Here is a 230,686-nt window from a genome sequence, read left to right as displayed (position 1 = left end):
TCTGCTGATAAAGTTCGGGTTGAAACCAATGGTTTCTGTTTTCAGGAAGATTTGTTTAAAATCGTCTAGAATCACCCAATCTGATTTTGTAGAACCACTATCAACAATAGCAACCATATTTTCCATTTTAGTTTAAGGATGCTAAATTATGAATTTATCTTGTAAGATGTGGGATAATTGACATGACATATGTGTTGTTTTTGGTCTGCAGAGTTCTTATGTATTTTGAATAATGAAGGAAATTGTTGAGAGTATGCGTGTTTTAGTTTGGCGGAAGGCTTATCTATTTTGGACGGTGTTATAAAGATTCCGGACGATGCTTTATCTATTTGAGACAAAGCCTTATATACCCTGGACAAGGCAATATATATTCCGGACAAGGTCTTATATATCCTGGACAATGCCTTATCTATTTTGGACGGAGCCTTATCTACTTTTGACTAAGCTTCATGTATTCTGGACAAAGCTTTATTTATTTTTTCAAAGGATAAAATTTGCTTTTAATTATCGCAAAGGTAGACAAAGCTTTTTTTTAATAAACTATTTTATTAAGGTAAACAAAGGCACTTCGTTTATGGAAGTAATACAAGGAGCTAGTGCTTGAGCATATTTTAAACCATTAAGATTATTTAAGGAGCTAAGATATATTAAGAATATCAAGATATTTTATAAGTGCAGATGTTTTTACTTAAATTTTATTGTTAAAACTTTCGAGGATTTTTCTAGCGGCAATGAGTTTTCTAATACTATGCATAGATTTCTACGGAGATGACAAACAGATTGATAATGACGGAAGATTTAAAATATAAAAAAACTAAAGTAGGTTTTTATATAAAAAGGGTAGTGTCTCACTAACTGTGTAAGTTAAAAAGTTATTCTGGAAAATTTTGAGCCCTCATAGCTCAAAAAATTTTACGGAAATAACTTTTTATTATTTTTAATCATTACATAGTTATGATAGACAAAGAAGACTTATTAAACAACAAGGATTTCTATAAGTCCTTTAAAAATGGAGAAGACCTAACCTCTTTCTTCAAAGAAATGCATAAACGAGCTGTAGAACATATGCTTGATGCAGAATTGGACACCCATCTGGATAATGAAAAGCATCAGAAATCCATCACTGGAAATTTCAGAAACGGACACGGGACCAAGAAGATAAAATCCTCATTTGGCGAATCTGAAATTAAAGTTCCCCGAGATAGAGAAGGTAGTTTTGAACCTGCATTAGTCCCAAAGAGACACAACATCATCGAAGGTTTGGAAAATATTATCATCTCATTTTATGCTAAGGGAATGAGTGTAAGTGATATTGAAGAGCAAATTAAAGAGATGTATGATTTTGAGGTTTCTACTTCTACCATCTCACGAATCACCAATGCTGTTGCCAGTGAAGTGGTAAGCTGGCAAAACCGTCCGCTTGAAGATTTATATCTCATTGTTTGGATGGATGGCATTGTTTTCAAGGTAAGAGAAAACTCCAAAGTCATTAATAAAACAGTTTATCTGGCTGTGGGATTAAACCGTGACGGGAGAAAGGAGGTGTTAGGAATGTGGCTTGGAAAAAATGAAAGTTCAGCTTTCTGGATGGGCGTTCTCACAGATTTAAAAGCTCGTGGTGTAGAGGATATTCTCATCACCGCCACCGATAATTTAAACGGATTTACCCAGACTATCCGTTCTGTTTTTCCTGAATCTCAAACCCAAATTTGTGTTGTACACCAAATCAGAAATACCTGCAAATATGTAGTTTGGAAGGACAGAAAAGACTTTTCTGCCGATATGAAACATATTTACACTGCTCCAACAAAACAAGCAGCTGAAGCAGCTCTGGGTGATTTTGCAGAAAAATGGGAAAGCAAATATTCTTATGCTATCGCATCCTGGCGGAATAATTGGGATGAGCTGACTGTATTTTTTGAATTTCCTTTAGAGATCCGAAAAATCATTTACACCACCAATTTAATTGAAAATCTCAACGGGAAAATCAGAAAATACACCAAAAACAAAATGTCTTTTCCTACCGATGATGCCGTAATGAAATCAGTGTATCTCGCTTTAAAAGAAGCTACTAAAAAATGGACCATGCCAATTCAAAATTGGGGTATTGTTCTTAACCAGTTTATGCTTATTTTTGAACAAAGGCTCAGATTATAAAAATCCAAGCCCCTAACTTTTTAACTTACACACTTCGTGGGAGAGTGTCAAAAATTGATTGTTAGATATAATTTTAATGACATCCTAGTGCAGTTATTGGTTTTTTATTCTTAAGGTAATCTTTTACAAAAATATAATTGGGAGTATAATCAGTTCCCGGAATGATCGAAGCGCTACCACTTTTACTATTTACATAATTTGATAGTTTTTCCTGCATATTTTCCCACATTTTTTGGGCCTCTATATACCCAAATTTTTCTGCTGCATATTGAAATCCACCATGCGTTTTAGTAGTAAATCTATCAACTCCTCTTGTATAAATTATCATATCACCAGATGGATCAATGCAATATCCAAATAAACGATTCCCGCTTACAGGGTGCTCTTTATCCCAAGGTGATTTAACAGTTGTAAATTTCTTTTGTCTCCCAACGTTTCCATATATTCTTGTTTATATTTTTATAGTGATAGACTCTAATGGATTTGTCTAATTCATTTTGAGACATAGAATTCACTAAGCTATCCACTAAGTATCTGTTTGTTTCGCTTATTTTTTCAGAACTTCTACCTGTTAAAGATTGTGTAAAATCCACCATTTTATTCTCCAACTGGGTAATTATTTCTCTCTGTCCTTTTTTATATTCTTCTAAATTGGTGATTGAATCTTTTTGGGTGAAAGAGATGCTTTTAAAGCCATCTTGCTTTTGTGAAAACAAATAGAAAGGAAAGAGAATAAAAAGTATAAAACATTTGTTAAAAATCACTTTAGCTATATCTTTCATAAGTTATCTCATTTTTTGGTAATACAATGTATATCCATAATCACTGTTATCATCAGGGGATTTTAATCGAATATAGAAATATACTTTTTTTCCTTTTTTAAAGCCACTTGTTCCACCAATGTATTGTGTTCCATCAGGATACCCTTTAAAAATCAATATATTCTTTTCTGTTGGATAAACTGTAAATTTATCTATGAAATTTTTCGTTTTTATAGCCTTATCATGATAAAAATAATTAAATATAAATGTTGAATCATTCTTTATCTCTAATTTTAATGTATCTCCTTTTTTAAGATTAAGATATTTGAAATCATCTCTTTTATATTCAATATTTTTTTTGGAATATATATATAATCTCCAACCGCTTCATTAAGAGAAATGTGATAATCAGGAAGATCGTCCGGATATTCTTCTGCACTGCCACAGCAAATAAAATTTGAAACTACAATTATTAATATTAAAGCACTATAACTTCTTCCCATCTGATTTTTATTCTATAGGCATTCCTAAATTTTTATAATAATCACCATTGATTAAAAAATATCCACCTCCAAAATTAAAACCTTCATTATTTTTAAAAAAATCATTAACCGTTTTAATAGGGACTATTTTCTTTTTTATTCTTGTCTTTTTAACTAAAAATCCATAAGATTCCTTTTTACATTCATCACATTTTACTATTGTGCCTATATGTGGAATTGTATCATACTTGAATCCATTTATTTTATTATATTTTTATATTTTCTTTATTAAAAGAGTTATATAATATTCGTTTTTAATGTTCCCACTTTTTAATATAATAGAATCCTGTTTTTTTATTTTAATGACTTGAGAATTTACGAAGCAGCTTAGTAAAAAAAATAATAAAACAGATTTAATTTTTTCCATAAATAAATTATTTTTTATCAGGATACTTATAGAATTTTCATTTCATATCTCTTAATGATTATTTGCAAATTAGAAACTTACATAAATCTTCATTTTTTTCAAGATAGTTTATTTGTTTTCTAATTTCATTTTCAGAATATCTAGGCAAATTATTATCCATTCGATATTTAATTATTTTTTGAATAAAATCATCAATGATTTTATTATCCGCTATTGATATATTATTTATATCAAACCCCTTTATACCTAATAAATTTATATCAGTATATTCTTGTTTAAACTTAAATAAATTTGGAATTTTTAAGTGAATTTTTTTAAAATTCTCTTCATCAGTAATTACGATAAGTAATGGTCTTGATGAACTGTAACTAGCATTCACATATTGATATGTCGAATATTCTTTGTTTTCTATTTTTTTGCATAATCTATAGTTTCACAATTTATATTTGTGAAAAACAGTTTGCATATACAAAGCAAGAAATTAAAATAATAAGTGGTAAAAATAATGTTTTCTTCATTTGTACTTTCTTTAGAAAAGCCGCAGAGATTTTCTGCTATTTATCAAATTCAAATTCTTTAGCTTTAATACTACATTCATTTATAATTACATCATAATTCTTATATTTATTTATATCTAACATAATTAATTCATAGGAAAAATCATTATTAGTAGTAATGAACTTATAAATTCCGTTACTTTTATCAATTGGTGAAATTTTTAAAGAAAAGTTTTCTTTAGAACTTGATTCCGTATAATTAATGAATACATTCTTTTGTTCTTTTTTAATTGAATTTATAATATAATTTTCCACTTCAGATGATTGTATTTGAATATTATTATCATCAATTAAATATTTTCTATCATTTATTTCATCACAAGGAATATATAAATAATACTTACCGTTATATTTATATAGCGGAAGCCATTTTGAATTTATGCCTAAACTTTCAAGTTTACTTGTTTTCACATTTGTATTAAAATTTGAAAAGTCAATTAATAAATTGTACTCTTTAGAATTTTTATCTTGTAAAATATAAACTTTTTGATATTTGTTTTTTTTGATAAATATAGTTTCTTTAGATTGTGAACAACTTATCGTATAGAACAATAAAAAGACACTTGAGAACAAATATTTAATTTTATTTTTCATAATAATTATTTACTTTTTCTAATCATGGTTAATATGTAGTCATGTTGAGTACCATTTCTATAGTCTATACAATATGTTTTACCTGTAAATATTTTTTCTGGATATTTATAATATAACTTATTTTCTGGATTTGCCCCTTGATTTAGAGGATCAATACCTGAAGCATTATCATAAAATCTAAAAAATTTTCCATTTGAATCTATTCCCATACCAACAATGACTACAAAATGATCTGTAGAATTATCTAAATTTCCAGGACTTCCCGATGCATCATCTATTCCAACAATGACTGGTATTCCGTGAGATAAAGCATATTTTATATAACTTACACCTTTATATAAATCATTCAAATTTACACCATTTTGTTCAGTATAAATTTGAAAAGTCTGTTTATTTCCCTGTGAATCCACATCATAATAATTCGAAATATTGTAACCCTTTTTAGCAATTTGTGCTTTAGCATAATCCATACAATTTTTTCGAATTCCCGGCGCATTCCAACCTACAAAATCTGATGGAGGAATAACATTAGCTATTGTAGGCCATTGTGTTTGTTGATTTTCAAAGTCAAAATTTTCAATTATTGTTTCATCGTAATTTCCTGATTCATTATCATTAAAATCAAAACTTGTATTTGGCTCTCCTTTATGTTTATTATATAAAAACTGTTGCCAAGTAGTATTTGGATTCTCAGCAATAAAATTCATCACCCAGGAAAAAGACATAGAAGAAAAAGAAGTTCCACCAGCAATTGAGAATTGTATATATTTTTTAACAACTGCAAAAGCTTCATCTGTATTTCCCATATTATATACGTACCAAAATAACTTCACCGATTCACTTGAGTGGCCTGATAGCCATATTTTTTCATTAGGTGAAAAATGCATATCGAACTTAAAACTCATATAAGCATCATTATACTCATTCCCATAAGGAAAAGAGCTTTCCAAACTCTCCGGTGTTACAATAGAGCCTCCTGATCCTCCTGTAGATCCCGTAGATCCAGAGCCCTCTCCATACGATATCGTAGGACTTCCGCCACCAGTATCTTCACAAATAGTTACTTTAATAAAATAAGAGCCAGATCCCACACAGTGTGCATCGTCATGATAATATCCGAATTCACATGGGATCTCTATATATTCAGAATGACAGTTTACCATTTTTGATGATATGCCACTAGGTAAAATTCCTTCCTGATATACTAAATCTATTGCTCCCTGATAAGGACGGTATATTTTGTTACTAAAGTCATTAAACCAATTGATATCAGGAGTATATTTATAAATGATTTTGGAAACATGCCCATTCACCTTTCTGATAATAAGATTATAAAAAACATTATCATCTTTAGGTATTTTGGGGTAAACAACCATTGAATAATTAATATCTGAAGCTGAATTTTTCAATTCAATGATTTTAGCTTCATCAATTATAAAATCGGTCAGTATGGGAGCCTTTGAAATATGAGTTGAGGCAGAAATGCCAAATTCTTTTGAGATGTTTTCTTTTCCAAGCTTTTGAACTAATGTTGAAAAAGATATTATTTTCCCGATTCCCTGATCTTTTTCTTCGTTTTGATCATTTGAGTCTAATTCTGTTCTGCATTCTAATAACAGGAATGCTAATGCCATGAGCACTAATAAATAATTTTTTTTCATCTTGTGTAGATATAATTAATTTCAACAATATTAAAATAATTTTCCTAGTCCGCAATTCACTTTTTCGGAAAAATTATTACTTTTACGAAAAATATTTTTACTATTATGGAAAAGATTATCAAAAAGATAGCGGAGATCCGCAGTAAAAAAGGTTTCTTATGAGAATATGGCTCATGATCTGGATCTGAGTGCCTCAGCCTATAGAAAAATAGAAACAGGTGAAACAAAACTGACGGTAGAAAGACTGGTTGATATTTCTAAAATATTAGAAACTCCATTGAATGAACTATTGGAAACTGATTCACAAAAAAATTTTAATCAAGAAATAAAAGAACAATCTACAGGATATCAAGGAGTAGACAATAGGGTTTATCATGAAAATTCCGAATTATCACAAAAACTCATTGCAATTTACGAGCAACAAATTAAAGATCTGAAGGCAGAGATTGAAGAATTGAATGCAAAGTGAAATAGATGCTTCGACTGCGCTCAGCATGACATTGCTAATAAAAAATTTAAATAAAAAAAGAGAACTTAAAAATTTTAAGTTCTCTTTTTTTATGATAATCGATTCATTTACTACTGTTTTATCTCTGCTTTTTTATCGTTGAACTGTATCAGCCAGTCTTCGATTTCGTCTTCAAGATAGGAGGCCTGAAGGATCATGGCATTGATAAAATCATCGGGAACCGGTTCGTTATCGGAATTTTCAAGATTCCAGAGCTCCTCAGACATATTTTCATACTCGGAATAGACACGTTTAAAGCGTGAATTATCTCTTTCAAGAGCTTCAATATTTTTCTGCTGAAGCTGGAATTTTCTGTATTTGTTTTGACGTTTCATACAAATATTATTAAAATGTGGTCGTAAAATTTTTTGGATCGTATGATTTAATCATATTACAAGATAGAAAAAACCATCAACACAAGGAGTTGAAAATGAATTTATTATCAGGTGGGGTTTACATCATTCTGAAAACTAAAATTAGAAATTATTTTGAATCTAAAAAAATTTTTAACATCTTTTTTTCAGTGTTTAACATATAGTTATAAATTTGCACATTATATCATTCGGATGAGAGATTTACTATTACGGCAGAAACAGGTTTTATTCTTCATTATCGCAGGAGGGCTTAGCGCTGTCGTTGAAATCGGGAGTTTTAAACTTTTCAGCACTACGATACCGCAGTTTTTCCCTCGCGAAATTAATTTTCACGGAATTCACTATCCTTTAAGTAATATTTTCTCGACAAGCTGCGGAATTATCACCAATTATTTTCTGAGTATCTGGTTTGTTTTTGAAAGAGGAAAACATTCTAAAAGAAAGGAATTTGCCTATTTTATGGTAGTCTCTTTTATTTCAACTTTATTAAGCTTAGGTTTCTTTCAGGTTTTTTACAGCTATGTTTTTAAAGATACTATTGATCTCTTCATCTATGCATTAAGTCCTGAAATAACGAGCAAGATTGCGGCAATTCTATTGGTTTCCGTTCTTAATTATTCGATTAAGAAAAAAGTAATTTTTAACGGATAGAAATGACAAAGATTCTAAACTATCTCTGGAGAGCATGGCTTCTGATACTGGCATTTGTTTTTACTCTTATTTTCGGGCTTCCTGTTTATCTGTTATCATTTAATAAAAAGCATTATAAATATGCCTACCGATTCGTGAGGTACTGGAGCTACTGCATCTTTTACGGTATGGGGCTGCGGTATGAGCTGACCAGACTTTCCGATGAAAGACTTGATAAGAATCAGCAGTATGTTTTTATTTCCAATCATACTTCGATTATGGATATTATGCTGATGTGCATCTTATGTGTCGATCATCCGATCTGTTTTGTGGGAAAAAAAGAACTCGTAAAAATCCCGATCTTCGGAACGATTTATAAAAGGATATGTGTAATGGTAGACCGGGGAAGCGCCCGAAGCCGAGCGGATGTTTACAGAAGGTGCGCCGAAAAAAATGGAGGAAGGAAACAGCATTGTTATTTTTCCCGAAGGTGGTGTTCCGGATGACACTTCGATAATTCTGGATGAATTTAAAGACGGTGCTTTTACACTTTCTTCAAAGCATCATTCGCCAATCGTGATCTATACTTTCGTCGGATTAAAGGAAATTTTTCCGTTTGATAATTCAAAAGGTTATCCGGGTAAAGCAAAAGTATATTTTAACGGAATTTTATACCCTTCCGCGTCTCCGAAAGAGCTTAAATTGTCTTCTTTTGAGACAATAAAAAAAACATTGCTAAAACACTATAATTAAAAGAAATAATATATATTTGTTTTCAGAAATTTTCAACAAATATGTCAAATTATTCTAAACAAACCAATTGGGGACAATTCATCCCATTGGTTACTGTGTTTTTCTTCTGGGGATTTGTGGCGGCAAGTAATGACATTTTGATCCCGGTTTTCCAAAAAGCTTTTAAATTATCACAAACCGAAAGTATGCTGGTTCAAATATGCTTCTATGTGGCATATACAGTGGGTTCTTTAATTTATATGGCAATTTCCAAAGGTATAAAACAGGATTTGGTAAACAAAATCGGTTACAAAAATGGTCTTATTGTAGGACTTCTTATTTCTGCAGCAGGAACACTTTTATTTTATCCCGCAGCCAATCTGCATTCTTTCACATTGATGATCTCAGGCCTTTTCATTGTAGGACTAGGATTTTCATTGCAGCAAATTGTAGCGAATCCTTTAGCTATTGAAGTAGGACCTGCTGAAACAGGCTCTCAGAGACTTACCATGGCAGGAGGAATAAATAATCTGGGCACAACGATAGGTCCACTTATTGTTTCTTTCGCGATTTTCGGCTCTGCAGCAGCTGCTACGACTGACGTAAGTGTTGAAAGTGTAAAGGTCCCTTATCTTATATTAGGAGTAGCATTTGTTCTGGTTGCTATTATGTTGAAATTTTCTTCTCTCCCGGCTATTACGCCAACCGTTACTGAAAATACGGATGATTTGGTTCCCGGCGAACACAGAAAATCAGCTTTTCAGTATCCGCAGCTTTTCATGGGGATGATTGCCATATTTGTGTATGTGGGTGTGGAAGTTTCTACAGCGAGTAACCTTCCTGCCTACATGGAAAAAAGTTTAGGTTTTGAAACTAAAGATGTGGCTCCTTACATCTCTCTATATTGGGCTTCTTTGATGATCGGACGTTGGACAGGAGCTGTAGAAGCTTTTGATGTAAGCGCAGGAATCAAAAAAATCTTAAGATTTTTGGCACCTTATCTGGCCTTCGGGGTATTCTTACTGGTGAATGCCATTGCGAAGCACGATCTTTCCCATTTCTACGTATATGGATTAATCATTATTGCGATGATCATCTGCGATATCATGAGTAAAGGTAACCCGGCGAGAATGCTTCTTATATTCTCTGTTGCAGGTATCGCTTCTTTATTAATAGGAATGTTTACTTCAGGGATGGTCTCTGTATATGCCTTCACCAGTGTAGGTTTATTCTGCTCTACCCTTTGGCCTTGTATTTTTGCATTGGCAATCAACGGTCTTGGAAAACATACGAATGAAGGATCCGGTCTTTTGATTATGATGATTATGGGAGGCGGAATCGTAAGTCTTATCCAGGGATATGTAGCAGATCTTACTAATATTCACTTTAGCTATATTGTAGGGGTAATCTGTTTTGCGTATCTTGCTTTCTATGCCATAAGAGTAAGCGGAATCCTGAAATCTCAGGGTATTGATCTTGACAAAATCACAAAAGGCAGTGGACACTAATACAACAAAAAAATTACATAAGAAAAGAGTTTGGGCAGGTTTATTACTTGCCCAATTTCTTTTGTTTTTCATGTTTTCCAGATCTGCGATCATGATTTCTTTTTTTGAACGGTTTTTTGAAATTCAAAAGAAACTTCATCAGCTTATTTTCGCATGGATTCCTTTTTCATTTGGCGATGTGCTTTATATTCTTTTGGGAGTTTTTCTCCTTTATCATGTTGTAAGATGTTTCAGCAAAAAGACTTGGAAAAATGCTTTATTAAAGATTTTTGTATCTGTCAATATCTTTTACTTTATATATCAGATATTTTGGGGAATGTTGTATTTTCAGACTCCGATTATTAATAAACTCCCTTCTCAAAAGGCGCCCACACTTGATAAAGCTAAAGCTTTAGCATTACAGTATCTGCAAAAATGTAAAGACACCAGAAAACTTACCGAAGAAGATAAAAACGGAATATTCATCATAACTAATTTGAAATCTGTTCAGGAAGAAATTTTATTTCGACAAACTTTACTTCCTGAAAATATTTCCAATAAAAAAAGCATCTGGAATCAATTCTTTCAAGCCAAGCATCTTTAAAAACATCATGAGCTTTACCGGTATTTTAGGATATTATAATCCTTTTACGGCTGAATCACAATTTAATTCTCAGTTGCCCAACACGCTTATCCCTTTCACATCTGCTCACGAAAGCGCACATCAACTGGGGTTTGCCAGAGAACAGGAAGCTAATTTTATAGGATATCTAATTGGAGTTAATTCAAAAAATCCAGAATTACGCTACAGTACAGAATATTTTACGTTAAAAAGTTTATTAAATTATATAGTCGATAAAGATCCTGAATTTGTAAAAAATGTACTCCGGAATTATCCTCCAGAAATGAAAAAAGACAGGGCTTATGAAAAAGCTTTCATCCTGAAGCACCAAGGGCTACTTGACGATTTCTTTGGATTTACCAACAATATTTTTCTTAAAAGTAATCAGCAGGAAGGTTCCGTAACGTATTCTTATTTTATTGATCTTCTCCTGAATTACGAAAAGGGTTAAAAAACAAAAGAACCGTATCAGGCGATACGATTCTAAAAACACAAATGATGAAAAAAAATTTATTACCTTGACTTGTTCCCTCATTCAAGGCGTTGTAAAAGTACAATATATTTTATTAAAAAAAAAATATTTTAAAGTTTTTTTTCACAAATTTAGGAGAATTTGAAAACTGAAATTTCAGCCTGTACTTCATGTAACGTTAATTTTTCTTTTAAAATCGACCATTATTACTCATTAAAAGGTGATTATATCGAATAATTTTTGGAGACATTTATCATTCAGACAAGAATTAATTTTGCAATAAAATTTTAAAATAATTTATCGTTAATAATTTAAAATCCAAATGCCCCTAAAAAGTAAAAGCTTTTTAGGGGCATTTGGATTTTTGAATGTTTTTATTTATTATTTCTAAAATCCTCCAACTCTCGTTTTAAGGATTCATTTTGCTCTTTTAAAATTTTGATGTAATCCTGAAGATTTTCTAATACCGAAATAGGGAAGTTATAATTATGAATGTAACTACCTGACTGATCATGCAGAGTTGAATTATCATTGTGAACGATTCCCGAACTTTCTGACTCTTTAATATCATCAACAGAAACTTCAAGAGCGTTAGCTAACTTTTCCCATTCATCCTCATGAATTCTTGATTTCCCGTTTTCCTTACGAGAATAGCTGGAAATATCTGTTGATAATATTTTTGCCATTTTCTCCTGAGACATACCTTTCTGTTTTCTGAGATTTCTCAATTTTTCTTGAATCATCCTTAAGTTTTTGTTACAAATGTATGAATTTTTAGCGCAAAATTTGCAAGAAAATCGCAAGAAAATTGCAAATTTATCTATTAAATGTGATATAGTTTTTTTTATAGTTTTGAAAATCAATATTGATAAAGTACTTTAAGCAATTTAATTTATATATGTACAGATATAAGTTAGAACTGATCAGAAACCCATGCCGGGGATTATATGGCAAAAAAAATAAACTATTAATGTTAAAAAATTAAGTAAATGAAAAATTTGAAACAACTTTCGAGAAAAGAATTAAGCACAGTTGCTGGTGGTTTAGAAAACAATTGCACTTGTGGAGCAGGTAGCAGTATAGAGATGCATTGGCATGCAGAAAGTGCAGCAGCATGTTTTGAAGGATGCTCAAGATATAGAAAACAGATAAAAGAACTACAAGCACAAACAGCTATTTAATAAAATGAAGGCAGGATGTCTATTTCAAAAGGGGATTACTATAATCCTCTTTATATTTTTTCTACATTTTAATGCTCAAAAAATTACAATAGTCAACAAAAGTAATAATAGAATATTTTGTTTTCAAAATAATATAAAGTATGAAGTCTCAAAAAATAAGGAATTTGAAATAAATATTTTCTCAGAAACGATTATTACAGATGAAAATAAAATCATAATAAATTTGATTAATTTTTTGGAACCAAAGGAGCAGTTAAAAATTGAAATTCACAATGATGGCAAATTTTCTTTTGATGGAGATAAGAAAAAAAATTACGAATATATTTATGGAGGCATTAGTCAGAATTTACAAGCTACTTTAAAAAAATATGTAGAACTTTCTCAAAAAGGAGACTTGAGCTCATTTATTAATTTTTCTGAGTTGGCACTAATAAATCATCTTAAAATGCTAAATCTAACGACTGTTTTTGATGAACAAAATGATTCAATAGCACAAAAAAATCTTAAACAAGTCTTGAAGTATCGATGGCTCGGTTGGCTTTTTTTAGTTGGCAATACAGATGGAAAATCTATATTTTTTCGAAATATAGTTAATTATTATTTTTCAAAATACATAAAAAGAGACATTGAATCTTACTCATGTAATTCCCTTGATGATTTCTTGAAATATAATATTATAGAAACAATAGTAAAACTCAATAGTAAAGATATAAAACTTCCAATCTATCCAATTGTGAAAAGTACAGAATACGATTCATTAAATAAGTATTTGCACAAAAGCTGTCAGCAAGCTAAATTATTAGAAAGTTATTCTTTCAATTTGCACAAAAAAAATCCAAAATATAAATTGTACAAAGAAATTCTCATCAATGATTTTGGAATGAATAAAGATTTAATCGAAAAATACGGCACCAATGAATAAACTAACCTTTCTATTAGCATTTTGTCTCTTTAAAATGGCATGGTCTCAAAATATTGAGATTTCTTACAGAGTAAAATTCCGACCACAAAAAGAGAATAACCTTCTAAGAACGGAATATTCACTTTTGAAAGTCAATGGATTAAATAGCGAGTACACCCCTGCAAAAAAAATGAATGATAGCCTGAAAATTGATGAAATATATCTTAATTTTATAGTATTACAAGACATATCTCAGGTAAAATATTATGGATTCTTTAATGATTTACAGTTTTTTTATCATGAAAAACCTATCAATAATTGGGTAATAATTCCAAACTCTGCTGGCTTTCAAAACAATTACAAAACTCAACAAGCTAAAATACAATTAGATGGCAGAAAATGGATTGCTACATTTACCCCCGACATTTCTATTTCTAAAGGGCCTTACAAGTTTCAAGGGCTTCCAGGCTTAATTACAGAAATACATTCCGAAGATCAAGATTACTCCTTTGAAATGATTGGTTTAAAACACACTAAAGAGGAGAAAAATCTACACCTTGAAAATTATAAGAAAATAGAAAAGAAGAGGCTTCAACTTTACATTTCTGAATTCTTTAAAGATCCTGCATCTAAAAAACTTTCACTAAAAAACTCCTACGGAGATACTTTTGACTACCAACCCAATGGCAAAAAAAGATGAAAATTACCGCTCTACCAATACTTTCATTTTTGAAACACGACAAAAATATAACAATCCAATAGATAAAGAAACTTATATTTTGGTATTTTAACATGAATTGCTCTAGAAAAATTAAGGAAAAATTTACAAATATTTATTTTAACATAAATCATTTGTAAGCAACAAATTAAATATAAATCACGTTAAAATGACAAAAACATTTGTTATTTTGAAACATCTCCTTATTTTAGAGGAAAAATATTAATATGCTATTGGAAAAACTCATTAACCATCTCAAGCTCGACAAACAGGAGTTTCTTTTTCAGTTCAATTCACATCCGAATTACCCTTCAGCATTAGCCTTTAGTGACACTCTTAATTTCATGGGAGTGAGAAATGATGCGTATGAGCTTGACAAAGAATATTGGGATGAGCTTCCTGAAGAATTTATTGCCATTGTTGATAATTCTTTCTCCATCGTAAAAAAATCGGGGAATCAATATTCTATTTATTCTGATAAGGCAAAGACTTTAAATAAAGAAGAACTTCACCAAAAAGCCACGGACTTCGTCTTGCTATTTGAAAAAGATAAAACAGAAAGCAAATCTTTTACAAGTTATAAACCTTTTGTTTATGCCATTTTTGCAATTATAATTGTATATTCAATTTTGACACAAACCTGGTATGAGGCTTTATTTAATATTCTTTCCCTCACCGGAGTTTATATTTCTCTTGAAATTTTCAATCAGAAATTCGGAAATACGTCTGCGGTCATCGGAAGTATTTGCGGCGATACAGCGGGTAATCAGTCTGTCAATTCATGTAACAAAATTATTACTCAGGATAAAACAAGTATTCTCGGCCTTAAGTTTTCCGATTTTTCTCTGATTTATTTTATAGGAATTACCATTTTGGGGTTATTTTTACCTGCAACATCTTTGGTAGTGAAAGGCTTTTCACTCGCTTCGGTCATTGCTATCGGCTATTCCCTGTATATCCAGGGATTTGTGGAAAAGACTTTCTGTCGCGTTTGCCTTTTGATTATTTCTGTTCTTTTAGCTCAGCTTTTCATCAGCATTTTTTTGTTTGATAATATTTACTTTGACACAGGGATTGCCTTATTAAGCCTTATTCTATGGATCGTTCTGTTTTCTTCTGTTTTATACCTTAATAATACACTTGAAGAAAAAGAAAGTCTTCAGAAATCTAACGCTAAAAATTTAAGATTTAAAAGAAATTATGATCTTTTTAAAAGAGAGCTGCTGGAAAAAGAAAAAGTAGTTTTCAGCGACAATGAAACTTTTTTTATCGGAAATAAAGAGGCAAAAATTCATCTACACATCGTCTCCAATCCGTATTGTGGGTTTTGTAAAGATGCCCACAAAATCATGGAAAATTTACTTGAAAAATATCCGGATGAGGTTTCAGTTCAGATGAGATTCAATTATTCACCCGATAAACAGAATGAAAAATTCACAAATCTGATTTCCGATTTTATGTACATTTATAAACATAAAACCCAACAGGAATTTTTAAAGCTTATTGAATATTGGTTTGAAAACAGGGATGAAAATAAATTAAGACAGAAAGCAGGAACCAATTCAAACAATGAAGACCTGACTTCACTTATTGAAATGTCAGTAGAAAACAGGGATGCAGGGCTTAATTTTACCCCGATAATTTTGATCAACGGATATCAGTTCCCGGATAAGTATGACCGTGAAGATATTTATTATTTTATCGATGAATTGGCAGAAGATGAAGAGATTTAAAAAATTTCTTCTTTGCAGTGCAAAATTCACTAAATTAGGAAAATAAGCAAAATGAATATATTACGCTAAAACAATCTAAGAATAAAAATATATGACATTACTTTCTAATAATTAGGAATGTAGATTCACAACAGATACTATTATCAAAAATTAATTTATTTTAAGAATAAAGTAGTTGTCGCCAAACAGGCGGGCAACTTGTTTTAAAACATAAAGACAAATCATTGAAATCCTTCCCCTTTTACCGCCAGCCGGATTCCAAAGACTGTGGACCAACCTGCCTGCGAATCGTAAGTAAACATTACGGCAAAAGTATTTCTTTACAGCAAATCCGTAACCTTTCGGAGACAACCCGTGAAGGAAGCAGCCTGCTGGGCCTGAGTGATGCTGCTGAAGATCTGGGCTTCCGCTCATTAGGTGTTCAGATTAATTTTGAATCTCTTGCCGAAGAAGTCCCGCTTCCGTGTATCGTTCACTGGAACAAAAATCATTTCGTCGTTGTATATCATATAGATAAGAACAAAAAAAGTGTATGTTTCTGATCCAGGATATGGTCTAATTACTTACACAAAAGAAGAATTCATAAAATTATGGATCGGCGAAAATGCTGATGAGAAAACAGAAGAAGGTATTGTTTTAATATTAGAGACCACGCCCGCTTTTTTTCAAACGGAATTTGATGATAAGGAAAGTAAAGCGAGTTTTTCTTTTCTCTCAAAATATTTATTAAAATATAAGTCACTTGTTATTCAGCTGGCGATAGGACTTTTGGCAGGAAGTTTATTATCATTGATTTTCCCTTTTCTTACCCAAAGTATTGTCGATGTCGGTATTCAGAATCAGGATCTGAATTTTATTTATCTGGTTTTGCTCGCACAAATCATGCTTTTTGTAGGAAGAATGGGAATTGAAGTCATCCGAAGCTGGATTTTACTGCATCTTTCCGCCAGAATTAATATTTCTATCATCTCCGATTTCTTTATAAAATTAATGAAACTTCCCATCAGCTTCTTTGATACCAGAATGACGGGAGATATTATGCAGAGGATTAATGATCATCACAGAATAGAGCAACTTTTAACAAGTTCTTCTTTAAATACTCTGTTTTCATTAGTCAATCTCATCATATTCAGCATTGTTCTTTTATTTTATGACTATAGACTATTTGTCGTCTATCTTGTGGGAGCTGGGGCGTATGTCGGATGGATCAGCTTCTTTCTTGGCAAAAGAAAAGAACTTGATTACAAAAGATTTTCTCAGGTTTCCCAGGAACAGAGTAAAGTCATCGAATTGATTAACGGAATGCAGGAAATAAAAATGCATAATGCCGAAAAGCAAAAAAGATGGGATTGGGAATTTCTACAGGTAAAATTATTTAAAATAAGGATAAAATCTTTGTCGCTTGAACAGTGGCAGTCCGTCGGTGGAAATTTTATTAATCAGATGAAAGACATTCTGGTAAGTTTTCTTTCTGCAAAACTGGTGCTTAGTGGCAATCTTACGCTTGGGATGATGCTTTCTGTACAATATATTATTGGCCAGCTTAACAGCCCATTATTGCAATTGATCGATTTCATAAAGCAGACTCAGGATGCTAAAATTTCTCTTGAGAGGCTGGGAGAAATTCATGATAAGGAAGATGAAGAAAGTAAAGATGAGCAATATGCTCACGATCTTCCGCAGAAGGATATCGAAATAGAGAATCTTTCCTTCAGATATATCGGTTCGGATGCTTATGTTTTTGAGAATTTAAATTTAAATATTCCTTACCAGAAAACAACTGCCATTGTAGGTGCCAGTGGAAGCGGAAAAACAACATTATTGAAACTACTGATGAAGTTCTATGAACCCAATGAAGGCGAAATAAAACTTGGAAATACAAAGCTTAAAAATGTTTCTCCAAGATTCTGGAGAGATCATTGCGGAGTTGTGATGCAGGAAGGATATGTATTTAACGACACTATTGCTAATAATATCGCCGTAGGCGAGGATTACGTGGATAAACAAAAACTCAGAAAAGCGGTAGAAATAGCTCATATTAAGGATTTTATTGAAGAGCTTCCTTTAAGCTATAATACTAAAATAGGGAATGAAGGTCTCGGCGTAAGTGGCGGACAAAAACAAAGATTATTCATTGCCAGAGCCGTTTACAAATCCCCTGAATACATCTTTTTTGATGAGGCAACTTCAGCACTTGACGCCAACAATGAAAAAATCATTATGGAAAATCTGGAGCAGTTTTTTAAAGGTAAAACCGCTATCGTTATAGCCCACAGACTTTCCACCGTAAAGCATGCTGATAAAATTATCGTTTTAGATAAAGGTAAAGTCGTTGAAGAGGGAAATCATTCTGAACTGGTCGCTTTAAGAGGTGAATATTACAGGCTCGTAAAAAATCAACTTGAGCTTGGAAACTGATCATTATTTCACTAATTTTAATCAACCAACTCAAAATCTATCAGTTATGAAAAATTTACAAAAAATTGAAAGAAAGAAACTTAGAGAAATTCACGGTGCAGGACCAGTTCCGGTATTTCCGTGCAATTGTTTCTGCTACATCAACAATGTAAAACAGTGGAATGCATGCAACCGCTACTGTCCCGATGGTGACATTCCGGGAGTAGAACCCGGCAATAATCCGAAATGCGATTATACACTGCCGTTATAAGATTATTTTAAAACATACTCAATAATCTTCAGCTCCTTGGAGATTATTGAGTTTTATTTTTATATGGAAAAAGACGTATTAGACAATATTGAACTACGCTCAGAAAGTGTTCAGGATATCCTTACACAGCCCCCACATTGGATGATCCGATGGGGAAATACGATTATATTTTTAATTATTGTACTCATTCTTATCATGAGCTACATTATACGCTATCCTGAATTTATTCCTGCCCCGATTGTGGTAACCTCTCAAAATCCGCCGGAGAAGCTGGAAGCCCGTACCAATTCAAAAATCGAGAAAATATTTATAAAAGATCATCAGCATGTTAAAAAGAATGATGTTCTGATGGTCATGCAATCGACAGCCAATTATAAAGATATATTAGAACTGAAAAAACTTATTGATTCCATCACACCGGATCAGCTCGCTTCATTTCCTTTAAGCAAAACCTCTCATTTCAAACTTGGAGAACTTCAGGGAGATTACAACAGTTTTGCAAAGGCATTTCAGGATGAGGCTTTATTCAAAAGACTTCAGCCTTACGCTCCGGAAAATCTGGCCGCCAATCAAAGTCTTTCTGAATATAAAATAAGAATTTCAACTCTTAAGCAACAAAAAAGCCTAGAACAGGCCAAGTATGAAATTACCAAAAAGAATTATCAGCGCTCTCAGGAATTGTTTAAGCAGGGCGTCATCGCCGCAGTTGAGCTGGAAAATGAAAAAATAAAATTCCTTCAGGCTCAACAAAATTTAGAAAATATTACTATTTCTCTTTCACAGATTGAAGAAGGTATTTCCAATGTTAATAAGACAAAAAGCGGCGCCGCCATTAATACGGAAAAAGATAAAATTACCTATTCCTCACAGACTTTACAGCTTTTTGAACAGCTCAGAAAATCATTAAAACAATGGGAACAGAGTTATCTGATTATTTCTAATACCGATGGTGAAGCCAGCTTTCAGCAGTTTTTTGGAGAAAACCAGTTCGTAAAAGCCGGAGATGCTATTTTATCCATTTTACCGGATCATAAAGAAAAACTTGTGGGGAGAATGGCTGTACCTGCAGCTAATTCCGGTAAGATAATCACAGGAGAAAAAGTTTTAATTAAACTTGATAATTACCGGTATCAGGAATATGGTATCGTGGAAGGAAAAGTACAAAACATTTCATTATCTCCCGATAAAGACGGAAATTACTATGTAGACGTCGCCCTTCCCAAAGGACTGAAAACTTCTTATAATAAAAATCTGGTTTTCGACAAGGAATTAAAAGGCAATGCTGAAATTGTAACACAGGATTTACGATTAATTGAAAGGTTCTTTTATCAGATGAGAAAATTGCTGGGATATCAGAGTTGAAGAAAATGAAAGCCGGAGCATTGGCTTCGGCTTTACTATATTTTTTCTTTCTTTTTATTGAGATAAAAAATTAGTATGATATAAAAAATCATAATCAATTAAAAAATTCTCTGATTTTTGGTTCCCAATCTGGTCAGAAATTAAAATCCTTTGGTTCTCCGTTGAGTTCTCTTCCTCTTAGTATCGCTTCTTTCCACTTTTTGCCAATATCCATATAGATTTTAAATTGTTCCTTTTCTCTTTCTGTACCTAGTGAAATTCCTAACTGATGGGTCGCCTTATATTTTTGGAAAGCCATAGGCAAATGCTCTATGGTCCTTTTCAATCTATAGTTTTCCACTGCCCTGCTCAAAGCAATGCGATAGTCGTCATGAGCTTCTATGGGAACCATTTCATCTTTTATTTCGGATAGGTATTGCAGATTCTCATTTGCTCTTTCATTTTCATAGGTATGATGATGTTCTGTTCCTTTTAGGTATTCTGTTATGAGTTTACTGGTTTTTTTATCTTCTATGACTTGTGCTAAAGCTATATGTAAGTTGGTATCAAAAATATTCATATAAGGTTTTTCCAATTCCGGATCTTTTACATATAAATTAGCAGGGGCATGCTTCCGAGAATCTTCAATACTTAGGTTTTGATAAAATTTTTCTTTTTTTCCTCGTATATCGGGAAGGGTGAGGAGTACTTCATTACTCGTTTTTCCATTATGATAATCATACCATTCAGGAAAGTTTCGGTTTTCGTTATTGGTTTCATAAGCTTCTTTTATTTCCTCATAATTCTGCCAATCCTGAAACCCGTATTGTTCAAACTCTACATTGTTTTGTGAGAGGTATTGGCAATACCAGTCTACCTCATGATGAGTAATTGGAGGTATAAAAGAACAATTGAGTATATCTTCTTCCCAAGCTCTAAAGTCAAAAGTGCTTTCTATTTCCTTTATTTCCAGTTGCTCGGCTCGCCAAAGACATTGCGCATCAAAAAGTTTTTTTTGTTGTATGATGCACAGATGTTCGAATGCAACATCAATCCATTCGTTTTGTTTTTGCTCATTTAATCTTTGGTACATTTCGCCCCATTTCAAACCGGACGCTTTTATGTTCGCATAAGCTTTGCAAAAGCTTTCCATGGAATATTTTTGATAAGTCTTGCAGTATTCCTTTACGGCAGGGTTTTCCATGAGCTCTTTTGTCCATTGCTCACAAAATTGGTGATAATCTGTTTTTTTTTCTTCGTTCATTGTTTTTTAGAAATTAGAGATGAAGGTAAAATTAAAAACTTTTGCACTGTTTTCAAATCTCTACTTACTCAAATTTACAAATTATTATGCTTTGATGATATTTTGACGTATTCTTCAGCATCCAGAATGGGAGCGCCTAATGATAAAGCTCTTGATGGTTCAGGTATTGTTTGGTTTAACCTACAAAATATTTATGATCTACATATTATAGTAGAATAAACAAGAAATAGCCGGACAAAAAGAATTGAAATTTGGACCTTCTATACTTAAGCTTATGAACTAAATCTATGAAGAATTCTTCTCTAATTCTTTTGCTTAAAAAAAAGAATGAATGGCATGTTGCGAAAGCTTTGAAATATCGATATTCCATAGCGGCTCACTTTGATTAACAACGACCAACGATTGTACTAAAAAGATTAAAGCACAAAAAACTCTCTTGAAAAAGAGAGTTAAATAGCTAAAATCAGCTTATTATTTGTAGCGAAGACGGGAATTGAACCCGTGACCTCAGGGTTATGAATCCTGCGCTCTAACCAACTGAGCTACCTCGCCGTTTTGGTGGTGCAAATATAGAAAATATTTACAATTTACCAAAATTATTTTAACTTAAAATATTCCAAAACATCTCCTACATGCTCTGGTTTGCTGATAATCTTATTGTTAGCATCCAAAATAAAATAAGTCGGTGTTGCATGAACATTATACGTATCTGCATAGCTACTGTTCCATCCTCTTAATTCAGTATCATTCACCCAAGGAAAAGCACTGATTTTTTTAGTGTAAGAATCTTTATCCACATCCAGCGATAAGCCTATAACCTGAATATTTTTCGATTTTAAATCGTTGTATTTCGCCAACAGTTGCGGAAGCTCACTCTCACAATGAGAGCAGGTAGATGACCAGAATATTACAACTTTTTGATCAGCTTTTATATCATGAAGGGTTTTAGCATTTGTATTCGCCGGAGATTGAAATTTATAATTAGGAAAAACAGCACCGATTTCAACATTAGCGTTTGATTTTAAGGTAGAGGCTAATCTATCTGTAATCGTACACTTCAGATTTTTAGCCAAACCTAGATATTTATCCTTAAAATCCTGCATGTCATAAACATCGAAAATGTCAATGAGTTCAGAAAGAACTGTTTGCCCTCTCGGTGTTTCTACTTTTAATCTGTCAAGAAGCTTATCGACCGATGTACTAACATTCGTGTTGCCTCCTGAATTAAGATAGGAAACCAAAATCGGTCTTAACAACGATGATGTTTCAAGCATATCATTCGACTTATCAATAAAATTAATAATATCGTCCTGGGTTACTTTCTTGGAAGTATCATTAGAGAGAAATTTATTGTAATTCGTATTATAGTAGTAGATGAAAGGATGTTGAGCCTGATTTATCCCATCTGAACTACCACTAAGCCTGTTAATTTCAGTTCTAATAGCCTTACCAAAGTCGGTATTATCTTTATAGTATTCTTTTATCTGGGTGAGTGCAGGAAGTATAAGCTCCTTTTTCTGAGAGCCTTCCTGAAACTTGCTCATAAGGTCATTAGCTTCATCAAGATAAATAATATCCTTAATTTTATTAGCTTGTGTATCAAGTTTTACACTAACGTTTTTATTTTCAGAAATAAAATTAAATGTGTTATTTGAGCTTGGGAAATAAACTTTCATCATTCCCATGTAGTTTTTAGGGTATTTAAATGTCCAGGTATTATTCTTACTTTGCTCTTTTGAAAAGATAATATCTTTGGAACCATTTAAAGTATATAAAATCGCATCCTGATCTTTAAAATCAGCAGGCGCCTGAATAGTAACTGTAAACTGTGCCTGTAATGAAAATGCAACTATTAAAGTCGTTAATGTAAAAATCTTTTTCATAAGGTAAAAATAAAAAAACTCTCCGAGTAATCAGAGAGTTTAATATTATTTTAATAAAAATTATATTTTCTTCGGTGTGTATTTCTTACTGAAGAATGTTATTAGTATAATAGCTACAATAGCTAAAACATATATATACATGTCAACTGGTGCAGAAGGTGCGCCTGTGCCATTAACACCATTTCCATTCCCTCCAGGATTAGATGGCTGACTTGGTCCCGCATTTACTAATATGTATCCAAAAAGAAAAAGGCAGGGAACTAACTTTTTTAATAAATTTCATTTGTGTTTATTTTAATATTTTTGCATTAACAACTTCTCCTTTATCAGAAATTACCTTTACAACATAAGCGTTTTTAATTTTCTTATCTAATTCGATCACAAAATCTTTTGAAGTATCGACCGATTTTTTAGAAATGATTAACTTCCCACTCATATCATAAACATCAATATCTGCCTTTTTCCAGTTTGGATCAAATCTAACGATGTAATCATCAATTGCAGGATTATAAACTACTAAAGTTCGTACAGAAACTTGATTGTTTTCTGTTGTTGTAAGTACAATATTGCTAGGTTCTCCATAGTAGAGATCATATTCATCACCTGTTACAGAAATTACATCTCCTTGCTTGGCTTGTTGTGCCGTCCCATTTAGTGCTTTATAATAAAATCCTATTCCTGATGATAATGCATGTGTCCCATTTGGGATCAATACCGCATTTTCTTTTATTTCAAATTTGTAAGATTTTACAAGATTGGTATTGTAATTCATTAGTTTTACATTTTTGCCCTGAAAATTATTTTCATTAGCTTCATTAATGTATAACCAATAATTTAAATAGTTATTATCATATCCTCCATTTACAGCTTCCTCAAATGTACCGATTATGCTTGACCCGGCAGAAACCTGAGCTGAAGTTGCAGCTGATGTCTGATGTCCTGTTATTGATGTTGGTGAAACGACATAATAAGTTCTTGTAATTTCTTTTCCGCTGGCGTCAAGACCGATAACTCCGAGTTGTTTAACACTTCCAGTCAGGTTATTTTTTGCTGCTGTTACACTATAATCTGTTCCTGCGGCTCTTGTATTTCCACTAAATCTTCTTAATGTATTAAAATTTAGAGTTTGACTATTATTGTTTCTAAGTTTAATTTTGAAGGTTTGCATAGGTTTTATGATAAGCCCTGATGTATCCCCAACAGGAACTCCGCCAACAAAAGTTTGTACTTTATAGTTTGTTGAATAAGTTTCACCTGTTGATAGCGTAACAATAATACCAGGATCATACTCTATACCCCAAATATTATCTACTTCATTTCCATCACTTATACCTGGATTAGTAGTTTCCACATAACCTATACCTGATAGATCTAAGTTTGTAAAAAAGGGATTACCAAATTGATAAAAGTTTTTACCAAATGTTCCTGACCATGCGCTCGCAGTAATTTCAAAGCTGTCATTTACATAAGTGTTATACTTTTCATTATATACATTCTTGTTATTACCTCCAGGGCCAAAATTAACATTCCCTCCATTTTGTAACACTATGGAATTACTAAGTTCAGCATAAGGCTTTCCATTAATTGTAAAAACGGATCCGGTAGCAGTTGGTGCAATTGTAGTTAATGAACCTGGCGGACTACTAGCGTCTAGGTCATTATTAGACTTTAACATGTAATATCCTGTAGGATCACTTGTTTTATCAGTAGGTAAAGATACATAGTGATGAGAAACAGAATTAGTATTATCCATTTTTAAAATTGGATTACCGTATCTATAACTATTAAAAATTTTGTTAAATTCGATTGATAAGGTATTTATATATTTATCATAAAACGGCATAGCAATTTGTTGAAAATAGCTATTTCCGCTCCCATGCCTACCTGTTCGATATTCTTTACTTACAAAGCCCTTAATATTACTTTGCTCCAATCCACTGATATATAGCTGGCCGTAGGTAGAAGTTAAATAATTAGTAGGATCATTAAGTCTCAGAACAATATTCCCGCCGTCTGATTTATCAGTTCCTCCTGTAGTGATTGTCTTAAAAGCATCGCCAGATGCACCGTCAATCATTACGTTTCCGTGTACATCCATTATACCAGAACCTTTTGTCTGAAACCCACCGCCGGAATATAATAAAGTGCCCTCGCTAACATAAGTAACCGCAGAGTCATCCAAGTGGACTAATATATTCTGCGCCTGAACAGAACAACTAGCTGCTATTAAGCTAATAGCAAATAAATTTTTTCTCATTGTATGTAATTATTTGTGTGTTATACAATATTTCAATTGCAAAGTTATATTTTTTTCATTAAAAAACAAAAATATTTTACTTATTAACAAAAATGTTATCCTCCGTTAATATAATTTCCTTTTCTTCCCCAATGGAAAACATGTAATCTTCGAGAACTTTTTCAGTTGTACCTCTCAATCCTCTGGCACCTAATCCTTTTTCAATAGTTTCTTCCACAATTTTTTCAATGGCGCCGTCTGTGAAAACAAGCTTTGTTCCATCCATTTTGAAAAGTTCTATAAACTGATTAACGATAGAATTTTTAGGTTCTTTCATAATTCTTACCATAGTTTCCTTGGTAAGTTTATCAAGATAAGTAATGATTGGGAATCGTCCCAAAAGCTCAGGAATCAGCCCGAATGAACGAAGATCAATGGCGTTGATATTCGTTAAAACATATTCATCTTCATCTGTCTTATTGATTTTCTCTGCGCTGAAACCAATCGCCTGCTTGTTCATTCTTCGTTCAATAATTTCTTTGATTCCGTCGAATGCTCCACCTGCTATGAAAAGGATATTCTGGGTATTCACCTGAATATATTTCTGGTCAGGATGTTTTCTTCCTCCTTGAGGCGGCACATTCACAATACTTCCTTCAAGCAGTTTTAATAAACCCTGCTGCACTCCTTCTCCGGATACATCTCTCGTGATACTCGGATTATCTGATTTTCTTGCGATTTTGTCGATCTCATCAATAAAAACAATTCCTCTTTCAGCTTTTTCTACATCATAATCTGCGACCATTAAGAGTCTCGACAGAATACTTTCAACGTCTTCACCTACATATCCAGCCTCCGTTAAAATCGTTGCATCTACGATACAGAAGGGCACATTAAGTTCCCTTGCAATGGTTTTTGCCAAAAGGGTTTTTCCGGTTCCGGTTTCGCCGATCATGATAATATTGGATTTTTCAAGCTCAACTTCGCGGTTTTCGTCCTGAGCGTGAAGCAATCTTTTATAATGGTTATACACGGCAACAGATAATTGTTTTTTTGCCTGATCCTGCCCGATAACATATTGATCCAGAAACATTTTAATTTCTTTGGGCTTTTTTAATTCTTCTATATTTTCGGCAGGAGAAAATCCTGTTTTTGCGGAACTGTCTTTTACAATAGCATGAGCCTGCTCGATACAGTTTTCACAAATAAAACCATTCTGACCGGAAATCAGCATCTGCACTTCATTTCTCTTTCTTCCGCAGAAAGAACACTGGTTTGAATTCATTTTTATATATAGATAAGTATAGATTAAATAAACTCGTAAAATTTACGAGTTTATATTGTTTTAAGGATTAATTATTGAGTCTTGAATTTCAGTATATTCTTCATGCGTCAGTTTCAACCTTTCGTTTCTGAAATTCATATCTTCTATTTTTTGTAAAGGAATTAAATGGATATGAGCGTGAGGTACTTCCAACCCCACAACAGCCACTCCTACTCTTATACAAGGGATTGCACTTTTTACTTTTTTGGCAACTTCCTGAGCAAACCCCCAAAGATTTTTATATTCTTCACTATCCAGATCAAAAATAAGATCTACTTCTTTTTTCGGAACTACCAAAGTGTGTCCTTTTACCAGAGGCATTGCATCAAGAAAAGCGATAAAATTCTCATCTTCGGCAATCTTATATGAGGGAATTTCGCCATTGATGATCTTTGTAAATATTGTGCTCATTTTTTCAAATGTTTAGAGATTGGAAGTCCGATTTATTTACAGGGTAATTTCTAATACTTCAAAAGACAGCTTGTTTCCGTTTGGCAAAGTAATATCTGCAGTTTCGCCAACAGCTTTACCTAAAAGCCCTTTTGCAATCGGGGTATTCACAGAAATTTTTCCAGCCTTAAGATCGCTTTCATTATCAGGAACCAAAGTAAACATCTGCTCCTGTTGTGTTGCATTATTCTTCAGTTTTACTGTTGTAAGAATTGAAACTTTTGAAGTATCCAGTTGACTTTCGTCTATGATTTTTGAAGTCGAAATAACATCTTTCAGCTTGGAAATTCTCATTTCAAGCATTCCCTGAGCTTCTTTAGCAGCGTCATATTCTGCATTTTCCGACAAATCGCCTTTGTCTCTGGCTTCTGCAATCTGCTGTGTGATTTTTGGTCTTTCTACAGTTTCCAACTGTTCCAGCTCAGCTTTCATTTTCTCTAATCCCTCCTTTGTAACATAGCTTGCCATAATTTTCAAAATTTAGTTTTAGTATAAAAAAATAATCCGACATTTGCCGGACAATGTTTTCGAGTTGTAATCGTTTAATTTTTACAAATATATAAAAATTTAAATTGAAATGAAAAAAACTTTTTCAATATTATCATTAATTACATTATTGATTTTCAGTATTTTATCAATAAAATCATGTGGAAGCAGAGAAGATACCGTAAGTTGCTTCCCCAGCAGCCCCATTAATGTCACACTTAATCTTAATCTTCCTGCGTATTATGCTCTGAATCAGGTGGGAGGATGGGTTTATATTAATGAACAACAGTCTGGCACCAGAGGGCTTATCGTTGTGAGGGCTTCGGATGCAACTTTTAAAGCATATGACCGTAATGCACCCCATATCTGCCCGGATAATAACACAACACTGGAAGTTCAGGATAACATCAGGGTAATATGTCCAAAAGATAATGCACAGTGGATTCTGTTGACGGGACAACCGACTGCCGTGGCGAATGTTCCTCCGAAGACTTACCTTTATAATTACGATCCTTCCGGAAAAATTTTAAATATTTATTATTAAAAATGAAAGTTGTCATACAAAGAGTTTCCGAATCCAGCGTAAAAGTAGACGGGAAAATTGTCGGAGAAATCGGAAAAGGGTTGATGCTTTTGGTAGGAATTGATGAAAACGATGAAAAAAGTGATGCAGACTGGCTCGTACAGAAAATTTTAAATCTAAGAATCTTCAGGGACGAGAATGGAAAACTGAACCTTTCTATACAGGAGATTAAAGGAGAAATCCTGTGTATCAGTCAGTTTACATTAATTGCGGATTACAAGAAAGGAAACCGTCCATCTTTCATTAAAGCTGCAAAACCGGATAAAGCGATTCCGCTATTTGATTATTTTAAAGATGAAATATCAAAATCCGGGTTAAAAACCGAGAGCGGTATTTTCGGCGCCGACATGAAAGTTTCACTGATTAATGACGGACCTGTAACAATTGTGATGGATTCTGCAATAAAATCTTAAATTTGCACCGAATTTTTAATTAACAAAAAATGAAAAAAACATTCGTTACTTTACTTATCCTCGCAGGAATAGGCTCTGTGTATGCTCAAAAAAATTATACTGAAGATCAAAAAGCGTCTTACTACATCGGTCTTGATATTGCACAGAATATGAAAAGACAAGGCTTTGCCGTAGATCCCGACTTACTTGCCCAGGCCATGAAAGATGAATTTGGAGATAAACCGAAGTTGTTTCCCAAAGAAGAAATGAGCAATTTCATGCAGGGCTTTATGCAAAAGCAGAATGAAAAAAGAATGGCTGCAGAAAAGGTAAAGGCAGAAGAAAACAAAAAGAAAGGCAATGATTTTCTTGCTAAAAATAAACTTAATAAGAATATAAAAACCACAGCCAGCGGCCTGCAATACGAAGTGCTTAAAGAAGGCGACGGAAAAACCAAACCAACGGCAACAAGCACAGTAACTGTCGTCTATGCAGGTAAACTGATGGACGGAACGGTATTCGACTCTACGGAGAAAAATGGCGGAAAGCCGGCTGAGCTTAACCTTTCCGGGGTAATAAAAGGATGGACAGAAGGCATACAGTTAATGAGCAAAGGCGCGAAATACAGATTCTATCTGCCTGCTGACCTAGCGTACGGAGATAATGGAGCGGGAAACATCATTCCTCCCGGATCAACACTTATTTTTGATGTTGAACTGGTAGATTTCAAATAATTATTACTGATATAAAAAATAAAAACGTCTTTCATATTGCTGAAAGACGTTTTTTCAAATAAACTTTTATAAAAAAATTAATTCGCAGGAATACTGCTGAAATTAAGTGCAATTTTAAGATTCATGTCTGAACTTGTTTGATTTTTCAATTCATAAACCGTTCTTACGGTAACCCCCGTACTTTTCACCACTTCATCAAGAAACCCTGAATTTTCAAGGTCAAGATTTAAGCTTGATGCGTTTGTTGATATATTTGCTCTGGAAGCGACCAGTCTTTCACCTGTACCGCTTGAAGAAATGTAAACCTTAATGGATTTAAAAGCGCTAAGATTTCCTCCCGAAGGTGACACTACAGAAACTTTAGCATCAGAAATTCTTACATCTTTAATTTTCGCATTGTTGTTTCCTCCAAACCAGGTCTGCACATTCGATGCCGTAGCGGTAGAAGAAACTTCTTTATCTGCAGGAACGCCGGTTGAAATCAAAACATTAGCTGTATAAGGAAATGTATTCTGAACCAACGACTGCACTGTTCCGCAGCTTACCAAAGCGAGCGAGGCTACTGCCGCTGTCAAAATTATATTTTTCATAATGATAAATTTTAAAGTTTTTTAAGCAGAAATTATACCAAATTGCTCAACATTATTCAATACTTACTGTGAAATTTCCTTTGGTATTTCCGGAAGCCATATTGCTTTTCCCGATAATCAGCCATATCTCGCCTTTATCCTTTATTTCATACGTAAGATCTCTTCCGAAAGGTCCGTCATAATCACCATTTGGAAGTTTTATTTGGTTAAATCTTATATTAAAATCTTTTTCTTTTATTGAGATTTTGGCTTTTATTTCGGGATTGTTGTAGTCCGTAATCTTGAGAACAAGCTCCTGATTGTCTTTTGTAAATTCCTCGCCCAGTGTTATCGGAAGATGTTCTCCGTCTACAGTTCTGACGATTTGTCCGTCTTTTACTTCTCTCATAACGCCGGTTCGTAAGACTTCTTTTGTTTTCGGAGCGTTGTTGATGACGGAATCTTTCATCTTTATGGCAGAAGAATCTGTTTTCTCTGCAGGTGCAGTTTGTTCCGTTGCTGTTGACAATGAATCTGTATTTTGTGTTTCCTGTATTTTCGATTCTTTCTTACACGATATGATGATCAGCGGGATAAGCAAAAGTATCTTTTTCATAATAGTTATTTTAATGATAAACTAAATTTAAAATCCTCTGACATTTTAAAAGACTTCAAACTTTGAGTATATGGAGATGCCAAAATTATTCCATTAAGGTTATTCTTAGCTTAAAAAAATATTAGGATTTAATTTAAAGAAAATCAATTATGGTTTATCATATTCTAAGTTTTTCATCATTATTTTACAGTTTGGTAATATAAAATCTTTGAAAGCATTTTCTCTTCGTGTTGTGGTTTCACCTTATTTAGTATTTCCTGCTTAAGCTTCCCGTCATGCCTTTTTTCAGCATATTCCAACAATTGTTTTTCATTGAAATTAACTGTTGTTTCATAATAACTCAGTACAAAATCTTTACGTTTCATATTTTGGGAGGTAATGATTCCGCCCCAGTTGATGTAGCTGCAGGTCAGAATTGTTCCATATATATACCATGTCATCGTATTGAAAAGGAATGCATTTCTTTTTCTGAGCTGTATTTTCATGAACGTCATCACCAGGCCTATGAATGAAAGAATTAAAAATGCATATACTCCAAGCCTTTTGTAAGTAAGGCCATAATTTTCAATGTATTCCGAGTTCTTTACCAGCGCTGAAATTACGAGAGCGGCATTCAGGAAGATCCATATTTTTGCTAAAATTCTCATTAAACGTGCTTTAGAATCAAAATTAAAGCTGGATTTAAAATAAAACATAATCACAAAAATGGCCATAACGATAGATATAATGACGACATTTACTCTTTCATGAGTTTCCTGGGAAAGCCGGGATGGACTTGTTGCCGTTTCAAAAAACTGTTCATAGTTATAGGTGATAATGAAAAATATCAATAAAATATTCAAAGCCAGCAAGGAAATCACGCCGCTCATTCTTTCCGTATCAAGGTCAAAGAAAGAATACGTAGGTTTCAGAATTTTATCGTTTTCAGTAAAGTCATTATTTAAGATAAAATTGCTTTTGTAAATAGCTTTTTCAACAGCATAATTCCAATAATTAAATGCCACAAAAAGTCCCAACACAGTCATGGCGATGAGCTGCCAGAAATTAATATCAAGTTCAATATTTGTAAAAAGATTGGCAAAATGATCACTTCCGGCAGCGTAAATTCCAAAGAAAACAGAAATCAACAGTAACGGAATAAAGATAAACGCAAACATTTTCTGCCAGAATCCGGGAATTTTTCTTTTTGGCAGCCATTTGTCAAAGCTGAAGAACCTGCATAAAAATGTAGAACAGTTGGTAACAATAACCGGGATAAGCAAAAGAATTTTCATTCTTCTGTTTCTTGAGCGGTAGCCCAAAAGAATCACCGAGCTTACGACAGCCAGAAATGAAGGAAAATCTCCGTACCAGGCAAATGCTGTCGCCGATAATAAACTTGTCATCAATAGAAAGAAAAAAGTCGACGTCCTGTTTTTGACAGGCGTTCTGAAAAAAGTGAGGCCGGAATAGATTACAGTTATAATTCCAAGATTCAGTCCGACATTCTGATCGTAAAACAGAATGATAAATAAAATAGTTGTGAGCAAGATATAATGATGTGTTTTCATAGTTTTTTTCATTTAAATATTAATACAAAACTTGTGTATTTTTCTGTTGAATAAACTCATTCAGATGTTCAAAATTCTGCCACAGTAATGCTTCAAAATCCCATTGATGAAAGGGGCGCATGTTCTGTCCTTTTTTTGTATGCTTTGATATAAATCTTGTAGTATTCCGGTAAAATAATACTTCCCAAAATGATAGCCGCCAAAAGATGAGCGTTGAGTTTTCCATTTCCCAAAAGCAGGAACTGCATGGCAATTTCATCCTCGAAATTGGTTCCGCAGCCTGTGATCAGATGATGAACATCATGATTTTCCATCTTTGGAATCATGGTGAAACCGTGTTTCTTATAAAATTCACCTAATTTCCTACCTAATGAATCTTCCTGAAATTCAAGCAGCTGTTTTTCTGTAAACTGCCATTGTCTCTTCTTTTTCTTAAAATATTTTCGGTAAAGCTTTTGGGTTTTGTTGTAAATGAAAAGCAGAAATTGAACGCGTATTTTTTTCATAAAACAATTATTAAAGTTTAACAAGTTCGAAACCTATAAATGAATATAGCAATGCAATGGGAATATTGACAGTGAGAATCACTGCAGATTTTCGACATAAAGAAAACTGTCGTTTATTAAAGAATCCATACAGCAGCAAAATCCCTATGATTAATAGATTAATAGCGGTTGCAGCAAAAAGGTATAGATAACCAAATATCGCAAAATCAATATTTTCAGTAAAAATGTATCCGAAAAGAAAAATATTTCCGAGAACAAAAGAAAGTAATGTCGTAAACTTTCCTATATTTTGAATTGTTGAATCTTTCATGATTGATATTTTGAAATTAAATTCAGCTCCCCGCCAAAAAGCTCCCGAAAATACCTACAGCCAACTCGATCCAAACCAGACAAACGATCATCAGTATAACCAATGAAATCAGCACTTTAGTGATAAATGCCTTGTTGGAAAGCACCACAAGATTTACGAAAAAAGCCGTTCCGAAAAGAATTACTGTTGCGACAATGAAATCAAAGATGGACCAATTCCAGTCTTTCATCAAAAGGTTCGCAAAAAATGCTGTAGCAAGCAATAAAGCAGGAACAGCGAAAATAATTGTTGTTTTTTGTTGTTTTGTAATCATTATTTCAACATTTAAATTATAAAGTACTTTGTATTTCAAAGTTTAAAATCAAAAAAAATTTGAACTATTTTTCCAGCAATTTTTCCAGTCCATTCAGATGATCAGAGAAAGCCTTTCTCCCATTTTGTGTAACACGATACGATGTTTTGGGTTTCTTCCCGACAAATTCTTTTTTCACTTCAATATAACCCGCCTTTTCCAATGCGTTACTGTGGCTTGCCAAATTGCCATCTGTGATCTCGAGCAGACTTTTCATTTCAGAAAAATCAACCCAGTCGTTGACCATCAGAACAGACATAATGCCCAATCTTACACGGCTTTCGAATTCTTTGTTGAGTTGATTTATCTTTATCATTATTATATCAATTTAGATCTGCAAAAGTAGTATTATTTATACTTAATATGCATGATCGTTCCATAAACAATATGCAGCACTCCGAACCCAATGGTCCAGAAAAGCAATCCCCAGCCCAAAATAAATAGTGAGATTAATCCCAAAATAATCTGGCAATATCCCAAATATTTTATATCGGTCAAAGTATATCTTTCCGCACTTACCAAAGCCAATCCATAAAAAATAAGGGTTGCCGGTGCGACAAAAACAAACAGATGATGATAAAGAAGGCCCAGGCAAAATAATCCACCGGTAACCAGCGGAACTGCAAAAGTGACGAGCAGTCGTTTTGTCGTTGCATCCCAGATCTTCAGTCCTTTCTTTCTACTTTTATGAGCTGTAAATAGATATCCGCTCAGAATAGCGACAATAAGGATAGCGGTTCCAATGAAAATCAGTTCTTTTACCAAAGAAGGTCCGAAAATATTCCTGTCACCATCAAAATAGTCGATTCCTTCTCTTTTAAAAACAAAATAGACATAAACGGCACCAATAATAGCAGCCAAACCCGCAACAACACCTGATAATCCGCTTAAAGAAATAAATCTTGAAGAACGCTCCATCATGGAACGAATGTGTGATAAGTCTTCGTGATAATTTTTTGATTCCATAAAAAGAACTTTGAATTACAAAGTTATTATTTTTTTTGAATATTCAAAATTTTTTTTCAAAAAACTGTTTTAAATTAATGTTGAATTTTAAAATTTATATGAAAAACCGCCGAAAAATCCGACGGTTGTATTCAGAATAAAAAGACTTTGTTTTATTTCGTTCTTAGTTTTTCCTTGATAGATTCAATATTTTTCTTTGCTGAATCTTCCAGAATCAGGCTGGCGCTCATGTGAATCCTTGCCGGCATCAATTCATTAAAATGTTCAGTACCTTCCCAGGAAACTTTCTTGATTAAAGCTAAAGCATCACTACTTCTTGAAGCTAATGTATCAAGGAATTTCTCAAGCTTAGCATCCATTTGTTCAATATTTTCAGAAACGGAATGATAAATATTATGCTGTTCCGCCCATTCTGCCGACCTGAAATCTGCATCAATAGCCATTGCCGAAAACTGCGATTTCCCTATTTTTCTTTCTACATAAGGACCTATTACAAATGGGCCGATTCCCAGATTAATTTCCGTTAATGCCAACGCAGCATCCTTTGTTGCAAAACAGTAATCCGCGCCGCAGGCAATTCCTACTCCGCCGCCGGTAGTTTTTCCCTGAACCCTTACAACGACAATTTTACCGCAGTTTCTCATGGCATTCAGAACTTTGGCAAAACCTCCGAAAAATTTCGTAGATTTTTCCAGTTCTTCAATTTCCAGCAATTCATCAAAGCTTGCTCCGGCACAGAATGCTTTTTCGCCTTCGCTTTTTATAAGAATTGCTTTTACCTCATCTTTTGCGCCTTCGTCAAGAATGTTTTGAGCTAATTTTTCAAGAATCTCTCCGGGAAGAGAATTGCTTTTCGGGGTTCCGAAAGTAATTTCGGCGATGTTGTTTTTCAGTTCGGATACTACGAATTCGTTCATTTTTAGTTTCATTGGATTTCTACAAAAATAATAAATAGAAAGCGTTCTGCCTGAATAAAATTTGATAAAATAATTGCTTAAAAAGCTTATTTGTCCGGTTAAAAATTTAAGCCTATCATCAGTATGCTTAGTATATTTTTAATCATTTTCTTTTAATAAGTTTACACGTAAGAGAATTTGTCAATTTTATTTTAATAAGCTATAAATAATTATCATTAGTAATAATTCAAAAATAAGCAAAAATAATAATCGAAAATTCATCATAATTAACAAATTATTAATATATTTGTTATGCATCCGTAGAAATACGGAATGTTCAATTTGGTATTTTCTACTCTATTTGAGCTTTCATGATTGTTGTTACTTTGAAGTGTGAATAATTATAGCAATTCACAATTAAAAGGCGGAATCCGAAAAGCCCAAAAAGAGTAGGAATTTAAAACTGAAAAAAAATTAATAATCATGGACGACGAATTAATGGGCGTAATCAAAGTATTCTCAGGAAACTTTGCACCCAGAGGTTACATGCTATGCGACGGTAGCCTTTTAAGCATCGCAGAGTACACTGCTCTTTATTCAATTCTAGGAACAACCTATGGAGGTGACGGAAGAACAACATTTGGTCTGCCTAATCTAAATGGGCGTATTCCAATTGGTACAGGAACTTCAACTACAGGATTGTCTTATGAATTGGGAGAAGAAGACGGATCACCTACGAATACGCTTCTTGCATCCAACCTGCCAAGTTTCGCAAGCCAGCTAAAGGTTTCTTCATCGAATGCGACAACAGCCGTACCTTCGATTACAACATCGCTTGCTGTAAGCGGAACGTATGCCGGAAGAGATTTTATTCCAGTAAATAGTTTTGTAGATGCAGCCCCTGATACAATGATATACCCGCAGGCTGCTGTTTTCATAGGTCAGAATTTACCTGTCAACAATATGCCTCCTTATTTAGGACTCAATTATATTATATGTGTAGAGGGAATTTATCCTTCAAGACCATAATTTTTTTTACAAGTACTAACTAAAAACTAAATACAATAATCATGGACGAAGAATTAATAGGAACCATCAAGCTTTTTGCAGGAAATTTTGCACCAAGAGGATATATGCTATGCAACGGTGCAATATTAAGTATAAATCAGAATCAGGCACTTTTTGCTATTCTGGGTACAACTTATGGTGGAGACGGAAGAACAACATTCGCTTTACCTAACCTTAACGGACGTATGCCAATTGGCGCAGGAACTTCAAACACAGGCAAAAGTGCTGCTTTAGGTGAAGCTTCAGGAACACCTCAGACTACGATTCTCAATTCAAATCTTCCTTCAATGGTAAGCCAGATGAGAGTTTCAAAATCTAATGCAGCTACATCAACACCTTCATCCGCTTCTTCAATTGCTGTTTCCGGAACGTATGCCGGAAGAGATTTTATACCTGTAAATAGTTTTGTAGACGCGGCTCCTGATACGGTAATCAACCCGGCATCAGTTACTTTTACAGGGCAGAATTTACCAATCAATAATATGCCTCCTTACCTAGGACTTAACTATATTATCTGTGCAATAGGCATTTACCCATCGAGACAATAATACTAACCTTAAAATTTAAATCATGAAAAGTACTTTACTTTCTACCATCTGTGCTCTTTTCATTTCGATCTTTTCGTTCGGACAGACCAGTACAGAACAGTTTGAGACAGAATCTAACGGAAGCACAAGCTTTACGGACAACGGAGTGATATTCAATATTATATCAAATGTAAATACTTACGACATTCAGGCTGCTTATCCCAACACAGGATGGAATGGCACCGCAGCCGACGGCAGGTATATCGACAATTCAGGACAGGGAAACCAGTCAGCAGGAACATCATTTAGTATTAAAACGACTTCCAATTTGTTTAAAGTAAACAGGTTCTGGGTGTATGCAGCCGCAAGTACTGGTACACTTGGAGTTGCCGGTACGCTTACTATCACAGGAAAACTTTCAGGAGTAACAAAGTTTACACAAACTAAAACAACAGGGTTTACTGCAACAACGACTACTGCTAATGGATATACTTTGATTGATCTTACTAACCTAAACGGTCAAAATTACAGTAACATCGTCATTGACCAAATACAGATTACTGCCGGTGGAAACTTCCAATATCTTGCTTTGGATGCATTTACCTGGGTAAAAGACAGCGGATTGGTATTGGTTGCCAATGAAGCAAAACCTTCTAAAAAGGAAATCAAAATGTATCCGAATCCTACGAGCGGACCTCTTACGATAGAAGCTGCAGAGAATTCTAAATTTGAAGTTTACAGCCAATCCGGGCAACTGGTGAAAACCGTTGAAGCCAGAAAAGGTGTAAATCAAACAGATATCAGCGAACTTCCAAAAGGAGTTTATATAGTAAAATCTTCTTCGGAATCGTATAAAATCATCAAGAAGTAGTAAACTCTAAGTATATCAATAAGAACTAATAACCAGGAAAACTTTTGATATAATAATTTATACCGGGAAGATTCTAATACATAAGTGTGTGATGTAAGATCCTCTGAAGTAATTCAGGGGATTTTTATTTTTTCAATGCTAAAATATATTTATCAATATACAATTGCTTCTCTTTCGATTTATATTGCTGAATATATCGTGGATGTTCCAGAACTGTCATTTTTTTAAACAAATCGGCTTCCTGATTGAGCTTTGAGATGAAATCGGCATTCTTCTTTCCCATGATAAAAACTTCTGACGTATCAAGATTAAGACTAATATGCTTTTTTAAGGATTCAATCATGAAATTTTTCACGTCATTAAACAAAGATTTATCATCATAATAATTGGCATTGATCCAACCGCCTTTTGACTTTCTTACGATCGCCAGAGGAAATGGAGAATTGATGTAAACGTCTTTATAAAACGCTTCTGCACCACCATATTCTGCAATCATATCATATACAAATACCGATGAAACTTCATGTGTACGCGCTGAGATCATTGGAATTCCACAGACACTTTCCAGACGTTTGGTATCGGTGAAAGGTACACCTGTAACGCCGGCTCCGTGCCGGCTAGGATTGATCCCGATAAGAAATTTCCGCTGATGGGAATCGTTATAAAATTTATGGTAAAATTGCTGCATTACTTTCAGTGTTTCAGGATTATCCAGATAAGGATTTAAAACCTGAAAATCATCAGGAAGTTTTCCTGAATAATGAAGATTACGGTTAAATTCTATTATTTTGTCTGCTAAATTTTCCACAATACAATATAAAAAAAAGTAGCAATTTATTGCTAAACTGCTACACGGGTAAATTGTTATATTAAATCAAACTGTTCAAAATGATGCGTGAAATGCTTCTTGTGCATCAGTTCCCACATCTCTTTATTCAGTTTTCCGAATACGAAATTCATATGTTCCGCCTGCGGATTTTCTTTATAATAAATTATAAATCTTTTCAGATTATCCATAAAAGACTGTTTTGCCGCTTCCAGATTTTTATATCTCAAATCTAATAATTTTCCGTCTTCAGCTAAGAACGGAGCAGGGAAATCTTTCGGCATTTTTCGGTGGTTGTACAGCGAATCCTGCCATTTTTCCAGTTGTTCTTCCGGCGTGAAACATTTGTCAGCTTCCGGCTCACCAAGACTTACCAGAACACCGTGTTCCAAATGCTCGATCATTTGCTGAGGCGACATTTCCCCCCCATTTTGGCTGCGTTGTTTCCGTTAAACCATTCAATATTTTTTGAATGCTTTTCACATTTAAATTAATGAAAGGAGACTGTTTGGCCACCAACGTTAAAATCGTTGCAACACACACTGTTTCTTCTCTTTGGTTTACCACCTCAACCAGCCATTTTACCACTCCTGAGGGAATATTTCTTCCTTTTACACCGCGGTTGATCTTTTCTTTTGCCGTTAAATAAACAGTGATCGTATCTCCTGCATAAACAGGCTTGAAGAATGAACAGTTTTCCAGTCCGTAGTTGGCAATTACCGGTCCTTTTTTACCGGAAACAAACAGCCCTGCCGCCGCAGAAAGGATGAAATATCCGTGAGCAACTGTTTTATCAAAGATAGTCCCTGTTAAACTTGTTGCATCGGTGTGTGCGTAAAAATGATCCCAGGAAACATTGGAGAAATTCACAATATCGGCATCAGTTACGGTTCTTCCTGCAGTTTCAAGGGAATCACCAACTTCTACTTCTTCAAAATATTTCTGGAAAGGATGTTTGTCTGAATATTTCTTTTCGGCACCCTGCTGATATACTTTGGTTATCGCCGTCAAAATATCCGGGGAACCCTGAATCGCTGTTTTCTGAAGGAAGAAATGAAGACCGTTCAGTCCACCCATTTCCTCTCCTCCCCCGGCTCTTCCGGGACCGCCATGCATTAACGTTGGAAGTGGTGAGCCGTGACCCGTGCTTTCTTTCGCACTGTCTCTGTTTAACACAAAAATTCTACCATGTTGAGAAGCCATTTTCCAGGAAGTTTCTGCTACAAAATTGTTATCATGAGAAACAATTGAACCTACCAAACTTCCTTTTCCTTTTTTTGCCAAAGCGGCGGCTTCTTCCGCATCTTTATATGGCATTAACGTAGAAACCGGTCCGAATGCTTCTACATCGTGAGAGATATTTTTTTCGAAAGGTTTGTCATTTAAGAATAATTTCGGGCTCATAAATGCTCCGTTTTCATAATCGGCATCTACCAATTCGTGCTGGCCGTCATAGATCAGCTCGGTTTCAGCTTTCAGCAGATTGATCTTTCTTAAAACTTCATCATACTGCTGTTTTCCTACCAGAGAACCCATTCTTGTTTCTCTGCTTAACGGATTTCCGATTTTGGTCTGGTCTAAAGCTTTAGATAAAGCATACTGGACATCTCCGATTAAATTTTCAGGAACGATAATTCTTCGTATCGCCGTACATTTTTGTCCGGCTTTTGTGGTCATTTCGTTACGGACTTCTTTGATAAATAAATCGAATTCAGGCGTTCCGGGTTTTGCATCAAGTCCAAGAATCGAACAGTTTAAAGAATCTGCTTCCATATTGAAGCGAACAGCATTTCCTGCCACCGATGGTAAAGATTTTAATTTTCTTCCGGTCGTCGCAGAACCAGTGAATAACACAGAATCTCCATCCTGAACATAATCCAGAATATTTCCGGGCTCTCCGCAAACTAATTGTATGGCTCCTTCCGGAAGAATTCCGCTTTCAATCATATCCTGGAAAACAGCGTTCGTCAAATAAGATCCAAACGGAGAAGGCTTTACAATGGATGGAACACCTGCCAACAGTGAAGTAGACAGTTTTTCCAACATTCCCCAAACCGGAAAGTTGTAGGCATTGATCTGAATAGAAACGCCTTCACTCGGTGTCAGAATATGAGTTCCCAAGAAGGTTCCGTTTGCCGAAATTTTCTGAGTATCTCCATCTACCCAGAATGGTGTGTTCGGAAGCATTCTTTTTGCCAACCCTGAATATGTAAAGAAAGTACCGAAACCTCCTTCAATATCTACCCAGGAATCTACATGTGTTGCCCCTGTTTTATAAGATAATTCGTAATATTTTTTCTTTCTTTCTAAAAGATAGAGTGCTACTTTTTTCAGCATTTCTCCACGGTCGTAGAAGGTCATGGAGGAAAGATTTTTGTAGCCTACTGTTCTTCCATAGTCAAGCGCCTGTTCAAAATTCAGGCCTTCTGTGTCGGAAATGGCAACCTGCTCGCCTGTAACAGCATTGTATAAAGGAATTCCGTTTCCGGTACCTTCGACCCATTCGCCGTGGATATAGTTTTTTAGTTTTTGCATAAAATTTAATTTAACAATGTAGCAATATAACAGTTTACCAATTTAATTGTTACATTTATACACTGGCATATTGTTATATTATTTAATATCATCCCAGATACTGTAATCCACAACTTTCGTAGGAATCTGCTGAACATATTCTGTGAAAGGTTCACAAGGCAGAATTGCGTCTTTGCCTTCTCTTGCCAGTTCCTGATATAGTCTTGTTCCTTCTGTTTTCCATTTGATCATTTCATCTGAAACATCACGGATAATTTTTGCAGGACTTCCTACGATCAGTTTTCTTGCATCACATTTAAAATTTGCAGGAACAAAAGCCAAAGCCCCGATGATACATTCATCTCCGATGACAGCTTTGTCCATCACGACTGAATTCATTCCGACCAGACAGTTTTTTCCGATATGTCCGGAATGGATAATCGCACCGTGACCGATGTGTGCAGATTCTTCCAAAACAGTTTCAATACCCGGAAAAACATGAAGCGTGCAGTTTTCCTGAACATTGGCACCGTCTTTAACGATAATCTTTCCCCAATCTCCACGGATTACGGCATTGGGACCCACGTAAACTTCTTCACCGATTTCTACATTTCCAATAATAACCGCCTGCGGATGAACGTAAGCGGACGGTTTAATAATAGGTTTTATCCCGTGATATGAGTAGATATTCATAAATTTTTTGTTAAAATTTAATGTAACAATGAATCAGTTTACCAATTTACCAATTGAAATTATTCTACAATTCAGTAGTAACTGACTTACAAAAAACACTACATTGCTAAATTGGTATATTGTTACATTTATTGAAAAATTATACTTTTTCAATCACCATCGCATACCCTTGTCCGACACCGATACAAAGGGTGCACAGGGCATATTTTTTATTCTGTTTCTGCAATTCCATGGCGGCAGAGCCTACGATTCTCGCACCGGAAACTCCGAGTGGATGACCGATGGCAATGGCTCCTCCGTTTGGATTGACTCTTGAATCATCATCTTTTAAGCCCAAAGTTCTTGTTACCGCTAAAGCCTGAGCGGCAAAAGCTTCATTCAATTCAATGATGTCCATATCTTCCAACGAAAGATTCAGTCTGTTCAATACTTTCTGAGCGGCCTCTACCGGACCGATTCCCATGATTCTAGGCGCAACACCAGCAACGGCTGAACCTAAAACTTTAGCAATGGGATGAAGACCATATTTTTTTACAGCCTCTTCGCTGGCTAAAATTAATGCTGCTGCACCATCGTTCATTCCTGAAGCATTTCCTGCAGTTACTGTTCCTTCTTTTCTGAAAGCCGGACGAAGTTTTCCCAAACCTTCCATTGAAGATGTCGGTTTGATGAATTCATCGGTATCAAAAACTTTAGGATCACCTTTTTTCTGTGGAATTTCAACTTTTACGATTTCTTCTGCCAGTCTTCCGCTTTCCTGAGCTTTGGTTGCTTTCTGCTGTGACCAAAGCGCAAATTTATCCTGATCTTCACGACTGATGTTATGCATTTCTGCTAAATTTTCAGCAGTATCTCCCATACTGTCAACACCGTACATCTCTTTCATTTTAGGATTTACAAATCTCCATCCGAAAGTAGTATCGAACATCTGGCTGTCTCTTCCGAAAGCCGTACTTGGTTTTGACATTACATATGGTGAACGCGTCATATGCTCTACACCACCCGCAATATAAATTTCACCCTCCCCGGCAGCAATGGCACGGAAAGCATTAGCTACCGCCGACATTCCCGAAGCACAAAGCCTGTTTACCGTTTCACCACCAATTTTATAAGGAAGTCCGGCCAACAGCAAAGCCATTCTCGCCACGTTTCTGTTATCTTCGCCTGCCTGATTCGCACACCCGAAAATAACATCTTCAATTTCCTCAACGGGAACTTCCGGGTTTCTTGCCATAATTTCTTTAATAACTACCGCTGCCAGATCATCTGCACGAACTTCTGAAAGCCCTCCGCTTAATTTTGAAATGGGAGTTCTGATGTAGTCTATGATGTAAACGTTGTTCATTGTATTTGCTTTAGGCTTTAGGCTTTAAGCAGTAGGCTTGTCCAGCTTCGAGAAAGCTTACTGCCTATTGCTTAAAGCTTACTGCTTATTTATAATTCGGTTACTTTTTTCCCTATTTTGTACACTGTCCCGACAAATTTGGCAATCAGTTCGTCACTTTGATTGGTAATTTTGATGTCGTAAACAGCAGTTTTTCTGGTGTTGTTGACTAAGATGCTTTCTGCTCTGAAAACGTCTCCTTCTTTTCCGGCTTTGGTAAAATTGATGATACAATTCAATGCAACGGCAGCATCTCCCAAATTGTTGGACGAAAATGCCAGTGCAGAATCTGCAAAAGCAAAGGTAATTCCTCCGTGAACTGTTTTCAGCCCATTGATCATTTCCTTTTTGATGGGCATTTCTAGTAAACAATAATGCTCTTTAACTTCGATCAGTCTGATATTCATCCATTGGGAAAAAAAATCCTGATCGAACATATATTCTGCAATCTGTCTTGGTGTCATTTATTTTTATTTAAATTTTTAAACTTTATCACATCTTTCCAAGTATAGTCTCTACCATCTAAAATAAAGAAAGCTAAAAACATAAAGACGAAATAAAATATAAAACCGTACATATTCATGCTTTTTTCATCATCCCATCCGAAATAGTAAAAAAGAAATTTAATGATAGAAAAACCAATAACAAAAATGATTGCGTTTATTAGAGAGCGCAGAAAGTTTTTCTTTGTAAAAATTCTTTTAAGCATAATTTTCTAATATTTCAGATTTAAGTGTATTAGTGATGTGTTATTTTTTCATATAATTCATCAACCAATTGGTCATAAATATTCATTGTTTTACCAAGAATGATCTGATTGTATGAAAGATTTTCCGAATTTGATAAATTTTCTTCCGGATAAACAGCATTCAGATCAACTCCTTCTTCATTGGCTATTCTCTTAATGAGTTCTTTATATTTTTCGTTGAATTGGCCTAACAGTTCAAGCTTTTCCTGATAATTATTTATCGAAGAAAGCTCCTGAATTATATATTCTTTTTCGATGCTCAGCCTAGTCTCAAGTTCGGCTCTGAATGCATTTATATCCATCAAACGTTTTATTTTATCAAATCTTTTCGATTAGACTTTTTAAAAAAATCCATCAGTCTATCCATAAAAAAATTACTTATAAACATCGCTGAAAAATAGATGATTACGAATCCCCAAGTAAACATTTTATCGCCATCAGTCGTTCTAAAACGAGTATCAGTTAAGTAAAATATGCCTCCTACAAAAATTGTTGAGAAAAGCGCTACCGTAAAAGATGAGACCAACTTCTTTTTAATCATATTTATAAGCAACAATTTAAAAAAGACATGCTTTTATAGTTAGACAGAATCACTACAGGCTTGCCTATTATGAGATTGATTGACAATCTGTTACATTCTACGCAACAATGGGCTTTGTCTGTATCTGTCTTCCTGATATTCATCATAAAGATTTTCAAGGACTTCAGAAACTAAATCGTAGCCAATTTCCTTACCCCACTGTAAAAGCCCTTTTGGATAATTTACACCTTTCTGCATGGCTAATTCAAGATCTTCATCACTGGCGATGCCTAATCTTTTTGCTTCAACAGCTTCATTAATAAGCATAGAAAGAATTCTGTGAAAAATATCATCGTATAATACTTCATCTTTCTGAGGAACAGGCTTTTCTGCCCCTTCAGAATAATCGTAAAAGCCTTTTCCTGTCTTTCTGCCGTGAAGTTTGGCTTCCGACATCCTTTGCTGCAATAAAGACGGCTTATATTTCGGATCGTAAAAATATTCTTTATACACCGTTGTAGTCACGGAAAAATTCACATCAACGCCGATAAGATCCATTAATTCAAAAGGTCCCATTTTAAAGTTTCCTAAAGTTTTCATGGCATCATCCACCTGATCAGGAGTGGCAATATTTTCTTCAACAATTCTCAATGCTTCCCCGTAATAAGGACGCGCAATTCTATTCACGATGAATCCCGGAATATCTTTAGCGATGACAGGAGTTTTACCCCATTCTTTCATCAAGTTATAGATTTTCTCGGGTAAAGATTTATCCGTAAGCAGAGAAGGAATTACTTCTACTAAAGGCATCAGGGGAGCCGGGTTGAAGAAATGAATCCCGATAAACCGCTCAGGTTTTTTCAATTCGGCACCGAGAGAAGTGATAGAAATGGAAGATGTATTGGAACCAATGATACACGATTCGGAAACGTGGTTTTCCAGTTCTGTAAATACTTTGGTTTTGATTTCTTTATTTTCAACGATGGCTTCAATAATGAGTTCACAATCTTTGAAATCCTTTAATTCTGTAGCGATAGAGATATTGGTTAAAATTTCAGTCATTGTCTCGGCTGAAATTTTTTGCTTATCCACCAGTTTGGTCAGTGTTTTTTCAAGACCGACGGTCGCCGTTTCCATCTGCTTCGGATTGGCATCATAGACCCAAACTTTACAGCCGTTCGTGGCGGCCACCTGCGCGATGCCTATTCCCATAGTTCCGGCACCGATGATTCCTATATTCGTCATAATGTAACAGTGTATCAATGTAACAATGTAACAATCACTGTCATGCTGAGATTGTCGGAGCATCTCATTGGTAAACTGCTACATTGGTACATCGTTATATTAATTCTTATTTCCCTTTATAATCAGGTTTTCTTTTTTGTAAAAATGCATTTACGCCTTCAATGAAATCTTCGGTGGCTGCGGCTTCCTGTTGCAGGTCGGCCTCCAATTCCAGCTGTTCTTTCAGTGTATTGTCGTAAGAATTAGCGAATGCTTTTTTGGTTAATTTAATTGCTGCAGTCGGCATATTGGCCATCTTTTCGAGAATTTCCATTGATTTTGAGTTGAATCCCTCTTCAGGGAAAACTTCTGCAACCAATCCATAGGCTTTTGATTCTTCTGCGGATAGCTTTTTGCCGGTAAAGGCAAGATAATTGGCCATTTGACGACCCAATAATCTAGGTAAAAAATACGTTCCTCCCGTATCAGGAATTAGTCCGATATTGGAGAAAGCCTGCGCAAAATAGGCTTTATCATTAGCTAAAACAAAATCACTGATCAACGCCAGCATGGCTCCGGCTCCTACTGCAGGACCGTTTACCAATGCAACGACTGGTTTTCGGCAACGGGTAATTTCCAGTACCAATGGATTGTAATAATCGGTTACAATTTTCCTGATGATATCATGATCGTGATGCTCTTTACCGTTTACGAAGGCATCATCGAGATTTTGACCTGAACAGAAAGCTCTCCCTCTACCGGAGATCGCAACACATCGTACAGTCGGGTCTTCATTACATTCTTTAACAAAATCCTTCAGATCTGATAATGATGGCTTTGTAAGCGCATTCATGGTGTCAGGCTGATTGAGATAAGCGATTTTTAATTTTCCTTCAAAGTGGCTCTCAATATCGAGTTGTGTGTACATAGTATTATTTTTTTATTTAACAAATATAAAATATATGTAACAATGTAGCAGTATAACAATTTAACAATTATTATTCACTGCAATTTCATTGGTAAACTATTACATTGATACATTGTTATACTAATTTAATGGCATTTAAAATAATCAAAAGGTTCTAAGCAATCTAAACATTGATACGAAGCTTTACATAAAGTAGATCCGAACCTGCTGATCTGTTTTGAATTCATAGAACCACATCGCGGACATTTTTTCGGTTTGCCGATATGATGTTCATCTGCTCCTTTTTCAGGAGGCGTGATTCCGTAAACGCGAAGTTTTTCCCTTGCTTCATCGGTCAGCCAGTCTGTTGTCCAGATCGGAAACATTTTGGTGACGACTTTTGTCTCCCACCCGTTTTGTTTCATGATCTTGATGATGTCTTCCTCAATGGTAAACATGGCGGGACAGGCCGAATAAGTAGGCGTGATCGTTACTTCGCAAGAATTCTCACCAGTAACTTTCGCCTCTCTTACAATGCCTAATTCCACAATATTGATCACAGGAATTTCCGGATCGGGAACGAGTTCTAATATGTCTAAAGGATCTCTCAATTTAATCTAACAATTTAACAGTCTATCAATATACCAATCATTGCCAGACTGCTACATTGATATATTTGGTACATTTTATTTACCACGTACACCCCGGATATGCTCGCTGCATATACTGCAATTCACAAAGGATATATCCAAAATATTCTGTGTGATAACCTGTTCTGGATTTTGGCTGCATGAAAGGATTTGCCGGATATTCTAAGCCGAAATCTGCAAAATCTTTTTGGGTGATCGCTAAAAATTCTTCGTAAAGGGCGTCGGTATTGGGTGCAATATTTAATGCTAACAAATCATCTTCGCCTTCTGTTTTCGCGAATAAACCTTTTGTATATTCCCAGATATTTTCGATCGCTTTTACCAGACGAGTTTTGCTTTCTTCCGTTCCCTGAGCAAAAATTTTCATCCAGGAAGCTGCGTGCGTATAATGATATCTTACTTCTTTCAAAGACTTTTGAGCAATGGCAGAAAGTTCTTCATTCGCAGAATTTGATAATGCTTCATACATCAGCTTTTGATATACTGCGAAAACATACACTTTCAAAATTGTCTGTGCATAATCTTCGTTGGGAAGTTCAGTCCAGTGCGCATTTACGTATTCATGTTCATATCTTAAAAAGGCAAGATCATCTTCGCTTTTCCCGTCATCAATAAGCCTTGAAGCGTACACATAAAAGTTGTTGGCCTGTCCAAGTTCATCCAGTGCGATATTCGTTAGCGCAATATCTTCCTCAAGATAAGGACCTTCACCGCACCACTCAGACAAACGTTGTCCCATGATGAAGCTGTCGTCTGCCAGTTTTAATAGATAATTGTATAATGGGTTCATTGTTTAATCAATTTGAAGACGGATAGATGATAGACTAATAGAAAATAGATTTACAAATTTCAGGGTCTATTATCTATTCGTCCATTATCTCCAAAGTCTTTATTACATATTTTTTACATCATTCGGAATTTCGTAGAACGTCGGGTGACGGTACAACTTGTCATCAGCCGGATCGAAGAAAGCTTCTTTATCAATCCCTTCTGAAGTGACAATATATTTACTTGGAACCACCCAAACTGAAGTCCCTTCTTTTCTCCTTGTGTAAACGTCCCTTGCATTCTGCAAAGCCATTTCAGCTGTTGGTGCCTGTACCACTCCAACGTGTTTGTGAGATAATCCCGGTTTAGTCTGAATAAACACTTCCCACATATCTAAATTTGCCATAATTAAAATTAATTTAACAATGTATCAATGTAACAGTTTAACAATAATGAGATTTCTTCGCTTCGCTTAGAATAACAATAGGATTGTTACATTTTTACATTGGTATATTGTTATATTGAAATTTTTTCCTGTTTTTCTGCAAAAGCTGCTGCGGCTTCTTTTACCCAAGAATTTTCTCTTTGAGCTTTTCTTTTTGTTTCAATACGCTTCTTGTTGCAAGGTCCGTTACCTTTTAAGATTTCCATGAATTCATCCCAAGGAAGCTCTCCGAAATCATAATGCTGTCTTTCTTCATTCCATTTCAGATCTTTATCAGGAATGGTTAATCCTAAAAACTCTGCCTGAGCAACCGTAACATCGATGAATCTCTGACGAAGACTGTCGTTGCTTTCTCTTTTCACTCTGTAATTCATAGATATTTTAGAGTTGGGTGAGCTGTCGTCATTCGGTCCGAACATCATTAAAGCCGGCCACCAGAAACGGTTTAACGAAGCCTGAGCCATTTCTTTCTGTTGTTTGGTTCCACGGCAAAGGGCCATTAAAATCTCATAACCCTGTCTTTGGTGGAAAGATTCTTCTTTACAGATTTTCACCATCGCTCTTGAATAAGGACCGTAAGAATTTCCCATCAGCATGACCTGATTCATAATTGCAGCACCGTCTACCAGCCAGCCGATTGCGCCGATATCTGCCCAACTCAACGTCGGATAATTGAATATGCTGGAATATTTTGCCTTTCCTGAAAGCATATCATCATAAGTAGCATCTCTGTCGGCTCTTACCGTTCCGTCACCTAAAGTTTCTGTTGCAGAATAAAGGTATAAACCATGACCAGCTTCATCCTGAACTTTCGCCAAAAGTGCCATTTTTCTTCTCAATGAAGGCGCTCTGGAAATCCAGTTGGCTTCCGGCAGCATTCCAACGATTTCAGAATGTGCGTGCTGGGAGATCTGGCGAACCAACAATTTCCTGTAATCGTCAGGCATTACATCCTTTGGCTCTACTTTATTTTCATCGTGTACGTATTGTACAAATTTTTCTAAATCCATAATCTTTTAATTTGAGAATGTATTAATTTGAAAATTTGAAAATTAGGCAATTTGAAAATTAAAACACAATAATGGCATTTTCAAATTGGCACATTTACTCATTTTTCAAATTGAATTAAACATCATAATTCAACATCACCACATTCGTTGTCGGGTGACACTGGCAGGTAAGAACGTAACCTCTGGCTACTTCTTCTTCGGTAAGCGCGTAGTTTTTCTCCATGAAAACTTCTCCTTCCAAAACTTCCGCTTTACACGTACAGCACACTCCTCCTTTACACGCAAAAGGCACAGGAAGATTGTCTTTCAATGCTTTATCTAAGATACTCTCTTTTTTTGAGTTGAGGTGGAACGAATATTCATCATCATCAATAATTACCGTTACCATACTTTCAATATTGGCAATAGCTTTGAATTCATCACTCATTTCTTCCGTATTTTCTTCATCCGGAGCAGTGAAATATTCAAATAAAACCTGAATGGCCGGTACTTTTTTATCTTTTTTAAGATAATCCGCAACGCTTTTGATCATTTCAGCAGGACCGCAAATGAAATAGGTAGATTCTTTAACGTCAATTTCAGGATGTCTTTCAAACAGCTGCTCCAGCTTATCCGGACAGATTCTTCCTTCAAATAATTGATCTTCATGCTTTTCGCGGCTAACCATATAGATCACTTTCAGCCTTCCGTTGAATTGTTGTACCAGTTTATCAATTTCAGCTTTTTTCATAACATGGTTCATGCCTCTGTTGCTGTAGAACAGATAAGCCTTTGAATTCGGCTCCTGGTAAAGGCTTTCTTTAATATTGGACAACACCGGAGAAATTCCGCTTCCTGCCGCCAAACCAATATAGGTTTTCACATTGGTCGGGTGATAAGACGTGTTAAAACCGCCCATCGGGGGCATCACTTCCAGCAGTTCATCCATGTGAAGATGTTCGTTGAAATATCCTGAAACTTTTCCGCCTTCCAATAATTTTACCAATACTTCCAATGTATTGCTTTTTTTCGCTGGGTGCATTGCAGATAGAATAAGAACGTCTTTCTTCATTTCCGTCGATCATCATTCTGAAATTAAGATACTGTCCCTGCTTAAACCTGAATTTATCCTTCAGCTCCTCAGGAATTTCAACGGCTACGTTTACGGCATCCGCTGTATCTTTCTGAACCTTAACCGTTTTTAGTTTATAAAATGAATTCATTTATTTTTTAAGTATTCTGTTAATTTTTCCACCTTCGCATTTCGGAAGGCTATCCTGGGCATGAATTTTTACTTTCGTTGTGATTCCTACCCGCTTTTTAATTTCGTTTTCTATATTTTTTCCGAAATTTCCGACAAAAATAGCATAATCATCGGTATTTAAACTTAAATTTTGCGCCCTGACCAATTCATCATCTACTTCCACATCAATATCCAGCGCGACACACATTTGTTCTTTTTCAACCAGTGTTAAATAATAGTTAGGAACAACTCCCTCCACATGAGAAAACGCTTCTTCAATCTGGCTTGGGTAAACATTTACGCCTCTCACAATCAGCATATCATCCGCTCTTCCAAGAATGGGTTTCATCTTCACCATAGTTCTTTTACCGTTTTCATCATAGTAAAGACTGGTAATATCGTTCGTCCAGTAACGCAACAGCGGCATTGCCTTTTTCGTTAAAGTTGTGATTACCAAAACTCCTTCTTCCCCAAATGGAACCGGCTGTTTCGTAACCGGATCTAAGATTTCAGGATAAAAATGATCTTCCCATATGTAAGAAGCTCCTTTTTCTTCAAAATCCTCTACCGACACTCCCGGACCGATTATTTCACTTAAACCATAAATATTGGTCGCATGAACGCCTAATCTTTCTTCAATATGATGCCTGATAATTTCCGTCCATGGTTCTGAACCTAAAACGGCATATTGTAAGCTGATTTCCTCTGCGGAAATTCCACGTTTTGCAAATTCATCAGCCAGCGTTAAAGCATAAGAAGGTGAACAGCAAAGAACCTCAGGTTTAAAATCTATAATTAAATCCACCTGTCTGGCTGTCATTCCTCCTGAAATCGGCAACACACTCATTCCTAATTTCTCGGCTCCGTAATGAAGTCCCAGTCCGCCGGTGAAAATCCCATAACCATAAGCATTGTGTAACTGCATTCCTGGTTTTGCTCCCGCTGCGTTTAACGATCTCGCCACTACTTCGCTGAATAACTCAACATCTTCTTTAGTATATCCAACTACCGTTGGTTTTCCCGTTGTTCCGCTGGAGCAGTGAATTCTCTGCAGCTCATTTTTCGGAACGGTAAATAATCCGAACGGATAATTGTCTCTCAAATCCTGTTTGTAAGTAATCGGCAGTTTAGCAATATCATCAATGGATTGTATATCTTCCGGTGCGAGCCCAGACTCCATGAATTTCCCTGCATAAAACTCCGATTTCTCACCAAGATAATGTACCAAATTAACCAATCTCTCAGACTGTAAAGCCCGCAACTGATTCAATTGTAAATATTCCACTGAAAAATCCATACTAAACTAACTAACACTTGTTAGGTGTAAATGTAAAAAGATTTTTTGTTTCTGACAAATTTTTATGATTTTCGTCATGTGCGTTTATTTTAATTGTAAAAAGATTGGAATCATTTAAGAAAATCTCCTAAGCAGTTTCATTTACCAGAGTGAAAAAAAACAATATCCTATTTACGAGAAAAAAGGAATCTAAAGTACAGTTGTTTTCCATTTATTCTATATTTCCGTCAGGGCAAAATAGTTTATCTTTGTCGTTCTGTTGTGATGATTTTTTGGCAATCAGATGAAGAGATGACAACAGAAATGGTTTAAATATTTTGTAGTTAATAAATAATTGACAGTCATTATTTTATTGTCTTTTTTTGCTACTTTTATGGTAAATTAAAAATGATAACAAAACTTAAATGAGAAGATTGGTTTGGGGTTTGTTGCTATTGAGTTCATGGCAACTTTCCGCTCAGGAACTTTATATGCCCAGAAATATTAAAAAAGCATATGAAAACGGAACACGCGATTTGTCGGGCGCTCCAGGGAAAAATTACTGGCAGAATAAAGGAATTTATAATGTAGACGTAAAAGTAGACGCCACTACAAAAATGGTTTCGGGGAAAGAAACTATTCTTTATACCAATAACAGCCCTAACAGTCTTAACGAACTGGCCATCCGATTTGTAAATAATTTACATAAACCTCAGTCTCCGAGATCAGGAATGGTTTCCAAAGATTTTCTATCGTCCGGATTACATATCAAATCATTTGTGGTAAATGGTGAAAAATATAACGTCAACAGTGAAAATTGGGGAACTGTTGAAAAGGTAAAATTGCATTCAGCTTTAAAATCTAAAACGAAAGCGGAAATAAAAATAGAATGGGAATACCCACTCTCGGTACAAAGCGGAAGAGAGGGACAGATTGATCCGGAAACCTTCTATGTGGCCTATTCTTTTCCAAGGATTTCTGTGTATGATGATTACAATGGCTGGGATATGCTTCCTCATTCCGACAGGCAGGAATTTTATAATGATTTTAATGATTACAGCTTTGCCATCACTGCTCCCAAAAACTATGTAGTCTGGGCAACAGGAGATTTCCTGAACCCTGAAGTAGTTCTTCAGCCTTTATATTTAAAAAAATACAAATCTTCATTAAAAAGCGACAAGATAATTCATGTCGCTACTGAGCATGAAATGAAATCCGGTAAAGTTACCAAGCAGAATAAATGGAATGTCTGGAAATTTAAAGCCAGCCACATTACGGATTTCTGCTTTGCATTAAGCAATCATTACGCGTGGGATGCATCCAGTGTTCAGCTAAAAACAAAAAGAGCCAGCGTACAGGCCGCTTACAAAGCCGATGCAAAGGATTTTGAACATTATGTAGAATGGATGCGCTACAACCTGGATTGGTTTTCAAAAAACTGGCCGGGCGTGGAATATCCTTATAATGTAATGACAGCCGTTCAGGGATACGCAGATATGGAATACCCCATGATGATCAACGACACCAGTATTCCTGATGATTTTCAGGATGCAAGGTTAACGGCGGATCACGAAATTGCACATACTTATTTCCCTTTTTATATGGGAATTAACGAAACCCGATATGCTTTCATGGATGAAGGCTGGGCAACTACGCTGGAATATCTCATCGGAATTGATGAGAACGGCGAGGCAAAGGCTAAAGAGTTTTATAAAAATTTCAGGGTAAAAAGATGGATCAACGATCCTTCTGCAGAACAGGATCAACCGCTCATTACAATGAGTACGCAGGTAAGTGGTGCGGGATATGGCAACAACTCTTATGTAAAAGCATCTTTATCTTATTTAGCTTTGAAAGATTATCTCGGAGACGATCTGTTTAAAAAAGCACTTCATCATTATATGAACAACTGGAACGGGAAACATCCAATTCCGTGGGACTATTTTTATTCGATGAATACCGGTTCTGGGAAAAACCTCAACTGGTTCTTCAACAACTGGTTTTACACCAATAATTATATTGATCTTAAAGCTGCAGGAGCCAGCCAGGCAAATAATCTTCTTACCGTAAACATCAGCAATATCGGCGGCTTTGCCATTCCTTTTGATGCAGAAATAAAGTATGATGACGAAACGGTTGAAAAACTGCACTTCTCACCTTCTGTATGGGAAAAAGACCAGAAACAGACCATGCTGACGATTCCCATCACAAAGAAAGTAAAATCTGTGAATATCGACGGTGGCATCTTTATGGATTACACACCCGAAGACAATCAGAAAATGCTTTAAAATACAACCGGCTGTTTCAGATTGAAACAGCCGGTTTTTTTATAAAAATTAATGAAAAGATTAGTATAGTCTCAATCCTGATCTTGCACCTGAAGATGCTACAACAGACTGCATTCTTGTTTTTTGCCCGGATGAGAACATAAACATCGCCGCATCGTCCACATAATCCATATAATTCATGAACATAACGGATCTCTGTACACCACCGCAGGTATTATACAAAGGATAACTCGGTGTTCCGTAATTAGGCCCCGTCTGCGTAGGTGTATCTGAAACAAGGTCGTTTCCACAGTTGGCATCTCCCCAGATATGTCTCAGATTCAGGTAATGCCCTACTTCGTGTGTCGCAGTTCTTCCTTTGTTAAACGGAGCTGAGGCGCCGGTTTTTCCGAAATAAGAAGCGGCGATTACGACACCGTCATTCCATAATCCTGAAGATTCCGGGAAAGTGGCATAGCCTAAGATCTGTCCCATATTTCCAACCACCCAAATATTAAGATAATTGGAAGGGCTTGTAGCATCAATACCTCCGCTTGAAGATTTTTTCATTGCATCATTGGTACTCCAGCTTGTTTTGGTTGTCGATTTTCTTACCGTATTGGCCAGTCTGAATCTTACTTTTACATCGCCAGCTTTTAAGCTTTGAAATGCTGTCGGAATATTGGCAGCATCACTGTTTGTACCTCCGTAATCTGCATTCAGTACAGCAATCTGCTCGGCAATACGGGAAGCAGAAATATTTTCTGAAGAAGTTCTGTAGAGAACATTTACCACAACAGGGATTTCAACAGTTCCGTCAGAAAGTACTTTACCGAGCTTAAGATCATTTACAAATTTTTCAGTTTTAGTTTCAAGCTCAGAATATCTCTGTCTGAGTTCAGGGCTACTCTGAAGGGCGATTTTCCTGATTTCTTCAGACGGACAGCCTCTTTTCAAAGCAGATCCTCCTAAATTTTCTGTGTTGTTTGATGACTCTTCAGTTTGGTTGTTAATGTTGTCACTGTTACAGGACAAGAAGCTCAACATGAGAACTCCGAATAGTAGTTTTTTCATAAAAGGAATATTTTGTTACAAAAATGAAATTATAAAATTTGGAGTTCACACACAAGTATTTCACCAAAATGTTATTTATTTTTATTATTCAATCAATAACATTTTTTAATTTACACTGATTATAAAACACTTTTAAACCGCTATCAATATATATTATTAAATGATTTTAAACATTCATTAAAACCTAACTTAAACAGCAAAACCGTTTTTAATCGCAAATACCGCCAATCCCACACGCGTTTTGAGATCCAGTTTGTCGCAAAGCTGATCTCTGTAACTTTCTACTGTTCTCGGACTGCAGCACATTTTATCTGCGATTTCTTTATAGCTAAGCTCAGTGACCGTGTACTTCAAAAATTCTTTTTCACGCTCCGAAATCCTGATATTGCCGGCAGATTCATCGTTATTCATCGTAGAGAAAATAATTTTTGACGCCCAGTCCGGATAGAAAAATCCGTCGGTATTAAGCTTGATTAAAGCATTTTCCAGTTCCTGAGGGTGCGTATTTTTCAGTAAATATCCTTTCGCACCGTTTTTAATCATTTTAATAACACTTTTGTCATCACCCTGCATGCTCAATGCCATCACTTTGATTTTTGGGTGGTTTTCTCTGAGCCACAGCACAGTTTCAAATCCGTCCATAATCGGCATACTGATATCGAGTAAAATAATATCCGGAATCCTGTTGTTATTTTCAAGTTTCTGAATCAGATCTTTACCGTTTTCAGCAACATAAATCACTTCAAAATCTTTAAAGTTACCGATGATTCCTTCCAATGCTTTTGCAATAAGAATATGATCGTCTACAATAACTATCGTTTTTTTCATGGCTGTTTTTTTAAAATAATGTTGAGTGTTGTTCCTAAATTTTCTCCGCTTTCGAGTCTGAAATCGGCTCCGATAATTTCGGCTCTGTTTTTCATGTTGGTAAGACCGATGCCGTTTGACTTAACATCTGAAGGATCGAATCCAATACCGTCATCTTTAATATTCAGTTCCCAAAGTACTTTTTCCGAAGTGTTAAGATTAATGAAAATATTCTTGCAATTGGCATGCTTCATACTGTTCTGAATAAATTCCTGAGTAATTCTCAATAAAACATTTTTATGCACAAACCCTAAATCCAGCTGTTGAAAATTATGCTTAAAATCAACATGACACTTTTGAAAAGCGTTGGTATTATCTACCTCTTCCTGTATTAAAGTTACAATTTCCTTTTGATTAATGTTGTCATCGGTCAACGTTTTCGACAGGCTCCTCAGATCGTGCAGTGTCTGATTGATAATCTGCGAAACCTGTTCGATTCTTTCAATCACTTCAGGAACTTTATTTTCGTATAAAAGCTGTTGCGTGTAAAGGCTGACAAGGGTAAGCTTTTGTCCTATGTTATCATGAAGTTCGCGCCCGATCTGCTGCATGGTAACCTGCTGTATTTCCAGCTGGGTAGCCAGAAGCTCACGTTGATGGATCTCGTTTTTTATCTCAATTTCATTCAGATATTCTTTCTTTCGCTGTCTGTATTTTCGGATGTAAACCATTACAGCTGCTACAAACAACGCGAAAAACATGTTGAATAGCATAATTGTGATCAGGAGTTCTGTTTTCCCCATATGAATGAAATTGAAAATAATACATACATAGTGATTCCTGAAATCAGGAAATAATTAAAATAAATATTCCATAGCTCCGGATATTTGCTTAATAAATTAAAAAATGTCCAGAATGGCAACGTTCCGATATAAAATAAGGTGACTCCAAGATTAATGTAAAACATTTTATTTTTATTAAAATGTAAAATATCCGAAGAATTAATCTGTCTGTAATATTCCATTATCACAAGCACCATAAGAATAAGGCAGCCAAATGTATAATTGAACGAAAAAATTATTTTTCCAGCTTCAAAAAAATATTCATTGGGAATAAAGGAAAGCAAATAAAGAACAGACAAAATATAAAATAATTTAGGCCTTTTAAATGTTTTTGAAGCATATAGCCAATAGAGAAATAAAAATTCAATGGGAATAACAAAATAATTAAAAAATTTTGGCTTGCTATATTCTATCAGATTGCCACCCCATTTCCCAAACACTTCACTTAAAAACATGAGTATTAAATAAATGGAAAAGTACTTCCAGTAAGAATCCTTTGCATTCCTATAAAATATAATAGAAATAATGGCGGCCAGCCCTTCAGTCCAGATTAAAGATTGCTGTAGTACTTCTTGAAATTCACTCATTGTGCCTGTTCGTATAAATATAAATTTCTATCCTAAAACAATTGTGTTATTTTTGTTGCAGGAGGGGATAATGTACCATGGTTCTGGCAAATAAACTCAAGATCCGTATCTGAATCCTTTCCAAAAGTCCTCGCATTCACACCATTCCGGTTCATGTCTAAAGGATTGAAATCATAATTACCCACTTCGCCGTTTTCTTCCATTCTTTTAATCGTAGGAATCATCACCAGCGTATGCATTTGTGCACATTCTATCCCAATTGGCGTACCAGCCATGATATCCCAGTTTTCAGCATTCGGATAAGCAGCATAATAAAACCTGATGCCGAGATCTTCTGTGGTAACATCAGGATTATTTGCGATCGTTTCAGTTTCAATTTCGGAAATAAATCTCTTCAATGTTGCGAGATCAAACTGGATGGAATCTGCATCTTCAATCCCCATTGTTTCTTTTACAGAAAGCAGCTGGTTTGTTCTGTAGTTATTCACCAGAGTCTGGATAAGATCAGTCGTCATCATGCTTAAAGGCTGTTTAAGCCCTTGCGCTTCAGTTTCTAGCTTAGCTTTTGGTTTCATAATGTTAGTTTTTAATAAATGTTAGTTTTGATATGCTAATTTCGTAAAAAATCCTTTTGCTATGACACGGTTTTTTCCTGATTATTTATGGGGTTTTTACGGATTGTAAAATTGAATTAAATCTTCAGAGTACTTATAAACAAAAAAATAAGTGCCGCAGAAATCATCTACAGCACTTACTTACAAAAATAATATATATGAAAAAACTACTTATAAATCTGTTGGCCTGAATACCAATCCTGTCTCTTCAAAATAATCCAGGGTGATACGGTCGCCATCGTTCACCTTGCCTGCAAGGATCTCTCTGGAAAGTCTGTTCAGAACCTCCTGCTGAATCACTCTTTTCAAAGGTCTTGCCCCGAAAACCGGGTCGTAACCTTTATTGGTCAGATAATCCAAAGCATCTTGTGTTGCAGTCATAATGATGTTTCGTTTTGCCAGCATATCATTGAAACTTCTCAACTGATACTGAACGATTTTTCCAATTTCTTTTTTTCTTAAAGGCTGGAACAACACTGTTTCATCAATTCTGTTTAAGAATTCCGGACGCAAAGTCTGTTTCAACAAATCGAAAACCTGAATTTTCGTTTTCTCAACAATTTCATCCTGGTTTTCTTCCGTAATATTCTCAAAATTCTCCTGAATGATATGAGACCCCAAATTGGAAGTCATAATGATGATCGAGTTTTTAAAATTCACGACTCTACCTTTGTTATCCGTCAAACGACCGTCGTCCAAAACCTGCAACAATGTATTGAAAACATCAGGATGCGCTTTTTCAATCTCATCTAAAAGCACTACAGAATACGGTCTTCTCCTCACCGCTTCCGTCAGTTGTCCGCCTTCATCATAACCCACATATCCGGGAGGCGCACCTACCAATCTTGAAACACTGTGACGTTCCTGATACTCACTCATATCAATTCTTGTCATATTGTTCTCATCATCGAATAGAAACTCTGCCAGCGCTTTGGCCAGCTCGGTTTTCCCGACTCCGGTTGTCCCTAAGAATAAGAACGAACCAATGGGTTTTTTATCATCACTCAATCCTGCCCTGTTTCTTCGGATCGCATCCGCAACGGCTGTGATGGCTTCATCCTGACCCACAACCCGGTGATGAAGCTCAGTTTCAAGATTTAATAATTTTTCTCTTTCCGACTGCAACAATTTTGTAACAGGAATTCCCGTCCACTTAGCAATTACCTCAGAAATATTTTCAGAAGTTACTTCCTCTTTAATCAACTCATTCTGATGATTCTGCATTTCAATTTCAAGCTTGGAAAGCTCTTCCTCTTTTTCACGAAGTTTTCCGTACTGGATTTCAGCTACTTTAGCATAATCTCCGGCTCTTGAAGCTCTTTCGGCCTCTAATTTCAGAGATTCTATTTCCTTCTTTATATTCGTTAAATCTTCCGATTTTTGTTTTTCTTTCAGCCATTTGGCATTGATCTCGTTTCTCTGTTCAGAAATTTTCGCAATATCTTCTTTTAAATGGTCGATTTTAGTCTGGTTTCCTTCTCTTGAAATGGCCGCCAATTCAATTTCCAGCTGCATTAATTTTCTGTCTAAAACATCCAGTTCCTCAGGTTTTGAATTGATCTCCATTCTCAGTTTAGCCGAAGCCTCATCAATCAAATCAATCGCTTTATCCGGTAAAAATCTGTCGGAGATATATCGCTGAGACATTTCCACCGCCGCGATAATCGCCTCATCTTTGATTCTTACTTTATGGTGGGCTTCATATTTATCTTTAATTCCACGAAGAATGGAGATTGCGGATTCCGTATCCGGTTCTTCCACCATCACTTTCTGGAAACGTCTTTCTAATGCCTTATCTTTTTCAAAATATTTCTGATATTCATTTAAAGTGGTTGCACCGATCGCTCTTAGCTCACCTCTTGCCAGGGCCGGTTTTAATATATTGGCAGCATCCATCGCACCTTCACCGCCTCCGGCTCCTACCAAGGTGTGGATTTCGTCGATGAACAAAATGATCTGCCCATCCGATTTAATGACTTCATTCACCACCGATTTCAAACGCTCTTCAAATTCTCCTTTGTATTTTGCACCGGCGATCAATGCTCCCATATCCAATGAATACAAAGTTTTATCCATCAGATTTTCAGGAATATCTCCGCTGATAATTCTGTGCGCGATTCCTTCTGCGATGGCGGTTTTACCCACGCCCGGCTCACCAATCAGGATCGGATTATTTTTTGTTCTTCTCGAAAGAATTTGCAAAACCCTTCTGATCTCTTCATCACGGCCGATTACAGGATCAAGTTTCCCTTCCGCAGCCAGCTCATTAAAGTTTTTAGCATATTTATTTAAGGACTGATACGTTTCTTCCGAGCTTGCAGAAGTCGCCTTGCTTCCTTTTCTTAATTCTTTAATTCCGCCTTCCAGAAGGTTTTTCGTAACGCCCATATCTTTCAGCATTTTCGAAACTTCTGAATTGGTTTCTAACAATGAAAGCCACAAATGCTCGATTGTTACATATTCGTCGCCCATTTTTTTGGCAATGTTTGGCGCATCAAGCAAAACTTTATTGGCCGATTGGGAAAGATAAATGTTTCCTCCCTGCACTTTTGGAAGTTTTTCTAAGTTCTCCCGGTTGCGCTCTCTTAATAAAGTGGCATCTGCCTCAGATTTTTTCAGTAAGAAAGGCGAAATATTTTCATCCACCTGAAAAATACCTTCAAGAAGATGTTGCGGCTCAATACTTTGGTTGCCAAATTCCATAGCTACCTGTTGTGCGGCCTGGATGGCTTCCTGCGATTTTACGGTATATTGGTTTAAATTCATATTATTTATTTGATTATTGTTGGTTTATAGTTAATAGATTATCATCAAAATTTATACAATTCTCAGTTTTAAAATGATGATTTTTGTTATTAAAAAACATTAAGACCAAAGTTGCTAAGTCTAATCTTAATGTCTTATCAATCATTTAATTCGAGAACTATATCACAAAAAGTATTCAATTATTGAATTTTCAAAAAATACAGACAAATTTTCCGAAATATTCATTATTAACAATACTTACAAAGACAAATTTTCCGATTATGAGGGGTATTGAATAAAATTTATCGGAAGAAGAGTCATAGTCGGAAACAAGTACGAAAAGCAATAATCATCTAAAATTATGAGCCAGTTTAAATTTTATCTAATAATTTTATGGACTTATAATTAATGTGCTTTATCCAAATAAACAAAGTTTATTCTTAACATTAAGAAATTCAGTTTATTAAGTGGGAAAAATTAAGAAATCAATCGATTGATTTAAATTAAGTTAATTAAGAAATTATACCTTAATTCTTAATATTGAAAATATATTTAGAATTTGGACAGGCTCTAAGACATCACTCAGTTTTACTTAACGCAAAGATTTATATAATTTATGCATAATGAGAGGAAGCAAAGAAAGGATCAGCAAGCTGATTTGATCAAGCTTACACATTATCCACGCTTAATCGGCGGCTTTGCCGTCTTACTTCGCTTCCTTAAAAATATATGGAATGATGATCAAACTTTGCGTTAATACTATGAATTTTAAGATGAACTTCGCTTTTAGCTTAATGTTTTAAATGAATTTTATTTGAGTTTATTCTGAATCAACTCAATCGGCGTTAAGAGTCCCTAATCCCAAAATCAGAATCCAAAAATCAGAATATTACAATCAAAATAATTACTTTTGCGTTTTACCTGATGGAACTTAAAGAAAAACAAAAGAAAATACTGGATGTTGCCGTAGAACTTTTCAAGGAAAAAGGCTATATGGGAAGCTCTGTGCGGGATCTGGCCACAAGACTGAACATCAAAGCCGCTTCACTATACGCACACATCCGTTCTAAAGAGGAGATCCTGGAATGGATCTGTTTCGGTATTGCCCGGGAATTTTTCGACGAGCTTCAGGCAGTAAAAAATACAGATATCGCTCCTAGAGAAAAACTAAACCTATTTATTGAAAAACATTTATCCGTAGTTCTTCAGAACCGCGATGTTACCCATATTTATTCCAACGAATGGAAGCACCTGGAAGAGCGACTTCTCGAGTTTGTAGAACTGAGGAAGAACTACCAGCAGGAAGTAGAACAGCTGATTTCGGATATCTATAGAGCTGAGCAGTGGGAGCTTCGTTCACCATCATTTACCACACGTTTTATCCTTCACACGCTGAACAATTCTTATTTCTGGTTCAAGAGAAACACAGAATCTACCACGGAAATTACGGATGAGATCAGAGATAAAATCCTGTTTGGTCTTTTGGGAAAGCATAAAAAGTAACGGAGCCTTTTATCATTACGACAAAAAGCTCCATTTTATTTTAGCTTACATTTAAATTGGTATCTTTTCTAAAACTGCAAATCTGCGAGAACAGGAAAATGATCTGATGGGTACAGCAGGTTTTCCCTTCTGTCATTGATATGCCTGTGAGATTTAATCTTAAATCCTTTCACGAAAATATAATCAATTCTTTCTTTGGGAACCTCATTCACATTGAAACCGGTGAAAGTGCCTTTCGGCCCGTAATGTTTGGTTTCAGAATGATAGAAGCTGTCCTGCATATTCTGCGACATGATTTTAATAGGTTCGGAATCTTCCGTTAAATTAAAATCGCCGCTCACTGTTACCGGTAAATTTTTAGGATTCAGTTCTTTGACCTTTTTTAAGATGAGTTCTGAAGATTTTACCCTGGCTACGTTTCCGATATGATCGAAATGAAGATTCATGGCTATAAATTGCTTATTCGATTTTTTGTCCTTAAAAACAGCATAGGTACAGATTCTGTTCAATGCGGCATCCCATCCTTTAGAAGGTTTTTCGGGTGTTTCGGAAAGCCAGAATGTTCCTGATTTCAGCACCTGAAGCCTGTCGGTATCATAGAAAATAGCAGAAAATTCTCCTTTTTCTTTACCGTCGTCTCTTCCTACTCCTACATAATCATAGTTTTTCAATCCGTTTTTAATGTCCTTCATCTGCTCCGGCAATGCCTCCTGAACGCCGAAATAATCCGGGTGGTAATACATAAGAAGATCTGCAACATCCTGTTTTCTGTTCGTCCAGGAATTCTCTTTATCCGAATCTACATTCAGACGGATATTGAAACTCATTACTTTAAGATCCTGCGAGAACCCTAGGGCAAACATCATAAGGCATACGATTGAAAGTCTGAAATTCATATTCATATATATTTTAATTAGTTCACACAAAAGTAAGGCTTATCATGAATACAACACTCAGTTTGAACTTAATTTAAAATAAAAAACTCCGGTATTTCCGGAGTTTGATGATGAAGTAATTTTTTAATTTCTCTTTACGGCTTAGCATCTGCTGAATTCCAGGTATTATTTGTACTGTTGATATCAGGGAGCTGTGAGGCCGGATCAAGCTTTACCTGATCTATTTCTTTTGTCGAATCAATACTGAATGTCCATTCGGTGTTTCTTTTCCAGACTTCGATCGGCAGCTTCACCGTTTGCTCCGTTCCGTCTTTAAACTTTACCTGGACGGTAGTCGGCATCGGCAGTTGCCCGATATTCTCAACGGTGATCTGTGCTCCGTTTTTAAAGTCACCGTTTACGTACTTCACATTTTTTACAGCCTGATCAATTTTCCATTTATTCATAAACCATCCTCTCCAGAACCAGTTCAGCTCTTCCCCTGAAACATTTTCCATCGTGTGGAAAAAATCCCATGGTGTAGGATGCTTAAAAGCCCAGCGGTCTATATATGTTCTGAAAGCTTTATCAAACTTTTCGGGTCCGAGAACAGATTCCCTTAACACCTGTAACCCGAGTCCCGGTTTAAAGTAAGCCAAAACACCGATGCTGCTTTCCTTCATATTATCGGCTCCTACCATGATCGGCTCAAAGCGATCGTTCATCAAGAAGCCACCCATCTGGGCAACATTTTTCCTATAGTAGTATTCCCCTTTATTGAAAGCCTCCGTAGACAGTTCGTTGATGAATGTATTAAAGCCTTCATCCATCCAGGCAAACAGTCTTTCGTTGGAGCCCACGATCATCGGGAACCAGTTGTGTCCGAATTCATGGTCGGTTACCCCCCAAAGTTCTGAGCCTTTAGAATTCATATGGCAGAATACGATTCCGGGATACTCCATACCGCCTTCATTTCCGGCTACGTTGGTGGCGGCAGGATAGGTATAGGGATACCATTTTGCAGAATAATGTTCAATGGCAGCTTTTGTGTACTCTGTAGATCTTCCCCAGGCTTTTTCTCCGGCACTTTCTACGGGATAGGCAGAAATAGCGAGTGATTTCTTACCGTCCGGAAGATTGATTCTGGCGGCATCCAGCATAAAAGCAGGGGAAGATGCCCAGGCAAAATCTCTTGCCTGTCTGATTTTAAATTTCCAGGTTTTCGTTCCGGTTTGCTGGTTTTTACCAACCTCGGATTCGGGGCGGATCATAACGGTTTTATCGCTGCTCTTTGCCTGCTCCCATCGGCTGTTTTCTTCTTTGGTATAGACTTCTTTAGCATTCAGCAGTTCTCCGGATGCCACTACGTAATGACTGGCAGGCACTGTAATATTAGCTGTAATATCCCCATATTCAAGATAAAACTCCGAAGCTCCCAGATAGGGCAACGTATTCCATCCCAACACATCATCGTAAACGCACATTCTCGGATACCATTGCGCCACGGTAAAAACTTTCCCGTTTTTGGTATCCTCAATTCCCATTCTGTCGGATCCGTATTTAGGGGAAAGGAAAGAATATTCTATGGTTATTTTGGCAACACCTCCCCGGGCTTTCAGTTCCGAAGGAAGGTCGATCTGCATTCTGGTATCGGTAATGGTATATTTCACGGCTTTACCGTCAAGCTTTACCGATTTTATATGATATCCGCCTTCAAACTCTTCACCATGAGAGCCATTCCTACTTCCGGACATAGGAATTAATGCATTCCCCCTTGAATCTTTTTCAAATAAATTCTGGTCAAGCTGCAGCCACAGGAAGCCCAATCTGTCGGGGCTGTTGTTGGTATAGGTAATTTCTGCCGTGCCGGCAATCTCGTTTTTAGCCTCGTTAAGACTTACATTAAGATGGTAATCTGCAGAGTTTTGCCAGTAGGCATGCCCGGGCTGGCCGCTGGCCGATCTTGTTTCGGTACCTGTCTGGGTGTAAAAGAATGGCTTGAAAGCTTCTACGTAATCATATTTTGGGGCTTCCTGCGCAAGTGCTGAATGTGAAAAAAACATCACGGCAAGAGCAGAAACGAGAGTTTGAAACTTGCTGTTCATAATTAATTTTTGTTTCACCAAGGTAACAAAAAAATAATACATTTTTGAGGTATGTTAGCAATGACTATTTTACCCTCCGCAGCTTCTGAATTGTGACATCAGGTAACTCACCGTGTTTAGCTTTTAGAAGGTATCTTAGCCGAAAACCAAAGACATTGCACTCAATTATTTAGTCTGCAATACCCAACAGCTTCCTTTTCTCTGAAACTCTTTATTGATGCGCTTTCCTGAGGGACGGAAGAACATCACAAAAAAAAGTAGTCTAGATTAGACTACTTTTTTCATCTACAAATGTAAACAAATTCTCTTTACTTCCAAACACTAAGATATTGTTTTCTAATTTCTTGCTTTTTTGCATCATAAATCTGTTCATTACAATTTTTGACACAAAACAGTCGGAATTTTACACCCGTTTTTCACCTGTTTTTCACGATGTTTTTATAGTGGTTAGCTCCTTATGTAAAAAAAGTAGTCTAATCTAGACTACTTTTTACCAAAAATGAGACTACAAATGATATTTCCCTCTAAAGCCCTCTCCCTCAAACGCTTTTGCGTGGTATTGCTGTGCTTTTTTGTGGTCTTGGTATCATCATTGTTGAGCGCTCAAACTTTTGTATCCTCTGATTCTGTAGTCTTTGTATCCGAAGACTCGTATTTGTATGTAGAATCTCCAATATATATTTCCCGTCAAAACTTTAGAAAAGACTCTTTTAAAAAGTGGTCTAAAACCATTATCAAAACATCTTCTTCCACAGTTTCTCATAATAAGTCCATAAGTAGCCCAACGGAGAATACTTGTTATAAAAGCTGTCCAAAAGGCAAACATACCTTTGGACTCATTTTCAATTCTTCTTCAACGGCTGTTATCGGAAGTTCTTCTCCGGTAAAGCTTCAGCAAAAAACAATATCATCCTCCTTTTTTCTATCTGTAAGCGCAAGAAGGGATCAAGAAAAAGATATTCATATTACTTCTCATCATTTTCACCTTACACCTATTACGATTAATCATTTCGGCCGTCCTCCACCTGTACTCCAATCATAAGGCACAAGAGTTTTTTTGACACATAAGTCACATAAGAAGCAAGGTTACAACTTTGAAAACAAAAAGAACACATCAGTTTTTGAAAATCTTTGATTTTCCTTTGCAACAAATGGTCATTCACTATCCATCCCGTTTGTCATCCCGTAGGGATCTCAGCAAAGAAAATCACACAACATTTGTGAAATTAGTGTTCAACCAGCAGTGTCATTCGTGTTTCGTCAATTCGAGTGTTTTTTCGTAACAAGGTGAAGAAAAAATGTATCGGGAATGACATTTATTCTCAAACTCACAAACTTCTCGATATGATTTCTTCAAAATCTACTCGAAGTGACGAGCATGTCGAAGCTATTATTGAGTCGGAGGGTTTGAGAGTGGGAGCGTTTTAGGGTTGGAGGGGAAATAGTGGCTTCGAGTCACCTCAGCCACCAGGACTCTCCCACACTCAAACTCTAAAACCCTCCAACTCTAAAAACTCTGCGAGCTCCTATAAGTGAAACGCCTTTGTGAAACTAAAAAGCACATCATAGATAAAAAAAATCTTAGCGCACTTCGTGTTCAAATAACAAAGTCATCAAAAAGTACAAACAACAAACATAAATACAAAACAATGAAACAATTAACTACAACCGCTGTTCTGCTCATCAGCATGACAACGTTCGCTCAAGTGGGGATCAATAATACTTCTCCAAAAGCCACCCTTGACATTACCGCCAAAACCAACGGAACCAAACCTGAAGGATTGATTATCCCTCAGTTAACCGGCGATCAGATCCGTACAGCCACCACAGCTACACCTACACCGGTGTACGGATCAAACTAGAAAGGCCTCATCGTATATGCATCTACCGCTGATTCTGCTCCCGCAGGGGCAACTGCCAATATTACCGCTCCGGGATATTATTATTTCGATGGGAGTGTATGGCAGAAAATGAATGGTGCAGCAGTGACAGATGCCACTACAACTGCTAAGGGAATTATGCAACTGGCAGGAGATTTAGCAGGAACAGCAACATCTCCAACCGTAGCAAAGATCCAAAGTAAGGCAGTATCTTCAACAGCTCCGACAAACGGTCAGATATTGAAATACAATACCACTACAAGTGCTTGGGAACCTGCCGCAGATATTGATACCAATACCACCTACACCGCAGGTAGTGGAATGACTCTTACAGGGACTTCGTTCTCAGCGAACGATGCTACTACAACGAGTAAAGGAATTGTGCAGCTGGCAGGAGACTTAGCAGGAACCGCCGCATCGCCAAGTATTGCCACCGGTGCCGTGACTTCCACTAAAATAGCAGACGGTACAGTAGCCAATGCAGATCTTGCTTCAGGAACAGGAGGTATTTACAATGGAAACGGCAATTTATCAGGCAATACAACGGTAACTCAAGGAGACAAAACACTAGCTTTTACTTCTACAGCAAGTTCAGGAACCAGCCATTTTACGGTAGATGGGACTACATTAAATGTAGATGCAGTAAATAATAGGGTGGGAATTGGAACTTCATCTCCTTCAACCAAGTTAGATATTAATTCTTCGACTTCAGGTGCCGTTAAGATAGTAGACGGCACACAAGGCACAAGTAAAGTACTTACCTCGGATGCAAATGGTGTGGCTACATGGAGTTTTTCTGGAGTACGTACAGTGAGAGTAGCAGCAACCGGAGCAAGGAATACTTCGGGTACTTATTCATTAACTTCAGGTGGAGTAATTGTATATACAATTGAGAATTTAGATGTTGATAATGCATATAATTCTACAACTGGTGTATTTACCGCCCCAAGAGATGGCTACTATACATTTGAGGTTGCTACTTATTTATCATCAAGTAATACAACTGCTACAAATGCCTACGTTGATTTGGAGTGGAGTGCAAATACGTTGGGTTCGTACGAGTTAGGACGAGTTTGGGAAGGTTCTTCCACTGCTGCCGGGGCGTGGTTTCTTAAACAAGGAACCAATACTATGTTTTTAGCTGCAGGTCAGACAATAAAAATAGTCTTTTTTCAAGGAGGCACTAGTCCTAGAATAGATACCTCTATTAGTAGTTGGCCTAATACTTTTGGTCTAAACAGACTAGTAATAACTTATTAATACGATAGACCCTATGTCGCTGATTTGCAATCCGTGATTTACATAAACCCAACCCTCACAGATTTTCAAATCCTGTGAGGGTTTAATAACAACAATTCAATACCTCAACAATTAAAAATAAAAGAATGTCCAATATATTACATAAAATAAAAGCTTATTTATACGATAATGTTTTAACCAAAGACAATCCCAATGATTTCACGGCAAGAACCATCAGCGAGCGAAGCCTCAATGTCAAAAGAATCTGCCAGTCGGCAGTAAGCCGAGGAGGTGCAGATATCTCCGCCGCTTCGATGGAGCATGCCACAGAGCTGTTCCTTCAGGAAATGGCGTACCAGCTTTGTGATGGGTATTCCATTAATACCGGGTACTTCACGGCAAGTACTACTATTCGCGGGGTATTCGATAGCCCTTCAGAGAAGTTTAACAAAGATAAACACAGTATTATTTTCCAGTTCAACCAGGGAGAAAAGCTACGAGCAGAGATCCCCAATATTGGAGTCGACATCCTTGGCCTGGCAGAAGCTTCTTCTGTCATCCTACAGGTGACGGATGTGAAGAGCGGCTCGGTCAACGACCTGCTTACTCCCGGTAAAAACCTGAAAATCGTGGGCAGTAAGATTAAAATCATGGGCGATGATCCTATGCGGGGCGTGTATTTTGTCAATACGGCTACCCAATCCAGAACATTGGTGGAAGCGTTTGATATTGTCGTCAACAATCCTTCGGAGCTTATCGTGGTCATTCCCGCATTACCTGCCGGAAGCTATATCCTGGAAGTATTGACCCAATACACGGAAGGTAGCCTTCTGAAGCAAACCAGAACGGCTTCTCTGGATAAATTGCTGACGGTAGAATAGCCATCATTGTACAGCCTTTCCAGATCGGTTGATGCCACAGGCACGAGTGGGTGAGTCCCACAGCCTCGGATCGGTTAGTGCCACAGGTACGTGTGGGATGGTGGCACAGGCGGGAGGTGATTCTGATGTTTTGAAGAAAGGGGATTATTATTGGTTTTTTGACTCCGGCTTGGGTAGTAGAACTCCCGACCGGAGTTTTTTTTGTGGGAGGGTTTTTGAGTTTTAGGGTGAGAGCGTTTTAGAGTATCTGGGTATGGGAGTTTCTACAGAACGACAAAAGGTTGTCGGCTGGCGGACCCCTGAGGCTCTCGAAGGGTTGCGTACACTGGAAGGAACTGGTGGCTTCGAGAACCTCGGCCACCATTGAATAGAGACCACCATTTCCCTCGTAATAGCAACCCGAAATTTCACCGTAAGAAAAGAGTAGGAAAAATTCCCCTCCCTTGGAGGGGTGGCGAAAATTCAGAGAATTTTTGACGGGGTGGTTCAAGGAGAGTAACTGGTTTAATAAAAAAAAATGGCGGCTTCGATTTCCTCAGCCACCATTTAGAAAGTTTTATCTCAGATTAATTCGATTTCTTTGCTTTAATCATGGCTTCCAAAGCATCCCACATCTCCTGCGGAATATCTTCCAGCATATTGAATTCTCCGGCGCCCTGCAGCCATTCTCCCCCATCGATGGTCACAACTTCACCATTCATATACGCGGAATAATCGGAAACGAGGTATGCCGCAAGATTGGCCAGCTCCTGATGCTCTCCTACTCTTCTCAACGGAACTTTTTTTCTCATATCGAACTTCTCCTGCAAATCTCCCGGAAGTAACCTGTCCCAAGCCCCTTTGGTAGGGAACGGTCCCGGTGCAATGGCATTGAAACGGATTCCATATTTAGCCCATTCTACTGCCAGAGATCTTGTCATAGCCAGCACACCAGCTTTTGCACAAGCGGATGGAACGACGTAAGCAGAACCCGTCCACGCATAAGTGGTAACGATATTCAGCACCGTACCCGGAGTTTTAGAGTCGATCCAGTGTTTTCCGATGGAAAGAGTACAGTTTTTAGTTCCCTTCAATACGATATCCAGAATAGAATCAAAAGCGGAATGCGTTAATCTTTCCGTTGGAGAAATGAAATTCCCCGCTGCATTATTTAATAAGATATCTATTCTTCCGAATTCTTTTAAAGTGGCTTCTTTCATAGCTTCTACCTCATCCCAGTTTCGTACATCGCAGGCCACGCAAAGCACTTTACCTCCGGTTTCCTCTTCCAGCTCTTTGGCTGTTCCCTGTAATTTCTCCAGATTCCTGGAAGTGATAACTACTTTTGCGCCTAATTGAAGGAAATATCGGGTCATGGCCTTACCGAGACCGCTTCCGCCACCGGTAACGATGGCTACTTTATCTTTCAGGGCATCTTCGCGCAACATGGGCTGTGTATATAGATTCATAATTTTATTGTTTCAGTAAATTTAAGATTTTAAGTTATTCGATGCGTTATAAATAATATGCTAGCAATAAGAGGTCGTGATTAGTATAGCCATAATAATATCTGTTTATTACATTTTAAATTTAACTAAATTTACGTTCCCACAAAAAATATGTATTCATGAAAAAGCCGCAAGCTTCTTTTTTTCTATTTCTTTTGCTTTTCAGCGTATATGGTAAAGCCCAACAATTTGAAAAACTGATTCAGTATGTGAATCCTCTGATCGGAACGGAAAAGATGGGGCATACTTATCCCGGAGCAACGGCACCCTTTGGAGCGATACAGCTAAGCCCGGAAACCGATACGATCTCTTATGCCCTGAACGGCAAATACAATGGAGAGGTGTACAAATATTGCGCGGGATACCGCTATGAGGACAAAACCATTGTAGGCTTCAGCTCGACACACTTCAGCGGTACAGGGCATTCTGATCTGGGAGATTTCTTAATCATGCCGACGGTGGGAATATTACAACTGAATCCGGGAACTGCAACTCATCCTGAAAGTGGCTACAGAAGTCGATTTTCGCATCAAAACGAAAAGGCAGAAGCCGGATATTATAAAGCAAGACTGGATGACCACAATATTTTGGCAGAACTTACCGCAACAACCAGAGTGGGCATTCACCGTTATACATTTCCAAAATCTGATCAGGCACATATCATTCTTGATCTGATGGCCGGCATTTATAATTACGACGGTAAAAACGTATGGACCTACGTTCGCGTGGAAAATGGAAACACCGTAACAGGTTACCGACAGACCAACGGATGGGCGAGAACGAGAACGGTTTATTTTGCTATGACGTTTTCAAAGCCTTTCAAATCATACGGGCAGAAGAATTACGACGGTAAACAAGTGTACAACGGATTCTGGAGAAAGTTTGACCAAACCAAAAACTTCCCTGAAATCGCCGGAAAGAATCTGAAAATGTATTTTGACTTCGATACTGCCGAAAATGAAGCCATTGAAGTGAAGCTGGCTATTTCACCAGTCAGCCAAGCCAACGCCTTGGAAAACTTAGAGAAAGAAACCGGCAATTTGTCTTTTAACCAGATCAGAGCACAAACCCAAGAAAATTGGGATAAAGAATTAAATAAAATCGTCATAAAAAGCTCTGAAACAGAGAAAACCAATTTTTATACAGCCTTATATCACACGTTTATTAATCCTACCGTGTATATGGATATAAATGGAGAATATAAAGGATTAGATCAAAACATTCACAAAGCAGAAAACTTTACCAATTACACCACTTTTTCGCTTTGGGATACCTATCGGGCGCTTCATCCTTTCTTTAACATCATCCAACCTAAAAGAAATGGTGATATGGTACAATCGATGATGGCTCACTACGATCAGTTTTCGATGAAAATGCTGCCGATCTGGTCGCATTATGCCAACGACAACTGGTGTATGAGCGGCTATCACAGTGTAAGTGTGGTGGCTGATGCAATCATTAAAGGAAATTACTCCGGCAATGCGAGAAAAGCGTTGATGGCCTGTGTAGAAACAGCCAACAAAAGAGATTACGAAGGAATCGGGCAGTATATTGATCTGGGTTATATTCCTGCAGAGAAAAACGGCACCTCAGTATCCAATACGCTGGAATATGCTTATGACGACTGGGCCATTGCTCAACTGGCAAAGCATCTCGGGGAAACGGAAATTTACAATCAATTCAGCAAACGGTCTGAAAACTGGAAAAACAACTTCGACCAGTCGACCGGATTTATGCGTCCCCGCCTGGCAGATGGCAGCTTTAAAAAAGATTTTAATGCATTAAGCACCCACGGACAAGGCTTCATTGAAGGAAACTCCTGGAATTACAGTTTCTTCGTTCCGCAAAACCCGACGGAACTCATTCAACTCATGGGTGGGAAGAAAAAGTTTGCCTCGAAACTGGATGAACTGTTTACCATGCATCTGCCCGACGAGTTTTTTGCAGATACGGAAGACATTACCCGAGAAGGAATTATCGGCGGCTATGTTCATGGAAATGAGCCTGCACATCATGTGGCTTATCTTTACAACTGGGCGGGACAGCCCTGGAAAACCCAGGCACAAATCAGGAGAATTTTAGAGATGCAATACAAAGCTACGCCCGATGGATTAGGTGGAAATGATGATGCAGGACAAATGAGTGCATGGTACATCTTAAGCTCACTTGGCTTTTATCCTGTTGCTCCCGGTTCAGAGGATTATGCCATAGGAAGCCCGGCAGTAAATCATGCGGTATTGAATTTAGAAAACGGAAAGACATTTACCATTGAAGCCATCAATCAAAGCACGAAGAATGTGTATGTACAGAAGATTCTTTTGAATGGTAAGGAGATTAAAAACTTTACGTTAAAGCATTCTGATATTATGAATGGCGGAAAATTGAGTTTTTATATGAGTGCTAAGCCAAGAAAGTAATCTTGTATATGAATTTTAATCTTACTTAATTTTTCACAGATGATTCTGTTGTACTTTTGTCATTCTGAATGAAGCAAAAGCGGAATGAAGAATCTACTTATAATTTTATCTCCCGCTGATTTTGCAGATAACGCAGATTATTATAATGTTAAAACTTTTTTATTTAACCGCAAAAGCCACAAAAGATTTCAGCGTGTTTAGATATTCAAAAGGTTACAAAATTTTTCATTCTGCTTTTTTGAACTTTTGCCAATCTAAATGTTTTCCCGATTTTTCTTTTGTAACTTTTGCTGTTAAATCCAATATCAGTTAACATTATATTATAACTTCCGTAATTTGCATACGACAATCAGCGTTTTGCATACATCCGGTTTTGAATTTCTGCAGAATTTTGTATCAATAAAAATCAACAATATGAAACTGAAACAGGTAAAATTAGGAAGTCAGGGCTTAACAGTTCCCAATATCGGTTTGGGATGTATGGGAATGACCGGTTTTGGCGATGCAGATATGTACGGTAAAACCGATGAGAAAGAAGCCATCGCCACCATTCACCGTTCTTTGGAGCTGGGTGGAAATTTTCTTGACACTGCCGATTTGTACGGCCCCTTCAAGAATGAACAATTGATTGCCAAAGCCATTGAGGGCAATCGCGATCAGTATATCATCGCCACCAAATTCGGATGGGAAATTGATGATAATGACCAGGTAACCTGGAAGATCAACGGAACGAAAGACTATGTAAAAAAATCTGTAGAACGCTCATTGAAAAACTTAAAAACAGATTATATCGATCTTTATTACATGCACCGTCTTGACAAGAACACCCCTGTCGAGGAAACCGTAGGGGCAATGAGTGAGTTGGTAAAAGAAGGCAAAATCGGGTATATCGGTTTGTCGGAAGTGTCTTCTGAAACAGTGAAAAAAGCCCATGCCGTTCACCCCATTTCTGCGGTACAAAGTGAGTATTCTCTTTTTGAAAGAACCGTTGAAGAAAAAGGAGTTATTAAAACATTGAATGAATTAGGAATTGGTTTTGTAGCCTACTCTCCTTTAGGAAGAGGCTTCTTATCCGGACAGATCCGCACAATTGATGATCTTCCGGAAAATGATTTCAGAAGAGGAATTCCCCGTTTTCAGGAACAGCATTTTTATAAAAATATCGAGCTGGTGAACGCGATTGAAAACCTGGCTAAAGAAAAGAATATAACCTCATCTCAACTGGCTTTGGCATGGATTATCAGCAAAGGGATTCTTCCTATCCCCGGAACGAAGCGCAGAAAATATTTGGAACAAAATATTGAAGCCGCAAATATTCAACTGAGTGAGTCTGAAATTCAGCAGCTGGAAAGTATTGTTCCACTGGGAACGGATACGGGAGCTACCTATGACGAATTTGGAATGGGATTGCTGGATTATTAATTTGTAATTTTAACTGTTTAAATTATTCTACAGTTTGTCATTCTGAACATAGACTGAAGGTCTACGAATGTAGTTCAGAAATGTAGTGAAGAATCTCCCCCTTATTTATTTGTGAGGTTCTTTCTTCGTCAGAATGACAGACTGCTAGATTTATAAACGCAGTAATGTCGCGTCCCGGCTTGAACGGAGCTCTTTTTGTGGAGCGAAGCGGAACAAAAAAGCGGGAGTGGAAGACGGAAAAAGGCGCCCAAATTATCATTAAAAAGGTTTAAAAGCTATGAACACAATAAAATCTATTTCGGCATTTCATAAATTGCTTTCTCTGCCGGAACCGAAGCATCCTATGGTAAGTATAATCAATCTTTATGAAAGTATTTTTATTGAAGATAAAGTGTGGGATGGTTTTGTAAGCAAGCATTATTGTGTCGCTCTGAAACGCAATGCGAAGGGAAAAATAAAATACGGACAGCAGCATTATGATTATGATAAAGGTGTCCTGAGCTTTACAGCACCTAACCAGGTTCAGTATCTGGATCTGAAGACGATGGATTGCGAAAATACAGGCTACCTGTTGGTTTTTCATGAAGATTTTCTATTGAAACATCCTTTGGCAAAAACTATTTCTTCTTATGGTTTTTTCTCATATGCCGTGAATGAAGCTTTGCATTTGTCTGAAGATGAAGAGAATGATCTGCTTGAAATCATGTATAAAATTGATAAGGAATGTCAGCATATCGACCATCATACCCAGGAAATTATCCTGTCGCAGATTGAATTGCTGTTGAATTATTCTAAACGCTTCTACGAAAGGCAGTTTATTACCCGAAAAAGTGGCAGTCATCAGCTTTTAGCAAAATTTGAATCTTTCCTGAATGATTATTTTGATAGAGAATCATCTGAAAAAGGTTTATTAACCGTTCATCAAATTGCAGAGGTAATGAATCTTTCCCCGAATTATTTGAGTGACCTTCTGAGAGTTCATACCGGGCAAAATACCCAGCAGCACATTCACGAAAAGCTGATCAGCAAAGCAAAAGAGAAGCTTTCAACAACAGAGCTTTCGGTAAGTGAGATTGCTTACGAACTGGGGTTTGAGCATTCGCAGTCGTTCAGTACGCTGTTCAAAAAGAAAACGAATATGTCGCCGTTGGAATTCAGGCAGTCTTTTAATTAATAGCCTTCTAATTCTTTCCCACAGATTTTTCTCAGATCTTCACAGATGATTGCGTAAAAATTTACTTCATTTGTTAATCTGTAAGAGATGATATGTTCGGTTAAATTTAATCTTGATAATTTTAAAAAGCATCTTCTCTGATGTTTCTTTTATGTGTTTTGCCCCATTCTGAGAGTGAAATAATTACAGATTTGAGCGTTCGGCTGTAATCGGTCGAAATATATTCTACTACCACAGGCGTCTGTTCTGCATGGACTACCCTTTTTACAAAGCCGTTCAGCTCTAAATCTTTCAGCTCGTTCGACAAAACTCTCGCAGAAATTCCGGGAATCAGTCTCTGTAATTCGTTAAACCGAATATTACCCATTTCCTGAAGTACGATAATGATCTTCAGTTTCCATTTTCCTGAAATCACATACAATGCATCTTCTACCGCAGCAAGATTCTCGCTACAGGTAACCTTACATGCATTTTTACAAATCTGATCCTGATTTTCCATACGTTTAAAGATTATAACTAACAAAAAGGTTACTACTAACCTTTTGTTCACTACTTACTTTTCATAAGCAAATGTACATAATTTTGCTGAAGAAATTTTAATATTCAAACAATGAAAAATGTACTTCATATTATTTCAAGTCCGAGAACGAACGGTTCGGCGAGCAGAACATTAGGAAATGCCATCGAGGTAAAATTGCAGGAAGCATATCCTGAGCATACCATAACGACATTAGATCTGTTAAAAAATCCGTTCCCTCATTTGGGTGAAGAACAGGTAGATTCCTGGTTCATTCCTGCAAAGAGCAGAACTCCTGAACAAAATGCAGCCGTACAACGCTCTGATGATGCGATTGCGCAATTACATGCTTCAGATGTTATTATTATCTCTGTTCCGATCTATAATTTTGGAATTCCTTCTGCCTTGAAAGCCTATATTGATCATATTGCACGCGGCGGAATGACTTTCCGTTATTCAGAAAATGGTTTTGAAGGATTGGTAAAAAACAAAAAAAGCTTATATCGCGGTGGCCAGCGGTTCCATTTTTTCAGAAGGTGATTATCAATCATATGATTTTGTAGTTCCTTATCTGAAAAGCGTTTTAGGATTCATCGGGATTACGGATATTAGTGTTTTCCGCGCAGAAGGCCTTGGACTTCCTGTTGTGCAGGATACCGCATTAAGCAAAGGAATTGAAAGTATTGTCATTGCTTAACTTAAATCATAAAAAACTCTCGCAGATCCGGAAAGTTATCCTGAAATCTGTGAGAGTTTACTAATAAAGTGAATTAAAGCCAGCCTCTATTGGTTCAGCTTTACTATAATTTATTCCTGAACTTCAAAGAGCAAACGTTCCCCGAATTTCTGTTCATTAATCTTTCCGTTTTCATAAACAAGATTTCCATTAACGAAAGTGTGAGTTACTTTAGAGCCGAAACTCATCCCTTCCAACGGACTCCATTCACATTTGTAAAGGATATTTTCTTTGGCGACCGTCCAGTTTTCATTCAGATCAACCAGCACCAGGTCTGCTTTGTAGCCTTCTCTTACAAAACCTCTTTTCTCAATTCTGAAAAGAATAGCCGGATTGTGCGCCATTTTTTCAACAATCTTTTCTAAAGAAATCTTGCCATTTTTATAATTCTCCAGCATCACAACTAATGAATGCTGTACAAGTGGTGCCCCGGAAGGACATTTGGTATAAACATTCTGCTTTTCTTCCCAGGTATGTGGCGCGTGATCGGTGGCAATAACATCAATCCTGTCGTCCAGCAAAGCTTCCCAAAGACCGTCTTTGTCTTTTTGTGTTTTTACGGCAGGATTCCATTTGATCAGTCCGCCTTTGGTATCGTAATCTTCATTGGTAAAAGTAAGATGGTGAATACAAACTTCCGCCGTAATTTTTTTATCTTTTAAAGGGATATCATTTCTGAAAAGCTCTGTTTCTTTTGCCGTCGACAAATGGAAAACATGAAGTCTCGCCCCTGTTTTTTTCGCAAGCTCGATTGCTTTTGAGGAAGATTTATAACACGCCTCTTCGCTTCTGATCAAATGGTGAAATTTTACCGGAATATCCTCCCCGTATTCATCCATATATTTTTGGGTATTGGCTTTAATGGTAGCTTCATCTTCACAGTGAACGGCAATCAGCATTTTGGTATTGCTGAAAATATTTTCCAGGGTTTCCGGATTATCTACCAGCATATTTCCGGTGGAAGAGCCTAGAAATAATTTAATTCCCGGAACATTTCTCGGATTTGTTTTCAGGACTTCTTCAAGATTATCATTGGTCCCACCCATCATAAAGCCATAGTTCGCATATGCTTTTTGAGAAGCTATCTCATATTTGTCTGCCAACAATTCCTGCGTTACAGCATTCGGAACGGTATTGGGCTGATCGATAAAGCTTGTCGTTCCGCCCGCAATGGCAGCTTTTGATTCTGTTTCAATATCTCCTTTATGGGTAAGTCCCGGCTCACGAAAATGCACCTGATCGTCGATCACTCCTGGCAGAAGATATTTTCCTGCCCCATCAATGAGGTGTTCTGCATCGTCAGAAATTTGGGTGTCTATTTTGGAGATTAAATCGTTTTCAATTAAAACATCACCTTCAACGATTTTACCTTCGTTGACGATTTTTACATTTTTGATTAAGGTCTTCATTTTTACCGAGAAATTAGATGTTAGAAATTAGAAGCTAGTTTTAAAGATTATACATTATAAATAAGACATCAAGTTGATCACTAATTTCTAACTTCTAATCTCTAGCTTCTATAAAAGCAAAATTAAGGTTTATGAATGAATTTTAACCCCGCCGACAACAAATCAATTTCTAAATATTTACATTTGCATAAAAATTTCAGACTTTGAAGAAGCTTCTTAACGAAACAATTATATATGGTATCGGGGCGATTATGCCGAGAGTCATTCTATTTGTTTTAAATCCATTATATATTGATCAGATTGATAAAAAAGATTTTGCTATATTTTCAAATCTTTATGCCTTAATTTCTTTTATTAATATTCTTCTTTCTTTTGGATTTGAAACTGCCTTCTTCCGTTTTTCCTCTGAGAAAGATAATCAGAAGAAAACATTCAACACTTCGTTTTGGGTTCTGTTCGGATTATCCACACTTTTTCTACTGGGATGTCTTATTTTCACTCAACCTATTGCAGACACTTTAAAGTATTCTTCAAACCCGGAATATATCCGCTGGTTTGCATGGATAGCATTTTTTGATAACCTTTGTGTTATTCCTTTTGCCTGGCTCCGTTACAACAATAAACCCATAAAGTATTCGATGGTAAGGGTATTACAATCGTTGTTTCAGACCGTTTTGACTCTTGCCTTGTTTCTCTATATTCCTTTAAAAATATCTCATGATTTCGGGTTAAAAGAAATAGTTTCTTTTCCTTTCTACAGCAATCTGGCGGCAAGTTTTATGGGTTTTGTTTTGCTGCTTCCAGTAGTTTTCAAAGTCAGGATTGAGTTTTCTGTTGATCTTTTCAAGAAGATGATAAAGTATTCGTGGCCCATCATGATTGCCGGCCTTGCTTTTATGTTTAATGAAAATTTTGATAAGGCCATTCAGATTTGGTTTATTCCTGAAGAAGATGCCGGAGCTTATGGCGGATGTTATAAACTGGCAGTTCTGATGACTTTATTTGTAACCGCTTACAGGATGGGAATCGAGCCATTTTTCTTTAAGCAAATGAATAATGAAAATGCTAAAAATACGTATGCTAAAGTAACAGAATATTTCACGTTCTTCGCATCAACTGTTGCGATGGGCATTATTGCCAATATTTCATGGCTGAAACAGATTTTAATTCCCAACAGCTCATATTGGACAGCAATTGACATTATCCCGATTATCGTAATTGCTAATCTTTGCTTTGGAATTTATTATAACTTTTCAACCTGGTATAAAGTAACGGATAGGACTAAAATCGGAACTGTGATTTCTTGGCTAGGAGCCGGGTTAACCATTGTATTAAACCTCGTCTTCTTAAAGAAATATGGTTTTATGGTTTCGGCCTGGGTCACTTTTATAGCCTATTTTGTGATGATGGTAACATCTTATTTATTAGGTCAGAAATATTATCCTATCCCTTACCGTATCCGTAAAATGACGTTATTTTTGGGAATGCTGATTATTTTCAGCTACGCAATTGTAGAATTTTTCGATTACAATCTGTGGGTTGGCAACTTACTTTTCGCTGTGTACGCGGGTATGCTGATTTATTCTGAAAAAGATATGCTGCTGTCGAGAATTAAAAAATAACTTTGGTCTTTTATTTGTTGCTTATGGATTCCGTGAAATAAGAAGAACGCGATCTCAGCATTGGTTTTATTACTATCTTTATACAAAATTATAACTCAACGAAACATATTAAATAATTTATGAAAATTATCGTTCCTATGGCTGGACGTGGTTCCAGATTACGTCCACATACTCTTACCGTTCCGAAACCTCTGATTCCTATCGCCGGAAAGCCAATCGTACAGAGGCTGGTAGAAGATATTGCCAAAGTCGCAGGAGAAGAAATTGAAGAAGTCGCTTTCATTATCGGAGATTTTGGACAGGAAATTGAAAAATCCCTGATTCAGATTGCAGAAAAGCTGGGAGCGAAAGGCAGCATCTATTATCAGAATGACCCGCTTGGTACCGCACACGCCATCAAATGCGCCGAACAGTCTATGACCGGAAATGTGGTGATTGCTTTTGCTGATACTTTATTCCGTGCAGATTTTATTTTAGATAAAAATTCCGACGGGGTAATCTGGGTAAAAAGCGTGGAAGATCCTTCTGCCTTTGGAGTTGTAAAACTGGATAATTACGGATTTATCACAGATTTTGTTGAAAAGCCCCAGACCTTCGTTTCAGATCTTGCTATCATCGGAATTTATTATTTCAACAGCGCAGAAAAGCTGATGAACGAGATCAATTACCTGATGGATAACGATATTAAAAACGGCGGAGAATATCAATTGACAACCGCTTTAGAAAACCTGAGAGCGAAAGGTGCAAAATTCACACTCGGAAAAGTAAACGACTGGATGGATTGCGGAAACAAAAATGCGACCGTAGAAACCAACAGCAAAATTCTGGCTTACGAGCAAGAAGAAATGTCTCACTTTCCGGCTTCGGCCCAGATTGAAAATTCATTGATCATTCCACCGTGTTTTATAGGAGAAAATGTAAAAATATCCAATTCAAAAGTGGGTCCTGGTGTTTCTTTGGGAAATAATACGGTGATTGTCAATTCAAACATCGAAAACTCTCTGATTCAGGAAAATACAAAAATAAATCACGGAAATCTTTCCAATTCAATGATCGGAAATTCTGCACAGTATTTCGGTGTGGCAAGGGAAATTTCTTTGGGGGATTATTCGGTTCTTGATTTCTTATCGAAATAATTAAGAGGAATATTCAACGTAAATAATTATCTTCAGACCACACAAAATGTTTTGTGTGGTTTGGCGTTAATATTGCAAGGTAATTTTTAAAATTGAAAAGGTAAATACATGAAAAACTGGATCATAGTACTATTATTGCTCTTTGTTGTAACTTCTTGTAAAACGAGAAATTCAGCTAAAAAAGTTAATAAAAATATTAATATTGACAGCGCCTTTGTATTGGGCGAAGACCAAAATCCCAAAGACAACAATGAGCCAATAAGAAATAAACTTCCATTTTTTGAACATGTGATTCCCACTCCTCAGTTTGAGCAAATCAAAATAAACAGTAAAGTTAATGTAGAAACAGGAAGTTTTATTCCGACTCTTGACGCTACTATTTATATTGAAAAAGATAAAAAAAGTATGGATGAACCTTACGGCATTCATCATTACCGTAGCCCGCGGAATCGCTACTCCTGAAGGCATTAAAGGGCAGGACAAAACCAGCAAAACATACATCGACTCAGATTTTGATTATCTCAACAACCTTCTGAATGTTAATTTCTTTGATTATAAATCATTAGAAAAAATTCTATTAGGACGCACTTTTGTTAAAATAAACGATTCCCAGTTTACATTAACTCAAAATGCCCAGGGCTTTAGAATGGCATCCAATGTCACTCAGAAAATTGTTACAGATGAAAAAACAAGAGAGTACAATATTATTTTGAATTATGATACCAATTATGATTTATTAAACGTAAATCTTAAAGATGTTTTGTCTCCTGATGAGCTTGATGTATCATACAGCAATTGGGAAGAAATCAACGGAATTCGCTTACCCAGAAATGTTAAAATAATTATAAAAGGCTCAAAAAACAGTCAGATTTTACTGGAAAATACGAAATTTGACTTTTCGAGGATGGACACACCCTATTCTGTGCCGTCCAGTTATAAGAAAATTGAGATTAAATGATTAAGAAATTTAGCTTTTTAATAGGTATTTTATTCTTTGGTCTCCATCAGGGCCAAAGCAGCAAAAAGGAACAATTGCAGAAGCAAAATGCTGAACTTAAAAAACAAATTGCACAGATAAATACAGATTTAGCAAAAACAAGAAATGAATCTAAACTTTCTATAGCCTATCTTGATAATGTTAACAAGAAACTGGTACTGAGAGAAAAGGTTTACAATAATACTCAGAAGGAAAAGAGATTTATTGAAGACGAAATCTATCTTCGTCAGTTGGAAATCAACCGTCAGAACAGAGAACTGAAAATCCTCCGGGAAAATTATGCTAAAGTTCTGGTCAACGCCTACAAAAACAAAGGTGTTCAGAATAAAGTTACTTTTATTCTGTCCGCCAAAAATATGGGTGAGGCTATACGAAGAGTTCAATATTTAAAGCAATACTCCGATTATCAGGACAAAAAAGCAGCGGAAATTACTACTGCCGCCACAAAAATAAAACAGTCTATCACACAGAAACAGAATTCTGTGAAAGAGAAGGCGAATCTGCTTGTCAATCAACAAAAAGATTTAACGACAATTAATGCTGAAAGGGCTCAAAAAGAACAACTCGTAGCAGATTTTAAGAAAAACGAATCTAAACTTACCAGCGAGCTGAGACAAAAACAAACACAGTCTAAGGTGCTGGAAGGACAAATTAGATCGATTATTGCGGAAGAAATCAGGATTGCAAAAGCGGAGGAAGAAGTCAGAAAAAAAGCAGAAGCTGAGAAAATACGCCTTGCCAAAATTGCTGCAGAACGAGAAAAAGCAAGAATTGAAGCTGAAAACAAAGCAAGGGCTGAAGCTTTGGAAAAAGAAAGACTTATCGCTGAAGCCGAATCCAGAAAAGCATCTGAGCTAGCCACTAAACGCGCCGAGGAAGAAAGAAAGCGCAATGAAGAGGCAGCAAGAGCAGAATCTACTACCCGGGATGAGGCAAGAAAAGTAGCCGCTAAAAAAGCATCTGATGAAGCAAGCGCAAAGGCCAAAGAAGCATCTGAAAAACTAGCAGCAGCAAGAGCAGCCGAAGCTGCACTGGCCAAAAAGAAAGAAGACGACAAAAAAGCTGCAGAAACAAAGGCAATGACCAGCTATGGTGTTACAACAGTTGCCGGAAGTAATTTTGCAGACAATAAAGGCAGATTAGGCTACCCTGCAGATAAGATCGGGCAGATTACTCACCGCTTTGGAAGACATCCACACCCAGTATTCAAAAATATTGATGAAGAAAACAATGGTATTAAAATTTCTGTACCATCCGGAACAAGGGCAAGATCTGTATTTCCGGGAACCGTTTCATCCGTATTGGCAAACAGTGACGGAACCAAGACTGTTATCCTTAAACATGGTAATTATTTCACCATATATTCCAATTTAGGAAGCGTGAATGTTTCAAAAGGACAGCAGGTATCAGCAGGAACCCCGGTAGGAGTGATCGGCCAGGATTTCGACGGAACCTATACCCTTGATTTTCAGGTATGGAACGGAAGCACACCTGTTGATCCTTTAGGTTGGGTTTCTTATTAAAAAAGATTAACTTTGTAAAAAATTTAGCAATGAATACATTAACAATATTGTCATTATCTTGGCAACACATCCTGATCGTGGCTATCATTCTTCTGTTACTTTTCGGAGGTAAAAAAATCCCTGAATTAATGAGAGGAGTTGGTTCCGGTATTAAAGAATTTAAAGATGCTGTAAAGGAAGAGGACAAACCTGGTTCTGAAAACAAGACCACCAATAATAATTCTTCTAGCAACTAAAAATTTCTAAAACCCGATGAATTTTACTGAGACCGCATGGAAAGTCTTTAATAAGTCTATTGAAGATTATCACGTGTCTGATGACGTTAACACTCTAATTAATAACCCGTTCGAAAAAGACACTTTGGAACGAATTTTGTATGCAAAGAACTGGATTGATACCGTTCAATGGCATTTGGAAGATATAATTAGAGATGAAAATATTGATCCGGCTGAAGCTCTTAAGATTAAAAGAGTGATCGATGCCTCCAATCAGAAAAGAACTGATTTGGTAGAATTTATAGACAGCTGGTTTCTTAAAAAATTTGAAAGTGTAACTCCTAAACCTGACGCAAAAATCAATACTGAAACTATCGCATGGGCGGTAGACAGGCTATCAATTCTTGCACTCAAGGTTTATCATATGTCGTTAGAAGCAAACAGAGATTCAGCTTCAGAAGAACACAGAGCCAATTGTAAGGCAAAACTGGATGTCCTTCTTGTTCAACATGAAGATCTTTCGACTTCTATTAATCAGTTGCTTACTGATATTGAGAACGGTGATGTTAAGATGAAAGTGTACAAACAGATGAAAATGTACAACGATGAAAGTCTTAACCCAGTCCTATATCAAAAGGGGCAACAAAAATGAAACGATTACTTTTTTTTGGAGTATTACTGATTATAACATCCTGCGCAACGGAAAAGCCAAATTTTTCTCCGTTGTCGACCAGCTTTTATAGCGAAACCAAAGGATCAGATTCTGAAAATGGAGCAGAAAACAGTATTGATATCAATATAAAAAGTAATGTAAATGCTTCAGAAATTTCCAATCTGATCGCTACTTTCCCACAATTCAAAGACACAGCTTTAAACAGTGAAATTACTATTTTAAAGTACAGCCTGCAAAACTATCTTTATGCAATAGATGCCGCTAATGTGAATGGGAAAAATAAAGCTATTAAAGACTTTGAAAAATCATATAAAAAAAGTTCAGAAACTGAGGGTAAATCTCAATAAAGATGATAACGAGGTTCTTAATCGGTATCTTGTAAGATTAAAAACCAATGTTTCTGCAATTGAAGACTATATCAAGGCAAATTAAACTAATTAAGGGGTATCAATGATTAAAATTCAGGCGGAGTCCAACGTTCCTACGGAATATGGCACTTTCCGAATGATTGCTTTATCCGAAAACGAGAATGACTGGATGCCTCATATGGCAATTATCGCAGAAAAAACAGATTTTTCAAAGCCTGTGAACGTGCGTTTCCATTCAGAATGTATTACCGGAGAAGTTTTCCATTCAAAAAAATGTGAATGTGGTCAGCAACTCGACGCTGCCATGAAATATATCCATGAAAATGGAGGAGTTATCATCTACCTTCGACAGGAAGGAAGAAACATCGGAATCATCAATAAATTAAAAGCATATTCTTTACAGGAAAAAGGATTTGATACAGTGGAAGCCAATCTGAAACTGGGACTTCCCGCTGATGACAGAAATTTTGGGGTAGCCATTGAGATCCTGAATTTACTGGAAATAAAAGATATCAATCTACTTACCAATAATCCTGAAAAGGTAAAATATGTAGAGGAAAGTAATATTCATCTGAATTCAAGAATTCCTCTGCAAATACCGGCCAACGAAATCAGCAGAGGTTATCTGCAGACAAAGAAAGATTATTTTGGTCATCTCCTTGATGACAACGATAAATAAAGCAAAAGCTCCGAAATAAATTCCGGAGCTTTTTTTGTAATTATAAAAAACTGAAAAGATATATTTTTATTTAAATGAATAAGTCTTTATTCTTGATTCATCAATATTATAATATTTGATCACTGCATTGTAATCGGTTTTATCAACAGTGTTTATATTTTTACCTGCACTTGCCGGAACCAAAACGATTCTGAAAGTTTGGTTTGATAAATATTGTGTTGCCTCTGAAGGTGACATCTGTGTCTGCTGATTAAAGTTTGCAGCTGTTGTGATGTTTACTTCCTGCGTATTGAAATCAAAGTTGTAATCAAGCTCTCTTCCCGTAGGATATCCTGAAACATCATCTAAATAATAAGTCTTAGGAATACTCTGCCATGTATTGCCTACCCTTCTGTACACCAATACAACATCTGTACTCTCAATTCTAATATCTAATGATAATGTCCAGTTTCCTGCACTGGTAAATGTCCCTGTGGCATCCGTAGATTTTGAATAAGTATCATAATCTGTATCATCATCCTTGCAGCTGAATATAAATAAGCCTACAAAGGCTAATAGTAAAATTGGAAGAAATTTTTTCATTTTATAAAAGTTTAGTTATTGTTTGTTATTTATAAAGCGTATTCAAATCATATACCAAAAAATTCAAAAACATTGTTTCCATCATTATTTTAATTGTATTTTTGTTATTATTCAATAATTATGAAGAAACTGGTTTATACATCACTCTTTGTTTTCTTATTTTTAAGCTCAAAACTTACAGCCCAATATACACCGCAAAACCTTTCTAAAGATGATCTTAGAAAAGCAAATCATTGGGTCGACAAAACCTATAAACATCTTTCACAGGACGAAAGACTTGGCCAGTTGTTTATTGTTGCATTATATACAAACAAAGGTGAAAATGAGATCAGTAACGTCAGAAACATTGTCGTTAAAGAAAAAATCGGCGGGCTTATCCTGATGCAGGATGATGCGGCAAGAGAAATCAATCTTGTCAACGAATTCCAACAGAAATCAAAAGTTCCTTTGATGATCGGGATGGATGCCGAATGGGGAGTATATCAGAGAATTGCAACGGCTCACAAATTTCCCTGGGCAATGACATTGGGAGCTATTCAGGATAAAAACCTGATTCACCAGATGTCTGCCAAAATTGCGGAAGATTGCCACAGAATGGGTATTAATTGGGATTTTGCGCCTGTTGTGGATGTCAATACCAACCCAGATAACCCAATTATTGGCAACAGAAGTTTCGGATCCGAGGTGAATAATGTCATCAGTTCTGCTTTGGCCTATGCAAACGGGCTTCAGGACAATAATATTTTAGCGGCCATTAAACATTTTCCGGGACACGGCGATACCAGCACAGATTCGCATCTTGACCTTCCTGTCGTTTCTCACCATTTGGAAAGACTGAATACTATTGAACTCGCTCCTTTTAAAGCATTAATGAATAAAGGCATTGGTGGTGTAATGGTAGCGCATTTATACGTTCCAGCCTTGGAATCAGGAAAAGGAATTCCGGCTTCGGTTTCCAAAAATGTTATTACAGGTCTGTTGAAAGACCAATTAGGCTATAAGGGTTTAATCATTACTGACGCATTAAATATGGGCGCAGTGGCCAACAAATACAAACCGGGAGAACTGGATGCCATGGCTTTTAAAGCAGGAAACGACATCATGCTTTTTTCACAAGGTGTTTCTGAAGGTAAAAAATTAATTCAAAAGGCTATTGATAACGGCGAAATTCCTCAGTCAAGGGTAGAAGAAAGTGTAAAAAAGATTCTTCTGACAAAATACTTTTTAGGATTAGATAAATACAGTCCCAGAAATCCTGACAATATCAATTCAGATTTAAATAATGATTCGCATAAAATATTAGTTCAAAATTTATATGCTAATGCTTTAACATTAATAAAAGATGATAAAAACCTTCTTCCTTTACAAGGCAAACAGGTTTATTATGTTCCTTTAGAAGAAGCCCCGTACCAGACTTTTGCCAATGAAATGAGTTCTGGGATAATCATTAAAAAAGGAAATGAAATCAATACAATTCCTGCGAATTCTACTGTGATTGTCGGGTTCCATAAAGATAATACAACAGCTTATAAGCCTTATAAAATTTCAGAAGCTTCAAAAAAGGTTTTAGCCGAGCTTACAAAGAATCAAAATATTATCCTTACCGTTTTCGGAAGTGCGTATGCTTTAAAAGACATTGATATTTCAAAAGTTTCCACGGTGTTGGTTTCTTACGAAAACAATGACGACTCTATGACGGCCACAGCCGATGCATTAAAAGGCCAGACAAAAATATGGGGCAGGCTTCCGGTTCTGGTAAATGATGAATTAAAAGCCGGGATGGGAATTGATCTTGAACCAAAGGCTAAAAAATAAGTGAATTTATATTTACAAATCAAACAACAATACATCAATGAAAATAGGCATACTTTGCTATCCGACATACGGAGGAAGCGGAATTGTAGCAACAGAACTGGGAATGTCCCTTGCCAATAAAGGCTACGAGGTACATTTTATCAGCAATGCGCTTCCGGCGAGATTAGATATTACAAATCCGAATATTTTCTTTCACAGGGTAAATGTTCAGACGTATCCTCTTTTCCAGTATCAGCCTTATGATATTGCGCTGAGTTCAATGATCTATCGTGTAGTGAACCTTTACAAGCTGGATCTCCTTCATGCGCATTATGCGATCCCTTATGCTTATGCCGCTTTTACGGCAAAGCAGATGCTGAAGGAAGATGATAACGACATCCCGTTGGTCACTACCCTTCACGGAACAGATATTACGTTGGTTGGCCAACATCCAAGTTATAAACATGCAGTAGAATTTTCCATCAATCAATCCGATGCCATTACTTCCGTTTCCGAAAGTCTGAAAAGAGATACCTTACAGTTCTTTAAAATCAAAAAAGAAATTCAGGTCATTACCAATTTTATTGATAATTCTGAATTTGATGAGCCCAGTGATTGCCAAAGGACACAATTTGCGAACCCTGATGAAAAAATTCTGATTCACGTTTCAAACCTTCGTCCGGTAAAACGGGTAGATGAAGTACTGCAGATCTTCAAAAATGTTCAGAAAAAGGTAAAATCGAAATTAATTATTATCGGCGAAGGTCCCGATATGGAAAAAGTCAATCAGTTTCTGGAAGAAAACCCTGATCTGATCTCAAAGATCCGTCTCCTCGGAAAAGTAAATGACCTATACAGGATTCTTCAGCTTTCCGATGTATTTCTATTACCCTCAGAACAGGAAAGTTTTGGATTGGCAGCATTAGAAGCAATGGCCGCCAATACACCGGTGATCAGCTCCAATGCAGGAGGAATTCCGGAAGTAAATATCCAGGGAGAAACCGGATTTTTAGCAGAAATCGGAAATGTGGAAGCCATGAGCAATTACACCATTAAACTGCTGAGCAATGAAGAACTTTTAACCAAAATGAAAAAAAATGCGAAGGAACAAGCCATAAAATTCGATTTGAAAAACATTCTTCCTATCTACGAAGCGATGTACAGAACGACCATCGAAAATTTTAAAAATGAGCTGACGAAAGCATAGGCATTTTTACAGTATAAAATACAGGCTGCATTTCTTGATAATGTGGCCTTTTTTATACATATTTTCCTAAATGATCAACACTTTCGAATGGTAACTATTCACAACGTTATTTCAAAAGGAAAGTTGCCTGCAGTGTGCAGGAAGCTTTCCTGCTTTCCGGAGAGTTTGTCGCAAGGGTGCAACAACTTTTCCCGGTTTCCGGAAAAGTCATTGCAAGGGTGTATGGAACCTTCCCGGTTTCCGGAAAACCTGACGCAGGGGTGCGACAAGCTTTCCGGAAAAAATAATGGTAAATGAAAAACTAGGTTTTTGGGTCAAATTCCGATCTAATTTAAAGTGATAAATTGACATCATGTATAACAACTGTTCCAATCGAGCAATTTTTCTTTTACAAATAACAGCAATTCCCTAAATTAGCCAACACAAAAAAAACACTCATGACAGAAAAATTACTCCAATACCTTTGGAATTATAAGGTTTTCACGCATTTTGACTTCAAAGACATTGAAGGAAATCCCGTTGAAATTTTAGATTTTGGAAAATGCAATACTGATTCCGGTCCGGATTTTTTTAACGGCAAAAATAAAAGTTAATAAGATCATTTTAGCCGGTCATATAGAGCTGCATGTAAAAGCTTCCGACTGGATTTTTCATAATCATTCTCACGACCCCAATTATCAGAACATTATTCTGCACGTCGTTTACCACAACGATATGGAAATAGATGAACTAAAGAATAAAAATGTTCCTACTCTTGAGCTTAAAAGCCACATCAACCAGAATATTCTCTGGAAATACGAAAAACTGTCGAGCGGAAACCAGTTCATTGCCTGCGAGAATATCTTTAATCCGGTTAAAATTCCGTTACATTTTCATGAAGAAAATATTCTTAAAAAACTTAATGAAAAATCTGCCGAACTGGAGAAAAGTCTCGAAAAATTTAAAAATAATTTTGAAGCGGTATTATTCCACAGTTTAGCCTATTCTTTTGGGCTGAAAGTAAATGCTGATATTTTCAGACAAATTGTAGAAAGCATTGACTTTAGTATTATTCTCAAAATCCGCCAGAACAAAACACAGCTGGAAGCATTATTATTCGGAGCTTCAGGATGGCTGGAAGATCCAAAGGATGAATTTATGAAAATCTGGAAACGGGAATTTGATTTTTTAAAGACAAAATTCAACATTCCAGATCTGAAACTTTATCCGAAATTTCTAAGGCTGCGGCCGCCTAACTTCCCGACCATTCGCCTTGCCCAGCTTGCAGATCTCTACCATCAGCAACAGAATTTATTTTCCAGGATTATCCATGTTAAATCAACTGAAGAATTATTCGATTTATTTAAAAATATAAAAGCTTCCGATTATTGGAACAACCATTTCAACTTCGGGAAAATTTCAAGTGTAGATCAGCCGAAAGCTGTAAGCAGAGATTTTATTGAGCTTGTAATATTGAATACCGTTTTGCCATTGAAATATACTTATCACAAATACCACAGCGAAGAAATTACTGAAGATCTTATTGCTTTGTATAATAATTTGCCTGCAGAAAAAAATTCGATAGTCGAAAGCTGGAAAACCCTGAAAGCACCGGTAAATACATCTCTTGAAAGCCAGAGCTTCATTTATCATTTCAATCATTTTTGCTTACAAAAAAATTGCTTACATTGCGGTATTGGATTTAAACTTTTAAAAGAATCTTAAAATGCTAGATAACATCCGTCACAAAATGGAAAGAGAATGGTTCGGTGTTCTTACCAGAACCGGCGCAAAATTGGGTATTCCGGTATCCAAGCTCAGAGTTTTCTTTATCTACTCTACTTTTGCTACGGCAGGTTTTTTTCTTTTTAATTTATCTCGGAATGGCATTCACACTGTGGGTGAAAGATATTTTCATCACCAGAAGACCTAACGTTTTTGATCTTTAAACTATGGAATTTCTACAGATTACATCTTCTGAAGACTACAGAGTTCAGGAAATTTACGATGCTTACTGCTCTACCTTTCCTAAAGATGAAAGAAGAGATTGGAATAAACTTTCCACATTATTTTCACATCCAAAAGTGAAAATACTTTCCGTTCTGCATGAATCTGAGAATATCGGTTACCTCATTCTGTGGGAGCTCAGCAGCTATACTTTTGTAGAGCATTTTGAAGTTTTTGAAAAATTCCGAAGCCAAAAGCTGGGATCACATATTACTAAATATCTTTTTGAAAATTACCCGAGAATTATCTTAGAAATAGAACCTGAACATACCGGAGAAGATGCCGCAAGACGCTACTCTTTTTATCAGAGAAACGGTTTTCACCTGATCGATGAAATGTATGTACAGCCAAGTTACGGAAAAGGTAAAAAACCAATGGATCTGTGGCTGCTTTCTAATTATACTCCGGAAAATTTAAAAGAAATTAAGGACGAGATTTATGATATCGTATATCATTAAATTGCTGTTGGACAAATCATTTTTCATTTGAGCTTTCTTTTAATCTTTTAACGAAAACAACAAAAGATTCTTCCATTCTTGACAAAGCACCCGTTAAGTTTTTAGCCCTTACAAAAGTTTTTGTCTGAGGTTTATTCAGGAACGAAAACTCGATGAATTCTGAAATTCTTTCCTTCGGAATTCCTTCTTTCACAAAGTAATCATCCTCTACTCTGTCCCGGATCCACGAAATATCTTCCTGGAGATCGTCGTATCTGTACTGACGTTTCATTCTTCTTGCATCCCCGCTGACAAGATCATACAATCCCTGAACATTAAGGTTTCCTAAAAGGATGGGAAACAGAACTTGTTTTACGGTAGCCGGCTCCTCACGCATTTTTCCTTTCGGTTCCGGAAGTCCTACTGCATCCTCAACAATTTTACCCTTATCTATTTTTGCTACCGCACGGGAATCTTTGGCAATATCACCTGTAATTTTGGCAACTTCTACCTCCTCGATAGGCTGCGCTACCCTTATTAGTTTAATATTCAAATTATTATTTACAAGATATTTTGCCTTTATAGAAGATCTTTCGAAACCCTGACGTACAAAACGCAGCTCATCTTCCGGTGAAGCTTCTATGGAAAAAGTTCCGTCAGAAGAAGTGTAAGCTTTCTTTTCCGAGGATACATTCATAACCGTAACGGCCGGGAGTAAAACTCCGTCTTCATCGGTAACAATTCCCTTCACAGTTTCTTGTGAAAATATATTTAAAAACGGAAATAAAAGAAAAATTAAAAGTTTTACTCTCATCACTTTTAAATTACACTTACAAATTTAAGGAGTTTTATAGGCAGCAATTCTATTCAGGACAGCATTTTTGAATCTGTTCATATCCGCTTCGGTAACATATCCGTATTTCAGAATATTTTTTCTTTCAAAGCCTGTCCTCAGGATATAAAGAATAAAGTGCTGTATTTGAGATTTATCGATTTTAAGTTCTTGAAAAAATTCATTTCCAAGAGCATTCTGAAGATAATTCAGCAGGTCAACATCATCCCATTTGTTTTTAATTTTTCCGAGCGAGAATATGCCTTTCGTGACTGGCTGCACAAACTCACCAGGCCTTGGCGCCAGAACAGAAGGATCAGATTTTCTGGACATGTAAATAGCCAAATCACTCTTCAGCTTCTGCACTTTTCTCGGTGGATTCAGGTTCTTGGAATCTATTTTAATATCTCCTGTAATTTCTTTTTTTATTTCAACCTCAGCGATCAGTTCAGCAGATCTGATGAGGCTTACATTGATGGATTCACTGATATTTTCTTTGGTAATTTTCCTGTATGCCCGCTCGTAACCGTTTTTTATGAAACGAAGCTCGTCTCCGCTTCTTCCCGAAATCATAAAATGGCCGTCGCGGTTGGTAAGAACCCGTTCGTCAGTTCTGATATTGACGATCGTAACGCCAGGAATTTCGGCATTGTCCTCAGAAGCTACTTTTCCGAAAATGTAATCCTGAGCCTGAGCATTAATAAAAAAAATAGTAAATAAGAGAAAGAATAGTTTAATTTTCACGGACAGTTTTTTGTTAGAGCAAAACTAAAATTATTTTTAAATAGTACGGCAAGTTTAACCACACTTAACTCGTTTTAGGATTTCTTTTAGATTTTTCTTTCTAAAACTGTTAAATCCTGATCCATAATTGTTAAAATTTCATTTAAAAATTAATTAACTTGCAAATTGAATTCCTCTCAAAATGCAAAATTCTTACACAGTTATCAATGCTTCAGCCGGCTCAGGGAAAACATATGCCCTGGTGCAGCGGCTTTTGATGATCTGTCTACGCTATCCCAATCAACAACAGTCGATCAGGAATATTCTGGCATTGACTTTTACCAACAAAGCCGCCAATGAAATGAAGGAAAGAATCCTGACGTGGCTGGGTAATTTTTCTTCGGAAGACTTTACTGAAAACGGAGACCTTAAGAATATTCAGAAAGCATTTGAGCAGGAAGGTTTAAAAATTACCATCGATGAGCTCCATATACGCGCTAAAAAGCTGCTGGATTATGTTCTCCATAATTATTCTACCCTGAATATCGGAACGATTGACCGTTTCAATTCACGGTTGGTAAGAAGTTTCTCATATGAATTAGGATTAGCTAAAAATTTCAACCTGGAAATTGAAGCCGAACCCTTCCTGATAGAAGCTGTTGACAAAATGCTTGACCAGATCGGGGAAAACGAAGTGATTTCCGAGTCTTTCATGGATTATGTAGATTACAGCCTTGAAAACAATGAGAGAATCAATTTAAATAAAAACCTGTACGATTCTGCGAAGGAATTTGTGAAAGATATTCACTACGAACATCTGAAAAATAACAAAGATTTCGACAGTACGAATTATGAAAATATAAAAAATACACTTCGCAAAGAGATCGTATTACATAAAAAACAGGCTGTTGAGCTCGCCGAAAAATCAATTGAATTATTCAGATCAAGAAATATTGAGATTGAAGATTTTGCGCAGGGCAAAAACGGAATCGGCGGATTTTTCACGAAGGTTTTAGACTTTTACCAGCAAAAACGCCCGGGTTTTCCTTTTCCGACCACAGCGGAAGAATCGGTAGTTAACAATTACCGAAAAGGATCTTCTGCAAAATCAAAACATAAGGAAAACGACATTCTGGAAATTCTTGATCAGTTGCTGGACAATAGAATGCAGCTGATTCTTCTTTACATCGAAACGCAGAAAAAAGAGAAAATTCTTTCTGCGCTTTTGCCCCTGAAAGTCAATAAAGACATACAGGATGAGCTGAAAAAGATAGAGGAAGAAAATGATCTTGTTCTCCTGTCAAAATTCAATATTCTTATCAATGAAAATTTAAAAAACGAGCCTTCTGCTTTCATTTATGAGAAGGTAGGATCTCAGTTTCAGCATTATTTCTTTGATGAATTTCAGGATACTTCCGAACTGCAGTGGCAGAATTTCCTTCCGCTGAGAGATCATTCGATTTCAACTGAAAACACTTCATTCACTTTGGTGGGTGATCCAAAACAAAGTATTTATCGTTTCCGCGGTGGGGAAAGTAAGCTGATGCTTGACATTATCAACAAAAAAGAAGTTACTCCGAAGGAAGCCGAACTTTTGGTTTTAAAAGACAACTGGCGCAGTGCTAGAAATATTGTCCGCTTTAATAATGACCTGTACAGATTTCACTCTGAAATTCTGGAAGAAGAGCATAAAAATATTTTCGGAACCGACGCCGAGCAAAACCCTAAATCTTCGATGGAAGGACGGGTGAAAGTCAATTTAATTGAAAACCTTACCAACGATGATTTTTACAATGACACTTCCAAAAGAATGCGGAAAGATATTCAGGAAAGTCTGGATAATGGTTTTAAATTTTCTGACATTACCATTCTTTGCCGGGGGAATTTCGATATTTTCAGCTATTCCCAGAAACTGGGAAATCTAAAAGTAATTTACAAAGGTGAAGAAACCAATATTAAAACGATCTCTGACAAAGGACTTACCCTGGAACTTTCAAACACACTAAAGGCTGTCATTGAATTCCTGAAATGGGAAGTTAATCCTAAAAAGCAAAACCAATCTGATTATGATGATGTATTATCTGAATCAGCTGGGAAGAATCCGCATGGCAGATTTCACATTGGAGATGAAAGAAATCCTTGATATCAATTCTCATGAGGAAATTTTGCTATTCATACAAAGTAAATATTCTTTAAGCCTTAAACAAGATCATTTTCCGAGGTTCAACTTATATAATTTTGTAGAATACTATATCAATGAATTTTCGGTTGAAAATAAAGAAACAGACTTTTTGCTGAATTTTCTTGAAATGCTTTTCAACTTTACCCAAAATGCAGGTGCAAGTACAAAAGAATTTTTAAAGTATTGGGATGAAGAGGCTTCTTCATACACCATTCAGGCTTCCGAAAATATTGATGCGGTACAGATCATGACGATTCATAAAGCAAAAGGTCTTGAGTTCCCTATTGTTTTTATTCCGATGATGAATAAAAACCGTGATGCCGAATTTAGCAACTGGTTTGAAACTTCGAATGACACTCCTCTGAAATCCGTTAACATCAATCAATTCAATAAAAATCTGGAGGTTTACGATGAGGAGATTGAAAAATTTAATAAACAAAATTCCTACAAAAATTTTGTTGACCGGCTATGCCTGCAATATGTTGCCACTACCCGGCCTGTTGAGCAGTTGTTTTTCTATATTCAAAAGGCCAATAAAACCTCCAACAATCTTGAGCTTTTAGAATTTCTCCAATCGAAAAACACTGAGAATCTTGATGAGTTTGATCTGTATGAGGTAAATCCTGAACTATTAAAAAAATATTCAAAAGAGAAAACCTCATCTTTTAAAACCAAAGACATCCGTGTCCTGAAAAATATCAGCGAAAATACTACTTCAATAAAGATTGCCACCCCATCTAAAAATTATCAGGTAAGAAATGAAAAGGTGAGACTCGGTGTTTTTGTACACGAACTTTTGTCACAGATCAATACTGCAAAAGATATTTCTAAGGTTGTAGAGTGCTATATTCTTGAAGGGCAGATCACCATTGAAGAAAGCCAGACAATACAACTTGAGCTCGAAAAAATCCTGGAAACCCACGCCGAATTTTTTGATGAGGGATGGGAAGTGATTAATGAAAAAGATATCATGATCACTGAAAATGGAGAAAGCAGAGTGTACAGGCCGGACCGTATTTTAAAAAGTGCTGAAGGCTACATGATTGTCGATTTTAAAACAGGAGAAGAGTCTGTTAAAAATGAACGCCAGATCGAGAATTATAAGAACATTCTGGAATCTCTTGGAAAAAAGGTCCTGAAGACACAGCTTATTTACCTGTAAATGGAAAAAGCTTCGGCGGCACCTTTGGTGCCGCCGAAGCTTTATTATTGTATGATGGCCAGATTAAGCCGTTGTATTCGGATTAAAAACCCTCTGTGCAAGCTCCTGATCAAAAAGATACAGAGCTGACGGGTTGTCACTTACCATTTTAATTTTTGTAACCAGTTGGGAAGCATTTGCCTCTTCCTCTACCTGCTCGTTGATGAACCATTGAAGAAAAGAAGTAGTCGCAAAATCTCCTTCATCATTAGCATTTTTCACGATATTGAAAATACTTTTTGTCACTTTCCTTTCGTGTTCCAATGCTCTTTCAAAAATATCGATAGCCCCCAGAAATTCGTGGGGTGGCTTTGGTATTTCACCAATGATAATCTCTCCCCCTACGTCATTAAGATAATCAAACATTTTGTCGGCGTGCATTAATTCTTCTTTGCTCTGCACTCTGAAATAGTTGGCAATACCGTCCAGGTCTTTTCCGGAAAACCATGCAGACATTGACAGGTAATATTGAGCAGCATATTGTTCGTGAGCTATTTGTTCGTTAAGTAATTTCGCAATTTTCTCGCTAATCATAAGAAATAAATTTACAGTCAAAATTAGGGAATAAAACCCCGAAATCAAAAGTTTTAATAAAAATTAGTAAAAAAGGACGGAAAAAATCCGTCCTCTAACACATTAAAAAATCAAAATTACAAACTACTTTGTTGCATCCGGAGCCACCGTATTCATTGGCCTGTGCATTTTAGCTCCTCTTTCTTTCATTGCTACTTTTCTCTTCTCCATTTCAGCTTTTCTGTCAGCCTGCCATTTATCATATTGCTGAGGCGTTAAGATCTGTTTCATTTCAGCATCCATCTGCGCTCTTTTAGCTTTCATCTGCTCCATTCTAGCCTGTCTTTCACCTTTGTTTTTTTCAAACTCGGTCTTCATATCCTCTTTTCTTTTATCCTGTAGCGCCTTGATTTTATCAACCTGAGCCTGGTTTAAATTTAAATCCTTCTGCATTTTTGCCAGATGCTCCTGCTCTCTTTGCTGAAACTTCTGCTGCATTTCTGCTCTCTTCGCCTGTTTTTCCTGTGGAGTAGTTTGTTGAGCCATTGCTAAACCTCCGAATCCGATAAATGCTATCGCTAATACTAATTTTTTCATATTCTAAAATCTTTAACTATTTCTTTTATATCTTTTTGATTATTAGTTAAAACAAAAGTTAAACGATAAAATTCATAAATTTTGTTAAAATTAAATATCAATACAATAATTAAAAAAAAGAGCAGATTATAAAAACCCGCTCTTCACACCACTTAAATATAATATATGAAAATTAATTCTTTGCAAATCCGTTTCTGAAACCACCATTACTTTTTCTTTCGCCCCCATTATTCTCCTGTCTTGGTGCCGGACTTTCATTTCTTCTGAAACCTCCGTTGTTTTCTCTTTTCGGAGCTTCTTCTCTTTTTACCTCTCCGCCTCTGAATCCGCCGCGGTTTCCATTATTTTCAGCTCTTTCATTTCGGAATCCTCCATTGTTTCTAACTCCTGCGTTATCATTCCCTCTGAAACCTCCATTATTTTTTGGCGCACTGTTATCATTTCTGAAACCTGAATTGTCATTATTTCTTTTATCCGCCTGGCCACGGAAGCCTCCGTTGTTTCCATCTCTTACCGGACCTCTGAAACCGTTGTTCGGTCTGTCGGACCTAACGATATTGAAGGTCGGGTTATCCATTCTTCTGAATTTCACTCTATCGACCCTGTAGATATTGATGTTTACATTTCTGTATCTCGGCATAGGTCTACAGATAGCAGCATAATGTGTTCTTCTGTAGTTTTGGAAATAAACTACCGGACTATATCCTCTGTAATAATTGTTCTGGAAGACAACAAATACTCTAGGTCCCATGATTCTCTGTAAAGCGTAGAATCTGTCGTAGTACCATCTGTCCGGATTGTATCTGTAGAATCTATTCCATGATGAAAAACTTACATACAGATTGTTTAATCTGATAATCTGATCAACCTGCCATGGGCTCAATCTGTTTTGGGTAAAGAAAACATTCCAGTTGATATTCACGATACTATTTCGGTAATCGTTGTAATTGCTCTGGTAATAATTCTGTGGGTAATAGTCCTGTGGATAGTTGTAATAATAATCATCAGGGAAATAGTTCTGATCATCTTCGTCGCTGTAATATCCTCCATCATTCTGATAATATCCGTCATCCTCCCAACCGTTGTTTGGATACTGCTGAGCAAAGGAAAAAATCCCAAGGCTCAAAGTAAAACCGATCAATATTTTTTTCATTTTTATAGTCGTTAATTGGTTAATATATAGTCGAATTTCTTATTCTATCTTTTTGATATAAATCGAAAAAAGAAGTTAAATCTCACGATAAAACTTCTTTTTAATTTAATATTAATCAATTGATAATCAAATGTTAAATTTACAATCTTCCGCTATCTTTCACCCAATCGGATATTTTTTCATTAAAGTCTTTTCTGTGTTTGAGATCTTCAAGCTTAAGATGCATACGATACCTCCAGTAATGCGGAAAAACAGCAGGATTATTGATTCTTTCATTATCCATTTCTGCATTCGCAAGCTCTTTATCAGTAGCCAAAAACTCCTGTATCGGGAAAATAGCCAGCATAGCATCATTATACAAATGCTGCTTCATAATGATCTCAGCCAGATGCGGATCAAGATCTGCAGGCGCCTGGCCAAACTGGATCAGCTGAAGATTAAAATATTCCTGAGTAAGAGCAGGATTTTCTTTCCACCACTGTCTCAGCGTTGAGCTGTCATGAGAAGAAGCTGTCACAACATTCAGATAGCCGGCATTTTTAGGATTATAAAAAGGAATATTATCCGACGGCATTCTCTGAACTTTCAAAGCAACGATCGCCAGCTCATCCATCACAGCAGGAACGCAAGCAGGAACAAGTCCCAGATCTTCACCACAAATCAACATTTTTGTTGCATTGAGTATGACAGGAAGTTTTTCCATAGCCTTTTCGTACCACAAGCCATCCTGTCTTTTAAAGAAATAATCCTGATATAAATCGTAGATCGCTTTCTTTTCCCAATCTGAAAGATATTGATAAGAATCTGTATGAAACACATTAAACCTTGGATGATAAACCACCTGGCCGTTTCTTTCTTCAATTAAAAATAAAACATTAGCACAAAGTGAAATCAGCTGTTTTTCTATAGGACCCCTCGGATTGTTTTTGAAGAAATCAGATAACTTTCTTTGTGTATTAAATTCTTCTTTAAATGAATAGGTTCCGTCGTGATTGTTGTTGATGAATTCAAGAGCCTTGTCGGTGTCTTCTCCAAAATACTTCCATAAAATCTGATCATTGATAAACGGCTTACAATACCTGTCAAAATTAAACGGAATATGCCACGCATTAAATTCCTCCAGCGTCACAGGCACGGCAGGATAAAAATATCCAAGAATTCCCTGTGTGGCGGAAACCGGCATTCTCCAGATCCTGAAAAAAGCCCAGAATATGATCAATTCTCATTGCATCAAAATACTGTTCCAATGCTTTAAACCTGTTTTTCCACCACTTATAATCGTCGGCTTTCATGGCTTCCCAATTGTAGGTCGGGAATTCCCAGTTTTGACCAAGTTCTGTAAACTGATCAGGTGGCGCTCCCGCCTGGAAATCCATTCCGAATAACTCAGGTTCCGTCCATGCCTCTACGGAATATCTGTAAATTCCGATTGGCAGATCTCCTTTTATCGAGATACCTAAACCATGCATATAATCAACCGCCTCTTTCAGCTGTTTGTGAAGCTGATACTGCACCCATGCATGGAGCAGAGAAGCATCATAATCTTTACTTTTTGGAGTAAAGAACGGAGCTATTTTTCCCGGAATATATTTCTTGTGCGTTTTCCATTCATTAAAATTCGGAGTTTTATATTTATCTCTTAAAACACAGAATGCGGAGTAAGGAATCAGCCAGGATTCATTGTCTTTAATAAACTTTTTGAAGTTCCTGTCTTTGTAGATTTTATCTTTATCTTCATTAAAAACCGCTTTCAGATATTTCCATTTACCGGAGATCATTTTTTCATAATCGATCAGCTCAAGAGAATTCAATTCAGACTTTTCAATTTCGTATTCTGAAGTAAGATTTTCAGGTAAAGGAAAATCAAGATTTTCAAGAGAAATATATTGCGGATGCAGTGCATACACCGAAACAGCTGCGTAAGGATAAGAATCCGTCCATGTATAATTTGCCGTTGTATCATTAATCGGCAGAATCTGAATGATCCCAAGATCAGTTTCATTCGTCCAGTCTGCAAGTTTTTTCAGATCAGAAAATTCACCCACTCCAAAGCCGTCATCAGTTCTCAAGGAAAATATAGGAACGGCAACACCAGCATCATGATAAAGCTGATACAGCTTAAATTTAAAATAATGATCCGAAACGATCTGCAGAGTATCTTTTGAATTATTAGGTAAGGCAAAACGATTCTCTCCGGTTTCCACATCAACAATCTTTCCGGTTTCCTTATCATAAAGACAATATTTATACTGAATAAATTCGTTTTCAGGAATTTCTACAGATGCTTCCCAGACTCCGAAATCTGTCTGTGATAAGTGAATTGCTTTTTCGTAATCCCAATTACCGAGAGAAGCCGTACTCCCGAATAATGCGATTTCCCAATTCGGATTGTAGACCGGCGCTTCGATTCTGAATAGGTGAGAATGTTTTTTTAAAACTGATATTTTTTCAGGCTTAAATGCGTTCAGTTTATTATAAAGAATTTTATTATTCAGATAATTTTCAGGAAAATTTTTATTATTCCAATGATCATAAATGATAAATTCTTTATAATTATGAGGAAAATTCAGACGATGCGGAACAAATTCTTCACGCAGGATATCTCCTTTATCACCTATAAGCTGATATTGGTAAGAAATAGTTTTTGAAAAGTAATCAACCTCACATTTCCAAAGATCATTTTCTGTATAAAACATAGGATGAATCTGTGATACAGCATCTTCTTCGCTAATAACCAACTGAAGTCTTTCTCCAACTTTTGTACTGTACCCTACATTAAAATATAGCTTCATTTACATTTTTTTATAAAAATACATTATAATATCGAAAAATAAAACTTATTGAATATCAAATATTCATTAAAAAAAGCCTTCTCAAAATTATTTGAAAAGGCTTCTGTTTTATTAAAATAAAAGACTATTCTGTCACGATAATTTTTTTATTAAGCAATACTTTTCCGGATTCGTCGGTAATGTTTACCAAATAGGCTCCGCTTATGAGATTTTTTAGGTAAACCTGTTGATTCAAAGCGCCCCCTTTCACAGATAAATTCTGACTTATTACATTTTTCCCTGATATATCGAAAATATTCAGTTTAATATTTCCTTTAATGCTTTTATCATTCACATTTACGTTGATTAGTTTTTCATCTACTCTTGTCGGATAAATATCAAGATTTGTAAAAATATTGTTTGAGGCCGCCCTTTCATTAGCGAAATATTTACTTGCTAAATCATAAATATGTAAGTTCTCTTCGCCGGGAAGCTGTTTTGCCTGTAAAGTATTCAGATCGACTTCATATAAAGGCGCGCCTTTTGCGCTTGCGATCACCACTTTTCCTTTTGAATTCACCGCGGAACCATTGACCGAATAATTATCCGGAATTCCGGAAATTTTGCCTACAAACTTTGCTTTTAATTCCGTCGTTGAAACTTTAAATACATTTCCTGCAGCCGAGAATACATAAAAATGGCCATCAGCATCAGCAATCATATCGCCACCAAAACCTGTTTCAATCTTTGTGAAGGAATTTTTACCGTTAGAAGCATCATCCATAATGATCCCGAGATCAGTGACTGCATATTGATTTCCTTTTCTGCTGATCTGTAAAAACTGCGTTCCGGCATTATTGATTGCATAAATATTACCGTTATAGCCCGTTGCCATTCTTGTAAAATGAGAATTAATATCACATGAGGTAACTCTTGCTACGCTGTTTTCTACCAAAGTAATTTCTTTGGATTTTGCATTCAATACATAAATATTCGAGGAGAACATCGGCATATACACCAAATTATTATTGGAAGAGTCATAAGCCAACGTTGCCATATTGATTGCCTGAGCGTTATTGTATGTATTTTTATCCTCAGTTACAGAACCATTTCTGTTCTGCGAGAAGACTTTAGCGGAAGAATCTGATGTAAATATTCTTTCTCCGGAAATACCATTCGCAGCGTCAATCGCTCGGAAATCATTGAAAATAATGCTTGGAGTATCTTTACCGACAAGCGCAAAAAAATCCTGCTGAGCAGATGCATTAATACCGATTAAAACCAGAAATAAAGGGAGTAAATGTTTTTTCATAGATATAAATTTTAATTTTTAATCATTTTATTATGACTAAGTTACGTAATTTTTGAATTGAATTTTAAAAAATTTTTGAGGTTAAGAAAGAATTTTGAAAAGGAATCTCTGTCATTCTGACGAAGGAAGAATCTCATGCAAATTATATAAGAGATTCTTCATTTCGCTTTGCTTCATTCAGAATGATCTGTGTTAAAAAGCAAATTATTTAACAAAAATCTTCTCTATATTTTTCTTTATTCTTTCCGATAGCAAATGCTTGTTTTAAGAGTTTATTGGCAAGAGCTATCTTTGCCACTCTTTCTGCTTTTCCGTTTTTGATAAGTCTTTCATACATTTCTTTACATTTTTTATTCCAGCGTTTGGCTGACCAGCTGCATAGATACAATAGCTTTCTGATCTGAGATTTACCCATCTTACAAATACTTGAGCGTCCTCTCACACGGCTTCCGCTTTCATAAATCCGAGGACTGAATCCTACAAAAGCAATGAGTTGCTTATGATGTTCGAACTTTTTAAAATTATCTGTAATCACAATGAGCATAATAGCTGTTTTTATTCCGATTCCGGGAATACTGGTAAGACATTCAATGGTTTGTTCAAATTCTTCCAAGGCCAGCCTTTCTATCTCCGATTCCAATATTTCTTTTCCTAGTCGAAGTTGTTCTATGGAATTGTTCATTTCTATTTCTAACTTTTCATCCAGAAAACCACTGCTTCTGAAAGCTTCCAACTGATTATAAGTCTGACTGGTTTGTTTCTGAATCATTTGGATTCTTGTATGCATTTGACGAATTCTGATGCACGTTTTACTCTCAGGATTCCACAAACTCAACTCATCCAAATTCTTTTTCCCATATTCAGCAATAACCTTCGAATCTGCTTTATCCGTTTTGGCTCGTTTGAGTCTTGATTGAGCATAACGTTTGATGGAAAGAGGATTTTCTACCACTACATTAATCCCCTGTGAATAAAGATATTCTGCTAAAGGAAGATAATAAGTACCTGAAGCTTCCATCACTACTATATCTTCTTTTTCAATGAAAGTTATCAGTTTTTCAAAACCTAATAATTTATTGCTTAAGACCTTATGCTTCCAAAGATTCCCTTCCAAAAAGCTTACATCAAAAACTTGCTTACTAATGTCAATTCCTATAATTTTACCCATACCTATAATTTTACAGGAAAAGAGAATACTACTATTACCTATCTATCCTAAATACAGGCTTGTTGCCTAATGATCTGTTCAGGTTTGGTAGTAAAAGAGTAAAGGGATTAACATTCCGAACGGTCTGTGAGACTAATGACAATTGATAACCTTATTCTTTACTCTCTTTTCCTTTTTGTTTGTTAAATCTAATATTTTGCAAACATAGGATGACATTTGCGCATAAAAAAACTCCCACAAAAATTGCAGGAGTTTATATAAATATTTTAAATTCTAGTTCAAAACATAAGTCGTTCCGTCTCTTCCGTCTTTCAGTTCAATACCTTCTGCAAGAAGCTTATCACGGATCTGATCCGAAAGCTCGAAATTCTTCGATTTTCTTGCCTGGTTTCTTAATTCAATCAGCACTTTTAAAGTCTGATCAAGTTTTTCATTGTTGTTTTCTTCAATGGTCTGAAGTCCTAAAACATCAAAAACAAGCGCATTTAAAGTAGATTTTAATTCTTCTAAATTTTTCGTTGAAATCGTTTCTTTTCCATCATTCAAAGCAAAAATATATTTTACCGCTTCAAATAAATGCGCAATCATAACCGGTGAATTGAAATCATCTGTTAAAGCGTCGTAAGCCTTATTTTTCCATTCTTCAAGATTGAAAGCAGATTGTTTTTCATCATTAGGAACAATATTATTTAAAACTTTAATCGCTTCCATTAATCTGATAAATCCTTTTTCACTGGCCAGCATCGCATCATTGGAAATATCCAGCACACTTCTGTAATGCGCCTGCAGAAAGCAGAAACGTACAATTGACGGATGGAAAGGTTTCTCAAAAAAATCATTTTCACCAGTCACCAACTGCATTGGCAAAATATAATTCCCTGTAGACTTGCTCATCCGTTGAGAATTCATCGTCAGCATATTGGCATGCATCCAGTAATTTACCGGAGCTGCATCATTGCATGCCTTTCCCTGTGCGATTTCACATTCGTGGTGCGGAAATTTAAGATCCATTCCTCCTCCGTGAATATCAAAAGTTTCACCTAAATATTTCGTACTCATGGCAGTACATTCCAGATGCCATCCCGGGAAACCTTCTCCCCAAGGCGAATTCCATCTCATAATGTGTGCAGGGGAAGCTTTTTTCCACAATGCAAAATCCTGCGGGTTTTTCTTTTCTCCCTGCCCATCCAGATCACGGGTATTGGCGAACAGCTCTTCAATATTTCTTTTGGATAGTTCACCGTAGTTCAGGCCTCTCCTGTTGTATTCCAACACATCGAAATACACAGAACCGTTGCTTTCGTAAGCGAATCCTCTTTCAATTAATTTTTGGGTTAATTCAATTTGCTCTACGATATGTCCGGTTGCGGTCGGCTCAATATTAGGCGGCAATAAATTAAACATCTCCAGCACTTTATGGAAATCTACGGTATATTTCTGTACGATTTCCATAGGTTCCAGCTTTTCCAGTCGCGTTTGTTTTACGAACCGGTCGTTGTTTACGTCCCCATCGTCGGTAAGGTGTCCTGCATCGGTGATATTTCTTACGTATCTTACTTTGTAGCCAAGATGCATCAAGCTTCTGTAAATGAAATCGAAAGAAAGAAAGGTTCTTACATTTCCTAAATGCACATTACTGTAAACGGTTGGTCCGCAGACATACATTCCAACATTTCCTTCTAAGATAGGTTTAAATATTTCTTTTTCGCCCGCAAGCGAGTTGTATATTTTTAATTGCATGATTTTTATAAATGATGATTGATAAATGATTTTTAAAATTAATTCAAGATAAATCTTTCACAACAAATAATTGTTGTGAAAAAAATTTTATTAGAAACTTTTTTTAAATTTTATCATATAACAAACTCTGTATTAATTTAATCCAATTTTGCATGGCTTCCCACATAATGAAGGAATTCCTGCCTTGTAATAGGATTTGTCCTGAAAATTCCGCTCAATTCGGCGGTAATGGTAGAACTTGCCGTATCTTTTATTCCTCTGCAATTTACACAAAGATGTTTAGCATCAATAATACATGCAACATCTTTTGTACCTAAAGCTTCTTTTAAGGCATCCACGATCTGCATGGTAAGTCTTTCCTGAACCTGCGGCCTTTTTGCATAATAATCGACAATTCTGTTGATTTTCGAAAGACCGATCACTTCTCCATTTGAAATATAAGCAACATGTGCTCTCCCAATAATTGGCAAAAAATGATGTTCACAGAACGAATATACTGTAATATCTTTTTCCACCAACATCTGGCGGTATTTGTATTTATTTGAAAATGTAGAAATTCCGGGTTTGTTTTCAGGTAAAAGACCTCCGAAAATTTCATTGACATACATTTTGGCAACTCTTCTGGGAGAATCTTTCAAAGAATCATCCGTCATGTCTAAACCTAACGTCTCCATGATTTCACCAAAGAGCTCCGTGATTTTTTCTATTTTTTCCTCTGGCGATTTATCAAAAGCATTTTCCCTTATTGGCGTGTGTTCTTTTCCCGTGAAAATATCATCGTCGTTGTCCGTAAAATCAACCATTTTTATTTAATTTGCACAAAAATACGGATAATATCTTTTTAATTGATTTTGATTTAAATGAAAAATATTATCTTTCTTATTCACTACCAAAACGAAATATGATTACTGTAGAAGAAGTACGAAATGAAAATCAGAAACGAGAATTTTTAGAGTTTCCCCCCGAAACTTTATCAGCATGATAAGAACTACATAAGACCTTTAGACAAAGATATTGAAGCTATTTTTAATCCTCTTAAAAATAAATTTTTCAAAACCGGTGAATGTGAGAGATTTTTATTTAAAAACAAAAAAAATGAAACCGTAGGAAAAGTTGCCGTTTTTATAAACGAAAATTATCCCCAAAAACAGCCAACGGGAGGAATCGGGTTTTTTGACTGCATCAACGATCAGGAGACGGCAAATTTTATTTTTGATCACTGCAAAGACTGGCTTCAGAAAAGAGGAATAGAAGCCATGGACGGACCGATAAATTTTGGGGAACGGGATAAATTCTGGGGACTTGTCATTGAAGGCTTTACTGAGCCTTTATACGGAATGAATTACAATTTCCCTTATTACAAAGATCTTTTTGAGAACTATGGCTTTAAGATTTACTTTGAGCAGCTCTGTTTTTCAAGATCTATTTTTGCCGAGGTTTCGAGAGTTTTTACGGTAATGCACGCCAAGCACAGCAAGAATCCCAATATTTCAGCAAGACCTATGACAAAGGACAATCTGGAAAAATTTGCCGCAGATTTTACTGAAATTTATAATAAAGCCTGGGAATCTCATGGTGAAGGGAAATGTATGGATGAGTCGAAAGTCCTGAAAATGTTTAGAACAATGAAACCCATTATTAATGAGCATATTTCATGGTTTGTATATGAAAATGAAAAACCTGTTGCCATGTGGATGAATATTCCGGATACGAATCAATGGCTTAAATATTTAAATGGAAAATTCGGGATTTGGGAAAAACTAAAATTTCTTTGGGTTAAAACGTTTAAGAAAAACGAAAAAATGGTTGGCCTTGTTTTTGGTGTTGTTCCGGAATGGCAAAAGAAAGGTCTTGAAGGCTATATGATCTGGGAAGGAACGCAGCATCTTAGAAAGCATACCGATTTCAAAGTCACCGAAATGCAGTGGATTGGGGATTTTAATCCTAAAATGATCAAGATTGCAGAAAATCTGGATACACGTGTTACAAGAAAATTGGCAACGTATCGCTATCTTTTTGACAGAAGTAAAAATTTTGAACGTCATCCTGAATTATAATTTAGATATAAACCATATGGATTCATCAGTAATTATTTTAATTATTTTTCTCCTCCTTTTCTTATTATCAATTCCTGCGATTATTTTTCTGATTGCTTATCTTGCTGCGAGAAGCCGAAAGAAGAAACAGAAACTTTTGCTTGAACAAATCGGAACTCCGGAGTATTACGCTTTTGTCCGCTACAATATGGGAAATGCTCAAAACGAGTTTTTCAAGATCAAAGCTTTTCAAGGAAGCGGAATGCTTTATGTTGAAGGCGAAAATATTCACTTTGTAGATACTTTACATCAAAATCCCCATACTTTTCCTTTACATGAAAGTTCAATAAAATGGGAAGACATTAATATTGTCAATGGTCTTTTAAAATGGTTTTCGATATCAGATCAGGAAAAGAAATATTATTTTAATATCGAAAGTGGAATGTTTATTTTCAATTTAAATTCTTCAAAACCGACCACTAAAAGTGTTTTTGAAAGACTCTTAAAATATCAGACTGAGATCTGATCATTAGGTTTTTTAGTTTTGGCGGCGGCTTTGCCGCCGCCAAAACTAAAAACACCAAAAAAAGAAAAGCTCTGCCACTCGGCAAAGCTCAATCAAATATCATTTTATTTTATTAGAATAGCGCTCCTGCTATTTTTTTGATATTATCACTTTTCCCCATGGAATAGAAATGTAAAACCGGAACTCCAAAATCCAGCAGTTCCCTGCACTGATTGATTGCCCATTCAATTCCTATTTGTTTGACAGCTTCATTATTTTTAGCGTTTTCCACTTCATTAATCAATTCTTCCGGTAAATCAATTTTAAAAATTTGCGGTAAAATCTTCAAATGCTTTTTCATGGCAATCGGTTTTATTCCCGGAATGATGGGAACAGTGATCCCCATTTCCCGGGCTTTTTTCACAAATTCAATATATTTTTTATTGTCAAAAAACATTTGGGTAACAATATAATCTGCTCCGGCGTCTACTTTTTGTTTCAACCATTTCAAATCGTAATTCATAGAGGGTGCTTCCATATGTTTCTCCGGATAACCCGCCACCCCTACACAGAATTTATTGTGTTCCTGACATTCTTCTTCCTGATTATGCAGATATTTCCCTCTTCCTAAATCATTGATCTGATGTACAAGATCCATTGCACTGGCATGGCCCCCATTTGTTGGCTCAAAATATTGATGTCCCTTCATCGCATCACCCCTAAGCGCCATGATATTGTCGATTCCGAGGTACATACAGTCGACCAGAAGATATTCGGTTTCTTCTTTGGTAAAACCTCCACAAAGCAAATGCGGAACAGTATCTACATTATATTTATGCTGAATAGCCGCACAAATTCCCAATGTTCCGGGGCGCATTCTCGTAATCCGGCGTTCCATTAAACCATTTCCTTTGTCGATATAAATATACTCCTCCCGGGAAGTCGTCACATCAATGAATGGCGGTTTGAACTCCATCAAAGGATCAATATTTTTATAGAGATCTTCAATTCCGATGCCTTTTTGTGGCGGAACCACTTCGAGAGAAAACAACGTTTTTCCGTTAGCGTTTTTTATATGGTCAGTGATTTTCATTTATTTATTCTTCTGAATTTATAATATTATCAATCTTAATCATATTGATTAAGTAATAAATTACAGGGGTTGCTATTTCTTTATAAACGGTTTGTATATTTTGTGAGTAAAAAAAATCTTTTTCAAAGATTATCTTATTCACATTATCAATCACTTGATATTTAACTGATTTTTTATTCAATATAATTTTTAAATCAATATTTACCTCAAGTTCTCTTTTAATCAAACCATTGAAGATAAAATAAACTCTAAACAAAATACTTTCAAAATCAATTTGATTATCATAAATTACATCTAAATTATTGTTACTATACGTATGGTATTTTGGCTCGAGCCTGGGAATTTTTTCTATTAATATGATTCTAAAGTCTTGAAAAAGTTCTCCAATTTTATTCAATTTCGGCAGTAAATATTCCAAAAAATCTTTTACATAAGTATTAAGTAGAAAATCTCTATTATTGGTGAAATCTAATGTTTTAATGTCTTGAATTTGCATTTCTTTGGTAAAAAGTTCAATCTCTTTATCCAAATCATCTGGTTCATTAATATTTTCCCCATTAATGGCTTTCTGCATAATATCAAAGCTATATCCTACATTTTCTGCAAATAACTTTACTAAATCTTCATAAATTCCATTATCAGCAATATTCAAAGCAGCATAATATTGAACTTTATCTCTATTTTTAATAACAATAACAGGATATTTGTGTTTCAACAATATAAAATTGCTTAAAATTCTCGCCAACCTTCCGTTTCCATCATCAAAAGGATGTATTGCGGTAAACTTATGATGGAAAATTGCAGACATTACCAAAGGATGAAGTTTTTCTTCTTCAGCATCTCTATACCATTCCAAAAGATTATTCATTTCAAAAGCAACCTCTTCCGGATTGGTATAATAATGAATATCACCTGAAACCGTTTTTACATGATTAGGAGAAGTTTTATACTGTCCGATTTTTATTTCTTTTTCAAATTCAACTCCTTGTGGCGAAATCGTTTTTGAAAAATAAGGTTCTACTAAAATTATTTTATGTAAATCTTTAATATCACTTTCTGAAAGTGGACGATCTTCTTTAATTAACTGTAGCATAAAACCTATTGCCTCGTTGTGCCCCTTGATATCTAAATGATCTTTGAAAGGTTTTCCTTTTGCCGTTAATCCAAAATTTAAAAAAGCAACAGTTTCTCCATAGCTTAATTGGTTTCCTTCAATGGCATTAGAATTATAATTCCAGTCTAATTTTAATTTCTGAAAGATTTTATTTTCCAATTCTTTAGAAAATGGACGATGAGAATCGATTGACTTTTTTTGCTTATCAATTGATTTTATTTCATTTAAGTTTTCTAATATTTTGATATTTTTCATGATGCTATTTTATTACAAAAATAGATTTTAATCTGCTAAGTTTGGCGATAACCATTTTCTTGCTTCCTGTAAAGAAATTCCTTTTCTTTCGGAATAATCTTTCAATTGATCTTCTGCAATTTTTCCTAAGCCAAAATATTTCGCATGCGGACTTCCGAAATAATATCCGGAAACCGAAGCGGTCGGAAACATGGCTAAACTTTCCGTTAGATAGACTCCGATATTTTCCTCCACTTTTAATAGATCCCAAATTGCATGTTTCTCCAAATGATCAGGACAAGCGGGATAACCCGGAGCAGGACGAATACCTTTATATTTTTCAGCGATTAATTCTTCGTTGCTTAAATTTTCCTGATTCGCGTAGCCCCAATATTCGGTTCTTACTTTTTTATGTAAAAACTCGGCGTAGGCTTCTGCAAAACGGTCTGCCAAAGCTTTTACCATAATGGCATTATAGTCGTCACCGGCTTTTTCATATTCTGCTGCCAGCTCATCCGTTCCAAAACCTGTCGTAACGCAGAAAGCACCCACATAATCGACTTTTCCTGAATTTTGAGGTGCAATAAAATCACTTAATGCCAGATAATCTTTCCCTTTTGAACGTTGGGCCTGTTGTCTTAAAGTGATGAATTTTACTTTCTGTTCATTATCTTCATCAAAAATTAAAATGTCATCCTTGTCAGTAGAATTGGCTTTAAAAATTCCAAAAATAGCTTTTGCCGTCAATAATTTTTCGTCTAAAATTCTTTTTAAAATACCCTGTGCATCTTTGAACAGTTCTTTCGCCTGGGTTCCTACAACCTCATCTTCCAAAATATTCGGATATTTCCCATGAAGATCCCAGCTTCTGAAAAATGGTGACCAGTCTATAAAAGGTAACAATTCTCCTAAATCCTGATTTTCAAAAATCTGAATTCCCAAACGATTTGGGGTAAAGATATCTTCATTGTTCCAATCAATTTTAAACTTATTTTCTCTTGCTTCTTCAATAGAAACATAATCTTTTTCGACCTGCCTGTTCAGGAATTTTTCCCTGAATTCCGAATATTCGCTTTTAAGATCGTCGACGTATTCTTTATTTCTATCGCCCAATAATGAACTGACCACGTTTACCGCTCTGGAAGCATCATTTACATGAACAACAGCATTTTTATATTTTAAATCAATCTTTACGGCAGTATGTGCTTTGGAAGTTGTCGCACCACCTATCAATAAAGGAAAATTCAAGTTTTGTCTTTCCAGTTCTGAAGCAATGTACACCATTTCATCCAAACTTGGCGTAATCAATCCGCTTAAACCAATAACATCTACCTGATGTTCAATTGCAGCCTGAATAATTTTTTCGGCCGGCACCATCACTCCAAGATCCACAATTTCATAGTTGTTACAGCCCAACACAACGCTCACAATATTTTTACCAATATCATGAACGTCACCTTTTACCGTTGCCATCAGAATTTTTCCATTCGCAGGTTTTGCACCGTCTTTTTCAGCTTCGATGAACGGCTGTAAATAAGCTACTGCTTTTTTCATTACCCTCGCCGATTTTACGACTTGCGGCAAGAACATTTTCCCGCTCCCGAAAAGATCTCCCACAACACCCATTCCCGTCATTAAATTAATTTCAATAACATGAAGCGGTTTTTCTGCATGCAATCTTGCTTCCTCAACATCTTCTTCGATGAAACGGTCAATTCCTTTTACCAGAGAATGCGTAATTCTTTCCTGAAGGGGATAATTTCGCCATTCAAGATCCTCAACTTTTTCTTTTTTTACCGATTTATGCTTTTCAGAATAATCTAATAGTCTTTCTGTGGCATCTTCTCTTTTGTCAAGGATAACGTCTTCAACTAATCCGAGCAGTTCTTTATTAATTTCATCATAAACCTCAAGCATTGCAGGGTTTACGATTCCCATATTCATTCCCGCCTGAATGGCATGATAAAGAAATACCGAATGCATCGCCTCTCTCACCGTATCATTTCCCCTGAAAGAGAATGAAACATTACTAACACCTCCACTTACAGAGGCATACGGAAGATTTTGCCGCACCCATCTTGTCGCTTCGATAAAATCAATGGCGTTTCTACGGTGTTCATCCATTCCTGTTGCAACAGGGAAAATATTTAAATCGAAAATAATATCTTCCGCCGGGAAATTTAAACGATTCACTAAAATATCATAAGACCGTTTTGAAATTTCGATTCTGCGTTCATACGTATCCGCCTGCCCGACTTCGTCAAATGCCATAACAATCACAGCTGCACCATATCTTTTGATACGTTTTGCCTGTCTGATAAATTCTTCTTCACCACCTTTAAGGCTTATTGAATTTACCACGCATTTTCCCTGGGCGACCTGAAGACCCGCTTCCAGGATTTCCCATTTGGACGAGTCAATCATCAATGGAATTCTGGAAATATCAGGCTCGGAAGCAATTAAATTTAGAAACTTAATCATGGAAGCTTTTCCGTCGATTAATCCATCATCGAAATTAACGTCCAGAATCTGCGCTCCGCCTTCCACCTGGTGACGCGCAATATCTAATGCTTCTGCAAATTTTTCTTCTTTTATTAATCTTAAAAATTTCTTTGATCCTGCAACATTGGTTCTTTCACCAATATTGATAAAGTTACTTTCCGGCGTAATAATCAAAGGCTCAAGCCCCGATAATCTTAAATATTTCATAGTTTAATTTACCAATGTATCAATGTAACAGTTTATCAATTAGATTCTTTATTTCGCTAAGAATGACACTGATTGTTACATGGATAAATATTAGATTGTTATATTAACTTTCCTGGGCTCGTATTTTTCTACCAAATCAGCTATTGCTTTTATATGGTCAGGCGTTGTGCCACAACAACCCCCAATAATATTAATTAATCCTTTTTCCACATATTCCTTGATCTGGCTTGCCATGTCTTCAGGCGTTTCATCATACTTCCCGAAAGCGTTTGGTAAACCGGCGTTGGGGTAAGCCGAAACATGGAATTCTGAATTATGCGCCAATGTTTCCAGATACGGCGTTAATTGGTTTGCTCCCAGCGCACAGTTGAACCCGACACTCAATAAATTCAAATGTGAAACGGAGATTAAAAATGCTTCTGCAGTTTGTCCGCTCAGCGTTCTTCCCGAAGCATCGGTAATCGTTCCCGAAACCATTATAGGGATTTCAATTCCTCTTTCATCCTGAATTTCATCGATTGCGAATAAAGCAGCTTTTGCATTCAATGTATCGAAAATAGTTTCTACTAAAAGAATATCCGAACCTCCGTCTAATAATGCTTCGCACTGCTGCTTGTAAGCAATTCGCAATTCTTCAAATGTAATCGCTCTGTATCCTGGATCATTTACATCAGGACTCAGACTTGCCGTTCTGTTGGTCGGACCGATAGAACCCGCAACAAATCTTGGTTTATCAGGGTTTTGAAAAGTAAATTCATCACATACTTTTCTTGCGATTTTTGCAGATTCATAGTTCAATTCATAAACCAGATCTTCCATGTGATAATCTGCCATGGCTATTGTCGTTCCCGAAAAAGTATTCGTTTCCAGAATATCAGCTCCGGCTTCAAGGTATTTTCTGTGTACTTCTTCAATCGCCTGGGGTTGCGTAAGGGAAAGCAGATCATTATTTCCTTTCACAGGATGTTCCCAATCTTTGAAACGCTCTCCACGATAATCTTCTTCTTCAAATTTATACCGCTGAAGCATGGTACCCATCGCTCCGTCAAGAATTAAAATTCTTTCGGATAACGCTTTGTATAATTGTTCTGAATTTTTCATTTTTATTTATTTCATCGTTGAATTAATCCAATGCCTGTTTTAAATCTGCAATGATATCCTCCACATTTTCCAAGCCAACTGAACAACGAACCAATCCGGCAGTAATTCCTACTTCATTTCTTTCTTCGTCCGTTAATTTAGAATGTGTTGTTGAAGCAGGATGCGTAACAATTGTTCTCGTATCTCCCAGGTTTGCGGAAAGCGAGCACATTTTTATGTTATCTAAAAAGTTTCTTCCGCCTTCAATACCTCCTTTGATTTCGAATGCGACGATATTTCCACCCAATCTCATTTGTTTTTTTGCTACTTCATAACTTGGATGAGATTTCAGGAAAGGGTATTTCACCAATTCAACATTGGGATGGCTTTCTAAAAATTCAGCAACTTTTAAAGCATTTTCACAATGCTTTTCAACACGAATTGCTAATGTTTCCAAGCTTTTTGATAAAACCCAAGCGTTAAAAGGTGACATTGCAGGTCCCGTATTTCTTGCGAAAAGATAAATTTCACGAATCAGATCTTCTCTGCCGACAGCTACTCCACCCAAAACACGGCCCTGACCGTCAATTAATTTTGTTGCTGAATGAACGACGATGTCTGCTCCGTATTTTATCGGTTGCTGTAAATAAGGTGTTGCAAAACAGTTATCCACAATGAAAATTAAATTATGCTTTTCCGCAATTTTTCCGAAAAATTCCAAATCCAATACTTCAATAGCGGGATTGGTAGGTGTTTCCAGATATAAAATTTTTGTATTAGGCTTAATATATTTTTCAACGTTTTCCGCATCTTCTGCCTTGAAATAGGTAGTTTCAATATTCCATTTCGGGAAGTATTTTGTGAATAAAGTATGTGTAGAACCAAAAACAGACTGGCAGCTCACGATATGATCCCCCGCATTCAATAAAGTGGCAAAAGTGGAATAAATAGCGGCCATCCCGGTAGCGAAAGCATAACCTGCTTCTGCGTCTTCCATCTTCGTAATTTTATCGGTAAATTCCGTTACATTAGGATTTGAAAAACGGCTGTATAAGTTCTTTGATTTTTCTTCCGCAAAACTTGCTCTCATATCTTCCGTATCTTCAAAAACAAAGCTTGAAGTCAGAAAAAGTGGCGTTGAATGTTCATCAAACTGCGTCCTCTCAGTTTGAGTTCTTATGGCAATGGTTTCAAAATTTTCCATAATATATTTAATTTACCAACGTAGCAGTGTATTAATGAGATTCTTCACTTCGTTCAGAATGACAAAGGTTAGATATTGGTAAACTGCTACATTGTTATGTTGTTACATTAATTATTTTGTTTCACTTACTCTTAAAATATCTCCGAAAACTCCTCTGGCGGTCACTTTTGCACCAGCTCCGGCCCCCATAATGACAATAGGATTTTCACCGTAACTTTCTGTATAAATCTCAAAGATTGAATCAGAACCTTTTAATTGTCCTAAAGCTGAGCTTGCAGGAACGGAAATTAAATTTACATCCAGTTCACCTTTTTCTTTCTGTAAATCCCCATGAAGATCTCCAACATATCTTAAAACATGACCAGGTTCCTGATTTTCTTTTATTTTTTGGTATTCTACATCCAGCTCATTCAATCTTGAGAGAAATTCTGATTTTGAAACTGAAAGCAGATTTTCAGGAACTAAATTCTGAATATTGATATCTTCAAATTCATTAATCAAATCTAATTCTCTAGCTAAGATCAATAATTTTCTTGCGACATCATTTCCGGATAGGTCTTCTCTTGGATCCGGTTCTGTATAACCTTTTTCCAATGCTTCGTTGATGATGGTTGAAAAATTATCATTCCTCAAAGAAAAATTATTGAATACATAACTTAGTGTTCCTGAGAAAACACCTTTAATTCTTGTGATATTTTCCCCCGAAAGGTGTAACAATTTTATCGTATCAATTAACGGCAAACCTGCACCAACGTTCGTTTCATATAAATAGCGTCTGTTATTTTTGTTCAACGTATATCTTAGTTTACGGTATTCTTCAATCGGAAGGGTATTGAAAATTTTGTTTGAAGAAACAAGATCAAAACCATTTTCTGCCAAAGCATGATAATTATGAACAAAATCTTTACTTGCCGTATTATCAACAACGATAAGATTTTCCAGCTGATTTTCTTTTGAAAAATTAATCAATTCCTGAACTTCCGATGGATTTCCTGCCGCTAAAACATCATTACTCCAATTGCTGTCAAAACCTTTTTTTGTTAAAAGCCATTCTTTTGGAATTCGCCACCGCCACAACTTTTAAATCGATCTTTTTTCGTCTTTTAATTTCTTCTGAAGATTCCAGAACTTGCTCTATCAAAGTCTTTCCAACGTTTCCGTGACCGATGATGGCTAGGTGTACCGTTTTAGGTTTTTTAGAAATTTCAGATTCGATGATATTTTTTGCCTTTTCGTCCTGAGAAGAAGTGACAACGATGTTTACTCTTTTTTCCGCCGCAATCTGATTTAAAAGTAACGGGAAAACATTGTTTCTTGCCAGTTCTGCCAAAACTTTGTTGAAATCTTCTGCCACAAAGCCCAAAACCGACACGTTATTTATGCTGTAAATCTGGGAAACTTTACCCGATTTTCTTTCTGCTTCAAATTCATCAATCAGACAATTTACCGCCTTTTCAGAATCCGCTTCCTGAACGAGAATAGAAAGCCCGTTTTCGATTGCCTGCTGAGAAATTACTCCCACACTGATTCGCGCCAAAGTAAGCGCTTTGAAAATTCGTCCGTCGATCCCGATTTCACCTAAGAAATCTTCTCCTTCAAATTTGATGATTGATCTGTTTTTCAAAAATTTTATTTCGTTTACATTCTTCATCTTCTACAAAATATTTTTAATGATAGTATTTAATTGTTCGTATTCCATTAAGAAGGCATCGTGCCCATGAATTGAGTTGATCTCGTGATAGAAAACATTTTCCCTTTTCTCTTTAAGCTTTTCATAGCACATCCTGATTTCGGAAGCCGGAAAAAACAAATCTGTATCTACAGAGATCATGTGCATTCGGGCCTGAATTTTTTCCAATTGACACTCGTCAGCATTAATATTCATCAGCAAATGATTCATCAGCTTGTAAGATTTTAAACTAAATCTTTCGTTCAACGCTTTCCCATGATAAATCAGCCAATCTTCCGACTCCAACCTCTTTTTCTCCTGGTTATATTTATTTTGAAATCTGCCATTTAACGATTCCGGCGTTCGATAGCACAGCATTGCATGAATTCTGGCTTTTTGAAGCGGTTCATCGCCTTGATTTAATAAAAATTTCTGCACAAGACATTGTGCATGAAGCCAGTCGTGAGTTTTAAAATCGCAGGCAATAGGAATGAAAAATTCGGAAAGCCGGGGATTTTTAACCAACATTTCCCATCCGATTCCGCCTCCAAGAGAGCCTCCGATAATGGCGTGTAATGTTTTTATATTTAAAATTTCAAGGCCTTGCAAAAAAATATTGGCAATATCTGAAACTGTAAAATCTTCATACTCATCAATAAAAAAATCATCGTAACCGTTTCCCGGAATATTAAAACATAAAATCGTGTACTTTCTAGTATCGATTACCTGATCATCTCCAATAAGCTGTTTCCACCAGCCTTTTTCTCCCGAAACGGCCGAATTTCCGGTTAAAGCATGATTGACCAGGATAACAGGAGCCGAAAACAAGTCTTTCCCGAAAAACTGGTAGCTCAACGGGATATGATATTCCTTACCGGAATTTGTGCGATACGAAAAATTGATATGTTTTAGTTCTGCTTCCAATTCTATTATTATTAATACAATTGAAAATGCCACAGGAATGGCTGAAAAGAACTTCAGTAAGTTATCTGTCCAAAATAATTTGGTAGAACGTAGCACCTTCTCCGCTTTCGCGAAGGGTTGCTAAGGTTTCATAGGGTCTAATCCCTCAACCTTTCTTGATAACATTTTCAATATTTGAATGAACGAATGGTGCAAAGATAAAACTTTTCTTTTAAAATTTTATAAAAATTTAATTTAATATCACAAACACCCTTCAGCAGGCGGTTTGCAGAAAGATATTAAGTTTAATTCAAATTTGTGAAGTTGGAATTTTTTACCAAAAAAACTAACTTCGTAATGAAAAGTGACGACATATGATTGCAGAAAAACAAAGATTACAAGATACAGACTGGAAAAACTGGGGTCCTTATGTGAGTAACCGGCAGTGGGGAAACGTACGGGAAGACTATAGCTCAAACGGTGACGCATGGAATTTTGCCAATCATAATAATGCGGAAAGCTATGCTTACCGCTGGGGAGAAGAAGGAATCGCCGGAATCTCCGATGCCAAGCAACTTTTCTGTTTTGCCCTTTCATTCTGGAATAAGAAAGACAAGATCGTGAAAGAGCGTTTTTTCGGGCTGAGCAATCCTCAGGGAAATCACGGTGAAGATATCAAGGAAATTTTCTACTATCTGGATAATACGCCTACTCACAGCTACATGAAAATGCTGTATAAATATCCTATTAATGCTTTTCCTTACGATGATATCCGCGCAGAAAATGCGAGACGAAGCAAAAAAAGAACCTGAATATGAGATTATTGACACCGGAATTTTTGATAAGGACGAGTATTTTGATATTTTCATTGAATATGCAAAGGCCGATCATAATGACTTGTTAGTACGTGTAACTATTTTTAACAGAAGTAGTGTTGACGCTCCTATTGTTGTGGCACCCACCGTGTGGTTCAGAAATAACTGGAAATGGGGCTACAATACTTATAAAGGTCAGACAGCCGCTTCACACGAAGGTTGTATTAATATTGATCACGATAGTATTTCCATAAAAAAGTTTTATTCCAGAAATACTGATGCGGAAAGTGTTTTTTGTGAAAATGAAACCAACACCCCCAAACTATACGGAGCTCCATATCTTGGAAATACTTATTTTAAAGATGGAATTAATGACTACATTATTTACGGTAGTAACACGGTAAATCCTGAAAAAAAGGGAACAAAGGCTTCCTTTCTTTTGGATGAAATCATAGAAGCAGGAAGTTCAAAATCTTTTGACTTTAGACTTTCTCCGGATCATTTGGATGAGCCCTTTGAAAATTTTGATAAAATTTTTAATACCAGAATTGCCGAAGCGGATGAATTTTACCATGAAATTCAGAATGATGTGATGAATGATGATGAGAGAAATGTCCAAAGACAGGCTTTTGCAGGATTACTCTGGAATAAACAGTTTTATCATTACAATGTAGGAAAATGGCTGAAAGGTGATCCGAATTTTGAGGCTCCGAGAGATTTCAACAATTATGTACGAAACACGGAATGGAACCATATGCATAATAAGGATATCATTTCCATGCCCGACAAATGGGAATATCCGTGGTATGCCACCTGGGACCTGGCCTTCCATTGTGTTCCGTTTGCGATTATTGATGCAGATTTTGCTAAAAACCAATTGCTTTTGCTCACTAAAGAATGGTATATGCACCCGAACGGACAAATGCCTGCTTACGAGTGGAACCTGAGTGACGTAAACCCTCCTGTTCATGCTTGGTCATGCTTCAGGGTTTTTAAAATTGATGAAAAGCAGAACGGAAAACCGGATCTTTTATTTTTAGAAAAAGTCTTCCAGAAATTGCTCCTTAATTTCACATGGTGGGTAAACCGAAAGGATAAAAATGGTAAAAATATCTTTGGTGGAGGCTTCCTGGGTCTTGATAATATCGGAGCTTTTGACCGAAATATGATCCTGAAGGACGGCCAACATCTGGAACAGGCCGACGGTACAAGCTGGATGGCCATGTATGCATTAAATATGATGCGTATTGCCATGGAACTGGCTCAATATTATCAGGTGTATGAAGATATGGCGATTAAATTTTTTGAGCATTATTTATATATTGCAGAAGCCATGGAAAATCTTGGAGAAGGAACCAAAGGACTTTGGAATGAAGAAGACGGATTTTTCTACGATGTGCTTCAGCTTGGAAACGGAGATAGTGTTTCATTAAAATTACGAAGCATCGTAGGGCTTATCCCGATGTTTGCCGTAGAAATTATAGATCACCATCTGCTCGACAAAATGCCTAATTTTGTGGAAAGAATGGATTGGGTACTAAAAAACAAACCCGAACTTACCAAACTTGTATCCCATTGGGAAGAGGAAGGCCAGGGAAGAAAACATCTGATGAGTATTCTCCGCAAAACAAGACTCACAAAAGTGCTGAGCCGTATGCTTGATGAAAAGGAATTTCTAAGCGATTACGGAATTCGTGCCATGTCTAAAGTATATGAAGAAAATCCGTTTGTATTCTCTGTACACGGGACAGAAAATGTTGTTTATTACACACCGGGCGAAAGCGACAGCCGGATGTTCGGAGGAAACAGTAACTGGAGAGGACCCATTTGGTTTCCTATCAACTTCCTGATTGTAGAGAGCTTACAGAGATTCCATTTTTATTACGGAAACAGCATGAAAGTTGAACTGCCTACCGGAAGCGGAGATAAGAAAAATCTTGACGAAGTCGCACAGAATATCAGCAACAGACTGTGTTCTATTTTCCTCAAAGATGCAGTGGGCCAAAGAGCATTCAACGGAGGGAATGCAAAATTTAATTATGATGAAAACTTTAAAGACTATATAACATTCTTCGAGTATTTCCATGGTGATAACGGACGCGGAATCGGGGCATCTCATCAGACAGGATGGACTGCTACGGTTGCAAAACTGATGAAACCACGAATGACATTTTAAACATTATTTCTCCATACAATACAGGCCTCTTAATACAGAGGCTTTTTTTATATTAAAAAAAACAAAATATTTATTATTTCAATATAAAATCATTGATGCAATAGTTAACATCTATTCATATTAAGCAAAAATCATTATATATTACATATATGTAAAAAATTATCATCAATTTTTAATTTATAATAATTTTTTATCAATAAAATATCTATATTAGCCAAATAAACCTAATATAAACTTTATGAAAGGAAAATTACTACCTCTAGCAGTCGTGGCATTATCGGCTGTTTGTACTCATCAGCTTAAAGCTCAGGAATATCAGCCGATGCCGGTTCAAAGTGGCTTTAATGCAGATGTCATTGCCAACGGAGTGGGACCGTCTGCTTCTTCAACCAACAATGATGTCGATGGAGTAAGCTATGCTTTTATCTCAAGAGATTTTCAATTGACAGCTGCAAGTACACCGCTTACCTATGGTCTCCCTATCAATGGAATTATTAATTCGGCTGTATCTTCAACATCAGGATTATCTTATCAGATGGCTCCTTACAGCTCAAATAACAGCCTTCGATTAGAAACTGCCGGCGAAAACGGAACCTTAGTTTTTTCAACACCTCTTCAGGCTCTTACTGTGTATATGCTTGCAACGGGAGGAAGCGGTAGCTGTACCGTAGATGTAGACGTAAATTTTACAGATAATACTTCACAGACTCTCTCGGGAATCAGTATTTCCGACTGGTACGGAGGAAGCAGCTACGCAATCCAGGGGATCGGAAGAATTAACATCTCCAATGACAACCTTGAGTCAGGCTCGGGGACCAATCCAAGACTATATCAGATTCCTTTGGCAATCAGCACAGAGAATCAATCAAAAAGCGTAAAAAGTGTAACCGTAACGAAGACAGGAACAGGAGGAATCCCAAATATTTTTGCTTTCGCGGCCGACGCCTATAATGCCTGCAGTACTCCGACAGACATTACTGCTACGACTACCATGTCGGATGCAACGTTAAGCTGGACAGCACCTACCAATGCCCCGGCTTCAGGATATCAATATTACTACAGTACTTCGCCTACTGCCCCTACAGCAACGACAACTCCTACCGGGAATGTGACCTCAGGTACTTCTGTAACTCTTAATTCACTTACTACCGGACAAACTTATTATTTCTGGGTAAGATCCAATTGCGGTGGCTCATCTCAAAGCTTCTGGAAAATGAAAGAATTTACACCGGGGCAGATCAGTACCATTTATACAGCCGGGGATATCAATACACAATATAACAATTCGGGAGTTTCCACTTCATCTACTACAGACTGTGCAGGAAGTGTAAGCATCAATGTTCCGGCAGGATATAAAATAAAATCTACAGCAGTTTCTTATAAAATGTCTACCGTTTCCAACGGATGGATGGGAGAGCAAAGAAGCCTTTTGGTTTGTACAACAAACAATACCACCGAATCTTCTGTAACCTCCGGATCCGGATCGTCCACAGGTACCTATTCTTATAACAGAACCGGACTTACTCTCGCCAATGAGCTTACAGGAACTGTAAACTACGAGCTGAGAGCATGGAGAACATATGGCGGATCAGGATGTAGTGCAGATTATAACAAAGTTGATAATAACACATTAACGGTAACCATTACTCTGGAGCCATTATCTCTGGCAACAAGCGAGGTGACCGCAAAAGAAAAAGAAAGAATTGCTTATCCGAATCCGTTCGTTGATACCTTATATCTTGAAAAAGCGGAAAATGTGAAAAAAGCTGTTTTAACAGATCTTTCGGGAATTGTAGTTAAAACCGTTGAAAATCCTTCTTCAGCATTATTCTTAGGAGGAATAAGATCCGGAATGTATATTCTGACTTTAACCATGAAAGACGGTTCTTTAAAAAGCATGAAAACAATTAAAAGATAATACACACTCCATATTCATAATGAAAAACGCGGATAAATATCCGCGTTTTTTGTTTTGTATGAGATTGGAAAAGATTAAGCCTCAACAATTTCTCCATTCACGAAAACCTCGTAGCCAATTTCCACATTGGGCTCCAGGGTCTTAGAAACAGAACAGTATTTTTCGAATGAAAGCTGAGCTGCTTTTAATGCTTTCTTAGGATCCATATTACCTTCAAGAAAAAACTTTACTTTGATTGATTTAAAAGGCTTGGCATCATCCACCGGGATTCTTTCTCCTTCAACTTCAGCCTTAAAACCGGTAATTTCCTGTCTTTGTTTTTTCAGAATTGAAACCACATCAATGCCGCTACAGCCTGCAACCGCCATCAAAACGCTTTCCATAGGAGAAACTCCTTTTGCTCCCGGCTGGGTCGTATTATCTAAAAGAATTGAATTTCCCTGAGAATTGGTACATTCAAACAAAAAATCGTCGTTGATTCTGTTAAGTGTTATTTTCATTATATGTATGCTTGATTTAATGATTATTAATTGTTGTTTATACTACATGATTAAACTCCGCCCCTCGGAATTTAGGTGATTTGATGAAAATTTTACGCTTTAGTATTAAAAGTTTAAGCTTAAGGTTTAAAATTTTATACATTATACTCAAAACTTTAGCCACAACATCTAAAACTTTAGCCTTAAGGCTTAAATTTTTACCTGTCAGACCTAAAATTTCCGCTTAGAGCTTACTGCCTACTGCTTATAGCCTACTGCTTATAGCCTACAGCTTAATGCTTATAGCAAGTTATAAAATTCCCCTGGCTTTGATCTCCAGATATTTATTGATAACCTCAATATTTAAATTTTCGGGCAATGTATAAACAGTATAAATTCCATATTTGCGGAGTTCCTGAATGATCAGTTTCTTTTCAAACTCAAATTTTTCGGCAATGATCTCATCATAAATTTCCTGCATGCTTTCAGGATTTTTATGGATTAATGTCTGAAGTTCGGAGTTTTTAAAGAAAACCACCACCAGCAAATGGTTTTTGGCAATTCCGCGAAGATATTTTAACTGCCGGTTAAGGCCATCAAGAGTTTCAAAATTAGTAAACAGTAAAATTAAGCTTCTCTGATTTAATGAATATTTTACATCCTGATACAACCGGTTAAAATCACTTTCAAAAAAATCTGTTTTGATATTATAAAGCGCTTCTGAGATTTTCCTTAGTTGTCCCGATTTATTTTCGGCAGCAATTTTATTTTCTGTTTTTTTAGAGAAGGTCATCATTCCTGCACGATCGCCTTTTTTCAGGATAATATGGGATAAAGCCATTGTCGCATTGATGGAATAATCCAGCAGGCTTAATCCTTTGAAAGGCATTTTCATCGTCCGTCCGGTATCAATCAGCATAAAGATGCGTTGCGATTTTTCATCCTGAAACTGATTAACCATCAATCGGTTAGTTTTAGAAGTCGCTTTCCAGTTAATTGTCCTGATATCGTCTCCGGGAACATATTCTTTGATCTGCTCGAATTCCATCGTATGTCCCAGCTTCCTTATTTTCTTGATTCCCCCTAACAAAAACTCGCTCTGAATAGCCATCAGCTCATATTTTCTCAAATGGATAAATGACGGATAGGAAGGTAAATTGGCATCTTTCTGAAAATTAAACCTTTTGGAAACAAAGCCTAATGGCGAAGAAACATATACGTTCAGGCTTCCGAAATTGTATTCCCCGCGTTCTTTAGGTTCCAGAAAATATTGAAAGAACGTATTTTTTCCGGGTATAATATGTTTTTCAATCATGAAATCCCGCTTCTGAAACTGGAACGGAATTTCATCGATTACTTTAACATTAATCTTAAAATCGTAATTATTTTTAATGTCGATTTTCACAGGATTTTCATCGCCGTTTGATAGTTTTTCGGGCAAAATTCTCTGTGCTGCAATGCCTTTATTTTTGTTAAAGACAAAAAGATAATCTACCATTACCGCCAAAAAACATAACAACAAAAGACTATGTGCCCCCCACATCAGAAAAGGGAAGAAAAATGCAAAGACATACAGTATTCCCACTGTAATGAGTGTGTAAAAAAAGCGGGTATTGATGTATAAGTTTTTCATTATTTAAGGTACAAGTTTTAAGGTTGCAGGTAGCCGTATAATTAGTTTACATTTTCCTTTATTTTAAGGAGTTAATTAGTCCATTCAACATCTTAGAAATTTCAATAATATCCTGATTTAATTTTAAATAGATTTCTGGATTTAAGAAATTAAGATTTCTGGAAATAATTAACTGTGTTTCAACTTCAGCGCAACTTCCCCTTGCTATTTTTAAAAATTGCAAATAATCTGGCTTGCTTCTTCTTGAATTCCCTTCAGCAATATTAGATGGAATCGAAACAGAAGCCCTTCTAATCTGAGATTGTAAGCCGAATGTTTCATCTTTTGGAAAAGTATATGTTGCCTTGTAAATTTCCGTCACAAGATCTATTGATTTCTGCCAAACTAAAAGCTCTTTAAAATTAGCCATATTGAAAATGTAAAACTTAAATCTTTAAACTGCAACCTTTTTATCTGCAACCTATCATCTGCTAGCTATCTTGGAATTTCTATTCCTTCTAAAATCTGTCTGATAATTTCATCGGCGGTAAGACCCTCCATTTCTCTTTCCGGCGACACGATCACTCGGTGTCTTAATACGGCGTAGCTTGCTTCTTTAATATCTTCAGGAGTTACAAAATCTCTTCCTCTTAATGCAGCAAAAGCTTTAGAAGCGGTTAATAACGCAAGACTCGCCCGCGGAGAAGCTCCGAGATACAGGAATTGGTTCTCCCTGGTATTGACAATGATCTTGGCAATATATTCCATCAACTGGGCCTCTACAATGATTTCTTTTACAAGCTGCTGATAATTCTTCAATTGCTGCGCAGTGATTACACGGTTCACAACCTCTGTTTTATCTTCATTCCTGCTTTCGTGCTGATTTTTAATAATCGAAATTTCCTGTGCCAGATCAGGGTAACCAACGTTTATTTTAAACAGAAAACGATCCAGCTGAGCTTCCGGAAGCCTGTACGTCCCTTCGTGTTCAATTGGGTTTTGGGTAGCAACAACCAGGAAAGGCTCATCCATCGTGTAACGTGTACCATCCATCGTAATTTGTCTTTCCTCCATTACCTCGAATAATGCAGCCTGCGTTTTTGCAGGAGACCTGTTGATCTCATCAATTAAGATAAAGCTTGAGAAAATAGGACCTTTCTTAAATTCAAATTCAGAATTTTTTACGTTGAAAACAGAAGTTCCCAAAATATCGGAAGGCATAAGATCCGGCGTAAACTGAATTCTGCTGAAGCCTACATCAATAGTTTTTGCCAGCAATTTTGCAGTAATCGTCTTTGCCACTCCCGGAACGCCTTCAATAAGAACATGTCCGTTTGACAGGAGTGCAGCCAGAAGATGATCTACCATACTCTCCTGCCCTACAATCACTTTGGCAATTTCAGATTTTACCTTATCAAGACTTGTACGAAGCTCAATCATATCAATTCTCGACTGAAACTGATCTTCTTTTTTTATCAAGATGTATAGAAGACTGATCTTCTATATTTGGGTTTTCAAAGTTTTCCATATAATATAATTTAACAATTTACCGATGTACCAATTTATCAATCAAGAGAATTGGTACATTGTTATATTTTTAGATTGTTATATTTTTTAAATTATTTCGTCCAGCAATTTATTCATTTTTGCAAGATCTTCTTTCATCACCTGCGCGTAAGGATCCTGTGCTTTTTTGATCAGACCCAGAGCTTCGGCGATCATTTCAACCGGTTTTCCTGTTTTTAGATGAAGCTTTTTTGCAAATTCTTCGTCCAGATTCTGGGTATCAATCAGAAGATCCATTCTCACTTTATTCAGAAAATACTGAGCTTTTTTGGCCATCATATCATGAAAATCACCTTCCTGCAGATACAGATTACCGATGCTTTTCACAAAGTCGACAGACGTATTTTTTAACGGTTCTATAATCGGTACGATGCGCTGTTTCCTTTTCGCATTAAAGAAAATAAATAGCACAAGCCCACCCAGCAATATCCACCATGCATATTTCAGGGCCGGATGAGATAGGATAAACCTCAGGAAAAACTGTGAAACTTTTGCATCACTTTCTACAAACCAGACGGTTTCCTGATCCTTCAGGTATGAAAAAACATCCTGTGCATATTTTACGTTTCCACGTTTTAAAAGATAATAATTCGTGACAAAAAGCGGTTCGCAATGAACATAAATGTTTCCTTTTCCGAATGTAATTTTAATAAAATTAGCCTGATCGGAATTATTCTTCTCAACCGTTTTACCTAACACCTCAACCCCTTTTTTTATATAGGTAAAACCTCTTCCTGACGGAAATTTATCGAGATGAATAAAATCATTCTGATACGTTTTATCCGTAAGCTTTAAAACATTTTCGTCTTCAAAAGAAATCTGTGAATCATAAAAGCCTATGCTGTCTGAAATATCTTTCGGCATTTCACTCGCAATCAGCATCGCATCCGATCCTTTTGAAACCTCATCGAGAATTTTATTCCATGACTGCTTGTCAATCTCTTGTTCTATGACAAGAATGTTATGGATTTTCTTTTCAGACTGATAATAATCGTACGGCGTTTGTTCTATTTTTTTAACCTTATTTTTAAAAAGCGTATTGATTTCCCTGTTAAAAACAAACAATCCGAAAGGAGACTTCTGATTGATATCGAAATTTTTTCTCCAGTCCGTACTTTCCGTTTTGTTCACTTCAAACAACGCCAGAATAATCATCACAACGATGAAAATCACAGCATATATTTTGAAAGTTTTATTCATGATAAAAGTTACGGTTTAAAGGATTGATACTGGGTTTTAAATTTCTGGTAGCTTTCCTCAGAAATATTGAATTCTCCGTACCATACATAATCAAAAATGTATGACAGATTAAAAAATTCGTCCTTGAGAGGCGCAGATTTCAATTCTGCAACATAATCTTTATTGGTTTTTTCGGGATTCCAAATAATCAGTTTTTTATCGCTTAATTTTTTTAATACAAACAAAAACTGGTACCGCACCGCAGAACGGAAATCTCCGGATTTTTCAAATTTCAGGATGCTCTCAGGAAAATTGATTTCATGGATGTTTTCATGAAGCTCCTCATCTTTGATATTTACCTTTTTATTTTTCTTTCCAAACAGGAAGTTTCCATCTTTTCCGATAAGATATTTAATGATAAAATAAAGCAGAAAACCGACCAGGATGATCGCAAATAAACGCACGAGAATTCCAGCAATATTGCCGGACTTTGTGAACACAGTTTCTCCAAAAATGCTGTTCAGGATTTTTGCAATCTTAGCCATGAGCTTTTGCCACAAAGACAATCGCGGTTTTACTGTTGTATAGTCAAAATCTTTCCCTTTGTATCTCGACTGAATATTGTCTTTAAATTTTTTAGGGTAAAGTGTATTTTCAGTAACGGGCTTTTGCAGCAGAACAGAATCTGCACGGTACATATTTTTGTAGTGTCCCGTATTCAGAGAATCGATATAAACTTCCGCGACCGGTGGCGGCGGATCGTCCTGTGTCTGCGCATTAATAGGGCCTGCAGAGATAAGAATCAGTAAAATTAAAAAAAACTTATTCATTAATTCCGATGGTATCTATTTCTGCCAGTTCCACTTTTTGATGAAGGTCTGTACGGCTGTCGTAATACATTAATCCCGAATTGATATACAGAACGTTCATCAGCAAGGTTGAAATAATTGAAGAAATCCCGTATAGAATAAAAAATAACATTCCGAAACTTCCCACAAACGGATTATTCTCAAATTGTGCATCAGGAGCAGTGGTAGAAAGTTTTATAAAGAACAGAATCATCGGAATTGAAGAGAAAAATATACTTACGATATAAAACAAAATTGCCATGATAAGCGTCCCTCCCCAATATTTCCAGTATGGAGATTTTTCTCTGCCGTTCGTATATGAAAATTGTGAACGTACAGCATAACTCAGTGATTCAAAAAAGCCTCTCTTGCCATTAAAATAATCATAGCAGAGAAATGTAATAATATTGAATAACGTAGGCCCGACAAAAAGCATCAGCGCAAGCCCTATGATAATGAAAATAAGGATGTATGAAATTCCGAAAATAATGGTTGCGCCCGGCAGCACCAGGAAAGTCAATCCGAAATAGGTTGCGATAACTTTCTTTCTGTTTGACTTAAAATCACTTAAAATGTCATCTGCTTTAATATTGATTTCCCCTTCGGCAATTCTTCTCATGTAGAAAACCGGAAATAGGAAATTGATAGTGATCAGTGCTGTAGAAAGTATAAACAGTACTATTCCCGAAATAATAAATACTCCGAGATTATCATTGAAAAACTGTTCAAAATAATAGCTTTGTCCGCTGATATTAGACCCGAAAATAACTCCGAAAAACTCCTTGTAACCGAAGACTATGACAATGACCATAAGAATCAACAGCAAGCCGTTGAGAAGTAAAAAATTTTTAAAGTAATTCTTTCCGTATAATTTGAAAAATGCAAAACTATCTGTTATGAAAGTTCCAAAATCTCTCTTTTTATAAAACTGCATCATGGATTTGGGTATTAATTTTTCTGTTGACAATAGAAGGATATATGCAATAGTAAAATCCTATTACGAACAAAGATCCGAAGATAATGATTAAGTTTAAAAATAAAGGCATTTTCAACGCGTGTCTTGTGACATATCCTTCGATAATTCCGGCACAAATGGTAAATGGCACTGTACTTAAGAATATTTTAAATGAATCTTTAAATCCGTACTTAAAAGAATTAAACCTTGAAAACGTACGCGGAAATAAAATAGATGCTCCCAGGATCAATCCGCACATCGCTTCTACTACCATGGAAAATATTTCGAAAACGCCATGAAGCCAGATCCCTCTCGCGCTGTCCTGCAATGCTCCGTAATCATAAAAAAAGTATTGAAATGAACCAAGCATCACACTGTTTGATAAAAGCGCCCATAACGTACCCACACCGCCGAAAATTCCATAAATATAAAGTTTGGCTCCAACTCCGATATTGTTGAATATAATTCCGATCGTACTTCCCCAGGTCGAACCACTTTGGTATATGCCGACCGCATTTCCTGATTTTATATTTTCAATCGTCTGATTAACGTATCCTTCTCCTAAAATAACATTGGCGAAATCTTTATCATAGATCGCCGAAAGTACCCCGATAAGCGTAAATAGTGTAAAAAACAAAAAGGCATATCCAAGATATCTTCTATACTGATAAACCAGCAGCGGAACCTCCGTTTTGAAGAAATACAGAAGGCGGTTTTCCTCAACCCTTTTTGTTTTGTAAATTTTCTGAAAGATCTGTGAAGACAGATGATTCAGGTAGACTGTCGTGTTACTTTTCGGGTAATAGGTCTGTGCAAAAGAAAGGTCATTGATAAGATTAATGTACAGCGATGACAGGTCATCAGGATTTTTTTTAATTTTCCCCTGGATAACCTGTTCGATTCCCAACCATTTTTCTTTATTTTGTTTAATAAAATAAACTTCTCTCATAACTGTAAGGCTAAAATAATAAAAATTATGTCTCAAATTGCGATTAATACTTCACAAAATGTAAATATTAATTTCAACATTGCCAGTGTTGGAGACCGGATCGTTGCGTTTATTATTGATCTGATGATAAAAATAGCATACGGAATTGCTGTGCTTTATACTTTTTTCAATATACTCGACCTTGGTTATCTGTTTTCCGGTATGGATCAATGGTCGATAATGGCCATCTATATTATCCTTCTTTTCCCTATATTCGTTTATCCGGTCGTTCTTGAAAGCCTTATGGAAGGGCAGACTCCGGGAAAGAAAGTAATGAAAATCCGGGTGGTAAAGATCGACGGTTATCAGGCTGGATTCGGAGATTATCTCATTCGCTGGGTTTTCAGAATTATTGACACCTCTTTTGCGGGAGTAGTTGCCCTGGTTTCTATGATTGTTTCTAAAAACAACCAACGTTTGGGAGATATTGCATCAGGAACGGCGGTCATTTCTTTAAAGAATAAAATCGATATTTCTCACACTATTCTAGAAAATATTAAAGAAGATTATATCCCGACATTCCCTCAGGTTATCGCACTGAGTGATAATGATATGAGAATCATAAAAGATAATTATTTAAAAGCTTTAAGAGTAGATGACCGGCAAATCATCAATAAACTGTCAGATAAAATCAAAAGCATCCTGAAACTGGAAGTCGACCCTACCAAAATGACAGAAAGACAGTTTATAGGCGTTATTATTAAAGATTATAATTATTATACCGGGAAAGATAATTAATTGAGTCAATTATCTATTGGGCTTTGCCAATGAATGGTGAATTAATTCAATCTTAAATTGACGAACGAAAACGAATTGACAATTCACCATCTCGGTGTGGTTTTTGTAGTTTTATGGTCATTAAAACTTATGATATGAAATTTGAAAATAATAAATCAGGAAACGGGGGGAGTCATTACTTTAAATAATGAAATTAAAGAAGTAGGCAGGTTAACGTACACGATTTTTCCCGAAGAAAATAAATTAATTATTTCATTTGTATTGGTTCATCCTGAATTTGAAGGTCGCGGAATGGGAAAATATCTCGTAGAAGAAGCCATAAAATTCGCAAGAGAAAACAACTGGAAAGTTTATCCTCACTGCTCTTACGCCAGATCTGTGATGACGAGAATGAATGATGTTGATGATATTTTTTTGAATAAATAAGAATATTTAATTCCCTATAGATTAACAAAGACCGTTTTTAGCGGTCTTTTTTTGATTTAATACGATTTATTTCGGAACAGTTGGTATTCCAGGACATTGTACTCCATTACAATTCACAAATCCGCACGGTGGCAGCTTTGGATCACAACATGAGATCACACATGGAGAATTTTTATCTCCTGCATACAGATTTTTCAATTCATTTTTAGACAGAGCCTTAAATTTTTCGATTTCTGATTTTTTTCATTTAATAATTTTTTGGTGGTAATAAAATATTGGCTTTCAATAACGTAAAGATAGTTATTTATCTTTTACAATATCAAACCCTTAAGAGATAAACTAAAAATGCAAGACCTCATTCAATAGTATGCTTTCAATGTCGTCAGGATAATCTACATGAAAATAAAGATCAGAATTTACCCAGTTTTCAATTTCTGTTTTATCTAAAATCTTAGAATTCGGAATTCCCATTTTATCTAAAGCGCAGGCATTACATTCCTGCTCATACTGGTTATGGATCGGAATGACAAACAGCTTTTTATCCATAAATAGTGCTTCCGCAGGACTTTCAAAACCTGCGTTACAGAGAATCCCTTCACAGTTTTCAAATGCCTGCAGATACTGAAATTCATCAATAGGAAAAACCTCAACATTATTTTCTCTAAACTGAAGTTTAGAATATTTTGAAAAAACTTTCCACTTAACAGGAATTTGCTTTAAAACTTTAATGATATTTTCATCTGAAAAACTTGGAAGATATACCAGATAAAAACCTTTTTTGTTTGGATTTAGATTTCTGATTTTTCTTCTGATAACAGGCTTTTTGATCTGCGGATGATAACTTTCAAAATGAAAACCAATTCTTCTTTTACTGGGAACATAATATTTCAGCACCAATTCTCCAAAAAAAGTCTCTCTTTTCCGGCTTAGGAGTTTCTTTGAATAGCATAGAAGCCTGGTGACTCAGTTCAATCATCGGGTATTTTCTCATTTTACATGCCCAGCCGGTAAGTGGTTCGTAATCATTAATGATCAGATCATATTTTGAAAGCTCAATTTCATTAATGGTCTTAATTGCTTCAATAAAACTATTATCCGTAAATGTTTTCCGATAGGATAAGCCGCCTGCTTTATTATAGAGTAAGGAAATACCTTTATGTTGATAATTAACATCAAAATCGGCCTTTAATTGTGACTGGTGACCACTTATCAAAGTCTCGACTGAAGCATATTTTTTTAAAAGGGGAACAATTTCCTGTGCTCGCGCTACATGACCATTTCCTGTTCCCTGAAATGCATACAGGATTTTCATTTCGTAAAATTGGTTACTATTTTTAAAAGCTCCTCGCTGTCAATATCTTTGATTTCATCTGTTGTGTCGTCTTTCAGCAAATGTTTGTGATCTTCATAATAAAAGATTTTCCATTCTTTATCATGATATTCCAGAGCGGAAAGATTTTCGATCCAGTCTCCTGAATTCAGATAAGTACAGGAACCTTTTTTATTAACTACTTCACGGATTTGTGGCTGATGGATGTGTCCACAAATTACATAGTCATAATGATTGTCGATAGCCAGTTCAGAAGCGGTAAGTTCAAAATCACCGATATATTTTACGGCTTTTTTCACATTATTTTTAATCTTTTTTGAAAACGAATATTTTTCCCTACCCATTTTCTCCAGAAACCAATTTACAACATTATTGATAACAATTAAAAGATCATATCCTTTTCCGCCGAGTTTGGCAATCCATTTTGAATGCTGAACAGATGCATCGAAAACGTCACCATGGAAAATCCATGTTTTTTTATCGTTAATATCTAAGCAGATTTTGTTGCAGACTTTCAGCTTACCCAATTCGAAGTCGGTAAACTTCCGGAACATCTCGTCATGGTTTCCAGTGATGTAGTACACATCGGTATTTTTTGTCGCCAATGAAAGGATCTTCCTGATCACCTTCAGATGAGGCTTAGGAAAGTAAGACTTTTTGAATTGCCAGATATCAATGATATCACCGTTCAAGACTAAAGTTTCAGGCTGAACAGAATTAAGATATCTCAGTAACTCTTTAGCCTTACATCCATAAGTTCCCAAATGAACATCCGATATGACAACTAATTCAACGTTTCTTTTCATAATCTTATGCAAAGAAACTAATTGAAAATTAACTGTATATGAATGTTATATTATTTTTTACAGCGTTTCCATCATCTCTTCTGTAATTTCCATGTTGTGATAAACGTTTTGTACGTCATCATCATCTTCGAAACGCTCAAGCATTTTCATATTAGCTTTAAACTGCTCTTCATTCACTTCTTTTGTATTATTCGGAATTCTTTGAAGTTCTGCGCTTTTCGCTTCAATTCCTAACTCGTCCAGTTTGTGAGATAAAGAACCAAAATCTTCAAAAGCCGTTGTAATCATTACTTCTTCCTCATCTTTTTCCACATCTTCCGCACCTCCGTCAATCATTTCCATTTCAAAATCATCCCAATCCATTTTGATTTGGGCTAAATCGATGGTAAAAATACCTTTTCTGTCGAATATAAATGCGAGCTCACCATTTTTACCAAGGTTACCGTCAAACTTGTTAAAAACAGCTCTTACGTTGGCAACAGTTCTTGTAGGATTATTTGTTGTACATTCAACAAAAAAAGCAACTCCGCCTTGTCCATATCCTTCGTAAGTAATTTCTTCGTAGTTTTCAGCATCTGCACCGCTAGCTTTTTTAATAGCTCTTTCAACATTATCTTTTGGCATGTTAGCTCCTTTTGCATTCTGGATACATCTCCTCAATGCAGGATTGGCTTCAGGATCTGATCCACCGGCTTTTACTGCCAGCGCAATATCCTTTCCTATTTTAGAGAAAGTTTTGGCCATCTTATCCCATCTGGCCATTTTAGAAGCTTTTCTATATTCAAACGCTCTTCCCATTTTATTTTTAAATTTTTAACAAAATTACTTAAAAGTCAACAAAAAAAAAATACCCCCCAGAAGACTGGAGGTATTTATATTTAGAAAAATTTAATTATTTTTTCTTTTTAACTACTTTTTTCTTAGTAGTTTTTTTAGCAGCAGCTTTTTTAACTTTTACTGGAGCTGGATCTTCGTAGTCTCTTTTCTTAAGAGATTCCCACTGAGCAGCATCTTCAATGGCAGTTACAACTACTTTTCTGTCTACTTGTCTTTCTGCATCAGAAGCGGTAGCAGGGATAGTAGCTTTAGCTTTACCAACACCGATAGATTTAAGAGCATTAGCATCTACACCTCTTGCATCTAAAGCAGCAACTACAGCAGCAGCTCTTTCTCTAGATAATTTCAAGTTGTAAGCTTCAGATCCTTTAGCATCTGTTCTACCTTCTAGTAGATAGTTACCTCCATCTTTCTTAATGATTTCAGCAGCTTCATCTAGAGCTGGTTTAGATTCAGCTTTAATAGTTGCTTTGTTGAAATCGAAGAATACACTTCCTAATTTAGTTTCAACATCTTTAGCTGTTACAGTTTTAGGTTTAGGACATCCGTTGTATTCTGGAAGACCTGGAACTGTAGGACAAGCATCATCTTTATCTAAGATTCCATCGCCGTCAGTATCTGGCCAAGGACATCCGTTATTTTCTGCAGGACCTGCAACTGTAGGACAAGCATCATCTTTATCGATTACACCGTCACCATCAGTATCTGGCCAAGGGCATCCGTTGTTTTCAACCGGACCTGCCACATCTGGACATTGATCGTCTTTATCTGGAACTCCGTCACCGTCAGTATCAGGACATCCCTGAAATTCTGGTAAACCTGGTGTATCAGGACACAAATCGTCTTTATCTAGGATACCGTCCTTATCTCTGTCTCTGTTACCAAATCTGAAGTTTAATGAAGCAGAAGCTTGCCAGAAGTTTGCAACACCTGATTTGTCACCTGGAGTTGAAACATAATCTCCCTGAACACCTAAACCGAAGTTTTTAGTAACCCAGAAGTTAACACCAGCACCGGTAGCAACAGTAAAGAAGTTTGCCTTACCGTTTTCGTTACCACCTTCACCGTTACCGATAACGTCACCGTTAGCATCAGTTCTAGGGAAAGTAAGAGATGTGTAGTCATGTCTCAGATAGTTAGCACCTACTCTTAAATACGGATCGAACCAAGATTCTTCATTCCATAAAAGACCTGCAGCTTTTGCCTGGAAACCAAGACCTGTCATTAACATGAATTCTTTACCCATGTTAAATCTCTTGTTTTCAACGTTACCTACAGTAGTTTGCCAATCGATTACTAAACCTTTACCTATGTTTCTAGCAACAGTAAGCTTAGATAATGGCGGAGTAATAGAGAAGTTGTTCATGTTGAACATTGTCTTCGTCAAATTATTAGCAGAGAACGTATTACTGAAGTTGGTTCTCTGTGCCATATGGTTTTCCGCGTGAGCACCAACTCCGATTAACCACGGATTGTTGGTAGTCTGAGCGAACACAGTAGAAGCGACAGTAAGCGCCAATGCTGAAATTCCTAATTTTAGATTTTTCATAGAATTAAATGATTAAATAATTGATAATGCAAAATAAATATAATTTTTCTTTATATACAAAGTTTTTCCGATGATTTTTAACTTTTCTTTAATATTCTGTCGAGGTTTCTTTTATTTTCTCTATCTTTAATGCTCTCCCTTTTATCAAAGAGTTTTTTCCCTCTTCCAAGGGCAATCAGCACCTTTGCTTTTCCTCTGTCGTTAATATATAATTTTAAAGGTATAATTGTGTTTCCTGCATCCTTTAATTTCTTCTCGAGTTTCTGAAGTTCTTTTTTGTGCAACAGCAATTTCCGTTCCCTTTTTGTTTTATGGTTGTAAAATGTACCCAATTTATACTCATCAATCATCATGTTAATAATGTACAGTTCCCCATCAATAAACTGGCAGAAAGATTCTGCGATGGAAGCCTTGGAAGAACGCAAAGATTTTATTTCCGTACCTGTAAGCACCATTCCTGCCTCATATTCTTCCAGAATTTCGTACTCGAATCTGGCTCTTCTGTTAAATATATTAACTGTCTTTTCGATCTTCATCTTAAAAATTTCTTTTTTAAATATATAAAAAATATCCCACATTAAAAACTTGAATATTACATTATTACGAAATACCCAAATTCTTTTCGTATTTTTGCGCCAAATTTACAAAACTATATGTTAACAGTATCTAACTTATCTTTACAATTCGGGAAAAGAGTTCTTTTTGACGAGGTAAACATTATGTTTACGAAAGGAAACTGCTACGGGATTATCGGAGCAAATGGTGCAGGAAAGTCTACATTCCTTAAAATATTGACAGGAAAACAAGACCCAACAACAGGACACGTATCTTTGGAACCTGGGAAAAGAATGTCGGTTCTGGAGCAGGATCACTTTGCTTATGACCAATATACGGTGCTAGAAGCGGTTTTGAGAGGTAACAAGAAATTATTCGAGATAAAAGAAGAGATGGACGCGCTTTATGCGAAAGAAGACTTCTCTGACGAAGACGGAATTAAAGCAGGAGAACTAGGTGTAATCTACGATGAAATGGGTGGCTGGACTGCCGAATCTGATGCGCAGACAATGCTTTCAAACGTAGGTATTAAAGATGATATGCACTGGCAGATGATGAGCGAGCTTGAAAACAAAGACAAAGTAAAAGTTCTTTTGGCCCAGGCGCTTTTCGGAAATCCTGATGTGTTGATTCTGGATGAACCTACGAATGACCTTGACATCGATACAATTTCATGGCTCGAGGATTTCCTTGCAGATTATGAAAACACAGTAATCGTTGTATCTCACGATCGTCACTTCTTAGACACAGTATGTACACATATCGGTGACCTTGATTATGCTAAGTTAAACCTTTATACAGGTAACTATACTTTCTGGTACCAGGCGTCACAATTAGCAACGAGACAAAGAGCCCAGGCTAATAAAAAAGCGGAAGAGAAGAAGAAAGAACTTCAGGATTTCATTGCGAGATTCAGCTCAAACGTTGCTAAAGCCAAGCAGGCAACGGCGAGAAAGAAAATGATCGATAAATTAAACATCGATGATATTAAACCATCTTCAAGAAGATACCCGGCAATCATTTTCGAAATGGAAAGAGAGGCGGGAGACCAGATTTTAGATGTTAAAGGTTTAGAAAAAACGAAAGATGGCGAATTATTGTTCTCAAATATCGATTTAAATCTTAAAAAAGGAGACAAAGTTGCGGTATTGTCTAAAAACTCATTAGCCATTACAGAATTTTTTGAAATTCTAGCAGGAAATACTGAAGCAGACAAGGGAACTGTTGCCTGGGGAGTCACCACAACACAGTCTCATATGCCTTTAGACAACACCAATTTCTTTCAGGAAGATTTAAGCTTGGTTGACTGGTTGAGACAATTCACCAAAAATGATGAAGAGCGCCATGAAGAATTTGTAAGAGGGTTTTTAGGAAGAATGCTTTTTTCAGGTGATGAAGCCTTAAAATCTTGTAAAGTACTTTCCGGAGGCGAAAAAATGAGATGTATGTTCAGCCGAATGATGCTTCAGAAAGCAAACATTCTTTTGCTGGATGAACCGACCAACCACTTAGACCTTGAAAGTATCACGACTTTGAACAACTCATTGTCCAACTTCAAAGGAAACATTCTATTGTCTTCTCATGACCACGAAATGCTTTCCACAGTCTGTAACAGAATCATTGAGTTGACTCCGCAGGGAATCATAGACAGAGAAATGACTTACGACGAATATCTTGCCGATAAAAAGGTAAAAGAATTAAGAGAAAAAATGTATTCTTAAATATTTAGAAACCGTTCATCCACTGAACGGTTTTTTTTAACATTTAGCCCAAACAATAAACTTTCCTTTTAAAATATATTTCCCTATTTTTGTGAAATGAGTCAAAAATGGATTTACAAGCCTGAACCCGATGAAGAAATTGTGGATGGATTAAGTTCGTCTCTTGGTTTTGGAACTTTTGAATCTAAACTCCTCGTTCTTAGAGGAATTGACAATTATCAAAAGGCCAGAGAATTTTTTAAACCGAACCTTACCGACATTCACAATCCTTTCCTGATGGCAGATATGCAGAAAGCGGTAGAGCGCATTGCAAACGCCATTGAAAACGGAGAAAAAATACTGGTGTATGGAGATTACGACGTAGACGGAACTACAGCCGTCGCGCTGATGTATCTGTATCTCAGCAAAATTGTGCAGAAAAAATATCTTGATTTTTATATTCCCGACAGAAATTCTGAAGGGTACGGAATTTCCACAGAGGGGATTGATTTTGCCAAAGAAAACGGATTTTCTTTAATTATTGCCCTGGATTGCGGAATCAAGGCATTGGATATGATTAATTATGCCCAAAACCTGGGAATTGATTTTATCATTTGCGATCACCATTTACCCGGTGAAGAAATTCCAAATGCAGTTGCAGTGCTTGATCCGAAGAGAAGCGATTGCCGTTATCCCTTCAAAGAACTTTCCGGATGCGGAGTAGGATTTAAACTTTGTCAGGGTTTAAATACGATCTACAAACTCCCCGAAGCGGAACTATTTGAACTTACGGATCTTCTGGCCATTTCCATTGCGGCCGATATTGTATCCATGACCGGCGAAAACAGGGTTTTGGCTAAAATGGGACTTAAAATACTCCGTAAAACACGGAATTTAGGACTAAGATTACTCATTCCTGAAGATAAACTTTCCCATTTTGAAATTTCAAATATTGTTTTCGAAATCGCTCCAAAGATCAATGCTGCCGGAAGAATTTCCCATGGAAAAGCCGCCGTTGAATTAATGGTTTCCGATAATCTGAAGCATGCCCATCAGATTGTAAGCGACATCATGAATCTTAATGATGAAAGAAGAGAACTTGATATGAATTCTACCCTTTCAGCTTTAAACCAAATCATTGAATCTCAGCAGGAAACAAAATACACAACGATTGTTTATCATCCGGAATGGAACAAAGGAGTGATCGGAATTGTGGCTTCAAGACTGATTGAAACCTATTACAAACCAACTTTGGTTTTTACCGACGGAAATAATGGAGAAATGGTTGCTTCGGCGAGATCCGTTTCGGATTTTGATGTTCATGAGGCGCTCGATATGTGTTCCGAGTACTTTTTAAAGTTCGGAGGACATCACGCAGCAGCAGGACTGTCGATGGAAAAAGATAAATTTGATGCCTTTAAGGAAAAATTTGAAAGAGTGGTTTCCGAGAAAATCAAAGAGCATCAAAAAGAACCTTCAATTACCATTGATTCTGAAATTCAGATTGATGAGATCAACCGGGAATTTATTAATTTCCACCGGAAACTGGGCCCATTCGGGCCACACAATATGAAGCCGATCCTGGCGCTCACCAACCAAAAGCTTTCAGGATATATTAAGACTATGGGAAAAGATAATAATCACCTGAAGTTTTATATCAGGCAGGAGTCTACCGGAAGAAATATTGAATGTGTAGGGTTCAAACTTGGTCAGTTTGCAGATGATTTCAGAACGAAAAGCTTCGATCTGGTTTTTACACTGGAAGAAAATCATTGGAAGGGAAATGTGACCCACTATCTGAATATTAAAGATGTTAAATTTAGAGATTAATACTATACAGGAAATTTTATTTATCCACCAGCTTAAATGAAAAAAATCGGACTTTTTTTCGGTTCATTCAATCCTATTCATATCGGGCATTTGATCCTTGCCAATTACATTCTGGAACATTCGGATATGGATGAATTGTGGTTTGTGGTAAGTCCGCAAAATCCTTTTAAAGAGAAGAAATCTTTGCTGAAAGATCATAACCGTCTTGATATGGTGCAGCTCGCGGTGAAAAATTATCCGAAAATGCGTGCTTCCAATGTCGAATTTTCTTTACCTCAGCCAAGTTATACCATCGATACATTAACTTATCTTCATGAAAAATACCCGGATCATTCTTTCAGTTTAATCATGGGAGAAGATAATCTTAAAAATTTTCATAAATGGAAAAATGCTGAAACTTTGGTTAAAAATCACCACATTATTGTATATCCAAGGGTTTTTGAAGGAGATAGAAAAGATTCAGAATACCTGCAGCACGAAAATATTTCTTTGATAAAAGCACCTGTTATTGAGCTGTCTGCAACGGAAATCCGGAATATGATCAAAACCGGAAAAAATGTAAGACCTATGCTGCCACCGGAAGTTTTTGAGTATTTGGACGGAAGCAGTTTTTATAAGTAAATTTGTAGACGTGTAAGGCGGATGAATGGAATTGGATACTGGAAATTTTCTTAGTCTTAGTTCTGAATTATCTCTAATGATCAATTAACAATTATGAATTTCTTAGAAAAATTATTCTCAAAATATCCACAGGAAAAAGTGATCAGATGGTTCAAGAACATTTGCCTGGCAGAAGCGGTTTCCTGGTTCTTCCTTTTTACGGCGATGATCTGGATCCGTACCAATCCTGAAGACATCTTCCCTATTGTCTATATCAGTACGATTGGCAGTATTCACGGTTTGTTTTTTACACTTTATCTTTTGTTTCTGCCAGCGATCAGAAAAATATTTGTCTGGGACGATGAAGACAGCGTCTTTTCGCTGATTGCAGCCTTCTTCCCTTTCGCTACCATCTGGATTGATAAAAAACTCGCACGTTTCGACAGAGAATAAAATATACAGGATCTTTTTCAGATCCTTTTTTTTGTCCTTTATTTTAAAAAACTTTACAGAAGTTTTATTTTTTTTAGGTTAAGATGTAACAGAATTCTGACCAGAATTGTCTATTTAAATAACAAAGACAGTATAAGCTAAAATTTTATTTAAAATTTTATTTACTGAAAATCAACTAGTTAAATAATATTTAAAAACATTTTAAGTACTTTGTATTGCAAGATACTTAATTTATTATATATCTTTGCAATGTTAAATAATAACAAATACAAGCTATTAAACTCTCAAAAAAATAAAACATGAAAACGACCATTCTTATTGCAGCTATATTTTTCAGTGGGCTTACTTTCGCTCAGGAAAAAAAACAGGACACTTTAAAAACAAAAAGTATTGAAGGAGTAACTTTAACCAAACAGGTTTTCAAAAAGCAAAGCGACCGTTTTGTGTATGATGTTGCAGCTTCTCCGGTAGCCAAAGGAAATACAACGTTTGATCTTTTGAAACAAACTCCCCTTTTGTCGACTACTGACGATAAAACATTGAAAATTGTAGGAAAGAATAACGCTCTTATCTACATCAATGGCAGAAAAACAAATATGGATGCGGAATCTTTAACACAATTCCTGAAAAACACCCCTGCTGAAAACATCCAGAAAATTGAAGTGATTACCGTACCGGGCAGTGAATACCAGGTAGAATCTTCCGACGGGATTATTAACATCATTCTAAAGAAAAAAATGAGTGACGGGACAAGTGGAAACATGAGAATGTCTAATACTCAAAATAAATATAATGCGAGCAATGCAAGTTTCTCAGTGAATTACAGAAAAGACAAGCTGGGAATCAACGCCAATTTAAGCGGAGGTGAAAACATCAATCCACAATCTTATATTTTAAGAAATGGAATTGGAAACGTTAAAAATGAATCTGTAGGAAATATTGATGATCCAAATAAAAATCTTGGTGGGTATTTAAATATTGACTATCAATTGACCGAAAAAAGTAATTTGGCTCTTTCATGGAATTCTTGGGCAAATAAAAGCTACAATTCCACAATTGATTTATATAATACTTTGGTGCAACCCGATCCTGATCATAAAGGACAGTTTCTGACGAGCCATACCTGGACAAAAAATAAAGAAGATGCCAGAAATTACAACAATTCAGTTAATTTAAACTATGAAATAAAACTAGATTCTTTAGGAAGTAAATTCAATGTAAACGCGGCTTATCTTCATTATAAGAGATTCCAGTTTTCTAGAAACAATACTTTAAATGAAGGTTTAACTCCAATAAAAACAATCACCCAGGATATTCCTCAGATTATCAATAATTTTTCAGGAACAGTTGATTACATCCAAAAATTTAAAAATGATTTTACCGTTTCTATAGGTGGAAATTTTAATACAACTAAAACTGATAACGATACTAAAAATTTCACCTATTTATTTAACGATGACGGAACTCCTGAAAACGTAACACCAAATCCCAAACCAGATTTCAATCATTTCATTTATGATGAGAAAATCTATGGAGCTTATTTAACGTTTGAGAAAAAATTCTCCGATAAATTTTCAGGGAAAGTTGGAGCAAGATATGAAATCACAAACAGTTTGGGAACAGCGGATAGCCCAACAAATGAAGAAGCGGCGCAACAACATCAAAGCATTAAAAGAAATTACAATAATCTCTTGCCTTATCTAAGCTTAAATTACGCCATAAATGACAAGAATAATATCTCTTATTCATTTTCAAGCCGAATGAGAAGACCAAGTTTCTGGGAACTGAATCCCGTGAAAAATATCATCACACAGGACAATTATACTCAAAATAATCCTTTTGTAAAAGCATCTTCAACTTATAATCAGGAATTGACGTATATGTATAAAAATTCATATTTCCTGATTTTAAACCATACTTACGAAAAAGATCAAATCACTCAAGTTCCGTTACAGAAAACGTACATGGATAAAAACAATATGGAAAGAGTAAGATTGGCGTACATCAGAACAAATTTCGGAGACAAACAGGAGATGTCTGCCATGTTAGGCGTTCAAAAATCGCTTTTCAAACAATATTTAACATTGAATTTCAATGCGGGAGTTCAGCACAACATCAACAACGGAATGTTGGACACAGACCCTACCACAGGCGAAGTTTTTGACACCTATATCAACAACAGAAAATCAACAAGCTTGATCATAACCAGCAACAACACCGTTCGCCTGGATAAAAAGAAAACCTGGTTTTTAGGAGTAAATTTCTTCTATGTTGATAAACAACAGATCGAGCTTGGAGTTTTGAAAAATTTAATGAGCCTGGATCTAAGCATCAAGAAAAACTGGAACGACTGGACGTTTGCCGTGAATGTAAATGATGTACTAAGAACAAACGTTGTAGAAATCGAAGATTATCAGGCTAATGGAAATTACAATTATATCAGAAACGATCAGTACAGAAGAAATCTTACCGTAAGCATTACCTACAATTTTGGAAATCAGAAAGTGAAAAAAGTAAGAGACATCGAAAGTGCTTCTGATGCTATCAAAAACAGAACAAGATAAATCAATCATTCTTCATATAGATTATTTTTTGTGATAACTCATCGGTTTTCCGGTGAGTTTTTGTTTTTTTTAAGTAAAATTAAATCTCTCATAATTTAACTGTCAGATGGCATTTATGCTGTAAAAAATAAACGCTCTGAAAAATTTCAAAGCGTTTACTATTTTATTCTGATTTAAAAACTTCCGATCGTTCCGAAACTCCGTTCGCATTGAATGCTTCGATCTGGAAATAATAGGCATCCGTTCTGTCGGCTCCGGTGAAGAAATATTCATTTTTGCCGTACACCATGATGCTTCCGTACAATTTCTCAGCAGATTTGCCCCAGTAAATTACGTATCCGTCGGCATCAGAGTTTTGTTGCCACTTCATCCAGATGCTTCTTCTTTCGCCATATTTTTTAGGATCAGATCTCAACGGAACAAAATTCTGAACTTTTCCCGGCACTGCCCCTGCTCCTTTTCCGAATACCCTGAAACCGCTTAACGCAAATTTTCCGGTCGGCATTTTCAGATTTTCCATTTTCAGGTATCTTGCTTTGGCCGGTTTTTCCAGTTCTACATAATCATGAGGAACATCTTTAGTATTTTTACTTTTATCTACAATAACCTTCCACTTTTTGCCATCATCAGAACCGTAAATCTTATACTGATGCATTTTACCCTGCGTTTTACCCATAAACTCAACGTCCTGATCAGCATAATTGATCTGAATGGCATTAATGGTGGAAACCTCTCCTAAATCCGTCTGAAACCATTCTCCCGAATTTCCTGTTTTGGCACTCCAATACGTTTTAATATCTTCATCCACCGCGTAATTTGAGTGATAGCCTCCCAATGTTGACGATACCTGAACCGGTTTATTATAATTCAACAACATCCAACCGGCAAAAAAGTCCTTTCGAAAAATCCTTTCCCTGTGCATATTGCGGAAGATAGGTCGGATAATCTCCGTACGCCGTATTACAGTACATCACATCATCCTTATCAAACCCTGCAGGCCAGATTCCCAGCCGTCTTTCAAAATTATTTTTAGTGGAAATAAATATCGTGGAAATATGCCACCAGTTTTTATAGTTGTCCTCAAAAGTGGCACCGTGTCCCGCTCCTCTGGCAAAGCCTCCCGGCTTATACGAAAAAGGATTGTGCTGCTGATATTCGAAACCTTCCAATGGTTTATCACTGACATATACCCCATCGGAATAACCGCTGAATTCAGTTGCCGGCGCTCCATACTGCATATAATATTTACCGTTATGCTTGGTCATCCATGCTCCTTCTACGAAAGGCTGAAGAAAAACATTGTCATTGTATTCCCCGAATCTTTCCCAGCCGTGATCTTCAGGCTTCAATCTTACAATCGGCTTTACAAAACCTTCCGACTGAAGCGTATTCACTTTCACTTCTGTTCCTAACAGTGGCCACTCATTACTGGAACCCCAATACAGATACAGCTTATTTTTATCTTCATCATAATGAAACGCAGGATCCCAGGCTCCGACTTTCAGGGTGTCAACGGCAATTTTCCAGTCATCCTTTGTGGGATTGGTACTTTTCCAGATCGGGAAATCCTGTTCCCATGTCGACCCGAAAACATACAAGGTATCCTTCATTGCCCAAACGGCCGGAGCATTCAGATCATGAATATATTTGTTATCTCTCAGAAATTTCCTTTTCACGAATTTCCAGTCGAGCATATCGTCGCTGTACCAGTATCCTTCCTGATTGGTAGAGAAAAGGAACAGTTTATTTTTAAAATTAACAATCACCGGATCAGCTGTCGCACGGTGTTTTCCCTGTTTTGAAAAAACCTCGAACGGCGTATATCCGTAATCAATATTGATCGGGTTACAAAATGTCTTTTGCTGGGCTTTTAAACCGAATATACCCAACAAAAACATGAATGAAAGAAGATACTTCTGCATTTTCATACGTTTTAACTTTAAAAACAAAAATAGGTAAGTTTTTTGGGTTCTTTAATTGAGTGGTAGAAAAATTTTGCGAAGCTGTAAGATACTCCAGAAAAATATTGTTAACTTATAAAGAAAAGAAGCCGTCTCACAACTGACGCGGCTTCTCTTTATTATTATTGCTCAAGGATTACAAATCCGCGAGATCGGGTTTTATAACAAAAAATTCATCAATGAAATTTTTACCTTCGTCCAAATACAAAACATAAGAACCTATGCTTTTCCTTTTACAATCTATACTTACTTCAATCTTATAACTATTCTTAAATAGCTCATTTTTGTCATATAAAACATAAGTAATACTCTTGTTTACTAATTGTACATTTTCATTTCCACAAAATTCTTTTAATTCACATAGAACTTCCTCATCTTTTAGAATATTATTTACATACTCTAAGGAAAGCCTGAATAAATTTTCTAGATCTATATTTCTCTTTAGCATTTTTTAAATAAATATATTAATGAACTTTTACTTTTTCAAAAACAATATACCCATTTGCATTACCATAAATTCGAATGTCATTTATTTTGTATTGACAAGTGTTTAAGAAGCATACGTTAAATTTATTTTTTGATTTTTTGAATGATTTCAATTAGTTCATTATATATGTATTCTTTCTCTTCCTCAATTATTTCTCCAGTGTCATATTTTTCAATAATAACATTGTATTTATAAGTTCTTTCATAATTAAAAGTTGATATGTATATTAAATTATTTCCTATTTGAATACCTATTGCTGTGGTATCAGCTTCCCAAAAATCAACAATTTTATAGTCTTGTAATGATTCTTCATTTAATCTTACAAGTAATTCATTTATTTCTTTATTTTTATTTTCCATTATTTTAAAAATCTACTATCGGTCAATAATTTTCGAACAGTTGTATTACCACTTTGTAGAGCTTCTTTCACCGTACTGTTTAAATGTTCTGCTGGAAAAACGGATTTTATGCTACCTTTTCGATGAGTTGATATAAATTCCTGCACTGTATTATCTACATTTTCCAATATACTCATTGTAGTAGGACTGTTTATATTTAATTTAAGCAATTTTGCTAGTTTCAAGAATTTCCCTCCAAGGTTACCCATTCTGGCAATATTCCCTATTTTCCCTTTTTTTACATTAATTAGCAGAATAGCTGTTGCAACAACCATTTCCTCTTTATCCTCACTCTCTCCAATAGATTTAATATTTTCCACTGTATCTGCCAAATCACTTGGAACATCTTTAATTTGTTTCCACAACCGAGTAAAATCACAACCAATATCGTTATGTCCACACTTTCCATACCTTGCATCAGTCATCGCTGATTCTTTAGGAGTTGCAGGCCTCATAGGAGTCATTATAGTTGCTAATTTGTTAAAATCAAAACTAGAAAATGTAGATTGAACTTTTTTATGTCCTGTTATGACAACTTCTTGTATAGGCGCAGGATTATTATCTCCTCCTCGCGCATTAGGATCCAATTTGGGTTCTCCAGGTTCTCCAATCATTCCTGTTGGATCGTTAAAGAAAATGGGATTATTATAAACATATGAATAAGGACTATAATGAAATTGTAATTCACCTAATGGATCATGTACCCCCCCATCTTCCAATATCCGGCATATAGAACCTTGCACCATAATCATACATTCCAGTCTCCGTCTGCAATTCCTTACCGTTGTACTTATACTGATACGCAGAATTTCCAGCCAACACATTATATCCTTCATGCTTCAATCCGAAAGGATAATAATTGTTTTCCTCAAGAACTTCTATGCTGCTGCCATTGTTGAAATAACTCAACCTTGTATTTCCCAAATGGTCTACATAGTTGTAAATATACTTATTTTTCACAAAATCAAAATACCCTTCCGATGTTGGTACAAATTGAAGTTCCTGCACCGGAGGCGGTGGCGGACATTCCACACATGTAAAAGAAGATTCATTTTTAAAATACTGGAAGCCATCCAGATAGTCTGTCGTTGTGGTACTCAACGTTTTTCTGACTTTTGTACCATCAGCTCTATACAGATAATTGGTCCTGGAGCTGCTTTTTCCACCCCCTTTTGTAATCCTTGAAGGAAGATTGAGATAATTATAGGAAATTGCACTAATTCCTTTATCCGGGTGAATTGTCATATTTCCATTCAAATCATAGCTAATGGTGTTTTGTAGTGCGTTATATCCTGATGGATTGTTGACAACTCCCGTAGGAAGAGTAATCATATCCAACCGATTGCCTGTATAATTGTAAATCAGATCATCAATCTTCTCTGCAGTAGTCCCTCCGGTACTTGGTGCTGAAAACCTTTTCAGGGTACTGATGTTTCCGTTTATATCATAGCTAAGGATCTCATTATAGTAATCATTAGCTGTGACTGATGATCCCGGCTGTGAATATACACCCTGCAAAAGCCTGTTGAGCCCATCATACTGATAGGAATACCTTCGCTTAGTACCATTAGGAAATGTTCCGGTCATCCAGTCAATCTCCGCAATATTCCCATTGAATCTAGCGGGGGCGGTGTTTGGGTTTTCCGGATTGTTGTATTTTATTTCATACCCGAACAGTTTTCCATTCAAATTAGCAGGATCATTAATTTTCGTCATCCAGCCTCTGATATTGTAATTATAGCTGATATCCTGAAGCGGAGTGGAAGGAGATATCCCCCCCGACTTTCTTCCCGGAAAGCTGCGAAAGCTCATTATATGTGTTTTGGGCTAAATATTCTACAGGATTACTATCCACCTGATGGGTATGGCTCAATAATCTGTTTTGCTGATCATAGATGAAGTTTTCGGTAATGACTTTGTCAGTTTCAGTATCCAATCGTTTGTGAGTGGTAATGCTCTGCTGAACCACTCCCGCAAAATCGAGCCTGGATTCTACTTTTGTTCGTCCACCTAAATGATTAATCGAGTAACTTCCGATAGTCCTTCCTTTTTTGTCGTAGTAGGTGTAGTTTTTCGTCCAGTTATTATCTTCAATGTTTTTCACCAGGCTCATGACCGGAAGGCTTTTGGTGCTTAATCCTTCTGCCGTTGGTGTATCCGTCAGTGTTGTTTCTCCCAGAATCATTGTAGGAAAAGCAGGGTTGAAACTGTAACTTGGATAAGTGTCGTAATAATTGACAGATAACAAAACATAATTAGTCTGTGGATAGGCCGAATTGGTCGTATAATACACATCCATTCCTGTATTGTTAAAACTTGATGCTGTTCTTATTTCATTATTGGAACCTACTCCTTCTACAGCAACCACCTGTTGAGCTCTGCCCGGCGGACTGTCTAAAATACCGGTATAAATGGGTCTTGAAAACTGATCGTATTTCGTGAAAAGCCATTTGCCCTGACCTTCCAGCCCGGTATCTCTAGTAAGAACCAATCGGTCCTGCTTATCATACACCATGTACTCCCAACCTTTTCCGGGAAGTTTCTTTTCTACCAGACGGTTTCTGCCATCGTACCTGTATTGGTAACAAAGATTCTCTAAGTCGGAGGGTGATAGCGTGATAGTCTTTGAGGCTAAAGGAGGAATAACGAATGCCAGCTGGTTGTATTCATTGTACACATAATACGTATCGGCTTTTTCTGTAGCGCTGAGCATTTTTCTGACTAACAATACCTGACCCTCACCATTCTTAAATTCGATGGTTTGGTTGCCGTCTTCATCCGTTACTGTGTTTTTGTAAAGTTGAGCTGCCAGATAGTTTGTACTCTGGCTGATCTGTGAACTGGTAGCCCCATTTACCCAGGTGGTTACCGTCACATATTTTTTTACCTCATCTGCTGTAGTATTGGCATCATAACCAAACTGTACGGATTTTCCCTGCCATGCTGTACCCGGCTGAACCTGTGAAAGTATTCTGTCCAAAGGTGAATTCTCAAGATTCTTATGTATGAAGGCTTTTTCATTGGTGTATACACCTGTAGGATCACCAACAGGAAAATCTACCAATCCTGATCCTTGTGTATAAATGGCTCCGTTTTGTGTTCCCTGCTGGGGAATAGGCAAATAGTCTCTCACCTGTCTCCCGAAACCATCGTACAGGATCGGAGTCACCACATCTTTTCCCTGTGGGGAAGCTTTGATATTCACCACCTGCTTGGGTCTGCCCAAACCATCGAAATACTGGACGGTTTCAGAAGTTTTGGTAGCGGTAGTTCCATTATAATCTAAATAAGTTTTGCTGTAGACATAATTCTCTGTTGTACTTGATTGGTTCTGGGCACTCGTCAGTCCGGACAACAGCAAAGCGCCTATAGGAATTAATATTTTTTTCATCGGTATTAGTTTTTGTAATTGTACTTGAATTCTTTTAAGAGCTTTCCGGTCTGGCTGCCTTCCCTGATTTCCATTAATCTGTTAGCAGAATCATATAAATAAACTTCACGGATTCCTGAAGGAGGGGTGATGCTGGTAACCCCTATCAATGGATCATACGTATAGGTGGTAATAAGCTGTCTTACATTATCTTTTCGAAACGAATCTAACTGAGCGATTAACGAATTCTGTGTTGGTATATCGACATCCTGATTAGATTTACTCACAATATCTGAAGCACCAACCAGCGCCATAGCCTGTTCATAGGTGGAACCTTCAACTTTTGCTATAGGTTTCGTATTACCATAGCCCCAGATGAATGCAACTGGAATACCATCTTTTTTAGTGTACTGCAATAAATTACCTTTACTGTCATATTTGTCATAGGTAACCTCAGTATCCATAAGACTTGCATTCAAATTACTCGATCTAACAGAAGACGGAAAATAGTTATCTAAATTATCGTATCTGGTTTCTACGTGGCTCACCTGGGTACTTCCAGAATTAACCTCGATACTTAACGGAATACCGGTCATCCCCTTATTCACCAATCGCGTATTGTTTACATCCTGAGCATAATCGTAATCCGTTGTCAGGACTTTGCCCTCACTCGTGGTGGTTGTACTGATATCCAAATCCCCTGAAGAAGTATAGCTCAGATCTGTTTGCTCAACCATCGACTTGCCATTCAAATAACTCGTATTGATCGTTCTCGTTAATCTTCGCTTGCCAGTTATCAAAGGACTAAATACAAATTGATATTTTGTTAATGGTAACTTATTTATATACGTGTGGCCAGTATAAGAGGTTCCTATAAGAGGACACCCCGTCACTTCCGCAGGGTAAGCAGTATATGTTGGATCGTAAGGTCCTGTAGAAGTATTAATTATACTGAATGAAGGATAAATATTGTATGTGTTAGGTAAATTGCTATATGTATAAGCAGCTGAAGAAAGTTTATTTTGATTTGGATCAAATTTTTCAATTAGTATATTCTCACCATTTGATGGAATGTCAACTTTAGGGATTCCTTTAATAACTGTTCCTGTGGATTCGCTATTGATAAAATTATATTTTGTAAAGCCTTTCGTTGTACTATCAAAAACATTAATGTCTTTTTCTATAACTTCTGAATAACCGAAAGGCTTATTTCCACTGATTCCAAAATCGTTGGAATTTACAGATAGATCATTATAAATTGCAATAAATTCCAGATAGCAACCTGCATTTTGATATGTAGGTTGATCTTTATAAGTAGCCCCGGAGATAAGATTTAGAGGGCGAAAAGGATAAATTAATTTCCCTCCTGAATAATCATATGTTTTATGCGATAATAAAGTACTGTTTTCATAATTTTTGATTGATTTTATCCTTACTCCCTCTCCATAAGAAATTGATTTGTCAATGCCGGAATCATCATAATATTGAAAACGACTGGACACTACTGCAAAATGAATTCCGTCATTACTGTTGTATTGTATGCCGTTTGAAACATAAACATAATATTCTGTAGTTGGATCACTATCTAACAGCACTTCAAAATCTTCATCCCATTTTTGCTGGTGAGTCTGTTCAAAAACACTGCCTGCTACATCAACCTTCCATTCTTTAAGGATCGTATCCGTATATTGCCCATTAACAGTTTTGGTCTTGTGAAGCTGTATTTTACAGTTAAGCATCTGATAGTAATCATAATGCGTCTGTGGATAGCTTGGCCCCATATAACCGTCAAAGATCGTATTTGAAAACTTAATCTTCTTGGATTTAGGAAGCTTGAATGGGGTGCTTTTCAGAAAGTAATAGCCACCCGGAACGGTAGAGGCTCCCCTGTGGGTTACACTTACATCCTTATTGGCAGATTGTACCTGCTGCTGGGTCGGGATAAATTGGTTGAAAAAAAGTGTTGGATTCATATTCAAATTCTGTACGTGCTGCGGTAGGATATGTTACCTTCTTTAAAATATTTGTCGTGATATAATTCTGATTTGTATATCTGTTTGCTCCATTATACGGATAGTTTACATTTAAATTATAATTTTTATATGGCGGTGTATCCAGATAATCAAAAAAACGAAGATCAGGAAGCAGTGTCCCATCATTAGAACCGTTATGATATCCGTAAAAATCTGAACTTGACATTTTTGAAGGCATAATATGACTGGTATCATATTCAAAAACATACGGAGGAATATTCTGGACGGCAGTGCTCTGCTCATTATAATTCACTTCTTGAATTGAATTTAGCTTTAGCCTTTTATTTTTATATCCTTCTTCAGCCCCACTGAATGAAACGGTCGGAAAATAATCTGTATTAAACACAAAACTCTTAATCTTTTTATCCGGATACTTTGACTTGATATCAATAGATGCTAATTTTTTAATGGGAACGGACACAGAATAAGGCTTAATATCATCTCTGTTGTTAAGATTAAAAACTATTCTTGTATCCTCTGTTTCAATACCGATTAAAGTCTTCTTATCATTAATTGTTGCATTATAACTTGTATTGACACTAGGCGACATGGTAAAATTGGGAAAGCGGGCAACCTCAGTAGGATATTCCTGATAGGTACTTTCATCCTGATAGGTAAAATTGACCACTTTACCACTTACCAGTTCAATCTTCGTAACCTTAAAGGTATATCCAATATCGGTGTAATCCGTCTGGTTACTTCTTGATTTTTCTATTGCATTGAAATAGAACTTATCTCCTTTATTGTTTTTTGCAAGCCAACCCTCTGACATTCTTGTGAATTTAACATCATCGTTGCTTTCCATGAAAACAATCTCGGTATTATTTTCCGGATTATAAAAAAATTTTCCTGAATAACCATAAAAATTGTAGGTAAAAATATCAGGCTGTCCTTTCTTTTCCTTTAATCTTATAATTATTTCATTTGAGTCATCTGGTACCGAAGGGTCATGTCCAACTAATGAATATCCATCATTAGTTTCGCTAAAACCTCGTTGCAGTCTAAAAGTCTGATTTTCGGAGTATAGAGTAGGAAAGAAGCTTTTAAATTGGCTATATCCTGAGGCCGTATTAAATCCATCCCCTCCTGTCACGGAATCTTCTCTCCCTCTGATTTCCTGAGTAATGGTACCTTCAGGCATAAAGTTCCAGCCCAAACCTACCCATGTCGCTTCATCCGCTACCTTGATTCCCGAAGTATGATAGCTCAGTGCCAGCGGTATCTCAATATTGTCCACCTTCAATGTATATAAAGGAACTGATACTTCTGCCGTCCCCGTATAATGACCAACGGGTATATCCCCAAACCTACCCAATAAGGCTACCTCAGGAGAAGTAGGTACATTTTTAATACCAGGATCATACTGGCTCTGGTTTCCCTGACCGAATAGATTGTTTAAAGATGCTAATAAAACTATAGCAATCGTTATTTTTTTCATCTCTGTTTATTTCTTTATTAGTTTTGCGTTAGCCGTTTTATTCGTATCTGCCTTTATCGTAATTAAATACGCTCCCTGAATCAAATTCTGCGTATTGATCTTCGTGACTTTATTCTTTGTCTTCAGACTTTGCAGCTGTCTTCCTCCCATATCATACATCACAATATCCGCTTCCTTGAAATCAAATCCGATTTCCACATAAGCATAATCAGATACCGGATTAGGATAGATCTTAATATCCTGCTTCTCGATCAGCTGATCAAGCTGCTTGTCTCCCAGCTTTACGATCTTCCAGTTCTCTTTCCCCAATTCTTCAGCACTTGTTCCAGCTAAAACAATCGAACCATCTCTATTCAGTTTTATATCGGATAATCTCTCCTCTTTTTTCCTTGATTCCCCCCTTCACATGCTTTCTCCACTGCTCATTTCCGTTTTGATCCAAATAAAGCATCCAGAACGTTTCATCGTCACTTTCAATCCGTCCTTCTGCTTGAGTATAACCGCCCAGCAAAATCCCTTTGGTCAGGTTGCCAGATTCCCCTCCTTTGGAGGGACCAGGGGAGGATATCACACTCATCCCCATCAATACATCCCTGTTTTTAAAATTGTAAGACTTCTGCCATATTTCTTCGCCTCTTTCATTAAGGGAGATCAGCCAAAGATCTGTTCCTTCTTCAATCCCTACCGTTTTATTTCCTGATCTTTCCGATCTTGATTCTCCACCAATCAGATATCCTGTTGAAGTCAACGCCAACGTTCTTAAGTGATCATCTCCTGTTCCACCAAAATTCTTTTCCCATTCCACTTTTCCGTCTTTATTCAGCTTGATGATCCAGTAATCGCCCTCGCCAAAATTGTTGGTTGTTTTTGGTTGATAGTTGATGGTTTTACCACTTCCGGCTTCCAGCTTTGTGCTCCCAGCCTTTAACTCAGAACTTCTCGAATACACACCCAATAACACTCCGCCGTCTTTCGTCGGAATCATCTTTTCCACTTCATCCAATCCTTTTCCACCTAAAACTAATTGTGATAATTCTTTTCCGTTTTTATCCAACCGTACCACCAGAACATCTTTAGAACCATAGCCTGCTGTTCCCTTCGAGAGCCTCAGGGAACTCTGATCCGTTGATTCGCCCGTTGCCTGAGCGGAGCCGAAGGCAACGTTCCCCGCCACAAAAAATCCCATATCTGTCGCCTGAATCACCGCTCTGGCTTCCTCATCCGAAGCGCTGCCAATCGTTTTCTGCCACAATTCATCCCCGAATTCATTGATCCTAATCAACCAGATATCAGATCCGCCCTTGGAATCCTCTTTTTTATCCAGGCCTTTTCCGGAAAAAGAAGTGCCGGCTAACAAAAACCCACCTTCTTGGGTATTTACCGTAGCCGAGAGAAAATCATGATTCTGCCCTGAGAAATATTTTTCCCAGACTTCTTCTCCCTGCTGATTAAGTTTAACCAAATGGAAATCATAACCGTTGTTCTGTGGTCCCTGAGCTTGTCGAAGGGAAAGTACGGTCCCTGAGGCTCTCGAAGGGATGCTGCTTCCGGTTATCAGATATTGCTGATCGATGGTTGTGGTGATCTGGGAAAGAAAATCCTGTGTTGAGGACTTAATGTCTTTCTGCCAGATGACTTCCTGGGCCTGAATAGCCAAGGCAGAGCATAAGAATAATGCTCCTGAGTAGATTTTATTCATACTTAGTGTCTATTTTGAGTTGTTATTAATTATTAATTTTTCAATCGTTGCAAAATTATTCTTTTTATCTCACGCCGAAAAGATATAGAATGTCAATTGTATGTGAATATTATCATCCTATCATTTAAAACCGTTTTGCATTTTGATTCATTTTCGTCCCTTCAAGTAGATTTAAAAAATCATATTGAGAAGTTAGATTACCGGTCGGTAATATTGATGAGTTCTCGATACATTTTCTCCGCTTTGCTCCAAAAAATACTCGAACAGACGGAAACATTTGTATTGTGCAATTAACGCACACGTCACTTCGAGTAGATTTTGAAAAAATCATATCGACAAGTTTTTGATTTAAGGATAAATTTCATTCTCGATACATTTTTTCTTCACTTTGTTACGAAAAAACACTCGAATTGACGAACCCAATACCAAAATTTTGCAAAATGCATAATTAGTTATTATTTAAATCTAATATTCATTATTTCTGAAGCAAAGGTATTGCTGTACTGCGACAAAACCTGTCGTGTTATATCATGAAACCGGCTTTAAGAAAAAAACATAAGCTTAGCAGATTCATTTCAGATATCTGTAAGCTTATGCTGAAAAAAAATCACATGTTAAATCTCCCATTTAAGATTCTCCTTTCGAAGAAGAATCTGTACTGCCGTTTCTTTTTGCAGCATGAAGCATCGGAAGAATGTGGTCAATCGTGTACTCCGAGGCTTTTTGCTCACCGCTGAAAATAATCTTTCCCAGCTGAGCCACTTCGCTGATGTACTGGTAAAGCTCCTTGTACAGGTGATTGTTCGTCGACGTAAATGTCTTACGCTGCTGCTGAAAAGCGGTCTGCTCATTACTTTTCGCGGTAATCGCCGTGAAGGCATCTTCCAGGGTGGTTAGCATATCGGCTTTCATTCCCTTGGCCTGTAATAATGCTGATTGTGCAGAAACGATTTGCTTCAGGGAATTAAGCGACATTAGTGCCCCTTCAAAGTTTCTTTTTTTGATTTTTTTCAGCACATCGGTGGCGAGAGATGTTTTTACATTCGCCTTTTTAATGGCCATGTTAAGAATCTTCAAAGGTTTGCTGAGCTGATTTCCCAGGATGTAAAGATCTTCAGTAGTCTGCTTTTGCTGCACAAGCACCAGGTCAGCAGCCTCTTTGGCACGCACCTCATCTGTTTTGCTTTGCATGGCCTGCAGGTAACCGGAATTGAATAAATGATTCTCTGCTTCGAATAAAGACAAATCCCTACTTAAGCTCCTGAGTAATGCATCCGACATCGGAACATACTCTTCTTTTTGTAATTTCATAAATTGTATTTTTTTTAATCGGGATAAAAATATATATTTTTTTGCAGTTTCTAAAATTTTTACCATTTTTTTTCACCATCCTTGGGATTATCTGATCCTGTCAGTATCATGCCTCATTTCCTGAACTTTTTGTCTTTTATCTTCTTCTTGGGTATAGCTCTACTTACCTTGAGTATAACTCCACTGACCTCGGGTATAAGTCTACTTACCCTGAGTATGGGTCTACTTACCTCGGGTATAGCTCTACTTACCTTGAGTATGAGTCTACTGACCTCGGGTATAAGTTTAGTGACCTTGAGTATAGCCTTACTTACCTCGGGTAAAACTCTACTTACCTTGAGTATAAGTCTACTGACATTGGGTATGAGTCTACTTACCTCGGGTATAAGTTTAGTGACATTGAGTATTGGTCTACTTATCTTGGGTAGAGCTATATTCCCTTAAGTTTTATAATTCCGGATCTCCGGAATAAAAAAAATCTGACCTTGTTTCCAAAGTCAGATTTATGATTAATGTCTAATGTTCTGTACCGTTTTTAAATTATAAAATGCTTTAGCCAAGATGTATTTTAAATTTTGGCTAAAGCCCGACATTCTTTTGCCTATTAAGATTGGGCTAAAGCCCAATCCTATTGATGCGCTCGTGTTTCTGTTATCCCGAACTTAAATTATAAAGTTCAGGAAACAGCTACGGTAACAGTTACACTTCCTATATTGTCCCTTAAGCCTTCCCCGTATAATCCTTTTAAATCATCATTGATACAAAGCCAGAGCTGTCCGCTTGTCTGGCTGGTTCCGTTGTAACTATCCCCCACAAGAAATGCGTTATCAGATCCGTCTCCAACAGGCTGTTCACCTATAAATCCGCACAAAGCTCCCATGTTTGCTCCAAGCAGGGTGTATCCGGGCTGGTCTACTATAATCCCTGAAAATCCGTTAGCATCATACAATTCGCGATGGTCTGTATTAGGATCAGCTGTCCATAAGCCGTTTTGGTAATCAATTGAAATGGTATCGCCCGGTACTATTGTTAAACCTGTGTTTTGCCATGTCTGGTTTGCTTCAACCGTTACATTCATGGTCTTTTCTATTACCCAAACTTTTGCCCAATTTACCTGGTAAACCCATGTTGTACCGGGAGCAGCGGTAGGTTGTAACTTAGCATTGTAAGCCCAGCTCCAGCCGGAAGCGGGAACCCAGAAATTAAGGACCAGACTCATATCGGATTGCGGAACATTGGTTTCTGTGTAAAAAGGCGTGGGATTTTTATCTTTATTGATGTACCATTTTACGCCTTCTTCCGACCATTCTATACGCAGGACTACTGTTCCTGACAAGCTTGGCGGAGTGGGATTACTTACCACCTGGTCAAAATTATTCATGCTGCCATCCGTAACCACATATACGTTGGTATTAATCTGTTCTCCACTGTCTTGCCAATAGTTGGATGAAATTTCAAAATCGATTTCATCATGTAAAAACGGACTTGAGGATATTAAATTATAGGCAAATAATGCTGCAACTACACCTCCGGGAGCTGCCCCTTCGCCCGATATTGGTAAAATGACTTCCGCTTCAAAAGCAACACTATTGTAGGAAGCGAGTCCCCATTTTTGAATGGTGCCTATTTGTGCGCCAAGGAAAGTCGTGTTGTTGGAATTGTTCGGATCATTGGTGCCCAGGTATAATTGTGCTACACTATTAATGACAGGTACATACCCAGGTTTTGGAGCGGGATAGTCAACCGGGTTACGGATATTGGTTCGTCCGAAAAAGTCGGGGTTGTTGTTTTGTTGCCATTGCGGACTTTCCCAAACGGTACGGTCTACGTCATTCCCATCTGTGAATGTGAAATACTCTAATAAAACCCAATTGCTTTGGGTTTCTGGTTTTGTTACTGTTTTCATGGTTATATTGGTTTTTAGTTTTTGGTTAAAGAGTTCTTTATATTTTATTGTAGCTTTTAAACAAAATATCAGCGATAAATACAGGTCTGGCATACTGAAAATAGTCCAGATACAATAGATTGGAAAAATAGCCAAATTGATTAGGTTGTCTTTGTGACATCATTTTCCTTCCTAATACTCTATTGGCATCCTGCGCATAAGACCACACAGCCGTTACTGGTGTAAGTGTCCAGGAAAGCAGGAATAAATCACATGGAACCTGTGGATCGTTTTTACATTTTCCATTAAAATTTCTAAGTTTCTCGAATTGGTCATTCTCCATTTTTGCTAAATCTGTTGTATCAGAATATTGATCAAAAACGGTAAGATTTCCTTTTGCCGGAGAACCGGAATTCCAGTCTCTGTAGACCCAATAGCCTGCTTCAGGATAATCTATCGCCCAATCTCCGTCAACCACTATTAAAACAGCTCCTTTACCGGCATTTAAATAAGTACCCATAGACACATCCGCTAATCTGGAAACACCTTGTGGCAAAGTTTTAAAAAGCCAGTTCCCTAAATATGAATTGATAAGATTTCTCATATTCTGATAACTTGTTTGTGAGAAATCATCAAAGTGCGAGAACTTTAAGATGGCTAGTTCCTGATGCCCTTCATCAAAGAATTGTTTTATATTCTTTAACACAGAATCGAGTGAAGGACCATAGACAATTCCATGACGTATATTTAAGTTGCCATCCAACCTTAAGTCAAAGTATCTTGAGCCGGAGCTTAGTTGTTCATATAAGTTCAGATCCTGTGTCCTTCCTGCCAGTCCGCCTGCGTACATTCCTGTATCATGGGTAGCGGGAAGCACCATTTTTTTCAACGGCAAATTGCTGATAACAGGCAACATATTTTTCATAAAGTTCGCAGTGTCCATCACTTTACTATTGGAATACCATAATTGATACATACTTCCTTCATGAACCTGAACAGCTACGTTACCATTAAGAGATACACCTACTTGCGGATTGGCACCGGAATCAAAATTAGAAGAACCTCCCCAGGTAATTTCGTTTCCATTTACTTTTCCTACAAGCTGCCATAAACCTGTTAATCCTTGTGACTCATGAACCTCTACGACTGTCCCATCGTTTGTAAGGCCAACGCTCGGCGCTATACCATCCTGATATTCATGTGCACTTCCCCAGGTAATGCTTTTACCGTTAATTCTACCTACTCTGCACCAAAGTTTATTGTATGCCTGAGACTTGTGTACCTCAACCACCAATCCATCATTATTAATGCTTACGGACGGGGTTACTCCGTCATCATATTTATGACTGTCTCCCCATTCTATTTTTTTGCCTTTGATCTGACCAACACGATAATACAATGAATCATACGACTGGGATTTGTGTACTTCCACAACTACTCCCTGGTCATTAACAGATACTGAGGGCTGTCTGCCACTGTCATACTTTTCATCTCCGCCCCAATCTATGGTATCTCCATTGATGGTTCCTACTTTGTAGTACATACTGTTGGTAAAAGCATTACTCGTTTCATGTACTTCTACAACTACATTGTTACTATTGACCGCTACGGAAGGATGATAGCCACTGCTGTATTTATGGCTTGCTCCCCAGTTGATCGTAGCCCCATTCATACTTCCTACATGATACCACATATCAGAAGAAGCTTCTGAATTGTGTACCTCTACTGCAAACTGACTGTTGACAGCAACATTGCAATTACGACCAGAATCATACTGTTCTGCTAATCCAAATTGAATTGTATTCATGTTAATTAGTTTTTTTAGTTAATAGTTTTTTATGTTATCTTTTAAAAATTACAGTTTTAGTTCAGGGATTGACGAAACGATATCTGCGCTTAAGATTAATGTCAATCCAAATTTACGCACTGCATCAATGCCATCCTTACAACCTGCGCCAATCATATTTTCTATTTAAGATACAATTCGGTTATTAATACCATATATATCAGAATATTATACCACATTTTTTTTGTATGGGCGAATAATTTTCATACATTTATAAAAAACTACCATGAAAATCAACTCACTATTAGATATCTATAGAGAGAAACTCCTCATTCAGAGATACAGCCTGTCTTCGGTTAAAAATTACTGCAGTGCTGTTCAGCATTTTCTTACGATTTCTTCCGCCAGGTATTCTGACCCGGAAGCCATATCGCCGGCCTATATTGAGAATTTTGTGTTATGGAAAAAAAATGTACACAAAGTTTCTGCATCTCATCAGACGATTATCCTTTCCAGCATTGTTAAATTTTATAAACTGCTGTATAATAAGAATCTTAATCTGAGACATCTTTTCCCAAAACGAAATGAATCTACGCTGCCGAAGTTTCTTACCAAAGAAGAGATAAAGAAGTTATTGGATTCCACGAAAAACCTAAAGCACAAAACCATTCTCACCACGATCTACGCCTGCGGCCTGAGACTCAGCGAAGCATTGGAACTGAAAATCTCAGACATCCAATTTGCTGATGCTCTAGTTCTGATAAGACATTCAAAAGGTAAGAAGGACAGGGTGGTCAGTCTGTCTCCGAAACTCATCGAGCTTCTGAGGTTATACCACAGAGAATACAGCCCCGGGGAATATCTTTTTGAAGGGCAATCCGGAGGGCCCTATTCCAAAAGAAGTGTACAGCAGATTCTCAAAAATGCATTGAGGGACGCGCATATTATTTCTGATGCCACCGTTCATACCCTCAGACATTCTTATGCCACCCATCTTCTGGAAAACGGAACAGATATCAGAATTGTAAAAGATTTACTGGGACACACGAATATCAAAACCACAGAAATATACACCCATGTTACGGATGTCAGTAAAATCAAAATCAAAAGTCCTTTAGAATCTTTATAATCCTGATTTAATTTATAATATTAAAAAATCTGACCCTGTTTCCAAAGTCAGATTAATTTATTCATTAAAGGTGATCACTATTTGATCGGATCTTATTTTTTCGGCAGGAAAACTTCTGCCAGCATACAGCGTGCGCTTCCTCCACCATTTACTTCAATAGTATTGAGATCTGAATAAATAATTTCACAGTATTTTTCTATTGCAGCAAGCTGGTCAGGATGTAAAGATTTATAGGCGGTTTCGCTCATTACTAGAAATTTCTCACCTTCTTTATTCTGAACCTGAAGCATATTTCCTGCAAACTGCTGCATCTGCTCTTCAGAAATTTCGATGATTTCTTTGCCCGAATTTTTAATGGTTTCGATTACCTTGTTTCTTTCCAGTTCATCATCGATACAATCAAGGCAGATCACGACAAACTTATCGGCGACACACATCATCACATTGGTGTGGTAGATCGGAAGCCTTTCTTCTCCTACTGTCTGGAACGAATGAAAAACCACCGGAGTAAATCCGTATTTCTCGCAAAATTCTCGGAACAGGTTTTCATCCAGTCTCAATGATACGGATCCGTAAGCAATTTTATTGTCGTGGTCGAAGATCATACTTCCGGTTCCTTCCAGAAAATGTCCCTGTGTTTCAGGGAAAGACCAGTCGTCGATTTCAGCAACTTCAAATCCCTGCTCTTTGATGGTTTCGATAATATCATCACGTCTTTCCACTCTTCTGTTGGACGCGAACATCGGATATAAAACTACTTTCCCATCTTTATGGAAACTTACCCAGTTGTTCGGGAAAATAGAATCCGGAGTATGTGGATCCAATGTATCTTTTATGGTGATTACATTAATTCCTTTGCTTCTCAGTTTTTCCACGAACATTTTAAATTCCGATAAAGCTTTAAACTGAATATCAAAACCTTTCTGCTCAGTCTGGAAGTAGTTGTTTTTTGCGGTTTCTTCGTTAAAGCCAAATGCAATCGGCTCTATCATTAATACGGTATCTGTTGTCTGCATAATTTTAGTTTGTGGTTGATGGGTTTGAGAGTCTGAGTGTTTTAGTGTTTTAGTGTTTTAGTGTTTTAGTGTTTTAGTGTTTTAGTGTTTTAGTGTTTTAGTGTTTTAGTGTTTTAGTGCAAATTTATTCACTATTCATTTGTTGAGGAAAATGTACACCAGCTTTTTGCTTGACTCATCATATTCACCAACATTCCTATTATCTGGTTGTATTGATTGTTTAAAATAATAAATTGATCTTCGTTAATATATTGACATGCGATCGCAAATTGTAACCATGTCTGAGTTTCTCTTGCTTCGCCCTCTGAATCTGTAAGCTTGGCAACGAAAGACTTTTCGTACTTTCTTTTTCCCCAGGCTTCACTTATATTAACAGAAACTGATCTTGATGAGCGTCTGATTTGGTCTGTGAGAGAATAGAGTTCTTCTTTTGGAAAGGATTTTGAAAGTTCATAAATCGCCATTGCAAATTCTACTGACTTTTGAAAAACCTTCAAATCCTGATGAAATTTTATAGTAGGCATAATCATTTGTATTTAATTTAAAAATATAAAACTTTTTAAACAAACACAACTCTGTTACCCTAAAACCCTCAGACTCTAAAACTCTACCACTCAAACATTATCACTCTCTCACAAGCGGCATTGTAGAACATCTCAGCAATCCTCCCATTTTAGAAATCTCGCGATACGGAATTTCTTCTACGGTCATTCCCCATTCGTTTCTAAGGTGGTTATTCATTCTGGTAAAAGTTTTATCAGAAACGACTACTTCAGGGGAGATCGAGAAAATATTCGGAAACATTTCAAACATTTCTTCTGATGTTACATGGAAGCAGTTTTCTTCGCCGAAAATATCAATGATGAGGCGGTAATCACTTTCATCCACAAAGCCATCCTTATAGATAATGCATTTATCTTTACCGATCGGGTTGAACGTGCAATCAAGGTGTAAAATACCCTCATAAGGAATTTTATCATTTTTCTTTAATTCAAGATCGATAATTCTTTTTTTAGGAAAGTATTCTTTAAGAATTTCAATCGCATATTCGTTGGTCCTGGCAGTTTTATAGCTTCTGTAATCTTCGCTGAAACAGGTTCCGATAAATAAGAAATCATCCCATACAATGACATCTCCTCCTTCAATATGGGCAGTTTCCGGGAGATTGATTATTTTCCGCCATTCTACTTTTTCAAAAATATTTCTGTACGCATCCTGTTCATCCGCTCTGTCGGCAATAACATTAGAGATAATCATTTTATCATCTATCACAAACGCAACATCTCTAGCGAAAACCTGATTGTAATCTTCGATAATGCTTGGCCTCAGCACTTCGACATCATATTTCTTGAGTACTGCTTCAAAAGCATCCATTTCACTGATGATATCTGATTCCTTCGGATATATATTGTTTTGGATGGAATAATATGACTTAGCATCGTAGCTTTCCTCAAGTGTAGGAATCCCTCCCATTGAATTAGGTTGTCCCAAAACCACTGATTTCAGCCTTCCTGTTTCGTTTTTAATATTTAGATTCATAAAGATTTATGCAATGCTACAAATATAAGTAAAGGTCTGTATCTGGGAAACTTTTGACGCGTTTTTAAAGGCAGGCCGCAATATTAATCTGAAAAATATTCTTATTGCAGTTTTTTACTCGAGTCAATCAATAGACTAAAATAATTGTTTGCTTAGTTAATGGATTTTCACAGATATTTTTTTAATCAATAATTTTTAATTTTTTTTAAATAGCATTCAATTTAATTTCCTATATTAGTGATATATTAATCAACCTAAATCATTAAAAATCAATCATCAAAATCATTACATTATGAAAACAAAAAATCCTGTGCTAAAAAAAGCACAAAAACTTGGGAGAGATCAGCAAAAATCTATTATTGGAGGAGCATCGGCGGCGAGACGCTGTTGCGAGTTTGACTTTGAAACCGGAGCATGTACTCTTTGGACGTGTGACAGATGTCAATGTCCATAAATAAAAATTAAAAGGCCGTTTCACGAATTGTGAGACGGTTTTTTATAAAATATTTCTTTGTGTTTAATCCTGTTTCATTTTTTCAGGACATTACAATTCCGTGAAATAAAAAAATCCCAAAGCAAGCTTTGGGATTTTTTATTTGATTTGAAAATAAAGTTCTTTAAAATATTGTGTTCTCCAAAAAGGAATGAAGAATTTCCAAAAAGTATTTTTATCTATAATACCTTTTTGATATAGTCTATAAAAATCTGTGATTTCACGATAAAAATAGTACAGAAGTACCAACAAAGCAAACATATTATAATACCCTTGTTTTGCGACTATAAGCATTATAACCAACGGAAATAATATACATAGATAATAAACTATTATATTCTTCATAAACTCTATTTATTCATGATGGCAAGAAAGTAAACAACCTCCTGCTATTATTATTGTTAATTCAGGGTAAAATATTAATCCAATTGTAAGCTTTCCAAAATGGAAAATTAAAAATAAGTTTAATTTTGACACTGGCTATTTTTCGTCAATTATCTTTGACAGCTCAAGAAATGTTAGAAAATATTTCTTTATAAAAGATAGATATAAATAATTTGATTAAATATAAAAACTCCCAAAAATTGGGAGTTTTTACTTGATATTAATCTTGTATTATCTGTTTACCATATCGATGTAATCTCTTTTCTGAGCACCCTGATATACCTGTCTTGGTCTTCCGATAGGATCGCCTTTCAGTCTCATTTCTTTCCACTGAGAAATCCATCCCGGAAGTCTTCCTAATGCAAACATTACGGTGAACATTTCCGTAGGAATTCCTAATGCTCTGTAAATAATTCCTGAGTAGAAATCCACATTCGGATATAGTTTTCTTTCTACGAAATATTCGTCTTCAAGAGCTACTTTTTCCAATTGCATTGCGATATCAAGCGCTTTATCATGAATACCCAGTGAATTAAGGATGTCATCTGCCGCTTTCTTAATGATTTTTGCTCTAGGATCAAAGTTTTTGTACACTCTATGTCCGAAGCCCATTAAGCGGAAGTTGTCATTTTTATCTTTAGCTTTAGCCACCCATTTATTCACATCTCCGCCATCTTTTTCAATAAGTTCAAGCATTTCGATTACTGCCTGGTTTGCACCACCGTGAAGTGGCCCCCAAAGTGCAGAAACCCCTGCTGAAATAGAAGCAAAAAGGCCTGTATGAGCAGAACCAACCATTCTTACGGTAGATGTAGAACAGTTTTGCTCATGATCTGCGTGAAGGATTAATAATTTATCTAAAGCCTGAACTACCACAGGATCAATTTCAAACTCCTGGTTTGGCATTCTGAATGTCATTTTGTAGAAGTTTTCTACATAATTCAGACTGTTATCTCCGTGGTTAAGCGGTAATCCCTGAGTTTTTCTATACGTCCATGCGCAAAGATGAGAGAATTTGGCAATCATTAATTCTGCAGCAAGATCCATTTCTTCTTTAGAATTTACATTAACGGCTTTTGGGTTAAAAGCCGTCAAAGCAGAAGTTAATGAAGATAAAACTCCCATGGGATGAGCAGAACGAGGAAAAGCATCGATGATCTTTTTCATCTCCTCTGCTACGAAATTATATTTTTTAATGTTTGATTCGAAAGAACTGTACTGATCCTGAGTAGGCAATTCACCGTTTAACAACAGATACATTACTTCTGTAAAGTTTGATTTATCAGCAATCTGCTCGATTGGATACCCTCTGTAGAATAATTCTCCTTTATCTCCGTCTAAGTAAGTGATGTCGCTAAGGGTAGCTCCGGTATTTTTGTAACCTAAATCAAGAGTAATAAGACCCGTCTGGTCTCTTAATTTTGAAATATCAATTCCTCTGTCTCCGATAGTACTATCCACAATTGGATATTCATACGAATTACCGTCGTAATTCAATATTACTTTGTTGTCTGACATTATTTATTTTTTTTCTAAATATACTATTTATTATAAAATACGGCAAACTAAAAATTTCGCTTGCCGTTATTTATAAATTCGATTAATTATCTTTTGATTTTAAAGGCATCTAAGCCTGGAAACACTGCTGTTTCACCCAACGCCTCTTCAATTCTCAACAACTGGTTGTATTTTGCCATTCTGTCTGATCTTGAAGCAGATCCTGTTTTGATCTGTCCGCAGTTCATTGCTACTGCTAAATCAGCGATTGTGGAATCTTCTGTTTCGCCAGATCTGTGAGACATTACTGAAGTGAATCTGTTGTTTTGCGCCATTTGTACAGCGGCCATTGTTTCAGAAAGAGAACCGATCTGGTTTACTTTTACAAGGATTGAGTTGGCAATTCCTTCTTTTACTCCTCTTGAAAGTCTTTCAACATTCGTTACGAATAAATCATCACCTACCAACTGTACTCTGTCACCTATTTTATCGGTTAACATTTTCCAACCTTCCCAGTCATTTTCCTGCATACCATCTTCGATAGAGATGATCGGATATTTTGCGGCTAATTCTGCCAAGTAAGAAACCTGCTCACTGCTTGTAAATTGAGCGGCATCCGGAGTCTGGAATTTTCTGTAATCGTAGATTCCGTCTTTATAGAATTCTGAAGCAGCACAGTCAAGCGCTAACATGATGTCGTCACCCGGCTTATAACCTGCCTTTTCAATTGCCTGTAGCAATGTGTCCAAAGCATCTTCAGTTCCTTTAAAAGTTGGCGCGAAACCACCTTCATCACCTACTGCAGTGGATAAGCCTCTTGAGTGAAGAATAGATTTAAGGTTATGGAAAATTTCAGTTCCTTTTCTTAATGCGTGAGAGAAAGAATCTGCTTTCACCGGCATAATCATAAATTCCTGAAACGCAATCGGCGCATCTGAGTGAGAACCCCCGTTAATCACGTTCATCATCGGAACAGGAAGTGTATTGGCATTAACACCACCAACATATTTGTATAAAGGCATTTTCAACTCTGCTGCCGCTGCTTTGGCTGCAGCTAAAGAAACACCAAGGATTGCATTGGCACCAAGATTTCCTTTATTGCTCGTTCCGTCAAGATCAATCATAATCTGATCGATAAGATTCTGATCGTAAACCGGAAGCCCTACCAATTCAGGTGCAATTACTTCTCTTACATTCTCAACAGCTTTAAGAACACCTTTCCCCATGTATTCTGAACCGCCATCACGCAATTCCACGGCTTCATGCTCTCCTGTAGACGCTCCTGAAGGTACTGCTGCACGACCCATCGCACCGCTTTCCGTGAATACATCTACTTCAACTGTAGGATTTCCTCTTGAATCTAAAATTTGTCTCGCTTCTATGTAAGAAATGTAACTCATTGTTCTTTTTTTATAGTTTAGACAAATTTAATCAATTTTTAACTTTTCAAAGCACAGAGGAACCAATTTATACGTTTATTCTGAGTTAAATTTTAGTTAATTTTAGGATTGTGATAATTTATTTTAAATTATATTTTTCTCTCTCGTCAGGGGTAAGAGCTCTTAAAGTCTTTGCTTCTTCAGCCTTAGCATCACTTGCGGCTGTTTCAGAAATTTTTTCCTGCAGTTTGACTATTAAATCTACAACCTTATCAAAGCTATTAAAATAACTATCATCTTTACATTGCTCAGGAAAATTAACACAGTGTTCTTCAAGTCTATACAATGCGTCTCTGAGCATATTTACCGGCGCTGTTCTTTCTCCTAATTTGGATAATGTTTCAGCTATTTTTGTTATTTGTTCAGCTGAAACACTGTCTCCTGATTTCAGTTTACCTGTAAGTTTACTGGTAATATCCGTTGTAGTCGCTATAGCGGCATCCGGCTGAACTTCTGATAAAATTTTATCAATTTTACCATTATTATCAAGACTTATAACAGCTCCTCTGCGAGTAGCATCATACGACATCTGATAATTTGACCCTTTATTTTCCAGTTCCTTCAACGTGGCTTTATGTCTTATGTTACATGACATTAATGACACAATTACGAATAGATAAAAAACTATTTTCATGGCATTACATTATAAATTGAATTTTCTTTTTCATTAAATCTTACATTTCCTTTTTCAAGCACTATTGCTAATGCTGAAAATTCCTGAAAGTCCAAATCATCTATAATCTCAGGATCTGTATCTTTAAGCTTTAATATAACCTTCCCTTTTTTTGAAGTTATATTCCATTCTAATAAATAGTCAACAATTATTTTCATGGTCCATTTTATTTTAAGTTAATTAGTATTTATTTTTAAATGTATTTGCTAGCAATCATATAAATGCGTTATTAAGAAACACTTTTTTTCTGTTTTTCATTTGTTTTAATAAGTAAATAGCCCGCACTACTTGTTCCCATTAAAGCCAAAGCATAATTATCAAAAACAGGAAACTCTGTAGTATTAGTAATGAATTGGCAGACAAATACTAAACCGAAAATAATATTAAACAATAAAGCCTGGTAACGATGCACACTTATTCCGCCGGCATCTGATAATATATCTTTTATAAAACTCTTACTCTCAGTATTTTTTTTGGAGGTTGGTATTTCATTATCAATATATGTTGCCACACTTGCAGTCCCCACACTGATTCCTAATAAAAGTAAAATTGAAGGTTCTTTTAGGTTCAAAAGCAAATCAAAGTTACCATTGTTTCCTATACCAGCGCACAAACATATTATTACAATCATTGTCCAGTAAAACAACTGGCTTCTGGAAAAGCTAAATGTTTTGTCTGACCCATTATCGACCTGTCTGTCTTTTAATAAATCCGTTTTAACAGCAAGCCACATTCCGAATATAAAAATGGCTACAGGAAGAACATATTCGAATAAAATTTTCATGGTTTTTAATTTTTAATTTATACTTCAAAGTTATTTAAAAAAAGTAACTTATGTCAATTACACTAAAAGGTGATTTATGAAAAAATGCAATTAAAATGATATTTTAATGATAAATTTTGCTTTCTCACAAATCCATCCTGAAAAACAGATGTGTTCCGTTTTCAGTAGTAATTTCACAATGTCCGTTCTGTTCCTGCATTCTTCGTTTCATATTGCGAAGGCCGTATCCTTCCGGATTTTCATTGTTAATTCCAATTCCGTTGTCGGAAATCTTCATGATGAATTTGTTATTCTTTTGAAGAAATGACAAGATAATCTGATTGGCCTGACTGTGCTTATAAATATTATTCAGAGCTTCTTTTAAACACAAGAATAAATTTCTTCTTTGTTCGGTTGAAATGGTTGTTTCTTCAGTTATATTTTCGCTTTCTGTAATGATTAGAATTGTTGTTTTCTTAAGAAAATTTTGTGCATACATTTTAGCATAATCGATAAAACTTCCCAGTGTATCATTCCCTGAATTCAGGCTCCAAAGCATTTCTCTCATGGAAATATTCATTTCTTCGGAGGTTTTCAGAAGTTCATCGATATCATTTTTTAGATCTTCATTTTCAGCGCGCTGTTTTAGAAACTCTGCCTGCAGCTTTAAAGCCGAAATACCCGCTCCGAGATCGTCGTGCATATCATGGGAAATTCGTTCCCTTTCTTTTTCTATTGATCTTTGTTTTTCGAGTTCTTTTTGAAGGAGTTGGTTTTGGTATTCGGATTCTTTGAGTTGTTTTTCTTTAATGTATAGAAGTTGCTTTCGGTTGTACATTAAAACAACGAAAATTATAAACATAACAAATAAAAGTACTATGGCTATTGCTATTATATAAGTACTTCTAATAATCTGAGGCAATTCTTCTTTTAAAATTATACTCATATTTATATAAAGAAATATAAAACATTAAATACAACAGGATATTTACCGCATCAAAATTACTTTTAATGAAATCTGAAAATTCCTTATCGTTATAATAAAAATAATACATAGGTAAACATCTAAAAATACCAAAACAGCTCCAAATTAATAACCCTGAACTAATCCAAAAGTTAGGATCATTAAAAATTTTAGTGTCATCTACTGTTAAAATCTTATTAGAATACCAAAGAATAGAATGACATATCAAGAACAACATCACTGCAATAGCTACTTTTTCATCGAAATCCAATCCCAAAAATTTTGTGAAAAATATTATAAATACTAAACAAAGTAAAAGTGATATTTTGGACAAAGTTTTGAGAACTTTTTTATATAAAATTTTAGAATAAAAAGAATAAAAAAAAATAGAAACAAAAATTAAATATAAATTGTATTGTAATCCTATCAATATATTTTTGTCAATTTTATCAATAATGAACGAATATACTTCAACTATTACTGTTACTAAAAGGTATATTAGCAAATTATTCTGAGCAGAAAGACCATACTTCCTGCCCAGAATAAAAGATTTGAAAAAAACAACAATTAATACTATGTTGTATATAAAATTTAATATCAATTTCTATGGTTTTAGGTTACCTAAATCGTAATATCCGTCATGAACCGGGATAAGTTTACTTTGTTCATCAACTTCAATATGATGAATTCTATCTGAATCTTTTATATAGACAGCCAGACTTAATCTGTTTTCTTTGGGTATTATTGTTTCAAATTCAAGATCATCTTCAAAATCTTTAAAGTTTTTTATAGCCTCCATTTTATATACTATGTATTCAGTAGCGTTACTATTATTAAGTGTTGTTGTTACCAGATTATTCACAGCACCTTTTCTGTAAATATCGACTATACTCGTAAAACTTGGAGTTGCCGCTACATCCCGAACAGAGCCATCACTCTGTAACCAATATGCTTTATCATTACCTAAGTTTAAATTCCCATCACTTTTATCAAATTCTTCTAAGTCTGAAAATCTAAATATGATATTAAGGCTACCATTATCATCTATGAAAAAAATATGCATGTAGGTTTTGTCAACATTATCATTTACTATCCTATTGATTTCATTCTTAGAAATAGTGAATTTATTCTCTACTTTATAGCCTTGTTTACTAAAAAAATGTTTGTCAAATCTTTTCTTACATTCTTTATACATTTCCAGCGTCAGCGGCTTATACATTAAATATTGCTCGAGCCAATCTTCATTTAAAAAATCTAAAGATTTATTGTTATCACAACTTGCATTTAAAATTTCAGTAATCAGCCACAATTTTAAATCCATACAAGATTGTTCATTTTTCTCAATGTTTTCCATAAGTTATTAGTTTTTAAAATGGTTAAGTTTATTAATAGCCTCCACTTTGTTATTGACGTGGAGTTTTCTGTAAATGTTTCCGACGTGTTTTTTCACGGTATCAATACTGATAAATTTCTTATCAGCGATTTCTTTGTAAAGCAACCCTTGAGAAAGAAGCTCCAGAATTTCCTTTTCTCTTTCTGTTAGCTCATCAAAACCTTTTATTTCGGGAAGTTTTCTCTCGAAGTGACTTAATACCTTTCTGGCAATTGAAAAGCTCATGGGCGCACCGCCATTGTAGACGTCACGAATAGAAGTAAGTATTTTATCCATACTTTCGCCCTTCACAAGATATCCCATTGCACCGGCTTTAAGAGAACTAAACACCTTGTCGTCGTCCTCAAAACTTGTACACATAATAAACTGGGTATTCGGAAGTTCTTTTTTTAGCTTTTCAATAATTTCAATGCCGAGCATATCCTGTAACTGAATATCCATCATCACGACATCCGGAGAAATGTCAGAAAGATTTTTCAGCGCTTCATTGCCATTGAAGAACTGGGCAACAACTTTCATATCATCCTGATAATTGATGACTTTCTTCAACGCATTGTTGTAGTTCTTTTCGTCTTCTACTATGGCTATGGAAATGCTCATGCTTTTGGTTTGTTTAAAGCAAATTTCACCAGAAAAAAGAGAAAAGTCAATTACTCTTTTGTGTAATTTTAAAAGTTTGAGTCTCCTTTTATTGGTTTAGTTTTTGTTTTTATTAAATTTAGTGAAAATTACTTTACTTTTTAAAATAATTAACAATCACTACATTAAAAAAAATTAACATCATGAAAAAGGGAATTTTCATCGCAGTTGCAATGATTTCATTATCGCTAATAAGCTGTAAAAAAAAGTGAAAGCGGAAATAAAAGTGTACTAAAATCAGACAGTTCAGGAGTAATATTGGCAGATAACGGTAAAGTAGATTCTACCGTTCAATATCAAACTGATGTCAACGGAAAAAAATATGTAAAAACAGATTACGTTTACAAAGCCACTGATGGAAGCCTGGTAAAAGTAGTTTTTAATTACGAAGAAAAAACAATGAGTGTCAGAAGTAATAATAAGACTTTTATTCTGAATAAAGTAGAATCTAAAGGAAACGAAACGACTTACGAAAAAATGGATATGAAAGCCACCGTAAAAGGAGATAGTTTGATTTTAGATCAGGAAAATAATATTATCCAACTCGTAAGGACGAAAATTTAACATAAAAAAACCGTTCAGCAATCTGAACGGTTTTTCTTTTTATATTCTGAGAATATTATTCTTCAGTTTTTTCCTCTGTAGAATCAGCAGCTTCAGCCGTTGGCTCAGCAGCTTTTTCTTCTACTACAGGAGCTTCAGCAACGACAGCTTCTTTTTTTAGCAGTTGTAGATCTTCTGCTTCTTCTTGTCGCTTTTTTCTCTTCAGCATTAGGATTATAAAGCTCGTTGAAGTCTACCAATTCGATAAGAGCAGTATCAGCAGCATCACCTGGTCTGAAACCTGTTTTGATGATTCTTGTATAACCACCGTTTCTCTCAGCGATTTTAGGAGCTACTGTTCTGAATAATTCAGTAACCGCTTCCTTGTTTTGAAGATATGAAAAAACAATTCTTCTGTTGTGTGTAGTATCTTCTTTTGCTTTAGTTAATAGAGGCTCAACATATACTCTTAAAGCTTTAGCTTTAGCAACAGTAGTGTTGATTCTTTTATGCTCAATTAGAGAACAAGCCATATTAGAAAGTAAAGCACTTCTGTGAGAAGCTGTTCTTCCTAAGTGATTGAATTTTTTACCGTGTCTCATTATTAATTATTTATCAGCGTCTAACTTATATTTTGCAACGTCGAAACCGAAGTTAAGACCTTTTGAATGCACTAATTCTTCTAGTTCTGTCAAAGATTTTTTACCAAAATTTCTGAATTTCATCAAATCAGACTTACTGTAAGAAACCAGTTCTCCAAGAGTTTCTACTTCAGCAGCTTTCAGACAGTTAAGGGCTCTTACGGAAAGATCCATATCTGCTAATTTAGACTTAAGTAGTTGTCTTGTATGAAGAGTTTCCTCGTCGTATTGGATAGATGCTTTTACAGCTTCTGTTTCAAGTGTGATTCTCTCATCAGAGAACAACATGAAGTGATAAATTAATATCTTAGAAGCTTCTGTTAAAGCATTTTGAGGACTGATGGAACCATCAGTTTCTATATCTAATACAAGTTTTTCGTAGTCTGTTTTTTGCTCTACACGATAATTTTCAATGCTGTACTGTACTTTCTTGATTGGCGTAAAAATAGAGTCGATGGCAATAGTACCAACAGGTGCATTGTTTGACTTATTTTGTTCAGAAGGAACATACCCTCTTCCTTTTTCTATGTTGAAAGTAATTTCGAAAGTTACATCACTGTTTAGGTTACAAATCACTAAATCCGGGTTTAATACCTCAAATCCGTTGATAGATTTACCTAAATCACCAGCAGTAATAACCGTTTGACCCGAAACCTTAGCAACAACCTGCTCATTAGACTGGTTTTCTGCTGTAGCTTTTAATCTTACCTGCTTAAGGTTAAGAATAATTTCGGTAACATCTTCGATTACTCCTGGAATAGTTGAAAATTCGTGCTCTACACCTTCTATTTTGATAGATGAAATAGCGTATCCTTCCAGAGAAGAAAGCAACACTCTTCTCAAAGCATTACCGATTGTAAGCCCGAAACCTGGTTCTAGTGGTCTGAATTCAAACTGACCTCTAAAATCATCAGAGTTAAGTAAAATTACTTTATCGGGTTTTATGAATTGTAAAATTGCCATATTATTGGGTTGAGCAAAAATTTGATTAAAAAATTATTTAGAGTAAAGTTCGACGATAAGCTGTTCCTTGATGTCTTCCGGAATTTGGATTCTCTCAGGAGCAGAAACGAAAGTACCTTCTTTCTTCTCATCGTTGAATTGTAACCACTCATAATTTGCTTTAGAAGCCAATGCGTTTGTAACAACTTCAAGAGATTTAGATTTTTCTCTTACAGCAATTACGTCACCTGCTTTTACCAAATATGAAGGAATGTTCAGAATCTCTCCATTCACAGTGATGTGTCTGTGAGAAACTAATTGTCTTGCAGCAGATCTTGTTTTAGCAAAACCTAATCTGTACACTACGTTATCCAATCTAGATTCGCAAAGTTGTAATAAAACTTCACCTGTTACACCTTTACTTCTGTGTGCTTTGTCGAATAAGTTAGCAAACTGTCTTTCTAAAATACCATAAGTATATTTAGCTTTTTGTTTTTCAGCCAACTGAACTGCATATTCAGATTTTTTAGCACCTCTTCTTTTGTTAGGACCGTGTTGTCCTGGCGGTTGGTTTTTTCTTTTTTCGAAGTTTTTGTCATCTCCGTAGATTGCAGCACCAAACTTTCTAGCAATCTTAGTTTTAGGTCCAATATATCTTGCCATAATGGGGTAAATTCTAAAAATTAAACTCTTCTTCTTTTTGGTGGTCTACATCCATTGTGTGGCATAGGAGTCACATCAATGATTTCGCTAACTTCAATTCCTGAATTGTGAATAGATCTGATAGCAGATTCTCTACCTGCACCTGGCCCTTTCACAAACACCTTTACTCTTCTTAATCCAGCTTCGTGAGCTACAGCAGAGCAATTTTCAGCTGCCATCTGAGCAGCAAATGGAGTATTCTTTTTAGAACCTCTGAAACCCATTTTACCGGCAGAAGCCCAAGAGATAACCTCTCCGTTTTTATTTGTTAAAGAAATGATGATGTTATTGAAAGAAGCCTGAATATGAGCTTCACCAATAGCTTCAACTTTTACTTTTCTTTTCTTAACTACTTTAGTTTGTTTTGCCATAATTCCTAACGATTATTTACTAGCTTTTTTCTTGTTAGCAACAGTTTTTCTCTTTCCTTTTCGGGTTCTAGAGTTGTTTTTCGTTCTCTGGCCTCTTAAAGGTAATCCAAGTCTGTGACGTATTCCTCGTTGGCATCCTATGTCCATCAATCTCTTGATGTTCAATTGCACTTCAGATCTAAGCTCTCCTTCTACTTTAATGTTTTCAGAGATATAGTTTCTGATTGCAGCCAATTCATCGTCATTCCATTCGTTGACTTTCTTGTCTTCGCTGATACCGGCAGCTTTAAGGATTTCTGAAGAAGTACTTCTTCCAATTCCGTAGATGTAAGTTAAACCGATAACACCTCTTTTGTTTTTTGGTAAATCAATACCTGAAATTCTCGCCATAATTTAATGTTAGCCTTGTCTTTGTTTAAATTTTGGGTTCTTCTTGTTGATTACGAATAGTACACCTTTTCTGCGTACGATTTTGCAATCAGCGCTTCTTTTTTTAATTGATGCTCTTACTTTCATTTTGATCGTATTTATTTTTTAACAACAGCCAAATGAAACGCGTGTTCCATTTGGCAGATTGTTTTAATATCTAAATGTAATTCTCCCCTTCGACAAATCGTAAGGAGACATTTCTAATTTTACCTTATCACCAGGTAATAACTTAATATAGTGCATACGCATTTTACCAGAGATATGAGCAATAAGAACATGCCCATTTTCCAGTTCAACACGGAACTGAGCGTTCGAAAGTGCTTCCGTGATAACGCCGTCCTGTTCAATATGTTTTTGTTTTGCCATAAATTAATATCCAGTCGTTCTTGATAATTTAGACTGCATTAAGCCATCATAATGATGGTTCAGCAGATAAGTATTAATCTGTTGAACAGTATCTAAAATTACTCCAACCATAATCAATAGTGATGTTCCCCCGAAAAATAAGGCGAACGCATCTGTCTGAACAAAGCTTCCGTGTACAATTGCCGGAAGGACTGCAAAGATAGATAAAAAAATTGCACCTGGCAAGGTAATTTTTGATAAAATATCATCTAAATAATCAGCCGTCTCTTTTCCTGGTCTTACTTTCGGTACCAAGCCTCCATTCCTCTTCAAATCATCAGCCATCTGGTTTACCGGAATCGTAATTGCAGTATAGAAAAACGAGAAGATAATAATCAATAATGCAAACAATACGTTGTACTGCCAGCTAAAAACATTCTTGAAACCTGCAAGAAAAGTATTAGATTCATCCACTTTAGTTAATAATCCCGGTACGAACATCAATGCCTGAGCAAAGATAATTGGCATTACACCGGCAGCATTTACTTTCAATGGGATCCACTGTCTCGCTCCCTGCATAAGATTTCTGTTTACACCTCCTCTTGCCTGAGCTCTGCTTACATACTGGATAGGAATTTTTCTGACAGCAACGGACAATACCACCGCTAAAAGAACCACTACCATCCAAAAAATTACTTCAATAAGGATCATGATTGATCCCATTCCTCCTTTTCCGTTCTGAACCGCCATTTCCTGTACGAATGCTTCAGGTAATCTTGAAAGAATCCCCACCATAATAAGGATAGAGATACCGTTTCCAATACCTTTGTCGGTGATTTTCTCACCCAACCACATTGCGAATACTGACCCGGCAACCAAAATAACAATACTTGGCAACCAGAACATGATAGAATTTGGCTCTACATAATATGCAGATGAGAACTGAGCATACGGTAAGAATAATTGAGTAATAGAAGTTAAATAAGAAGGTGCCTGTACTAAACAAACGCCAATTGTTAACCATCTAGTTATCTGATTCAATGTATTTCTACCTGACTCTCCATCTTTCTGAAGCTTCTGAAGATAAGGAATAGCCATCCCCATCAACTGAACAATAATAGAAGCAGAAATATAAGGCATGATACCTAACGCCATTACGGAAGCGTGGCTGAAAGCTCCTCCCGTAAACGACGAAAGCAAGCCAAGGAGACCTGCTCCTTGCTTGTTACCGCCTTGATTTTTATAATGCTCTAAGAGATCTCCCACTTCTGCAAGGTTAATTGCAGGCAAAGAGATATAAGATGCGAATCTATACACAAGGATAATTCCTAAAGTGAAGATAATTTTATCTCTAAGTTCTTTAAGACTCCAAATATTTTTGAGGGTTTGTATAAATTCTTTCATTAGTAATTATTATAAGGTAATTGCTTTTCCACCTGCTTTAGAGATCAACTCTTCAGCAGATTTAGTGAACTTGTCAGCAGAGATTGAAACCGCAGATTTCAATTCTCCTCTACCCATAATTTTCACTAATTCGTTTTTAGTAATTAAACCGTTTTCAATCATAACTTCTCTTGTAATATCTCCTGTGATAGATTTATTTTCAATTAAAGTCTGGATTGTATCAAGATTAATTCCTCTAAACTCTTTTCTGTTTACATTTTTGAATCCGAATTTAGGTAATCTTCTTTGTAAAGGCATCTGACCTCCTTCAAAACCGATTTTCTGAGAATATCCGGCTCTTGCTTTCTGTCCTTTGTGACCTTTTGTAGAAGTACCTCCTTTTCCAGTACCCTGACCTCTACCAATTCTTTTTGAATTGAAGGTTGATCCTGCAGCTGGCTTTATGTTGTTTAAATTCATTTTAAAATTATTTTAAAAATTATTTTTGAACTTCAAGTAAGTGACTAACTGCAGCTATCATTCCTAAGATAGAAGGAGTAGCTTCGTGTTCTACAACTTGGTGAAGTTTCTTTAATCCTAATGCTTCAAGCGTTCTCTTTTGGGTTTTTGTTCTTCCAATAGCGCTTCTTACTTGTTTTACTTTGATTGTTGCCATTGTTTATATATTAACCGTTAAACACTTTACTTAGAGAAACTCCTCTCATTCTAGCGATCTCTTCAGGTCTTCTGATATCCAATAACGCTTTGAAAGTAGCTTTCACCACGTTGTGAGGGTTAGAAGATCCTTTAGATTTTGAAAGGATATCGTGAATACCAGCAGACTCCAATACGGCTCTTACCGCACCACCGGCGATAAGTCCTGTACCGTGAGAAGCAGGTCTTAAGAAGATATCTGCACCTCCGTATCTAGCAGTCGTCTGGTGAGGAATCGTATGGTTCATTACAGGAACTTTCACAAGATTTTTCTTAGCATCTTCAACTGCTTTGGCAATTGCAGAAGCTACCTCTTTAGATTTTCCAAGTCCGTAACCGATAACACCTTCTTCGTTACCTACTACAACGATAGCAGAAAATCCGAAAGCTCTACCTCCTTTAGTTACTTTTGTTACTCTGTTAACAGCTACGAGACGATCTTTAAGTTCTAATCCTCCCGGTTTTACTCTTTCTATATTATCTAGTCCTAACATATTTTCCGAAATTTAATGATTAGAATTTAAGTCCACCTTCTCTCGCACCGTCAGCAAGAGCTTTTACTCTTCCGTGATATACGAATCCGTTTCTATCAAATACAATATTTTCGATTCCTGCAGCGATAGCCTTAGCAGCAATAGCTTTACCTACAGCAGCAGAAACTTCAGTCTTATTTCCGTTAGCCTCAACGCCTTTCTCTCTTGAAGAAGCAGAAGCTAAAGTTTTTCCACTGTTATCGTCGATTAACTGAGCGTAAATTTCCTTATTACTTTTGTATACAGATAATCTTGGCAATTCAGAAGATCCGGAGATTTTTCCTCTTACTCTTCTTTTGATTCTTATTCTTTTTTCTACTTTACTTAATGCCATAATACTTATAATTTATTAAGCAGATTTACCAGCTTTACGTCTAACAATTTCTCCTACGAATCTTACACCTTTTCCTTTGTATGGCTCAGGCTTTCTGAAAGAACGAATCTTTGCAGCTACCATCCCTAGAAGTTGGTTGTCGTGAGACGTTAAAGTAATAATTGGGTTTTTACCTTTTTCAGTCAATGTATCAACTTTTACTTCGCTAGGAAGTTCTAATACGATACCGTGAGAGAATCCTAAAGCCAACTCAAGTTTTTGACCTGCGTGTGATGCTCTGTATCCTACCCCTACTAGTTCCAGTTTCTTTTCGAAACCTTGATTTACACCAACAATCATGTTGTTGATTAACGCTCTGTATAAACCGTGAAGCGCTTTGTGTTGTTTAGCTTCAGATGGTCTGTTTACGTTCAGTTCACCATCTTTCTGTTCTATAGTAATTCCTGCTGTAAGCTCCTGAGAAAGTTCTCCTTTAGGACCTTTTACAGTTACCACACCATTGTTTTCAGTGATTGTAACTCCTGCTGGAACTGTTATAATTGCTTTACCAATTCTTGACATTTTCCTGTGATTAAAAATTAATAAACATAGCAGATTACTTCACCGCCTACTTTTTCTTCTCTGGCTTTCTTGTCAGTCATTACTCCTTTAGAAGTAGAGATGATAGAAATACCCAAACCGTTTAGTACTCTTGGAAGTTCAGTAGAACCTTTGTACTGTCTCAAACCTGGTCTAGAAGCTCTTTGGATAGATTTAATAGCAGGTTTGCTGGTTTGTTTGTCGTACTTTAAAGCGATTTTGATCGTACCCTGAACAGCGCTATCTTCAAACTTGTAGTTTAAGATATACCCTTGATCAAATAAAATCTTAGTAATCTCCTTTTTGATTTTCGATGCAGGAATTTCCACCACTTTGTGGCCTGCGCTTTGTGCGTTCCTTACTCTTGTTAGGAAATCTGAAATTGGATCTGTTACCATTTTTCTTTTATAAATTATTGGTTAAAGAACAATCAGTATTGTAAGGACTTGAAGAGTAAAATATCAGGCCTCAGAAACTTTGGCCTGATATTTTGTATTCTTTAGTATCCAGACAACTTAATTGTCCCGAATTTTTAATTAGTAATTATTACCAACTAGCTTTTTTAACTCCCGGGATAAGACCGTTGTTTGCCATTTCTCTGAAAGTTACTCTGGAAATACCGAACGTTCTCATATACCCTCTTGGTCTTCCTGTCAGCTTACATCTGTTGTGTAATCTTACAGGAGAAGCGTTTTTAGGTAACTTCTGAAGTGCTTCATAGTCACCTGCTTCTTTTAGAGCTTTTCTTTTATCAGCGTATTTAGCAACTAACGCTTCTCTTTTGCGCTCACGCGCTTTCATTGATTCTTTAGCCATTTCTTAGTTCTTTTTGAATGGTAAACCGAAGTGAGTTAATAATGCTTTAGCCTCTTTATCTGTTTTCGCAGTAGTAACGAAAGTGATGTCCATCCCTTGGATTTTTTTCACTTTGTCAATTACAATCTCAGGGAAGATGATCTGCTCAGTGATCCCTAAGTTATAATTACCTCTACCATCGAAACCATCAGCCTTGATCCCAGAGAAATCTCTGATACGCGGCAATGCAGAAGAAGTTAATCTGTCTAGGAACTCATACATTTTGTGAGCTCTCAACGTAACTTTAGCACCTACAGGCATTCCTTTTCTTAGTTTGAAAGCAGCCTCGTCTTTCTTAGAGATCGTGCCTACAGCTTTCTGACCAGTGATGTTCGTTAATTCTTCAACAGCATAATCGATGATTTTTTTATCTGCAGTAGCATCTCCTAAACCTTGAGATAAAATAATTTTCTCCAGTCTAGGTACCTGCATTACAGATTTGTATCCGAATTCTTCCATCATTGCAGGAATAATCGTTTCTTTATATGCTTTTTTGGGTCTTGCTATATATTCCATGTGTTATTTAAAATTATAAAGTTTCACCCGTTTTTTTGTTGATTCTTACTTTCTTATCTCCTTCGATTTTGTAACCTACTTTGATAGCTTTTCCGTCTTTACCAACTAAAGCTACGTTTGAGATATGAATAGAAGCTTCCTTCTCAGTGATTCCTCCTTGAGGGTTAGAAGCTGAAGGCTTAACGTGTTTTTTAACGATATTAAGTCCTGCAACGATAACTCTAGGGTCTCTTCCTTCTTTTTTGATCACTTCAATAACTTCACCGGTACCACCTTTAAGACCTTTCTTACCGGTAGTTACGATTACGTTATCTCCTCTTTTTATTTTTAACTTTGACATTTTTTTTAAAATTTTAAATATTAAAGTACTTCAGGAGCTAATGAAATGATTTTCATATATTCTTTGTCTCTCAACTCACGGGCAACCGGTCCGAAAACACGGGTTCCTCTCATTTCTCCTGCTGCGTTAAGCAATACACAAGCATTGTCTTCGAATTTGATGTATGAACCATCTTTTCTTCTAACCGCTTTTTTAGTTCTTACTACTACAGCTTTAGATACCTGACCTTTCTTAGCGTTTCCTGATGGTGTAGAATCTTTGATAGTAACAACGATTTTATCACCAACTGAAGCATATCTTCTTCTGGTTCCTCCCAGAACTCTGATAACCAATACCTCTTTAGCACCTGTGTTATCAGCAACTTTTAATCTTGATTCTGTTTGTAACATTATTACTTAGCTTTTTCAATGATTCTTACTAATCTCCATCTCTTGTTCTTACTCAAAGGTCTAGTTTCCTGGATCAGAACTGTATCACCTTCTGTGCATTCGTTGTTCTCGTCGTGTGCAGTATATTTTTTCGTTTTCAAAACGAATTTACCGTACATCGGGTGCTTTACTCTTGTAGTTTCACTAACAACAATAGTTTTTTCCATTTTATTGCTGGAAACCACTCCGATTCTTTCTTTTCTTAAATTTCTATCCATTGTAAAATGAAATTATTGTTTGTTAGTTAACTCAGTATTTAGTCTAGCGATTGTTTTTCTCAAATCTCTGATTTGGATCGGGTTTTCAACTGGGCTGATTGCATGAGCCAATTTCAATTTAGAATATTGAGCTTTTGCTTCAGTTAATTGAGCTTGAATATCACCCGCGCTTAAATTTTTAATATCAGCTTTTTTCATTGTATTCAAAGATTAAAGAGGTTTAACAAAATCGTTAGCAACGATGAATTTAGTAACTACCGGTAATTTTTGTGCAGCAAGTCTAAGAGCTTCCTTAGCGATTTCGTAAGGTACACCTCCGATTTCGAACATAATTTTACCTGGTTTTACTACAGCTACCCAATATTCCACGGCACCTTTACCTTTACCCATCCTTACTTCAGCTGGTTTTTTGGTAATTGGCTTATCCGGGAAGATTTTAATCCATAGCTGACCTTCTCTTTTCATATATCTTGTCGCAGCGATACGAGCAGCTTCAATTTGTCTTGCAGTGATCCAAGCACCTTCTGTCGCCTTAATCCCGAAAGTTCCATAAGCAAGTTGACTACCTCTCTGGGCACTCCCCTTCATTTTCATCTTATGTACTCTACGGAACTTGGTTCTTTTTTGGTTGTAACATAATTTCTAAATTTTAGATTTTAGATTTTAGATTTTAGATTGTTTTTTATTTTAAAAAAGTAACGGTAATTTAAAATTCAAAATGGTCTAATCTAAAATTTTTAATTATTATTGTTATTATTGTTATTGTTCTTTCTAGGTCTTCTGTTGTCTCTGTCTCCTCCTCTGTTGTTTCTGTCTCTGTCTCCTGACTGACCTCCTTTTTTCTGTTGTCCCACTAGCGGAGAAAGTTCTCTTTTACCGTAAACTTCACCTTTCATGATCCAAACTTTTACCCCTAGCTTTCCGTACTGAGTAAGTGCCTCACCGATATGGTAATCGATATCTGCTCTGAAAGTAGACAATGGAATTCTTCCGTCTTTGAAAGATTCTGATCTTGCCATTTCAGCACCGTTCAATCTACCAGAGATCTGAACTTTGATACCTTCTGCTCCCATTCTCATTGTACCTGCTATCGCCATCTTCACAGCTCTTCTGTAAGAAATTCTGTTTTCGATTTGCTTAGCAATACTGTCAGCTACTAATACTGCATCAAGCTCAGGTCTTTTGATTTCGAAGATGTTGATCTGAATATCCTTTTTAGTCAATTTTTTCAACTCTTCTTTCAATTTATCAACTTCCTGACCTCCTTTACCGATGATAAGTCCCGGTCTAGCAGTAGTGATCGTAACTGTTACTAATTTTAATGTTCTTTCAATATAAATTCTTGAAATCCCACCTTTAGATAATCTAGCTTCAAGGTATCTTCTGATTTTGTAGTCTTCCGCGATTCTGTCTCCATAATCGTTTCCACCAAACCAGTTAGAATCCCATCCTCTGATGATACCTAATCTATTACCAATTGGATTTGTCTTCTGTCCCATACCTTGATTAATTTTCTTTTGTACCTAAGATTAACGTAATGTGGTTTGATCTTTTTCTGATTCTGTACCCTCTTCCTTGTGGAGCTGGTCTCAGTCTCTTCAATTGTCTTGCACTGTCTACAAAAATTTCTTTAACGATAAGGTTTGCTTCTTCGATATCAGCCCCTTCGTTTTTTGCTTGCCAGTTGGCCATTGCTGAAAGTAAGACTTTCTCTAACTTGTTAGATGCGTCTTTCTTAGAATATTTTAGAATGTATAAAGCTTTGTCTACTTCTACTCCTCTGATGATATCAGCTACTAATCTCATTTTTCTTGGAGAAGACGGGCAATCATTATGTAATGCTTTTACTACATCTTGATTTGTTAATTTACGTGCTAATGCACTTTCTCTTTTTCTTGATCCCATGATTATCTGCTTCCTTTGTTTTTGTTACCACCATGACCTCTGAAAGATCTTGTTGGAGAAAATTCGCCTAACTTGTGACCTACCATGTTTTCTGTAACATAAACAGGAATAAAAGATTTTCCATTGTGTACAGCAATAGTTTGTCCTACGAAGTCCGGAGAGATCATCGATGCTCTAGACCAAGTTTTGATAACTGTCTTCTTACCAGACTCTATATTTGCCTGAACCTTCTTATCTAAAGTATGATGAATGAACGGTCCTTTTTTAAGTGATCTTGCCATAATTATTTTCTTTTAGATACGATGTAACGGTTAGACACTTTGTTTTTCTTTCTAGTTTTGTAACCTTTAGACGGCATACCGTTTCTAGATCTTGGGTGACCTCCTGAAGAACGTCCTTCCCCACCACCCATTGGGTGATCTACAGGGTTCATTACTACCGCTCTTGTTCTTGGTCTTCTACCTAACCATCTGCTTCTACCAGCTTTACCTGATACTGTTAATTGGTGATCAGAGTTGGAAACTGAACCAATCATTGCCATACATTCAATAAGGATCATTCTTGACTCTCCTGAAGGCAATTTAATGATTGCATATTTTCCGTCTCTTGATGTTAATTGAGCTGAAGAACCAGCACTTCTTGCTAAAATAGCACCTTGACCAGGCTTCATTTCAACACAAGAAATTACAGTACCCAATGGAATATTTTTCAATTTCATTGCGTTCCCTACATTTGGTTCTACGCTTTCACCTGAAACTACTTTCTGATCTACTTTGATACCGTTTGGAGCGATGATGTATCTCTTCTCTCCGTCAGCATATTCTAATAAAGCGATAAATGCAGTTCTGTTTGGATCGTATTCTACAGATTTTACAGTGGCTTCAACGTTTGCTTTGTTTCTTTTGAAGTCAATAATTCTGTATTTCTTTTTGTGTCCACCGCCGGTGTAACGCATGGTCATTTTACCAGTTTGGTTACGTCCACCTGACTTTTTAATACCAACTGTTAGAGATTTCTCTGGCTTGTTGGTAGTAATTTCCTCAAAATTGTTTACAATTCTGAATCTCTGTCCCGGGGTGATAGGTTTTAATTTTCTAACAGACATTACTATTATTTATAATTAATAATTAATTTACAGCAAAAATATCGATAACCTCACCTTCAGCAAGTTTGATTACCGCTTTTTTCAATTTGTTTGTCTTTCCAACCTGAAGACCTTTTTTAGTGTATTTCGAAGAAACCTTCGGAGCATAAATCATTGTATTAACGTCTGCTACTTTTACACCATAAGCCGCTTCAACAGCTTTTTTAATCTGGATTTTATTCGCCTTAGTATCTACCAAGAAAGAATAGGAACCTCTTAAATCCGTAAGGTAATTAGCCTTTTCTGAGATAACTGGTTTAATGATAATAGACATGATTTATTTCTTTAAATTTTCCTGGAATTTTTTCAACTGCACCTTCGAAGAATACGATCTCACCTGCATTTACTAAATCGTAAGAGCTTACTTCGTTGAAGTTCATTACTTTAGTTTTAGGTAAGTTTCTTGAAGATAAATACACATTCTTGTTAGCTTCAGGAAGAATAAACAAAGATTTTTTACCGTTCAATGTTAATGCATCTAATAAAGTAATGAAATCTTTAGTTTTAGGAGCATTAAGGCTCACATCTTCTAAAACTCTGATGCTGTTATCTCTCATTTTCTGAGATAAAACAGATTTTTTAGCTAATCTCTTAAGAGCTTTGTTCAATTTGAATCTGTAGTCTCTCGGTTTTGGTCCGAATACTCTACCTCCACCTCTGAAAGTTGGAGATTTGATATCCCCGTATCTAGCAGAACCAGATCCTTTTTGCTTCTTAAGTTTTTTAGTAGAAGCAGTAATTTCGCTTCTTTCTTTTGCTTTATGAGTTCCTTGTCTTTGTGCAGCAAGGTACTGTTTAACTTCTAAGTAAACCGCGTGCTGATTTGGCTCAATTCCGAATACTGTTTCGTCTAGAGTTACTTTTCGTCCGGTCTCTTTTCCTGATGTATTTAATACTACTAGTTCCATTTTCTGATAATTACATAAGAATTTTTTAGCTCCCGGAACAGCACCTTTTACTACTAAAAGATTTTGTTCTTGATCCACTTTTAATACCTGAAGGTTTTGAACAGTTACCTGCTTACCTCCCATTCTTCCAGCCATTCTCATCCCTTTGAATACTCTTGAAGGGTCTGATCCAGCACCGATAGAACCTGGAGCTCTAAGTCTGTTGTGCTGACCATGAGTTGCCTGCATTACACCTCCAAAGCCATGTCTTTTAACAACACCCTGGAAACCTTTACCTTTAGAAGTACCTGTTACGTCTACGAATTCTCCCTCGTTGAACAAGTCTACTTTTACTTCCTCTCCTACTTTTACTTCATCAACGAATTCTCTGTAGAATTCTACCAATTTAGCTTTAGGAGCAGAACCAGCCTTTTTAAAATGGCCAGCTAACGCTTTACCAACGTTCTTCTCACTCTTGTCATCGAAACCTAACTGAACTGACTTATAACCGTCTTTTTCAATGGTTCTGACCTGTAAAACCGAGCACGGACCAGCTTGAATAACTGTACAAGGAATGTTTTTCCCTTCTTCGTTAAACAAAGATGTCATACCGATTTTTTTACCAATAATACCTGACATTGTTTATATTATAATAAAATTTATCCTTTATTTATCACCTTTTTCAGGAAGTCTGAAGTAATTTCTACGTTTGATGTAGGCATACTACGTCCCTAAAATGAGTGTGCAAATTTATGAATAAAATTTAATCTGACAAATATTTGTAGTAAATATTTTGATTTTTAATCATTTAGATCATTTTTGCAGAATTCCGAGAAAATAAATGAACGAAATCTGAATGAATAATAAAAACCACGAACAAACTATATATTTTATCTGGTTCTTTCTTTATCGTAAAAATTTAAAGCATTCATAATGAGTAATTATGTAATATAAACCTAAAAGATCAATTAATATTTAATTCAAAAAACAAAATCACATCCGATTTCATTTTCTGTTATGGTTCATGTACCATAATTTGCGGTTTAATTTTTGATAAGGTATTTTTAAATTTCATTTAATAGCCTTATGAAAATAGAGAATTGTTCCATGAAGTCATTAATAGCAGATTATTGTGACACTCCACTTCTCGTCCGGAAATCAAACCCAACATCAACTGTAAACGCTAAAGACCGTTAATGAAAACTCTTAAGCTTTTATGGATCTTTCTGCTGATTATTTCATGCAATAAAAAAGAAGATCATCCATACACGTTTTACTATTGGAAAACAAAACTTTCAATTAACACCAAAGAAAAAGAAGTTTTGAATAAAACCACTCTTCCATTGCTCTACACAAGATTTTTTGATGTAGACAAATCAAGTGGAAAGTTTCAGCCCATAGGCGTCATTATCAAAGACACCAGTTTCAACCTCAGTCAAAAAATTGTTCCTGTTGTTTTCATTACCAACCGGACATTTCTTTATATAAAAAACGATGAAATTACATTTCTGGCCAAGAGCATCAGTGAACTTATCAACAAAAAAAAATCAGAATATCATTTGAATACCGCGCCGGAAATCCAAATCGACTGCGACTGGACTGCCGGAACCAGGGATGATTATTTCAAATTTTTAAAAGAATTAAAAAAAATTTCAGGGAAAGAAATTACCTGCACGTTGCGACTTCACCAAGTTAAGGATAAGGCACTGACAGGAATTCCTCCGGTGGAGAAAGTGTACCTTATGTGCTATTCTACGTCGTCGCCTTTGGAGAATTCTGATAAAAACTCAATTCTTGATGTAAATACACTGAAAAGCTATCTAAAAAATATTGATGAATATCCCATTAAGAAAATCGACGTTGCCCTTCCGATATATTCCTGGGGAATTGTAACCAATTATCTCGGAAAGCACAAGCTCATCAATGCTTTATCTGAAAAAGATCTTGAAAACGCAAACTTTAAAAAGATTTCAGACAATGAAATTGAAATACTTAAAGACGGCTTCTATTTCGGAAATTATATGAATAAAGGTTTCAGGATCAAAATTGAATCAGTCTCGCAACAACAACTTACAGAGGTGATCAGTTTCCTGGAGAAAAAAATACAGCATTTCAACATCATTTATTATCAATTAGACAGTAAATTTGTTACAGGACAGAATTTTAATTTTTAAAATTATAATTATAGACTCATTAAAATTGTCAACTAAAAACACCATCATAAAATGAAAAAGTACTTTCTTTCGCTTGCGGTTTTTTTCGCTTTTTTTATACCAAATCTGAGGCCTGCGCATGGTCGGATCCGGATTATGAGTATTTTAATCTTTTTACCCAAAGTATTATCAAAGATAAATCTTATCTGCCTTTTCTTCACAGCTATTCAACAAGATTTTATACGGATTTTAAATCTTCCGCCATTCCTGATGAAAATATTGATTCTTGGAAAAGATATTTTAATAATCAGCTTAGTTATTCCCAGACGGAATATCTGGTAAACAAGATGAATATTAATGATCTTAACGCTTTAAAAAAAGGAACTCCTACCAACCAGCTTTTGGTAACATTAGGACCCGGATTTTATAACAAATACCGTGAAGGAATCGATTATCTGATAGAAGCAAAATATCTTGAACCTTATATGAAGATCAACTATATCGAAAGTGGAGATTCATTTTATTATCACCCGGAGCCGGGAACAGGAAAAAATGCGACTAATCTTGATTACAACAAAACAATTTCTGCACTTACATCACTATACAACGCTACAAAAAACCCCGAAATTAAGCAGAGATATGGCTACCAGCTTGTCAGGTTTAATCATTATACAAGAAATTATGACGTAGCGCTGAAAGCTTTCAAAACGTACGTAGAACCTTTAAGATTGAAAGGCGCCCCCCTACATTATGGCACTTGACCAGCTCGCAGGAGCGCAGAGAGGTTTAGGAATGAACAGTGAAGCGAACTGGAATTTCTTTCAGGTTTTCAAAGACAGTAAAAGCCGTAAGGAATCTGCTTTTGTATCGATGAAACTTTCGGATACGGCATCTTTCAATAATATTTTGAAACGTGCGGCAACAAACGAAGACAAAAATATGGCCTACTTTCTTTTAGGTTATGAAGATTTCAACAACCCTATTCCTGTCATGGAAAAAATGTATGAGATCAACCCTGATTCAGAAATTCTGAAAGTAATGGCGGTAAGAAGTATCAACGAGCTTGAAAGGAGTTATCTTCCGATTTACTATTATTCAGATGATAACAATGTAAGTGCAGAAAGAAACGCAACCGATTCCGGATCGGGTCAAAGTAAAGCAGAACCCACCGAAACTAAAAAAAGAAGAGCTTTCTTTCTGGCAGAAGATTATCCGGTTCTTTAAAAATCTTTTCAGCAGCAAGAAAGATAAAAGTTCCGGTGACAGCAAAGCTGATCAGAGCGACGATGAACTTCTCGAAAATCCAAACAGAATTCCGGTCTTCTCAAAAAACAATTACTGGTATGATGACAAAACCAAGGATTTTCTGGATGACCTGGAAAAATTCACCTCAAAAGCAAAAGAAAAATCCAAAGATGAATATTGGCAGATTGCGGATGCTTATTTAAAATTCCTGAAAAAAGATTATACATCCAGCACCGAAATTTTAGAAAATATAAAAACCAATAATCCTGAATATCTGGAAGAGATCAAAAGGATGAAGGTGCTGAATGATATTGTTTCACAGCCGAAAATCGACGCAGAATACGAAGATCATTTAATGAAAGACTATCCTGAATATTTTATTGAAAAACCCGCTGCGAAAAAAGACAGTGCTGAAACAGATGAGTATGATTATTATGGTGAAGTTCCTTCTACGGCAGATTTTCTTAAAGACGTTCTGGCAAACCGTTATTTCCTTCAGGGTGAAGACGGAAAGTCTTTCCTTATGAATAATAAACTTTCTGATCTTCAATACAATCCGAATTCAAGCCTGGTGAAAAGTGTGGAAGATTTTTACAGAAAGCCCAATAAGACACAATTTGAACAGGAAATTATTGCTAAAAACATTAATGACGTAGGAAATATTGATGCGTTCTTTGCCGTGATCTATGGCGACAGAGCGATGAGACAGGCAGATTTTGACAAAGCAAAATCGTACTACGCGAAGGCACAAAACTTTTCGGGAATTCCAAGATCTGAATGGAACTATGATGAGAAAAAAGTCACTGTTCTGAAATATTCTCCGGGAGCATACAATGGATTCAGTAATATTTCTGATCTTGTTTTTGGACATAACGTTTGGGAAAGTTTCCAGAGTTCGCCGGAAGAAAGCATGAAAAAAGAAGATTACTCAGCATTTCCGTTTATAAAACCTACTATGGATAAATTGGAATTATCAGAAGCTTTAATCCAGTTAAAGAAGATCGGTGAAGGAAAAAATCAAACCGCTGCGGCAGCCAATCAGCTTATTGGAAACCTTCTTTACAACACTTCTATTTTAGGATATTACCGACAACTTTTTGTGATGGATATAGATAACACAAACGGCGGAAAATATGATTTCCAAAGTACAGACCATAAAAATCCTTATCAATATTATTATAAAAATTTCCTGGACAGAACTTATATCGAACCGGATAATTTTGACTTGTCCATCGATTATTACAAGAAAGCATTAAACCTTTCAGCCAATAAAGAACAGAAAGCAAGAATTTTATTCCAGATGGCAAGTGCAGAACAGGGGAAATATTATCAGTATGAAGCTAAAAATCCTTCAAAAGTCGATTACTCTGATCCTAAATACAGTGAAAAAAAGTGATGCTTACCAGGCTCATCTTGATCAGATAAAAAATCAGAAATACAGAACCTATTTTGCGATGCTAAAATCTCAATATGCAGATACGGAAACTGCGAAAGACCTATTAGGAAGCTGCACTTATTTTAGCTTTTTTATGAAGTAATTTAAATAAAAAAAGGAATCAAATTGATTCCTTTTTTTGATTTTGTTCCTGTAGCCACTCTTCATGCTTTTTTCTGAAAAGCCGATCCTTATGATCCTGATTTCTTTGTGCAGCATCAATGGAATGTGATGAATGAATATCATAATCTTCTTCGGCAAAATCTGCCAGTTTCTCATAATAGCAGTGAAGCTGATCGAGTTCTTTTTCCGTTAAATCTTCAATATCAACAATTCTGTTGCTGGCTTTCTCATTGGCCGCAATCAATTCATTTAATTTGATCTGGATTGCTTTTGAATCTTTATTCTGAGCCTTCTGTATCAGGAAGACCATAAGGAAAGTGATGATCGTCGTTCCGGTATTAATGACGAGTTGCCATGTTTCGGAGTATTTGAAGACCGGGCCGGTTACAGCCCATAAGACAACTATGATTGTTGCTCCTATAAAGGCATAAGAACTTCCTGTGAATTTTGTCGCCCAATTTGAAAATCTTTCAAATACACTTTGATTTGTTTTAGACATTTTGTTCTTTTTTTTACAATGAATCAGCATCAAAAATTCCGCCGAAAAGCAGAGTTTCGTAGTCTAAGTTAATTAAAATCAATATAATTGAAGCTTAAGGTAATAAAAAAATCCCTCTTCTTTCGAAAAGGGATTTATTATCATAGCAAAGTTGATTTGCGTTAAAGACTTTAGGTCTCAGGCAATTATCACACTTTAATTTCTACGTCTACACCAGAAGGAAGTTCTAATTTCATTAGAGCATCAACCGTTTTAGAAGAAGAAGAGTAGATATCCATCAATCTCTTGTGAGCTGATAATTGGAACTGCTCTCTTGCTTTCTTGTTTACGTGTGGAGATCTCAACACAGTGAAGATTCTCTTGTTTGTTGGTAATGGAATTGGTCCGTTTACAACAGCACCGGTAGCCTTTACCGTTTTTACGATTTTCTCTGCAGATTTATCTACCAGGTTGTAATCGTAAGATTTAAGTTTTATTCTGATTCTTTGTGACATTTTAATCTAATTTAATATTAACCTTTAGCCTTAGCGATTACATCTTCAGCAACGTTTGAAGGAGCAGCTTCGTATTTCTCGAATTCCATAGAAGATGTTGCTCTACCTGAAGATAATGTTCTAAGAGAAGTTACATAACCAAACATTTCAGATAACGGAACAAAAGCTTTAATAACTTTAGCATTGTTTCTATCATCCATACCGTTTACAGTACCTCTTCTTCTGTTAAGGTCACCCACGATATCCCCCATATATTCTTCCGGAGTTACTACTTCCAGTTTCATAATTGGTTCCATGATCACCGCTTTAGCTGCTCTACCAGATTCTTTGAATCCCATTTTAGCTGCTAATTCGAAAGATAGCTGATCCGAGTCAACCTGGTGGTAAGATCCGTCTTTCAATACGATTTTCATTGATTCAACTTCGAATCCGGCCAATGGACCGTTTTTCATCGCTTCTCTGAATCCTTTTTCAACTGAAGGGATAAATTCTTTAGGAATATTACCACCTTTAATTTCATTGATGAATTCAAGACCTGTTTTACCTTCGTCTGCAGGACCAATTGTAAATACGATATCTGCGAACTTACCTCTACCTCCGGATTGTTTTTTGTAAACCTCTCTGTGGTTGGCAGTTTGTGTAAGTGCTTCTTTGTATTCTACCTGTGGCTGTCCTTGATTAACTTCAACTTTAAACTCTCTTCTCATACGGTCTACGATGATATCCAAGTGAAGCTCACCCATACCAGAGATGATTGTCTGTCCTGAAGCCTCGTCAGTTTTAACCTGGAACGTTGGGTCTTCTTCTGCCAATTTAGCAAGAGCGTTACCCATTTTATCCTGGTCAGCTTTCGTTTTAGGCTCAACAGCGATACCGATTACCGGATCCGGGAAGATCATAGATTCAAGAACGATTGGGTTCTTTTCATCAGATAATGTATCCCCTGTTTTGATATCTTTAAATCCTACAGCAGCACCAATATCTCCAGCTTCAATATATTCAACCGGGTTTTGTTTGTTTGCGTGCATCTGATAGATTCTGGAAATTCTTTCTTTGTTTCCTGATCTTGTGTTAAGAACATAAGAACCGGCATCCAATCTACCTGAATAAGCTCTGAAGAATGCCAATCTACCTACGAATGGGTCAGTAGCAATTTTGAAAGCTAATGCAGCGAATGGCTCATCCACAGATGGTTTTCTTTCGATTTCAGCGTCAGTTCTTGGGTCTGTACCTGCGATATTATCCTTATCCAGTGGAGAAGGAAGATATTTACAAACAGCATCAAGCATGAACTGTACTCCTTTGTTTTTGAAAGAAGATCCACAAGTCATTGGGATGATAGAAAGGTCGATAGTCGCTTTTCTAAGTGCTTCGTTGATTTCCTCTTCAGAAATTGAATCCGGATCTTCGAAGAATTTCTCCATCAAAGTTTCATCATAATCAGCAACAGCTTCTACTAATTTCTCTCTATATTCAAGAACTTCATCTTTCATGTCTTCCGGAATTGGAACTACTTCATAAGTAGCACCTTGTCCTGCTTCATCCCAGATGATCGCTCTGTTTTTGATTAAGTCTACAACCCCTTTGAAATCTTCTTCAGCACCGATTGGTAAAACGATTGGAACTGCATTAGATCCTAACATTTCCTTTACTTGTTTTACAACGTTCAAGAAGTCAGCACCCTGTCTGTCCATTTTGTTTACGAATCCCATTCTCGCAACTTTGTAGTTGTCAGCAAGTCTCCAGTTGGTTTCAGACTGAGGCTCTACACCGTCTACGGCAGAGAAAAGGAATACCAATCCGTCCAATACTCTCAAAGATCTGTTTACTTCTACAGTGAAGTCAACGTGTCCCGGTGTATCGATGATGTTGAAGTGGTAAGGTTTTGTTTCAGGTAATTTTTTACCCTGATCTGTTGGAAAGTTCCAAGAACAAGTAGTTGCAGCAGAAGTAATGGTAATACCTCTTTCAGCTTCCTGCTCCATCCAGTCCATTGTAGAAGCACCATCGTGAACCTCTCCAATTTTGTGGTTTACCCCTGTATAGAATAAAATCCTTTCTGTAGTGGTAGTCTTCCCTGCATCGATGTGAGCAGCAATACCAATATTTCTTGTAAATTTAAGATCTCTTCCCATTTCAGATTAGAATTTGAAGTGTGAAAACGCTTTGTTCGCTTCCGCCATTTTGTGAGTATCAGATTTCTTTTTGAAAGCTGCACCTTCTTCTCTTGAAGCAGCTACAACTTCGTTAGCCAATTTCAAAGCCATAGACTTATCATTTCTAGCTTTAGAATATTTGATTAACCATTTCATTGCCATAGAAATTTTTCTGTCAGCTCTGATTGGCATCGGGATCTGGAAGTTTGCTCCACCTACTCTTCTGGAACGTACTTCTACGTGAGGCATTACGTTAGTTAATGCATCTTTCCAGATTTCAAGGGCTGTTTTTTCCGTATCTCCTTTTTTAGTTTCTACGATATCTAATGCATCATAGAAAATTTTGAATGCGATTGACTTCTTACCGTCAAGCATTAAGTTATTTACGAATCTTGTTACCAATTGATCATTAAACTTCGGATCTGGTAACAACGGTCTTTTTTTCGCTTTTGTCTTTCTCATTGTTTCTGTACCTTATTTAATGATTATTTTTTCTTTCCTTTAGCTGGTGCAGCAGGTGCCTGACCTGGCTTAGGTCTCTTAGCTCCATACTTAGATCTTCTCTGTGTTCTTCCATTTACACCTGCAGTGTCTAATGCACCTCTTACGATGTGGTAACGTACTCCCGGTAGGTCTTTCACCCTTCCGCCTCTCACCAATACTATCGAGTGCTCCTGAAGATTATGTCCTTCGCCCGGGATGTAGGCGTTAACTTCTTTACCGTTAGAAAGTCTTACCCTTGCAACTTTTCTAAGTGCAGAGTTAGGTTTCTTCGGTGTAGTAGTATATACTCTCGTACATACACCACGTCTTTGTGGACAAGAATCAAGGGCAGCCGATTTGCTCTTCTTGGCAAGCGTGGCTCTTCCTTTTCTTACTAATTGTTGAATAGTAGGCATTTAATTGCTTTTTATTTTAGGGTGCAAAAATAATAATATTTTTTTAATTAACAAGCAGTTATGTAGAAATATAATCTTTTATTAAATTTTAATCGACAATAACTCATCAATAAGGAGCTTAAATGAAATCAGTTTTTAATCAGTCAATTAAGCTTCAGTTGTGAAGTGTACAAAACTGTAGACTTATCCCGAACGGTATCTTCTTTTATCCATTTTATTTTAGGATTTAGCGTTCCGGCAATACTTTCTTTAAGTTTACCTTTCTGGTTATTGGTATGATTGTATTTGAAAGACTTATTGATTAATGGAAAATAATAGGTCGTAACCGTTACAAGATTTTTTTCATTATTATAAAGGTATTTCTTGTTAGTAAACTTAGACATTTGAGGTTCAATCTTATCCTTATTTTCCAGATAATTACCCGGATCCTTTAAACCATATAAAACAAGAAAAACGAAAAAGAAACAGTTCACTCTCCAAATCAGTTTATCCGAACTATTCTTCTGGAAATATAAAATGAGAAATGAAAAGAAAAGGCAAAAATTAGAAGCAGCCATAAGCCTTACTCCCATTTCTTCAATTTGCTGAAACCATCCCGAAATCAACAATGCAACACCATAAAATCCTGCCATAATCCATAAAAGAATATGAAAGTAATACAATGAAGTGTCCTTTGCCTTTTTATAATATTGAAGCAGATAACGAAAAATAAACAAGTCAATAATAAAAACTATAGACTGAAAAGCCATACTTCCGAAGCTACTGGAAATCGGTTTTATTGCGATAAAAGGATCAACAGCATTTACAAGACCAAACAAGTTTCTTATTAATTGTATAAAAGAATGATCACCGGCTTTCCCCCCTCAGACCTTCCCCGGTAAAACTTCCAAAATGCAGATAATTGAATAAAAGATATCCTCCTATTCCCAATCCGGAAATAACAAGAAACAACAATAAAGCCTTAGAATACGGTTTTTCTTTTAATTTAAAAAAGAAAAGGAAAGCAAATAATGCAACTGCCGCGTAAATATAAATCCCTGAATATCTGGTAAAAAATATACAGATCATTACCACTGATGCTCCTACAGCATTGATGTACAGATTTTTATTTTCAGAAAATAGCTGATGTAAAAAATAAAATAAGAAATACATGAAGAAAATAAAAGGACCTTCTGACATGGCACCAAAAAAGGCAAAATAAAATGTCTTTCCCGCGAAGAGCAGAACCGTCTCTCGGAAATAAAATTTTTTATAATAAGAAAATAATAAAATGATAACTGAAAATAATCCGTTCAGAATCTTTGAAGCCCAGAAGTAATCTTGAGATAAAAAATGAACCATCCTCAACATAATAGGATATCCCAAAGGGAAAAGATTGGTTTCAGGGTGAGGAAGATCCGCGGCAATTCCAAAATACGAAAGACTGTCAGCACCAATTCCGCCAAAAGAAATGAAGAAAGTCTGAAAAAAATATACAACAACTATTATGACCGCCAAAATCTTATATTTCAACATAGCATTAATTTTCTTAGCTACAATAATAGGTAAACTTATTTAAAAAATTTTGCAATAGCTATCATCAATTACATTTGCTTGATTTCGGTATAATATTTACTTAAATTTGTTATAGAAATAAACTACGAAATAATATGAAAAATGCGAACATTATCGGTCTTAACGAAGACGACTGCAAAAAAAATTTCAGAAAAACTAAATATTCTATTGGCCAACTATTCCGTGTTCTATCAAAATACAAGAGGCTCACACTGGAATATAAAAGGAGATCAGTTTTTCACCCTGCATCCGAAATTTGAGGAGCTGTACAACAGTCTGGTTTTAAAAATCGACGAAATTGCAGAAAGAATTTTAACATTAGGTGCAACGCCGGCACACAACTATTCAGATTATCTGAAAGTAGCTACCATTAAGGAAAGCCAGGAAGTAAGCGACGGAACTAAAAGTGTGGAAAATATTTTAAATTCATTTAAAGTTGTGATCGATCTACAGAGAGAACTTTTAGACATTACAGAAAAAGCCGGAGACGAAGGCACCAACTCCCAGATGAGCGACTATATCACAGAACAGGAAAAAGAAGTATGGATGTACAATTCTTACCTTGGCAAGTAATATTTTGACAGAAAAATTAAAAAAATCACCTTACATTTAGGTGATTTTATTTTTTATAATTAAATTTGCGTATAAATTACACAATTATGCATATCGTACGATTGAATTCTATTCTGGATAATGACTTTTACAAAATAACCATGCAGAATGCCGTGGTAAAATTATTCCCAGGCACAATAGTAAAATATGAATTTATCAACAGGGGAAAACATCAGTTTCCTGAAGGTTTTGATCTTGCCTTGAGAGAAGCAGTAAATAAAATGGCCGAACTGAAACTTACCAAAGAAGAGAAAAAATTCATGGCGAAGACTTGTCCTTACATTGATCTTCCTTATCTGGATTTCCTGGAAGGCTATCACTATGATCCGTCTGAAGTAAAGATTCACCAGGAAGGAAATGATTTGTCGGTAATCGTGGAAGGGCTTTGGTACAGAACAATTCTTTGGGAAGTTCCTTTGCTCGCCCTTATCAGTGAACTCCATTACGAAATGAACCATATGGAGAGAGATTCCAACGAAGCGGTAATCAGTAAAACATCTGAAAAGACGGAAACTCTTGCTAAATTAGGAGTAAATTTTGCTGAATTCGGTACCCGCAGAAGACATTCTTATAAAGTGCAAAACCTGGTGATGGAAACGCTGACACAGAAAAAAGACTCTACTTTTATCGGAAGTTCAAATGTTCATTTCGCCATGAAATATGGTGTAAAGCCTATTGGTACGCATGCCCACGAATGGTTCATGTTCCATGCCGCGGAATATGGTTTCAAAATGGCCAACGAACTGGCCCTAGAACATTGGGTAGACGTTTACAGAGGCGATTTGGGAGTTGCGCTTTCCGACACGTACACAACAGATGTTTTTTTCCAGCAGTTTGATAAAAAATTTGCCAAGCTTTTTGACGGTGTACGTCACGACAGCGGTGACCCTCTCGAATTTGCAGATAAAACGATCGCTCATTATCAGAAACACGGTATTAATCCTTTGTTTAAATATATTATTTTCTCAGATGGATTAAATCTAGAAAAGGTAGAAGAAATCACCAATTACTGTAAAGGTAAAATCGGAGTATCTTTCGGAATCGGAACCAACCTGACCAATGATGTGGGTTTAAAGCCAATGAATATTGTAATGAAACTTATTGGCGTTCAAGCCCCCAATAAGGAATGGATCCCTACTGTAAAACTGTCCGACGAACACGGAAAATATACAGGAGATCCGAAGATGATTGAATTGGCAAAAGAGTTTTTAAGAATAAAAAGTTAATCCTAATACTGGAAGCTTTTGTCAGTAATTTAACAAAGAATTGTCATAAATAGTAAAATCTCAAATTAACTCTTATTCAGTTTTTTCATCAATATAGCTTCCATTTTTTCATAGCCTTTTGCAGTCGGGTGAATTTCGTCTTCCGTGTAAATTTTATCAAGTCCGTTTCGTGCATCTTTCATTTCGGAATGATAATCTACATAAGGAATATTTTGTTTTTTTGCATAGCCCTCAATCATTTTGTTGAGGGCAATTACTTTCTCTGCCGGGTGCATATCTTTTCGCCATCCAAAATCATAAGCCGGAAGAACGGAACACAGAACAACTTTTATATTATTTGCTTTCGCAAGTTCAGCCATAGAAACAATATTTCCAAAAACTTTATCCAAAGAAATTGGCCCTTGATTTTCTGCAATATCATTAGTCCCCGCAAGAATTACCACACGTTTTGGCTTCAGTTTAATAACATCTTCCCTGAATCTCAAAAGCATTTGTGAAGTCACCTGACCGCTGATTCCTCTTCCCACAAAGTTATTTTTCGTAAAAAATGCAGGATCTGTAGAAAACCATCCCTCAGTAATAGAATCTCCCATGAAAACCGTATTTGGAGCTATATTTTTAGATACTATTTCACTATTCTGCTTTTCATATTTTGCGTAATTGGCAAAATCCTGTCCTGATACTATAGCTGAAAACATAATGGCTGAAAAGATTAAAAATTTCATTAAATCTGATTTTAATATTTGAATACCTGAAATAACGAAAAACAAATTGAATTTACAATACAAAAACCGAAAATATAAAACTTAAGGATTTCCGTAAAAAATAAAGTTTCCTTTTTTGTAATTTTGAAATATGGAGATGACCTATTTAATTATCGGATGCATTGCAGGAGGAATCATTGGAACAATCATCCTGTATTTTGCCTTAAAATCCTCGATGGTAGCAAGAAGTTCTTACAACGAGCTGAATAATTTATATATTAAAAACAATTCTGATCTGGAAAATTCAAATCTGAAAATCAATGAATTAACAAATACTCTCAGGGAAGAAAAAGAGCTTAATCTGCAACAATCTGATCTGCTTAATGATCTAAAAAATGAATTTGCGAAAATCTCGGCAGAATACGCTTCTTTGCAGACTCAGTTTCTTGAACAAAAACAATTAAACTCAAAACAGGCTCTTCAGATTGAGGCTTTGACTGATGACAAGCAATCTCTTTTTGCAAAAAATTCTGAACTTTCTGCCATTAATGAAAGCTTACAAAAATCTCTTGAGACCCAAAAAGAAGAAATAATAAAAATTCAGGAAGAATCTAAATTACAGTTTGAAAATCTTGCCAATAAAATTCTGGAAGAAAAAGCAGAAAAGTTCACCACTTTAAATCAGAATAACCTTAAAACAATTCTAGAACCTTTTCAGGAAAAAATAACAGACCTTAAAAACCGTGTCAATGAAGCTTATGAGAAAGAAAATAAAGAACGTTTTTCTCTGGCGGAAAAGGTAAAAGAACTGGCAGAACTGAATCAGCAGATTTCAGAAGACGCCAAAAAACTAACCCGCGCCTTAAAAGGCGAAAGCAAAACACAAGGTAACTGGGGCGAAATGATTCTGGAAAGCATTCTGGAAAAATCAGGCCTTGTAAAAGGAAGGGAATACTTCCTGGAACACGAGCTGCGCGATGAAGACAATAAAGCTTTGTTTTCGGAATTTTCAGGAAAAAAAATGCGTCCTGATGCTGTTGTAAAATATCCGGATGAAAGAAATGTGATCATCGATTCCAAAGTTTCTCTGACAGCTTTTACAGAACTTGTGGATGAAACCGATCAGGATGTCTACCTCATGAAGCTCAACCAGCATTTATCTTCCATTAAAAATCATATCACACAACTTAGCCAGAAGGCGTATGATGATTATGGAAAATCTCTGGATTTTGTGATGATGTTTATTCCAAGTGAGCCGGCGTATATTGCAGCTATGCAGGCAGATCAAAACCTATGGAATTATGCCTATGAAAAAAGAATTCTACTGCTTAATCCAAGCAATCTGATTACATCATTAAAACTGATCGCCGACCTGTGGAAACGTGAATATCAGAACAAAAATTCCATGGAAATCGCTGATAGAGGTGCCAAGCTTTATGATAAATTTGTAGGTTTTGTAGAAAATCTTGAAAAGGTGGGTAAGAATATTGATCAGGCAAAAAATGTTTATAATGAAGCGTACAAACAGCTTTTCACAGGAAATGATAATCTTGTCATACAGACTCAGAAATTAAAATCCCTGGGTATTAAAAACAAAAAAAGACGTCCCACAAAGTCTTATAGACAATTCTCAGCTCTACTTGGACAACTCAATTGAATAAATCTAAAATAATAACTCCGTTCAATAGTTCGGAGTTTTTTGTTTTCTAAAATCAGTTTTTAAATGCTCTTAAAAAATAATTTTACATAATTTTGTGGAATGTTAATAGAAAGTTTTCAGAACGAAAAGGTAAAATACATCACCAAACTCCTTACAGACAACAGGTTTAGGAAAAAAAGCCAATGTTTTTGCAGTAGAAGGGCAACAGGAAAATGAGCGTGCGCAGACATTCGGTTTCGAAGCCGTTGAATTTTTCATCTGTGAAAATATCTTTCAGAAAGAATTGCCACAAGGAAAAATTCACTTGGTAAGCGACAAAGTGTACGAAAAAATAGCTTATCGCGGAAGCTCAGAAGGAATTATCGGGATTTATAAAACAAAAACAGCAGATTTATCTTCATTTACTCCCAAAGAAAATTCTACCATTATTGTTGTTGAAGGTGTAGAAAAGCCCGGTAATCTTGGTGCCATTTTAAGAAGCTGTGAGGCCTTCGGGATTGATGCATTAATCGTTTCCGACGGAAAGACAGACTTTTACAACCCGAATGTTATACGATCGAGTGTTGGCTGTCTTTTCGGGATGCAGGTATTTCAGGCAGAAAACCAACAGACGTTAGAATTTCTTAACAAAAACGGCTATCACGTTTATACCACCATTATGGATGAAACCTCAAAAGATCTTTACACAAGAGATTTTAAGCAGAAATCCGCCGTAATATTCGGGACAGAACATTCAGGTTTGAGTGATTTCTGGATCGGGAAAGGAAAAAACACGCTTATCCCCATGTCAGGCAGTATAGACTCTCTAAATCTGAGTAATGCCGTTGCAATTACTTGTTATGAAACATTGAGACAGAAAAGAATTTAAATAATAATCATTTACACTTAAAAGCATAAAAAAACCGCATCACTGAGTGAGCGGTTCTTTTATTTTTAAAGCTTGCTTGAATTATTTCTTAGCAGCTTCTTCTTTCTTAGCTTCAGCTTTTACTTCTTCTTTAGCTACTTTAGCGTCAGCTTTTACTGAATCTTTAGCAGCATCAGCGTTAGCTTTTACTGTATCAACAGTAGCGTTAGCAGTAGAATCGATAGCAGTTGTAGCTGAATCAGCTGTAGCGTTTACTGAATCAGTAGCAGTTTCAGTAGAGTTAGCTTCAGTTTTTTTACAAGCAACTAGAGAGATTGCAGCGATAGCAGCTACGAATAATGACTTTTTCATAATAAATTAAATTTAATTTTGTTAATATTGTTTTATAAAATCTTTTCTCTGTTCTATTATTTGAACAAGACAAAGGTATAGCAGATAGAAAATTTGTGTAGGAAAAATAATTGTAATACCTTTGTAAAATAGATTTACAAATTAATATAACTGATAATCAATAATTTAATCATTTCAAAATACATTGACGGATTTAGATATATTACACTTTGAGCAGCTAAAAAAGGATGTCCAGGCTCAATACTTGAAAGAATACACCCCTTCCAATGATGATATATCTAAATGGAAGGGAATCGACATCATCTATTTTCAGGAAGATCTTCGGAAAAAAGCTAAGGGGAACATTAGCGAAAAATCTTTTTACACTTATTTTAAAAATTCACCTGTCACTAAATTACCAAGGATTGATATGCTCAATTTATTGAGTATTTATGCAGGTTACGATTCTTGGTATGAATTTAAAAAACAACATCTTTTTACAGGAGAACTATTGCGGGATGATGAAGATTTAAATGCTGAAGATATTGAGGAAATTGAAAAAACAGTTTCCGCAGCACCGGATCTCCTTACGAATGAAAATTCGCTTAAAAAACAGGACGAAAAACCTGATGAAAATACAGATTTACAAAAATCAATTACTGAAAATCAAACATTTAACCAAAATAAAGAATCATTTTCAACAGCAAACTTTAAAGAGCTGAAGCCGCAGAAAAATTTCATCAGAAAGAATGTCTGGGCTATTATAACTTCTGTTTTGGTTGTTCTTACAGGTCTTTTAGGTTTTAAAGACGTTCTTTTTTCAAAAACATATAAATATTGTTTTACTGATGCAGACCGGGGATTAGGTGTTGTCAATACTCTTGAAATAAAAGTGATCAAGGAAAATGAGTCTCCTATCCTTTATAAGATAAAACCGGGAGAATGCTTTTATTATTCTACAAAGGACAAAAACCTGAAAATGCAGATCAGCTCTCCTTTTTATGAATATCTGGAGATCAGCAGAAGCCTTGAAAATGCACCGGATGAAGAAATTATAGAGTTAAAGCCTGATGATTATAAAATGGCGGCCTATTATTTCTCGATTAAAGATGCGAATGGAGATCCTGAAGAGCTTAAAAGAAAGAGAAACCAATTGGAAAGCCTTATCAGCAACAACGCCATCATTTATCAGATATATGACAATAATATCTACGGAATAGAAAGACTCGACAAACAGAAATACATTACACTGGTTACCACTCCAACCACTTCATTGAAGAATCTAAGTGTAATAGAAATGAAAAAAGATAACAACGGAAAGATCATCTCCATCAAATTTAAAATTGCAACAGATGAAAAGAATAAATAACTTTTTAATTTTTACCCTATTGCTTCTTGCATTTGTTTCCTGTAACAACAAAAAGACAGAAATAAGTGATCTGGACAAGCTTAGAAACAGCAATAATACCAAAACGTATCCTGCCGTGCAAATGGACAGCGCACAGGCAATCAACTTCATCACAAAACAAAAGGTTCAGGAACTCCTTGATCTGTCGACACTTTATCTATCCGGAAACAGAAATACGGAAATTGATACGGTTATCTATTCCCAGATGCAGAGTTATTTTCATAAACCTGACAGCCTGACTTTTAAGAACCTGTTTCATGAACTTGACAGCTTAAAGGTAAAATCCGTAAAAGTAAATAATCTGGAAGTTTATAAAGACCTGCAGAATCAGGATACACTGGATTTTGCCAAGTTTAATGTTGAATATTTCGACAATAAGAATAAATCGTTGGGAACTTTTGAGAAGAACGCACAATACATTCTTGTTTCTACTCCTAATACAAAAAAAGAATTCAAATTTTTCTTTCTAAATTTTTATTCCAATCCTTTATTAAAGAAAGACAGTACATCTGTAGGAGTTACCAGATAATCCAGCGGAATATCATTCTCCCAGACATCATCGATATTTTCATCGGGGTTAAAATAATTAACTCCGATTTTCTTTGGTTGCTTAGAAATATTTTCAAAAAAACCATCGTAAAAACCTTTTCCATAACCGACCCTGTTTCCATTCTTATCACAATATAATAACGGCGTAATGATGTAGTCAAAATCGGAAACTCCGGAATCTTCATTTGAAACAGGCTCAGAAATATCCCATTGATTAAGCTCAAATTTTGTATTACTAAAAATCTCTACGGAAATCAATTCCGTATTCACTATTTTCGGAACAAAAACCCTGATATTCCGGCTAAAAAAATAATCAATTAATAAGTGTGTGTCAATTTCCCTGAATTTAATAACAGGGATGAAAATATGAACTTTATCTCCAGATACAGGTTTAAAATAATCAACGAAATTCTTAAAAACCTTTTGGGATAACAAGAAAGCCTCATCATCTGACAAGGCTTTTCTTTTCTGCATATATTTTTTTCTAAGCTCAGCTTTTTGCATAGTAATCAGATCATTTTTACTGAAATAATTTTTACCGGGCAAGCTTTCGCTGCTTTATCACAAGGTTCCAAAGCTTCGGGATTCGTCGTTTTCAGCGTATAAAAACCTTTTTTATCAACGGTTTTCAGCAATACCGATTTTCCGTCTTTTTTTAGACATCCTGAAATATTCCGGAGCAAATTCTGCGCAATAATTACAGCCTATACATTTATCCCTCTGAAGCGTAACGATGACCATTAATTAACTTCTTTTACAATTTTGTAAAGTTTGTCACTTGGCCTCACACGGAATTTTGTAGGGAATGTGATCACGTCTGATTTTGTAGCTTTTTCAGAATCTCCTTTTTCATCTACCATCATCGTTTCAATCACCATTTCCTGAGAACCTGTTGTCGGTCCCTGAATTAAAACACTGTCACCAACATTAAGATCATAGGCTTCAATTAAAAATTCAGCGATATTGGATTTTGGGTAAAAATGTCTCCCTTTTCCGATATAAACTTTCTTTTGTGTTGCACTTGAACCTGAATTTGAAGACCATTCTCCCAATTCCTGACCAAGGTAATACCCACTCCAGAAGCCTCTGTTATAAACCGTTTCCAGCTGGGTCATCCATTCAGCAACCTTTTCCTGAGAAAAAGTACCATCTGCAATAGAATCTATCGCTTCTCTATAGCATTTTGTAACCGTCGCTACGTATTCAGGAGCTCTTCCTCTTCCTTCTACTTTAAGAACTTTAACACCGGCATCTACAATTTCATCCAAAAATCCTATGGTGCAAAGATCTTTTGGTGACATCATATATTCATTATCCAGTTCGATCTCGAAACCTGTTTCCTGATCAATCACTGTATATTTCTTACGGCAGTTTTGCTTGCAAGCCCCTCTGTTGGCAGAAGAATTAGCAGAGTGAAGACTTAAATAACACTTCCCTGAAACAGCCATACAAAGCGCGCCGTGTCCAAAAATTTCAACTTCAACAAGATTTCCCGATGGGCCTTTTACCTGATCTTTTTCAATTTGGGTACAGATTTTTTTAATCTGGGAAATACTTAATTCACGACTCATCACCATGGTATCTGCAAAAAGAGCATAAAACTTCACCGTTTCAATATTCGTGATATTGATTTGCGTCGAAATGTGCACTTCCATGCCAATTTGTCTCGCATAGGCTATAACCGCCTGATCCATAGCAATTACTGCAGTAAGATTGGCTTCTTTTGCTTTATCAAGAAGAGTTTTTATGATAGAAAGGTCATGATCGTAAATAATTGTGTTCAGCGTAAGATACGTTCTTACTCCTTTTTCCGTGCATCTTCTGGAGATTTCCGGCAGGTCTTCTATCGTGAAGTTCATCGTTGCTCTTGCACGCATATTCAGCTGCTCTACTCCGAAGTACACAGAGTCTGCTCCATTATCTATAGCCGCCTGAAGGGATGTAAAATCGCCTGCAGGAGACATCAGTTCTATTTTTCCGCTTTTTGTCATTTCTTGTTGAGAAAATTTTTGCAAAGATAAACAATTTTCAATTGAGTATATTTATCAGGTAAAATCACAACCTCTATGAAAGCCTTTTAACTTAAAAAATAAAAATTCATCTTATGAATATGACATTTTGTCTTTAATAATATTTTAAGAAATGTTAATGAAGATACCAAATTACGACTTAATGCATAAAGTATTCCTATTCCTGTTAAATTTTAGTTAAAAATGAAACATTACATACTAAGTGCATACCTATTTAGCATTAAATTTGTTTACAATAAAAACGAAAAAATTAATTAAAATAAATAACAAAGAAAGATATACAATGAAGAGTACTTTAAAAAAACTATTACCATTTGCCGTAGTAGGAGTGATGTCAGGAGCTACTACCGTTGGAACATTACAATATTTCAACCACGATGCCAATAGTACGGACCAGTCTTATTTTACAAAATCAGCAGCTAATGTCAATTTTGCAGGGATGAATTCTTCTGCAGTAGGTGATGACTTTGTGAAAGCAGCCAAAACAACTGTTCCCGCCGTTGTTACAATTAAAAATTACCAGTCCAGAACAACCAGCCGTGCCTCGGAGCAGGATCTTTTTGATTTCTTCTTCGGAGATCCGTTTGGAGGAAGAGGACAACAAAGGCAGCGACAGCAGCAACAGGCACCGGACAATATGCCTTCGGGAATGGGATCTGGAGTTATTATTTCGCCTGACGGTTACATTATTTCAAACAACCACGTTGTAGCAGGCGCCAATAAACTGGAAGTCGTTTTAAGCAATAAAAAATCTTATATCGCCACGCTAATTGGCACAGATCCTAACACAGACATTTCATTATTAAAAATCGAAGAAAAAGGGCTTCCTTATCTGAATTTTGCTAATTCTGACAATATTGAAGTCGGACAATGGGTGCTTGCAGTAGGAAATCCACTCGGGCTGAACTCTACCGTGACAGCAGGTATTATTTCTGCGAAAGGAAGAGGGATCGGAATTTTAAGAAATGAAGGTAAAGCTGCAAACCCTATTGAAAGTTTCATTCAAACAGATGCAGCGATCAATCCTGGTAATTCAGGAGGCGCACTTGTGAATACAAACGGAGACCTGATCGGTATCAACTCGGCAATCCAGTCTACAACAGGATATTATCAGGGATATGGATTTGCAGTTCCTGCTAACCTGGCAAGAAAGATCGTTGAAGATATCAAAAAATTCGGTATTGTACAGAGAGGATTCCTTGGGGTAACTTCTTTAGATCTATCCGATGACCAGTTGGTGGCAGCGTATAATAAACAAAAGAAAACGAATATCAAAGCAGGTTCAGGAATTTTAGTTACCGGGTTCGGTGAAAAAAGTGGTGCTGAAGATGCCGGTTTAAAAACAGGGGATATCATTACAAATATAGACAATACACCTATTACAGACTTTGCAGATCTTTCCATGTCTATAGGAAGCAAACGTCCTGGTGATAAAGTAGTAGTGACCTATCTGAGAAATGGTAAATCAGCAACAACAACCGTTACCCTTAAAGATCAAAAAGGAGGAACATCAACAAGAACAAAGGCAGATCTTAGTGTAACTGAAAAAATCGGGGCAGAATTTGAACCGCTTAACGATAGAATTAAAACAAACTATGGTCTAAGTAGTGGGGTCACTGCTAAAAATGTTGCAGAAGGTGGTGAGATTGCTAAGATTGGAATTGTAGATGACTACATTATTATGGAAATTAATGGCAAGCCTGTCAATTCACAAAAAGACGTTGATAAAATCCTTGATAAATATTCAGGAAATGTATCGGTAAAATTTGTGGATAATTATGGACAGATCTACACCAGAGGATTCAAAATGCCTTAAGAGAAATCAACTTAAACGTTCCATATCAACAAAAAATCGCTGCAGAGTTGCAGCGATTTTTTTATTAGGATTGATTCACCTTTTCGGAGATTCTTTTTTTCTTTTGGCGCTCATAGATAATTTCGACAATTTTACCGCCTATCCAGGAGAAAGGAAAGAAAGTAAGGAAAATCGATATTTTATAGAATGTAGGATGATAAGGAAAAATAATAACATCCAGCATGGCCAGAAAAAGCATTATAAACCCGATAAGAATAGCATAGGCAACTTTAGCGTATTTAACGATCATTGCTGTTGCAACACCTCCTATCGTGGTTCCCAATCCGGAAATAAATAAAAGAAACCCAAAGAATGCATCATTATTCTGCATACTTTGAAGAAATCTCTGCCAGTGCTCAAACGGCGCAAAAGCATCGAAAGTAACCCATTGCGGAAATACTCTTATTCCAAGAGTAATGGTGAGGCCGGCAATTCCCAATCCCACGATAAGCGCAATTGTATTTCTTATAAAATTCATTAATCCTGATGAGCAATCATAGAAATTTCGATATCCACATTTTTCGGCAGGCAAGAAACCTGTACTGTTTCGCGAGCCGGAAAGCTTTCTGCATCCAGATAAGAAGCATAAATATCATTCATTACCGCAAAATCATCCATATTTTTAAGAAAGATTGTAGCTTTTACAACATTTCTGAACGTCATTCCTGCTTCTGTAAGAATAGCTTCAAGGTTTTTCATTACCTGATGCGTTTCCTTTTCAATTCCTTCCACCAATTTGCCTGTTGCAGGATCTACAGGGATCTGGCCGGAGATATATAAAACTCCGTTGGCCATGTTGGCTTGTGAGTAAGGTCCGATCGCTGCAGGAGCATTTACAGTGTTGATTATTTTTTTCATTAGAATTTATTTTGGGTGCAAATATAAAATTTATATTCTATTTCTATAATCAAATATCAAATCTAATGCTAGAATGGTGCATTCGGTTGTGTAAAACTTCTGTCTTTATATTTTAAAGCATCACTCAGAATATTCGCTTTGATTCCGATGAAGAAGTCGTAGACCTTATACTGGCCGAAAGGTACCCAGTTAAAATTAATGGTAAAACTTCGCTGATCTCTTGAAAAACCAATTCTGGTGTATGCCAGTTGTTTTGTCACCATATCGTAATGTGTGCTTCCATTGATATTCCAGTATGGGGTAAGCTTTATACTTCCATCCAGCCCGACAGAAGCCAGCCTAGTCGGAGTTCTGGAAGCGTAGCTTTTGGTATAGGCATAATTGGCATTTACATTTAACGTCCACGCCTGATCAAAGTGGGCATAATTGTCATCGTCAAAATAATAATTTTCATTTCTCACCTCCCCTTTCGACTTATATTTTTTTGCGAAATCCGTTTTTTCACCAAAAATTTCGCTACTTAAAGGATAAGAAAGCTGAACATTAAATCCCTGAATACTGAAGCCTCCAAGATCTTCCGTTCTGATTCCCGCATCCTGGCCGGGAAGATAAACGATCTTATAAGGATCTAATGACAAACTCGTATTGACGTTTAATTTATTATTGAAAAATGAAGACTGCCCGTTAATTGTAATGATAGAAAAAGGATGATCTTTTGCAGCAAAATTGTAGCTTCCGGAAAGGTTTAATGATTCAAAAATCTTTAGTTTCTTTACTCCCGTAGAATCACTTTTAGACTTTACTTTCATTTCAATATTATTTCCGATATTGAATCCTAATGCGCCAACCATTCCGCTGCTTGGGCTTCCGATAATTCCTCCATCAAATATAGAATAAGGCGTTAAAGCTCCACTTGCATCATAATAATTTTTATAATATCCGAAACCTGAGCCCCCGAAATCAGGAGAGTATGTAAATCCGATACTCGGCGTCATCATATGTCTGATAGCTTCAATAGCTGATCCTTTTTTAAATTTCAGCATTCCGTACAATGTTGTCTGAAGGCTTGCCGTTGTGGAAAAAGTGGAGTATCCCGCGATTCCTTTGTTAGTTTCCGTGACCACTGCATTCTGAATCGGATCGTAAAATTTATTCACCGTTTTTGTAGTCAGGGCATTATCAACGTTCGCTCCCAAGCTGAACGTAAAATATTTGGCAATCGTTGTATTGGTTCCTAAAGCAATATTATTTTTCAAGCCAGTCTGCATTTTATCCCACATGGCAGCAGTGAAAAGCTCTCCTTCGTTCGTTTGCACGAAATTAGTGAGGTTAAGCCCTGTATTCACTGTAATATTTTCCAGCAAACCAGTTCTTGTTCCGGTTTTAGATTTAAAAAGATAAAACTGATTGATGGCAACATTCATCTGTGGCAGTCGAAGATCTGATAATCCGGTCGCAAAATTCTGAGAATACGAAGCTGTTGCTGTAATCGTCGCCGGCAGCTTCAGGAATCTTTTGGTAATGGTTACCGTAGAGTTTTGTTGTGTATTTAATACGTTTTGATTTAAGATATAATTATTGTTCAGCGTATTGTTGTAGAACTTGGTACTTACGATGTCTACAGAAGCCGAGAAATTCAGAAACGGATTGGCTTTAGTATCCTGCGTATGTCTCCATGCGATTCTGTAAGTGCTTGTTTTTCCATAATCATCCAGACCTTTGATACCCCGCACCGCCGTTCCGATATCTGCAGAAAAGTTCCCCGAATAGCGGTATTTTTTCATGTAATTCATTTCTGGGCGCAGGTTCCAGCTTCCTTTGGTATAGATATCTGAAAGAATTTTAAGGTCAAAATGTTCTCCGATCGGCTGATAGTAGCCTAGCCCATTCAGGAAAAAACCGACATCCTGTCTTTCTCCGAAACTCGGAATAAGAATACCCGCAGACCTTTTATCCGAAAAGGGCAAAATGGCAAAAGGCATAATCAACGGAGTCGGAACCTGCTCGATATACATCTGAATAGGCCCTGAGATAATGGAGGATTTATTTTTGGTTTTAACCAATTTAATATTAGAAGCACGCAAATGATAATCCGCAGCAGTATCTTTCTTTTTTATAAAATAATCATCCGTTGTATAATTGGCACGTCTCATCGCAAAAACGGAATCATTATACTTTTTTGTTTTTTCAGCGACAATTACGCCTTCATTCTCTTCGGTTCTGGCATTGAAAGCAATAGCTTTCTTGGTCTTTGTATTGTACTGAAATTCATCGGTCTCAAACTTTTTCCCGGCCTGTGTAATAACAGCAGGTTCTATATACTTACCGGAAGAATCTTGTTTTCCGCGGGCGTACATAAGACTTTTAGACTCATCTATGGAGATATAATCTGCATCAATCTGAACATCCTGATATTTTACCTGGGCGTTTTTGTTGAGATAAATCATTTTTTTCTGAAAATCTCTGCGATTATAGTCTGCCTTCGTCTGAAGAACACTTTCGAGAGGTTCTTTTTTCAGAACGATCGTATCTTGTTTAGGAATAGTATCATTAGCCGTATTTTTATTCAGTTTTTCAGGAGCTTGCTGTGCTAAAAAACTGTTAAAAATTAGGATAATTAAAATTTGTAATATATTTTTGGAGACGGTTTTGGCCAATTTATTTATTATATTTATGAATATACAATTAAGGCTCAAAATTAATATAATTTTTAAAACTGTAGGATGCACAAAGTAAATTTTAAAATAATTTTATCATTTCTCCTTATTCTGTCGATCAACTTTATTTTTTCGCAAAAGAAATTCACCATTGTTTTGGATGCAGGACACGGAGGAAATGATCATGGGGCTAACAGATCCTATGCAGACATAGGAAGAATTGCTGAAAAAGATATCACTCTTGCCATTACCTTAAAAGTAGGGGCAATGCTCGAAAAAAATAAAGACTTCAAAGTAATTTATACCCGAAAAATAGATGAATACCCTTCTCTGTCAGACAGAACAAATCTGGCCAACAGAAGCAAGGCAGACCTTTTTATTTCCATTCACTGCAACTCTTCTAAAAAACCGACAGCTTACGGAACTGAAACTTTTGTACAGGGGCCTGATCAAAATGACACCAATCTGGAAGTTGCAAAAAGGGAAAACGACGTGATCTTTTTAGATGAAAAAGATAAGCAAACCTTCGGCTCGTACGATGCCAGCTCCCCGGAATCTCTTATTGCGCTGAAGCTTCAGCAAAGTAAATACCTCGAATCGAGTCTTCTATTGGGAGGTTTGGTTGAAGAAAATTTTGTAAATAAAGATAAAAGAACATCCAGAGGCGTGTGGCAGAAAAACCTTCACGTACTCCGTATGAATGCCATGCCATCGGTACTTATTGAGACCGGATTCATCAATCACCCTGAAGAGAGCCATTATCTGGCTTCGGAGAAAGGACAGGACGAAATCGCAGAAAGTATATACAAAGCAGTTATTGATTATAAAAAAGCGATCGACCGTAAATCAGGATATATGGCATCTACCAGAAAACCGGAACCAGAAAAACCTGCGGAAGTTGCCTTGAAAAATGATTTCAGAATACTTCTGCTTAGTTCTCCGACAAAATATAATGACGGCGACCCTGCATTAAAAGGTCTTAACTATATTTTACCTCTTAAAGAAAACGGCCAATACAAATATTATTATGGAGTAACGAACCTGGCTTCCGTAAGAGATATTAATATTAAAACTGCCAAAGATGCGGGATTCAGGAATGCGTATGCCGTAGGATTTATGCCAAATCAGAAACTTAGTACGGGCTATTATACTATTGAAGTTTATACAGGAGACAAACTGAATGGAAATTCATTCATTCTTCAGACTCTGAAAAATGTGGAAAGAAATAAAGAAAACGGGGTCTTCTACTACACATACGGAAAGGTATTTACGCTCGAAGATGCGGTAAAACTTCAGAAAGATCTTGAAGCTAAAGGCATTAAGAATACCGTGATTCAGAAAGTCTTTAAATAATGTAATATAATTTTGAAGTTAAAAAGTTAATGATTACTTTTGCAACCTCAAAATTTGGCCTATTCGTCTAGTGGTCAGGACTCAAGATTTTCATTCTTGCAACAGGGGTTCGATTCCCCTATAGGCTACTAAACTACACCTCAATCCCTGATCAATACAAGGTTCAGGGATTTTTTTTAATCAAATAAAAAAAATACGCACAGATATTTGCACTTTTTTTTCAAAATAAAGTGATATTTATTTTGGGAAACTTCCTATTAATTTTAAATTTGCTCCCAATAAGTAAATAATGAGAAAACAGATAATTTTAGCTCTTTTGTTGACTAGTAGCTTTAATTTTGCTCAGGAGATTAAGAGTTCAACGGTTCAAGATTCAGTCCAAAATGTAAAAGATATCCAGGAAGTTCTTATAAAAGCGCAACGAAAAAAACAATTTGTAGACAAAGCCGTCTACAGTTTTGATGAGGAGGCATTAAAGAAAGCCAGATATGCCAATGATTTATTGCAAACATTACCAGAACTTCAATTTGACCCTATTTCCAGCAGTATTTCCAGTATTAAGGGAGGTAAATTTTTACTTTTAATCAATGGTGTTGAATCAACAGAATTGCAGGCAAGAGGTATTCGTCCAGCAAATGTAGTAAGAGTAGAGTATTATGACAATCCTCCTACACGATGGGCAAACAGGGCAGATACAGTAGTTAATATTATCACTAAAAATCCTGAAGTGGGTTTTGCTGCCGGAACCTCCGTAAGTACAGCATTGACAACTGGTTTTGTAAACGGGCAAGCCTACGCCAACTATACCAATGGAAGAAATAATCTAGGGCTTGAGTATTCCATTAATTTAAGAGATTATGATAACAGGATCGTAAATAGAATTTATGATTATACTTTACAGAACTCGCATTATAATACCAACGAAAATAAAAAAGATCATTTTGGCTACACCTATCAAGATGTTGCCTTAAGATATACCAATTCTTTGTCGGATAATTATGTATTTCAGGCAAAATTTTCAATGAACATCTATAATGATTTCTCTAAAGGAAATGGAGAAAGTATTTTTACAAAAGACAATACTACAGAACAGCATGGGACTTCACAATACAGTGGAAAAAAGTATAATCCGCCTACGCTTGATCTTTATTTTTCTAAGAAACTGAGTAAGAAAGATGAAATAAGTTTTAATATTGTAGGATCTGCTTATACGAGTAAAAGTTTTGAGGTGGGTAAAGAATGGGTAATCGGCTCTGGTAATATTGTTTTCGATAACGATATGAATTTAGACGCAAAACAGAAAAGCATTGTTGGAGAGGTTGCCTATACACATGATTTTAAAGCAGGAAAATTAAGCACAGGATACCGAATTGATAACAATAGTGTCAATAATACTTTAGAAAATTTAGCCGGGAATTTTGATTTTTCCGTCAATTACCTGACCCAATATTTATACTCCGAATTTGCGGGTAAAAGTAAAAAACTGATGTATCGTTTAGGTTTAGGTGTAACTAATATTAATAATAAAACTGCTACAGCTAATGATGATGACTGGACAATTACTCCTAAAATTATTTTAGGATATGAACTTAAAAAGAATCATAGTTTACGATTGACAAGCAGCTATACTCCTTATAGCCCCGGAAGCACAGCATTAAGTCCGAATATTAATCAGGTAGTTCCCAATATTGTATCTACAGGAAATCCCTATCTTACCATACAAAAAGCCTGGAACAATAATTTAAACTATTCTTATAATAATAAGTTTTTTGATTTTAATGCTAATATTTTCTATAATTACATAGATAATGCAATTAACAGTATATATGTTTTGTACAATAACAATACTCAATATGCATTAACCTATGAAAATACAAAATATAGCTCACGTACCGGAATTCAGCTAACAGGATCAGTTAAACCTTTCGGAAATAGATTATTGGTTATTAAGGCGAATATTTATCCAACGATGCAACGCGTAAAGGCAAATTCGGGGGCGTTGCTTAAAAACAATTATTTCGGAAACAATTTTACGATTTCTTCCGAATATAAAAATCTGAGCCTAACCTATATGTTTAACATTCCGGTTTATACCTTAAGTGGTGCATTTTTAAATACTAATGAAAATCAAAATCATATTTTCATAAATTATAAACTCAAAGACTGGACATTTACTACCGGAATGTACTGGCTGGGGATGCCATCAAGATATAAGACTAAAACACTTGATGAAAGTTTGGTAAACTATTCGGGGGTCACCAATATTTACAATAACAAAAATATGTTTATCTTGGGGATTGGGTATGATTTTGCTAAGGGTAAAAAGAATGAGATCAACAGGAAATTATACAATAATCCTGCACCTGCAATAACTTTCTGATAGTCTTTTTAGTACTTTCGGGATATTGATTTTCTCTAGAATTTATTATAGTAATAACAAAAAAGAATCCGTCTTACTATTATAAGGCGGATTCTTTATATTCATAAGACTTTTAATCTATTTTATTAGAAAAGACAAACCGTATTTGGCCCTACCGGAGTATCCGGAGGATAAAAGCCACACTGTTTATGGCAATTTGCTCCGTTACAATTGTTAGTCTGTCCATCGGAAATAGTATCATCAATTCCGATCGATATAGATTGGCTAAAACCACCGATAAGCTTATCAATAGATCTATCTTTTTCAATTTTTGCAGAGGCTATCAGATGTGTTAAACGATCAATCTTTAAACTAGCATTTTTATTCTTAAAGTTTTTCATTTTTTTAATTTCAGGTTAAGCGATATGTTATTTGAAAATGATTGGAGAATTATGAATATATATCGCCAGCGCAATATTTACGACAATTTACTCCATCACAATTATTAGATTGCCCATCAGAAATAGTATCTTCAATTCCTTTTGACAAAGATTGGCTAAAACCACCGACAAGTTTATCAATAGTTTTATCTTTTTCAATCGTGGTAGAAATTATTAGATATTTCAAACGATCAATATTTACACAGTTTCTTTTATTATTAAGGCTTTTCATGATTTAATTAACCACACGCTGATTGACAATTAAGATTCTGATGTATGCTACAGTTAATAGCACAGTTACCTCCTTGGCAATTATTTGCGACACCATCATCAATGCCCGTGGTAGGCCCCGAAATAATATTGGAAAAACCTCCCAATAATTTTTTCTCCTGTGATTCTGAAATTTTTTCAAAACCCTTCAAAACCAACTTGGTTTTACTTTTGACGTTTTTTTTCATAAGTAAGATTTTTTAAATTTGTTAGTAATAATTATTAAAAATGAATATAAATTAAATTCTTAAGATTCCTGCAAGGAACAGAGATTTCTAATTTTCATTATTTCTATCTTATATGATTTAGCAATTATTTTCCACCTTTGTAGGTTACAATTCTTATCTCCCCGTTTTCCGTATGAATAATATCTCTTATTTCGCTCCGTTTTAAATATGAATTGATATCTTTAGATATGATTTTTTTAGAATCAACGATAATTGAAGTTTGGGGAGAATCTAATTTTAGCCAACCTGTATCACTAATTATATAATAAGAGTGGTCAAGCTCAAAAAAACTATTTTGGTTTTCTTTTCTTAGATTATTAATTGTATTTCTGAATTTTATTTTTTCTAAGACTTTATTTAAGCCATTAGAGATAGCCTCAAATGAATTATCTCTACTTAAAAAAAATTGTGAAAAAGATTCTGCCTCAGAAGGCTCATTGGTTTTTGTCATTCCAAAATAATAGTTAATATTAATTTGCTCTTTTTGGCTATCTGCCCAATTTTCCGTTTGGGTAAATTTTAAGTATCCTTTTTTCTCTAGCCTGATTTTAAACTTTAAACTATTATTTGATCTGTCACCTTTTAATTTACCTTTGAAATAGCCTTTTGTATCTGTTTTAGCAATATGCTCTCCTTTTTCATCATAAATATTAACATCCTGTAAAGGAAGAAGGGTTTTTGAATCAAAAACAATTCCTGCTATATTAATTGATATATCATTCGTAGGACACTTCGCATATATTTGCGAAATAAATATATTTCCAATCAGGAAAATAAATAAATTAACAATTTTTTTCATATTGAATAGATAATACGATTAGATTTGGCGTTTTTAAGTTGAAATAAGAAATTAATTTCCTAATTCCAACTGGTTTTTTACTAATGAATAATATTTATCTCTTATTTTAATTAATTCTTCATGAGACCCCTTTTCAGTTATTTCCCCTCTTTCCATAACAATAATCTGATCTGCATTTTTAACGGTACTTAAACGATGGGCTACAACTATTACAGTTCTACCAACGAAGAAATCTTTTAAATTATTTAAAATTTGTTTTTCTGTATTGGCATCTAATGAACTAGTAGCTTCGTCAAAAAATAAAAACTCAGGATTTTTATATACCGCCCTTGCTATTAAAACCCTTTGGCTTTGCCCACCACTCAATTGCATTCCAACGTTACCTATTTTTGTCTCCGACCCTAGGGGTAAAGTTTCAATAAAATGATCTAAACATGCCACTCTGATTGCATTTTCAAGTCTCTCTATATCTATAGCATCATTCTCACAAAGAGCAATGTTGTATTTGATTGTTCCTGAGAAAACATGTCCGTTCTGAAGTACCACTCCACATTTCTTCCTCCAATCATCAGGGTTTAATTCAGAAAAGCTATATTCTCCCAAAAATAAATCTCCGGAGTTTGGAAAATAGTATTTCATCAGCAGCTTCATCAATGTTGTTTTACCACTCCCACTCGTCCCAACAATTGCAGTAATCTTATTCTTGGGTATTGTAAAAGATAAATTATTAATCACAAACGGATTAAAACTTCCAGGATATTTAAAGGATACTTTATCTAATCTTATATCTTCTATATATGCAATACTTTTAGAGTTTTCCTGATAAGCCTCATTCTTTATTGTAAAGACATCCTCAATCCTGTTTTGTGATATCAGAGCATCCTGTGCATCTTTAATATTATTTATCAAGTTTATAATCGGACCACTTAGTTGGCCTATGATAAAGGAAATACTTAGTAATGTCCCTACTGTCATCTGTGAATTTATTATAAAATATGCACAAACAGCAATTATAGTTATTTCTTTAAATTTTAAAAGAAAATTTGCTCCAGATAGCTGATATGTATTCAGATATAAAGACTTCAGCTCTAATTCATTTAGGCTTCGCTGCAACCTTAGAATTTTTGATATAATGGTATTATGCGCTTGATTTACTTTTATTTCGGGCATATTCATTATAAATTCATATAAATTATTACTATTGTCAGATTGCTTTATAAACAATGAATATTCTAATGCTGCTCTTTTTTTAAGAAAAAAGGAAATCCATATTACGGATAAAGTACTCAGCACAACAAATATTAAAAATACTATTGTATTTAAAGTCAATAATATAGCACTAAAAACAATCAAATTAAGAATATTAATAAAAAAGCTTATTCCTTTCCATGTAAAAAATGTTTGTAGCTTCGATAAATCCCCTAATCTCAATAATGTGTCAGTATTAAGCCTAGTATCGAAATAGTTTACAGGTAGTTTTATCAGTTTATTAAGGAACTTTTCTTTAAGAGATATGGATAGATTAAAGTTTAATTTTGTTAATATAAAATCACTTAAAAACTGCGACACAAAATTTCCCATGAATAATAAAAACTGTGCCAATAAGAGGATAATAACTAAATTAAGGGATTTTGCAATAATACCTTCATCAATTATTTTTTTAAATATAATAGGAATGAACCAGTTGGTAGCCAATCCTGCAATTAATAATAATGTAGAAAATATATACTTGTAATTATATCTCTTAACAAAAGTGATTAAATGATTAATAACGGTACTATTTCTAAGGCTAATACCGTGAGGTTCCTTAAAATTAACATTTTCATTAATGAGCTCAAAATCATCTTTAGGTTGAAAAATAAGACAAACACCTTTTGCCTCATTTCCCAGCCATTCTCTTATTATTAAGTCTTCTTCAATTTTAATCTTACCATAACCAGGATCGGCGATATAATATTTTTTTTCACCTTTCTTAGTAATGATATTATATAAAACAACATAATGATCCTGCTTCCAAAATAAAATAGCAGGTAAGGGTATTTCTTCAAGCTGATCTAGAGTAAGCTTTAAACCATGGGATTCAAAACCTAATTTTTCACCACCATATAGAATATCCTTCACTGAAACTCCCATTCTTGTTATTCCGCAAATTTCTTTTAATTTCTTTACCGGAATATTTAGCCCATAAGAGTTAAGGACCATTGATAAGCAAGCCGGTCCACAGTCATTGCTTTCAAGTTGATTAATAAATTTAAACTTCATTTAAAACTAAAGCTTCAACTACTTCCTTAATTTTAGACACTACAACTTCATCCTTTAATTGATCGTCGCCATAATAAACACAGTATTCCGTTTGCTTCTCTTCTGCTTCCATAGCGTGCTGAGAACAGCCACCATTGCAAATAGGAAGTAATCGACAAGACAAACATGGTTTATTTTTAAATTTAGTATTCATTCTTCGTTCAAGATAATTGTCTTCCCATATCAAATCCCCATCATCATCGATATATCCAGCTCTCTTAGCAGTAGTAAAATCTCTGGCTGTACATTTGAATAAGTCTCCGTTATAATTAATAACAGCACTATTTCTCTTATCTGCATAGCACGAATTCCGTACATTATCTGGAGTCATGTGCTTAACCTGAATTCCATTTTCTTTGATCCTGTCTGTATTTTCATCCACAATTTCATTGATGTTATCATTCTGTGAATCCTGCCAAACTCTATGGAAATCCATCAACAAATATTTTTGCTTGATATCAGCCGGAATATCATTAAATTCTTCGGATATTTTATAAGTATCAGTAATATTTTCGGAAGTATAATTCACCCTAAGTCTTACAAAAAAGGAATTATTTATAAGTCGCTTTATATTTTTGACTATTTCATGATAAGAGCCCTTCTTTGCACTTACAAATCTTACCTCATCATGCTTTTCCCTATAGCCATCCAGTGTAATTTGAAACGAAGGAGTTATTTTACGTGATTTGAAGAAATCAATAAAATAATCATCTATCAGATATCCATTTGTCGTAAAACTAACGGAATAGTCTACAGAGTTTTTGACGCATTCTTCCTGAAGCTTTATAATGACAGGAACTACGTCTTTCTTAAAATAAAGCAGCGGCTCTCCTCCAAAAAAAGCTAATTGAAAGTAGCTCATCGCAGGTTTCATTGCTGTTTTTTCAATAAATTTCCCCACTTTTTCAATCATACTTTGAGAAAACTTAGAGGTTTTCACATGTGTTTCGTAACAATACCAGCATTTGAAGTTACAATTCATCGTTGGATTAATTGTAAGTAAAAAGTTAGATTGATTTTCATCAACAGCTTTTGCAATTTTTTTTACTTTCTCAATTTCGTCAATTTCAAGAGGTATGATAAATTCCTCTGCAATTAAATAATGATAAAAGGTTGGATGGATTTCTTCCAAATCTTCTATATTTTCGTTTTTTGAAGCTTCAAGTAAATCCTTAAGTATAGGATCTATTACTAAAAATTTTTGATTAAATGAATTATATAGATAATACTCATCATCTATATATACAATAGAATTAAATTGGCTATATTTCATAGTTAGTGTTTAAAAAAAGGCTGTACCAAAAGTAAATATCTCTTAAAATTTAGGGGTTCGAAAAAGAATACTTTTGATACAGTCTCTTGTATTTTTTTGTTAATAAATAAAGAACTTGAATACAAGTTTATATGAGTCCACAGCATACTTTCGGACATTTCACAACTAGTAGATCTTATTGTTTTATTGTGTTTATCTATTTATTATAAGTCAAGATCTAGTTAAGGTTTATATTGTGATTATCCATAAAATACCTATAAGATACTTTTAGAATAATATTTCTAACACTTTTATCCACCACAACCTTGAATACAGTTTACATTTTGCCCTTGTCCACATCCATCTCTACAGTTACCTCCCTGGCAGTTATTTGTAGTGCCAGTACCATCATCAATTCCTGTAGTCGGACCTAGAATAGCATTGGAAAAACCTCCCAATAATTTTTTTTCCTGCGATTCTGAAATTTTTTCAAAACCTGTTAAAACCAACTTGGTTTTACTTTTGATTACTTTTTTCATAAAAAGATTTATTTTAATTATTAATAAAGATTATTTATAAGCTTTAAAATGTCTAAAACTATAAAATAAGAAGTATTTTCTCGTTATAAATCAGATACAGTTGAGATTTAACTTAATGGAAATACCTGAATATTATCTCTCTAAAACCTGAATATTTTTAGATAAGTAAATTTTGAGACCTTTTAAAAAGGTATTTATTTCCCACATTGAACACAGTTTAAGTTTTGCCCTTGGCCACATCCTGCTCTACAATTGCCTCCTTGGCAATTATTTGTAGTACCATCATCAATGCCAGTAGTAGGATCTGAAATTACATTAGAAAACCCTCCCAATATTTTTTTCTCTTGTGATTCTGAGATTTTCTCAAAGCCTGTTAAAACCAGCTTAATTTTACTCTTGTTTATTTTTTTCATAACACATAATTTTATCACAATAATAAGAATTAAACCAATATCTCTCTATTTGTTGAATAAATTTATACTCATTCTAAATTATTATTTTCTGTTTATTTAAAAGAAAAATTCTCATAATATTTACAGAATATAAAATCACAATCAAATAAGCTATTTCCAATTGAAAGAATTCATTGAATATTGGTTGTACCAGATCTAAGACTATTAGTACAAGGTCATCGTTATAACAAGCAAACTGTACAATTACAGGAAAATTACTAATATCTTAACAAAAGCACATTCAAAAATCAGCAGCATATTTTGTTTAAAAGAAAAAAATATTATCTTTGCACCGCTTTAGCAGAGAATGGTTATTCTTGATAAAGCCACAAATATATATCATGCCGGATTTAAAAATACAAGAAGCGAAATTGCTTTTTAAAAAAATCCACTCTAACCCAAAAAGTTACGATTTAAAAATCAATGAAGGCGGGATTACGGGCAGTGATGATGAAATAAGTTTCAGACTTTACAGGACAGGAGAAAGGGTCGATTTTGAAGTAATAATTGACGGACTTACCTTCACCAATACCACTGGAGAATGGAACAACGCGATGGTAATGCTTACGAGTACCATCAAAAAATTAGAAAGAGAAGAAGAGAATATTAAAATAGAACAGGCAATTCATAAACTCCGAAAATATTTATCAGAAGAAAATTAATTTTTTTAAAAATTAATTTGGCAGATAAAAAAAAGTTTATACTTTTGCACTCACATTTGAACGATATGGCAAATCATAAATCAGCATTAAAGAGAATTAGACAAAACGAAGTAAGAAGACTTCGCAACAGATACTACCACAAGACTGCTAGAACAGCAATGAAGGTGTTAAGAAATGAAGAAGACAAAGCTGCTGCTGCAGAACAATTGCCAAAAGTTATCTCTTTGTTGGATAAATTAGCTAAGAAAAATATTATCCACAAAAACAAAGCAGCTAACTTAAAAAGCAAATTAACTAAGCACGTTAATAAACTAGCTTAATAAGTATAGTTGGCCCGTTCGTCTATCGGTTAGGACCTCAGATTTTCATTCTGGTAAGAGGGGTTCGATTCCCCTACGGGCTACAAAATAATCATGATCTAACCTGATGATTATTAATAAGAGTTGAAACTTATAAAAACAAAAACTAACACACAGGAAACAGTGGAAGATAGCTGGCCCGTTCGTCTATCGGTTAGGACCTCAGATTTTCATTCTGGTAAGAGGGGTTCGATTCCCCTACGGGCTACTTAGAGAGATTCATTTACATGAGTCTCTTTTTTCGTTGTATTCTCCCTACTCCTCACTGCTTATCTGCAAATTCGACTTTCCCTTCATGATGCGTCAGTAACTATTACCTCTTTAAAGCTAAAATAATTGATGAAACTGTGAAAATTTAAGATCATTGAGTTGTTTTAAATTCATAGCAATCTTAGATATATTTCATTTTTATAGCTTAAATAAAAAGGCTTCCACTTTTGATAATTGTGAAAGCCAAAAAAAACGGATGTTAAAAGAGATATACTTTCTTTTTAAAATTAATAAAGTTTAAATTCCAAAGTTCACAAAAACACTGAAACGAGATCTCGCCTCAATATCGCTCCCGGCTAAATTGGAATATGCAGGAAGCATTACTTCACTTCCCAGACTTATTTTCCGGTAAGATATTTCAAATCCCAATTTCCCGTACAGAGCACTTCCTGAAGTATTGGGCAAAATCTCACTAAACTGTCGATTGGTATCATAGACTTCGCCCTGCAAACCAGCCTTCCCGGATACAATAAATGTATCATTGCCAACAATCCTGTAAAATCCGGTCGCAGAATAATTCCACTGGTTTCCGAAACGGTAATGCTTTTTGTTTTCGGTTTTTATGGTATAATCCGTATTCAGTAAAACGGCAATTTTATTTTTTTGGAATTTATAATTTAAAGCCAGCTGATAATCCCAGCTTCCCGTTCCCAACTGAAAGCTCGGGTTAACTCCCGACACTCCTTTTTCATCAAACTTACCCAGCGGAATTTTCACTCCAAACCCGCCGTTCAGCTGATGAATATTCTCTTTTGAGTTGATCAGCCGGTAAATTCCCATCAGGTTTACATCCCCAACACCCTGCATTTTTACATCTCCCTGTAATGTTTTCTTTTCATGAAAATGGAAAGGCATACTGGCATAAACACTTATCTTCTCAGTCAGTGGAATTTTTCCCCAAAGCTGGATGGTATTGAAATACTGATCCTGCGTAAGATTATTAACAAACAGATTTTCTTTAGCCTTATAATGCTGTGCAAAATATTTAATCCCGATAAATTGTGGATTCAGTAAAGATTCAAATCCGGAAGAACCGTTTCCGGCAGCACAACCACAGGCATCACAATCGTCATAAAAAATAACTTTGGTGAAACTGCGGGGGACGTAGAGACTGTCATTGTTCGTTTTGGCCTGATTTATATAAAAACACATCAGGTTCATTAATAAAAATATTTTTTTCATCATGGCTTACTCGGCAAATTTTGGGTTGGCAATGAAATTTTGATCACTTAAGGTTTTCAAAAATGCGATAATATATTGTTTCTCCTGTGTATTAATGGGGATGCCCAGATGTCCGTTCTGCTTCAAAAGAGGATCAAGATTTGACTGATTCTCCACATTGTCTGAATAAAAATTCAAGACGGCATCCAGGGTATAAAATCTTCCGTCATGCATGTAAGGCGCAGTATATTCTACATTTCTGAGACTTGGCACACGGAATTTCATATTGTCATTCCAGTCTAACGTCACTCTGTATCTTCCTCTATCATCAAACTGGCTGTTGTAATACATCCCGGTATTCCGGTAACTTTCATCGGTAAATAAATCTCCCGAATGGCAGGAAGCACATTTATTCTGAAACAAATTCATTCCCTGATTTTCTTCACTGGTAAAAACAGCCGTTCCTTTTTTCATACGGTCGTACTTAGAATCTGCTGAAACCAGCGTAGCCATAAACTGGGAAATCGCCTTTAAAACTCGGTCTCCCCTAATATTTTCATCTCCGAATGCTGCCTTAAACAATTTTTTGTAATTGCTGTCAGCATTAAGTTTTCCAACCACTTCGGGAAGGGAGCTGTCCATTTCAAAATCTGCTGTAATGGGAACCAAAGATCTTTCATCCAGATTATGTCCTACTCCGTCCCAGGTATAATTTTTCAGAAAAGCCATATTCTGTATCGGCGGCGCATTCCGGATTCCAAGTCTGTCGTCTATTCCGTGGCTTACATTATGGCCGTGATGTGTAAAAGCATATTCCTGAATATGGCAGAACCCGCATGAAATCGTATTATTTCGTGATAATTTACCTTCATAAAAAAGCTTCTTGCCCAAAGCAATTCCGTTTACGGTGATAGGATTTCCTGTAACGTCAAATGTGATATCAGGAAAACCGGCAGGCTTATCAAGATGGTAGGCTTCATTTTTTTCTAAAGGTTCGATAACATCGTCAGAACACGATGAAAGCATGAACACACTTACAATAAAGAAAACCAGAAGAGCGCTGAACGGCCCTCTTCCGAATCTTATGAATGGATTAATCATTGTGAACATGATCTACTTTAAACATTTTTGAAATATTATTGGTAACATTGACCAGATGCTGACTGGAACCCATCGCCATATCATTGGTATTATCAAGTGTTAAAGCAGTTTGCCCGCTCAGATACTGATTAAGATCTGCCAAAATATGGATGGAAGGCGTAATTTCTTTTGACACTCTCGCTGTAGTTGGCAGATCGAGTGTAATCTCGCGATAAAGATCAGGCGTATTGTTTGCAGAAGTATTTCCCATATTTCCACAGTGATTCATAAACTCGTTGGTCGGTGCAGAAGTTCCGTACTTTCCTTCGAGTTTCGTGAAAACATATCCTGCCGCCCACGACCAGGCCATTCCGGAAGTTTTTGCTTTTTGCCAGAATATCCCCTGCCCTTCCTGGCCGATAAGGTAAGCGTTCTGACTGATGCCCAATCCTAATTTTATCTTTTTTATAATTATTCTTTGGAATTTCGGTAAGGTTGACGTAATTAATTCCTGCCACAGCTTCCGCCTGATCGATGATGAAAGCTCCTTTGTCAGGGTCATTATTATGATATTTAAATTCATTTCCGTTTTCATCAATTAAAGTGATATTGCTGATGATATATTTTAAAGTTGAAAACTGATATTTTTGTCCGTTAGAAGAAGTCTGCGTTGTTTGGTTTAACACAATATCTCCAAGATTATTAAATCCGTTTTCAAACTTTATCTGAAGATTTCCCGGAGTAGCATCCTGAACCTCATCATCATCATTGCTGCTACATGATGAAAGAGTAAATAGTGTACATACAATAAAGAATAATGATAAAAATTTATAAATTTTCATTGTTGATTTTTTAAGTTAAGTTTTTTAAATAGAATTGTTGATCGAATGACCGTACATTCATTCGATTAGGACTGAAAAGTTTAGGCTGGAAATGACATTAAATACTTTGCTGAGATTCTTACAGAATGACAACCAAGCAATAAAAAGCGTAAACTTTTACAATTAATAAGGTTTGAAAATTAACTTAAAACAGGTGGCCTGAAAATATGTTTCAGAAACAGAAAAGAATATTCTGATTTGAAGAGAAAATTGAAATGTAAAAAGAAAGTATTTTCTGTGGTATTGATTCCGGCTATATCAGGAAGAATGTAGATATCAAGCAATTTCTGCCCTGAATTTTTTGTTTTGTTTAAAGGCGAAGAATCTGTATCATTAACCTTGGAAAGCTGTTTCCGGAGATAACATTTTCCGTTACAGTGCAGCTCGACATTATTTTTATTGATACATAAAACTTCAGATATATAATTATAATTTACAGCATACTCCGCCAATGGTACCAGAGGCCTGAATACCACAAATAAGGTGAGGAATATGCTGCAAATATAATTCATGAAATCAGATTATTTTTTACTGATAGCTTCTTCGTATCTTCTGCTGATTTCCTTCCAGTTGGTCACGTTCCAGATAGCGGCTAAATAATCTGCTCTTTTGTTCTGATATTTCAGATAATAAGCATGTTCCCAAACATCGATTCCGAAAATCGGTGTTCCTCTTTCTTCCACAACATCCATTAAAGGATTGTCCTGATTAGGCGTTGAAGAAACGAACAGCTTACCATTCTTATCTACCGAAAGCCATGCCCATCCTGAACCAAAACGGTCTGCTCCCGCCTTGCTCATTTTTTGTTTAAAAGCATCCATGCTGCCAAAAGCATCATTGATTGCTTTAGTCAATTTTGCTGAAGGCTGGGTATTTTTTTCAGGAGTCAGCACCGTCCAGAACAACTCATGATTGTAATGACCTCCCGCATTGTTTCTTACTGCAGGACTCATTTTTGAAGCGCTCGACAAAATCTCAAACAAGGTTTGTTTTTCCTGTGGTGTTCCGGCAATCGCTTTATTCAGATTGGCTACATACGCTGCAGCATGTTTTGAATAATGAATTTCCATCGTCTGTGCATCAATGTTTCCTTCCAGTGCATTGTAGGCATACGGCAGAGGCGTCTGCTTAAATTGTGCCATAGCAAACTGGGCCGCAAATACTGCTGTCAAAGCAGCAATTTTCATAATTTTCATACTTTCCTATTTTTATATATGGTTAATATTTTTTGGGCTGGAAGATGGAGGTCGGAAGAATGGAAGTTATTCTAAACACCATCAAACTTCCAGCTTCTAACTTCCATTCTTTACTTCAACAATTTCTTAATATCTTCAATCAGGATTTCCCTGTCAGGATGATATTTTCCTGTCAGCTTCGGAACTTTTCCTTCCGGATCTTCATAGTTCAACCCTGAATAATACAGGATCGGCATATTTTCTTTATTGTACCGGCAACGGATATTTCCTTCTTTATCCACAAGGGCGATCATTCCGCTGTGGTTCAGGCTTTCACTTTCATCCTCCTTATCGCCGACATAAATATTAAACTGATCTGCCAGCTTACCGATATAATCTCTATTCCCCGTCAGGAAATGCCAGTTTGGAGATTTTGCGCCTATACTTTCTGCATGATGCTTGAGCAATTCAGGAGTATCATTTTCAGGATCAATGCTGATAGAGATAATTCCAAAGTCCGGGTTACTGATCTCATCTTCGATAGCCCGCATATTCCGGTTCATTACTGGGCAGATTGTCGGACACTTACTAAAGAAAAACTCCACCAGATATACTTTCCCCAGCATATCTTTATCGGTGATCTTCTTATTATTCTGGTCGGTAAGCTCAAAAGCCGGAACTTTCATTACCGTATAAAGACTTTTTTTAAAGTATCCCATGCCTACGCCGATTCCTAAAAAGAGCAAGGCAATAACTACAATCGGAACAATGATCTTTGTTTTCGAGCTGGTTCCTTTTTTTATTTCTTGACATATTTTTCAGGATTCTTTTTGAATTCGTCTTTACAGTAGGCACTGCAAAAACCGTACGTTTTATTTTTATAGACTGCCGTATCTTTCATATCGGCTTCGGTCGGCATGTTGCAGATCGGGTCTGTTGCATTGGCAAATTTTACTGATTTTACATTAGACTTTGCCGCTGTATTTGATTTTTTATGCTTTACTTTAGGGGTTTCCTGGGCACACGCCATCAAAGAGACAGACAATAATGCCATGACAATAACTTTAGATTTCATTTTGATTGAGATTAAAATTAATAATTGTATTGAATAAAAATTGATTGATTCTTAAACTAAATTTAATATCATAAAAAGTTTCTGAACCATTAAGAATATTGAAGGAGTTAAGTTTAATTAAGAAATCATACAAATTTTTAAGTTTCAACTTAATGTAAGCAATTTCCTAATAGTCTTAAAACTAAATTAATTCTCAAGAGTTTAAAATGAATATAAATTTGTTTAAAAACAGGTTATGCTAAAGGAGGATGGAATATTCTGGAAAAATATTCTGAAGTTCTAAAACTGTTATAATCCGGAGTTGGATTTTTGAGCTGAGAAGGAAATTCGTTTCCTGCTGAGAAGGAAAGAATTTCATTGGAAAGAAATACATCTACACTGCCAATCTTTATATTCTGATTGTTGTTGGATTGCTTTTCCGTTTTGGCCAGTTCTTTGGCAACGTAGCATTTTCCTTTGCAGGTAGATTGGGGGATGTTTCTGTTTTCGCAAAGATTTTTCACGATATAATCATAGTTCATGGCATAATTCAGCAATGGCAGAACAGGGCGTAATGCAATGGTAAATATGATGAATATGGAAATGAAAAACTTCAACTTCTTTTTGTTACCACAAATATACTACTGAAAATCGTCCTACAAAACATTTATGATGAAAGTCATTGATATTTCCCCGAAACCTTGCTGCATCATGCAGGAAGCATTCGGAACTTACCGAAAACGCGCTGCAACCTGCAGGAGACTTTCGGGAGCACCCGAAAACGTGTTGCACCCTCGCAAGAGACTTTCGGGTGAAAGGAAAATGTGTGGTATTTATTTAAATTTTGGATGAAGCCAAATCGTTCAGTCGATTATAAAAACTTAAAATCTTCTTACATGACAATTATGATGGAAGTCATTGATATTTCCGGAAAGCCCGCTGCACCCTTGCATTAAACTTTCCGGAATACCAGAAAATGTGCTGCAGCCTGCAGGAAACTTTCCGGAGCACCAGAAAACCTGTTGCACCCTTGCGACAAACTTTCTGGAGTACCAGAAAACCCGTTGCACCCTTGCTTGAAACTTTCTGGTGGAACGAAAATGTGTGGTATTTATTTAAATTTGGTAGTGTCTCACTAACTGTGTAAGTTAAAAAGTTATTCTGGAAAATTTTGAGCCCTCATAGCTCAAAAAATTTTACGGAAATAACTTTTTATTATTTTTAATCATTACATAGTTATGATAGACAAAGAAGACTTATTAAACAACAAGGATTTCTATAAGTCCTTTAAAAATGGAGAAGACCTAACCTCTTTCTTCAAAGAAATGCATAAACGAGCTGTAGAACATATGCTTGATGCAGAATTGGACACCCATCTGGATAATGAAAAGCATCAGAAATCCATCACTGGAAATTTCAGAAACGGACACGGGACCAAGAAGATAAAATCCTCATTTGGCGAATCTGAAATTAAAGTTCCCCGAGATAGAGAAGGTAGTTTTGAACCTGCATTAGTCCCAAAGAGACACAACATCATCGAAGGTTTGGAAAATATTATCATCTCATTTTATGCTAAGGGAATGAGTGTAAGTGATATTGAAGAGCAAATTAAAGAGATGTATGATTTTGAGGTTTCTACTTCTACCATCTCACGAATCACCAATGCTGTTGCCAGTGAAGTGGTAAGCTGGCAAAACCGTCCGCTTGAAGATTTATATCTCATTGTTTGGATGGATGGCATTGTTTTCAAGGTAAGAGAAAACTCCAAAGTCATTAATAAAACAGTTTATCTGGCTGTGGGATTAAACCGTGACGGGAGAAAGGAGGTGTTAGGAATGTGGCTTGGAAAAAATGAAAGTTCAGCTTTCTGGATGGGCGTTCTCACAGATTTAAAAGCTCGTGGTGTAGAGGATATTCTCATCACCGCCACCGATAATTTAAACGGATTTACCCAGACTATCCGTTCTGTTTTTCCTGAATCTCAAACCCAAATTTGTGTTGTACACCAAATCAGAAATACCTGCAAATATGTAGTTTGGAAGGACAGAAAAGACTTTTCTGCCGATATGAAACATATTTACACTGCTCCAACAAAACAAGCAGCTGAAGCAGCTCTGGGTGATTTTGCAGAAAAATGGGAAAGCAAATATTCTTATGCTATCGCATCCTGGCGGAATAATTGGGATGAGCTGACTGTATTTTTTGAATTTCCTTTAGAGATCCGAAAAATCATTTACACCACCAATTTAATTGAAAATCTCAACGGGAAAATCAGAAAATACACCAAAAACAAAATGTCTTTTCCTACCGATGATGCCGTAATGAAATCAGTGTATCTCGCTTTAAAAGAAGCTACTAAAAAATGGACCATGCCAATTCAAAATTGGGGTAT

The 230,686-nt window shown here is 36.0% G+C and carries 237 protein-coding genes, 4 tRNA genes, 13 pseudogenes and 1 riboswitch (2 of these 255 running past the window's edge); of the genes and pseudogenes, 84 read left to right on the top strand and 170 right to left on the bottom strand.

Going from position 1 to position 230,686, the window contains the following annotated elements:
• On the bottom strand, window positions 1–117 hold the 5' portion of the coding sequence (locus AAHI02_RS16025; protein ID WP_346986628.1) for a BadF/BadG/BcrA/BcrD ATPase family protein. It extends 735 nt beyond the left edge of the window; 117 of the gene's 852 nt are visible here — the first part of the coding sequence; its start codon is at window positions 115–117; the stop codon falls past the left edge of the window.
• An 837-nt stretch (window positions 118–954) separates the two neighbouring features.
• Between AAHI02_RS16025 and AAHI02_RS16020 the strand changes: the two genes are divergently transcribed.
• Window positions 955–2,157 (top strand): IS256 family transposase, encoded by a 1,203-nt coding sequence (locus AAHI02_RS16020; RefSeq protein WP_346983900.1) that lies wholly within the window; start codon window positions 955–957, stop codon window positions 2,155–2,157.
• Window positions 2,158–2,230: 73 nt separating this feature from the next.
• Here the strand turns inward: AAHI02_RS16020 and AAHI02_RS16015 are convergent, their stop codons facing one another.
• The 6 genes from AAHI02_RS16015 to AAHI02_RS15990 all read right to left on the bottom strand — a co-directional run bounded on the left by AAHI02_RS16015 (window position 2,231) and on the right by AAHI02_RS15990 (window position 6,639).
• On the bottom strand, window positions 2,231–2,485 hold the full coding sequence (locus AAHI02_RS16015; protein ID WP_346984102.1) for a hypothetical protein: 255 nt from the start codon (window positions 2,483–2,485) through the stop codon (window positions 2,231–2,233).
• Window positions 2,486–2,558: 73 nt separating this feature from the next.
• Window positions 2,559–2,939: a hypothetical protein gene (locus AAHI02_RS16010; protein WP_346984101.1), complete on the bottom strand. Its 381-nt coding sequence runs from the start codon at window positions 2,937–2,939 to the stop codon at window positions 2,559–2,561.
• Between the two features lie 272 nt (window positions 2,940–3,211).
• A complete protein-coding gene (locus tag AAHI02_RS16005; protein ID WP_346984100.1) occupies window positions 3,212–3,421 on the bottom strand; it encodes a hypothetical protein in 210 nt (69 codons plus the stop codon).
• Window positions 3,422–3,885: 464 nt separating this feature from the next.
• Window positions 3,886–4,206, bottom strand: coding sequence for a hypothetical protein (locus AAHI02_RS16000; RefSeq protein ID WP_346984099.1), 321 nt, complete (start codon window positions 4,204–4,206; stop codon window positions 3,886–3,888).
• Between the two features lie 175 nt (window positions 4,207–4,381).
• Entirely contained in the window at window positions 4,382–4,978 is a 597-nt protein-coding gene (locus AAHI02_RS15995) for a hypothetical protein (protein WP_346984098.1), read from the bottom strand.
• A gap of 5 nt (window positions 4,979–4,983) precedes the next feature.
• A complete protein-coding gene (locus tag AAHI02_RS15990; RefSeq protein ID WP_346984097.1) occupies window positions 4,984–6,639 on the bottom strand; it encodes a hypothetical protein in 1,656 nt (551 codons plus the stop codon).
• 166 nt (window positions 6,640–6,805) lie between these two features.
• Between AAHI02_RS15990 and AAHI02_RS15985 the strand changes: the two genes are divergently transcribed.
• Window positions 6,806–7,108, top strand: coding sequence for a helix-turn-helix transcriptional regulator (locus tag AAHI02_RS15985; protein ID WP_346984096.1), 303 nt, complete (start codon window positions 6,806–6,808; stop codon window positions 7,106–7,108).
• 110 nt (window positions 7,109–7,218) lie between these two features.
• Here AAHI02_RS15985 and AAHI02_RS15980 read toward each other — a convergent pair whose 3' ends face one another.
• Window positions 7,219–7,482 (bottom strand): hypothetical protein, encoded by a 264-nt coding sequence (locus AAHI02_RS15980; protein WP_346984095.1) that lies wholly within the window; start codon window positions 7,480–7,482, stop codon window positions 7,219–7,221.
• A gap of 231 nt (window positions 7,483–7,713) precedes the next feature.
• Here AAHI02_RS15980 and AAHI02_RS15975 point away from each other — a divergent pair, with 231 nt between their 5' ends.
• The 5 genes and pseudogenes from AAHI02_RS15975 (at window position 7,714) to AAHI02_RS15955 (ending at window position 11,443) form a co-directional block, all read left to right on the top strand.
• Window positions 7,714–8,172 carry a GtrA family protein gene (locus AAHI02_RS15975; RefSeq protein ID WP_346984094.1) on the top strand — a complete coding sequence of 153 codons (459 nt, stop codon included), beginning with the start codon at window positions 7,714–7,716 and terminating at the stop codon, window positions 8,170–8,172.
• Window positions 8,173–8,174: 2 nt separating this feature from the next.
• Window positions 8,175–8,904: pseudogene (locus AAHI02_RS15970) on the top strand (lysophospholipid acyltransferase family protein).
• Between the two features lie 41 nt (window positions 8,905–8,945).
• Entirely contained in the window at window positions 8,946–10,391 is a 1,446-nt protein-coding gene (locus AAHI02_RS15965) for a sugar MFS transporter (protein WP_346984093.1), read from the top strand.
• Window positions 10,381–10,974, top strand: a complete 594-nt coding sequence (locus AAHI02_RS15960) for a DUF3810 family protein (protein ID WP_346984092.1) — start codon at window positions 10,381–10,383, stop codon at window positions 10,972–10,974. Before AAHI02_RS15965 ends, AAHI02_RS15960 begins: the two co-directional genes overlap by 11 nt.
• A gap of 7 nt (window positions 10,975–10,981) precedes the next feature.
• The gene (locus tag AAHI02_RS15955) at window positions 10,982–11,443 is read left to right on the top strand and encodes a DUF3810 family protein (RefSeq protein ID WP_346984091.1); all 462 of its coding nucleotides are present in this window, start codon (window positions 10,982–10,984) and stop codon (window positions 11,441–11,443) included.
• A gap of 395 nt (window positions 11,444–11,838) precedes the next feature.
• Here AAHI02_RS15955 and AAHI02_RS15950 read toward each other — a convergent pair whose 3' ends face one another.
• Window positions 11,839–12,207, bottom strand: coding sequence for a helix-turn-helix transcriptional regulator (locus AAHI02_RS15950; protein WP_346984090.1), 369 nt, complete (start codon window positions 12,205–12,207; stop codon window positions 11,839–11,841).
• A 246-nt stretch (window positions 12,208–12,453) separates the two neighbouring features.
• Here AAHI02_RS15950 and AAHI02_RS15945 point away from each other — a divergent pair, with 246 nt between their 5' ends.
• The 7 genes and pseudogenes from AAHI02_RS15945 to AAHI02_RS15915 all read left to right on the top strand — a co-directional run bounded on the left by AAHI02_RS15945 (window position 12,454) and on the right by AAHI02_RS15915 (window position 20,027).
• Entirely contained in the window at window positions 12,454–12,645 is a 192-nt protein-coding gene (locus tag AAHI02_RS15945; protein WP_346984089.1) for a hypothetical protein, read from the top strand.
• A gap of 4 nt (window positions 12,646–12,649) precedes the next feature.
• Window positions 12,650–13,567 carry a hypothetical protein gene (locus AAHI02_RS15940; protein ID WP_346984088.1) on the top strand — a complete coding sequence of 306 codons (918 nt, stop codon included), beginning with the start codon at window positions 12,650–12,652 and terminating at the stop codon, window positions 13,565–13,567.
• On the top strand, window positions 13,560–14,246 hold the full coding sequence (locus AAHI02_RS15935; protein WP_346984087.1) for a GLPGLI family protein: 687 nt from the start codon (window positions 13,560–13,562) through the stop codon (window positions 14,244–14,246). The genes AAHI02_RS15940 and AAHI02_RS15935 overlap by 8 nt, the downstream gene beginning before the upstream one ends.
• Window positions 14,247–14,491: 245 nt before the next feature.
• Window positions 14,492–15,997, top strand: a complete 1,506-nt coding sequence (locus AAHI02_RS15930) for a thioredoxin domain-containing protein (RefSeq protein ID WP_346984086.1) — start codon at window positions 14,492–14,494, stop codon at window positions 15,995–15,997.
• Between the two features lie 224 nt (window positions 15,998–16,221).
• Window positions 16,222–18,415, top strand: a pseudogene (locus tag AAHI02_RS15925) (peptidase domain-containing ABC transporter).
• Between the two features lie 46 nt (window positions 18,416–18,461).
• Window positions 18,462–18,665: a hypothetical protein gene (locus AAHI02_RS15920; protein ID WP_042722904.1), complete on the top strand. Its 204-nt coding sequence runs from the start codon at window positions 18,462–18,464 to the stop codon at window positions 18,663–18,665.
• A 63-nt stretch (window positions 18,666–18,728) separates the two neighbouring features.
• Window positions 18,729–20,027, top strand: a complete 1,299-nt coding sequence (locus tag AAHI02_RS15915; protein ID WP_346984085.1) for an HlyD family efflux transporter periplasmic adaptor subunit — start codon at window positions 18,729–18,731, stop codon at window positions 20,025–20,027.
• A 133-nt stretch (window positions 20,028–20,160) separates the two neighbouring features.
• Here the strand turns inward: AAHI02_RS15915 and AAHI02_RS15910 are convergent, their stop codons facing one another.
• The 7 genes from AAHI02_RS15910 to greA form a co-directional block, all read right to left on the bottom strand.
• The gene (locus AAHI02_RS15910; RefSeq protein WP_346984084.1) at window positions 20,161–21,270 is read right to left on the bottom strand and encodes a hypothetical protein; all 1,110 of its coding nucleotides are present in this window, start codon (window positions 21,268–21,270) and stop codon (window positions 20,161–20,163) included.
• 478 nt (window positions 21,271–21,748) lie between these two features.
• Window positions 21,749–21,822 (bottom strand) — tRNA-Met (locus AAHI02_RS15905).
• A gap of 44 nt (window positions 21,823–21,866) precedes the next feature.
• Complete coding sequence (locus AAHI02_RS15900) at window positions 21,867–23,153, bottom strand: TlpA disulfide reductase family protein (protein ID WP_346984083.1); 1,287 nt, start codon at window positions 23,151–23,153, stop codon at window positions 21,867–21,869.
• Window positions 23,154–23,442: 289 nt separating this feature from the next.
• On the bottom strand, window positions 23,443–25,410 hold the full coding sequence (locus tag AAHI02_RS15895; RefSeq protein ID WP_346984082.1) for a T9SS type A sorting domain-containing protein: 1,968 nt from the start codon (window positions 25,408–25,410) through the stop codon (window positions 23,443–23,445).
• A gap of 76 nt (window positions 25,411–25,486) precedes the next feature.
• Window positions 25,487–26,674, bottom strand: a complete 1,188-nt coding sequence (gene clpX, locus AAHI02_RS15890) for an ATP-dependent Clp protease ATP-binding subunit ClpX (protein WP_346984081.1) — start codon at window positions 26,672–26,674, stop codon at window positions 25,487–25,489.
• A gap of 60 nt (window positions 26,675–26,734) precedes the next feature.
• Window positions 26,735–27,124: an HIT domain-containing protein gene (locus AAHI02_RS15885; RefSeq protein ID WP_346984080.1), complete on the bottom strand. Its 390-nt coding sequence runs from the start codon at window positions 27,122–27,124 to the stop codon at window positions 26,735–26,737.
• 36 nt (window positions 27,125–27,160) lie between these two features.
• Window positions 27,161–27,631: a transcription elongation factor GreA gene (gene greA, locus AAHI02_RS15880; protein ID WP_042721222.1), complete on the bottom strand. Its 471-nt coding sequence runs from the start codon at window positions 27,629–27,631 to the stop codon at window positions 27,161–27,163.
• Window positions 27,632–27,740: 109 nt separating this feature from the next.
• Here greA and AAHI02_RS15875 point away from each other — a divergent pair, with 109 nt between their 5' ends.
• The 3 genes from AAHI02_RS15875 to AAHI02_RS15865 are packed head-to-tail and all read left to right on the top strand — an operon-like array spanning window position 27,741 to window position 29,358.
• Entirely contained in the window at window positions 27,741–28,193 is a 453-nt protein-coding gene (locus AAHI02_RS15875; RefSeq protein ID WP_346984079.1) for a hypothetical protein, read from the top strand.
• 2 nt (window positions 28,194–28,195) lie between these two features.
• On the top strand, window positions 28,196–28,645 hold the full coding sequence (gene dtd / locus AAHI02_RS15870; RefSeq protein ID WP_346984078.1) for a D-aminoacyl-tRNA deacylase: 450 nt from the start codon (window positions 28,196–28,198) through the stop codon (window positions 28,643–28,645).
• A 29-nt stretch (window positions 28,646–28,674) separates the two neighbouring features.
• Window positions 28,675–29,358 carry an FKBP-type peptidyl-prolyl cis-trans isomerase gene (locus AAHI02_RS15865; RefSeq protein WP_346984077.1) on the top strand — a complete coding sequence of 228 codons (684 nt, stop codon included), beginning with the start codon at window positions 28,675–28,677 and terminating at the stop codon, window positions 29,356–29,358.
• A gap of 77 nt (window positions 29,359–29,435) precedes the next feature.
• On the opposite strand, the gene AAHI02_RS15860 is transcribed toward AAHI02_RS15865, so the two are convergent.
• The 9 genes from AAHI02_RS15860 to AAHI02_RS15820 all read right to left on the bottom strand — a co-directional run bounded on the left by AAHI02_RS15860 (window position 29,436) and on the right by AAHI02_RS15820 (window position 35,144).
• Window positions 29,436–29,948, bottom strand: a complete 513-nt coding sequence (locus AAHI02_RS15860; RefSeq protein WP_346984076.1) for a hypothetical protein — start codon at window positions 29,946–29,948, stop codon at window positions 29,436–29,438.
• A 52-nt stretch (window positions 29,949–30,000) separates the two neighbouring features.
• Window positions 30,001–30,543: a hypothetical protein gene (locus AAHI02_RS15855; protein WP_346984075.1), complete on the bottom strand. Its 543-nt coding sequence runs from the start codon at window positions 30,541–30,543 to the stop codon at window positions 30,001–30,003.
• Between the two features lie 179 nt (window positions 30,544–30,722).
• On the bottom strand, window positions 30,723–32,093 hold the full coding sequence (locus tag AAHI02_RS15850; RefSeq protein WP_346984074.1) for a DUF4173 domain-containing protein: 1,371 nt from the start codon (window positions 32,091–32,093) through the stop codon (window positions 30,723–30,725).
• Window positions 32,094–32,185: 92 nt separating this feature from the next.
• Window positions 32,186–32,599, bottom strand: coding sequence for a Coq4 family protein (locus AAHI02_RS15845; RefSeq protein ID WP_346984073.1), 414 nt, complete (start codon window positions 32,597–32,599; stop codon window positions 32,186–32,188).
• A 10-nt stretch (window positions 32,600–32,609) separates the two neighbouring features.
• Entirely contained in the window at window positions 32,610–32,909 is a 300-nt protein-coding gene (locus AAHI02_RS15840) for a hypothetical protein (protein ID WP_346984072.1), read from the bottom strand.
• Between the two features lie 22 nt (window positions 32,910–32,931).
• Window positions 32,932–33,222: a hypothetical protein gene (locus AAHI02_RS15835; protein ID WP_346984071.1), complete on the bottom strand. Its 291-nt coding sequence runs from the start codon at window positions 33,220–33,222 to the stop codon at window positions 32,932–32,934.
• 64 nt (window positions 33,223–33,286) lie between these two features.
• The gene (locus tag AAHI02_RS15830) at window positions 33,287–33,577 is read right to left on the bottom strand and encodes a transcriptional regulator (RefSeq protein WP_346984070.1); all 291 of its coding nucleotides are present in this window, start codon (window positions 33,575–33,577) and stop codon (window positions 33,287–33,289) included.
• Window positions 33,578–33,609: 32 nt separating this feature from the next.
• On the bottom strand, window positions 33,610–34,227 hold the full coding sequence (locus AAHI02_RS15825) for a hypothetical protein (RefSeq protein ID WP_346984069.1): 618 nt from the start codon (window positions 34,225–34,227) through the stop codon (window positions 33,610–33,612).
• A 152-nt stretch (window positions 34,228–34,379) separates the two neighbouring features.
• Window positions 34,380–35,144, bottom strand: coding sequence for an enoyl-CoA hydratase/isomerase family protein (locus AAHI02_RS15820; protein WP_346984068.1), 765 nt, complete (start codon window positions 35,142–35,144; stop codon window positions 34,380–34,382).
• Between the two features lie 462 nt (window positions 35,145–35,606).
• Here AAHI02_RS15820 and AAHI02_RS15815 point away from each other — a divergent pair, with 462 nt between their 5' ends.
• The 3 genes from AAHI02_RS15815 to AAHI02_RS15805 are packed head-to-tail and all read left to right on the top strand — an operon-like array spanning window position 35,607 to window position 37,589.
• A complete protein-coding gene (locus AAHI02_RS15815; protein WP_346984067.1) occupies window positions 35,607–36,152 on the top strand; it encodes a tail fiber protein in 546 nt (181 codons plus the stop codon).
• A 41-nt stretch (window positions 36,153–36,193) separates the two neighbouring features.
• Entirely contained in the window at window positions 36,194–36,739 is a 546-nt protein-coding gene (locus AAHI02_RS15810) for a tail fiber protein (protein WP_346984066.1), read from the top strand.
• A gap of 22 nt (window positions 36,740–36,761) precedes the next feature.
• A complete protein-coding gene (locus AAHI02_RS15805; protein WP_346984065.1) occupies window positions 36,762–37,589 on the top strand; it encodes a T9SS type A sorting domain-containing protein in 828 nt (275 codons plus the stop codon).
• Between the two features lie 124 nt (window positions 37,590–37,713).
• On the opposite strand, the gene AAHI02_RS15800 is transcribed toward AAHI02_RS15805, so the two are convergent.
• From AAHI02_RS15800 to AAHI02_RS15730, 15 genes and pseudogenes are all read right to left on the bottom strand, one after another.
• Window positions 37,714–38,397, bottom strand: coding sequence for an SMUG2 DNA glycosylase family protein (locus AAHI02_RS15800; RefSeq protein ID WP_346984064.1), 684 nt, complete (start codon window positions 38,395–38,397; stop codon window positions 37,714–37,716).
• A 56-nt stretch (window positions 38,398–38,453) separates the two neighbouring features.
• Window positions 38,454–40,950: pseudogene (paaZ, locus tag AAHI02_RS15795) on the bottom strand (phenylacetic acid degradation bifunctional protein PaaZ).
• Between the two features lie 78 nt (window positions 40,951–41,028).
• Entirely contained in the window at window positions 41,029–41,622 is a 594-nt protein-coding gene (locus AAHI02_RS15790; RefSeq protein WP_346984063.1) for a transferase hexapeptide repeat family protein, read from the bottom strand.
• Window positions 41,623–41,761: 139 nt separating this feature from the next.
• Window positions 41,762–42,967, bottom strand: coding sequence for a 3-oxoadipyl-CoA thiolase (gene pcaF, locus AAHI02_RS15785; RefSeq protein WP_346984062.1), 1,206 nt, complete (start codon window positions 42,965–42,967; stop codon window positions 41,762–41,764).
• A gap of 89 nt (window positions 42,968–43,056) precedes the next feature.
• A complete protein-coding gene (locus AAHI02_RS15780; RefSeq protein WP_346984061.1) occupies window positions 43,057–43,470 on the bottom strand; it encodes a hotdog fold thioesterase in 414 nt (137 codons plus the stop codon).
• A gap of 274 nt (window positions 43,471–43,744) precedes the next feature.
• Window positions 43,745–44,059: a hypothetical protein gene (locus AAHI02_RS15775; protein ID WP_346984060.1), complete on the bottom strand. Its 315-nt coding sequence runs from the start codon at window positions 44,057–44,059 to the stop codon at window positions 43,745–43,747.
• 326 nt (window positions 44,060–44,385) lie between these two features.
• Window positions 44,386–45,519 carry a 3-hydroxyacyl-CoA dehydrogenase NAD-binding domain-containing protein gene (locus tag AAHI02_RS15770; RefSeq protein WP_346984059.1) on the bottom strand — a complete coding sequence of 378 codons (1,134 nt, stop codon included), beginning with the start codon at window positions 45,517–45,519 and terminating at the stop codon, window positions 44,386–44,388.
• Between the two features lie 106 nt (window positions 45,520–45,625).
• Window positions 45,626–46,426, bottom strand: a complete 801-nt coding sequence (locus AAHI02_RS15765; protein WP_346984058.1) for an enoyl-CoA hydratase-related protein — start codon at window positions 46,424–46,426, stop codon at window positions 45,626–45,628.
• Between the two features lie 125 nt (window positions 46,427–46,551).
• Window positions 46,552–47,016: a 1,2-phenylacetyl-CoA epoxidase subunit PaaD gene (gene paaD, locus AAHI02_RS15760; RefSeq protein WP_346984057.1), complete on the bottom strand. Its 465-nt coding sequence runs from the start codon at window positions 47,014–47,016 to the stop codon at window positions 46,552–46,554.
• A gap of 79 nt (window positions 47,017–47,095) precedes the next feature.
• A complete protein-coding gene (gene paaC, locus AAHI02_RS15755) occupies window positions 47,096–47,845 on the bottom strand; it encodes a 1,2-phenylacetyl-CoA epoxidase subunit PaaC (RefSeq protein WP_346984056.1) in 750 nt (249 codons plus the stop codon).
• 102 nt (window positions 47,846–47,947) lie between these two features.
• Window positions 47,948–48,229 carry a 1,2-phenylacetyl-CoA epoxidase subunit PaaB gene (paaB, locus tag AAHI02_RS15750; protein WP_263601573.1) on the bottom strand — a complete coding sequence of 94 codons (282 nt, stop codon included), beginning with the start codon at window positions 48,227–48,229 and terminating at the stop codon, window positions 47,948–47,950.
• A 110-nt stretch (window positions 48,230–48,339) separates the two neighbouring features.
• Window positions 48,340–49,278 carry a 1,2-phenylacetyl-CoA epoxidase subunit PaaA gene (gene paaA / locus AAHI02_RS15745; RefSeq protein ID WP_346984055.1) on the bottom strand — a complete coding sequence of 313 codons (939 nt, stop codon included), beginning with the start codon at window positions 49,276–49,278 and terminating at the stop codon, window positions 48,340–48,342.
• A gap of 115 nt (window positions 49,279–49,393) precedes the next feature.
• Window positions 49,394–50,272: a 2Fe-2S iron-sulfur cluster-binding protein gene (locus AAHI02_RS15740; protein ID WP_346984054.1), complete on the bottom strand. Its 879-nt coding sequence runs from the start codon at window positions 50,270–50,272 to the stop codon at window positions 49,394–49,396.
• Window positions 50,199–50,480 carry a hypothetical protein gene (locus tag AAHI02_RS15735; protein ID WP_346984053.1) on the bottom strand — a complete coding sequence of 94 codons (282 nt, stop codon included), beginning with the start codon at window positions 50,478–50,480 and terminating at the stop codon, window positions 50,199–50,201. Before AAHI02_RS15735 ends, AAHI02_RS15740 begins: the two co-directional genes overlap by 74 nt.
• Window positions 50,481–51,797 carry a phenylacetate--CoA ligase gene (locus AAHI02_RS15730; protein WP_346984052.1) on the bottom strand — a complete coding sequence of 439 codons (1,317 nt, stop codon included), beginning with the start codon at window positions 51,795–51,797 and terminating at the stop codon, window positions 50,481–50,483.
• A 404-nt stretch (window positions 51,798–52,201) separates the two neighbouring features.
• Between AAHI02_RS15730 and AAHI02_RS15725 the strand changes: the two genes are divergently transcribed.
• Window positions 52,202–54,064, top strand: coding sequence for a M1 family metallopeptidase (locus AAHI02_RS15725; RefSeq protein ID WP_346984051.1), 1,863 nt, complete (start codon window positions 52,202–52,204; stop codon window positions 54,062–54,064).
• A gap of 60 nt (window positions 54,065–54,124) precedes the next feature.
• On the opposite strand, the gene AAHI02_RS15720 is transcribed toward AAHI02_RS15725, so the two are convergent.
• The 6 genes from AAHI02_RS15720 to clpB all read right to left on the bottom strand — a co-directional run bounded on the left by AAHI02_RS15720 (window position 54,125) and on the right by clpB (window position 60,733).
• Window positions 54,125–55,117 carry a zinc metalloprotease gene (locus AAHI02_RS15720; RefSeq protein ID WP_346984050.1) on the bottom strand — a complete coding sequence of 331 codons (993 nt, stop codon included), beginning with the start codon at window positions 55,115–55,117 and terminating at the stop codon, window positions 54,125–54,127.
• Window positions 55,118–55,306: 189 nt separating this feature from the next.
• Window positions 55,307–55,945 (bottom strand): response regulator transcription factor, encoded by a 639-nt coding sequence (locus tag AAHI02_RS15715; protein ID WP_346984049.1) that lies wholly within the window; start codon window positions 55,943–55,945, stop codon window positions 55,307–55,309.
• Window positions 55,942–56,727 carry an ATP-binding protein gene (locus AAHI02_RS15710; protein ID WP_346984048.1) on the bottom strand — a complete coding sequence of 262 codons (786 nt, stop codon included), beginning with the start codon at window positions 56,725–56,727 and terminating at the stop codon, window positions 55,942–55,944. The genes AAHI02_RS15715 and AAHI02_RS15710 overlap by 4 nt, the downstream gene beginning before the upstream one ends.
• Window positions 56,706–57,353: a hypothetical protein gene (locus AAHI02_RS15705; RefSeq protein ID WP_346984047.1), complete on the bottom strand. Its 648-nt coding sequence runs from the start codon at window positions 57,351–57,353 to the stop codon at window positions 56,706–56,708. The genes AAHI02_RS15710 and AAHI02_RS15705 overlap by 22 nt, the downstream gene beginning before the upstream one ends.
• A gap of 32 nt (window positions 57,354–57,385) precedes the next feature.
• Complete coding sequence (locus AAHI02_RS15700; RefSeq protein ID WP_346984046.1) at window positions 57,386–57,928, bottom strand: hypothetical protein; 543 nt, start codon at window positions 57,926–57,928, stop codon at window positions 57,386–57,388.
• 210 nt (window positions 57,929–58,138) lie between these two features.
• A complete protein-coding gene (gene clpB / locus AAHI02_RS15695; protein WP_346984045.1) occupies window positions 58,139–60,733 on the bottom strand; it encodes an ATP-dependent chaperone ClpB in 2,595 nt (864 codons plus the stop codon).
• A gap of 903 nt (window positions 60,734–61,636) precedes the next feature.
• On the opposite strand from clpB, the gene AAHI02_RS15690 reads away from it, so the two are divergent.
• A complete protein-coding gene (locus tag AAHI02_RS15690) occupies window positions 61,637–62,215 on the top strand; it encodes a TetR/AcrR family transcriptional regulator (protein ID WP_346984044.1) in 579 nt (192 codons plus the stop codon).
• Between the two features lie 68 nt (window positions 62,216–62,283).
• On the opposite strand, the gene AAHI02_RS15685 is transcribed toward AAHI02_RS15690, so the two are convergent.
• Both AAHI02_RS15685 and AAHI02_RS15680 read right to left on the bottom strand, forming a co-directional pair.
• On the bottom strand, window positions 62,284–63,111 hold the full coding sequence (locus AAHI02_RS15685; protein ID WP_346984043.1) for an endonuclease/exonuclease/phosphatase family protein: 828 nt from the start codon (window positions 63,109–63,111) through the stop codon (window positions 62,284–62,286).
• Window positions 63,112–63,245: 134 nt separating this feature from the next.
• Window positions 63,246–65,195: a M1 family metallopeptidase gene (locus AAHI02_RS15680; RefSeq protein WP_346984042.1), complete on the bottom strand. Its 1,950-nt coding sequence runs from the start codon at window positions 65,193–65,195 to the stop codon at window positions 63,246–63,248.
• 511 nt (window positions 65,196–65,706) lie between these two features.
• Between AAHI02_RS15680 and AAHI02_RS15675 the strand changes: the two genes are divergently transcribed.
• The 4 genes from AAHI02_RS15675 to AAHI02_RS15660 all read left to right on the top strand — a co-directional run bounded on the left by AAHI02_RS15675 (window position 65,707) and on the right by AAHI02_RS15660 (window position 69,195).
• Complete coding sequence (locus tag AAHI02_RS15675; protein WP_346984041.1) at window positions 65,707–66,237, top strand: hypothetical protein; 531 nt, start codon at window positions 65,707–65,709, stop codon at window positions 66,235–66,237.
• 607 nt (window positions 66,238–66,844) lie between these two features.
• Complete coding sequence (locus AAHI02_RS15670; RefSeq protein ID WP_346984040.1) at window positions 66,845–67,057, top strand: hypothetical protein; 213 nt, start codon at window positions 66,845–66,847, stop codon at window positions 67,055–67,057.
• Window positions 67,058–67,165: 108 nt separating this feature from the next.
• Entirely contained in the window at window positions 67,166–68,335 is a 1,170-nt protein-coding gene (locus AAHI02_RS15665) for a hypothetical protein (RefSeq protein WP_346984039.1), read from the top strand.
• A gap of 125 nt (window positions 68,336–68,460) precedes the next feature.
• Complete coding sequence (locus AAHI02_RS15660) at window positions 68,461–69,195, top strand: DNA-binding domain-containing protein (protein ID WP_346984038.1); 735 nt, start codon at window positions 68,461–68,463, stop codon at window positions 69,193–69,195.
• A 566-nt stretch (window positions 69,196–69,761) separates the two neighbouring features.
• On the opposite strand, the gene AAHI02_RS15655 is transcribed toward AAHI02_RS15660, so the two are convergent.
• Complete coding sequence (locus AAHI02_RS15655; RefSeq protein WP_346984037.1) at window positions 69,762–70,643, bottom strand: SDR family oxidoreductase; 882 nt, start codon at window positions 70,641–70,643, stop codon at window positions 69,762–69,764.
• 158 nt (window positions 70,644–70,801) lie between these two features.
• Here AAHI02_RS15655 and AAHI02_RS15650 point away from each other — a divergent pair, with 158 nt between their 5' ends.
• The 3 genes from AAHI02_RS15650 to AAHI02_RS15640 all read left to right on the top strand — a co-directional run bounded on the left by AAHI02_RS15650 (window position 70,802) and on the right by AAHI02_RS15640 (window position 75,695).
• A complete protein-coding gene (locus tag AAHI02_RS15650) occupies window positions 70,802–73,099 on the top strand; it encodes a GH92 family glycosyl hydrolase (RefSeq protein WP_346984036.1) in 2,298 nt (765 codons plus the stop codon).
• Window positions 73,100–73,513: 414 nt separating this feature from the next.
• Window positions 73,514–74,521 (top strand): aldo/keto reductase, encoded by a 1,008-nt coding sequence (locus AAHI02_RS15645; protein ID WP_346984035.1) that lies wholly within the window; start codon window positions 73,514–73,516, stop codon window positions 74,519–74,521.
• Window positions 74,522–74,798: 277 nt separating this feature from the next.
• Entirely contained in the window at window positions 74,799–75,695 is an 897-nt protein-coding gene (locus AAHI02_RS15640) for a helix-turn-helix transcriptional regulator (protein WP_346984034.1), read from the top strand.
• 121 nt (window positions 75,696–75,816) lie between these two features.
• Here AAHI02_RS15640 and AAHI02_RS15635 read toward each other — a convergent pair whose 3' ends face one another.
• Window positions 75,817–76,194, bottom strand: coding sequence for a helix-turn-helix domain-containing protein (locus AAHI02_RS15635; RefSeq protein ID WP_346984033.1), 378 nt, complete (start codon window positions 76,192–76,194; stop codon window positions 75,817–75,819).
• Between the two features lie 111 nt (window positions 76,195–76,305).
• On the opposite strand from AAHI02_RS15635, the gene AAHI02_RS15630 reads away from it, so the two are divergent.
• Both AAHI02_RS15630 and AAHI02_RS15625 read left to right on the top strand, forming a co-directional pair.
• A complete protein-coding gene (locus AAHI02_RS15630) occupies window positions 76,306–76,752 on the top strand; it encodes an NAD(P)H-dependent oxidoreductase (RefSeq protein WP_346984032.1) in 447 nt (148 codons plus the stop codon).
• Window positions 76,721–76,909 carry an NAD(P)H-dependent oxidoreductase gene (locus AAHI02_RS15625; protein ID WP_346984031.1) on the top strand — a complete coding sequence of 63 codons (189 nt, stop codon included), beginning with the start codon at window positions 76,721–76,723 and terminating at the stop codon, window positions 76,907–76,909. The genes AAHI02_RS15630 and AAHI02_RS15625 overlap by 32 nt, the downstream gene beginning before the upstream one ends.
• 110 nt (window positions 76,910–77,019) lie before the next feature.
• On the opposite strand, the gene AAHI02_RS15620 is transcribed toward AAHI02_RS15625, so the two are convergent.
• The gene (locus AAHI02_RS15620; protein ID WP_346984030.1) at window positions 77,020–78,357 is read right to left on the bottom strand and encodes a dihydroorotase; all 1,338 of its coding nucleotides are present in this window, start codon (window positions 78,355–78,357) and stop codon (window positions 77,020–77,022) included.
• 203 nt (window positions 78,358–78,560) lie between these two features.
• Between AAHI02_RS15620 and AAHI02_RS15615 the strand changes: the two genes are divergently transcribed.
• The 9 genes from AAHI02_RS15615 (at window position 78,561) to ribA (ending at window position 85,570) form a co-directional block, all read left to right on the top strand.
• Window positions 78,561–79,979 carry an oligosaccharide flippase family protein gene (locus AAHI02_RS15615; protein WP_346984029.1) on the top strand — a complete coding sequence of 473 codons (1,419 nt, stop codon included), beginning with the start codon at window positions 78,561–78,563 and terminating at the stop codon, window positions 79,977–79,979.
• 119 nt (window positions 79,980–80,098) lie between these two features.
• Complete coding sequence (locus AAHI02_RS15610) at window positions 80,099–81,115, top strand: sugar phosphate nucleotidyltransferase (protein ID WP_346984028.1); 1,017 nt, start codon at window positions 80,099–80,101, stop codon at window positions 81,113–81,115.
• A 108-nt stretch (window positions 81,116–81,223) separates the two neighbouring features.
• On the top strand, window positions 81,224–81,577 hold the full coding sequence (locus tag AAHI02_RS15605; protein WP_346984027.1) for a hypothetical protein: 354 nt from the start codon (window positions 81,224–81,226) through the stop codon (window positions 81,575–81,577).
• Window positions 81,525–82,073, top strand: a complete 549-nt coding sequence (locus tag AAHI02_RS15600) for a DUF4292 domain-containing protein (protein ID WP_346984026.1) — start codon at window positions 81,525–81,527, stop codon at window positions 82,071–82,073. The genes AAHI02_RS15605 and AAHI02_RS15600 overlap by 53 nt, the downstream gene beginning before the upstream one ends.
• Window positions 82,070–83,635 (top strand): peptidoglycan DD-metalloendopeptidase family protein, encoded by a 1,566-nt coding sequence (locus tag AAHI02_RS15595; protein WP_346984025.1) that lies wholly within the window; start codon window positions 82,070–82,072, stop codon window positions 83,633–83,635. The genes AAHI02_RS15600 and AAHI02_RS15595 overlap by 4 nt, the downstream gene beginning before the upstream one ends.
• Before the next feature lie 29 nt (window positions 83,636–83,664).
• On the top strand, window positions 83,665–83,871 hold the full coding sequence (locus AAHI02_RS15590) for a twin-arginine translocase TatA/TatE family subunit (RefSeq protein WP_042721620.1): 207 nt from the start codon (window positions 83,665–83,667) through the stop codon (window positions 83,869–83,871).
• Window positions 83,872–83,887: 16 nt separating this feature from the next.
• Window positions 83,888–84,502, top strand: a complete 615-nt coding sequence (locus AAHI02_RS15585; protein WP_346984024.1) for a DUF4254 domain-containing protein — start codon at window positions 83,888–83,890, stop codon at window positions 84,500–84,502.
• A complete protein-coding gene (locus AAHI02_RS15580) occupies window positions 84,499–84,870 on the top strand; it encodes a hypothetical protein (RefSeq protein ID WP_346984023.1) in 372 nt (123 codons plus the stop codon). The genes AAHI02_RS15585 and AAHI02_RS15580 overlap by 4 nt, the downstream gene beginning before the upstream one ends.
• Before the next feature lie 103 nt (window positions 84,871–84,973).
• Window positions 84,974–85,570, top strand: a complete 597-nt coding sequence (gene ribA, locus AAHI02_RS15575; protein ID WP_346984022.1) for a GTP cyclohydrolase II — start codon at window positions 84,974–84,976, stop codon at window positions 85,568–85,570.
• Window positions 85,571–85,636: 66 nt separating this feature from the next.
• Here ribA and AAHI02_RS15570 read toward each other — a convergent pair whose 3' ends face one another.
• The gene (locus tag AAHI02_RS15570) at window positions 85,637–86,152 is read right to left on the bottom strand and encodes a hypothetical protein (protein ID WP_346984021.1); all 516 of its coding nucleotides are present in this window, start codon (window positions 86,150–86,152) and stop codon (window positions 85,637–85,639) included.
• A 120-nt stretch (window positions 86,153–86,272) separates the two neighbouring features.
• Between AAHI02_RS15570 and AAHI02_RS15565 the strand changes: the two genes are divergently transcribed.
• From AAHI02_RS15565 to AAHI02_RS15535, 7 genes and pseudogenes are all read left to right on the top strand, one after another.
• A complete protein-coding gene (locus AAHI02_RS15565) occupies window positions 86,273–87,967 on the top strand; it encodes a glycoside hydrolase family 3 N-terminal domain-containing protein (RefSeq protein WP_346984020.1) in 1,695 nt (564 codons plus the stop codon).
• A gap of 37 nt (window positions 87,968–88,004) precedes the next feature.
• A complete protein-coding gene (gene bshA, locus AAHI02_RS15560; RefSeq protein WP_346984019.1) occupies window positions 88,005–89,153 on the top strand; it encodes an N-acetyl-alpha-D-glucosaminyl L-malate synthase BshA in 1,149 nt (382 codons plus the stop codon).
• Window positions 89,154–89,287: 134 nt separating this feature from the next.
• Complete coding sequence (locus tag AAHI02_RS15555; protein ID WP_346984018.1) at window positions 89,288–89,440, top strand: hypothetical protein; 153 nt, start codon at window positions 89,288–89,290, stop codon at window positions 89,438–89,440.
• A gap of 150 nt (window positions 89,441–89,590) precedes the next feature.
• A complete protein-coding gene (locus tag AAHI02_RS15550) occupies window positions 89,591–89,746 on the top strand; it encodes a DUF2851 family protein (protein ID WP_346984017.1) in 156 nt (51 codons plus the stop codon).
• Complete coding sequence (locus AAHI02_RS15545; RefSeq protein WP_346984016.1) at window positions 89,688–90,857, top strand: DUF2851 family protein; 1,170 nt, start codon at window positions 89,688–89,690, stop codon at window positions 90,855–90,857. Before AAHI02_RS15550 ends, AAHI02_RS15545 begins: the two co-directional genes overlap by 59 nt.
• A gap of 1 nt (window position 90,858) precedes the next feature.
• Window positions 90,859–91,081: pseudogene (locus tag AAHI02_RS15540) on the top strand (PspC family transcriptional regulator).
• Window positions 91,082–91,084: 3 nt separating this feature from the next.
• On the top strand, window positions 91,085–91,597 hold the full coding sequence (locus AAHI02_RS15535) for a GNAT family N-acetyltransferase (RefSeq protein WP_346984015.1): 513 nt from the start codon (window positions 91,085–91,087) through the stop codon (window positions 91,595–91,597).
• 16 nt (window positions 91,598–91,613) lie between these two features.
• Here AAHI02_RS15535 and AAHI02_RS15530 read toward each other — a convergent pair whose 3' ends face one another.
• Both AAHI02_RS15530 and AAHI02_RS15525 read right to left on the bottom strand, forming a co-directional pair.
• Window positions 91,614–92,327: a carboxypeptidase-like regulatory domain-containing protein gene (locus AAHI02_RS15530; protein ID WP_346984014.1), complete on the bottom strand. Its 714-nt coding sequence runs from the start codon at window positions 92,325–92,327 to the stop codon at window positions 91,614–91,616.
• An 87-nt stretch (window positions 92,328–92,414) separates the two neighbouring features.
• Entirely contained in the window at window positions 92,415–93,152 is a 738-nt protein-coding gene (locus AAHI02_RS15525; RefSeq protein ID WP_346984013.1) for a carboxypeptidase-like regulatory domain-containing protein, read from the bottom strand.
• Between the two features lie 181 nt (window positions 93,153–93,333).
• Here AAHI02_RS15525 and AAHI02_RS15520 point away from each other — a divergent pair, with 181 nt between their 5' ends.
• Both AAHI02_RS15520 and AAHI02_RS15515 read left to right on the top strand, forming a co-directional pair.
• Window positions 93,334–95,274 carry a UvrD-helicase domain-containing protein gene (locus AAHI02_RS15520; protein ID WP_346984012.1) on the top strand — a complete coding sequence of 647 codons (1,941 nt, stop codon included), beginning with the start codon at window positions 93,334–93,336 and terminating at the stop codon, window positions 95,272–95,274.
• A complete protein-coding gene (locus AAHI02_RS15515; RefSeq protein WP_346984011.1) occupies window positions 95,198–96,475 on the top strand; it encodes a 3'-5' exonuclease in 1,278 nt (425 codons plus the stop codon). Before AAHI02_RS15520 ends, AAHI02_RS15515 begins: the two co-directional genes overlap by 77 nt.
• 63 nt (window positions 96,476–96,538) lie before the next feature.
• On the opposite strand, the gene AAHI02_RS15510 is transcribed toward AAHI02_RS15515, so the two are convergent.
• The 9 genes from AAHI02_RS15510 to folE all read right to left on the bottom strand — a co-directional run bounded on the left by AAHI02_RS15510 (window position 96,539) and on the right by folE (window position 106,571).
• Entirely contained in the window at window positions 96,539–97,048 is a 510-nt protein-coding gene (locus AAHI02_RS15510; protein ID WP_346984010.1) for a ferritin, read from the bottom strand.
• Window positions 97,049–97,171: 123 nt separating this feature from the next.
• Complete coding sequence (locus AAHI02_RS15505) at window positions 97,172–97,624, bottom strand: hypothetical protein (protein ID WP_346984009.1); 453 nt, start codon at window positions 97,622–97,624, stop codon at window positions 97,172–97,174.
• A gap of 172 nt (window positions 97,625–97,796) precedes the next feature.
• Window positions 97,797–98,777: a hypothetical protein gene (locus AAHI02_RS15500; protein ID WP_346984008.1), complete on the bottom strand. Its 981-nt coding sequence runs from the start codon at window positions 98,775–98,777 to the stop codon at window positions 97,797–97,799.
• Window positions 98,778–98,916: 139 nt separating this feature from the next.
• Complete coding sequence (locus AAHI02_RS15495; protein WP_346984007.1) at window positions 98,917–99,996, bottom strand: 4-alpha-glucanotransferase; 1,080 nt, start codon at window positions 99,994–99,996, stop codon at window positions 98,917–98,919.
• Complete coding sequence (locus tag AAHI02_RS15490) at window positions 99,887–101,569, bottom strand: 4-alpha-glucanotransferase (RefSeq protein WP_346984006.1); 1,683 nt, start codon at window positions 101,567–101,569, stop codon at window positions 99,887–99,889. Before AAHI02_RS15490 ends, AAHI02_RS15495 begins: the two co-directional genes overlap by 110 nt.
• A gap of 124 nt (window positions 101,570–101,693) precedes the next feature.
• Window positions 101,694–102,860 (bottom strand): T9SS type A sorting domain-containing protein, encoded by a 1,167-nt coding sequence (locus tag AAHI02_RS15485; protein ID WP_346984005.1) that lies wholly within the window; start codon window positions 102,858–102,860, stop codon window positions 101,694–101,696.
• Window positions 102,861–103,068: 208 nt separating this feature from the next.
• Window positions 103,069–104,028 (bottom strand): IS110 family transposase, encoded by a 960-nt coding sequence (locus AAHI02_RS15480; RefSeq protein WP_346983523.1) that lies wholly within the window; start codon window positions 104,026–104,028, stop codon window positions 103,069–103,071.
• Window positions 104,029–104,301: 273 nt separating this feature from the next.
• Entirely contained in the window at window positions 104,302–105,768 is a 1,467-nt protein-coding gene (gene cysS, locus AAHI02_RS15475; RefSeq protein ID WP_346984004.1) for a cysteine--tRNA ligase, read from the bottom strand.
• 137 nt (window positions 105,769–105,905) lie between these two features.
• The gene (folE, locus tag AAHI02_RS15470; RefSeq protein ID WP_346984003.1) at window positions 105,906–106,571 is read right to left on the bottom strand and encodes a GTP cyclohydrolase I FolE; all 666 of its coding nucleotides are present in this window, start codon (window positions 106,569–106,571) and stop codon (window positions 105,906–105,908) included.
• A 453-nt stretch (window positions 106,572–107,024) separates the two neighbouring features.
• Between folE and AAHI02_RS15465 the strand changes: the two genes are divergently transcribed.
• Both AAHI02_RS15465 and AAHI02_RS15460 read left to right on the top strand, forming a co-directional pair.
• The gene (locus tag AAHI02_RS15465; protein WP_346984002.1) at window positions 107,025–107,825 is read left to right on the top strand and encodes a hypothetical protein; all 801 of its coding nucleotides are present in this window, start codon (window positions 107,025–107,027) and stop codon (window positions 107,823–107,825) included.
• Window positions 107,826–107,841: 16 nt separating this feature from the next.
• The gene (locus AAHI02_RS15460; protein WP_346984001.1) at window positions 107,842–108,330 is read left to right on the top strand and encodes a hypothetical protein; all 489 of its coding nucleotides are present in this window, start codon (window positions 107,842–107,844) and stop codon (window positions 108,328–108,330) included.
• A gap of 112 nt (window positions 108,331–108,442) precedes the next feature.
• Here the strand turns inward: AAHI02_RS15460 and metF are convergent, their stop codons facing one another.
• From metF to AAHI02_RS15420, 8 genes are all read right to left on the bottom strand, one after another.
• On the bottom strand, window positions 108,443–109,402 hold the full coding sequence (metF, locus tag AAHI02_RS15455) for a methylenetetrahydrofolate reductase [NAD(P)H] (protein WP_346984000.1): 960 nt from the start codon (window positions 109,400–109,402) through the stop codon (window positions 108,443–108,445).
• A gap of 4 nt (window positions 109,403–109,406) precedes the next feature.
• Entirely contained in the window at window positions 109,407–110,771 is a 1,365-nt protein-coding gene (locus AAHI02_RS15450; RefSeq protein ID WP_346983999.1) for a Fic family protein, read from the bottom strand.
• Between the two features lie 27 nt (window positions 110,772–110,798).
• Complete coding sequence (metH, locus tag AAHI02_RS15445) at window positions 110,799–113,459, bottom strand: methionine synthase (protein ID WP_346983998.1); 2,661 nt, start codon at window positions 113,457–113,459, stop codon at window positions 110,799–110,801.
• Between the two features lie 90 nt (window positions 113,460–113,549).
• The gene (locus tag AAHI02_RS15440) at window positions 113,550–114,560 is read right to left on the bottom strand and encodes a homocysteine S-methyltransferase family protein (RefSeq protein ID WP_346983997.1); all 1,011 of its coding nucleotides are present in this window, start codon (window positions 114,558–114,560) and stop codon (window positions 113,550–113,552) included.
• Window positions 114,561–114,582: 22 nt separating this feature from the next.
• Entirely contained in the window at window positions 114,583–115,743 is a 1,161-nt protein-coding gene (locus AAHI02_RS15435; protein WP_346983996.1) for an O-succinylhomoserine sulfhydrylase, read from the bottom strand.
• Between the two features lie 111 nt (window positions 115,744–115,854).
• Entirely contained in the window at window positions 115,855–116,820 is a 966-nt protein-coding gene (locus tag AAHI02_RS15430) for a hypothetical protein (RefSeq protein ID WP_346983995.1), read from the bottom strand.
• Complete coding sequence (locus AAHI02_RS15425) at window positions 116,768–117,394, bottom strand: hypothetical protein (protein ID WP_346983994.1); 627 nt, start codon at window positions 117,392–117,394, stop codon at window positions 116,768–116,770. The genes AAHI02_RS15430 and AAHI02_RS15425 overlap by 53 nt, the downstream gene beginning before the upstream one ends.
• Before the next feature lie 3 nt (window positions 117,395–117,397).
• Entirely contained in the window at window positions 117,398–118,315 is a 918-nt protein-coding gene (locus tag AAHI02_RS15420; RefSeq protein ID WP_346986627.1) for an alpha/beta fold hydrolase, read from the bottom strand.
• A 79-nt stretch (window positions 118,316–118,394) separates the two neighbouring features.
• Window positions 118,395–118,501: riboswitch (SAM riboswitch) on the bottom strand.
• Between the two features lie 188 nt (window positions 118,502–118,689).
• Here AAHI02_RS15420 and AAHI02_RS15415 point away from each other — a divergent pair.
• The 3 genes from AAHI02_RS15415 to AAHI02_RS15405 all read left to right on the top strand — a co-directional run bounded on the left by AAHI02_RS15415 (window position 118,690) and on the right by AAHI02_RS15405 (window position 123,224).
• Complete coding sequence (locus AAHI02_RS15415) at window positions 118,690–119,127, top strand: hypothetical protein (protein WP_346983993.1); 438 nt, start codon at window positions 118,690–118,692, stop codon at window positions 119,125–119,127.
• Window positions 119,099–121,306 carry a glucosidase gene (locus tag AAHI02_RS15410; RefSeq protein WP_346983992.1) on the top strand — a complete coding sequence of 736 codons (2,208 nt, stop codon included), beginning with the start codon at window positions 119,099–119,101 and terminating at the stop codon, window positions 121,304–121,306. The genes AAHI02_RS15415 and AAHI02_RS15410 overlap by 29 nt, the downstream gene beginning before the upstream one ends.
• Before the next feature lie 238 nt (window positions 121,307–121,544).
• Window positions 121,545–123,224: a T9SS type A sorting domain-containing protein gene (locus tag AAHI02_RS15405; RefSeq protein WP_346983991.1), complete on the top strand. Its 1,680-nt coding sequence runs from the start codon at window positions 121,545–121,547 to the stop codon at window positions 123,222–123,224.
• A gap of 74 nt (window positions 123,225–123,298) precedes the next feature.
• Here AAHI02_RS15405 and AAHI02_RS15400 read toward each other — a convergent pair whose 3' ends face one another.
• The 8 genes from AAHI02_RS15400 to AAHI02_RS15365 form a co-directional block, all read right to left on the bottom strand.
• Entirely contained in the window at window positions 123,299–123,724 is a 426-nt protein-coding gene (locus AAHI02_RS15400; RefSeq protein WP_346983990.1) for an OsmC family protein, read from the bottom strand.
• A 289-nt stretch (window positions 123,725–124,013) separates the two neighbouring features.
• Window positions 124,014–125,336: a DUF58 domain-containing protein gene (locus AAHI02_RS15395; RefSeq protein ID WP_346983989.1), complete on the bottom strand. Its 1,323-nt coding sequence runs from the start codon at window positions 125,334–125,336 to the stop codon at window positions 124,014–124,016.
• Between the two features lie 58 nt (window positions 125,337–125,394).
• Entirely contained in the window at window positions 125,395–125,745 is a 351-nt protein-coding gene (locus tag AAHI02_RS15390) for a four helix bundle protein (protein ID WP_346983988.1), read from the bottom strand.
• A 65-nt stretch (window positions 125,746–125,810) separates the two neighbouring features.
• A complete protein-coding gene (locus AAHI02_RS15385; protein WP_346986626.1) occupies window positions 125,811–126,755 on the bottom strand; it encodes a MoxR family ATPase in 945 nt (314 codons plus the stop codon).
• 174 nt (window positions 126,756–126,929) lie between these two features.
• Complete coding sequence (locus tag AAHI02_RS15380; RefSeq protein WP_346983987.1) at window positions 126,930–128,081, bottom strand: DUF4350 domain-containing protein; 1,152 nt, start codon at window positions 128,079–128,081, stop codon at window positions 126,930–126,932.
• 8 nt (window positions 128,082–128,089) lie between these two features.
• Entirely contained in the window at window positions 128,090–128,890 is an 801-nt protein-coding gene (locus AAHI02_RS15375) for a DUF4129 domain-containing protein (protein WP_346983986.1), read from the bottom strand.
• Window positions 128,883–129,845 carry a DUF4013 domain-containing protein gene (locus AAHI02_RS15370; RefSeq protein ID WP_346983985.1) on the bottom strand — a complete coding sequence of 321 codons (963 nt, stop codon included), beginning with the start codon at window positions 129,843–129,845 and terminating at the stop codon, window positions 128,883–128,885. The genes AAHI02_RS15375 and AAHI02_RS15370 overlap by 8 nt, the downstream gene beginning before the upstream one ends.
• Complete coding sequence (locus tag AAHI02_RS15365) at window positions 129,829–130,812, bottom strand: stage II sporulation protein M (protein WP_346983984.1); 984 nt, start codon at window positions 130,810–130,812, stop codon at window positions 129,829–129,831. Before AAHI02_RS15365 ends, AAHI02_RS15370 begins: the two co-directional genes overlap by 17 nt.
• Before the next feature lie 27 nt (window positions 130,813–130,839).
• On the opposite strand from AAHI02_RS15365, the gene AAHI02_RS15360 reads away from it, so the two are divergent.
• Both AAHI02_RS15360 and AAHI02_RS15355 read left to right on the top strand, forming a co-directional pair.
• Window positions 130,840–131,589, top strand: a complete 750-nt coding sequence (locus tag AAHI02_RS15360) for an RDD family protein (protein ID WP_346983983.1) — start codon at window positions 130,840–130,842, stop codon at window positions 131,587–131,589.
• 134 nt (window positions 131,590–131,723) lie between these two features.
• A pseudogene (locus tag AAHI02_RS15355) lies at window positions 131,724–132,015 on the top strand (GNAT family N-acetyltransferase).
• Between the two features lie 339 nt (window positions 132,016–132,354).
• Here the strand turns inward: AAHI02_RS15355 and AAHI02_RS15350 are convergent.
• From AAHI02_RS15350 to smpB, 6 genes are all read right to left on the bottom strand, one after another.
• Window positions 132,355–132,909: a glycosyltransferase family protein gene (locus AAHI02_RS15350; RefSeq protein WP_346983982.1), complete on the bottom strand. Its 555-nt coding sequence runs from the start codon at window positions 132,907–132,909 to the stop codon at window positions 132,355–132,357.
• Window positions 132,884–133,327, bottom strand: coding sequence for a glycosyltransferase family protein (locus AAHI02_RS15345; RefSeq protein ID WP_346983981.1), 444 nt, complete (start codon window positions 133,325–133,327; stop codon window positions 132,884–132,886). Before AAHI02_RS15345 ends, AAHI02_RS15350 begins: the two co-directional genes overlap by 26 nt.
• The gene (locus AAHI02_RS15340; RefSeq protein WP_346983980.1) at window positions 133,324–134,151 is read right to left on the bottom strand and encodes a UDP-2,3-diacylglucosamine diphosphatase; all 828 of its coding nucleotides are present in this window, start codon (window positions 134,149–134,151) and stop codon (window positions 133,324–133,326) included. Before AAHI02_RS15340 ends, AAHI02_RS15345 begins: the two co-directional genes overlap by 4 nt.
• Before the next feature lie 57 nt (window positions 134,152–134,208).
• Window positions 134,209–134,949 carry a YebC/PmpR family DNA-binding transcriptional regulator gene (locus AAHI02_RS15335; protein ID WP_346983979.1) on the bottom strand — a complete coding sequence of 247 codons (741 nt, stop codon included), beginning with the start codon at window positions 134,947–134,949 and terminating at the stop codon, window positions 134,209–134,211.
• A gap of 94 nt (window positions 134,950–135,043) precedes the next feature.
• Window positions 135,044–136,537: an OmpA family protein gene (locus AAHI02_RS15330; RefSeq protein WP_346983978.1), complete on the bottom strand. Its 1,494-nt coding sequence runs from the start codon at window positions 136,535–136,537 to the stop codon at window positions 135,044–135,046.
• 77 nt (window positions 136,538–136,614) lie between these two features.
• A complete protein-coding gene (gene smpB, locus AAHI02_RS15325) occupies window positions 136,615–137,073 on the bottom strand; it encodes an SsrA-binding protein SmpB (RefSeq protein ID WP_076391926.1) in 459 nt (152 codons plus the stop codon).
• A gap of 117 nt (window positions 137,074–137,190) precedes the next feature.
• Here smpB and AAHI02_RS15320 point away from each other — a divergent pair, with 117 nt between their 5' ends.
• From AAHI02_RS15320 to AAHI02_RS15300, 5 genes are all read left to right on the top strand, one after another.
• Window positions 137,191–138,813: an ATP-binding cassette domain-containing protein gene (locus AAHI02_RS15320; protein WP_346983977.1), complete on the top strand. Its 1,623-nt coding sequence runs from the start codon at window positions 137,191–137,193 to the stop codon at window positions 138,811–138,813.
• A gap of 96 nt (window positions 138,814–138,909) precedes the next feature.
• Window positions 138,910–140,622 carry a single-stranded-DNA-specific exonuclease RecJ gene (recJ, locus tag AAHI02_RS15315; protein WP_346983976.1) on the top strand — a complete coding sequence of 571 codons (1,713 nt, stop codon included), beginning with the start codon at window positions 138,910–138,912 and terminating at the stop codon, window positions 140,620–140,622.
• Between the two features lie 36 nt (window positions 140,623–140,658).
• Window positions 140,659–141,243: a nicotinate (nicotinamide) nucleotide adenylyltransferase gene (gene nadD, locus AAHI02_RS15310; RefSeq protein WP_346983975.1), complete on the top strand. Its 585-nt coding sequence runs from the start codon at window positions 140,659–140,661 to the stop codon at window positions 141,241–141,243.
• A 93-nt stretch (window positions 141,244–141,336) separates the two neighbouring features.
• Window positions 141,337–141,675 carry a DUF3817 domain-containing protein gene (locus tag AAHI02_RS15305; protein ID WP_346983974.1) on the top strand — a complete coding sequence of 113 codons (339 nt, stop codon included), beginning with the start codon at window positions 141,337–141,339 and terminating at the stop codon, window positions 141,673–141,675.
• A 299-nt stretch (window positions 141,676–141,974) separates the two neighbouring features.
• Window positions 141,975–144,239 carry a TonB-dependent receptor gene (locus AAHI02_RS15300; RefSeq protein WP_346983973.1) on the top strand — a complete coding sequence of 755 codons (2,265 nt, stop codon included), beginning with the start codon at window positions 141,975–141,977 and terminating at the stop codon, window positions 144,237–144,239.
• Window positions 144,240–144,402: 163 nt separating this feature from the next.
• Here the strand turns inward: AAHI02_RS15300 and AAHI02_RS15295 are convergent, their stop codons facing one another.
• The 14 genes from AAHI02_RS15295 to AAHI02_RS15230 form a co-directional block, all read right to left on the bottom strand.
• Window positions 144,403–145,110 (bottom strand): discoidin domain-containing protein, encoded by a 708-nt coding sequence (locus AAHI02_RS15295; protein ID WP_346983972.1) that lies wholly within the window; start codon window positions 145,108–145,110, stop codon window positions 144,403–144,405.
• A complete protein-coding gene (locus AAHI02_RS15290; protein ID WP_346983971.1) occupies window positions 145,100–146,161 on the bottom strand; it encodes a family 43 glycosylhydrolase in 1,062 nt (353 codons plus the stop codon). Before AAHI02_RS15290 ends, AAHI02_RS15295 begins: the two co-directional genes overlap by 11 nt.
• A 175-nt stretch (window positions 146,162–146,336) precedes the next feature.
• Entirely contained in the window at window positions 146,337–146,648 is a 312-nt protein-coding gene (locus AAHI02_RS15285) for a hypothetical protein (protein WP_346983970.1), read from the bottom strand.
• A gap of 122 nt (window positions 146,649–146,770) precedes the next feature.
• A complete protein-coding gene (locus tag AAHI02_RS15280; protein ID WP_346983969.1) occupies window positions 146,771–147,046 on the bottom strand; it encodes a hypothetical protein in 276 nt (91 codons plus the stop codon).
• On the bottom strand, window positions 147,046–147,804 hold the full coding sequence (locus AAHI02_RS15275; RefSeq protein WP_346983968.1) for a hypothetical protein: 759 nt from the start codon (window positions 147,802–147,804) through the stop codon (window positions 147,046–147,048). Before AAHI02_RS15275 ends, AAHI02_RS15280 begins: the two co-directional genes overlap by 1 nt.
• Entirely contained in the window at window positions 147,782–148,897 is a 1,116-nt protein-coding gene (locus tag AAHI02_RS15270; RefSeq protein ID WP_346983967.1) for an RHS repeat-associated core domain-containing protein, read from the bottom strand. The genes AAHI02_RS15275 and AAHI02_RS15270 overlap by 23 nt, the downstream gene beginning before the upstream one ends.
• A complete protein-coding gene (locus AAHI02_RS15265) occupies window positions 148,821–150,476 on the bottom strand; it encodes a DUF6443 domain-containing protein (protein WP_346983966.1) in 1,656 nt (551 codons plus the stop codon). The genes AAHI02_RS15270 and AAHI02_RS15265 overlap by 77 nt, the downstream gene beginning before the upstream one ends.
• Window positions 150,477–150,481: 5 nt before the next feature.
• Window positions 150,482–152,428 (bottom strand): hypothetical protein, encoded by a 1,947-nt coding sequence (locus tag AAHI02_RS15260; RefSeq protein WP_346983965.1) that lies wholly within the window; start codon window positions 152,426–152,428, stop codon window positions 150,482–150,484.
• The gene (locus AAHI02_RS15255; protein WP_346983964.1) at window positions 152,364–153,926 is read right to left on the bottom strand and encodes a hypothetical protein; all 1,563 of its coding nucleotides are present in this window, start codon (window positions 153,924–153,926) and stop codon (window positions 152,364–152,366) included. The genes AAHI02_RS15260 and AAHI02_RS15255 overlap by 65 nt, the downstream gene beginning before the upstream one ends.
• A 6-nt stretch (window positions 153,927–153,932) precedes the next feature.
• A complete protein-coding gene (locus tag AAHI02_RS15250) occupies window positions 153,933–154,235 on the bottom strand; it encodes a T9SS type A sorting domain-containing protein (RefSeq protein WP_346983963.1) in 303 nt (100 codons plus the stop codon).
• A 40-nt stretch (window positions 154,236–154,275) separates the two neighbouring features.
• Complete coding sequence (locus AAHI02_RS15245) at window positions 154,276–155,625, bottom strand: T9SS C-terminal target domain-containing protein (RefSeq protein WP_346983962.1); 1,350 nt, start codon at window positions 155,623–155,625, stop codon at window positions 154,276–154,278.
• Between the two features lie 627 nt (window positions 155,626–156,252).
• On the bottom strand, window positions 156,253–156,936 hold the full coding sequence (locus tag AAHI02_RS15240; RefSeq protein ID WP_346983961.1) for a hypothetical protein: 684 nt from the start codon (window positions 156,934–156,936) through the stop codon (window positions 156,253–156,255).
• A gap of 676 nt (window positions 156,937–157,612) precedes the next feature.
• Window positions 157,613–158,842 carry a glycoside hydrolase family 16 protein gene (locus AAHI02_RS15235; RefSeq protein WP_346983960.1) on the bottom strand — a complete coding sequence of 410 codons (1,230 nt, stop codon included), beginning with the start codon at window positions 158,840–158,842 and terminating at the stop codon, window positions 157,613–157,615.
• A 37-nt stretch (window positions 158,843–158,879) separates the two neighbouring features.
• Window positions 158,880–160,628, bottom strand: coding sequence for a phosphatidylinositol-specific phospholipase C domain-containing protein (locus tag AAHI02_RS15230; RefSeq protein WP_346983959.1), 1,749 nt, complete (start codon window positions 160,626–160,628; stop codon window positions 158,880–158,882).
• Between the two features lie 265 nt (window positions 160,629–160,893).
• On the opposite strand from AAHI02_RS15230, the gene AAHI02_RS15225 reads away from it, so the two are divergent.
• On the top strand, window positions 160,894–161,736 hold the full coding sequence (locus AAHI02_RS15225) for a tyrosine-type recombinase/integrase (protein WP_346983958.1): 843 nt from the start codon (window positions 160,894–160,896) through the stop codon (window positions 161,734–161,736).
• Window positions 161,737–161,828: 92 nt separating this feature from the next.
• On the opposite strand, the gene AAHI02_RS15220 is transcribed toward AAHI02_RS15225, so the two are convergent.
• The 11 genes from AAHI02_RS15220 to AAHI02_RS15170 form a co-directional block, all read right to left on the bottom strand.
• Complete coding sequence (locus tag AAHI02_RS15220) at window positions 161,829–162,752, bottom strand: arginine deiminase-related protein (protein ID WP_346983957.1); 924 nt, start codon at window positions 162,750–162,752, stop codon at window positions 161,829–161,831.
• Between the two features lie 131 nt (window positions 162,753–162,883).
• The gene (locus AAHI02_RS15215; RefSeq protein WP_346983956.1) at window positions 162,884–163,276 is read right to left on the bottom strand and encodes a four helix bundle protein; all 393 of its coding nucleotides are present in this window, start codon (window positions 163,274–163,276) and stop codon (window positions 162,884–162,886) included.
• 100 nt (window positions 163,277–163,376) lie between these two features.
• Window positions 163,377–164,291 carry an arginine deiminase family protein gene (locus AAHI02_RS15210; RefSeq protein ID WP_346983955.1) on the bottom strand — a complete coding sequence of 305 codons (915 nt, stop codon included), beginning with the start codon at window positions 164,289–164,291 and terminating at the stop codon, window positions 163,377–163,379.
• A 1,108-nt stretch (window positions 164,292–165,399) separates the two neighbouring features.
• A complete protein-coding gene (locus AAHI02_RS15205) occupies window positions 165,400–166,686 on the bottom strand; it encodes a citrate synthase (RefSeq protein ID WP_042719957.1) in 1,287 nt (428 codons plus the stop codon).
• 86 nt (window positions 166,687–166,772) lie between these two features.
• Window positions 166,773–168,065 carry a phosphopyruvate hydratase gene (gene eno / locus AAHI02_RS15200; protein WP_346983954.1) on the bottom strand — a complete coding sequence of 431 codons (1,293 nt, stop codon included), beginning with the start codon at window positions 168,063–168,065 and terminating at the stop codon, window positions 166,773–166,775.
• A 118-nt stretch (window positions 168,066–168,183) separates the two neighbouring features.
• Window positions 168,184–168,699, bottom strand: a complete 516-nt coding sequence (locus AAHI02_RS15195) for a hypothetical protein (protein ID WP_346983953.1) — start codon at window positions 168,697–168,699, stop codon at window positions 168,184–168,186.
• Window positions 168,700–168,734: 35 nt separating this feature from the next.
• Window positions 168,735–168,935 carry a hypothetical protein gene (locus tag AAHI02_RS15190; protein WP_346983952.1) on the bottom strand — a complete coding sequence of 67 codons (201 nt, stop codon included), beginning with the start codon at window positions 168,933–168,935 and terminating at the stop codon, window positions 168,735–168,737.
• Window positions 168,936–169,006: 71 nt separating this feature from the next.
• Window positions 169,007–169,561, bottom strand: coding sequence for a hypothetical protein (locus AAHI02_RS15185; RefSeq protein WP_346983951.1), 555 nt, complete (start codon window positions 169,559–169,561; stop codon window positions 169,007–169,009).
• Window positions 169,562–169,685: 124 nt separating this feature from the next.
• The gene (locus AAHI02_RS15180) at window positions 169,686–170,486 is read right to left on the bottom strand and encodes a histidine kinase (protein WP_346983950.1); all 801 of its coding nucleotides are present in this window, start codon (window positions 170,484–170,486) and stop codon (window positions 169,686–169,688) included.
• 622 nt (window positions 170,487–171,108) lie between these two features.
• Complete coding sequence (locus AAHI02_RS15175; protein WP_346983949.1) at window positions 171,109–171,858, bottom strand: hypothetical protein; 750 nt, start codon at window positions 171,856–171,858, stop codon at window positions 171,109–171,111.
• 6 nt (window positions 171,859–171,864) lie between these two features.
• Window positions 171,865–172,497 carry a response regulator transcription factor gene (locus AAHI02_RS15170; RefSeq protein ID WP_346983948.1) on the bottom strand — a complete coding sequence of 211 codons (633 nt, stop codon included), beginning with the start codon at window positions 172,495–172,497 and terminating at the stop codon, window positions 171,865–171,867.
• A 297-nt stretch (window positions 172,498–172,794) separates the two neighbouring features.
• Between AAHI02_RS15170 and AAHI02_RS15165 the strand changes: the two genes are divergently transcribed.
• Complete coding sequence (locus tag AAHI02_RS15165) at window positions 172,795–173,100, top strand: hypothetical protein (RefSeq protein WP_346983947.1); 306 nt, start codon at window positions 172,795–172,797, stop codon at window positions 173,098–173,100.
• Window positions 173,101–173,155: 55 nt separating this feature from the next.
• Here the strand turns inward: AAHI02_RS15165 and rplQ are convergent.
• The 28 genes and pseudogenes from rplQ to rplC all read right to left on the bottom strand — a co-directional run bounded on the left by rplQ (window position 173,156) and on the right by rplC (window position 186,984).
• Window positions 173,156–173,681: pseudogene (gene rplQ / locus AAHI02_RS15160) on the bottom strand (50S ribosomal protein L17).
• Between the two features lie 6 nt (window positions 173,682–173,687).
• Complete coding sequence (locus AAHI02_RS15155) at window positions 173,688–174,683, bottom strand: DNA-directed RNA polymerase subunit alpha (protein WP_346983946.1); 996 nt, start codon at window positions 174,681–174,683, stop codon at window positions 173,688–173,690.
• Window positions 174,684–174,716: 33 nt separating this feature from the next.
• The gene (rpsD, locus tag AAHI02_RS15150; RefSeq protein WP_169231317.1) at window positions 174,717–175,325 is read right to left on the bottom strand and encodes a 30S ribosomal protein S4; all 609 of its coding nucleotides are present in this window, start codon (window positions 175,323–175,325) and stop codon (window positions 174,717–174,719) included.
• Window positions 175,326–175,345: 20 nt separating this feature from the next.
• Window positions 175,346–175,735 (bottom strand): 30S ribosomal protein S11, encoded by a 390-nt coding sequence (gene rpsK / locus AAHI02_RS15145; RefSeq protein ID WP_002983263.1) that lies wholly within the window; start codon window positions 175,733–175,735, stop codon window positions 175,346–175,348.
• A 12-nt stretch (window positions 175,736–175,747) separates the two neighbouring features.
• Window positions 175,748–176,125, bottom strand: a complete 378-nt coding sequence (gene rpsM / locus AAHI02_RS15140) for a 30S ribosomal protein S13 (RefSeq protein ID WP_027381318.1) — start codon at window positions 176,123–176,125, stop codon at window positions 175,748–175,750.
• 9 nt (window positions 176,126–176,134) lie between these two features.
• Window positions 176,135–176,251, bottom strand: a complete 117-nt coding sequence (gene rpmJ, locus AAHI02_RS15135) for a 50S ribosomal protein L36 (protein ID WP_007839480.1) — start codon at window positions 176,249–176,251, stop codon at window positions 176,135–176,137.
• 63 nt (window positions 176,252–176,314) lie between these two features.
• Entirely contained in the window at window positions 176,315–176,530 is a 216-nt protein-coding gene (infA, locus tag AAHI02_RS15130; protein ID WP_029297754.1) for a translation initiation factor IF-1, read from the bottom strand.
• Window positions 176,531–176,533: 3 nt separating this feature from the next.
• Complete coding sequence (secY, locus tag AAHI02_RS15125) at window positions 176,534–177,913, bottom strand: preprotein translocase subunit SecY (RefSeq protein ID WP_346983945.1); 1,380 nt, start codon at window positions 177,911–177,913, stop codon at window positions 176,534–176,536.
• Window positions 177,914–177,922: 9 nt separating this feature from the next.
• Complete coding sequence (rplO, locus tag AAHI02_RS15120) at window positions 177,923–178,372, bottom strand: 50S ribosomal protein L15 (protein WP_042721506.1); 450 nt, start codon at window positions 178,370–178,372, stop codon at window positions 177,923–177,925.
• A 19-nt stretch (window positions 178,373–178,391) separates the two neighbouring features.
• Window positions 178,392–178,568: a 50S ribosomal protein L30 gene (gene rpmD, locus AAHI02_RS15115; protein ID WP_029297759.1), complete on the bottom strand. Its 177-nt coding sequence runs from the start codon at window positions 178,566–178,568 to the stop codon at window positions 178,392–178,394.
• 10 nt (window positions 178,569–178,578) lie between these two features.
• Window positions 178,579–179,100 (bottom strand): 30S ribosomal protein S5, encoded by a 522-nt coding sequence (gene rpsE / locus AAHI02_RS15110; RefSeq protein ID WP_034712988.1) that lies wholly within the window; start codon window positions 179,098–179,100, stop codon window positions 178,579–178,581.
• Between the two features lie 19 nt (window positions 179,101–179,119).
• Window positions 179,120–179,473 carry a 50S ribosomal protein L18 gene (gene rplR / locus AAHI02_RS15105; RefSeq protein WP_346983944.1) on the bottom strand — a complete coding sequence of 118 codons (354 nt, stop codon included), beginning with the start codon at window positions 179,471–179,473 and terminating at the stop codon, window positions 179,120–179,122.
• A 15-nt stretch (window positions 179,474–179,488) separates the two neighbouring features.
• A complete protein-coding gene (rplF, locus tag AAHI02_RS15100) occupies window positions 179,489–180,034 on the bottom strand; it encodes a 50S ribosomal protein L6 (protein ID WP_346983943.1) in 546 nt (181 codons plus the stop codon).
• A gap of 17 nt (window positions 180,035–180,051) precedes the next feature.
• Window positions 180,052–180,450, bottom strand: a complete 399-nt coding sequence (gene rpsH, locus AAHI02_RS15095; protein ID WP_062162720.1) for a 30S ribosomal protein S8 — start codon at window positions 180,448–180,450, stop codon at window positions 180,052–180,054.
• A 148-nt stretch (window positions 180,451–180,598) separates the two neighbouring features.
• On the bottom strand, window positions 180,599–180,868 hold the full coding sequence (rpsN, locus tag AAHI02_RS15090; protein WP_007839501.1) for a 30S ribosomal protein S14: 270 nt from the start codon (window positions 180,866–180,868) through the stop codon (window positions 180,599–180,601).
• Window positions 180,869–180,871: 3 nt separating this feature from the next.
• Window positions 180,872–181,423, bottom strand: a complete 552-nt coding sequence (gene rplE, locus AAHI02_RS15085) for a 50S ribosomal protein L5 (RefSeq protein ID WP_346983942.1) — start codon at window positions 181,421–181,423, stop codon at window positions 180,872–180,874.
• Window positions 181,424–181,436: 13 nt separating this feature from the next.
• Entirely contained in the window at window positions 181,437–181,763 is a 327-nt protein-coding gene (rplX, locus tag AAHI02_RS15080; protein ID WP_034678023.1) for a 50S ribosomal protein L24, read from the bottom strand.
• A gap of 20 nt (window positions 181,764–181,783) precedes the next feature.
• Window positions 181,784–182,152: a 50S ribosomal protein L14 gene (gene rplN, locus AAHI02_RS15075; protein ID WP_007839504.1), complete on the bottom strand. Its 369-nt coding sequence runs from the start codon at window positions 182,150–182,152 to the stop codon at window positions 181,784–181,786.
• A gap of 2 nt (window positions 182,153–182,154) precedes the next feature.
• Window positions 182,155–182,409 carry a 30S ribosomal protein S17 gene (gene rpsQ, locus AAHI02_RS15070; protein ID WP_042720938.1) on the bottom strand — a complete coding sequence of 85 codons (255 nt, stop codon included), beginning with the start codon at window positions 182,407–182,409 and terminating at the stop codon, window positions 182,155–182,157.
• 12 nt (window positions 182,410–182,421) lie between these two features.
• Window positions 182,422–182,607: a 50S ribosomal protein L29 gene (rpmC, locus tag AAHI02_RS15065; RefSeq protein ID WP_089793291.1), complete on the bottom strand. Its 186-nt coding sequence runs from the start codon at window positions 182,605–182,607 to the stop codon at window positions 182,422–182,424.
• Between the two features lie 12 nt (window positions 182,608–182,619).
• Entirely contained in the window at window positions 182,620–183,003 is a 384-nt protein-coding gene (gene rplP, locus AAHI02_RS15060) for a 50S ribosomal protein L16 (protein ID WP_346983941.1), read from the bottom strand.
• Window positions 183,004–183,146: 143 nt separating this feature from the next.
• On the bottom strand, window positions 183,147–183,908 hold the full coding sequence (gene rpsC / locus AAHI02_RS15055) for a 30S ribosomal protein S3 (protein ID WP_042720940.1): 762 nt from the start codon (window positions 183,906–183,908) through the stop codon (window positions 183,147–183,149).
• 7 nt (window positions 183,909–183,915) lie between these two features.
• Window positions 183,916–184,314 (bottom strand): 50S ribosomal protein L22, encoded by a 399-nt coding sequence (rplV, locus tag AAHI02_RS15050; RefSeq protein ID WP_027387214.1) that lies wholly within the window; start codon window positions 184,312–184,314, stop codon window positions 183,916–183,918.
• A gap of 2 nt (window positions 184,315–184,316) precedes the next feature.
• Window positions 184,317–184,595 (bottom strand): 30S ribosomal protein S19, encoded by a 279-nt coding sequence (gene rpsS / locus AAHI02_RS15045; protein WP_002983209.1) that lies wholly within the window; start codon window positions 184,593–184,595, stop codon window positions 184,317–184,319.
• Window positions 184,596–184,597: 2 nt separating this feature from the next.
• The gene (gene rplB, locus AAHI02_RS15040; RefSeq protein WP_346983940.1) at window positions 184,598–185,419 is read right to left on the bottom strand and encodes a 50S ribosomal protein L2; all 822 of its coding nucleotides are present in this window, start codon (window positions 185,417–185,419) and stop codon (window positions 184,598–184,600) included.
• 22 nt (window positions 185,420–185,441) lie between these two features.
• The gene (rplW, locus tag AAHI02_RS15035) at window positions 185,442–185,732 is read right to left on the bottom strand and encodes a 50S ribosomal protein L23 (protein WP_042720941.1); all 291 of its coding nucleotides are present in this window, start codon (window positions 185,730–185,732) and stop codon (window positions 185,442–185,444) included.
• 3 nt (window positions 185,733–185,735) lie between these two features.
• Window positions 185,736–186,366: pseudogene (gene rplD, locus AAHI02_RS15030) on the bottom strand (50S ribosomal protein L4).
• Window positions 186,357–186,984, bottom strand: a pseudogene (gene rplC / locus AAHI02_RS15025) (50S ribosomal protein L3). Before rplC ends, rplD begins: the two co-directional pseudogenes overlap by 10 nt.
• Before the next feature lie 557 nt (window positions 186,985–187,541).
• Here rplC and AAHI02_RS15020 point away from each other — a divergent pair.
• The 5 genes from AAHI02_RS15020 (at window position 187,542) to AAHI02_RS15000 (ending at window position 191,281) form a co-directional block, all read left to right on the top strand.
• Window positions 187,542–188,519 (top strand): hypothetical protein, encoded by a 978-nt coding sequence (locus tag AAHI02_RS15020; RefSeq protein WP_346983939.1) that lies wholly within the window; start codon window positions 187,542–187,544, stop codon window positions 188,517–188,519.
• A gap of 326 nt (window positions 188,520–188,845) precedes the next feature.
• Window positions 188,846–189,259, top strand: a complete 414-nt coding sequence (locus AAHI02_RS15015; RefSeq protein ID WP_346983938.1) for a hypothetical protein — start codon at window positions 188,846–188,848, stop codon at window positions 189,257–189,259.
• Window positions 189,249–189,722, top strand: coding sequence for a hypothetical protein (locus AAHI02_RS15010; RefSeq protein ID WP_346983937.1), 474 nt, complete (start codon window positions 189,249–189,251; stop codon window positions 189,720–189,722). The genes AAHI02_RS15015 and AAHI02_RS15010 overlap by 11 nt, the downstream gene beginning before the upstream one ends.
• Entirely contained in the window at window positions 189,613–191,139 is a 1,527-nt protein-coding gene (locus AAHI02_RS15005; protein ID WP_346983936.1) for a hypothetical protein, read from the top strand. The genes AAHI02_RS15010 and AAHI02_RS15005 overlap by 110 nt, the downstream gene beginning before the upstream one ends.
• Complete coding sequence (locus AAHI02_RS15000) at window positions 191,126–191,281, top strand: hypothetical protein (RefSeq protein WP_346983935.1); 156 nt, start codon at window positions 191,126–191,128, stop codon at window positions 191,279–191,281. Before AAHI02_RS15005 ends, AAHI02_RS15000 begins: the two co-directional genes overlap by 14 nt.
• A gap of 18 nt (window positions 191,282–191,299) precedes the next feature.
• On the opposite strand, the gene AAHI02_RS14995 is transcribed toward AAHI02_RS15000, so the two are convergent.
• The 7 genes from AAHI02_RS14995 to AAHI02_RS14965 form a co-directional block, all read right to left on the bottom strand.
• Window positions 191,300–191,800 (bottom strand): low affinity iron permease family protein, encoded by a 501-nt coding sequence (locus AAHI02_RS14995; RefSeq protein ID WP_346983934.1) that lies wholly within the window; start codon window positions 191,798–191,800, stop codon window positions 191,300–191,302.
• Between the two features lie 188 nt (window positions 191,801–191,988).
• Window positions 191,989–192,294: a 30S ribosomal protein S10 gene (gene rpsJ, locus AAHI02_RS14990; protein ID WP_002661363.1), complete on the bottom strand. Its 306-nt coding sequence runs from the start codon at window positions 192,292–192,294 to the stop codon at window positions 191,989–191,991.
• A 17-nt stretch (window positions 192,295–192,311) separates the two neighbouring features.
• Window positions 192,312–194,429: an elongation factor G gene (gene fusA, locus AAHI02_RS14985; protein ID WP_346983933.1), complete on the bottom strand. Its 2,118-nt coding sequence runs from the start codon at window positions 194,427–194,429 to the stop codon at window positions 192,312–192,314.
• A 6-nt stretch (window positions 194,430–194,435) separates the two neighbouring features.
• A complete protein-coding gene (gene rpsG / locus AAHI02_RS14980; protein WP_042722989.1) occupies window positions 194,436–194,912 on the bottom strand; it encodes a 30S ribosomal protein S7 in 477 nt (158 codons plus the stop codon).
• Window positions 194,913–194,935: 23 nt separating this feature from the next.
• Entirely contained in the window at window positions 194,936–195,349 is a 414-nt protein-coding gene (gene rpsL, locus AAHI02_RS14975) for a 30S ribosomal protein S12 (protein WP_027381287.1), read from the bottom strand.
• 143 nt (window positions 195,350–195,492) lie between these two features.
• Complete coding sequence (locus AAHI02_RS14970; protein ID WP_346983932.1) at window positions 195,493–196,167, bottom strand: hypothetical protein; 675 nt, start codon at window positions 196,165–196,167, stop codon at window positions 195,493–195,495.
• A 28-nt stretch (window positions 196,168–196,195) separates the two neighbouring features.
• On the bottom strand, window positions 196,196–196,864 hold the full coding sequence (locus AAHI02_RS14965) for a hypothetical protein (protein WP_346983931.1): 669 nt from the start codon (window positions 196,862–196,864) through the stop codon (window positions 196,196–196,198).
• 134 nt (window positions 196,865–196,998) lie between these two features.
• Between AAHI02_RS14965 and AAHI02_RS14960 the strand changes: the two are divergent.
• Window positions 196,999–197,476: pseudogene (locus AAHI02_RS14960) on the top strand (Dps family protein).
• An 86-nt stretch (window positions 197,477–197,562) separates the two neighbouring features.
• Window positions 197,563–198,741, top strand: coding sequence for a nicotinate phosphoribosyltransferase (gene pncB / locus AAHI02_RS14955; protein ID WP_346983930.1), 1,179 nt, complete (start codon window positions 197,563–197,565; stop codon window positions 198,739–198,741).
• Window positions 198,742–198,806: 65 nt separating this feature from the next.
• On the opposite strand, the gene AAHI02_RS14950 is transcribed toward pncB, so the two are convergent.
• Window positions 198,807–199,466, bottom strand: a complete 660-nt coding sequence (locus AAHI02_RS14950) for an SGNH/GDSL hydrolase family protein (RefSeq protein ID WP_346983929.1) — start codon at window positions 199,464–199,466, stop codon at window positions 198,807–198,809.
• Window positions 199,467–199,602: 136 nt separating this feature from the next.
• Here AAHI02_RS14950 and rmuC point away from each other — a divergent pair.
• Window positions 199,603–201,106, top strand: a pseudogene (gene rmuC, locus AAHI02_RS14945) (DNA recombination protein RmuC).
• A gap of 98 nt (window positions 201,107–201,204) precedes the next feature.
• Window positions 201,205–201,973: pseudogene (locus AAHI02_RS14940) on the top strand (RNA methyltransferase).
• Between the two features lie 81 nt (window positions 201,974–202,054).
• Here the strand turns inward: AAHI02_RS14940 and AAHI02_RS14935 are convergent.
• Window positions 202,055–202,324 carry a hypothetical protein gene (locus AAHI02_RS14935; RefSeq protein WP_346983928.1) on the bottom strand — a complete coding sequence of 90 codons (270 nt, stop codon included), beginning with the start codon at window positions 202,322–202,324 and terminating at the stop codon, window positions 202,055–202,057.
• Window positions 202,325–202,508: 184 nt separating this feature from the next.
• Between AAHI02_RS14935 and AAHI02_RS14930 the strand changes: the two genes are divergently transcribed.
• On the top strand, window positions 202,509–203,672 hold the full coding sequence (locus AAHI02_RS14930; RefSeq protein WP_346983927.1) for a hypothetical protein: 1,164 nt from the start codon (window positions 202,509–202,511) through the stop codon (window positions 203,670–203,672).
• Window positions 203,656–204,240: a hypothetical protein gene (locus AAHI02_RS14925; protein ID WP_346983926.1), complete on the top strand. Its 585-nt coding sequence runs from the start codon at window positions 203,656–203,658 to the stop codon at window positions 204,238–204,240. Before AAHI02_RS14930 ends, AAHI02_RS14925 begins: the two co-directional genes overlap by 17 nt.
• Here AAHI02_RS14925 and AAHI02_RS14920 read toward each other — a convergent pair.
• The 3 genes and pseudogenes from AAHI02_RS14920 to AAHI02_RS14910 form a co-directional block, all read right to left on the bottom strand.
• Window positions 204,186–204,734: a 5-formyltetrahydrofolate cyclo-ligase gene (locus AAHI02_RS14920; RefSeq protein WP_346983925.1), complete on the bottom strand. Its 549-nt coding sequence runs from the start codon at window positions 204,732–204,734 to the stop codon at window positions 204,186–204,188. The two genes, AAHI02_RS14925 and AAHI02_RS14920, sit on opposite strands and share 55 nt — an antisense overlap.
• Window positions 204,735–204,769: 35 nt before the next feature.
• Window positions 204,770–205,001 (bottom strand): annotated as a pseudogene (locus tag AAHI02_RS14915) (ferredoxin).
• Complete coding sequence (locus AAHI02_RS14910; protein ID WP_346983924.1) at window positions 205,001–206,251, bottom strand: peptidase U32 family protein; 1,251 nt, start codon at window positions 206,249–206,251, stop codon at window positions 205,001–205,003. Before AAHI02_RS14910 ends, AAHI02_RS14915 begins: the two are co-directional and overlap by 1 nt.
• 322 nt (window positions 206,252–206,573) lie before the next feature.
• On the opposite strand from AAHI02_RS14910, the gene AAHI02_RS14905 reads away from it, so the two are divergent.
• Complete coding sequence (locus AAHI02_RS14905; protein WP_346983923.1) at window positions 206,574–208,106, top strand: trypsin-like peptidase domain-containing protein; 1,533 nt, start codon at window positions 206,574–206,576, stop codon at window positions 208,104–208,106.
• Between the two features lie 64 nt (window positions 208,107–208,170).
• On the opposite strand, the gene AAHI02_RS14900 is transcribed toward AAHI02_RS14905, so the two are convergent.
• The 3 genes from AAHI02_RS14900 to AAHI02_RS14890 form a co-directional block, all read right to left on the bottom strand.
• The gene (locus tag AAHI02_RS14900; protein WP_346983922.1) at window positions 208,171–208,623 is read right to left on the bottom strand and encodes a hypothetical protein; all 453 of its coding nucleotides are present in this window, start codon (window positions 208,621–208,623) and stop codon (window positions 208,171–208,173) included.
• Complete coding sequence (locus tag AAHI02_RS14895) at window positions 208,623–209,003, bottom strand: RidA family protein (RefSeq protein WP_042723003.1); 381 nt, start codon at window positions 209,001–209,003, stop codon at window positions 208,623–208,625. Before AAHI02_RS14895 ends, AAHI02_RS14900 begins: the two co-directional genes overlap by 1 nt.
• Before the next feature lie 68 nt (window positions 209,004–209,071).
• Complete coding sequence (locus tag AAHI02_RS14890; RefSeq protein ID WP_346983921.1) at window positions 209,072–211,660, bottom strand: putative LPS assembly protein LptD; 2,589 nt, start codon at window positions 211,658–211,660, stop codon at window positions 209,072–209,074.
• A 66-nt stretch (window positions 211,661–211,726) separates the two neighbouring features.
• Here AAHI02_RS14890 and AAHI02_RS14885 point away from each other — a divergent pair, with 66 nt between their 5' ends.
• The 3 genes from AAHI02_RS14885 to AAHI02_RS14875 all read left to right on the top strand — a co-directional run bounded on the left by AAHI02_RS14885 (window position 211,727) and on the right by AAHI02_RS14875 (window position 215,393).
• The gene (locus AAHI02_RS14885; protein WP_346983920.1) at window positions 211,727–213,013 is read left to right on the top strand and encodes an N-acetylmuramoyl-L-alanine amidase; all 1,287 of its coding nucleotides are present in this window, start codon (window positions 211,727–211,729) and stop codon (window positions 213,011–213,013) included.
• A 56-nt stretch (window positions 213,014–213,069) separates the two neighbouring features.
• Window positions 213,070–213,141: transfer RNA gene (locus tag AAHI02_RS14880), tRNA-Glu, on the top strand.
• A 161-nt stretch (window positions 213,142–213,302) separates the two neighbouring features.
• Window positions 213,303–215,393: a TonB-dependent receptor gene (locus tag AAHI02_RS14875; protein ID WP_346983919.1), complete on the top strand. Its 2,091-nt coding sequence runs from the start codon at window positions 213,303–213,305 to the stop codon at window positions 215,391–215,393.
• 125 nt (window positions 215,394–215,518) lie between these two features.
• Here the strand turns inward: AAHI02_RS14875 and AAHI02_RS14870 are convergent, their stop codons facing one another.
• The 8 genes from AAHI02_RS14870 to AAHI02_RS14835 form a co-directional block, all read right to left on the bottom strand.
• Window positions 215,519–215,773 carry a hypothetical protein gene (locus tag AAHI02_RS14870; protein WP_346983918.1) on the bottom strand — a complete coding sequence of 85 codons (255 nt, stop codon included), beginning with the start codon at window positions 215,771–215,773 and terminating at the stop codon, window positions 215,519–215,521.
• Between the two features lie 49 nt (window positions 215,774–215,822).
• Window positions 215,823–216,044 (bottom strand): hypothetical protein, encoded by a 222-nt coding sequence (locus tag AAHI02_RS14865; RefSeq protein WP_346983917.1) that lies wholly within the window; start codon window positions 216,042–216,044, stop codon window positions 215,823–215,825.
• A gap of 7 nt (window positions 216,045–216,051) precedes the next feature.
• On the bottom strand, window positions 216,052–216,270 hold the full coding sequence (locus tag AAHI02_RS14860; protein WP_346983916.1) for a hypothetical protein: 219 nt from the start codon (window positions 216,268–216,270) through the stop codon (window positions 216,052–216,054).
• 124 nt (window positions 216,271–216,394) lie between these two features.
• Window positions 216,395–217,108 carry a hypothetical protein gene (locus AAHI02_RS14855; protein ID WP_346983915.1) on the bottom strand — a complete coding sequence of 238 codons (714 nt, stop codon included), beginning with the start codon at window positions 217,106–217,108 and terminating at the stop codon, window positions 216,395–216,397.
• Between the two features lie 51 nt (window positions 217,109–217,159).
• Window positions 217,160–219,370, bottom strand: a complete 2,211-nt coding sequence (locus AAHI02_RS14850) for a peptidase domain-containing ABC transporter (protein WP_346983914.1) — start codon at window positions 219,368–219,370, stop codon at window positions 217,160–217,162.
• Window positions 219,360–220,682 carry a radical SAM protein gene (locus AAHI02_RS14845; protein ID WP_346983913.1) on the bottom strand — a complete coding sequence of 441 codons (1,323 nt, stop codon included), beginning with the start codon at window positions 220,680–220,682 and terminating at the stop codon, window positions 219,360–219,362. Before AAHI02_RS14845 ends, AAHI02_RS14850 begins: the two co-directional genes overlap by 11 nt.
• Window positions 220,683–220,972: 290 nt before the next feature.
• Window positions 220,973–221,200, bottom strand: coding sequence for a hypothetical protein (locus AAHI02_RS14840; protein WP_346983912.1), 228 nt, complete (start codon window positions 221,198–221,200; stop codon window positions 220,973–220,975).
• A gap of 194 nt (window positions 221,201–221,394) precedes the next feature.
• Window positions 221,395–221,613: a hypothetical protein gene (locus AAHI02_RS14835; RefSeq protein WP_346983911.1), complete on the bottom strand. Its 219-nt coding sequence runs from the start codon at window positions 221,611–221,613 to the stop codon at window positions 221,395–221,397.
• Window positions 221,614–221,993: 380 nt separating this feature from the next.
• Here AAHI02_RS14835 and AAHI02_RS14830 point away from each other — a divergent pair, with 380 nt between their 5' ends.
• The 4 genes from AAHI02_RS14830 to AAHI02_RS14815 all read left to right on the top strand — a co-directional run bounded on the left by AAHI02_RS14830 (window position 221,994) and on the right by AAHI02_RS14815 (window position 222,881).
• On the top strand, window positions 221,994–222,314 hold the full coding sequence (locus AAHI02_RS14830) for a hypothetical protein (protein WP_346983910.1): 321 nt from the start codon (window positions 221,994–221,996) through the stop codon (window positions 222,312–222,314).
• A gap of 65 nt (window positions 222,315–222,379) precedes the next feature.
• Window positions 222,380–222,634, top strand: a complete 255-nt coding sequence (rpsT, locus tag AAHI02_RS14825; protein WP_042721082.1) for a 30S ribosomal protein S20 — start codon at window positions 222,380–222,382, stop codon at window positions 222,632–222,634.
• An 11-nt stretch (window positions 222,635–222,645) separates the two neighbouring features.
• Window positions 222,646–222,717, top strand: a tRNA-Glu gene (locus AAHI02_RS14820).
• 92 nt (window positions 222,718–222,809) lie between these two features.
• Window positions 222,810–222,881 (top strand) — tRNA-Glu (locus tag AAHI02_RS14815).
• 299 nt (window positions 222,882–223,180) lie between these two features.
• Here the strand turns inward: AAHI02_RS14815 and AAHI02_RS14810 are convergent.
• From AAHI02_RS14810 to AAHI02_RS14770, 9 genes and pseudogenes are all read right to left on the bottom strand, one after another.
• Window positions 223,181–224,128, bottom strand: coding sequence for a transporter (locus AAHI02_RS14810; RefSeq protein ID WP_346983909.1), 948 nt, complete (start codon window positions 224,126–224,128; stop codon window positions 223,181–223,183).
• Between the two features lie 3 nt (window positions 224,129–224,131).
• Window positions 224,132–225,214: a cytochrome c peroxidase gene (locus tag AAHI02_RS14805; RefSeq protein ID WP_346983908.1), complete on the bottom strand. Its 1,083-nt coding sequence runs from the start codon at window positions 225,212–225,214 to the stop codon at window positions 224,132–224,134.
• On the bottom strand, window positions 225,198–225,746 hold the full coding sequence (locus AAHI02_RS14800) for an MbnP family protein (RefSeq protein ID WP_346983907.1): 549 nt from the start codon (window positions 225,744–225,746) through the stop codon (window positions 225,198–225,200). The genes AAHI02_RS14805 and AAHI02_RS14800 overlap by 17 nt, the downstream gene beginning before the upstream one ends.
• A pseudogene (locus tag AAHI02_RS14795) lies at window positions 225,715–226,026 on the bottom strand (MbnP family protein); the annotation flags it as partial. The pseudogene AAHI02_RS14795 and the gene AAHI02_RS14800, both read right to left, overlap by 32 nt.
• A gap of 179 nt (window positions 226,027–226,205) precedes the next feature.
• Complete coding sequence (locus tag AAHI02_RS14790; protein WP_346983906.1) at window positions 226,206–226,577, bottom strand: hypothetical protein; 372 nt, start codon at window positions 226,575–226,577, stop codon at window positions 226,206–226,208.
• Window positions 226,578–226,586: 9 nt separating this feature from the next.
• The gene (locus tag AAHI02_RS14785) at window positions 226,587–227,261 is read right to left on the bottom strand and encodes a superoxide dismutase (protein WP_346983905.1); all 675 of its coding nucleotides are present in this window, start codon (window positions 227,259–227,261) and stop codon (window positions 226,587–226,589) included.
• Between the two features lie 110 nt (window positions 227,262–227,371).
• The gene (locus AAHI02_RS14780; RefSeq protein ID WP_346983904.1) at window positions 227,372–227,959 is read right to left on the bottom strand and encodes an SCO family protein; all 588 of its coding nucleotides are present in this window, start codon (window positions 227,957–227,959) and stop codon (window positions 227,372–227,374) included.
• A gap of 80 nt (window positions 227,960–228,039) precedes the next feature.
• Complete coding sequence (locus AAHI02_RS14775; RefSeq protein ID WP_346983903.1) at window positions 228,040–228,315, bottom strand: YHS domain-containing protein; 276 nt, start codon at window positions 228,313–228,315, stop codon at window positions 228,040–228,042.
• A 233-nt stretch (window positions 228,316–228,548) separates the two neighbouring features.
• The gene (locus tag AAHI02_RS14770) at window positions 228,549–228,911 is read right to left on the bottom strand and encodes a hypothetical protein (protein ID WP_346983902.1); all 363 of its coding nucleotides are present in this window, start codon (window positions 228,909–228,911) and stop codon (window positions 228,549–228,551) included.
• A gap of 52 nt (window positions 228,912–228,963) precedes the next feature.
• Between AAHI02_RS14770 and AAHI02_RS14765 the strand changes: the two genes are divergently transcribed.
• Window positions 228,964–229,146 (top strand): hypothetical protein, encoded by a 183-nt coding sequence (locus tag AAHI02_RS14765; RefSeq protein ID WP_346983901.1) that lies wholly within the window; start codon window positions 228,964–228,966, stop codon window positions 229,144–229,146.
• Window positions 229,147–229,532: 386 nt separating this feature from the next.
• Window positions 229,533–230,686: the 5' portion of an IS256 family transposase gene (locus AAHI02_RS14760; protein ID WP_346983900.1), read on the top strand. The gene runs 49 nt beyond the window's last position; 1,154 of the gene's 1,203 nt are visible here — the first part of the coding sequence; the start codon lies at window positions 229,533–229,535; its stop codon lies off the right edge, out of view.

This window comes from Chryseobacterium sp. POE27 (assembly GCF_039727685.1).
In the GTDB taxonomy this organism is placed as follows: domain Bacteria; phylum Bacteroidota; class Bacteroidia; order Flavobacteriales; family Weeksellaceae; genus Chryseobacterium.
The sequence above is the reverse complement of the archived record's forward strand: the minus strand, read 5'-3'. Positions and strand labels throughout refer to the sequence as shown.

Coding starts and splice junctions, on each gene's coding strand:
- AAHI02_RS16020 (WP_346983900.1), top strand. CDS start 955: ATGATAGACAAAGAAGACTTATTAAACAACAAGGATTTCTATAAGTCC.
- AAHI02_RS16015 (WP_346984102.1), bottom strand. CDS start 2,485: ATGATAATTTATACAAGAGGAGTTGATAGATTTACTACTAAAACGCAT.
- AAHI02_RS16010 (WP_346984101.1), bottom strand. CDS start 2,939: ATGAAAGATATAGCTAAAGTGATTTTTAACAAATGTTTTATACTTTTT.
- AAHI02_RS16005 (WP_346984100.1), bottom strand. CDS start 3,421: ATGGGAAGAAGTTATAGTGCTTTAATATTAATAATTGTAGTTTCAAAT.
- AAHI02_RS15995 (WP_346984098.1), bottom strand. CDS start 4,978: ATGAAAAATAAAATTAAATATTTGTTCTCAAGTGTCTTTTTATTGTTC.
- AAHI02_RS15990 (WP_346984097.1), bottom strand. CDS start 6,639: ATGAAAAAAAATTATTTATTAGTGCTCATGGCATTAGCATTCCTGTTA.
- AAHI02_RS15985 (WP_346984096.1), top strand. CDS start 6,806: ATGGCTCATGATCTGGATCTGAGTGCCTCAGCCTATAGAAAAATAGAA.
- AAHI02_RS15980 (WP_346984095.1), bottom strand. CDS start 7,482: ATGAAACGTCAAAACAAATACAGAAAATTCCAGCTTCAGCAGAAAAAT.
- AAHI02_RS15975 (WP_346984094.1), top strand. CDS start 7,714: ATGAGAGATTTACTATTACGGCAGAAACAGGTTTTATTCTTCATTATC.
- AAHI02_RS15965 (WP_346984093.1), top strand. CDS start 8,946: ATGTCAAATTATTCTAAACAAACCAATTGGGGACAATTCATCCCATTG.
- AAHI02_RS15955 (WP_346984091.1), top strand. CDS start 10,982: ATGAGCTTTACCGGTATTTTAGGATATTATAATCCTTTTACGGCTGAA.
- AAHI02_RS15950 (WP_346984090.1), bottom strand. CDS start 12,207: ATGATTCAAGAAAAATTGAGAAATCTCAGAAAACAGAAAGGTATGTCT.
- AAHI02_RS15945 (WP_346984089.1), top strand. CDS start 12,454: ATGAAAAATTTGAAACAACTTTCGAGAAAAGAATTAAGCACAGTTGCT.
- AAHI02_RS15940 (WP_346984088.1), top strand. CDS start 12,650: ATGAAGGCAGGATGTCTATTTCAAAAGGGGATTACTATAATCCTCTTT.
- AAHI02_RS15935 (WP_346984087.1), top strand. CDS start 13,560: ATGAATAAACTAACCTTTCTATTAGCATTTTGTCTCTTTAAAATGGCA.
- AAHI02_RS15930 (WP_346984086.1), top strand. CDS start 14,492: ATGCTATTGGAAAAACTCATTAACCATCTCAAGCTCGACAAACAGGAG.
- AAHI02_RS15920 (WP_042722904.1), top strand. CDS start 18,462: ATGAAAAATTTACAAAAAATTGAAAGAAAGAAACTTAGAGAAATTCAC.
- AAHI02_RS15915 (WP_346984085.1), top strand. CDS start 18,729: ATGGAAAAAGACGTATTAGACAATATTGAACTACGCTCAGAAAGTGTT.
- AAHI02_RS15910 (WP_346984084.1), bottom strand. CDS start 21,270: ATGAACGAAGAAAAAAAAACAGATTATCACCAATTTTGTGAGCAATGG.
- AAHI02_RS15900 (WP_346984083.1), bottom strand. CDS start 23,153: ATGAAAAAGATTTTTACATTAACGACTTTAATAGTTGCATTTTCATTA.
- AAHI02_RS15895 (WP_346984082.1), bottom strand. CDS start 25,410: ATGAGAAAAAATTTATTTGCTATTAGCTTAATAGCAGCTAGTTGTTCT.
- clpX (WP_346984081.1), bottom strand. CDS start 26,674: ATGAATTCAAACCAGTGTTCTTTCTGCGGAAGAAAGAGAAATGAAGTG.
- AAHI02_RS15885 (WP_346984080.1), bottom strand. CDS start 27,124: ATGAGCACAATATTTACAAAGATCATCAATGGCGAAATTCCCTCATAT.
- greA (WP_042721222.1), bottom strand. CDS start 27,631: ATGGCAAGCTATGTTACAAAGGAGGGATTAGAGAAAATGAAAGCTGAG.
- AAHI02_RS15875 (WP_346984079.1), top strand. CDS start 27,741: ATGAAAAAAACTTTTTCAATATTATCATTAATTACATTATTGATTTTC.
- dtd (WP_346984078.1), top strand. CDS start 28,196: ATGAAAGTTGTCATACAAAGAGTTTCCGAATCCAGCGTAAAAGTAGAC.
- AAHI02_RS15865 (WP_346984077.1), top strand. CDS start 28,675: ATGAAAAAAACATTCGTTACTTTACTTATCCTCGCAGGAATAGGCTCT.
- AAHI02_RS15860 (WP_346984076.1), bottom strand. CDS start 29,948: ATGAAAAATATAATTTTGACAGCGGCAGTAGCCTCGCTCGCTTTGGTA.
- AAHI02_RS15855 (WP_346984075.1), bottom strand. CDS start 30,543: ATGAAAAAGATACTTTTGCTTATCCCGCTGATCATCATATCGTGTAAG.
- AAHI02_RS15850 (WP_346984074.1), bottom strand. CDS start 32,093: ATGAAAACACATCATTATATCTTGCTCACAACTATTTTATTTATCATT.
- AAHI02_RS15845 (WP_346984073.1), bottom strand. CDS start 32,599: ATGAAAAAAATACGCGTTCAATTTCTGCTTTTCATTTACAACAAAACC.
- AAHI02_RS15840 (WP_346984072.1), bottom strand. CDS start 32,909: ATGAAAGATTCAACAATTCAAAATATAGGAAAGTTTACGACATTACTT.
- AAHI02_RS15835 (WP_346984071.1), bottom strand. CDS start 33,222: ATGATTACAAAACAACAAAAAACAACAATTATTTTCGCTGTTCCTGCT.
- AAHI02_RS15830 (WP_346984070.1), bottom strand. CDS start 33,577: ATGATAAAGATAAATCAACTCAACAAAGAATTCGAAAGCCGTGTAAGA.
- AAHI02_RS15825 (WP_346984069.1), bottom strand. CDS start 34,227: ATGGAATCAAAAAATTATCACGAAGACTTATCACACATTCGTTCCATG.
- AAHI02_RS15820 (WP_346984068.1), bottom strand. CDS start 35,144: ATGAACGAATTCGTAGTATCCGAACTGAAAAACAACATCGCCGAAATT.
- AAHI02_RS15815 (WP_346984067.1), top strand. CDS start 35,607: ATGGACGACGAATTAATGGGCGTAATCAAAGTATTCTCAGGAAACTTT.
- AAHI02_RS15810 (WP_346984066.1), top strand. CDS start 36,194: ATGGACGAAGAATTAATAGGAACCATCAAGCTTTTTGCAGGAAATTTT.
- AAHI02_RS15805 (WP_346984065.1), top strand. CDS start 36,762: ATGAAAAGTACTTTACTTTCTACCATCTGTGCTCTTTTCATTTCGATC.
- AAHI02_RS15790 (WP_346984063.1), bottom strand. CDS start 41,622: ATGAATATCTACTCATATCACGGGATAAAACCTATTATTAAACCGTCC.
- pcaF (WP_346984062.1), bottom strand. CDS start 42,967: ATGAACAACGTTTACATCATAGACTACATCAGAACTCCCATTTCAAAA.
- AAHI02_RS15780 (WP_346984061.1), bottom strand. CDS start 43,470: ATGACACCAAGACAGATTGCAGAATATATGTTCGATCAGGATTTTTTT.
- AAHI02_RS15770 (WP_346984059.1), bottom strand. CDS start 45,519: ATGACGAATATAGGAATCATCGGTGCCGGAACTATGGGAATAGGCATC.
- AAHI02_RS15765 (WP_346984058.1), bottom strand. CDS start 46,426: ATGTACACACAACTCGATATTGAGAGCCACTTTGAAGGAAAATTAAAA.
- paaC (WP_346984056.1), bottom strand. CDS start 47,845: ATGAACCCATTATACAATTATCTATTAAAACTGGCAGACGACAGCTTC.
- paaB (WP_263601573.1), bottom strand. CDS start 48,229: ATGGCAAATTTAGATATGTGGGAAGTGTTTATTCAGACTAAACCGGGA.
- paaA (WP_346984055.1), bottom strand. CDS start 49,278: ATGGATTTAGAAAAATTTGTACAATACGTACACGATGAAAATAAAGTA.
- AAHI02_RS15735 (WP_346984053.1), bottom strand. CDS start 50,480: ATGAATTCATTTTATAAACTAAAAACGGTTAAGGTTCAGAAAGATACA.
- AAHI02_RS15730 (WP_346984052.1), bottom strand. CDS start 51,797: ATGGATTTTTCAGTGGAATATTTACAATTGAATCAGTTGCGGGCTTTA.
- AAHI02_RS15725 (WP_346984051.1), top strand. CDS start 52,202: ATGAGAAGATTGGTTTGGGGTTTGTTGCTATTGAGTTCATGGCAACTT.
- AAHI02_RS15720 (WP_346984050.1), bottom strand. CDS start 55,117: ATGAAAAAACTACTATTCGGAGTTCTCATGTTGAGCTTCTTGTCCTGT.
- AAHI02_RS15715 (WP_346984049.1), bottom strand. CDS start 55,945: ATGAAAAAAACGATAGTTATTGTAGACGATCATATTCTTATTGCAAAA.
- AAHI02_RS15710 (WP_346984048.1), bottom strand. CDS start 56,727: ATGGGGAAAACAGAACTCCTGATCACAATTATGCTATTCAACATGTTT.
- AAHI02_RS15705 (WP_346984047.1), bottom strand. CDS start 57,353: ATGAGTGAATTTCAAGAAGTACTACAGCAATCTTTAATCTGGACTGAA.
- AAHI02_RS15700 (WP_346984046.1), bottom strand. CDS start 57,928: ATGAAACCAAAAGCTAAGCTAGAAACTGAAGCGCAAGGGCTTAAACAG.
- clpB (WP_346984045.1), bottom strand. CDS start 60,733: ATGAATTTAAACCAATATACCGTAAAATCGCAGGAAGCCATCCAGGCC.
- AAHI02_RS15690 (WP_346984044.1), top strand. CDS start 61,637: ATGGAACTTAAAGAAAAACAAAAGAAAATACTGGATGTTGCCGTAGAA.
- AAHI02_RS15685 (WP_346984043.1), bottom strand. CDS start 63,111: ATGAATTTCAGACTTTCAATCGTATGCCTTATGATGTTTGCCCTAGGG.
- AAHI02_RS15680 (WP_346984042.1), bottom strand. CDS start 65,195: ATGAACAGCAAGTTTCAAACTCTCGTTTCTGCTCTTGCCGTGATGTTT.
- AAHI02_RS15675 (WP_346984041.1), top strand. CDS start 65,707: ATGATATTTCCCTCTAAAGCCCTCTCCCTCAAACGCTTTTGCGTGGTA.
- AAHI02_RS15670 (WP_346984040.1), top strand. CDS start 66,845: ATGAAACAATTAACTACAACCGCTGTTCTGCTCATCAGCATGACAACG.
- AAHI02_RS15665 (WP_346984039.1), top strand. CDS start 67,166: ATGAATGGTGCAGCAGTGACAGATGCCACTACAACTGCTAAGGGAATT.
- AAHI02_RS15660 (WP_346984038.1), top strand. CDS start 68,461: ATGTCCAATATATTACATAAAATAAAAGCTTATTTATACGATAATGTT.
- AAHI02_RS15655 (WP_346984037.1), bottom strand. CDS start 70,643: ATGAATCTATATACACAGCCCATGTTGCGCGAAGATGCCCTGAAAGAT.
- AAHI02_RS15650 (WP_346984036.1), top strand. CDS start 70,802: ATGAAAAAGCCGCAAGCTTCTTTTTTTCTATTTCTTTTGCTTTTCAGC.
- AAHI02_RS15645 (WP_346984035.1), top strand. CDS start 73,514: ATGAAACTGAAACAGGTAAAATTAGGAAGTCAGGGCTTAACAGTTCCC.
- AAHI02_RS15640 (WP_346984034.1), top strand. CDS start 74,799: ATGAACACAATAAAATCTATTTCGGCATTTCATAAATTGCTTTCTCTG.
- AAHI02_RS15635 (WP_346984033.1), bottom strand. CDS start 76,194: ATGGAAAATCAGGATCAGATTTGTAAAAATGCATGTAAGGTTACCTGT.
- AAHI02_RS15630 (WP_346984032.1), top strand. CDS start 76,306: ATGAAAAATGTACTTCATATTATTTCAAGTCCGAGAACGAACGGTTCG.
- AAHI02_RS15620 (WP_346984030.1), bottom strand. CDS start 78,357: ATGAAGACCTTAATCAAAAATGTAAAAATCGTCAACGAAGGTAAAATC.
- AAHI02_RS15610 (WP_346984028.1), top strand. CDS start 80,099: ATGAAAATTATCGTTCCTATGGCTGGACGTGGTTCCAGATTACGTCCA.
- AAHI02_RS15605 (WP_346984027.1), top strand. CDS start 81,224: ATGAAAAACTGGATCATAGTACTATTATTGCTCTTTGTTGTAACTTCT.
- AAHI02_RS15600 (WP_346984026.1), top strand. CDS start 81,525: ATGAACCTTACGGCATTCATCATTACCGTAGCCCGCGGAATCGCTACT.
- AAHI02_RS15595 (WP_346984025.1), top strand. CDS start 82,070: ATGATTAAGAAATTTAGCTTTTTAATAGGTATTTTATTCTTTGGTCTC.
- AAHI02_RS15590 (WP_042721620.1), top strand. CDS start 83,665: ATGAATACATTAACAATATTGTCATTATCTTGGCAACACATCCTGATC.
- AAHI02_RS15585 (WP_346984024.1), top strand. CDS start 83,888: ATGAATTTTACTGAGACCGCATGGAAAGTCTTTAATAAGTCTATTGAA.
- AAHI02_RS15580 (WP_346984023.1), top strand. CDS start 84,499: ATGAAACGATTACTTTTTTTTGGAGTATTACTGATTATAACATCCTGC.
- ribA (WP_346984022.1), top strand. CDS start 84,974: ATGATTAAAATTCAGGCGGAGTCCAACGTTCCTACGGAATATGGCACT.
- AAHI02_RS15570 (WP_346984021.1), bottom strand. CDS start 86,152: ATGAAAAAATTTCTTCCAATTTTACTATTAGCCTTTGTAGGCTTATTT.
- AAHI02_RS15565 (WP_346984020.1), top strand. CDS start 86,273: ATGAAGAAACTGGTTTATACATCACTCTTTGTTTTCTTATTTTTAAGC.
- bshA (WP_346984019.1), top strand. CDS start 88,005: ATGAAAATAGGCATACTTTGCTATCCGACATACGGAGGAAGCGGAATT.
- AAHI02_RS15550 (WP_346984017.1), top strand. CDS start 89,591: ATGACAGAAAAATTACTCCAATACCTTTGGAATTATAAGGTTTTCACG.
- AAHI02_RS15535 (WP_346984015.1), top strand. CDS start 91,085: ATGGAATTTCTACAGATTACATCTTCTGAAGACTACAGAGTTCAGGAA.
- AAHI02_RS15520 (WP_346984012.1), top strand. CDS start 93,334: ATGCAAAATTCTTACACAGTTATCAATGCTTCAGCCGGCTCAGGGAAA.
- AAHI02_RS15515 (WP_346984011.1), top strand. CDS start 95,198: ATGATGATGTATTATCTGAATCAGCTGGGAAGAATCCGCATGGCAGAT.
- AAHI02_RS15510 (WP_346984010.1), bottom strand. CDS start 97,048: ATGATTAGCGAGAAAATTGCGAAATTACTTAACGAACAAATAGCTCAC.
- AAHI02_RS15505 (WP_346984009.1), bottom strand. CDS start 97,624: ATGAAAAAATTAGTATTAGCGATAGCATTTATCGGATTCGGAGGTTTA.
- AAHI02_RS15500 (WP_346984008.1), bottom strand. CDS start 98,777: ATGAAAAAAATATTGATCGGTTTTACTTTGAGCCTTGGGATTTTTTCC.
- AAHI02_RS15490 (WP_346984006.1), bottom strand. CDS start 101,569: ATGAAGCTATATTTTAATGTAGGGTACAGTACAAAAGTTGGAGAAAGA.
- AAHI02_RS15485 (WP_346984005.1), bottom strand. CDS start 102,860: ATGAAAAAACATTTACTCCCTTTATTTCTGGTTTTAATCGGTATTAAT.
- AAHI02_RS15480 (WP_346983523.1), bottom strand. CDS start 104,028: ATGGGTAAAATTATAGGAATTGACATTAGTAAGCAAGTTTTTGATGTA.
- cysS (WP_346984004.1), bottom strand. CDS start 105,768: ATGCAATTAAAAATATACAACTCGCTTGCGGGCGAAAAAGAAATATTT.
- folE (WP_346984003.1), bottom strand. CDS start 106,571: ATGGTTGATTTTACGGACAACGACGATGATATTTTCACGGGAAAAGAA.
- AAHI02_RS15465 (WP_346984002.1), top strand. CDS start 107,025: ATGGACGGACCGATAAATTTTGGGGAACGGGATAAATTCTGGGGACTT.
- AAHI02_RS15460 (WP_346984001.1), top strand. CDS start 107,842: ATGGATTCATCAGTAATTATTTTAATTATTTTTCTCCTCCTTTTCTTA.
- metF (WP_346984000.1), bottom strand. CDS start 109,402: ATGAAAATCACTGACCATATAAAAAACGCTAACGGAAAAACGTTGTTT.
- AAHI02_RS15450 (WP_346983999.1), bottom strand. CDS start 110,771: ATGAAAAATATCAAAATATTAGAAAACTTAAATGAAATAAAATCAATT.
- metH (WP_346983998.1), bottom strand. CDS start 113,459: ATGAAATATTTAAGATTATCGGGGCTTGAGCCTTTGATTATTACGCCG.
- AAHI02_RS15440 (WP_346983997.1), bottom strand. CDS start 114,560: ATGAAAAATTCAGAACAATTATACAAAGCGTTATCCGAAAGAATTTTA.
- AAHI02_RS15435 (WP_346983996.1), bottom strand. CDS start 115,743: ATGGAAAATTTTGAAACCATTGCCATAAGAACTCAAACTGAGAGGACG.
- AAHI02_RS15425 (WP_346983994.1), bottom strand. CDS start 117,394: ATGAAGAATGTAAACGAAATAAAATTTTTGAAAAACAGATCAATCATC.
- AAHI02_RS15415 (WP_346983993.1), top strand. CDS start 118,690: ATGATTGCAGAAAAACAAAGATTACAAGATACAGACTGGAAAAACTGG.
- AAHI02_RS15410 (WP_346983992.1), top strand. CDS start 119,099: ATGCGAGACGAAGCAAAAAAAGAACCTGAATATGAGATTATTGACACC.
- AAHI02_RS15405 (WP_346983991.1), top strand. CDS start 121,545: ATGAAAGGAAAATTACTACCTCTAGCAGTCGTGGCATTATCGGCTGTT.
- AAHI02_RS15400 (WP_346983990.1), bottom strand. CDS start 123,724: ATGAAAATAACACTTAACAGAATCAACGACGATTTTTTGTTTGAATGT.
- AAHI02_RS15395 (WP_346983989.1), bottom strand. CDS start 125,336: ATGAAAAACTTATACATCAATACCCGCTTTTTTTACACACTCATTACA.
- AAHI02_RS15390 (WP_346983988.1), bottom strand. CDS start 125,745: ATGGCTAATTTTAAAGAGCTTTTAGTTTGGCAGAAATCAATAGATCTT.
- AAHI02_RS15385 (WP_346986626.1), bottom strand. CDS start 126,755: ATGATTGAGCTTCGTACAAGTCTTGATAAGGTAAAATCTGAAATTGCC.
- AAHI02_RS15380 (WP_346983987.1), bottom strand. CDS start 128,081: ATGAATAAAACTTTCAAAATATATGCTGTGATTTTCATCGTTGTGATG.
- AAHI02_RS15375 (WP_346983986.1), bottom strand. CDS start 128,890: ATGAATAAGTTTTTTTTAATTTTACTGATTCTTATCTCTGCAGGCCCT.
- AAHI02_RS15370 (WP_346983985.1), bottom strand. CDS start 129,845: ATGATGCAGTTTTATAAAAAGAGAGATTTTGGAACTTTCATAACAGAT.
- AAHI02_RS15365 (WP_346983984.1), bottom strand. CDS start 130,812: ATGAGAGAAGTTTATTTTATTAAACAAAATAAAGAAAAATGGTTGGGA.
- AAHI02_RS15360 (WP_346983983.1), top strand. CDS start 130,840: ATGTCTCAAATTGCGATTAATACTTCACAAAATGTAAATATTAATTTC.
- AAHI02_RS15345 (WP_346983981.1), bottom strand. CDS start 133,327: ATGAAAATCCTGTATGCATTTCAGGGAACAGGAAATGGTCATGTAGCG.
- AAHI02_RS15340 (WP_346983980.1), bottom strand. CDS start 134,151: ATGAAAAGAAACGTTGAATTAGTTGTCATATCGGATGTTCATTTGGGA.
- AAHI02_RS15335 (WP_346983979.1), bottom strand. CDS start 134,949: ATGGGAAGAGCGTTTGAATATAGAAAAGCTTCTAAAATGGCCAGATGG.
- AAHI02_RS15330 (WP_346983978.1), bottom strand. CDS start 136,537: ATGAAAAATCTAAAATTAGGAATTTCAGCATTGGCGCTTACTGTCGCT.
- smpB (WP_076391926.1), bottom strand. CDS start 137,073: ATGAAGATCGAAAAGACAGTTAATATATTTAACAGAAGAGCCAGATTC.
- AAHI02_RS15320 (WP_346983977.1), top strand. CDS start 137,191: ATGTTAACAGTATCTAACTTATCTTTACAATTCGGGAAAAGAGTTCTT.
- recJ (WP_346983976.1), top strand. CDS start 138,910: ATGAGTCAAAAATGGATTTACAAGCCTGAACCCGATGAAGAAATTGTG.
- nadD (WP_346983975.1), top strand. CDS start 140,659: ATGAAAAAAATCGGACTTTTTTTCGGTTCATTCAATCCTATTCATATC.
- AAHI02_RS15305 (WP_346983974.1), top strand. CDS start 141,337: ATGAATTTCTTAGAAAAATTATTCTCAAAATATCCACAGGAAAAAGTG.
- AAHI02_RS15300 (WP_346983973.1), top strand. CDS start 141,975: ATGAAAACGACCATTCTTATTGCAGCTATATTTTTCAGTGGGCTTACT.
- AAHI02_RS15290 (WP_346983971.1), bottom strand. CDS start 146,161: ATGCAGAAGTATCTTCTTTCATTCATGTTTTTGTTGGGTATATTCGGT.
- AAHI02_RS15285 (WP_346983970.1), bottom strand. CDS start 146,648: ATGCTAAAGAGAAATATAGATCTAGAAAATTTATTCAGGCTTTCCTTA.
- AAHI02_RS15280 (WP_346983969.1), bottom strand. CDS start 147,046: ATGGAAAATAAAAATAAAGAAATAAATGAATTACTTGTAAGATTAAAT.
- AAHI02_RS15270 (WP_346983967.1), bottom strand. CDS start 148,897: ATGAGCTTTCGCAGCTTTCCGGGAAGAAAGTCGGGGGGGATATCTCCT.
- AAHI02_RS15265 (WP_346983966.1), bottom strand. CDS start 150,476: ATGAAAAAAATATTAATTCCTATAGGCGCTTTGCTGTTGTCCGGACTG.
- AAHI02_RS15260 (WP_346983965.1), bottom strand. CDS start 152,428: ATGAATCCAACACTTTTTTTCAACCAATTTATCCCGACCCAGCAGCAG.
- AAHI02_RS15255 (WP_346983964.1), bottom strand. CDS start 153,926: ATGAAAAAAATAACGATTGCTATAGTTTTATTAGCATCTTTAAACAAT.
- AAHI02_RS15245 (WP_346983962.1), bottom strand. CDS start 155,625: ATGAATAAAATCTACTCAGGAGCATTATTCTTATGCTCTGCCTTGGCT.
- AAHI02_RS15240 (WP_346983961.1), bottom strand. CDS start 156,936: ATGAAATTACAAAAAGAAGAGTATGTTCCGATGTCGGATGCATTACTC.
- AAHI02_RS15235 (WP_346983960.1), bottom strand. CDS start 158,842: ATGAAAACAGTAACAAAACCAGAAACCCAAAGCAATTGGGTTTTATTA.
- AAHI02_RS15230 (WP_346983959.1), bottom strand. CDS start 160,628: ATGAATACAATTCAATTTGGATTAGCAGAACAGTATGATTCTGGTCGT.
- AAHI02_RS15225 (WP_346983958.1), top strand. CDS start 160,894: ATGAAAATCAACTCACTATTAGATATCTATAGAGAGAAACTCCTCATT.
- AAHI02_RS15220 (WP_346983957.1), bottom strand. CDS start 162,752: ATGCAGACAACAGATACCGTATTAATGATAGAGCCGATTGCATTTGGC.
- AAHI02_RS15215 (WP_346983956.1), bottom strand. CDS start 163,276: ATGCCTACTATAAAATTTCATCAGGATTTGAAGGTTTTTCAAAAGTCA.
- AAHI02_RS15210 (WP_346983955.1), bottom strand. CDS start 164,291: ATGAATCTAAATATTAAAAACGAAACAGGAAGGCTGAAATCAGTGGTT.
- AAHI02_RS15205 (WP_042719957.1), bottom strand. CDS start 166,686: ATGTCAGACAACAAAGTAATATTGAATTACGACGGTAATTCGTATGAA.
- eno (WP_346983954.1), bottom strand. CDS start 168,065: ATGAGTTACATTTCTTACATAGAAGCGAGACAAATTTTAGATTCAAGA.
- AAHI02_RS15195 (WP_346983953.1), bottom strand. CDS start 168,699: ATGTCATGTAACATAAGACATAAAGCCACGTTGAAGGAACTGGAAAAT.
- AAHI02_RS15190 (WP_346983952.1), bottom strand. CDS start 168,935: ATGAAAATAATTGTTGACTATTTATTAGAATGGAATATAACTTCAAAA.
- AAHI02_RS15185 (WP_346983951.1), bottom strand. CDS start 169,561: ATGAAAATTTTATTCGAATATGTTCTTCCTGTAGCCATTTTTATATTC.
- AAHI02_RS15180 (WP_346983950.1), bottom strand. CDS start 170,486: ATGAGTATAATTTTAAAAGAAGAATTGCCTCAGATTATTAGAAGTACT.
- AAHI02_RS15175 (WP_346983949.1), bottom strand. CDS start 171,858: ATGGAAAACATTGAGAAAAATGAACAATCTTGTATGGATTTAAAATTG.
- AAHI02_RS15170 (WP_346983948.1), bottom strand. CDS start 172,497: ATGAGCATTTCCATAGCCATAGTAGAAGACGAAAAGAACTACAACAAT.
- AAHI02_RS15155 (WP_346983946.1), bottom strand. CDS start 174,683: ATGGCAATTTTACAATTCATAAAACCCGATAAAGTAATTTTACTTAAC.
- rpsD (WP_169231317.1), bottom strand. CDS start 175,325: ATGGCAAGATATATTGGACCTAAAACTAAGATTGCTAGAAAGTTTGGT.
- rpsK (WP_002983263.1), bottom strand. CDS start 175,735: ATGGCAAAACAAACTAAAGTAGTTAAGAAAAGAAAAGTAAAAGTTGAA.
- rpsM (WP_027381318.1), bottom strand. CDS start 176,125: ATGGCGAGAATTTCAGGTATTGATTTACCAAAAAACAAAAGAGGTGTT.
- rpmJ (WP_007839480.1), bottom strand. CDS start 176,251: ATGAAAGTAAGAGCATCAATTAAAAAAAGAAGCGCTGATTGCAAAATC.
- infA (WP_029297754.1), bottom strand. CDS start 176,530: ATGGCAAAACAAAAACATATTGAACAGGACGGCGTTATCACGGAAGCA.
- secY (WP_346983945.1), bottom strand. CDS start 177,913: ATGAAAGAATTTATACAAACCCTCAAAAATATTTGGAGTCTTAAAGAA.
- rplO (WP_042721506.1), bottom strand. CDS start 178,372: ATGAATTTAAACAACATAAAGCCAGCTGCAGGATCAACCTTCAATTCA.
- rpmD (WP_029297759.1), bottom strand. CDS start 178,568: ATGGCAACAATCAAAGTAAAACAAGTAAGAAGCGCTATTGGAAGAACA.
- rpsE (WP_034712988.1), bottom strand. CDS start 179,100: ATGTTAGGACTAGATAATATAGAAAGAGTAAAACCGGGAGGATTAGAA.
- rplR (WP_346983944.1), bottom strand. CDS start 179,473: ATGGCATTAAGTAAAGTAGAAAAAAGAATAAGAATCAAAAGAAGAGTA.
- rplF (WP_346983943.1), bottom strand. CDS start 180,034: ATGTCAAGAATTGGTAAAGCAATTATAACAGTTCCAGCAGGAGTTACA.
- rpsH (WP_062162720.1), bottom strand. CDS start 180,450: ATGGTAACAGATCCAATTTCAGATTTCCTAACAAGAGTAAGGAACGCA.
- rpsN (WP_007839501.1), bottom strand. CDS start 180,868: ATGGCTAAAGAATCAATGAAAGCGCGTGAGCGCAAAAGAGAAGCGTTA.
- rplE (WP_346983942.1), bottom strand. CDS start 181,423: ATGGAATATATAGCAAGACCCAAAAAAGCATATAAAGAAACGATTATT.
- rplX (WP_034678023.1), bottom strand. CDS start 181,763: ATGTCAAAGTTAAAAATAAAAAGAGGAGATAACGTAATCGTAACTACC.
- rplN (WP_007839504.1), bottom strand. CDS start 182,152: ATGTTACAAACAGAATCAAGATTAAAAGTTGCTGATAACACAGGTGCT.
- rpsQ (WP_042720938.1), bottom strand. CDS start 182,409: ATGGATAGAAATTTAAGAAAAGAAAGAATCGGAGTGGTTTCCAGCAAT.
- rpmC (WP_089793291.1), bottom strand. CDS start 182,607: ATGAAAAAAGCTGATATTAAAAATTTAAGCGCGGGTGATATTCAAGCT.
- rplP (WP_346983941.1), bottom strand. CDS start 183,003: ATGAAAATGAAGGGGAGTGCCCAGAGAGGTAGTCAACTTGCTTATGGA.
- rpsC (WP_042720940.1), bottom strand. CDS start 183,908: ATGGGACAGAAGACAAATCCAATTGGTAATAGATTAGGTATCATCAGA.
- rplV (WP_027387214.1), bottom strand. CDS start 184,314: ATGGGATCAAGAAAAAGAGAAAGTGCATTAGCACGTAAATTAACAAAT.
- rpsS (WP_002983209.1), bottom strand. CDS start 184,595: ATGGCAAGATCACTTAAAAAAGGACCGTTCATTCATCATACTTTAGAT.
- rplB (WP_346983940.1), bottom strand. CDS start 185,419: ATGTCTGTTAGAAAATTAAAACCTATCACCCCGGGACAGAGATTCAGA.
- rplW (WP_042720941.1), bottom strand. CDS start 185,732: ATGTCTATTATCATTAAACCAGTTATCTCAGAAAAGGCTAATTACCTT.
- AAHI02_RS15020 (WP_346983939.1), top strand. CDS start 187,542: ATGAAAACTCTTAAGCTTTTATGGATCTTTCTGCTGATTATTTCATGC.
- AAHI02_RS15015 (WP_346983938.1), top strand. CDS start 188,846: ATGAATATTAATGATCTTAACGCTTTAAAAAAAGGAACTCCTACCAAC.
- AAHI02_RS15010 (WP_346983937.1), top strand. CDS start 189,249: ATGGCACTTGACCAGCTCGCAGGAGCGCAGAGAGGTTTAGGAATGAAC.
- AAHI02_RS14995 (WP_346983934.1), bottom strand. CDS start 191,800: ATGTCTAAAACAAATCAAAGTGTATTTGAAAGATTTTCAAATTGGGCG.
- rpsJ (WP_002661363.1), bottom strand. CDS start 192,294: ATGTCACAAAGAATCAGAATAAAACTTAAATCTTACGATTACAACCTG.
- fusA (WP_346983933.1), bottom strand. CDS start 194,429: ATGGGAAGAGATCTTAAATTTACAAGAAATATTGGTATTGCTGCTCAC.
- rpsG (WP_042722989.1), bottom strand. CDS start 194,912: ATGAGAAAGACAAAAGCGAAAAAAAGACCGTTGTTACCAGATCCGAAG.
- rpsL (WP_027381287.1), bottom strand. CDS start 195,349: ATGCCTACTATTCAACAATTAGTAAGAAAAGGAAGAGCCACGCTTGCC.
- AAHI02_RS14965 (WP_346983931.1), bottom strand. CDS start 196,864: ATGTTGAAATATAAGATTTTGGCGGTCATAATAGTTGTTGTATATTTT.
- pncB (WP_346983930.1), top strand. CDS start 197,563: ATGCATATCGTACGATTGAATTCTATTCTGGATAATGACTTTTACAAA.
- AAHI02_RS14950 (WP_346983929.1), bottom strand. CDS start 199,466: ATGAAATTTTTAATCTTTTCAGCCATTATGTTTTCAGCTATAGTATCA.
- AAHI02_RS14935 (WP_346983928.1), bottom strand. CDS start 202,324: ATGAAAAAGTCATTATTCGTAGCTGCTATCGCTGCAATCTCTCTAGTT.
- AAHI02_RS14925 (WP_346983926.1), top strand. CDS start 203,656: ATGAAAAGAATAAATAACTTTTTAATTTTTACCCTATTGCTTCTTGCA.
- AAHI02_RS14920 (WP_346983925.1), bottom strand. CDS start 204,734: ATGCAGAAAAGAAAAGCCTTGTCAGATGATGAGGCTTTCTTGTTATCC.
- AAHI02_RS14910 (WP_346983924.1), bottom strand. CDS start 206,251: ATGACAAAAAGCGGAAAAATAGAACTGATGTCTCCTGCAGGCGATTTT.
- AAHI02_RS14905 (WP_346983923.1), top strand. CDS start 206,574: ATGAAGAGTACTTTAAAAAAACTATTACCATTTGCCGTAGTAGGAGTG.
- AAHI02_RS14900 (WP_346983922.1), bottom strand. CDS start 208,623: ATGAATTTTATAAGAAATACAATTGCGCTTATCGTGGGATTGGGAATT.
- AAHI02_RS14895 (WP_042723003.1), bottom strand. CDS start 209,003: ATGAAAAAAATAATCAACACTGTAAATGCTCCTGCAGCGATCGGACCT.
- AAHI02_RS14885 (WP_346983920.1), top strand. CDS start 211,727: ATGCACAAAGTAAATTTTAAAATAATTTTATCATTTCTCCTTATTCTG.
- AAHI02_RS14875 (WP_346983919.1), top strand. CDS start 213,303: ATGAGAAAACAGATAATTTTAGCTCTTTTGTTGACTAGTAGCTTTAAT.
- AAHI02_RS14870 (WP_346983918.1), bottom strand. CDS start 215,773: ATGAAAAACTTTAAGAATAAAAATGCTAGTTTAAAGATTGATCGTTTA.
- AAHI02_RS14865 (WP_346983917.1), bottom strand. CDS start 216,044: ATGAAAAGCCTTAATAATAAAAGAAACTGTGTAAATATTGATCGTTTG.
- AAHI02_RS14860 (WP_346983916.1), bottom strand. CDS start 216,270: ATGAAAAAAAACGTCAAAAGTAAAACCAAGTTGGTTTTGAAGGGTTTT.
- AAHI02_RS14855 (WP_346983915.1), bottom strand. CDS start 217,108: ATGAAAAAAATTGTTAATTTATTTATTTTCCTGATTGGAAATATATTT.
- AAHI02_RS14850 (WP_346983914.1), bottom strand. CDS start 219,370: ATGAAGTTTAAATTTATTAATCAACTTGAAAGCAATGACTGTGGACCG.
- AAHI02_RS14845 (WP_346983913.1), bottom strand. CDS start 220,682: ATGAAATATAGCCAATTTAATTCTATTGTATATATAGATGATGAGTAT.
- AAHI02_RS14840 (WP_346983912.1), bottom strand. CDS start 221,200: ATGAAAAAAGTAATCAAAAGTAAAACCAAGTTGGTTTTAACAGGTTTT.
- AAHI02_RS14835 (WP_346983911.1), bottom strand. CDS start 221,613: ATGAAAAAAATAAACAAGAGTAAAATTAAGCTGGTTTTAACAGGCTTT.
- AAHI02_RS14830 (WP_346983910.1), top strand. CDS start 221,994: ATGCCGGATTTAAAAATACAAGAAGCGAAATTGCTTTTTAAAAAAATC.
- rpsT (WP_042721082.1), top strand. CDS start 222,380: ATGGCAAATCATAAATCAGCATTAAAGAGAATTAGACAAAACGAAGTA.
- AAHI02_RS14810 (WP_346983909.1), bottom strand. CDS start 224,128: ATGATGAAAAAAATATTTTTATTAATGAACCTGATGTGTTTTTATATA.
- AAHI02_RS14805 (WP_346983908.1), bottom strand. CDS start 225,214: ATGTTCACAATGATTAATCCATTCATAAGATTCGGAAGAGGGCCGTTC.
- AAHI02_RS14800 (WP_346983907.1), bottom strand. CDS start 225,746: ATGACCCTGACAAAGGAGCTTTCATCATCGATCAGGCGGAAGCTGTGG.
- AAHI02_RS14790 (WP_346983906.1), bottom strand. CDS start 226,577: ATGAATTATATTTGCAGCATATTCCTCACCTTATTTGTGGTATTCAGG.
- AAHI02_RS14785 (WP_346983905.1), bottom strand. CDS start 227,261: ATGAAAATTATGAAAATTGCTGCTTTGACAGCAGTATTTGCGGCCCAG.
- AAHI02_RS14780 (WP_346983904.1), bottom strand. CDS start 227,959: ATGGGATACTTTAAAAAAAGTCTTTATACGGTAATGAAAGTTCCGGCT.
- AAHI02_RS14775 (WP_346983903.1), bottom strand. CDS start 228,315: ATGAAATCTAAAGTTATTGTCATGGCATTATTGTCTGTCTCTTTGATG.
- AAHI02_RS14765 (WP_346983901.1), top strand. CDS start 228,964: ATGATGAAAGTCATTGATATTTCCCCGAAACCTTGCTGCATCATGCAG.